Here is a 221,808-nt window from a genome sequence, read left to right on the forward strand (position 1 = left end):
TATAAACTATGAATTTGAATGTATGGCCATAGGTGACCTAGCCAATGATGCGACGATACGACGAAATGCCCAAGATAAAACTGCCCAACGCGAAGGACATCAAGATCAGCGACACCACCATCAGGGACGGCTGCCAGATGCCTGGCATCGTGATGAAAAAGTCGCACAAGCTCAAGATCTTCGAGTACCTGCACGACATGGGCGTGGAAAAGCTGGAGACGTTCATCTATAACGACAGGGATAAGGACGCGGCCCGGGCCATGATGGACTACAGCTACGATTTCCCGGAGGTCACCGGCTGGGCGAGGGCAAACCCGGCGGACATCGACGAAGTCCTCAAGGTAGGGGGCATAAGGGAGACGGGCATCCTGATGTCCATATCCGACTCTCACATTTACGATAAGATGGGGCTGAAGAGCTACGAGGAGGCCGAGAAGAAGTACCTGAACGCCCTCCAGTATGCGGTCGACCACGGCCTCAAGACCAGGTGCCACATCGAGGACACCTCGAGGGCCAACTACGCTTTCGTTTATCCGTTCATCAGGAAGTGCATCGAGATCGACCCGCACACCATCATCCGCGTGTGCGACACGCTGGGCTACGGCGTACCCTTCCCCGAGGAAGAGGAGCCGTACGGGATACCGATCGTCGTTAAAAAGCTCAAGGAGATCGGCGTCAAGCACATCGAGATGCACGTCCACGACGACTTCGGCCTGGGCGTCGCGAACACCCTGGCGGGCCTCTGGTACGGCGCCGACTGGGCCAACCTCACCTTCCTTGGCATCGGCGAGCGCGCCGGTAATTCCGAGCTGGAAAAGATCATGGCATTCCTTATCACCCGGGTGGAGGGCTTCGACAAGTACGACCTCCGCACGGTCACGGAGTTCGCCCAGTACATGGAGGACGAGGTCGGCCTCCGCGTCCCGAGGAACAAGGCCATCGTGGGCAAGAACATCTTCTCCCACGAGTCGGGCATCCATACGGCGGGCATCATCAAGAACCCGTTCACGTACGAGCCCTTCCCGCCCGAGCTGGTGGGCGGCAAGCGGAATCTCATGATCGGCCAGACATCGGGCACCGAAGTGGTCAGGCTCAAGGCCGAGGAGGCGCTCAACGAGCTGCTGGGGATCGAGGTCCACGTGGAGAAGTCCGACTCCCGCATCAAGAGCATCCACAACGAGATCCAGAAGATGTACGACGCCGAGGAGCGGCGCTCCTCTGTCTCCGACGAGGAGATGAAGGATTACGTTCGGAAGTATTTCCTGTACCAGGTCGACGGCTGGGAGGAGGAGCTCGAGGAGCGTAAGGCGAAGAAGAAGCTGAACCTGACGCTCGTGAACCCTGAGTTCATGCCGCTTGACGGTATCCCTGCCGCGGCGACTTCGCTGACGGATAAGTCCGTTAAGAAGGTTAAGAACGGGTCTTCAAAGAAGAAGTAAAAAACTTTATTTTTCTCTTTTTAAGGCCTTTTCAGGGCCACATAGCCACCATCAGACTCTTCCACGAACAGCACCGCTCGTCCCTGCACGAACGACGGCGTAGGCGATTTGCGGATGGCGATCATGCCATCATTAACCAGGCGCCCGTCGATGGTCATGACCTGGTCGATGCCCGAGCTCAACAACGCCCATACGGGCTGGGGTCCGATGAGCTCCCGGTTGCGCCCCCTCAATAAGAACCGCCCGTCGCTTCCCGATGCGGCGAGCCCTATTCCCGCCACGGAGCCGATGACTCCTCCCTCGGTGCCGCCCAGGCCTTCGAGGCGTATGCCGGCGTTAGCCGCCACGGAGCGGGCCCTTTCCTGGTTAACGACAATGCACTTTGCGTCCTGCCCGAAGGCGACCACCCCGGAGTTGACCTGCCTCGAGGAAGCGACGGCGATCCCGGGGTCGCTGCCCTCGACGAAGTCGTCGAGCATCAGCTTTTTAGCGGTGTCGAAAATATCGTCCATGCCCGAATCGCCCTGGATGTGGATGACGGCACAGCTATTATGCGACGTGAACGGTATGGACTCGTGGACGAAGAGCTGATGCCGGGTGACGCCCATCACATGGTATCTTCTTGAAAGCTCTACTGCTATGGCCCTGGCCAGCCTTCCCGTGCCCCGTGACTCTAAATTATCGGTGTCGTCCATCGCAAGATATATCATAGATCCACATCTCTGTAACTGTTTTTGATTGCTAAATGCTACAATGTTAAACGACCCTATCCTATAAATAGCATTTCAGTTAGCGAAACCAGTTAATCCCTGACCAGCGCCCTCGCGTCTACCGCCATTGCGCCGTTCTCGTATGCCATTACGGGGTTCATGTCCAGCTCCATGACACGGTCCTGCTCCATCATGAGCTTCGACGTGTTGACGATGATATCGGCCAGCGCCTCAATGTCCACGCCCTTCTTGCCCCGGGCGCCCTTCAGTATGGCATAGCCCTTGACGTCGTCGATCATGTCCATGGCCATCGCCCGGTCCACGGGCGCGACCCTTATCGAAACGTCCTTGAAGACCTCCACGAAGATGCCTCCAAGGCCGAACAGGATCGTAGGCCCGAACTGGGGGTCACGCCTGGCGCCCACGATGACCTCGGTGCCCTGTGGGGCCATTGACTCGACGACGACCTTCGCATCGGGATCTATCGTATGTGCCTTTGCTAAAATGCGCTCGGCATTACGGCCCACGTCCGAAGGGTTACAGAGGTTAAGCGCCACCAGCCCCAGGTCGCTCTTGTGCACGATCTTCTCGGACAGCACCTTTACCACGGCCGGGAACCCGATGTGCCTGGCGGCCTCGGAAGCCTCGATGGCGCTGCATGCCGCCCGACCCTCGTTCACCGGGATGCCGTAACCGGCCAGGAGCTCCTTGGCCTCGAGCTCGCTCAGCATCATTTCCCAGCCTCCTTAAGGAACCCATTATAGCGGATCAGGGCGCTCAGCGCCTCCGCCGCCCTCTCGGGCGCAGGATAGAACGGCACGCGGTTCCTCCGGAACATGCCGGCCACAGCGTTTACCTCCCTGCCGCCCATCCAGCAGGCGACGACGGGCTTGGGGTACTTTTCCTTGAGGGCGTCGATCACGGCCCTCGCGGGCTCGGCGGCGCTCGTGAACCCGGCGTGCGCATAGATCACCATAACGCAGTCTATGTCCTTATCGTCGATGAGCATCTTGAGGGCCTCCCTGTAAATATCGTAGTCCGACTTCGCCACCGTATCGATAGGGTTCTTCACGGAGGCGAATGCCGGCAGCAGCCTGGCTATGCCGGCCTTCGTATGCCTGGTCAGCTCGGGCACTTTCATGCCCCTGCGCTCGCAGGCATCGCTCGCCATGATGGCCGCCCCTCCGCCGTTCGACAGGATCGCTACGCGATTCCCATTAGCCTTCGGCTGGGTGGACAGCGCCATGGCGGCATCGAACATCTCCTCCACGCCTTCCACCCTGACTACGCCGCACTGCCTGAACGCTGCATCGTAAACCGCATCAGACCCGGCCAGGCTTCCTGTGTGCGAGGCCGCGGCCCTGGCCCCGGCCTGGCTCACGCCCGCCTTGATGGCCAGCTTCGCCTTCTTGACCTTCCGGGCGGCCTCCATGAACTTCCTGCCGTCCTTCAGGCCCTCGATATACATGGCGATTGTCCAGGTGCCCTTATCCTGCTCGAAGAACTCTAAAAGGTCGGCCTCTGAAACGTCAGCCTTATTGCCCGTGCTGACCACGCAGTTCATGCCGAGGTTGGAGCCGATGGCCCAATCAACTAAAGAGAGCCCCAGCGCTCCGCTCTGGGTAATAAATGATATCTCGCCTTTGGGGGGCATCCGGGGCACGATGCTGGCGTTGAGCGAGATGCTGTTGTTCACGAAACCCATGGTGTTCGGGCCCAGCATGCGCATCCCGTACGAAGCGGCCTTTTGTTTCAGCTTTTCCTCAAGGACTGCCCCGTCGGGGCCGACCTCGCTGAAGCCCGCCGTGATGACACATAAAGCCTTTACTTTTTTCGCCCCGCACTCGTCCACGACCTGGAGCGCCGCAGACGCCGGAACTATAATGATAGCCAGATCGACCTCTCCGAGTATGTCGCCGACCCTGGCATAGCATTTTATCCCGTCGATATCGGGCGTCGAGGGGTTCACGGGATAGGCTTTGCCCTTGTAGGCATTACTGACGATATTATGAAAAACCTTATAGCCCCACTTGGAGGGCTCCCTGGATACGCCGATCACGGCGATGCTCCGGGGCCTCAGCATGGGGTTCAGCGAGCTGTCGGTCACGCGTTCACCTTAAAATAATTTATCTCTACATATAAAAAAGCCTACCGCATTGCTTCGATAAGCTCGTGCACGTTGAGCGGGCGCATGTCGGGCTCCTTGTTGAAGTGGTAGCAATAATCATGGTATATCTCGACCACTTTTGGCACGGCCAGGCCCGAGCCCTCGACCAGCGCCCTGTTATAAAAAATATCCCTGGGCGTCCCCTCGCCGACGATGGCCCCGCGCTTCAGGATGCACACCCTGTCGGCCAGCCTTGCGACCATGTCCAGGTCGTGGGTCGCCATGACCACGCTGATGCCGAACTCGTTCCTGAGCCGGACGATGATGCGCTCGATCAACTCACTATGCCAGGTGTCCAGGTCCGACGTGGGCTCATCCATCGCGATGACCCGGGGCTTCATCGCCAGCACCCCTGCGATAGCCACGAGCCTCTTTTGCCCGCCCGAGAGGTACGCGGGCAGTCGGTCGTCCATGCCTGTGGCGCCCACGCTCTCCAGCGCCTCAACGGCCGCTTTACGGGCTTCGGGCATGCTCATGCCCATGTTCAGCGGGCCGAACATGACGTCATCTAAAACAGTAGGAGCGAATAATTGGTCCTCGGGCCGCTGGAACACCAGCCCCACGTATCGCCATATCTCATTCTTCGTGGCGCCCGTCAGTTCCTCGCCCATGACGTACACCCTTCCCGACGACGGCAGCAGCAGCCCGTTCAGGTGCTCCAGCAGCGTCGATTTTCCGGAGCCGTTGCCCCCGCAAACCGCTACGATCTCCCTCTCGTGGACGTGGAAGCACATGTTGTGAATGCCCTGGACGCCGTCAGGATATATGTGAGAGGCGCAGTCGACGTGGATGATGTCATCGTTCCTCTTCACCGGGCAGGCGCAGTGGCTGTCATATTCGAGCATATCCAATATATCGTTTCAAGCGAGGGCTAAAAAATGATATCCGGCTTATTAACGGCTTACGCCCGGCTAAAAATGTTTATAGCATCATGGCGCATACTAAAAATATCATGGCGAGAGAGGCGGGTAGGGGAAAATTCAGGGGCATACCGCTGCGAGCCCATCACTTATTATGCCTGCTGGGATTCCAGGGCATCGGCTATACGGCCGACTTCATCCGTAATTTCCAGAAGGTGAAGCGCATGATCGACCAGCACCCGGACCTGCAGATCGAGGTGGTCGATACTTCCGACATGATCTGTATCGCCTGCCCGAACATGCAGAATAACGAATGCTTCAGGAGTGGCCTGAAGCTTAACCAAAAGGTCAAGGATATCGACCGGCGTGTCATGGAGCGTCTTGGCATTAAGCCCGGTGACCGGTTTAAGGCCGCGGAGTTTTACGCCCTTGTAAAGGAGAAGATCAAGCCCGGCGATATTAACGAAATATGCCAGGGGTGCGAGTGGCTTAACCTGGGTTTTTGCCCGCGGGGCCTGGCTAATCTTTAATAGTCCAGTAGTTTTGTGCTTGCCACTCTATCACTCCTCGTCTATGCGACGCACGTACAGCCCTCCGGTTGGTAACACTAAACCACGAATTCTTTTTATATCCCACGTAAGGCTCGAAATGCACAAAGGTACATGCTTTGGCGTTCAAAACACAAAACAACCTCTCTAAGGGCACGAACCGCTCCAAAGGATTAAAACTCAAGAGAAAGCATAAATTATTGGATAAGCGCATGCCGTCTCTCGTGTTTCAATCTTTAGTGTTTTAGCGCACTTAGGGAGGTTGTTTCGTGTTTTAAACACCCGGCATGCACTTGGTGATTTCGAGCCTTACGTGGGATATAAAAAGTCTTTCGTGGTTTAGTGATACCGACCGGAGGGACCAACTCCAGGGGAAACAAGGCAATGGACTGAACACAAGCACTGAACTACTGAAGTCACCGCAGGCCGAGGAGCCGTAGCCCTTCCAGTATTTTGTCGACACGTATCTGCCCCGGCGCCACGGGCTTCCGCACGTACCCGTAGGTGAACTGCGAGCCGTACACCGGCCCCACGATGCGCGAATGCGCTCCCATCTCGCCCATGGCGATAGTGCACAGGGGACGCTTGGACTTCAACGTGACCTCGAATAGCCGCAGCACGTCCCTGAGGCTGGCGGGGGTCACGGCCAGCTTGGCGATATCGCCCTTTTCGTGGCACTGTACGACGATGTCCATCATCTCCTTTTTCGAGGGCATCTTCTCGAAGTCGTGGTACGATATTATGGATAATGCGTCCGTTCCCCCGGTGAGCGCCACAAGCTCTTCCACGTTAGGCGCCCGCAATTCGACGTCGATGTAGTCGGCCACCGGCACCAGGGCCTTAAAGATCTTGACTCGATCCCTATCGCTCCCCTTGAATGCGCCGCCCTCCCATGTGGGCCGGACCGTGATGATGAGCGGCTTATTAAGCTTATAAATGCGTTCCACAAGTGGCTGAGGCCCCTCATCGAGAAGGTCAACTCTGATCTCGATGATGTCTGCGCCCAGCGATATGGCCTCTTTGGCCTCGTCCAGCGACGTTACGGTCGCCACGACTTTAGGGGGGAACTCCATAACAAAACCTCTAGAATGGATCGTCCTGCAGGTAGGACCGCTTGAATCGGATGGCCAGGCGGGCCTTCTCCAGCTCTTTGCCCAGGTAGCCGGCATGGTCGAGCATGGACATCAGCCCCATATCCGCCAGCGTTTCGATGATGGTCATGGGCTCGTCGCCGACGACGGTCACGCTGCCGTTGTTCACGTAGATCCGGCCGTCCTTGACGTATATGTTGAAGTTGCCGGCCGGGTCAAGCTTGAGCTCGTGGCGCTTCGCCTCGATGACCGTCGGCCCGGGCTCCACCATATCCCTCCGAGCCCGCTTTTCCTTGATGATCAGCAGATCGATGCCCAGGTCCTTCGGCGAGCCTTTGTGTTTTTTCGCCAGCGCCATCATGTCGCAGGCCGTCTTTAGCTCATAAGCGCAGTTCACCGTCTTATGGCTCGCCTCCGTGGTGAACAAGGCGCTCACGCCCAGCTCCATGGCGATACCGGCCAGGAGGGCGTTAATGCCCACGGAGTCGGCGTCCATGAGCTCGGTCACGTTCCCTGCGCCAAAGAACAGGGGCATGTCGGGCTCCCGGCGCCGGAACTCCCTGTACCTCTCTAAAGAATCGGCTAACCCGTGGCCCACGGGCGACAGGATGGGATCGGCCAGGATGCTCTTAATGCCCAGAGCCCTTGCCTTTTCGATATTGACAAAAAGCTCGTCCAGCGATTCGTCGTTCGGGATCACTACCGCGGCCAGGCCCTTTTCAGCCACCAGCGGGCCCACTTCGTCCAAATTCGAGCCGTTCAGGCTCAACACGAGGCCCGCGCCCTCGCCGATGCCGGCCCGGATGTACTCGGGGATGAGCGTGTCCACGCTCAGGGGCTTCCTTGTAACGGACCGGGCAACGCGGACCGCATGCCTTACCGCATCCTCGCTCGACTCCAGGGGCACGCCCAGGTCGATGACGTCCGCCGCCGCATAGCTCTCGATCTTGCTCACAAGCTCCACATCAGTGAGCTTCGTGGCGTCCGCCACCTCGGCCACGACCTTCATCGTCGAGGTGCCGCCGATCTTCACGCCCTTCAAGGAAAATGCACATGAGGCGCCAGCCTCAATATCGCCAAGCTCTTTCAGGGCGCTCTCCCGCTTCACATTCGCCAGCAACATATCCGCCGGCACTTTACTGGAGAACTCCACCCGGCCGGCGGCGGCCAGGGCAAGAGGGATATCGTAAGCCTGCTTAGGGCCCAGGCGGATCTTCACGCCCAGCTTCTTCTCCAGGCCCGAAAAGTCGGAGGCCGCGAGCCCCGTCACGAGCACCAGGTCATAGTCGCCTTTAACGGGGGCGATGGCCTTTTCCAGCAGCTTCGGGGTGATAAAGGCGGCAACGCCGACGTCGAGCATGAGGACGTCCGCATCGCCTGCCAGCTCCTTCACGACAGGATAGGCGAGTCGGCCCGTCACGAGCAATATACGCATACAGAAATGTTATAACGGCCTGATGAATATTGATGCTTATGCTTCGCTTCGACCTGCACGTGCACTCTAACTTTTCGAAGGACGGGCTGAGCTCTGTCGAGGACATTCTCCGGGCGGCCGCCGCAAAGGGGCTCGCCGGGTTGGCCATCACCGACCATAACACGACGGCAGGAGGCCGCCGTGCGCTTGAGATCGTAGATAAAGTGGCGCCCGGCCTGATAGTGATCCCCGGCGAGGAAGTATCCACGAAGCAGGGGCACCTCATCGTCCTGGGCATTACGCAGGACATCCCCCCGGGCATGACGGTCGACGATACCATAAAGGAAGCCCGCAGGCAGGGCGGCCTGGTGGTCGTGCCCCACCCGTACAACAGGCCGAGGCACGGCATGAACATCCCCGAAGGAGCGGACGCTGTGGAAGTGTACAACTCCCGGTACATACTGGGCATGCACAACCGCATGGCCAGGAGAGGCGCGAAGGCCCGCAAATTACCGGAAGTCTCGGGAAGCGACGCGCACCAGGCATCCCTTGTGGGCAGCGCTATAACTTTGATTAAGGCAGAAAAAAATCCGAAAGCAGTTCTAGAGGCCATAAAAGAGGGGAAAACGGGAATCGACGTCAGGCGGACCCCGCTGCACATTTATGCCCTCCAGATGGCTAACGGATGGGCAAAAAAACTAAGGGCGTTTTTTATTAAGATAAGCAAATAGTTTTCCCTAAATCCGCATTTATCGAAATATTTATCCGATATGAGGTATATAGATAAACGATTCCTCATGGATAGCATAGATAACACAATCATCGATAAGCTTTCCAAGGATAGTCGTACCCATTGCACGGAGATAGCCAGCGAGCTGGGCGTTGCGACATCCACCGTGCATAAGCGTGTGAACCAGATGTATAGTGAAGGCGTGATCGAGCAGTTCACGGTTATCCTGGATCCCAAGAAGACTGGTATGCCTCTGACCACCTTCATAGGCATCAACGTGGACGAGAACTACAAGGCGGAGATCGTTACCAAGCTCAAGTCGCTGAAGAACGTGCTGGAGGTCTACGAGATACTCCAGCCCTACGATATCTTCGTCAAGGTGCGGACGAGCGACATGAGCGAGCTGAAGGATTCCGTCCTCAGGGTGCTGGACAATACGGACGGCGTGATCAGCTCCAGCAGCATCATAACCACTATCAGGCATAAGGAGAAGACGTGCATACTGGGTGATCAATGATGTTGACGGTGTCCATCGTAGAGGCCGTCGCCGCGTTCCTCATGTACATACTGGGGGGAGCGCTCGTACTATTCATCTACGAATCCTACACCCGGACAAAGCAGAAAAATCTCATGTACATGGCATTAGGGTTCTTTCTCATCATCTTCGGGAGCAACCTGAACACGCTGATCGTGATGCTGCCTACCATGATCGGGGGCTCTATCCCCATCGATGACAGCATCTCCCGGACGGCATCCCTGCTGATACAGCTCAGCGGCATCCTGACCCTGCTGTACTCGGCGCTGAACCCGTATGCATCGTAAGGGCGAGGTATTATGGATAAATACGTGAACTTTGCAAAAACCTGGAAGTCGGTGGGCGTGACCAACAGGCTCAGGTGGCAGCAGAATAACTCGCTGGGCCGTTTCAACAAGTACCTGTTAATACGTTTCATCGATCGTTATGGCGAGAAGGCCCTGGAGGTCATCTCCGAGACCGGCCTGGCCGTGGGCTACGACGACGGCAAGAAGATCGTCGATAACCTGAACCTGGACTCCAACTCGTTAAGGGCGCTGCTCATACCCATGGAGGCCATATCTCTCCTTGCAGGCGTCGACTCGGACATCCTGGTGGAAAGCAGCTACGGCCCCGGCACGATCTGCCTGAAGGTGGGCGACTGTATTTATGCCACCCTGTTCGACGGCATGAACGTGGGCGCCGACTTCAAGACCAACGCCTGCGTGAGCTATTCTACGGGCCTGACCCACGCCGTGAGCGAGAGGTCCAAAGTTAAAGTCGTCAAGCGCAGGTGCGCCGGCGATAAGTACTGTGAGTTCGTGGTGAGCCTGGGATGAGGCGCGGCCTCAAGCTGCTCGCCGTTTTTCTGTTTTATCTTTTGAACGCCTGGCTCGTGGTGTCTTTTTCGTCGTTGGCCGGCATACTGACGTATCCGCTGATCATTATCCTGTCGGTCTTCTTTATCGCGGTCTTCGAGCTTCAAGTTCCCTGGAAAGGTTTCGCGGAAGGGGCGATCTTCGCGGCTGTTCCCATGGGCCTGGTACTCGCCGTGCTCCTGCTTTCTGGCGCCATCACTCCCGGCCCCATCCGGGAGGATTTTTCGTACTACCTACTACTGGGCGTATTCGTGCAGCTTCTGGTCAGTTTCGGCGAAGAGCTGGGTTTCAGGGCCGCCATTTTCCAGGGCCTCTTCGACGAGCTCGGCCTCTGGCCTGCGGCGCTCCTTTCGGCGGCGGGATTCGCCGCGTTGCACCTGCCTTCTATGGGCATCGTAGGCCTGGGCAGGCAGTCGGACCTGATCGCGCTGGGCACCATCTTCCTGGCGGGGATCGTGCTGGCCCTGCTCTACCGTTATGGAGGCCTGCTCAACGCCATCGCGTTCCACTTCGTCTGGAATTTCATCGAGTATAACCTGTTCGAGCTGGGGCCGCTGGAGGGGGCTATTCTTGTGTCTAAGCCCGGACCCGACATCATCACGGGCGGCGCCTTCGGCCCGGAGGCCTCCGTCGTCACGCTGGCCGTGACCGCCCTGCTTATCGTCGCCGTATGGCTGTACTACAATAAGGTGCGGAAGCCCGCTAATTCCTTGTCTGCGCCTTAATCGGTAGTTACTGTTTCCGATTTATAAATTTATGTTTAGCTTACCTCGTTTAAGGCACAAAGCTGACGAGACACTATTTTCAACACAATGGCACGGAGTTCACGAAGGCTCACTAAGATTTCTTTTCAGATGGAGGGACAGAGGTCACAAAGACCGGTTCATTGGGTTAAGAGGCACAAAGGATACGATGGCACAATGAATGAACATGCGAACACTTTTTGCCATCGTGTCATTGTCCCCTTCGTGCCTCTTGATGCAAAAAGCCGGCTCTGTGGCCTTTGTGTCCTCCATCTGAAAAAAGACTCCGTGGACTCCGTGCGCTTTGTGCCATTGTGGTGAGAAATAGTGCCTCTGTCGGCTTAGTGACTTAAAAATCAGGCTGTACAGGCAATAACCAGGCAAAGCGCATATAATATAAGTATGGAACTATTTAGCAACTATTTAGCTGGGCGCACAAAATATATCGGGTTAGCCAAAGATAAAAAGAGTAGGCGGTCCTATGGCTCTGGTCTGGTCGCAGGAATTGATGCTCATCCTGATGGTCTTCGTGCTGGCGCTATTCCTCATAGCGTTCGTTATCGCCCTGCTCTACGGCCTCTGGAACCGCAGGCGGGATGACCGGCTCAAGAAGATCGAGGAGCGCCTGAAGGCCATCGAGGAGCGGCTACATAAGTAGCATCTTGATCGCCGCAAAAAGTATATTATAATGGAGATAGGCTAATTGTTAATTGGAGAAAGACCATGGTATTAGGTTTAGGCCCGACAGAGATCTTACTCATATTCGTCGTAATTGTCTTATTATTCGGAGCCACGAAGCTCCCCGAGCTTGCGCGCTCCATGGGCCAGTCCATGGGCGAGTTCAAGGTGGGCCAGATAGAGGCCGAGAAGAAGTACGAGAACATGAAGAGCCAGGTGAACCCTCCGGCCCAGAACGCAGACGATATCGCTTTGACCCGCGCCCAGAGGATGGCGAAGAACCTGAATATCGACATAAAGGGCAAGTCTGACGAGCAGCTTCTCGCGGAGATCGAGAAGAAGCTGGCCGAGCAGGAAGTTGGCGCTAAGAAGTAAGACGCTAAAACTTCTAATCGTTTTTTCGTTTTGCCATAGCCATTTTTAGTAAGTTATTTATAGTGATGCCTGCATGTATAGGATGCAAAACTTTTGTATCACCGTATAGCGGGGTGGGGTAGTCAGGAGATCCCGACGGGCTCATAACCCGTAGACCAATGGTTCAAATCCATTCCCCGCTACTTTCTATGATTATATCATGGCGGTTTCATCACTATAAATAACAATTTTAGGCATGGGCTTCTAATACGTCGCGGTTCGACGCCCGGCCTGATGGCCGTGCTACTCCGTCTTTTCGGGTGCTCCACCGTCGGGGCCGCGCTTGCACCCTCGGTCGCATGGCCGCTTATGCGGCATGCTCCCTCCGCAAGCGCTAAGCGACGTTTTACTCTTCGAAAAAAACGTCCATTACCCCGCCGCCTCCGCATCGGCCTGATGGCCGACTGATGCCCGAAAAGACTCCGCCGAACGCGATAATATCTTTATCAGGAAACCACTATATCCGTAAAAAATTTTTCTGGACGACAGCCCTTAATTTTGCTCGCCATTCATCTTGCGCAGTCATCGTATCTTTGTTAATAACCCCGATAAGCCTTATAAAAATGTAAAAAAAGCTTGGACTTGCGGGGATGAGAACAGTGAAAACAAAGCCAATAATACTTGTGTCCTTCATGGGCATTATTGCCTTGCTATTGATCTGCATGACGCTGGCAACGAGCGCCACGGCTCTGAATAAACATATGGTCAATAAGGGGAATGGACAGCAAGCTCATGGGCTGAAGATCAATGAACGATTACCTGCTCTTGAAGCCGATGCTTATTATAAGAACAACATTACCAGGATTAATCTAAGTGATTACCAGGGCAAATGGCTGGTCTTTATTTTCTATCCGGCGGACTTCACCTTCGTCTGCCCCACCGAGCTCGAGGAGATGGCTTCCCTTTACAAGAACTTCACCGAACAGGGCGCCGAAGTTTTCAGCGTCAGCCGTGACACGCCATATGTCCACAAGGCATGGCACGACTCCGATCCCAGGATAAATAAGGTCGAGTATCCCATGCTTAGCGATACCACTGGCGAACTGTGCAAGGCATTTGGCACTTACAATGAAAGCAATGGCCTTTCGCAGCGCGCTAGCTTCATCTTCGACCCGGACGGCAACTTGAAGGCGATGGAGATCCATGACGATGGCTTCGGCCGAAATACAAGGGAATTACTTCGTGAACTTGAGGCTTTGAAGTTCGTCCGTGAGAACAAGGGCAAGGTCTGCCCTGCAGGCTGGAAACCTGGCGACGAGGCCATCCAGCCTTAACTGGATATGTCCATTACTTTTTCCCGGTGATGATGCCTATGGGTCCCACCATGAACGGCATCCTGAGCGCCCTTGGAATGAACGACTCTTTATGGGTGTCGACGAACTTGACCTCGCTGATACCCCAGCCCTTTATCGTCTTAACAAGCTCCTCGGGCGTGCCATAGGCCTTCTTTACCAGGAACAGATCCTGGAACGTGAACTTCCCGCCCTTCTTCAAGACGCGAAGCGCCTCACGGATCAGCTCTTTCTTATCTTTTGCATCGCGGACTTCATGGAACGTTAAATTACTGACGACGGCATCGAACGTCTCGTCCTCGAAAGGCAGTTTCATGGCGCTGGCCTTCTGGAAGGTGACCCTATCACTAACGCCTTCGGCGGCCGCATTTTTCTCGCAGATCTTTTTAGAATATGACCAGTTATGGCCCCAAAAATCAACGCCGGTAAGGCGGGCATTGGGGTATTTCTTAGCCAGCTTGATGGTGAGCGCGGCGCTGCCGCAGCCTATGTCGAGCAATTTTCCCTGCCCGTTCCAGGCAAGGTTAGCCAGCACCAGGTCATAGATCTTATTCTGAACGTTGCCCCCCCGGGCCGAGAACATCCGCCTGGCATAAGCGAAATAGGCGGCGATGAGAAGAAAAACGATTGCCAGGAGGACGAGCATCGGGAACAATAACGCTATTACCAGTAAGGCCAGGCCGATCAGAACGGGCATGAGGACCAGCCTCTTGGAGACCCAGTTACCATAGTACGGCTTCTTGACCGATACCATATTGAACATCTTTCTAGTTCGACAATTTAATATGTTCCCGATATTATTGTATTTTCTTGATATGTCGGTGCCGGGTAAAGCTGAAAACGTACGGAAATACGGGAAACCGCCATTTAGCGTAGCCGTCATTCATGGCGGCCCCGGTGCTACGGGCGGGATGGCTCCTGTTGCCAGGGAATTATCCGTACGCAGAGGCGTCCTGGAGCCACTGCAGACCGCCTCGTCCATCGACGGCCAGGTCGCTGAATTGCATGATGTGCTGCTCGAGAATGCGGCCCTTCCCGTTACGCTGATCGGCCATTCGTGGGGTGCCTGGCTTAGCCTTATTTTCGCTTCCACATACCCGCAGCACGTGAAAAAGCTGATATTGATAGGATGCGGACCCCTAAAAGAAGAATACGCCTCGCAGATCATGGAGACAAGGCTGAGCCGCCTGAGCGATGAGGAAAAAGATACGTTATATTCGCTGGCTGAAGCATTGAACGATTCCCATATTTTGGATAAGAGCATTGCTTTCGCCGAGTTCGGTAAGCTGATGTCAAAGGCCGATTCCTATGCTCTGCTTCCGGGCGACGGGCCAGATCTGATGATGAGGGCGGACATCAACGCCCGCGTCTGGGGAGAGGCCGAGGTGCTCAGGAGAAGCGGAGAGCTATTGCGAATTGCCGACCGTATCAGATGCCCTGTGGTAGCGATCCATGGCGATCGCGACCCGCATCCCGCAGTAGGGGTAAAAAAGCCCCTGATGGGGACAATAAAGGATTTCCGGTTCATCCTGCTGGAGAAATGCGGCCACGAGCCCTGGCGGGAGCGCTTTGCCCGGGGCCTGTTTTTCGAGATACTGGAACGCGAGCTAGCGTGAGCAGGCTCGCTTAAGTAACTTTTCGTCGGGATAGTCGAAGATACCAGAAACAATGACGTGACCCTTTCCCAGGCTTTTGTGGACCATCACGGCCCTGCCGTCCCCCGTCGCCATCGCTACGTCGCCGTTGAAGCCAGTGAAGTAGGCGTCGCAATTCCTGGGGCCGGGCTCGAACGTCAGGCCTTCGGGGCAGGCGGATCTAAGGAGCCTTACTTCGCTTTGCCTGAACTGCTCGCCAATTTTGAATATGTGATGATACACGGGAGCACCGGGCAGCCAGCCATACTTGTAGCCCTCGATGCCTGCGCCATACGCCAGGACGATGCCTCCCCTCTCGACGAATTCCTCGATACGGCCCCGGCAGCCCTCGAGCGCGGGCAGCATCCTATAATACTGGCGTACGGCGAAAGCGGAAGGTATGATAAGCAGCTTAGATGGCTGGCAGTAAGGCGTCCCGAAGAGAGCGGGCACCATCTGCTGGCAGGAAAAGCCGTATGCATCGAAGAACTGCTCGAACGCCCTGCTCTTGCTGTCCGATAGGACCGTTATATCGAGCATGATATTCACAAATAGCTATTCTTCCTCGATCCAGCCGGTGCTATATTTAGACTCGGTCCAGTCCTCTTCTACCAGGGAGACGCCCTTCTCGTTGACGATGCGGACGGCGTCGTTGAACTCGTCGGCCAGCGTCTCGACTATCCACCGGTCCACGTCCGCGGGCGCGTCCTTGTGCTTACGCATGTCGTCCAGGGCGTCTGAAAGCTCTACCTCGGCGCCGTTCATCTGGATGATGGTGTATGCGACGATGCCGGCGCTGTTGTACTGGACAGGGCCGTAGAAGATGATGTTGTAGGTCGCGCCGCACTTGCACGAGACCGTTAAAAGCTCGGAGCCTTTGAGTATGTTGGGCATGCCGTCAGGCGTCTTGACCACGATGCGGAAGTTGCTGTCCTCCGGTATTTTCGTGATATTGCCCTCAAGCATCAGGCGCTTGCAGCGGCGGCAGGTCCTGCCCAGCAGGTAATCGTCGTAGTTGATGCCGCTCCTGTTGATGACGATCTCGGTCAGTATCCGCAGCCCGCAGGGTTCTTTATCGAGTTTCATGCCGAATTAAATCTTATGACGAATGAATTTATCTCTTTTCTGGTGTCGGCATTAAGTTTTAATATAGACCGTTACAAATCAGAATTATCATAGCATGAAACATGAGGATATTTGCGCCGTAGATATCGAGGGCCTTCTGCCCCTGCTGTCGAAGTCCGTGGCCGAGCGCAGCGATTCCCTGAAGCTGCCATATAAGGTGAACACGGACCCCGAGTGTAACTTTTGTAAAAAGAATAAGCAGATCTACCTCACGGACCACGAGTACGAGCACCCGGAGCCGACGTTCATCAAGCGCCTTCCGGCCAGCGTCGCCGCCCTGAGCTATGAGCAGGACTACCCGGGGCGCTCGGTCGTCATCCTGAGGGACCACGAGACCAGCCTTACGTACATGCTGGAGCATAAGTTCTTATTATTCATGGCCTTCATGGAGGACGTTTCAGCGGTGTCCGAGGCCATATATGAGACTCTCGATCCCGTGAAGATCAACTACATGATATTGATGAACCAGAACGACCACTTTCATATGCACCTGATCCCCCGCTATACAAACGAGGGCGACAAGATGCATACGCCGCCCGTGTTCCGGGGCACGCCTGGTCTGGTGCCGGGTTTCGATTATCGCTCGCTGGCGCTGAAGATCCGGCATCACCTGCCCACGAAGAAGTCGGAGTTCAGTGTGTGTATCGAGGAATTGATTAACTCTGGGCTGCCGGAAAAATAAATTACGCCACGATGTGCAAATCAGTTTGGTCGGTATCTCGAACCTCTCCAAAGGAATTAAACCACGAATTTTTCTTTTTAGATTTTTCTCACGAAGCCTCGAATGCTCTAGCTCACCGTCAACGCACGAACTCTCAAACACTCTGGGCAGTGCTCTAAGTCTCTAACGCGCTAACCCGAAAATAAAGCTCCAAGGCTCGAATACACGTTTGAAACGCTAAACGGTGGAGCACGAACACTCTAAGAGCCCGGTCGTTCCCCCGCATTTTGGGGTGTTCGGGGCGTTGGCGTTTTAGCCGTGCCTTCGAGTATTAGTACTCCGTCGTTTAGCGTTTCAAACGTGCATTCGAGCCTTCGAGCCTTCGTTTCGGGTTAGAGCATTTGTGATTTCGAGCACTGCCCCGCGTATTCGAGAGTTCGTGCGTTGACGGTGAGTTCGAGGCTCAGGGATTTAGTGAGTAAAATCTTAAAAAAGATTCGTGGTTTACTTCCTTTGGAGAGGTTCGTGATACCAACCGAACAAATCAGCGCAACGGGATACAAGGAATAAACCATGGCACGTGATATGAAAAATTAATCTTCGTAGACCAGCCTGGGCGGCGGCACAAGCTCGGGAAACGCCTCGGCGATCATCTCAGGGTCGCTGTCGATGGCACAGAGCGCCTTCAGCATCCGCGCGGCCTCGCCCGCGTCAGCCTCCTCCTTAAGGCGAACGACGATAGTGCACCTCTCCTTATCCCGGTCAAAGGCCCGGCACTCCCTGTCACAGGTCCGGTCCTTTTCGAAGTAGCACTTCTTCTGTGGCTGCGGCCGCCTGTTAAAAATATTCAGCTTGAGCATCATTACTCCGCCATGAGCTTCACATAAATATCTTCCAGTGCCGACTCCTTCATCGACATGTCGACTAAAGCCCAGTTATTCTCGGAAATGTTCCTGAGCAGGGAGGCGATCTCGCCCACATCGGCCGTCCTGTAGATATAGTTCCCGTCCTTCTTATCATAATCAAGACGCTGGTCGCTCATGAACTTCACCTCGTACTCCCGCTTACCCAGGTCCTTCCGGATATTTTCCATCGTGTCGCAGACCACAAGCCGGCCGTTCTTCATGATGGCCACCCTGTCACAAACATATTCGACGTGGAACAGGTTGTGGGCGCTCAAGACGATAGTCTTGCCCTCGTTTCTAAGGCGGCGCATATAGTCCACGATGAAGAAAGACGTCAGCGGGTCCAGGCCCGAGCTGGGCTCGTCGAGCACGAGCAGCTTAGGGTCGTGAAGCAGGGCACGGGCGATAGCGACCTTACGCTTCATACCCTTAGAAAGCTCGCCGGTCAGCTTATTCCGCTCGGGAAGCTTCAGCGAGTCCAGCAATAGATCAATGCGCTCCTTCGCCTTCGCCGGGGGCATGTCGTACAGCTCGGAGAAAAATCGCAGGTACTCGTTCACGGTCATGTTCTCGTATAGCGGGCTCTCTTCGGGCAAATAGCCCAAAAAACGCTTCACGTAGGTGCCGTCCCTGGCCATGTCCCGGCCCATGACCTCGACGGTTCCGGACGTCGGGCTGATGAGGCCGACCATCATCTTTAGCGTGGTGCTCTTGCCGGCGCCGTTGTGGCCGATGATGCCCAGGATCTCGCCGTCACGCACCTCAAGGCTCAGGTCCTTAACGGCCTCGAAGTCTTTATATGACTTGGTAACGCCCGTCAGCTTAATCATTAACCCACCATATATTTGGAATGCATTAATAATTTTTCATGGGCAGTATGAGCAAGATCCTGCAGGTGGCGAAGAGGGAATTAGGAAGGTTTCGGACCCGGTTCAGCGGGCGCTCTCAGCCGGTCGTGCTGGCGCTGATCGTGATCTCGCTTATCGTCTCCTATTTTGTCGCCCAGCAGGGCCTCGTCATCGGCAAGGGCATTTATACTATAGGTATTTCGCCTGACGGGCCGGCCATCGGCGACATGAGGTTCAATGTACTTAGCCTCGACCGAGAGGCCGGGCAGAAGATGCTCAGGGACGGCTCCATCGACCTGTACATGGACGGCGAGACGGCGCTCACGCGGAGCGACGACCGCTCGCAGTACGCGGCCGGGGCCCTCAGGCAATACCTGGAAAATGCCGAGACGACGCTGCTCATCGAGCAATACGACATCAACCGGTCGTTCCCGCTGCGCGTCGAGGTCGGCTACCTCTACGCGACGGCGACACCGGCGCCCACGCCGACAGGCGTGGCCAGCATAGCACCGACGGCCGCGCCGTCGAACGACACCGGCGCCGCGGTCAAAGCGCAGATCGAGGAGCTGAAGAACGGCGGCAGCACCAGATTCAAGGCAGAGTTCGTATCCGAGAACGAGGTCCTCATTCCGTCGCTGATGACCTCATCCGTGCCCCTGGCGCAGGTCGTGCTCGCATTCCTCTACATCGTGCCCGTCCTGTTCATGGGCATCTTCTTCAACAGCAGCTTCATGGAGGAAAAGACCAATCGCAAGCTTAATGTCCTGATGTCGGCGCCGCTGGCTCCGCTGGACATCATCGCGGGCAAGATGCTCCCGTACATCTCCTTCTCGCTGGCCCTCGTCATCGTGATCACTCTGGCGCTGGCCGGGGACCTGCTCCTGGCCCTGGCCATATTCCTCCCGATAATCCTGTTCATCTTCGCGATATACCTCATGGTGGCCCTCGTCTACCGGACATTCAAGGACCAGACGTTCTTCTCCATGGCCGCCATGACGTTCGTCATCGGGTACCTGGTGCTCCCCGCCCTGTTCACCGGCATCAACGACGTGAGCTACATCTCGCCCCTCACGCTGGCCGTCCAGATGTACCGGGGCGAGAGCTTCAGCATGGCGCAGTACGCCCTCTCGACGGCGCCCATGTACCTGGTCTTCGGGGTGGCGATGTTCGTGGGCGTGCGCATCTTCAACGAGGAATATCTGCTCGGCTTCGGGCCGCTCTACCGGAAGCTGGCGGACGCCATCTACCTGGCCATAGACCAGAACCACCTTTACGTCTCCATCGGCTTCATCAGCCTGCTCATGATCCCCGCCGTCTTCATGGTGCAGATGATCATCGCCATCCTCTCGCTGATGATCCCCGTGAGCCTGCCGACGATGGTGTACATGGCCATCCTGCTGGTCTTATGCGTCATCGTGGAGGAGGTCGCCAAATCCGTGGGCATCGCCACCCTCCTGGAGAACAAGAAAGTAAGCTCCACTAAAACGCTCCTGATCCTGGCAGCCTGCTCGGCCGTAGGTTTCTTCATCGGAGAGAAAGTGCTGCTATACCTGTCTTTAAGCGTAGTCTCGAACATCATGCTCCTGGAGGCTATCGGGAGCGCGGGCCTGCTCATCATACCGCTCATCGCGCACTTCATATTCACGTCCATCGTGTGCCTGCTCACCCAAAAGATGGGCACCAAATACTACCCACTGGCCATAATGGCAGGCTCGCTCGTCCACTTCCTCTACAACTTCTTCATCCTGGCGCAGGAAATGGGGATGGTATGATGGGCGGGTTCTACGCCATCATGAACAAGGAGCTCGTCTCGGTCATGAAGGAGAAGACCATAGTCCTGGCCATCCTCATTCAGCTCCTCATAGCGGCCTTCTCGTCCGTCATCCTGGTTGGCCTGATGTCCTTCTACGACCCGAACTCTATCGCCGAGAACACGAACATCCACTTTAGCGTGGGCGTGTCAGGCGACTCTGACGGGGTTTTCTCGTCCTATCTCAGGGATTCTAATTTTGTCGTCTCCGCGTATGCCACGGAAGAGGAGGCGAAGGAGGCGATGAGGTCGGGCATCATCGATGCCGTGATCGCCATTCCCGCAAGCGAAGGGGTCGTGGACATGCAGCTCTACATGCCCCAGTCAGACACCAGCGCCACAGTGTTCACGATGCTCATTAAGGAGCCCCTGAAAAAGTACGAGAACTACCTCAGGGAGAAGAACGGCATACACGTGATGTATACGGGGATGAGCGGCAGGCAGAGCACCACCTTCGAGTTCCTGTACTCGTTCATCGTGCCCCTGCTCATGCTCTTCCCCGCCTTCATCGCGGGCAGCATGATCATCGACTCCATCTCCGAGGAGGTGGAGAACAAGACGCTGGACACGCTCCTTTCGGCTCCGGTATCGCTGAACGCCGTGCTCTTCGGAAAGGTCGCCGCCACGCTGTTCCTGGCCGCCGTACAGTGCGTGCTCTGGCTGGTGCTTCTGTCGCTGAACCGGCTCTACGTCCAGAGCCCGCTGGAAGTGCTATTGCTGGCGCTCATCATAACGGCTTTCGTCACTTTCGGCTCGGGCATCATCTCGCTCTACTTCAAGGACCGCGAGCGGTCCCAGTTCGCCTACTCCATGCTGCTCCTGGCCGCGGCCGGGGCCAGCCTGTTCTTCGATCCTTCCCCGCTAAGTCTCATGGCCCGGCTGGCCATGGGCGACCTGCATGTGGGCCTGTCGGACGTAGCGATATTCGTCGTGCCCCTCATCGTGCTCATCGGCGCCTTTACGCTGGCCTCCCGCAGGCTCATAGCGATGAAGGCTTAAAAAAGCTATTTAATAAAACGCTCGAGCGTGGAATCCTCTTCCGCCCGCGCACGGTCCAGCTTAAGCCGCATCCCATCCTCGGCGGCGATGGTCTTAACGCCCGTCGTCTTCTCGATGCGGAAAGCGATATCACGAGGATGTGCCTTGACCACCTGCATCCCGAAGTGGTTAAGGATCGCCATACCAGGCTTAGCCACCTTCAAAACCTTCTCGACGTCGCCCGGTATGAGGTGCTGGAAACGGTCGTCGTATGTGATGCGTACCATATTGATAATAAGATAATCGCAGTCCTTCATGGCCTCGCCGATGCCGTCAAAATATTTCGTATCCGCAATGTAGCCCAGCGTCTTATTCTCGAAGCGGAACTTGATGGCGTAGGACTCCACGTCCGAATGCTTCAGGCGCAGTGCGCCCTCTATGGACACGCCGTTAAGCCGGTACTTCGCCCCTTCCTTGAGCGCGAAGACGTTATTCCTGATGTACTTGCGGACGTACTTGAGCACGACCGGGTCGTTCCCTTCCAGGCAATCCCAGGGGGCTATCAGCATGCCTTTAGGCTTAAATCCCCCTCCGGACATGGCCTCAGTCATGATGTTGACGTCGTTGGAGTGGTCGATGTGGCGGTGAGAGAGCACGATGCAGTCGAGCCGCGAGGGCTTCAGGCCAAGCTCCACGCATCTCACAAGGCAGCCTGGCCCCGGGTCGAGAAGGATGGCGTTGCCGTCGAGGTCAAGCCACATGCCGCCGCTCTTGCGTATCTGGTTGGCGACGACCATGCGTCCGCCCGCCGTGCCGAGGAAAACGATCTCCGACATGCTACAATTACATCGTCCGACAAATGATATAAATGTAAGTATAATAGGCCTATTTTTTACCGCACAGGTTCTCGCCGCAGCACGGCGCTTCGACGGGCTTCAGCTCGCCCTTAAGGAAACGCTCGACCGCGTTGTCGATCGATCCCAGTGCGCCGGTCACGACGACGATGTTGCGCTCCCTCATAATGCCTTTTACTCGCTCGCCCATGCCGCCCGAGATGACGTGCGTAACGCCGTGGGCGGGCATCAGCTCAAGCACTGCGCCCTTCTCGCGCCCAGGGTTCTTAATTGTCTCCCGGGACACGACCTTACTCTCCTCCACCATGAGGAGCATGAACTCAGAGGCCTTCCCGAAGTGGTTGTGCACCATGGTGCTCTTCATCGGGACACAGATCTTCATAAGCATTCCAAAAAAGGTTAAAGCATGATAGTATATGGACTTTACCGGCTCACGGGGCCTTCTCCCGGAGCCAGAGCTGGGCGTCCTCATCCGAGACGACCTCGTAGCGGCCCTCGAGCGACTTCTTAATGCTGTCGATGAGCTCCGCGGGCGGCAGAGGGATGAACTCTCCGGTCACGATGGCAAGCTGGCGGCTGCCGGTGTCGATGTCGAAGCCGAATGTAAAAAAGTCCGTGTCCCGGTCGAACATGATGTCCTCGCCGATGGTGATGAAGTCGCAGCTCTGGAGGGGAATGCTCGTCTCGATGACGATGCGGCGGGAAAATTCGGTCTTTTTATCCACGATATTAAGGATTATCCTGTTCATGGCAATTCTCATTGCTAATTACGCCCCGATGCAAGAAAAGCTTAATGCTACGGGCAGATGACTATACTATTAACAGATGGTGACTTACATGGTCAAGCTGACACAAGAAGTAAAGGATTCGATGCAGGGCGTAAAGACCATTTTCCTGGCGACCTGCTCCCGGGCCGGCGTGCCCAACGTCGTGCCCATGGGCGCCTACAAGGTCTTAGATGACGAGACGATGCTCCTGTCCGACCAGTTCATGCAGAAGAGCCTGTCGAACATGCAGGAGAACCCGCGCGTGGCCCTCACATACTGGAGCGAGAAGGGAGGCTTCCAGATCAAGGGCACGGTCACGCTGCACAAGGACGACCAGGTCTTTAAGGACGACGTGGCCTGGGTCAAAGGCATGAAGCCGACCCTGAACCCCAAGACGGCCATCGTCATGAAGATCACCGACGTGTACGTGGTCAAGCCGGGCCCCGACGCCGGTAAAAAATTACTTTAAATTTTCTTTTTCGGCCTTTTCGCTCTCTTTACTGGCTGGGTAGCCATGAGCATCTTCTCGATGTGCGACAGGTCCTCGGCCTGCTGCTCCAGCCCTTTTTTAAGAGAGGACAGCATCGCCGTCGACTGCTCTCCGCCGTTCTCGCCATACATCTGGGAGTAAAGGCTGTACTTCTTCTTTAACGACCGGTACTGGGTGAACTTCCGCAGGTAGCGGTCCTTGAGCTCGGTCAGCATCTCCTTCTGGACGCCCGACTTACCCGCCATGCCCATGATGCGCTCCACGTCCGTCTTCGCGGTGAGCACGTCCTCGACAGCCTCGCGCAGCTTATCCAGGCTGGCGTCGGACTTCATGATGTAGTTCTCGATAAGGTGGGCCCGGTCCATGATGTCCCGGAGGGTCAATTCCACGCCCGTGACCATGATAACTGGTATGTCCCTGAGATTACCGTCGTTCTTCATGGCATCGGCCACTTCCCAGCCGTTCATGGGCTCCATGCGGATATCCAAAAACAATAGGTCCGGATGGCTTTTACGGGCCATCTCGATGCATTCGGCGCCGCTGTGGGCTTTCAGGGTCCGGTAGCCAATGCTCTCCAGCTTTTCGGCGATCACGTCCGCAACATCGGGCTCGTCATCGGTAATAAGTATTAGCTTGCGGGAAGTCCTTGCCATGTTCGTACCTGTTTTTCATTTTAAAACTATCTATAAGTTATGGTGACAGCTGAATAATAATAATTGTAATATCTAATACTTAATACTTTCATATTTATTCAAAACAGCACATAATTACGCATGGCGCATGCTGGATGTACGTACTTAAAAATTTGCCGGGAGGCCCGCAGGGGCCCTTCACATCCGGCTTCTCACAGAACGCCTGCCCATCAGCGCGATCATCGCGCCTAAGAGGATGCCCGCCCCGGCCGCGAGGGCCACGCTCTCGAACGGGTGGTCCCTTATGTTCATCTTCACGTTATCGACGTTCTTGTCCACCTCGGTGCGCGCAGTATCCACTTTGCTCATCATTTTGTCCCGGTACTCGTTGATGTTAAAGCTCCGGATATCGTCCGCCAGGTTCCTCATCGACCCCGCCACTTTTCCCGCCGTCCTGGCGCCCGTGTCCTCGAGGCGCGCGGCCGACTGCTCCATACTGCTCGCAAGCTCGTCCTTCTTTGCACTGTACTCTACCATCGCAAACCACCATGCCTGCACCGCCATGTGCGGCGCAAAAATCATTTTGAACAGTCCTGTAATTGACCTACTTACTCTTTTTTGCCGTAGGATTTATAATCGTTTTTAAAAGAAAAACCGGGGGACGGTAAAAGAGAGTATACGCCGCCCCCTGCGCATGCGGTCAATTATTTTTTAGCTTCCTCGGGCTTGTCAGTTACGGGCTTGCCCTCCGCAGTCGCCGCCTTTTTCGCCGCCTCTGCCTTCCGCTTCTTGATGATGGGCGCGTTCTCGTTGGTCACAAGCGTGTATACCGTTAAGCGCTCCTTCGATGGCTTGGTGTAGACCTCGTTCTGGGATATCGCGTTGGTCGGGCACACCCGGACGCAGTAGCCGCAGCGGATGCACTGCGTGTTCAGGTATTCGACGGTCGTCTCCTCCTTGTGTATGATGATGCACTCGGCGGGGCATGACCGCTGGCACAACTGGCATAAAATGCACTTGGTGCCGTCGAAGGTAACGTCAGCTCTCGTACCTGGGAAGTGCTGGTACGGGGTGAACGGGTAATTGGACGTGTACGGCTTGCTTGTGATATTTTTAAAGATGTTCTCGAGTATCTTCAGCATTGCCATCACCTGTCAAAGCACCCTATGCACGGGTCGAACGTGATCGTTATGAGCCCGACGTCCGCGATGTGGGAGCCCTTGATGAGGGGCGCTATGCCCAGGCCGTTCCCGTACGTCGACGTCCGTACCTTCACCCGGTCCAGCTCCTTCGACTTCTTGCCCCGGACGTAGTAGAACAGCTCTCCCCTCGGAGCCTCCACCCTGGCGATGTTCTCGCCCTCGGGCATGGCCTTTGACTTCGCGAAGAGCTCGTCAGGAGTGCCGTCCAATAATGGGACAAGCTGCCGGATCAGGTCGATGGACTGGAAGAGCTCGCGGACCCTTACGAGCGAGCGGGCCCAGCAGTCGCCATCCTTCTCGACGATGGGCGTGACCTTGACCTCCCTGTAGAGCAGGTGAGGCGCTGCGTGCCTCACGTCGTATGGCACGTTACTGCCCCTTGCGACGGGGCCGACGACGCCCAACTCCTTCGCCATCTTTTCGGTCATGACCCCGACGCCCTGCATTCTCTGCTTGATGGTATAGCTGCTCACGATTATCCTCTCGATCTCATGGGCGCGTTTCTCAATGTCGTCGCAGAAGTCAAGGATCTCCTTTGCCATCTCGGGGCCGATATTCCTCGTGACGCCGCCGACGATGTTGATGCCGTGGAGCACCCGGTTGCCCGTAGTGCGCTCGAACACGTCGAGGACCTGCTCCCTGTGCCGGAAGCAGAGCATGAACATGTTCTCGAACCCTATCGCCTCGAGCGTCAGGCCGATGGCCAGGAAGTGGCTGTGAAGCCTTTCCAGCTCCAGCATGATCGTCCTTATGATGGCCGCGCGGCGGGGGAGTTCCAGCCCCGCCATCGTGCCCTCGACGCCCAGGCAGAAGCAGGTCGAGTGGTGCTGCGTACAGATCGCGCAGACACGCTCCGATAAATAAGCGGCCTTATTGTAGTCCCACTCGAATTTCTTCTCGAGCCCCCTGTGGACGTAGCCCGCCTCGAGGTCCACGTCCTTGATGAGCTCGCCGTCCGTGGTTAATTTTAAGCGCAGCGGCTCGATCCAGACGGGGTGCTGCGGGCCGAATTGTATGGTCGTTCTCATTTCATTTCCTCCGGAGGGGCGCGTTGACGCTCGGGTGCAGGAAGAACCTGCCCGGCACGCCTTTTACCCGTACGCCGAACATCTCGCATAGCTCGTTCTCGGCGATGTACGCCGCGGGTATGATGGGCGTGATGCTCTCGATCTCCTCGTTGCCTCCGGCCTTCGGCACGATGATCCTGTAGTTCTCGGTCTGGCCGATGCCGGTATGGAAGAAGTAAATTACTTCGATGTTCTCGCCCGTGTCCGCTCCTACGATGGTGATGAGCCGGGCGTCCTTAGCCTTAAGGCCGTTAACGATGCCCTGGAGCTCGGCCTGGGTGACGGTCTTCGCTTCCATTCAGGCCGCCCCCTTCGCTTTTGCCTTCTTTTCTTCCAGGATCTTCCTCTCCTTCTCGTTCAGGATGTCCAGCGCCAGGACGAGGCCGTCGATGACCGCCTCGGGGCGCACGTTGCAGCCGGGCACATATACGTCGACCGGTACGACCTTGTCGACTCCGCCGCAGTGGCCGTAGCATCCCTGGTAGATGCCACCCGTGCTCGCGCACGTGCCGACGGAGATGACGACCTTGGGGTCGGGCATCTGGTCGTAGAGGTTCTTGATGATCTCCTTGTATTTTATCGTTACAGGGCCCACGACGAGCATGACGTCGGCGTGCTTCGGGTTGCCCGTGCTCATCACGCCGAACCGGCTGACGTCGTACCTGGGCGTCAGGCATGCAAGTATTTCCAGGTCGCAGCCGTTGCAGCCTCCGGTGCCCACATGGATGACCCAGGGCGACTTCTTTCTCGAAATCTCAGTCAGGCTCATGCTATCCACCTCCCGGTCACTATGATGTATATCAGGTTAATTATCAACAATACCATCCCGACTATGAATACTTGCTTCAGCATCTGGTCGACCCGGAGCCTCGCCGTCGCGTTGTCGACGACGATGAGGAACACGTAGGCCACCAGCATCATCAGTACCTGCATGATCACGCCCGGGATGACGAGGCCGCCAAGGGCAACGTCCTTCACGAAGAACAGGCTGACGAACCACAGGATGAAGAACATCTCGAAGAAGTGCGCCGTTAAGAGCAGGCCAAGGTACTTGCCCGAATACTCCGTTTCCGGCCCCTGGGCGATCTCCTGGTGCGCCTCGGCGATGTCGAAGGGCGACTTCCGGGCCTTAATGGGGAGTATGATGAAGATGGCCAGCAGCGCCAGCGGCAGCGTGTAGAGCAGCGGCTGGGCGGCGCTATATATGGACTCGATCTCGAAGCTCCCGGTGACCAGGCGGATCAGGAATACCGCGAACAGCAGTATCGGCTCGTAGGTCAGCATCTGCATTAATTCACGGGTCGCCCCCACGTTACCGAACTGGGAGCGCGTGCTGTAGCCCGCCAGCACCAGGAAGATGAAGGACAGGCCGAAGATGAACGTCGTGATCAATAGATCGTACTGGAACAGCAGGAGCGCCAGGCTCAGGATGACCGTGAGCAGGTACGCCGCGCCGAAGACCAGGTACGTCTTGTTGACGATCTTGTCCTCCTTGCCGAAGAGCTTGAACGTGTCGTAGAACGGCTGCACGATCGGCGGGCCCGACCGGTTCTGTATCCGGGCCGTGACCTTACGGTCTATGCCGATCAGCAGGCCGCCGATGATCGGGGACAGGATGAGCAGCAAGAGCGGCACGCCGTATGTGATGAGTATGTTATCCGCCATTCTAGATCACCGCCGCGATGAATAATGCCACGAGCAGCAGCACGCCGACGGGGTCGAGGTATTTCAGGACCACGCTCTCGCCGATAATGCTCTGGAAGTAGCCTCCGCCGATCTCGGGCTCCTCGCCGGTGCCGCAGGCATAGGTGTGCGTGACCGCCGTCTTGGGCACTCTGATGGCCACCAGCGGTACTAGCAGGATGATCAGGAAGAGGATCAAGAAGCCCAGCGGCGAGAACCCGCCGATGGCGCTCTGGATACTCCATCCGATCTCGATCGGCCCGCTGCCATAGACGGACGGCAGGGTGATCAGGCTGCTGAAGAATAAGGTGGAGAGCGCCACGGTCACGAACACGCCCAGCACCAGTACGATGAGCGGCAGCTCCATGAACCAGTCGTGGTGCTCCTTCTTCGGCGCCTCGAACGGCTTCGTGGCCAGCAACTTGCCGGCCCAGCGGGCGTAGTAGAACACCGAGAATATGCTGCCGAAGATGATGAAGAATATGTCCAGCAGCGACAGGCTGATCGTGGTGAAGGTGGACACGGACTGGAAGGCCAGCCACTTGCCCACGAACACGCCGAACGGGGGCGCCATCAGCGATATAAGGCCGATGACCATGATGTATGCCACCAGGGGCATCCGGTTCACCAGGCCCTCCATGGACTCGATGTCACGGGCGCCTGTCTCGTGCTGTACCTCTCCGACGCAAAGGAATAGCAGACCCTTGGAGACCGCGTGGAACATTAGCAGCGCCACGGCCGCCGTCAGGGCGAGCCCGGTGTTGATCCCGGTACACATGGCGATAAGCCCCAGGTAGCTGATGGTCGAATAGGCCAGGATGCGCTTCGTATCCGTCTGGCTGAGCGCGAGCAGGGCGCAGAACATGAACGAGAAGCCGCCGATGACCGCGATGAGCGTCGACAGGAAGCTACCCACGATGAGCGGGGCGATCCTTATCAGGAGGTACACTCCCGCGTTCACCATCGTGGACGAGTGGAGCAGCGCCGACACGGGCGTGGGGGCCACCATGGCCCCGGTCAGCCACGAGTTGAACGGCATGAGCGCCGACTTGGTGAAGGCCCCGAACGCCATGAAGGCGAACGGCAATAATGCCGCCGACGCCGGCAGGAACGACAGGAAGCCCGGCAGCGTCGCCTTCATGCCGGAGAGCTCGGACAGGAACATGGTCCCGTACGAGGACTCGATGAGCACGATGCCGCATATAAGCGACACTCCGCCCAGAAGGTTCATCCACAGGGCACGGTCCGATGCCTTGATCGAGGCTTCGTCGTGGTAGTGCCTGATGAGGAGGAACGAGCAGAGCGTGGTGACCTCCCAGAAGAAGAACATCCAGGTAAGGTCATTGGCGAACACGAGGGCGTTCATGTCCCCGAGGAATACCATCATGATGAGGAAGAACGGCGATGCCCGCCTGTCTCCCTTCATGTAGCCGACCGAGTAGATGAGGATGAGCGAGCCGATGATAGAGACGATGAGGCACATGACGATGGCCAGGTTGTCCATCACGAATGTGATGCCGGCGGCGTGTTCCGCCTTCGGCATGAAGAACTCGAGATAGGTGAGCGGTATAAGCTGTAATATGGCCAGGAGTACGGCCTTATACTCCTTGTCCTTGATACCGAAGTATAAGAAAGTCAATAATAACAGATAGTCAAGCACAAGGATGACCGGAGAGAGCGGCATGCTGAGCCCTCCCAGGCCGATAGATTCGACGGACAGCGTTTGAGCGCCGCCGGTCAGCACCAACAGGGAAGCTACCATGAGTACGAGGGCACACAGGATGACCACGTATTTCTTCAGCTCGAAGCCCGGTATCAGGTAGCAGACGATGCCGAATAATGCCGGCACGATCGTCATTAGTAATAATAGAAGTGAACCATCCATAGAGTCACCAGGCGTGTAGAATATAATTGTAAATCATTATATTTAAAACCAATGGCACGCCTAATATCCTTTGAATGTGGCAACGTGCTTGTATATTAGAAAATCTTTTATGCGCGTCCGCCATAGCTTAATTTAATGGCTATCAAGCTCGTTATAAGCGATTTTGACCGGACGTTCACTGACGAGAGCCTGTCCGTGGGGCCGGAGTTGCGCGAGGCCATACGCATCATCCAGGCGAAGGGCATTGGTTTCTCGATCGTCTCCGGCCGTAACTATGACTTCCTCCTGGAGTTTTGCCGTGAGCTGGACGGGCTTGTCGATTCATTTGTCGCCGAGAATGGCTGCCTCGGTTTCTTTAGAGGTAAAAAATACTTGCTCGGGGATTCGCGCCTGCGGGGCGAGCTTCTTAGGCGGCTCGAGAGGCTTAGCGTGCCGTACGGGCAGGGAGAGGTCATCGTCGCCGTCGACGTGCAGCAGGAAAAGGGCCTCGTGGAAGCGCTCAATGGCATGGGCGGAGCGTTCCACATCATCAGGAACGTGGACTCCCTCATGATACTGCCCGCGGGCATCTCAAAGTCGTCCGGCGCCGGGTGGCTGTCCGGGATGTACGGCGTGTCCAGGGACGAGACGGCGGCCATCGGTGACGCGCAGAACGACGTGGCGTTCAAGGACTCGTGCGTCTTACTGGGCGCAGTATCGAACGCCATCCCGGAGATGAAGGCCGCCGCCGATTACGTGTGCAGGCAGGGCTATGGCAGGGGCCTCCAGGAGTTCATCGAGTTCATAGGCCGCTAAATACCCATATAACGATTTTATAATGAGCGGGTGAATCTGATTTTATGTATGGCGTCGTCGGCAACGGGGAGACATGCGCTTTCATCAGCATATTCAGCTCGCTGGATTGGCTCTGCCTGCCCAGGTTCGACTCCCCGACGATGTTCGCCAGGGCTCTGGACAGCGTGAACGGCGGCTCGATCACCCTGTCCCGGGAGCAGGCGGGCACGAGCACGCCCTTCGAGAGGGGCGAGCAGCGGTACCTGGAAGACACGAACCTGCTGGAGACCACGAGCCTGGTGGGCGCCGACACGGCCAGGGCCATCGACTTCATGCCATTCGGCAAGCACAAGCTCTGGCGCATCCTGGGCGTCTCGGGGCCTGACAACTTCAAGCTCGTCCTCGACGTGGACCCCAGGCCCGACTATAACCGCTCAAAGCCGACCATAAATATCCTCGACAACGGGCTGATGATCTGCTCCCCGGGCCAGGCGCTGATGATCACCTGCTCGGAAAAGGCCGTGGTAAAGAAAAAAAGCATAACCTTCGACGTGCAGCCGCCCATGACCATACCGCTGCTGCTGACGTACGGCTCTACGCCCGAAGAGGCCAGGAAGGCGGCGGCCAGCTCGAACTACGAGCGCGAGTACCAGGCGGACCTCAAGCTATGGAGGAACTACACGGCATGCGCCTTCCCGGTGTTCGACCTCAGCCCGCGGATGCACTATTATTATATGCGCTCCCTGCTCGTGCTCAAATTATTAATGTACGACAGGAGCGGCGCCATCCTGGCCGCCCCCACGACATCGTTCCCCGAGATCGTGGGCGAGGACAAGAACTGGGATTACCGTTTTTGCTGGGTCCGGGACGGGGCCTACAGCGCCGAGGCGCTGGCGCTGGCTGGACTCTTCGGGGACTCCCGGCAGATCATCGATTTCTTATTAAGCATCGTGCAGCCCGAGGGCAAGCCCTATCCTTACCCGCTTGTGTCCATTTACGGCGACCTCACGGGCACGGAAGAGGAGGAGGTCGACACGCTCGCCGGGTTCGGGAACAGCCGGCCCGTCAGGATCGGCAACAAGGCCGTCGACCAGAAGCAGAACGACCTGGAGGGCGAGGTCATCCATGCCATATACACGCTGAATAAATATTCGGGCTGCGCGGGATACGTGGAAGAGAATTTTCTGGCCATCGAGAGGATCGTGGAGCACGTGGCCGGGCACTGGAGGGAGAAGGACGCGGGCATCTGGGAGTTCCGGCGCCAGTACATGGATTATGTCCACAGCAAGACGATGTGCTGGGCGGCGCTGGAGTACGGCGCCCGGCTGGCCACGCTGGTAGACAGGCGTCATCTCGCCAGCAAATGGGGCCTGGAGGCGGAGAAAGTTAAAGTCGACATCGTCAAGAATGGGTGGTCTGAAAAGCGGAAATGTTTCAAGCGTGCGTACGAGGACGACGCGTACGACGCGTCAGTGCTGGCAATACCCCTCATGAACATGCTCCCCATGGAAGACCCGATGGTGCGCATGACCATCAAGAGCATCACGGATAACCTGGGCACGGGCGGCCTGCTAAAGCGGTTCGCGGAGGAGCCCAACGCCTTCATGCTCTCCTCGCTATGGCTGGCCCAGGTGCTGATGAAAAGGGGCAAGACCGTGAACGCCCTGGATATCATTAATAGGGCGGCACGCTACGCCTCCAGCGACCTCGGCCTCTTCGCCGAAGAGTACGACATGTACTACCAGCGCCTCGTGGGCAACATCCCGCAGTCGTTCTCGCACGAGGAGTTCGTCAAGTCCATTAATTATCTCCTGGGGAAAGAGTGATCAGCCGGTGAGCGGCGACCCGGCTAGCCGGTCAGTAGCGACTCTCCGGCCCCCGAAGGCTCCTCGAACCCTTTCCCGAGGCAGATATTATCGTAGATGTCACAGTGCTCCCGGAAGCCCCGGTCCACGCAGAAGCGCTCGCAGGCGATCTGCCGGCCCCTTTCCCCCATCAGCTTTCTCATCGCCGGGTCCTCGATCATCCTGCAGATCTGGCGGGCAAGCGCCTTATGGTCCTTCGGCTGGAACAGTAACCCGTTGAAGCCGTCGATGATCTGCTCGGGTATGCCGCCGACGTTCGAGCCCACAACTGGCTTGCCGAAGCACATGGCCTCCGAAATGACCAGGCCGAAGCCCTCGTTGATGGACGGCTGGACGAGCATGTCGCAGGCATCGTACGCTTTCATCAGGTCTTCCTGGCTTACCTTGCCTAAGAACCGTACTTTTCCGCCCAGCCCGAGCTCCTGCACCATCGCCTCGAGCTCTTCGAGCCGGTTCGTGCGCCCGATGAACTTTTTCGTGAGGGACCCGTTCCCGATGAAGATGCACGTCGTGTCCGGGTGCTTCTTTATTACCACGGCCATGGCCTTGATCAGGTACTCCTGCCCTTTACGGGGGTCGATACGGGACACGCAGAGCACGAGATCATCGCCGCCGGGGATGTTGTACTTCTCCCTGAAGTCGTTCTCCCCGTCAGTGACGTATTCGTCCGTGTCGATGAACGGGTTGATCTTAGAGACCTTGTCGGGATTCATGCCGCTCTCGACCGCAGTGCGCACGTACTCGTCCGTGGAAAAGATGACCCTGTCGTAGTAGCGCATATACCTCACGAGGAACTCCCTCCACTCGGCCGGCGTATCCCTGGTGAACGGTATGTGCCAGGTAAAGATGGCGGGCACCCCGATATCGCTCTTGATCAGGAACGCGAGGGGCATCACCTGGAAGTCGTGCACGTGGAGCACGTCGAACTTCTCGATATCGTACACCTGCCGCACCTTCTCGTACATGTTGAGATTGAAGCCCAGGTATTCCGTGTAGCCGTTGCTGAAGCGGTCCTCCAGCGACGAGACCTTCCGCCCGTGAGTAACGTCGATGATGAGCTCCTTGAACTTGAAATAGCCGTCGATTGACTCCTGCATGCCCTCGTCCCCGGACATGCGGTACACGCGGACGCCATCCACGACCTCGTACTCGGGCATGTCGGAGGACCGCAGGTGCACGACCACCATCTCATCCCCTCGGGCCGTCAACTTCCTGCCCAGCGACTGCAAGTACCTGGTCACGCCGCCGATGTACGGATAAAACGACTGTGAGACGACACAAATTTTCATAAAGATGGTTCTTGAATGACGGGCTAAATATGTTCGTCGAATTTTTACCTGTAAAAAAACACTCCGATTTACATTAAAAGCGTTAATATGCCAGCTTAATTAATAACTGGGAAAAATTCTACTCATTTATCCATTATAACTATAGTGCAATCCCCGCCTGACCGGAGGGGCGTGTAAAAAGGCTAAAAGGTACCGAAGGTAGCCGATTATGTCGACACCGCTACCTGGCCCTATGAACCGCTTGTGCGTAAATATTTATGGTCTACGGGTACGACCGGCTGATCGTCCTCGGGTACGGGATGGTGTCCCTGATGTGCTCCAGGCCGCATATCCAGCGTACCAGACGTTCGGTGCCCATGCCGAACCCGGAGTGCGGCACCGAGCCGTAGCGTCTCAGGTCCAGGTACCAGGCGTACTTCGCCGGATCCTCGCCCTGCTTGCGTATGCGTTCCTCAAGGATCGCCAGGTCGGTCTCCCTCTCGCTGGCGCCGATGATCTCGCCAAAGCCTTTCGGCGCTATCATGTCGACATTAAGCACTTTCCCGTTCCCGGCGTCCTTCATGTAGAAGGCCTTCACCTCGGCCGGGTACTCCGTAATAAATAATGGCTTATCGTAATGTGTCGAGAGCTGCCGTTCCTCGTGGGTGCCGAAGTCCTCGCCGGGCTTGAACTCGAACCCGTCCGCCTGGAGTACTTTCACGGCCTCGTCGTAGGTGATCCTGGGGAAGGGCGCCTTCAGGCCCTTGAAATATTCCGGGTCGCCGCCTACGAGCCTGATCTCCTCCGCCCTTTCCTCGCCGACCCTGTTGCACACGTAGCAGACGAGCTGCTCAAGCATGTCGATCATCTCATACAGTCCCATCCAGGCCATCTCGCCCTCGATGTGCCAGTACTCGGCCAGGTGCCTGGTCGTGCGGGACTTCTCCGCCCTGAAGGAGGGCGTGATCGAGTACACTTTCTCGAGCCCGAAGATGAGCGACTCGAGGTATAGCTGCGCGCTCTGGGACAGGTACGCTTTGTCCTCGAAGTACTTGAGCTCGAAGAGCGTGGACCCGCCCTCGCAGGCGCTCGAGATGATGATGGGCGGCGTGACCTCGAAGAACTCGTGGTTCCTGAACCATTCCCGGGCAGCGCTTAATACCGAGTCCTTGACCTTCATGATGGCCACGAGCTGCTTGCTCCTGACGTCCAGGTGCCTCAGGTCCAGCAGTACCTCGGGGTTGTGTTCCTCTTCGCCGAATATGGGATAGTCCCTGGATGCCCCGATCAGCTTCAGGTCCGTTGCCGAAAGCTCTTTTCCTCCAGGCGCCCTGGGGTCCGAGCGGACCTTGCCCTTCACGATAATGGAGCATTCGAGCGACAGCGCGTCCGCGACCTTCAAGGCCTCGTCGCACACGTTGCCCTTGCGGGCGGTCACCTGCATTTCGCCGGTGGCGTCCCTTATGAGAGTAAAAACGATCTTGCCGCTCGAGCGGTTCTTGACGACCCATCCGCCGACCTCCACTTCCTCGCCGTCGGCGAACCTTCCGGAAAGCACGTCCTTTATCCTTGCGTACATAGGCTCATCTACGGGCGCGTATTAGGGCGTCATTCATCAAAAAGCTTTAGGCTGATGCCTATTCGAGCAGCGAGACACTCCCTGACATAGCATTCAGCCTTAATGGTATTATGTTACTTCAGGCCGATTACAGGATGATGATATAAGCTATTTATATCCTCGCGCATAACTTCCTGTACGTGGTACCATGAGGGGTTTCCGGCTTATCTTGCTCATCCTTATATGTTCGTTCTCGCTCGTTCTCATTATGCCCTGTGTGACTGCCTGGTCGCCCGCGGTCGTTTCCATCGCCGCGTCCAACTCGACTTCCGTGGCATTGCTCGACGACGGCACCGTGTGGCAGTGGGGCTACGTGAGTGACGGCGTCGAATATGCGACGCCCCAAAAGGTAGAGATCTCGGTCGTAAGGAAGATCGCGGCCGGGTACGGCCACGTGCTTGCTCTGAAGGGAGACGGAACTGTTTGGGCCTGGGGGTCGAACAAGTACGGACAGCTCGGGGACGGCACATATAACGACAGCGCCGGGCCGGTCCAGGTAGCGGGGCTCACGGGCGTCAAGGCCATCGCCGCCGGCAAGGACATCAGCCTTGCTCTGAAGGGCGACGGCACGGTGTGGGCCTGGGGCTCCAACTCGTACGGCCAGGTAGGCGAGGGCTCGCTCAATTATAAGGGCACGGCCGTGCCCATCCAGGTTAAGGGCCTGAACAATATCCAGGCCATATCGGCCGGGGGCTCGCACTGCCTCGCATCGCAGGGAGACGGCGCGGTGTGGGCCTGGGGCGATAACCGCCACGGCGTTTTGGGAGACGGCACCAACGAGAGCCGCTTTACTCCCGTCCGGTCTAAGATCTATAACGTGATGGGCCTCGACGCGGGCGACGCCCACGCGCTGGCCGTCATGGTGGACGGCAACGTCTGGTCATGGGGCTATAATTATAACGGCCAGCTCGGCATGGGCGGCACGAGCCTGAACGACCTCGGCCGGCTCTCATTCGGGCCGGAGGCGGACTCTTTTAACCCCGATATCGTCCGGGGTTTATCCGGCGTGAAGTCAGTGGCAGTGGGCGCCTCGCACTCCGTCGCGCTGGCCGATAACGGCACCGTCTGGACGTGGGGCAGTAACTCGGACGGCCAGCTAGGTGTCGGTAAAACAGGGGGAAGCGACATGACCGTGCCCGTGCGGGTGAGCGGCATTAACGGCATCACCGCCGTCGACGCGGGCCTCTATCATACGCTGGCCCTCAAAGACGACGGCAGCGTATGGGCCTGGGGCTCGAACGCTGAGGGCCAGGTCGGTAACAGGAGCGCCTCCGCGGGCTCTCCTGCGCTCGTGCTCATGCAGACGCAGATACTGCCTTCGCCGACGTCCACGCCTATCATCGTTACCGCTTCTCCGACTACCCCGGAGAGCGGGCCGAACTACATGCTTATCGGTTCCATCGCACTTCTGGCCGTCATCGTAATAGTCGTCGTCACAGCGTGCGTGCTATTGCTTAGAAGTAGAAAAAAGGGCTCCGGGTAAGAGGCCTTAAAATTCTATGTTAGTCTGGTAATTACTTGCTATTCTTTGAGGCACTAAGCGTACAGAGGCACTACTCTCACCACAATGGCACGGAGTTCACAAAGGCTCACTAAGATTTTTTTTAAAATGTAAGGGACAGAGGTCACAAAGACCGGTTCATTGGCGATAGGGCACAAAGGATACAATGGCACAATGGAATGAACATGCGAACACTTTTTGCCATCGTGTCATTGTCCCCTTCGTGTCTCTTAACCCAAAAAGCCTTCTCTGCGGCCTTTGTGAACTCCATTTTAAAGAAAGCTTTGTGAAACTCAGTGCGCTTCGTGCCATTGTGGTGAAAACAGTGCCTCTGTACACTCAGTGCCTTAAAAACCCGGCAGTACTGCATATAGCAACAGATAGGAAAACGCATCTACATTATGCAAGTAACTGGAATAATTATTAGCGCACCCGGGGCCGGACGTTCACCGTCGGGTACGGTATGACGATGCCCTCTTTTTTGAATGTGGCCAGGGCGTTACGGTATATGCTGTCCGACACAGACAGGTCGTTATCGTAATTGTCCACGTATGCAAGAAGCATTATAGTCACGGCAAAATCGCCCAGCTCTGACAGGTAAGCCCTCGGCTTCGGGTCAGCGGATACGCCAGGCGTCCCCGAGGCGATGCTTTCCAGGATGGCACAGGCCTTTTCGGCGTCCGAGGCGTAGCTTATCCTGACCTTAAGCTGGACCCGGAGCTTCACCTCGGGCTGCGAAATGTTCACGATATGGCTGGAGGCCATCTTCTCGTTGGGGACGACCACGATGCGGCCGTCCATGGTCCTCACACGGGTGCTCCACAGGCCCACGTCTTCCACGTCGGTCGCCCCGATGCCGTCCAGGTATAGCCTGTCCCCGATCTTAAAGGGCCGGTCAGTAAGGATGGCCATTGCGCCGAAGATATTCATGAGCATCGCCTTCGCCGCGAACGCGACGGCGATGCCGACGACGCCCAGGCTCGCTATCAGCGGCGTGACCTCGATGAAGAGGTCCAGGACCATGATGCCCGCGATGACATAGACGAGCACGACAACGACTTTTTGCAGGAACGGCAGCAGGTGGTCGTCAAGGTCTGAGCCCGTCTTGGGGGCGACGTCAGCGACGTACCACCGGATGAACGCGCTGATGATGTTCGAAACCAGGTATGCGCCGACCAGGATAAGGGCGATGGCGGCCAGCTTATCGATGGCGCCGACGATGCCCGGAGAAAGGCCGTTGAGCGTGTTGCACGCGAAGTAGACCCCGGCCACGATGATCAATACCTGTACCGGGGTTCTTATGGCTTTCAATAGTTCGTCATCGATCGACGACCGGGTCTTTGAGACGAGCCTCGGGGCTATGTCCGTGATGAAGCGCCTGACGATCCATGACAGCGCTAAAAAAATGGCCAGGACGATGGCCGCCGTGAGCGCTTCCGCCATTACGCCGCTCAGGCCAAGGTATGTCCCTATCAGGCTTTCCAGCCATCCGGACAGCTGGCTTACACTCGCCTGCCCAAAAGTATCCGTCGTGCCGGCGGTCACATTTGAGCCGATGGAAGCGTTCCCGGACATAGGTCAGCGCTTGACGCGTTTCTTAATGGTGGGGGCTTTTTCCGTCTTCAGCGTATCCAGGAACCGGCCGATGCGGGCCAGCGCTTCCTTGATGTCCTCCATGGACGAGCAGTACGAGCACCTCAGGTGCCCGATGCCGGACTCGCCGAAAACGCTTCCCGGCACGGTGACGACACCCTGATCGTACAGCAGCCTCTCCGAGAACTCCTCGGAGGACAGGCCGGTGGATCTTATCGACGGGAACGAGTAGAACGCCCCTTTAGGCTCGAAGCAGTCCATGCCCAGCGCGTTGAACCCTCTGACGATGACACGGCGCCGGCGGTTGTACTCCCTGACCATATCCTGCATGTCGCTCTGGCCGTTCTTCAGCGCCTCGATGGCGCCCAGCTGGGCGCCGATGGGAGCGCAGAGCATGGTGTACTGGTGGATCTTCATCATGGCCTCGATGACGTCCGCGTTGCCGCAGGCGTAGCCCAGCCTCCAGCCGGTCATGGCGAACGCCTTGCTGAACCCGTTCAGGAGAATCGTGTTGTCCCTCATGCCGTTCAATGATGCGATCGAGGCATGCCTGCCGTCGTAGGTAAGCTTCTCGTAGACCTCGTCCGTGAGGACCATCAGGTCGTGCTCGATGGCGACGTCGGCGACCTCCTCCAGGTCCTTCCTGGTCATGATGGCGCCCGTGGGGTTATTCGGGTAGTTCATGATGATGGCCGTGGTCTTTCGGGTGATCCTCTTTTCGATGTCCTCCCGGCGCACCTTGAAGTCGTTCTCGGCCCTGGTGCTGACCGGCACAGGGACGCCGCCGGCCATGATGACGCAGGGCTTGTATGACACGTAGCTGGGCTCCACGACCAGGATCTCGTCGCCCGGGTCCGTGATAGCCCTTATGGCCAGGTCGATGCCCTCGCTCACGCCCGTAGTGACTAAGATCTCGTTATTGGGGCTGTAGTCGCCTCCGGAGCCCTCGAAGGTGTACTTCGATATGAGCTCCCTTAATTCGAGTAATCCCCAGTTCGAGGTGTAGGTGGTCTTGCCCTTCTCCATGCCGTAGATGGACGCCTCCCTCACGCGCCAGGGGGTGATGAAGTCCGGCTCCCCCACGCCTAAGGAGATGACGTCCTTGATGGTGGAGGCGATATCGAAGTACTTGCGGATGCCTGACGGGGGCAGCTCGATGACCTTTTTCGCGATCTTCATGGGTGTATGACCAGCCTGCTGTCCTCTTCCTTCTCGAACATGATCTCGCCCTCCCGCTTGTAGCTCCTGAGCATGAAGTGGGTGGCGGTGTGAGTGACCTGGCTCAGGGGGGCGATCTTCTCGGCCACGAAGAAGGCGACCTCCTTCATGGTCTTGCCCTTGATCACCAGGTGGAGGTCGTGGTCTCCCGAGACCAGCATGCAGGTGACGACCTCGGGGAATTTGGATATGCGCTCGGCCACCGCATCGTAGCCCACGTTGCGCTCCGGGTTGAGCTGTACCTCGATGATGGCGTAGACTGAGTCATCGCCGTACTTCTCCCAGTCGATGAGCGTCTTATAGTGCCGGATGATGCCGCGGGCCTCCATCTCCTTGATGAAGCGCTGCACGTCCTTTTCCTTGAGGCCGGTCTGCTCCGCGATCTCCCTGGCCGTGAGCCTCGAGTCGTTCTCAAGCAGTTCCAGAACCTCGCGCATGGACTCGTCGGACGAGCCCTTCCTGACTTTCGATGTGGCCATTGGAATGAACCCCGTTGTCGGAGTTACTTGTTTGGCATTTACCTTTAAAAATGTAACGTTCCTGCCTAAAAAGAGTCTAAAGCGTTTTTTACTATGATGATAAGTAATATCGGTGTTATGATAATCGCTTAGAGCCTGAGCCGCTCCACGGCGAGCTTGATGTCGTCCGCCTTGATAGTCTTGCGGCCCGCGTGTATGCAAAGCTTGCTGGCCTCGGTGCCGACCTTCAGCACATAGTCCTCTGTATATTTTACCATCTCGTCGACCGCCTCGGCGGAGATCCTGTCGCCCCCCGCCTGGCTTAACAGCCTGGCGATCGGTGCCTTAGAAATTTCTGTCATAGCGATATCCTCCTATTCGTTATCATAACTTCACGATACGTAATAAACGTTTTGATTTTTTTGTTTGAATTTTCCCTTTTTAGGCGGATTATGCGCTTGATTTTAAAAATAAGGCATTATTGGGCTTTATATCCTCCCGCGGGCTCCGGGCATCCTATCCTGAGCATCGTCTTCGGCATGCTGCATAGCCCTCTTCGCTTACCGCTCGCGCTCAGTCCCGGGAATCTGTAGGGGCAGTCTGACTTTGCACATTCTCTCATATCCATTTCCATACCTCAATGGGGGAGGATGAGCTTATGCCATATAAGGTAAAGTAGCGCGCGCGGAGAAAGTAATCGCTCCATACATACGAATAACTAACATATCAAATATTAACTGTAGTTCCATTTTTTAATATCGCTCTCCAATGTGACGCACGTACTGCCCGTCGGTCGGTAACACGAAAACACGAATTTATTTTATATCCCACGTAAGGCTCGAAATGCACAAAGGTACATGCTTTGGGGTTCAAAACACGAAACAACCTCTCTAAAAGACGAACCTCTCGAAAGGATTGAAACACGAGAAAAAGCATAACCATTGGAGTTCATGCCGTCTCTTGTGTTTCTATCCTTTAGTGTTTTGGAGCCCTTAGGGAGGTTGTTTCGTGTTTTAAACGCACGGCATGCACCTGGTGATTTCGGGCCTTACGTGGGATATAAAAAGTCTTTCGTGGTTTAGTGATACCGACCGAAGGGATCCAGCTCCACAGGCAACACTGCAAAGGATTGAAATACAGATACGTAAACGGCCTATATGGTGAAAAAGAAAAACGTCTATTTGTTAAGAAGCCGCATGATATTGTACTTCGTGATGACGCCGACGACCTTGCCCATCTCCATGACGAGGACGGCGTGGTTGGCCTCGAGGAGCGCAGATATTGTGCCCATGTCGGTTCCGGGGGCTACGGCCGGGAACGAGTCCTCCATGAGCTCACGCACGCGGGCATTGCTTATGCGCTGGATGTCGCGGCTGCCCATGGCCTGCACCAGCGCGCTCTCGGAAATGCTCCCTATGGGCACGCCGTTCTCCAGCACGGGGACCTGCGAAAACCCGTACTTCTCCATGATCTTTACTGCCTGGTCCACCGACTCGTCCGGGGAGAGCGAGATGACGGGGGCGGTCATCAGGTCTTTCGCGGTGATGCGGGACTTCTCCATGTCGTCCAGGGCCGTGATGATGCTCTTGACCGTGGACAGCCTGGGGTCTACGTCGCCGGACTCGATCCGGGCGATCAGCGGCTGGCTCACGTGCGCGCGGGCGGCAAGCTCGCTCTGCGTCAGGCCAAGCTTAACGCGTTTCTTCTTTATGCTCTCTGGGGTCGGAAGCTCCATCAATATCTAAACTCAAGCGTTTGTTATTTATAATTTATGCATACGGCGCATAAACGGCAGGGCTTAACAAGTAAGCCTTTATAAGGTGATTTTTCGATATTTAAATAGAAATATATTTATAATTTATCCACTAAATTATATATTTGGCACCGATTGTGGTTTTTGCCATTATTCAGGGTGTTAGGGCGGTCAAATTGAGCGGACAAAACGCAATATTGCCGGCGACGGCGGCCTTGCTGATACTACTTTATCTCATGCCCGTAGCTGCCGCCCAGTCCACGACCGGCCTATCGTTATCCAACTCCAGCGACAGCGACGGGCGGGCGATATACGTCGAAGGCTACATCACGGGAGGCGACGAGGTGCACGATAAGACCACGTACCCCATACCCGGCGCCATCATATACTTCATCAAGGACCAGCAGGTGGTGAACCAGACGAAGTCGAACGCCATCGGCTACTACAACGTCGTCATCACCTCGGGCACGTACTCCGTCGTCACCGCCGCGGCGGGATTCCAGACGCTCATGGACGAGCAGGAGTTCAAGGGCACGCGGACGCTTAACCGGCAGCTGAAGAAAGTGCCCTACGCGGGCATCGTGCCCTATGCCGTGAACCCCGTGCTCGAGACGAGCCCCGGCAGGGAGGCTGCGTGTACGATTTGCGTCGAGAACAGCCAGCTCCAGGACCAGTACGTCTCGTTCGGCCTCCAGACCCCCGAAGTCGATGGCAAGAACTGGGCCGGATGGTGCCCCGAGGGGCAGATGCTAGGCATCCGCAGCGGCTCCCAGCGCGAGATCACCTTCATGTTCCAGTATAACGGGGACCAGCGCGGGGCCTATGTCTGGTACGTGCTCGTCACCGGCGGGTCTTTCTACGCGAAGATACCCGTCGTCGTGGTCGTCAAGGACATGCCGTACGAGTCGCTCGACCTGTACTCGAACTACCCGAGCCGCACGGTGAAGGCCGGCGACACCGCCCGCTTCGTCTTCAGCGTGAACAACGGCTACGCCCGGGATAAGCCGCTGACGCTCGAGATACAGAAGCCCGACGGCTGGGGCGCCACGACGGGCAACGGCACGCTGTACTACGCAGCCCGAGCCGAGGTCGCGTCCTCCGATTTCTGGGTCTACGTCCCCCAGGATACGCCCCCCGGCCCATACACGGTCAACCTCACCCTTAAAGGCCAGGACGTTTCCTCGAACATGCTCACGCTCTACCTCCAGGTCGAGGGCACTCCCGCCTACGAGGCGGTGATCAAAGGCTATAAGGCCTCCGCCCAGGGCTACCCCTCGATCAACCTCACCGATGGCGACGCTTTCGACATACCTGTCCGTGTATACAACGACGGCGAGTTCCCCATCGACATAATGGTGACCGCGGAAGTGGGCGAGAACTGGGCTTACTACATGAGCGGCGCCCCATGGGATAAAATAACGGTCGAGCCCGGCTCCGGCTCAGACCTCATCATCCGCTCCCGCGTGCCCAACGGCACCACGGGCAATTACACTGCTAAGATATACCTTGACGGCGGCGGCCAGACTAAAACGCTCATGGCCCTCCTGAACGTGACCTCCAGCGAGTCGCCGCCCATTAAGTCGGATGCCCTGGGGGGGCTGCTGTTAGCTGGGGGAACTGCCGGGGTCATTACGGTGTCGCTACTGGCCACCGCACGAAAACGCCGTCGATATTAAAAGACTGTGAATTTGATATAAGCTCGCGAAGCTTGTTAAGTCCGCGAAGGCTTTTCGAGCCCGAAGGCCGCGAAGCTGGCGCGAAGACCGCTAAGATTTTTTTATTAATTGGTAATTGCTAAATACTTATATGCATATTATTGTAAATAAGCTGTGATTTATATGGAACCTATTCCCGAAGAAATAGAAAAGATCGTGACCCAAATTATCGATGCAGCATACAATGTCCACGCATACACAGGCAACGGACTGCTCGAAAGCGCATACGAAGCATGCATGCTCATCGAACTGGAAAAGAAAGGATTGACTGTTGAAAACCAGATACTATTACCTATTATATACGACGGCCACATCATACCCAACGCCTACCGCCTCGACATCCTGGTAAACAAATGCGTAATAGTTGAAATAAAAGTCGTCGAAGATATACTCCCGGTACACATATCCCAGGTACTAACATACCTGAGATTCACCGATCTCAGAATAGGCCTGATCATAAACTTTAACAAAAAATACTTCGGCGATGCAGTCAGGAGAGTAAAACGAAAATAAAATATTCTTTAAAAAAATCTTAGCGGTCTTCGCGGCAGCTTCGCGGCCTTCGGGCTCGAACAGCCTTCGCGGACTTAACAAGCTTCGCGAGCTTAAAAAGATAGAGAGCTAAGGCTCAAACTTCTGCACCTGGATCGGGTCGATATTCGCATCAATGACCACGTCGAAGGGCACCTTACCGTACCAGCCGGCCTTCTCGAACATGCTCATGAAGCAAATGCCCATGACTTTTCCGCCGGGCTTCAGGATAGCCTTAATACGCTCCGCAGTGCCAGCGGCGTCCACCTTGCTGCCGGGCATCGACAGGCCGCCTAAAACAATAACGAAGTCGGCGCCGTGCGGGTCAGCAGCGCCCCCGGCCTGCATGCCTATACCGGGCACATGCCAGACGGACCGGGTCTCCTCCAGGATCGCATCGGGGACCAGGAACATCTCCACGTGGTCGTTCCGGATGGTGTATGCGAACAGCTCGATGAAGGGCACGCAGGTGCCCGCGCTGCCGAGGAACACGATCTTATGGGCGCGCTGCATGCCCAGCGCCGCCATCTGCGCCTTAAACGTCTTCAGCAAAGGCGAAAGCCCTTTTGTGGTCTCTACGACTTTATACATCTAATCCAGCCTCTTCAACTCATTTACGTTCATGACGGCGGAGAGCGGTATGATGCGCGTCTTGATGCCCATCTCAGTGAGGGCGGCGAACGGGTTGATGCCCGAGTAGCTCGCGATGCCGCACTTGCCCGTCTCGATGGGAACGCCAAGCAGGGGCCGCATGTTCTCGCAGCCCGAGAATATGCCATGGATGTCGGCGCTTTCTAGCTGGCTGATGATCTGCCGGGCATTCTCGCGGGCGTTCACCGGGATCTCCCTGATGTTGGCCAGGACGTAGCCTGAGCCCGTCTCAAGGACCTTGAGCACGGACGTCATCTTCCTCGAGACGAAGACGTTCATGGGGTTGATGGACGTGCCGTGATAATCGATCACCTCGGTGAAGCGCTCAGCGTTATGGTCCTTAACGCGGATGAGGCCGCCGTACTTCAGGTTCACGGGTATGCCCCGCTTTAAAAGGACTCCGTCGATGGTGATGCTGCAGAACGTGGCGAGAGCGACCTGGCCCTCGGGAACGTCGTTCTCCAGGATCTCCTGGCCCTCGTCCACTACCTTGAGCCGGGGACTGATCGCGTAGCCGGCCTCTACGACACGCTTGAGCGTATCGATCGAGCGGTCCAGGTCCGACTTGTTAATGTAACAGATGTTCACCACGGCCTCGCCCGTGTCCGTGGCCGGGTCGAAGGTGGTCTTGAACTCGTACTCCTCGATGCGCGTCGAGACAAAGCCTAAGCGGTCGGTGACGAGGGCGTGCTTCATCTCCTCCTCGCCCAGCGGGGTGATGACCCTGCCAAGGTAGCCGTGCTTTTTGGTGAAGCCCCGCTCGTCGAGCATCCTCAGGTGATAGCGGGTCGCACGCTCGCCCAGGTTATATCCCCGGCGGTTGAGCTCTTCGGCGATCTTGCGGGCCCCCACCTCTCCGTTCGACTCGCTCAGGATACGAAGGATCTCGATAAGTTTCCGCTGTGTCTCTGCGTCCGGCATTTCGATTATCTTCCCTAAACAAATTAAAAGATGCTACGCCGTTTTATAATTTACTATGCGGCGAAATCATGTTCAGTTGGAGGTCAGCGGCTCCCGGGAGTTCCGGGCCACGATCTTGCCGGCCTCGGGCTTCTTCGCGTCCAGCATCGCCTGCACGAACCCCAGGAACGGCGGCGACGGCCTCTCCGGCCTCGACTTGAACTCGGGGTGGAACTGCGTGCCCATGAAGAAGCGGTGGGAGGGCAGCTCTAATATTTCCATGCGGTTATCGTTCTTGGCCGAGTACACTAAGCCGTGGCTCTCGATCTCGTCGATGAGGTCGGGGTTGACCTCGTAGCGGTGCCTGTGCCTCTCGCTGATCTTCGTGGCGCCGTAGAGCCGGTGGGCCAGGGTGTTGTCCTTGATCCACAGCTTGTGCTCGCCCAGCCTCATGGTGCCGCCCATGTTCTTGACGTCCTTCTGCTCGGGCAGGAAGTCGATGACGTGGGTGCCCGTGGTGCTGAACTCGCTGCTCGTGGCGTCCTTGTACCCGACGACGTTCCTCGTGAACTCGATGGTCGCGAGCTGGAATCCCAGGCAGAGGCCCAGGTAAGGGATATTATGCTCGCGGGCATACTGGATGCCCTTGATGTTGCCCTCGATGCCCCTTGTGCCGAAGCCGCCGGGCACCAGGATGCCGTCCACGTCCGTAAAGAATTTGGAGAGGTCGTCCGCTTTCTCCAGCTCTTCGGACTCGACCCACTTGATCTTTATTTTCGCGCCGGTGGCGATGCCCGCGTGCTTGAGAGCCTCTTTGACGCTCAGGTACACGTCCTCGATGCCGTACTTGCTCAGGATGGCGACCGTCAGGCTCTTATCGGCCGCTACCAGCCGCCCGACCATCTCGTTCCAGGACTTCGAGTCGTCCAGCGGCGGCAGGTTCATGTGCCTCATCAGCACGTTCGGCATGCCCTCGTGCTCAAGCTGAATAGGCACTTTATAAATGTCGTCGGAGTCGTGGCAACTGATCACGGCCTCCTCCCTCACGTCTGTGAACAGGGCGATCTTCTGCTTTGTAGACCGGGCCAGGGGCTTCTTGCACCGGGCCACGATGATGTCCGGCTGGATGCCGAGCTCGCGTAACTCCTTGACCGAGTGCTGCGTGGGCTTCGTCTTCTGCTCGTCCATGGTATCGATGGGCACGAGCGTGACATGAATGAGCGTTAAGTCTTCTTCGGCTTCCTCCGCCCGCATCTGGCGGACCGCCTCCAGGAAGGGCATGCTTTCGATATCGCCCACGGTGCCGCCCACCTCTACCAGGCAGATGTCGGCGCCGCTCTTTTTGGCGATATGGCGTATGCGCTCCTTGATCTCATTCGTGATATGGGGGATGATCTGTACCGTCTTGCCCAGGTAGTCGCCGCGGCGTTCCTTCTCGATGACGGTCTTGTATATCTTCCCGGTGGTGATGTTGTGCTCGGAGGTGAGGTTGATGTCCATGAACCGCTCGTAGTGGCCCAGGTCGATGTCGGCCTCGCCGCCGTCCTTTAAAACGTAAACTTCGCCGTGCTGGAACGGGCTCATGGTGCCGGCGTCGATGTTGATGTACGGGTCGATCTTGATGGCCGTTACCTTGTAGCCCTTGTTCTTCAGGATCCTGCCCGTCGAGGCAGCGGTTATCCCTTTGCCCAATCCGCTCATCACACCGCCCGTTACGACCACATATTTCACGCCATATCACCACTGGTTTAATGAAAACAATCTGCCACCATTTGGCTTAAACTTAATGATATACTTATTGGAGTCGGAGGCGGTCCCGCACCGCGTCTACTATGCGCTCGTGGACGTCTGCTACGGGAGCCTCGGTGTTGATGACCACAGCGTTAGGCTGCTTTCCTATCGCTAAGAAGATCTTCCTGACTTTTTCGAGGTACGCCTCGTTCTCGAAGTGGCCCACCACGTTCTTTCTGGTATTGACCCGGGCCATGCTTTTTTCAGGGGCGAGGTCGAGGATGATGATGAGGTCGGGCACGGGCGAGAATGCCTCGTTCTCCAGGCGGATCCGCTCGGGGTCAAGGCCGCGGGCGCCCTGGTACGCCATGTTCGATAAGTAGTAGCGGTCCATGATGACGGATTTGCCCGATTCGAGGGCAGGCCGTATGTTCTTCTCGACGTCCTCCCTCCGGTCCTCCATGAACAGGCGGAGCTCGTCCCGGGGGCCGAAGCTGCCGGCATGTGCGCGGCGGGCGATCTCCTGCCCGTACTTCCCCTGTGTCGGCTCTTTCAGGGCGACCGCTTCTACGCCATGTCTCTCCAGCCATTCCTTCAGGAGCTGTACCTGGGTGGTCTTGCCGGTACCGTCGATGCCTTCGATGGTGATCAGTCGGCCTTTTCGGGTCATCCTGACTTCATCGTCCGCTGACCATATTAAAATATTCGTTGGGAACTTATTTGCAATATAATGAAAATATTTATCGTTGATTAAGCTTATTTGTGATATATGCCCGTTTCGCTCTCGCTCCGTGCAGCCGGTATTTTGTCGGTCGCCGTCGTGCTGGCCGCCTCGGCGCTGTACATGCCGGAGACTGTCCCCGCTGACCCGTACCAGGCCACGATGAGGCTATCGGCCGGCATCCTGCTGGCCTGGGGCTCGCTGTCGCTGTCACGCTCCATCGGGCGCACGCTTCTCGGGAACGGAGGGAACGGCGCCTTCAAGGCCCTGTATTGCTCCGGCTTTGTGTCCGCAGGGGCCGGCCTCTCCGGGGCGGCCTCGGCGTTCTACGCGATGAACTTACCGCTTGCGGCTTCGCTTGCAGCCGCCTCTTTCTCGGGGGCGGGACTGATGCTCCTTCAGTTCCAGAAAGGGGGGTGAACGAATGGACATAACGATATTATATATTGTGGCCGGTGCCGCCTGTATCGTCATATCCCTTCTGGTATATCGCTCTCTCAGGGCGCCGTTCTTCCTCTATCTATCGGCGGCGCTCTTGATGGCCTGCGCTTTCATCATTACCTGTATCGTAGCCCCTGAAGTCCGTGCGCTATCGGACCTCTCGCTGGCGCTGAGCGGGGCAAGCATGGGTGCGGCCTCGCTTCAATTATCGTATTCGTTCGGGCTGGCGGGCGGTCACCGTGATTAAGCAGCTTGTGGACACGGTGAGGGGCGCGGACGGATACGCGGGCATGGCCGTCTACAGGGGCGACGGCATGCTGTTTTCGGAGGGGCTGGAGCCCGCCTATACGGACATGATAAAGGCGCTGTTCGAAGAGATCGGCGGGCATTTTTCGGCGAGAGGGGTTTCACTTGTCATCCGGGGCTACACTGTCCGGGCGTTCCTGGCCGAGGACAAGCTCGTGATATGCAGGTCCGAGGGGCGGTTCATGGCCATGCCCGTCCTGCGTGACAGGGAGCCCGAGTACGCCGCAGGCCAGGCTCCCCCGGGCCTTATAACGAAGGAAGAGGCGAGAAAAGAGGCCGCAGCAATGCTTAAGTTGCTCATGTCGTCAGGATAATTTTTATCTTTTCAGAAATTTCAAAAAACTTAAATAGTTGGGGGTGCATCCAGTAGCTTGATGGCCAAGTCTTACTCTGACATCATCCAGGAGAGGGAGGCAATACTGGGCACATTCGAGGCCCTGTTCAAGGCCCGTGGCCTGGGCGCGCTCCACGGCCGGGTCTTCGGCGCCATACTTCTGGCGGTCGATCCCGTGACCCAGGATGAGATCAGCGAGTTCACCGGGTACTCTGTGCCGGCGGTCAGCTCAGCGCTCGAAGAGCTGGTCAGGGTGGGCCTTGTAGCCAGGCAAAAGCGGCAGGAAAGCCGCAAGAACTACTACTCGAGCCGGGCTAACCTCGATGAGATCATGCGCATGGTGCTCAAGACGATCCACGACGACTACGTACTCGTGGTGCTCAATCGGCTTCAGTATTCGAAGGCCGACGCCGAGGGCACGCAGGACCCTAAATTAAGCGAGCACGTCGAGTTCATCGAGAACTACGAGGCCAGGCTCAGGGACTTAGAATCATACATGAATAGATTACTGGACGTACCACTGGAGGAGAAAAAGTGATCACTGTAAACCGTTATCGCTGTGGCTACTGCGGGGCGTGCGTTAGCGTCTGCCCCAGGGATGCCCTGGACCTTGTCGAGACTTACATCGAAGTAGACGACAAATGCAGCAACTGCGGCATCTGCACGAAAGTTTGCCCTATGGGGGCGCTGGAGCTGGTCGAGGATGAAGAGTAACTACGACGTCATAGTGGTCGGCGCCGGCCCGGCGGGCTCCATCGCGGCGAGGACGGCCGCGGAGCAGGGGCTGGACGTTCTATTAATAGAGAAGCGCCAGGAGATCGGCGACCCGGTAAGGTGTGCCGAAGGCACGGGCAAGATGGGGCTCTCCCAGTTCATCGAGCCCGATCCGAGGTGGATCTGCGCCGAGGTCACCGGCGCCCGGATATTCGCCCCGGACGGGACCTGCATAGAGCTTAACGAGAAGCTGGCCGGCAAGGAAGTCGGCTACGTCCTCGAGAGAAAGATCTTCGACCGCGCCGTCGCGAAAACGGCCGCCAGGGCCGGCGCCGAAGTGCAGGTCAAGACCCAGGCCACCTCCCTCATCAAGGAGAACGGCGTCGTCTGCGGCATCAAGGGCAAGCACCGCGGCGAGGACTTCGAGGCCAGGGCGAAGGTCGTCGTAGGCGCCGACGGCATCGAGTCAAAGGTCGGCAAGTGGGCGGGAATAAACACCACCCTCAAGCCGAAGGACATCGAGACCTGCGCGCAGTTCCTGGTCACCGACATCGACATCAGGGCCGACAGCTGTGACTTCTACATGGGCAACCTGCGGGCTCCCGGAGGGTACGTCTGGATCTTCCCCAAGGGGAAGCGCGAGGCGAACGTGGGCCTGGGAATGCTGGGAAGCCGGTTCACGGGCAAGCACCCGATCGACTACCTCCACGAGTTCATGGCCTGGAAGTTCCCCGAAGGCAAGATCATCGAGACCGTCGTCGGCGCCGTGCCGGCGAGCGGCATGCTCAAGCAGCTTTCCACGAGCGGGCTGGTGCTGGTCGGCGATGCCGGGAGGGTGTCCGACCCGATCACGGGCGGCGGCATCTATAACGGCATGGTCAGCGGCCGCATTGCGGGCAACGTCCTCGCCGACGCCATCAAGGCGAACGACCTGTCCGTTAAAAAGCTGCAGCGCTACGACCGCGAGGTAAGGGAAGCGCTGGGCAAGCAGCTCGACAGGAACTATAAGGCGAAGGAGTTCGTCGTCAAGGCGGAGGACAGCCTGATGAACTCGGTCGCCCGGTCCCTGCATGGCGTCAACTTCGAGGAGATGTCCGTGCCGAAGCTCCTGAAGGAGATCATCACCCGTAACCCCTCGATGTTCCTCGAGCTGGCAGGCCTCTTCTGAGGCCCGCCCTATTTTATATTACAATCATTTAAATATCAATATTTTAGGCCCTAAATGTAAAATAACTATGAAAAACAGTTAATCTCGAAATCATAAACAATTTTATCAAAAACTTTATTATCACTAAAAACAAAAATTCATTTCATGAAATTAAATGATATAGTCGCATCAATGTCAGGGTACCTATCAGAACAGACCATCGTGGACTTTATCATGTACAGCAAGGCCTTCGACGACACACGCTACTCCGTGCTCAAGACAAAGGCCGTCGACAAGGTATCCATCGCATTGCTTGCGGCTGCGAAAAACAGCGAGCTTTTCTATGACGTCGTCCAGTGGGGAGAGGACACCGGCGTAGCCTCCAAGGCCACTTTCTCGCGCAGGAAAGATTTTCTCGTAAACTTGAATGTCCTGTTCGAGGAGAGCGTCAAGACGCCCTTTGGCCGGCCCAAGATCCGGCTCAAGCTGAACGATTGTAAGCTCAAAGAGTGTTTCGGCATACCGGCCTGAGGTAAAAAACCTTTACACGGCAGCCTAATTTACGCTCATAGTATATTTTTTGTTTCTGTAACTACTATAAAAAACGCCCTTTTTCGGCATGCGGCGAGCCTCCTCCCCGGGCGAGCACTCTCCCCTCGCCCGCTTCCAGCACGATGCCATCCATCGCGCCCTTGCCGCAGAGCACGTCCTGTTCCGGGTGGGTGCCCGGCACGATACACCCGCTCAGCACGATCCTATCGCCCGCCGAGACGACAAGCTTCAGCCTTTGAGTGGCCGGGTGGGACTTACGAAGCACGAGCAGCGGCGTGCCGCCCTCCCTCACCAGAAATAACATGCTCCTTACCATCTCCCGGGCTTTTTCGCCGCCCTCAAAACATGAGGCAGCTATCAGGTCCTCCGGGCCAAGGAACTGGACGAGCTCCTCGTCCTCCGTTTCAATGAATACACGTTTCAAATGGCCCGCTTTAACGATTCCCACGGTATTGTCGCCATCGAATAAAAATAAGATCTCGTCGGGCCCGAGAGCGAACTCGCCGTTCACTCGATCAACTCGACGTCCTCGCCGCCGCAGGACGGGCACACTGGCCTCTTGCCCGCCCCCTTGAACTTATTATCGCAGTCCTTACACTTGTAGCGCTTGAACTTGACCTCGCTGATCTCGATATCTGCGGGCATGCCGCCGGTGGTACACATGAAATGTTCACCTCAATTGATACTTAGAGGCGCATATCCTTAATATTTTCCGAGGCCCTGCGCCTGACCGCCTCGTACAGGTCGCCCATGTGCGCGTCCATGGTCACCGTGAGAGGGCCGAAATTCTCCACCTCGAGCAGCCACACGGCCTCCGACATGCCCAGGTCCTCCCAGATGAGGCCGAGCACCTTTTTCACCATGCGTGCGCCCAGCACCGCCGTCCCTCCCGTCATAGAGAGATACACGGCGCCGTTGTCACGGAGCGCGGCCAGTACGTCCGGGCCCATGCCGCCCTTGCCGATGATGGCGGCCGCGCCGTGCCCTATGACGGCGGGCTCCAGGTCGTTCATGCGCGCGCTGGTCGTGGGGCCGATTGCCACGATCTTCCATTCCTCGCCCTCCTTCTTCACGATGGGGGCGCCGTGGAAGATCGCCGCTCCCTCCAGCTTAAAGGGAAGCTGCCGGTGCCCTTTGAAATACTCGGCCATCCGGGCGTGCGCCTTGTCCCTGGCCGTGATAAATTCGCCAGTAATATAGACTACGTCTCCGGCCCTTAGAGCTTTGAGGGGCTCTTTCGAGAGAGGCGTGGTGAGGTGATATTCCATTCACTCGCCCCCCATCTCGACGCTGCCGTCCTTATAAATGCGTGCGTGTGCCCTCCTGGCCGCGTAGCACTGGAAGCTGACGGCCACGGGCAGGCTGGCCGTATGGCAGTACGCGTACTCGATATGTACGGCAAGCGCCGTCGTATCCCCGCCCAGGCCCATCGGGCCGATACCCGTACGATTGATCGCGTACAGCAGCTCCATCTCGAGCCTGGCGACCTCCGGCTCCGGGCTCCTGGAGCCGACGGGCCTCAACACCGCCTTTTTCGCCAGCGCCATGCACTCGTCAGCAGTGCCGCCGATGCCCACGCCCACGATGACCGGCGGGCACGGCTTGCTCCCCGCGTTGACCACCGTTTCCAGGACGAACCGCTTGATGCCCGCGATCCCCGCGGACGGGTTGAGCATCGCAAGCGCGCTCATGTTCTCGGAGCCTCCGCCCTTGGGCATCACCGTGAGGTCGATATGGTCCGAGGCCTCGAATGAATAATATATATAGGGCATTCCTTTGCCCGTGTTATCGCCCGTATTCCGGCGGGTGATCGGGTGGACCGCATTCTTACGAAGTGGTATCTCTTCGGTGGCCCGTCTGACCCCGCGGGCGACGGCCTCCTCGAAGCCCGGCACGGCGAAGCCCATCTTAGCGAAAAAGACCGGCAGCCCGGTGTCCTGGCACATGGGCAGCGTGCACGCGCCCGCCTCCTTCACGTTGGCGATGATCCTCTCCAGCTCCCTCTTTGCAGTAGGGTCCCTCTCTAAAAGCAGCGACCCCTCCAGCGCGGCCAGCACGTCGGGCGGGAGCACGGCCACGGAGCGCCTGAGCAGCGCAATTGCCGTTTCCTCGATGAGCCTGTCTTCCATATAACTGGACATAGTGCGCCTGACGATAAAAACCCTTTTCAGAAGCAAATATATAAATGGACATTATTATCACAGACGTATGTCATTGACCGTCGGCGGCCTGCTCGATGAGCTGAACAAGAACCGGTTTTTGCTGGCAGCCATACTGCTGGCGGCCGTGGTGGCCCTGCTGTCCGCGTACTACGTACTGCCCCTGGCCGATGGCATCATCTTCGGGGTCTTCTTTTTCTTCGTCACGCGGCCTATCAAGATCTTTCTCGACCGGTACACGAAATATTCGCCTTACATCGCGACCTTCTGCATCCTGCTGCCGCTGATCGCTATCATCGCCTACGGCGTCGTCAGTGTGCTGGGCGAGGCAGAGTGGGTCTTCCAGCATAGCGGCGAGCTGGGAGACATGATCATCGGGACTATAGAGGGCCTCGGCCTTCCCTTCGATGTGAACGCCGGCCTCGATACCGGGCTTAAAGGCCTGTACGATTACACGATAACTTTCCTGAAGTCCCTGCCGATAGGAAGAACCTTTTCCGGCATCATATCCCTGGCCATGAACGCCCTCGTATCGCTGTTCGTCTGCTTCTATCTATTGAAGGACGGCGGCTCGTTCACCGCGATCGTCAGGGAAGTCGTGCCCGCCAGGCACAAGCCGGCCCTGGACATGTTCCTGACGGAGGCGGACAGGATCCTGTCGGGCATATTCACGGGCACCTTCTACACGGCTCTATACATAGCCGTGGGCGCGCTCGTCCTGTTCGTTATTTTCGGCATCCCCTACAAGGCCCTGCTGACCGCGTTCGTGTTCATCGCGGCCATGGTGCCCATACTTTCGGGCATGATGGTCTTCATCCCGGTCGCCATTTATCTCTATATGTTCAGAAGCCCGATCATCGGCTTGCTCTTCCTGGGCCTTGCAGTCGTCTTCATTTATTTGCCGCCCGATTACGTCATCCGGCCATATATTATAAATAGGGCGTCGAACCTGCACCCTCTGTTGATCATTCTGGCGTTCATCGGCGGCGGCGTCGCCGGAGGGCTGTCGGGCTTCTTCGCGGCCCCCATGGCCATAGGGCTCGCCACCGCCCTCTACCGGACGTACAAAAAAACGAAGGGCAACGATGAAGATATACATTGAGACGCACGGCTGTACCGCGAACGCCAGCGATTCCCAGGCGATCAGGAACTCGGTCCTGGCCTCCGGGGGCGAGGTCGTGGGAACGCCCGAAGAGGCGGACACGGTCGTCGTCAATACCTGCGCGGTCACGGAGTTCACCTCGAAGAGCATGCTGAAGGCGATAAAAAAATACAGCGGCAAGAGGGTCGTCGTCGCCGGGTGCATGGCCGCAGCGCAACCCTACCTTCTTAAGGGTATTCGGAATATCCAGATAGCGGAGGCGCCGGGGGCAGAAGCCGTTGCCCGGATGCTGGGTATAATGCCGGCGGCCGGGAGGCCGTTCATCAAGGGCACCTCTGCCGTCGTCTCCATCGCAGAAGGGTGCCGGGGCCATTGCTCCTACTGTATCGTGCGGCTCGTCAGGGGCCCGCTGCGCAGCGCCCCGGTCGAAGAGGTAGTCCATTCGATAAAAACGGCCCTGCGCATGGGCGCGAGGGAGATACTCTTAACGGCGCAGGACACGGGCGCCTACGGCCTCGATGCCGGCGAGAGGCTGCCCGCCCTGATGAAAGAGATACTCAGCATCGAGGGCGACTACCGCATTCGCCTCGGCATGATGAACCCGTTCTCCATCGCCGACATCCTGGGCGACATGGCCCGGATTTTCAATGACCCCAGAGTATACAGGTTCGCCCATATCCCCGTCCAGTCGGGCTCGGACAGGATATTGGGGCTCATGGAGAGGCCGTACACGGAAAGCCAGTACCGGGACATAGTCGCCCGGCTCAGGCAGGAGGTGCCGGGCATCACGCTGTCCACCGACTACATCGTAGGGTTCCCCACGGAGACCGATGAGGACTTCGCCCTGACCATGGACGACCTGCGGTCCACAAGGCCCCTCAAGGTGAACATCACCCGCTTCTCCCCGCGGCCGGGCACCCCCGCGGCGTGCATGGAAAACTTGCCATTCCGGATAAAAAAGGAGCGCTCGAGGGCTCTCACTCAGCTTCACCACGGGATCACGTCGGAATACATGCGTGATTCGGCCGGTCGGCGCCTCAGCGTGCTCGTGACCGAGGAAGGAAAGCCAGGCACCTCGGTCGCGCGGGACGATTGTTATCATATGGTCGTGATACCGGAGGAGATCTCTCCGGGCACCCGCCTTGACGTGAAAATTTGCGGCGCGAGCACTACCTATATGGTCGGCAAACCAATTGATAAATAAAAACTATAAAAATTTATTAGCCAAATTATTTTTCTGATTTTAATTATATTGTATATTATGCTTTTTATTTAACTTTGTGACTTATAAATAACTTCACTGATGTTCATGTTCACGATTTTGGCCTTTAATTATTATATACCGGTTGTTGTTAAGCAGATTCGAAAAATAGCTGAAAATGTTAGTATTATTTATTTATTATGGTCTAAATTCACCCGTATAAATCTCTATCATGTATTATTTGCTTATTTCATCAAAAAGAGCCAGTGCAGGCATGATAATCTATAAATAGGTTAAGAACGTACAGTAAATGTTTAATCCAAAAATTAAAAAATAATAATATTTTTATATGATTTACTAAAAGAAAATATAACTTTTTTTTACAATTTTGCAATTAACCATATATAAACCTATTATTAAAAAATATCAATTTAATCAAGCTTTTTAAAACAATATAAATTATTTATATAATAATCATTAAAAATATTTAGCGACTAAAACATAAAGTTAATATGCCAGAAATACATACAGAAGAGTAGTCGAATGGTCTATCGATGGCTATGGACGTATGTATTAACCATGCCTATAACCTTTTAAGGCTGCCTGGTGAGGCAGCCATAATCGGCACCTCTTGAGTGCAGGACGCGGTTCGCGTCTGCACTAAGCGGACCATTCTGACCATTTGTAAACAATCCCACGGGAGGAGGGAAAATGCCTAAATTCAAAGACAAAATAGACCTATACGACGATAAGGGAAAACTTTTAGAAAAGGATGTACCCCTTGAGGCAATCAGCCCGGTCATCAACCCGGCGATCAGAAAGATCGTCAACTTAACCAAGAGAACTGTGGCTGTCAGCCTGGAAGGCATTGAATCTGCCCTGAAGACCGGCAAAGTCGGCGGCAAGGGCAGACAGGTTCTGGGCAGAAGCCTGGACCTATCCATCGTCAAGGACGCTGACAAGATCGCCAAAGTAGTTGCAGATACCGTGCGCATCAACAAGAGCGATGACACCGCTGTTAAGGTCATCGGCGGCGGCAAGAGCCTGCTCGTCCAGGTACCGACCCAGAGGGTCGAGGCCGGCGCCGAGTTCGTCGCCAGCCTGAGCTGCACCGCATCGGCGGTCACAGAAGCCATCATCGACATGTACAAGGTTGACATGTTCGACGGTCCGTTCGTCAAGAACGCGGTCTGGGGCATGTACCCGCAGACCATGGACTTGGTCGGCGGCAACGTCAAGATGATCCTCGAGATCCCCCAGAAGGACGAGGGCGTAGGCTATGCGTTAAGGAACATCCTGACCAACCACTGCGTCGTTATAGCGAAGAGGAACACCATGAACGTCGCTGCGCTGTCCTCGATATTCGAGCAGGCGGGCGTCTGTGAAATGGGCGACGCTGTCGGACCATGGGAGAGATACCAGTTACTTGGTTTCGCATACCAGGGTCTCAACGCGAACAACCTTGTCTACAGCACGGTCAAGGAGAACGGCAAGAACGGTACCATCGGCTCCGTCGTCGCCTCCGTGATCGGCAAGGCAATAGAGGACAAGGTCATTAAAGTCGAAAAGACTCTTCCGTCTGGCTACAAGCTGTACACGACGGACGACATTCCGCTGTGGAACGCCTACACTGCAGCCGCCACGATGGCCGCGACCATGGTGAACTGCGGTGCGTTAAGAGGCGCCCAGGCCGTATCGTCCACTCTGCTGTACACCAACGACCTGATCGAAAGAGAGACCGGCCTACCGGGCTGCGACTTCGGTAAGGTAGAGGGTACTGCCGTCGGGTTCTCGTTCTTCAGCCACTCGATCTACGGTGGCGGCGGACCGGGTGTATTCAACGGCAACCACGTCGTTACCAGGCACAGCAAAGGCTTTGCAGTTCCATGCGTATCGGCGGCTTGCTCGCTCGATGCCGGCACCCAGATGTTCAGCCCCGAGGCGACCTCTGGTATCCTTGGCATATTCGGCGAGATCGCCGAGTTCAGGGAGCCGCTCTCGCATGTCGCAAAGGGAGCCGCGGAGGTCAAGGGTAAGGTATAAGAAAGCTAAAAATGCGGAGTTATAAAAATGGTATCACCGGTAACAGGGAAAAAGAGGCTGTTGCAGCTGGAAATTTTCCCATCGCGACTACTCACCGTCGAAACGGCCCAAAAGCTGCTCAACGAATTGAACAAGATCAGCGGCATCACCCGAATGGTGGTCTACGGACCGGGCCTTCCGAAGGATGACCCGAAGGACTTGCTCGAGGGCAAGTTCGAGGCTCAGAAGAGATATCTGAACATCCTCGGAGAGCAGGTCGAGCTCACCGTCCAGGTCGGAAGGGTCTGGGTCGAGGTCGAGGACATCGCAGTGAAAGACAAGATCAGGGAAGCTTGTGAGAAGACGTTGCCCTTCTCCTTCGACATCAACGAAGGGCTCTACCTCCGAACGAGGAAGACAATTACGGACTACGTCCGGAAGGGCGGTAACGTCGACGACATAAGCCTGGGCATGTTCGATCCCAAGTCTAGACGCAAGCCATCGTGCTGCGGCCCGAGGTCGGACAAGCATATGGATGAATAAAAAACGTGAGATGATATCAAATGCCAATAGACCGAGAGACACAGGTTGTGGATTGCAGGGAAAGCATGGGGCTGGATAAGGGCGGAGGCCTCGCCCAGAGGGGCACTCTGTCCGAGACGGGCAGGCCCGATGTAATAGCCATAGCAATGACTCCCGGCAGGCGGCACATCACCAAGCCCGTTTGCGAGGTCACCCACGGACTACGAAGGGAGGGCATCCAGGTCAGCGTGCTGGTCCTTTTCTCCGGAGGAGGCGTCCCGTCGGATTCGAAGGACGCGGCCATCGGCCGGGGCCCGAAGTTCGGCCTGTCCGAGAAGGAGATCGAGCAGATAAACCGCCACAAGCTGGCATTGATACACCTGGGGAACGTCAAGTCTCACGTCATATACAAGGCAAGGGACATCTTACGGTTCGTAACTATCCCGGCCATCATCGTATGTCAGACCCCTGTCGACTTCGAGGACTTCGCCAAAATAGGCGTCAAGACCCGAGTCGTAAACCCGGAACCTGATAAGGTCGAAACACAGGGGACGATCGTCGAGATCGTCACCGGTATCACGAGAGGTCAGACTTGCTCGAGAGACAAGCTGAACGAGATCGTGAAAGATATCATTAGCATTAACCCGCAGAAGCTAGCTACACAAGGAGTGTAAAAATATGGCATACAAAGCACAATATTACCCCGGTAAAACTTCTGTGGCCCAGAACAGAAAGAAGTTCATGGACCCATCTTACAAGCTGGAGAAGATCAGGAGCCTCTCCGACGACGACGTAGTCATCATGCTCGGGCACCGCGCCCCGGGATCGGCCTACAAGACCATCCACCCGCCACTCAAGGAAGGCGGCGAGCCGGATGACCCGATCAGGAAGATCGTAGAGCCCACCGCCGGCGCAGCAGCCGGTGACAGGATCAGGTACTGCCAGTTCACTGACTCCATGTTCTACGCGCCCGCCGTGCCCTACCTCAGGTCATGGATGGCCGCGACCAGGTACAGGGGAGTAGACCCCGGTACGCTGTCCGGCCGTCAGATCGTAGAGGCCCGTGAGAGGGATGTGGAGAAGATCACCAAGGAACTCATGGAGACAGAGGTCTACGATGCAGCGAGAAGCGGCTTAAGAGGCTGCACCGTGCACGGCCACTCCCTCAGGCTGAACGAGAACGGCATGATGTTCGACATGCTGCAGAGGGTCGTCCTGGACAAGAACGGCAACGTCTACGCCGTCAAGGACCAGGTCGGCGACCCGCTGGACCGCAAGGTCAACCTCGGCAAGCCAATGTCCGATGCGGAACTCAAGAAGAGGACCACCATCTACTTCATCGGCGGCGTACCCTTCAGGTCCGACGCTGAGGTCGTAGGCTGGGTCCAGAGGATCCACAACGAGAGGACCAAGTGCGGCTTCGCGCCGAAGTTGTAAGGTGAGGTGAGATAAAATGTCAGTAAAAGAAACCCAGAAGAGATTCATAAAGGCGATGAAGAAGAAGTTCGCCGGAGAAGACCCCACCTCCACGACGACTGTGTACAAGTACGAAGGCTACACGCAGTCCAAGAGGAAGGTCGAGTTCAAGAAGGCTGGAGACGCCATCGCAAAGAAGAGGGGCATCTCAGCTTACAACCCGATGGTCCACATGGGCGGTATCCCGCTCGGCCAGAGGCAGCTCACCCCTTACGTAGTATCCGGAACCGATGTCGTAGTTGAGGGTGATGACCTTCACTTCGTCAACAACGCTGCAATGCAGCAGTTCTGGGATGAAATAAGGAGGACTGTAATCGTCGGCCTCGACACCGCTCACGCGACCCTTGAGAAGCGTCTTGGCAAGACCGTCACCCCTGAGACGATCAGCAACTACCTGGCCATCCTCAACCACGCGATGCCCGGTGCGGCGGTCGTTCAGGAACACATGGTCGAGACCAACCCGGCCTTGACCGATGACTGTTTCGTGAAGGTCTTCACTGGCGACGACGAGCTTGCCGACTCCATCGACAAGCAGTACGTACTGGACATCAACAAGGCCTTCCCGAAGGACCAGGCCGCAGCCCTGAAGAAGGCTGTCGGCAAGTCGCTGTACCAGGCCGTCCACATCCCGACCACCGTGGTCAGGACCTGCGACGGCGGCACGACCTCCAGATGGTCGGCCATGCAGATCGGCATGTCGTTCATCGACGCATACAAGATGTGCGCCGGTGAAGCGGCCGTCGCCGACCTCGCATTCGCCGCAAAGCACGCCTCGTTAGTCGAGATGGCGGACATTCTGCCCGCAAGGCGTGCCAGGGGCCCGAACGAGCCCGGCGGATTAAGCTTCGGCTTCCTCGCCGACATCGTGCAGACCAACCGCAAGTACCCGGACGACCCGTGCAAGTCGTCGCTCGAGGTAGTCGCGGCCGGCTGCATGCTGTATGACCAGATCTGGCTCGGCTCCTACATGTCCGGTGGTGTCGGCTTCACGCAGTATGCGACCGCCGCCTACACCGATGATATCCTGGATGACTTCACCTACTACGGTTATGACTACGCCAAGGGCAAGTACAAGATCGGCCAGACCAAGCCGACCATGGACATAGTCAACGACCTGTCGACGGAAGTCACCCTGTATGGTATCGAGCAGTACGAGAAGTACCCGACCACCCTCGAGGACCACTTCGGTGGCTCGCAGAGGGCGACCGTGCTCTCGGCAGCAGCCGGTGTTACCACCGCTATCGCGACCGGTAACTCCAACGCTGGCCTGTCCGGCTGGTACATGTCAATGTACCTGCACAAGGAAGCATGGGGCAGGCTGGGCTTCTTCGGCTACGACCTGCAGGACCAGTGCGGTGCGACCAACGTGTTCTCGTGCCGCTCTGATGAGGGCGCCATTGATGAGTTAAGAGGCCCGAACTACCCGAACTACGCGATGAACGTCGGCCACCAGGGTGGCTACGCCGGTATCGCCGGTGCAGCTCACTTCGGCCGCGGCGACGCGTGGACGGCGAGCCCGCTCATCAAGATCTGCTTCGCGGACAAGAGCCTTGCCTTCGACTTCACCGAGCCGAGGAAGGAGTTCGCCCGCGGCGCGATCCGCGAGTTCATGCCGGCTGGCGAGAGGACTCTCGTCATCCCCGCAAAGTAAGTGTGAAACTTCGATTGAGGTTCTTCGGGACCTCAATTTTTCCTATTTTTTGTGTGTTTCTCGTTTTTAAAAGCTATTCAATGTAGAGTTAACTATTTATAAGACGTCGCATATGTGTAGTTTAACTGCCGAAGTGTTTAACCATGTCTCAACGATCGATCGATGGGGTAATGACGCGGCAATTGCGCCTGAATGTGGACGAGCGCGGCTCTCTCATGGAGGTCATGCGCCCGGATTGGGACGTTTTCGAAAGGTTCGGGCAGGTATATGTTACTTCAGCTTACCCCGGCGTCGTGAAGGGATGGCACTATCACAAGAAGCAGTATGATAACTTTGTTTGTGTCAGGGGCATGATGAAGGTGGCCCTGTTCGACAGCCGGGATAACTCGCCGACGAAAGGCCTGCTCAACGAATTTTTCATCGGCGAGAGAAATCCTCTGCTTGTAAAGATCCCGCCATATGTATATCATGGCTTTAAGTGCATCGGCACGAATGAGGCCCTGATCGTGAACGTGCCGACCGGGCTCTACGATTATAACGAGCCGGATGAATACCGGTTACCTCCTGATACAAAAGAGATACCCTACGACTGGGGCTTAACCCCTGGCCTGATGCATGGATAATAGTATATGAGACCGTACTCGACGAGCATTTTCGACTAATAAGGAGCTACACATGAACGCTGAACCTGAACATTACGGGCAGGAAGATCGCCCGGCGGCGCTGGTGCCGAAAAAAGTGTTCTTTACGACCGGCGTCGGCAGGCATAAGGAAATGCTGGAATCATTCGAGATGGCCTTGAGGGATGCCGGTATCGAGAAGTTCAACCTGGTGACGGTAAGCTCCATACTACCACCCGGGTGTATCATCGTTGAAAGATCGGAAGGCCTCAAAGAGCTGGTTCCCGGCGAGATCGTATTTACCGTGATGTCCAGGAACTCGTCCAACGAGCCGAGCCGGCGCATCGCCGCGGCCATCGGCTGCGCCATACCCGCGGACAGCCAGGCCGATTTTGGCTATTTATCCGAGCACCACTCCTATGGCGAGAGCGAGGAATGTGCAGGTAAATACGCGGGAGAGCTCGCCAGGGAGATGTTCTACACCTGGAAGAACGAGTACCCGCTCAGGATCAGCTACGCCGCCAGGAGCGCCGAGGTGGACGAGGACGGCAACTGGGCTACTGTGCTCGCTGCGGCCGTATTTATTCTATGATTTGCTCCTGATAAACTATTTATATAACGTCGCATATGGGTAATTTGATGGTCAGAAAAGTCAAGCGCCGCGTCTCATGCCTCCCTAAGGCCACCTATTATAAGCCAAGGGAGATCCCCATGTGCGACCTAGAGATCGTAAATTTGTCTATTGAAGAGCTCGAGGCTATACGCCTGTGCGACCTCCTCCAGGTAGAGCAGAACGAAGCCGCTGACATGATGGGCATCTCGAGGAAGACCTTCTGGAACGACCTGCAAAAAGCAAGGCAAAAGGTCGTAGATGCCCTCGTCAACGGCAAGGCCATCGAGATCTCCGGCGGAGAGTACGTGAATAGCGGCGAATGTAAGGTCGAGTTCTTTTGCAGGGACTGCGGTAACCTATGGGAGTCTCCGTGCGGCAGTGGCCGCCCCGGGGCGTGTCCCTCCTGCTCATCAAAAAGCATCTATAGAAAAGGGGGCGACGGCAGAGGAAGAAGACTGCTCGACAACGGCTACCGCTGCCCTAAAGATACAAAGGAAGGAACAAAAAATGGAAGCGAGTAATACGACAAGGATCGCAATACCATCTATGACGGAAGGTGGACTCGAATCGGACATATGCGCTCATTTCGGCTCATGCGAGTTTTTCACGCTCGTGGATATCTCGAACGGGAAGCCGGTCGGCGTTAACGCCCTGAGTAACGCGTCGCCGGACGGCGTGCACAACTGCGCCGCCCCCGCAATACTGTTAAAGGAAAGCGGCGTGGACGTGGTCATCGTCTCGGGGATCGGGGGCAGGCCGCTGGTATCACTGACCAGCAAGGGCATACGCGTCTACGGAGGCGCTTTCGGCAGAGTATCCGACGCCCTCCAGGACTTCTCCTCCGGCGCCCTGAACGAGCTATCCGACCAGGGCACCTGTAACTGCTCACACCATTAGAGGCGACTGGTAATGAGCAGCTCTACAAAAAGCTCCGCTTGCGAGTCGTGTTCCAGCAAAACGAGCACCTGCAGCCCCGATTCCTGCGGCAACGCGGAAAAGAACGAGCAGGAACTCCGCATAAAGAATAACATGGCGAGGATCAAGTACCGCATCGCCATCGTGAGCGGCAAGGGCGGCGTGGGCAAGAGCACGGTGACCGCCGGCCTCGCGATCGCCCTCGCAAAAAGCGGCTATACGGTCGGCGTTCTAGATGCGGACGTGAGCGGCCCCAACATGCCTCACCTGCTGGGCATCGAGGACGAAAAAATGACGGGTGACGAGAACGGCTTTCTGCCCGTAGAGGCTCCGCACGGCATCGAGGTCGCGTCCGTCGAGTCCATCATATCGGCGAGCGACGCGCCCGTGGTCTGGAGAGGGCCGATGCGCAGCTCCCTCGTCAACCAGTTCCTGGCGGACGTGCAGTGGGGTCAGCTTGACTTTTTACTCGTTGACCTGCCCCCCGGCACAGGGGATGAGCCCCTGAGCATCATGCAGACCATGCCCCTCACGGGCCTCGTCGTCGTGAGCACGCCCTCGAACCTCTCGCTCCTGGACGTGAGCAAGATCGTCAACATGGCGAAGATGCTGAACACGAGGATCCTGGGCGTCGTGGAGAACATGGCGTACTTCGAGTGCCCGGGCTGCCATGAAAAGGTGTTCCCGTTCGGCGAAGATACCGTGAAGCGACTCTGCGAGAAGTACGGGCTTGACATGCTGGGAAGCATCCCCATGGACGCGTCCAACAGGGGAAGCGATGTCATTACCGAAGGCTCCGGGATCGAGAAATATACGGGTGATATTGCCCGCAAGATCACGGGCATACTTGAAAGGTGATATGAAATGGCCACGCTGGTAGATATAAAAGACCTGACCGTCACGTATGACGGCGATAAGGTGCTCGACAACGTCAGCCTGAGCATCGAGGAAGGCGAGATGATCGGCATCATTGGCCGGAGCGGCTCCGGCAAGACCGTCCTGCTGAACGTCCTCCGCGGGCTGGACGAATCCATACCGGCGACCGGCCAGATCGTCTATCACGGTGCCGCCTGTGACTGGTGCGGCCGCGTCGAGCCTCCTGGAAAGGCCGGCGGCTCATGCCCGAAATGCGGCGGCCCCCTCTCTCCCATATCGGAGGACATACTCAACGGCGCTGACCCGGTAAAAAAGAGAAATATCTCCCGCAGGGTAGCGATCATGATCCAGAGGACCTTCGGCATCTACGGCGACGACAGCGTCATCGAGAACGTCATGAAGGCGCTGGACGACTCGGGATATGGCGGCGACCGGATCATGCGCGCCGCGGACATCATCGACCAGGTCAAGCTGTCCCACCGGATGATGCACATCGCCCGGGACCTGTCGGGCGGCGAAAAGCAGCGCGTGGTCATGGCCCGGCAGCTCGCACGGGAGCCGATGATGCTCCTGGCCGACGAGCCCACCGGCACGCTGGACCCGAAGACCGCGCAGGTCGTCCACCAGAATCTCAAGAAGCTGTCGAAGGAGCTGGGCATCACCGTGCTCATCACCTCCCACTTCCCCGGGGTCATCGAGGAAATGGCCACCCGGGCCCTTCTGCTCGAGAACGGCCGGATAAAGATGCTCGGCCGGCCGGAGGACGTAATAAAGGCGTTCACGGGCGGCATCGAGGCCGTAGAGCGGAAGGAGGTCCAGGCCGGAGGCAGCGTCATAAAGGTCGAAGGCCTCTACAAGAAGTATTTTTCCGTTGACCGGGGCGTCATCAACGCGGTGAATGGCGTGAGCTTCGACATCCGTGAGGGCGAGATCTTCGGCATCGTGGGCACCAGCGGCGCCGGAAAGACATCGCTTACAAATATCCTGACGGGTAACCTGGAGCCGACCTCGGGCATGGTCGAAATGAAGGTGGGCGACGACTGGATCAACCTGTGCGAGCCGGGCTACTATGCCCGGGGCAGGGCCAAGCCGTACATAGGCCTGCTCCACCAGGAGTACGACCTTTATCCTCATCGCACGGTCATCGAGAACATGACCGATTCCATCGGGCTCGAGTTCCCGGCGGAGCTGGCCCAGAAAAAGGCCATCCATACGCTTCAGATATCCGGCTTCGACGAGAAGAGAAGCCGCGATATCCTCGGCAAGTACCCCGGGGAGCTTTCCGAGGGCGAGCGCCACAGGGTCGCGCTGGCGCAGGTTCTCATAAAAGAGCCGCACGTCATATTTTTGGACGAGCCCACGGGCACCATGGACCCCATAACGAAAAAATACGTGATCAACTCGATCCTTTCCGCAAGGCAGGACATCGGCGAGACCTTCGTCATCGTTTCCCATGACATGGACTTCGTCAGGACGATCTGCGACCGGGCCGCCTACGTGAAGGGAGGCAAGATCGTATCGATGGGCAAGCCCGAAGAAGTACTGCCCCTCATCCAGGAGATCATGAAATGAGGACCGTCATACAATTCGGCCCTCAGCACCCCGTATGGATCGAGCCCCTCCGGCTAAAGCTGAGCCTGGACGGTGAGATCGTCCGGGATGCGGAGCTGGAGGCCGGATACGTCCATAAGGGGCTTGAGAAGAAGTTCGAATGGGACTACAACAAGGGCGCTTACCTTTCGGAGCGAGTCTGCGCCATCTGCACGCAGCACCACTCGACGTGCTATTGTATGGCCGTCGAGGGCACGATGGGCCTTGAAATCCCTCGTCGGGCGGCCATTATCCGCACTATCATGCTTGAGCTCGAGAGGCTCCACAGCCATTTGCTCGCCATTGGCCTGACGCTCGAGTCCATCGGCTTCGAGAATATGTTCATGCTGTGCTTCCGTAACAGGGAGATGGTCCTCGACGTGTTCGAGCGCTCTACAGGTAACCGCGTGCTCCACGGCATCAACATCGTCGGCGGCGTGATCAGGAACATCGGCCCCGAGATGGCGAAGGAGATCAGCGACTTCTGCGACGCCATGGAGAAAAAATGTCACGACCTCGAGAGCATGATCGTAAATAGCTACACGATCAGGCAGCGCATGCAGGGCGTGGGCGTCATGAGCGAGAAGCTCGCCAAAGACCTCTGCGTGGTCGGGCCCGTGGCCCGGGGCAGCAACGTGCCCTATGACGTCCGGCACGCATACCCGTATTTACTCTATAAAGAGGTCAAGGTGACGCCCGTAACGGAAAAGGACGGCGACTGCTGGGCCCGCTCGCTCGTCAGGGTCCGCGAGCTGTTCCAGTCCATCGAGATCATCCGGCAATGCCTGCCTTTGCTGGAGGGCACGCCCGACGAGCTTTTCGCCAAGTCTAAGACCCTGCCGGACGGCGAATACTTCGCGCGGGATGAGGCTCCCAGGGGCGAATTATTCTATTATGTGAGAGGCAAGAAGTCCAAGGAGCTGGACCGGGTAAAAATAAGAACGTCGACATATGCGAACGGGATCGGCATAGTCCCCCTGATAAGAGGGTCGCACCTGGCGGACGTCGGCCTCATAACGATCACGTTCGACCCGTGCATAGGGTGCTTCGACAGGTGACGGCCGTGACCGATCCGTGTGCCTCATTTGGCGACGGCTTCGTGAAGGCGCACGATGGCGTCGGCCTTTATTATCGGCAATGGTCGCCTCCCGTGGAAGTGACTTCCTTTGTCCTGTTCATCCACGGCATAGGCCTTCACGGAAGCTCTCCCCCATACGGAGAAAAGATCCTGATCAGGCAATTACTGGACCGGGGTACGGCTTTTTATTCTATCGACCTCCGGGGCCATGGCATGTCCGGAGGCAGCATCGACGGGATCTCCCGGGATACTCTTATAAAAGATATCGATAGCCATGTTGAGCATATCCATGAGCAGTATAGTAGCGCCAGGATATTTTTGTACGGCCATAATTTCGGAGGCATACTGGCACTGTACTACGCTTCCAGGTGCCCGAAAAACCTGCGCGGCATCATAATGTCCGAGTATTCGACACGGATACGGGATGAGGTGAAAAAGATCCGGGAACCGACCGCGGCGATCGCGCTCAAGGAACGCCTCGTTGAGAAGCTATATAAAAGATCGAAAAAGCTCGAGATCCTGTCGCCCGATGATTACGAGCAGCTCTGCGACAAATACCGTATTCCCATGGACGCCGGCATCATGAGGTCCCTGGAAACGTCGGGAAGCGGCCGAAAATGCATGCTATATGGCAAAGACTTCTTCACGGCTTGCGGTGTCGGCCAGGATGCCGCGATCGCAGGGGCAGTCAGGCTGCCCTTTCTGACTATATTCTCCCGAAATGACCCATTCTTCGACATCCGGGGAGCCTATGACATCCTTACCCGCGTCCAGTCGTACGATAAAGAGCTGACCCAGGTGGACGCGGCGGGCCACTATGGCATCATCGAGGCAAGCAAGGATATCGTCGGCAAATGGGTCCTTTCCAGGACCACCAAATAAGCCTCTCATGCGAAATGTATTTCTATTTTGTCTCATATGAGTAATAATTGTATATGAGGAGCGTTACCAATGGAAATTTGTATAACGGCAACTTCGGATGACCTGGAAAGTAAAGTGGACGGACGGTTCGGGCGATGTAAGTTTTTCATCCTCGTCGACCCCTCGACCATGAAGTACAGGGCAGTGCGTAATTCGGCAGCCGATGAATCCGGCGGCGCAGGTATCAAAGCCGCCAATACCGTGATAAAATATGCGCCCGCTGCTATCATTACGGGGCTGATTGGGGACAACGCCTTTAACGTCATTAAGGCATTCGGCGTGAAGCTATACTCGTGCGGGAACGTGAATGTCAGAGAAGCCGTGGGACAATATAGCGCCGGAAAGCTGAGAACCATCGACGCTCCAAAATAAGGAGGATCTAAGATGCCAGGACGAGATGGAACAGGCCCCGAGGGTAAAGGCCCCCGTGGAAGAAGGATGGGGCCATGCAGGGATACGAATATCCCTACAGGCCCTGATGAGAAAAAGAACGACGCGGGCGAGGATACGCCCGGCTCCGCCATCTATGGCGTCGGCCGCGGCGGGAAGCCCCGTGGATGCGGCCAAGGGTTTAGCGGCGGTCGCAGGCGCTCGAGGTAAGGGCATGCGCATCGCCATCGCGAGCGGCAAGGGCGGTACCGGCAAGTCGACCGTCGCCTGTAATATGGCCCTGGCCCTGGCAAAGGCCGGGTCGGGCATAACGCTCGCCGACTGTGACGTGGAGGAGCCCAACCTCCACCTCTTCTTGCCGGACGGCGAAGCCAGTGTCGAGGAGGTGTTCATCAGCGTGCCCGTCATCGACCGATCCCGGTGTAATTACTGTGGCAAGTGCGCCGACTTCTGTAAGTTCAACGCCATTTCCATATTTCCCGGCACTGCACTGACGTTCCCCGGCCTCTGCCACTCGTGCGGCGGGTGCCTGCTCGTCTGCCCTCAAAGCGCCATAAAAGAGGTGTCCAGGAAGGTGGGCGTAGTAAAGACCTCCAGGCCTGCCGGAGGCATCGAGCTGATCACGGGCATGCTCGATGAAGGCGAGCACTCGTCAGTTCCTGTAATCAGATCGGTGAAAAAGAGGCTCCCTGAAGGGGGCACGTCGATCATTGACTGTTCCCCGGGCACGTCATGCAACATGGTAGCGGCGGTAAATGGCTGCGACTACTGCATACTGGTCACCGAGCCCACGCCGTTCGGCCTTCATGACCTGGCCCTGGCCGTGGACGTGTTAGTAGCGATGGAAGTCCCGCATGGCGTCGTGGTCAACAAGCATACCGGCGATAACGCGCTCATCGAGGACTATTGTACCGGCCGCGGCATCGATATCCTGGAAAAGATACCCTACGATGATAAGATCGCGAGGACCTATAGCGGCGGGATCATCGCGGTCAATGCGCTGCCGAGGCTCGCCCCGATGTTCATATCGATATATGAAAAAGTCCAGCGGAGGGTCGGGCAAGCATGCCAGTGCAAGTAACGGTGATCAGCGGGAAAGGTGGCACGGGGAAGACGACCGTGACTGCATCGCTCGGGATGTTCTTCAACCATCCGACCTTTGCGGATTGCGATGTGGACGCCTCGAACCTTCACCTGCTCCTGAAGCCTGAAGTAAAAGAAAAAAAGCCTTACTCCGGCCATAAATTCCCCGTCGTCGACGAAAGCGCGTGCGTTGCATGCGGTGCATGCGAGACATATTGCCGATTTAACGCCGTCTCCATGCGAGAGCATGCGGCCATCGACCCGACCGCCTGCGAAGCCTGCGGCGTATGCGTTGCCGTCTGCCCCGCAGGGGCCATATCGCTGGTCGAACGCCCCTGCGGCGAGGTCTACGTATCCGATACCGCGTACGGCCCTATGGTGCATGCCCGGCTGGACCCGGGCGTGGGCACCGCCGGAAAGCTGGTCACGATGGTACGAGAGGAGGCGATAAAGGTCGCAGGAGAGGACGGCATAGTGCTCATAGACGGGCCGCCCGGCATAGGCTGCCCCGTCATCGCGTCCCTGGCCGGGGCCGACATCGCGCTGCTGGTCGTGGAGCCCACTGTCTCCGGGTATAGCGACTTCAAGCGTGCCATGGAGGTCGTCCGGCGCTTCAAGGCCAGGCCCTGTGTCTGCATTAACAAGTACGACCTGAACGAGCCGTACTCGAAGATGATAGAGTCCTACTGCGGCCAATCGGGCGTGCCGGTAATAGGCAAGATCCCGTATGAACGGAAAATATTCGATTGCCTGAGCCAGGGCAGGATACCCGTATCCTGCGCGGGCAAAGAGATCCGGGGCCTCTACAGGCAGATGTACGATAATTTGTATAAGCTGATAGAAAAAGTGAGGAGTGAAAACCAATGAAAGTTTGCATACCCATTGAAGGGACTATGGTGTCCCAGCATTTCGGCCACACGCCGGAATTCCTGATAGTGACGATCGAAGACGGCAAAGCCGTATCCAGGAAAGTCGAAAAGAGCCCTGGCCATGAGCCCGGGCTCCTGCCGAAGCTCATGGCATCGTGGGGCGTCACGCACGTCATCACGGGCGGCCTGGGCAGAAGGGCGCTGGACATGTTCGAGGAGAGGAACATACGGGTGATCTCCGGGGTCTCGGGGACCGCCGACGAGGCCTTAGAATCGTTCCTGGGCGGAAAGCTGGTCGCCGGCGAGAACATGTGCGACCATTAGGTGCCCGGCGATAAGCTGTTCGACATCCGCCGCATTCGGCCTGAAATACCTGAAAAGCGCGCATGTTCAGGTCGGTCAAGTGCCCGAAGTGCGGCGAGATGATCTCCGAGGCCCGGGCGAGGGTACGGGATGGCGGATTTATCTTCATCCCATGCTCTGGCGAATATGATAGATAAAGCCCGCTACTTATAAAAATGACAGTTTTATTATAACACTGCCAGCGTGACAAACTGCGAATGTGCCGAAACTATTTATAGTTAGTCTCATATGAGTAATAATTGTGTATCGGAGGGCCGCACGTGAGCATTTGTATAACGGCAGATGGTGCCTATATCAATGGTAAAGTGAGCGAGTTCTTCGGGCGATGTAAAAATTTCATGTTGATCGACCTGGAAACTGGCGAACTGGACATCGTACCGAATATGGCAGCCTACCTGAATAATGCGGGCCTGAGGGCCGCCGCAGACATTATCAAGCATAAGCCTTCGGCCGTCATAGCCGGCAGGATCGGTAAAAATGCCTTGAAGGCCCTGCGAAAGGCCGGCATCGAAGTGCTCATGGCCAAAAATATGACCATCCGGGAAGCCCTGGAGCAGTATAGGTCAGGGAAACTAGAAAAATTACGATAAAAAAGGAGAAAAATATAATGCCAGATAAAGATGGGACCGGTCCGACGGGCGAAGGCCCGGCAGGAAGAATGATGGGGCCATGTAGCCACCCCAAAGAAGAGAGGGAACTAACGGAAGGAGCAGACGCCGGCAATCCGGAGGGCCAGGGTGGTAAGCCTCGCGGGCGCGGCCGGGGCCATTGCGGCGGAAGGCAGCATCACGGCCACGGAAGAATGAGGCGCTGCTGCGAGGAGATCTGACGCATCCTTGATGCGTCGCCACCACAAATATAAGCATGGCGGAGAATGAACTAAAAAGATGAGAGAAAGAAGATGCGCCGGCAGGCCCCGCTCGAAAAGGTGCCTGTCGGGCGGCCATTTCAGGTGCATGATGCCCGCGTGCAGGCGCGAAGGGCAGATGGACACAGTGACGCTGCTGCCCGAGGAGATCGAGGCCATCAAGCTGGCCGACCTTCTCGACCTGGAGCAGGAGGAGATCGCGGCCCGTATGGGCGTGTCCCGGAAGACGGCATGGAAAGACCTCCACAGCGCCCGAAAAAAGATCGCCGATGCCGTGATCAACGGCAAAATATTACAGATCGAGGGGTGCGAGACCGCCGGTAGCAGGGCGTGTGGCATGAGACAGTGCCGAAGCGGGCGTGGCGATGAGAGTTGTAACGGCGATGAAATGCCGTAGTGTATGGCCGTGCAATAATTCACGATATTAAAAATATCCGTATGCCTACATTTCTACAGGATGATTTTATGACACACCATGAAGGGCATCACGGGGGGCACGAGCATCACCATGGCGAGGGCACGCATCCGACAGGGTACCATCATCACATGGGCGAATGCCCCTACTGTAAGAGTGGCGGCTTTAAGACAAAGGATGAAGAGATAAAAGCGCTGGAAAGCTATAAAAATGATATTAACGAGCAGATGACGTACGTCGATAGGCGGCTGGAGGAACTCCGGAAGTGAATCCGCACGGGCCTGGCCTCCTCTTTTTAAGGCTTAACCATGGGGCCGGGTACGTGAATATTCTATAGTGATAAGGAGCGGTCACGTGCCAGAAAAAGACAGTACGGGCCAGCCGGGCGAAAGCAGCGACGGGAATGACCTGGATCCGGGCAAGAGCCCTGAAGATCCAATGGCTTCTGGGACTCCGGAAAACGAGGACAAGGATAAGGCCATGGTCCAGGAAGGCCGATCCCCTATATGTGCCAGCGGGCATTGCTGTGGCCGGAGAAAAGCCCGGAAGATCCCGATAAGCCAATATTTTGGCGATAACTAGGATATGGACGCTAGCGTATCCGGGACCGTCATTTTTTTCTATACATACCGCAGGATTTGATATATGTCCGTTGAACGGGTCTTTTGCCTTTGCGATAACCTGGTGCCTTCGGGGAGCGGTTACTGGGGCGAGCATGGCCTATCCTTCTATATCGAGTCGGGCGGCCTGAGAATATTATTCGACACGGGCCAGAGCGGGGACGTTTTGCTACATAACGCCAGGCTTTCGGGCGTCAGCCTGAGCGGCCTCGACTATATCGTATTGAGCCACGGGCACTATGACCATACCGGGGGCTTGATGAAGGTTATAGGGTTGAACGAGGGCATCCCTTTGATCATGCATCCGGCCGCATTCCAGGAAAAATTCGCCCGGCGAGGAGGGGAATTAAAGGCCATTGGCCTGCCTTTTATGAGAGATGAGCTGGAAGTGCGCTGTGAGCTTCGCGTCGAGGCGGGTCCTATCGACCTGGGCGGCGGCGTGTACACGACCGGCGAGATCGAGCGAATAACTCCCTATGAGATGCCTCAGCCCGACCTGCTGGTCGAAAGCGAAGGGACGCTATCCCCGGACCCGATGGCGGATGACCAGTCCCTGGTCATACGAGATGGTGACAGCCTGGTCCTCTTATGCGGCTGCTGCCACGCGGGCATCGTCAACACCATCGAGTGCGTAAAGCGCCAGTACGGCATGTATCCGGGTATAATAGCGGGAGGCCTCCATATGGAAAAAGCGAGCCCCGGGAGGCTTTTAAGCACCCTGGGCATGCTAAAGTCCTCCGGGGTTAAAAAGGTCATTGCCGGCCACTGCTCCGGCGACAGCATCGTTTCGTCGCTCGCTTCCGCGGGGATGGATGCAAAGCGCCTGTCCGCAGGAATGCCGATCATCCCTTGACCGGGCTACGCGGACGCCGGTAACATGACCACGAACCGTGCGCCTTTCGTATGGTCGCCCGGCACCCGGTCTTCGACCCATACCCGGCCACGGAAGTCCTCCACGAGGGACTTCACGAGATATAATCCCAGCCCTTTGCCCTGGGCATGGGTCTGGCCCCTCTGGAACTTCGTGAACAATTTACTTTTAAGGTCATCGGGTATGCCCGGCCCGTCGTCGGCGATCGTGACCATGTAATACTCATTGCCGCCATCGGAGATCCGGGTCTGCGTGATGTCGACGGTCAACGGCTTTGCCGGATCGGAGTGCTTCACCGCGTTGCTCACGAGATTTGAGAACGCATCCTTCAGCAGCTCGTTGGCTTCCAGCATGCATTCCGGCGAATTGGCGTAATTAATGGAGACGTTTCGGCCCGGGACGCGGGAATATCGGTCCCGGACGTCGGAGAGCACGTCGCACAGGTTGATCGGCTTGAGCCTGACCTTGCCCGTTTCCACCTCCTGCAGCGTCCTGACGTTGGAAATGAGCCGGGAGCTGTTCTCCAGCGAGCTCAGCGATCTTTCCAGCATGACGATGTTATCCTCGTCGACCTTATCTCCGGGCTTCAAGGCCCCCAGTACCATGCCCAGGTAGCCTATACCCACCTGGTTCATGTTGTTGATATCGTGGGCCATGATATCTAAGAATAGCTCCGATCTTCTCTTAGCCTCACGTATCTCTTCCTCTGACTTTTTACGCTCCGAGATATCGTTGAAGGTCACGACGGCTCCCCTTACGAGGCCGTCCTCGATGATAGGATAGGAGGAATATTCCACGGGGATAGCGGTCCCGTCCTTCCTCCAGAAGATGTCGTCGCTTATACGACAGCCCTCCCCTGTCCAAATTGACTGTAGTACGCCGCAATGCTCGGGGACGCAGGGGGTGCCATCCATCTTTCTGCTATGTATCAGGTCGTGCGTACTTTTGCCGATCATTTCGTCGGGCGCGTAGCCGAGCATGCGGGCGGCCGAGTCGTTGATGAACGTGCAGCGCCCTTCCAGGTCTATGCCGTAGATGCCCTCGCCGGTGGACTCAAGCAATAGCCTGGTCTCATTATATAATGTATGCCGTCTTTCGGAGAGCAGGCTTACGACAGCGGCGACGACGAGAAACATCACCGCCCTTATGAGCGTGCTCGGGACGATGCTCCCCGCGAGATAATACCCTATCGACACGTGGGCCAGGCCGAGGAATAGCGCCAGGTAGATCGACTTACGATGGTACCATATCCCGGCCAGGATGATCGGCAGATAATACAGGTGGGTATACACGGCGTCGATGCCGAGCAGGAAGTTCGCGTACAGCGTGACGAATACGCAGGCCACGATAATGAGGGCTAGCACGACCTGGTTATACATCCCGAGGCTTAAAGGGTATGGATTTTTGTGTGCGTTATACATTTTTCTATCCTCTAGAGGGCAGCATGACCACGAACCTGCAGCCCTTCGTATGATCGCCCGGAACACGGTCTTCCACCCATACGGAACCCTTGTATATCTCCACGAGGGTCTTCACCAGGTGCAGGCCAAAGCCTCTGCGTGTTGGCTTCTCCTTATTTTGAGAAAAGCTCATGAACACTTTTTTCTTTTGCGCGTCCGATATTCCAGGGCCGTTGTCCTCGATCGATACCACATAGTATGCGGCGTCATCGCGCTGCATCGTGGCCAGCCCGATACTTATCGTGAGGGGACCGCTGGAATGCTTGATCGAGTTTTCCACGATGTTCGAAAAGACGTCTTTCAGAAGTTCGTTCGCCATGACGGTGCGTTTTCCGGCCGGAGCGTAATCGATCGTCACATCCCTGCCGGGCACGCGGGAATAGCTCGCCTTAACTTCAGAGAGTACCTCCCCCAGGTCGCATGCTTCCGGGGGTATCTCCCCGGCCTGGGCCCGCTGGAGCTTTCTCACGTTACCGATCAGCTTCGAGCTGTTATTGATGATCTCCAGCGGCCTCACGATCAGGTCTCTTTCCTCGCCCCGGGGGTTGATCAGCGCGAGGGCTATCTCGAGATACCCCATGATCGCCTGGTTCATGTTGCCGATGTCATGGCTGATCAGGTCCACGTACAGCTCTGCCTGGTCCCTGGCGTCTCTCAAAGCCTTTTCTACCTGTCTTTTAGCATGTATCTCATTTCTTAACGACTCATTTGCATTCTTGAGCTCTCTGGTGCGCTCCTCCACGAGCTCCTCAAGCTCGTCCCTTATCCCCCATATTTTTGCCTCGGAGGCTCTGGACCGGTTCAGGAGCGCGAAGTTACTTTCCGCGAACGACGACGCAAAGTACCCCACGATAACGAAAAAGACGGCCCTGATGATGGGTTCATAGGTAAAGGAATTTAAGGACAAATTAATGACAACGTGAAGGATGCCGAGGCATACGGCCACCAGCAGCGCTAGCCTGCGATACCATATACTGGCCAGTATGATCGGTACGTAGAAAAGATGGGTGTAAACGATCGATGTGTTATTACAAATGTTTACATATACGGCGATCAATGCGGTCACTGATATAACAAGTAATAGAGCGACCGGCTTCCACATCTCCTGTTGGCCGGGAATTTTAAACGTGTAAATATTTTATACCCCCACATAAGTCGTAATACTAAGTATTATCCAGGCTGTACCAATCGGCTTAGTATCATGTAACGCATGCCGCATGTAGAAACATTACTATCCGAATAAACATTTAAATATTTTTAGATAATTAATAGCATAATAAGTAAATATATACTCCAGCTACTTCATCGATCTCCAGTAAAAGCGCCTGCCCTGCTGCAATGTGCCGGGAGGCCGGGAGTTGTCGTTACACGTATCCGGAAAGGGCCTTCTACCCTGTCCTATCGGCCACGGCCCGGTCGTAAACGTACTTGAACCGGGTCCGGTGGTTCGCGTCGATGAACAGCTCGATCTCCACGTCGGCGGTAACTTCTCCCAGGGCGTCCGAGACGGTCTCGTTGATCGTATCCCGGAGCATGTCCCAGTCGTTTCCCAGGGCCACGAGAAGCCCGAGGCTACCGTCGTGGACCGCGACCAGCTCCCCTTTCTTCTCCATGACCTCGAAGGTTACAAGCATACCCATGAGTATTATGGTGGAGCTGCATATAAACTTTATATGGCGTAGCGAAATATTAAAAATATTAATCCATGTATGCCTATTGGCCGGTAACGCCGTAAAAGGTCATTCATGCAATAGCAGGGCCACCGATATGACCGACGTGGCCATAAGCAGGATGGTCAATACTTTAATGAGCCACGCCGGCGTCATGACCGCCCCGGCGCACATCAGCTTTTTACTCTCGGCCTCATAGCGCCAGTAGGCTACAATGAACACCGTCGTGGCAATGGCTATGAATATGAGGCCGATCAGCTTGAGCGTCCACGCCCAGTATACGAAATGTATAATTCTCGGAAGCGCGATGGCCGCGACGATAAGCGCCAGGCCGGTCCTGAGCCAGGCGCTGAAAGTGCGCTCGTTCGCCATGATGTTCCTCTGCATGGCGAGGGTGGTGGTGCTCATGCCCTGCTCGTCACAAGTGCCGCCGATCGCGGTATCTGATGAAGCCATATCCGATAGTATCCCATGTATCCTGAGGCGGCGCAATTTAAAAAATGCCATCCATTTTAAAATCGGTAAAAAGCATGGCATATATGTTCAGGCGCAGACTTTTTAATTCATTGTACATTATTCATATAGTAAAAAAGCCTTGAAGCATCAAGCGCTTATTATATAAAATGTATTATATTGGGTTTATTATACATTATAAAAGCGTATTCGAGGTTATTTTTGGGATTAAAGGCAATCCGCGGCTTCTCTTTTCCATTAACCGCATTTCGAAAGATTTATTAGTCTACAAACCCTTTAAAAATTGATACTTATAGCCCTAATTATGGATGTCTGTTCCCTACACGTATCCATAATTATAAACTAAAGAGGAGGATAACACATGGTAGAACCAACAATAGTACTGAGCCTAGGAACGGCTGCACTCATGGGTGCCTGTGCTACTATTGCGGGGGCTGCGGAAGACCTGGAGTCGGATTTCGGCTCACAGTCCAACGCTAACTCGCAAGTGCAGCTCGCTCCGCAGGTAGGTTACTTACACCGCTACTACAACAAGGCAGTCAGCGGTGAGCCGGTAGCCTACGGGTTCTTATGCTGCACCGGTGCAGCCATCGCATTGGCTCTCATGATGGCGTTCAAAGTGAACCCCGTCATAGCTCTTGCGTTCGGCGCCCTGGCGGCCTCGTTGATGTACGGTGTATATGCAACGACGGCTTACATGGGCAGGTTGACCGGACAGAAGAGATTTGGCCAACCGATATATCTCGATATATTGTTAACGACAACACCAGCTATTATCGCCCACGCCTTTATTGCGGCAATGGCGATCGGAACGTTCTCTTATTTAATGAACTGGATCCTCGGACAACCCTTCCCCTTCCCCATTCTCGCAATGCTGTGGGGCGTAATCGTCGGCGGTATGGGCTCCGCGGTCGGTGATGTTCACTATGGTGCTGAGAGGGAATACCAGAACAAGCCGTTCGGCATGGGATTACCCGCGGCACAGTCCGGCAAGATCGTCCAGAAGGGCGAGGCCGGCCTCAGGAACAGCATAGACGTTGCCGGCTACTGCGTCAAGCACGGCGGCCCCCTGACCGGGTTCGGTCTGGGCATAACCGTGTTCTCGGATGCGTGGAGAGAGATCCTGTTCACCCAGTACTGGAACGGATGGGGCGCAATGGTCGCCGGCCTTCTGTTAGTGCTTATCTGGGTCATCTTCAACCGCATCCTCGAGATGTGGACCAGGAAGAACTACCCGGCATACAAGGCAGCGGAGGAGTAACATGGACCCGATAACTTTAATCATAGTACTATTAGCCATAACCATCGGCGGATTACTCATCGGCCTCGGCGTTCACTTCGTGCCCGTCGGCGGCGCTCCTGCCGCAATGGCGCAGGCTACCGGTATCGGTACCGGCACCACGATGCTCGCGTTCTCGTCGGGCGCACTCGGCCTGATCAGCGCGGGTTTCACAGTGAACGATATATACCGGGGCTCGCTCAAGACTGCTTACCCAGGCTTCGCGACTGCCATGAACGACGGCACCCTGCTGTCGATCAGCGGCATATCGTCTAACTTGATGGCCATTCTTCTCGTGTTCGTCGCCGGCATTGTCGGCGCCATGATCATGATGGTCATCCTGGGCGTCACGGCCAACATCCTGTACTCGTTCGCGATCGGCGTACCCCTGGTCTCGGCCAAGGTCAAGTACGACCCCATCACTGGCGACAGGCAGGACCTGTGGGTCACGAGGGGAACTGAGGGTCACGGCACCCCGACCGTCGCCATCATCAGCTCGCTCATCGGCGGACTGCTGGGCGGCCTGGGCGGCGCAATGCTGTACCTGGCGTTCATGGCGGGCGGACTCGGCAACTTCGACAAGCTCGGCGTCGCCGGTATCGCTGCTGCGGCGTTCCTCACGGTAGGCATATTCTTCGTGAACTCGGTCCTGGCGTCGTACAACATCACCGGTACGATCGAAGGCTTCCACGACCCCAAGTTCAAGAGAGTACCCCGCGCCATCATCGCCTGTACCGTCGCTTCGTTCGTTATGGGCGTTTGGGCTGTTGCACTGATATACCTGGGAGTGGTATAAAATGTCCGAAGTCAAAGAACTCGACTGGTATATGCTCGCTGCCCTTGGTATCGTGGGCGGCCTTATCGCCATATACCTGGCATATTTCCTGAATACTTACATGAAAGTCGGATACTTCTCCTTCCTCGGCGCTGTCGGCGCCATACTAGCAATAGTATGGGGCGCGGACGCGGTCAGGAGGATCTGTAAGTACGGTATCGGTACGGGCGTTCCGTCCATCGGCATGCTCGCGTTCGGCATGGGCCTGCTGGCCACGCTGCTCGGCCTCAAGATAGGCGACTACGTGGGCATCGTATACGTCGGCCCCATCGCAGCCATCGTGCTGTCGCTCGTTCAGGGCGCCATCATCGGTTTCATCGCGAACTCCGTCCTTAAGATGAAGATCCCGACCATGCAGATCGGCATGGTCTTTATCGCCGGCGCGGCGAGCATCATCCTGATGGGCTTCACGACCACGATCGCGGGCTCGTTCGACTACGCGTCGATGATGAAGTACGTCTTCGAGACCGGCTTCATCGCACCGCTGTTCATGATCGGAGCTCTCCCGATGCTGCACCCGTTCAATGCCTGCCTCGGCCCCGATGAGGACCAGAGAAGGACCCTCACGCTGGCCGTAGAAGCGGGCCTGCTGTCGACCATAATGTTCGGCTTAATGTCGCTCTACACGTTCCAGGCGAACATACTCCCGGCCTTAATAACCGTAGTGCTGGGCCTGCTCGGCTGGATATACGCGTACCTGGCCTACTTCAACAAGGTCAAGGAAAGCGGCGTGACGGTGCTCGCCACAGGCGTACTGCCCAAGAAGGAGGCATAAGTCATGGCAGCAATTAAGGTACTACCCGAATACGGTCTCGTTTACGATACCGAGACGGGCAAGATCGCACCCGAGAGCGGCAACATGGTGAAGTATACCATGGGATCAGTCAACACTGCTCTCGACAAGCTCGACAAGTACGCCGACGATCTAGTGAATTCGCTGGCACCGACGGGCAGCTTCCTGGAGTCTTTCCCCGGCAGGGAAAAGTCGCTGTACTACGCTGGTATCTTCACCAACGTATTCTACGGCTTCATCTTCGGGCTGATCGCCGCGTTCGTCATCGTTTTCCTGCGCGCTGGAGGGATGATATAAAATGGTAGACAAGAAAGAACCAGCAAAGGGATGGCCAGTCGTCAAGGGTGAATATGATACTGGAGACGCAAAGAGCCCCGTCGCGGTCGCGACCTGCGGCTCGCACTTCAACCTGTTCCCCATAAAGGCCGGCGCGGCCATATCCGGACCCTTCAAGACCGAGAACCTCGGCATCGAGAAGATCGTCGCGAACGTCATATCCAACCCGAACATCCGGTTCCTGGTGATCTGCGGTTCTGAAGTCAAGGGCCACATATCGGGCGACGCCCTGATATGCCTGTACAAGTACGGCCTGAAGGACGGAAGGATCGTCAATGCAAAGGGCGCTATCCCCTTCATCGAGAACCTCGACGCCAACGCCGTCAAGAGGTTCCAGGAACAGGTACAGATCTTCGAGATGGTGGACGTAGAGGACGAGGCCAAGATCACTCAGGTCATCAAGGACTGTCTCGCAAAGGACCCCGGCGCGTTCGCAGGGGAGCCGATGCTGATCACCATCAAGGAGAAGGAAGAGGAAGTCGAAGTCGGAGCGGCCATAAAGCCGGTCTCTGGAGAGCTCGCCATCATCCAGTCCAGGCTCAGGGCGATCAAGGACGATGTCAAGGACATCGGCTACCTGAACAAGTTCACCATGGGCTGGTATGCGGGCAAGATGGAAGGCATCGCCATAGGCGTCGTCTTATGCGTGGTGCTTCTAGCCTTACTGTTCCCCGGCGGCATCGACTGGACTAAATTATTATTGAAACCGTAGGAGGAGCAAATATGGCAGAATCTATTGCAGTAGCGGCAACCCAGGCGCCCCCAGAAAGCGCCTTCGTACCCATGATCGATGAAATCTGCTACCGGGCCCAGCTTACTGCCAGAAACCAGAAGCTGTCGTCTGCAGTGGGCGCCACCAAGGTGCTTGGCTTCCTTATTGGAGCCTTATTCGCGCTTGGCATGGTGTTGATCCCCCTGGCGCTTCTAGGAGGTCTATAAAATGATCCCCGCAGCAGCAGTTGACCCGGCAGAGTTCTCGGCCGTCCAAAAGAGGCTGGATGACATCGAGGGGAAGGTGGAGTTCACCAACTCTGAGATACAGCAGAGCTCCGGCAGGACCCTGGGCAGAGAAGTAGGCATCCTCTACGGATTCCTCTTCGGAGTATTGATCTACGTAGCGTACAGCATTATAATGTCGATCGTGTAAAGGGAGGAGAATTCAATGTTTAAGTATGATACACCACAAAAGGTCTATGAGGTCGGCAGGGCAAAAGTCGGTGGAAACCCTGGCGAATACCCGACCGTTTTAGCGGGTTCCATATTCTACAACAAGGAGCCCATCTTCGCAAGCAAGGAGGACAGCGCGAAGGGCATCTTCAACAAGGAAGGTGCGGAAAAGCTCATCAGGCAGCAGGAGGAGATGTCGGACATCACCGGCAACAAGGTCTGGGTACAGATCGTCTCCGAGACTGAAGAGTCCATGATCAAGTACATCGAGTGGTACTCGAACGTCGGCAAGGACGCGTTCCTGGTCGACTCGACCGTGGCATCCGCCAGGATCGCCGGCGCAAAGAAGGCCGACGAGATCGGCATATCCGACAGGGTCATCTACAACTCCATCAACGCCGCCGCACAGCAGGCCGAGATGGACGCGATCAAGCCCCTAAAGTTCACCTCCGCCATCATCCTCGGCTTCAACGCCGTCGATATGTCCGTCAAGGGCAGGATGGAGATGTTCACCAAGGGCGGCGCAGGCCAGGCAAAGGGCATGCTCACCCTCGGTACCGAGAAGGGCATCACCAGGCCGTTACTCGATGTAGCGGCAACCCCGTTGGGCAGCGGTTCCGGTGCGACCTACAGGTCCATCTTCGCCGTGAAGTCCCAGCTCGGAGAGCCCGTAGGCGGCGGCTACCACAACATCCCGTCCGCATGGGCGTGGCTGAAGAAGTTCAAGAAGCAGCCGGGCAAGGAAGGCGCGTACATGCCGTCGGACATCGGCAGCAACCTCGTCGCCATCACCCTGGGCTGCAACTTCTGTCTCTACGGCCCCATCGAGCACTCCGTCGAGGTCTTCCCCGCGGTCGCCATGAACGACATCATCGTCGCCGAGGCCGCAAAGGACCTGGGCACCGCTCCGCTGTCGGAAGTCAACCCGCTGACCAAGCTGGCATAAAACTACATAGGGAGCCGTTCAATAAACGGCTTCCTGTTATCTTTTTTAGCATAATACTTAAGTATCCCATTAACTATTACTAGATGCTCGAACCGTAAAAAAACTGTATTAAGGTGTTTTCATTGTCGTCCACCGAAGACTTCGTGCTCGTGACACTACTGACCTTGTGCCTGCTACTCTTCGCCGCAAAGATCGGCGGCGAGCTGGCGAGGCGCTTCGGGATAGCGGCCGTGGTCGGCGAGCTGTTTGCTGGCATTATCCTTGCGCCCACTCTGCTGGGTGGTCTGCATGTCATGGGCATGCAGCTCATTGTGGTGAACGACGAGGTCAAAATGTTCGCCGAGCTCGGCGCCATACTCCTGCTATTCCTCGTGGGCCTCGAGACCCGGTTCGCGGACTTCACGAAAAGCGGCCTCCTGGCCACGATCGTCGCCTGCGGCGGCGTCATTGTGCCGTTCGTCCTGGGCTATGCCCTGGTCATCGCCTGGGGCTATCCCTATAAAGAGGCCCTGCTCGTCGGGGCTGCGTTGACCGCTACGAGCATCGCCATCACCGTAAAAGTGCTCAAGGATATTGGCCGCTTCCAGACTAAGGAAAGCGGCATATTGATCGGAGCAGCCGTGATCGACGACGTGCTGGGCCTGATCGTGCTAGCCATCGTGCTCGGCCTGGTCGAGGGCGGCGAGCTGAACTTGATCGATATCGGCATTGTAACAGTACAATCGGTCGGCGTATGGCTGGCCCTTACCATCGTGGGTGTTTTCGGCATCGCGAAGCTGATCGACCGCCTGTGCCCGCGGAAAGAATGTCCGCGCATGTCCGGTATACAGGGCGAGCTCTACGGGCCGAACTCGCCCGGTATCCACTGTATCCTGAAGTGCGATGGCACCCAGGAAGCGTCCGCGATCGCCCTGTGCTTTAGCTACGCATATGTGGCGGGCCTGGCGGGCCTGGCGCCGATCCTCGGGGCATTCGCAGCCGGTATGACCATTGCCGAGACCAAGATCCTGGCGACCATACAGGATGTTACAGAAAAAATTAATTTCCTCATGGCGCCACTCTTCTTCGTCGTCATAGGGACGTACGTAGACCTCTCCGGGCTAACTGTCGATTCGCTGATCTTCGCCTCAATATTGATCGCGCTGGCGATGGTCGGCAAGATCATAGGATGCGGCCTGCCACTTTATGTGATGAACCGGGACCCGGCCCGGGCGATCATCGTGGGCCTGGGCATGATGTCCCGGGGCGAAGTCGGGCTCATCATTGCCGGTATAGGCGCTACGTCCGGCATATTCTCGAACGAAGTATTTTCCGCCGTGGTGCTCATGGTGGTCGTAACTACGGTCGTCACGCCCATAGCGCTCTCTCAGGCTTATAAGCGCTTAAAGTTCACTACGCCAGTGACCTTACCGTGCATATCGGATGAAGAATGCGCCCGGAGCCCTTAAAGAACATTTTTAGATCCTGAAGCCTTTAATAGCATACCGGACAAGGACCATCACGGGAATGATCTCCAGCCGGCCTATCCACATGTTCAAGATGACTAAGACCTTTCCGATGGCGGGCATCTCAGGGTTGATGACGCCGCAGGAGACCCCCACATTACCCTGGGCGGAACATACGTCAAAGAGGATATCGATTAAATTATATTGCGCGCCGGCGATGTGCGATAACAGGAACATGCTGATTACGATGGAGAATATCCAGAGGAAGGATATGAGCGAGGCTTCAGCCATCTCCTGGTCTATCGTGTCCTCAGTCACCCGCTTTCCGCTGATCTTGATCGCCACGATGGAATTCTTGGACTGGAACATCCGGGCGAGCCACAGCTTGATCTCGTTCCAAATAAAAATGACCCTGGCCACTTTTATGCCGCTGGCGGTGGACCCGGCACAACCGCCGATGATCATGGCGATGGATATGAGGAACAGGGCGGATTGGGACCATTGAGATACGTCAGCCGATTGTAGCCCTGTGCCCGTGATCGCCGTGATGAACTGGAACACCGAGTACCTGATGGATGCCAGGATATCGTTGTAGTAGTAAAAATTTTCCAGGGATAATAATAGCGCTCCAATCACGATTATAATTAAGAACACTTTTACCTGAGGGTCCCGGAATAAGCTTAACACGCCTTTTCCTATAGCGCGGTACACGACGGCGAATGGCAGAGCGCCGGCGATCATTATCGGCAGTAACGCGAGCTCGATCGGGATGCTGTGAAAAGCGGCAATGCTATCGCTATCAATGGAAAACCCTCCTGTGCTGATGGCGACCAGCGCGGTATTGACGGCCGGCCACACGGGCATACCTGCCACCAGCAGAAGAACAAAGGATACAATAGTCAGCGCCAGGTAGAGGACCCATATCACCTTCAAAGTCGACCGAATGCTCGGCAATATCTTATCTCTACGGCCCTCCGACTGGTAGAGCATGAACGTGCTCGTGCCCGGGCGGATGAGGATCGTTACCATGAGCAGGATCACGCCCAGGCCCGCGAACCACTGGGTAACGCTGCGCCATAACAATATGATCGGGTCGGCCTGCTCCGGGCCCGTAATCATCGTAAAGCCGGTGCTCGTCCACCCGGAGATCGACTCAAAGAACGCGTCGATGGGGCTCATATGCCCGGTGACCATGAAGGGCAGCGCGCTGATCGCAGGAACGATGATATATGCGATCGCGGCGATGACCATGGCGTGGCGTAATTCCGGCTCTCCGCTCTTAGGGTAAATGGTATTTAAGGCAAGGCCGGCGCCTATGCCGATGACAGCCCCATAGAAAAAGCCATCTGCGGTCCCGGGCCTGCCCGTAAGGGCCGATATCGTGGCCATCGCCAGCATGATAGCTCCTATGATGATGAAGAGACCTTTTAAATTACTTAAGATGATCTTCAGGTCCCCGCCTGACAGCATTCATCTCACCAGGTTGCCAACTGAGAACGTATTAAAGACCTTGTCGGCGAGGTTTTTCCTGATAAAGACGAACACGGAGTCTCCCGGCAGGACGACCGTGTTGCCGTCCGGTATGATGACATCGTCCCCCCTCTCGACGGCTATGACGAGTACGTTGCTGGGGAGGCCGATGTCCTTGATGGACCTGCCGGCCGCCTTCGTGCCTTCCTTGATGAGGATGTCCACGATCTCCGCCTTGCCGGCGCCTATGGTAACGAAGTCATTGATGCCGGGCCTGAGCATATTGTTGTATATGTCTTCGGCCACAATAGCGCTCGGGTTTTTATGGATCGTGATGCCCTCCCTCTGGAATATGTCCTCGTGCTCGAACTCGTTCACGATGGACCGGAGGTTCTTCACCCCTTTATCCTTCGCCTGGAGCAGAGCCAGGAGGTTCACGGCGTCGCTGCTCGTCGTCGCTATCACCGCATCCGTCTCTGAAACCCCGGCCTCGTCGAGAATAGTGGCCGATGTCGCGTCCCCGTTCACGCTGATGAGGTCGTACTTCGTGACGATGTCGTTGCATTTCTTGGCATTATTGTCGATGACCACCACGTTGTGCTTTTCAGCGACGGCGATGCGCGCCAGGTTCTGCCCTATGCCCCCGAGCCCTATGATGATGATGTGCATGGTAATGCCCGAATGAATATTTCTAAAGAGTTAAGGGCTAATGTTATAAATAGTCTATAGTAAAACGGGGGAGGCCCCGTAAAACGGGAAAGGCCCCAAACAAAAAATATATCGTCTACCATAAGAAAATTATGACAATTACATTCATGATCTGAGTGATTTCGATGCAGCTAAAGCCTTTAAGCAGACTACTGGGGCCCAAGCCACATATTGCGGACAGCCCCTATCTATCACTGGTCCCGAAGACCGGCTCCCCTGGCATGAGCGCCAAGATCGACCTGTCCACCACGTCATACTACGTAGTGGCGTCGGTGGAGATGGGCAACACCACGACCAAGTGCATTCTCACGGCCACCAACCTGGAAACCGGCAAGACGTACCTGCTCAACAAGACCGTCAAGATGTCCAGGGACGTCAGGCCGCCGAAAGAGGGAGAAAAGGTGTTCGGCAAGACCCTGGACGGAAAGAAGCTGACCCGGGAGTCGGTCGGCGAGCTCGTCCGCCAGACCCTGGAGGAGGCCCATAAGGCTGCAGGGCTGACCATCAGCCAGGACCTGAACTTCGTCGTGCGCTCGACGGGCGTCGTGGCCGGTTTCGATAAGCCGGAAGACGTTGGATCGTTCATTTTAGCCCTGGCGGACGGCTGCATCACGGCAGGAGTGCCGCCCAAGAACATGACCCCCGCCATGAACAAGGATAACCTTAACCCCCCGCGCCTCAGAAAATTCTCCCAGCTCGATAAGGTCTATTTCGACGGCGCGGTGGCCAGCGTGCTGCCGCCCATGGGCAGCAGCGGCGTCGAGATCGTCGCCAACGAGATGGAGGGCGAGCTGGCTACGGCCGGCATCAAGGAAGCCGCAAAATGGGCTGGCGTCGACTTCCGGAACCCTGTGTGCAGCATCGACTTCGGCACCACGCTCAAGGGGCGTATGACCAACGACCTTGCCCCGTACTCCAGGACCATCGGCAATTTCTGCGGCCTGGCCGGCGCCGTGCCCGACGCCATCGTGAGGGGCTCGGGCCTGGTCGACAGTGAATTCGGCAACGTGCTCGACATCACCACGAAAGAGAGGCCCGGCCTCCTGGCGGAGATCATGAACAGCAAGGGCATCGAGGAGCACGCGAAGTGGGCCCACGAGATGGTCCAGATCGACGTCGTGCCCGACGAACGGAGATGGTGGGGCAGCGTGCCCGTGAACCCGAAGGCCGCCCGCAACAACGGGGTGACTTTGATAGGGTGCGAGGTCGGCGAGAACGGCAAGGACCTTCCGAAGCTGAACGAGGTCGGGGCGTCCCTCATCAAGAAATACAACGTCAACACGATGCTCGCGACGCTGGACCTGGTCAGCGCGATGATCGCAGAGCGCCTTCTTAAAAAAGCGCTGGAGAATAACTTAATATCAAGTAAGACCACCATAGGTATTACCGGCCGTGCCGGGATCACGGGCGACAAGCCCGCCCTCATACTCCAGAAGGTGACGGAGATGGGGATCTTCGACAGCCCGAACGACCACCTCGTGTTCTGCGACGACGGCCTGGCGAGGGGCGCAGCGGTCATGGCCCGGTGCATGAACTCCTACGGCACGCCGAAGAACCCGCTCGGCGGGCTCCGGGGCGGAAAGTGCATCCTGGGAGCGCGCATGAAGCTGCAGAATAAGGATAAAAAGACCGAGGCTTAACGATATGGCCTGCCTGAACGACTACGATTACGATATACTCTTATCGCACCAGACCTACGCCGAGTCCGAGAAGTTCATCCTCTCGAAATACTGGGAGACCTACTACGTGGAGCCCGGCTATACCGTGCTGAACCTCCGCATACTGGGCAGCGAGTACGTGCCCATCGCCGTCGAGGACAACACGGACAACCTGATCCTGCCCTACACGAAGCCCTGCATGGGCACCTTCGTCGTGCGCATCAAGCACGTACCCCAGGAAGTAGAGCGCATCCGGAAGAGCTTCGAGAGGACGATCACGCTCAAGCAGTGGCGTAAGAACGTCGACGAGTCTAAAGCAAAATAGGGGACCACACTCATGCCTGTAAAGAAGACCACGAAGAAGCCGGCCGCTAAGAAGCCGGCCCCGAAGAGATCATCTAAAGCGCCGGCAAAGAAAGCGCCGGTTGTGGACAGCTCGAAAGTTTCCGTACAGCCCAGGGAACTCCTGGAAAAGAAAGCCATTGACAAGGGCGAGAACATCGAGAGCCTCATCACCCGGAGAAATGTCGAAGTGAAGCCCGTCGAGGAGATCATGGGCATCAGGCAAAAAGTGGATTTCCACAGCAAGCCCGTCATACCCGGCGTCTTCGACCTCCTGATACCGCCCGGCACGCCCCGGAAGCTCATCCTCAAGCTGGCAAAGGAGTACCCCGTGCAGATCGTGCGCCGGGACGACATCTACGTGCCCGTAGGCGTGTGCGACGTCGAGCGGGACCTACTGGCGATCCGCGGCGATAAGAAGACCATCCAGAAGATGGAAAAGATCCTTTTTCAGGAGATCGATGCTTTCATCAACGGCCAGGACGCCCGGCTTCACAACTACAATAAGCCCGTCAAGCTCGAGGGCATCAGCCCCGTGGAAAAGCCCGTTAAACCAAAAGCAAAAGTAAAAGCTAAGGCGAAAAAATAATCCTTAGCTTCCTGTTATTTTTATCCGCCGCCTTCGCAGCTCGTGTCCATGTTGATGTCCTTGACCTTGAGGGCGTCTTCCATGCTTCTAATTTTTTTCTCGACCTCTTCCATGTCGACCCTGGCCGCGGTCTCGTCCTCTTCCTCGGTGGCGTCGGCGGCCGTGACCTCAAGGTAGCGGGTGTCGTAGTACAGGCGGGTCTTATCCAGGAGCGCCCAGGTCTTATCGTTCTCCCGCTTCATTTCGACGACCTTGCCCACGGTCCTCGTCGAGACGTACTTGACGGTCGCCCCCACGGTTATGGGCTTGCCGTACAGGTCGTTGGCCGTTATGCTTTCGCTCGCTTCCATCGTTCTCGCCACTTAATACTAGGCCGACGGGATAAATAAACTTGATGCAGGCCCCCTCCGACACTTTAAATACACATCGACCCCATAAAGTATTCGAACGGCCTCAACAGATGGTGATAGGATGAAGCTCACACTGAAAAAGACGCCAAAGGGCTACACGAAGGACACGCACCGCGTGGTGCCGCCCGAGGAGACGCTGGCCCGCGTGGAAAAGCTATTGCCGGGCATAGGCGTAACGAGGGTCGCGGAGATATCGGGCCTCGACCGCATCGGCATTCCGGTGTACTCGGCCATTCGCCCTGCTTCGGCCAAAGGCGCCATATCGGTCTATGCCGGGAAGGGGGCCACGCCCGTGGAGGCAAAGGTCTCGGTCATGATGGAGGCGATCGAGCGGTACTCCTCTGAGTTTCAGAAGGCCGATAAGAAGCGTGTCGTGATGGGCACGTTCACCGACGTATCCAATGGTAAGGTCGCTGTCGACCCGCAAAAGCTCATTTTGCCCGGCCAGCTTCTGCCTAACGTCCGGCTGGACTGGATCGACGGGTACGACCTCATGAATAAGAAAGAAGTGCTGCTGCCCTGTAACGCCGTTTTTCATCCATATCTTGCGCCGTTCAAGCTGTTCAGGAGTAACACGAACGGCCTTGCGTCCGGGAACACCATGGAGGAGGCCATCTTCCACGGCTTGATGGAAGTCGTGGAGAGGGACGCGTTATCTATCGCCGAGGCCACCAGGGACCCGGGCAAGGAGATCACGATCACGAAGAAGGACGGGCTCGCCTATGAGCTATACGCCAAATTCGGAAAGGCCGGCATCGACGTGAAGCTCTGGTACCTGCCCACCGACTCGGGCATACCTACCGTGCTCGCCTCTACGGACGATAAGGAGCTCATGGACCCATCATTACTGGTCATGGGCGTGGGCACCCATATGGACGCCCGCATCTCTGTCCTGCGCGCTTTAACGGAGGTGGCGCAGAGCCGGGCCACGCAGATCCAGGGCGCCCGGGAGGACACGGACCGGGAGAAGGTCGTCCGGACCATCGGCTACGAGCGCATGAAGCGCATGAACAGGCACTGGTATGGCGAGGGCAAGGAGACGATCACGCTCAAGGAATTGCCGGACCTGTCCACGGACTCGCACAAGGGCGACATCGAGAAGGCCGTGAAGATGCTCAAGGGCTGCGTCGCGGCCGTCATCGTCACCGACCTGACCCGCGAGGATGTCGGCGTGCCGGTAGTGCGCGTGACCGTGCCGGGCCTCGAGATGTACGCCATCGACCACGAGCGCATCGGCCCGCGCTGTAAGCGCCCCGTCATGAGAAAATGAGCAAGGTCATTGTCTATCTCGGCCCAAGCCTTTCTATCGAGAAGGCTAAAGCTATTCTGGAGGCGGATTACCGTCCGCCCATTCGCCGCGGGGACCTGAAGAAGGCCCTCAAGTCCGGCGTCGATATTGTCGGCATCATCGACGGCACATTTTTTAACGACTCGCCCGTAGCCCACAAGGAGATACTTGACGTGCTAAAAAAAGGCGTCACAGTGGTCGGAGGCTCCAGCATGGGCGCCCTCCGGGCGTCGGAGCTCGACGTGTTCGGCATGGTCGGGGTCGGCCGCATATACGAGTGCTACCGCTCGGGGCGCATCGAGGCCGACGACGAGGTGGCAGTCACCTATAACCCGGTAACTGGCGAGCAGATCTCAGAGCCTCTGGTGAACGTCCGCTACCAGCTCAAGGCCGCCGAGAAAGACGACGTTATGACGAAAAAGGAAAAAGACGCGCTCCTCTCTATGGCCGCAGGGATGCACTACCCGGACAGGACTTACCCGAATATCCTCAAGATGTCGGTCGAAAAAGGATTACTTAGCTCTGATAAAGCTGATTCCCTTTTGAAATATATCAATGAAAAGCCTCTGAACCTCAAAGCGGAGGATGCCGTGGCCGTACTTGAGAAAATTAAAAAAATATCTATTAGCTAATAAATTTTTTTGCTTATATGTTATGCAGTCTCGGCGTGTCCTTAACCACAGGGGCACGGGGAGCGCAGAGTTCACAGAGATTTTTTTTATAGATGGAGGCTCAGAGGGCACAGGGCCGGTTTATTGGCTTTCCTAGGGCACAGAGATTATCGAGGCACGGTTGACCAATAAACAGTTCATGAGGAATAACATATATTTTCATTTTAATGAAAAAACCTATAACCTATTACAATAATTACATTTTTATGAGCAACGTATTGAAAAAAGACCCCATACCAGACGAAATTAATAAGCTAACAGGACAGATCGTCGACGCAGCGTTCATCGTGCATACGACATTCGGGCCGGGACTGCTCGAAAGCATTTACGAGGAATGCCTGATACACGAATTAAAACTCAGAGGCATAAAAGTACAATCACAGATCAACGTGCCTCTCGACTTCAAAGGCCTATACATAGAACGAGGCCTCATACTCGACGTACTCGTTGAAGGCCAGGTAATCGTCGAAGTAAAATCGGTCAAAGAACTCCACCCCGTCTACGAACAACAATTACTAACATACATGAAGATAACAGGAAAACGAGTGGGATTATTAATTAACTTTAACGCACCGCTGATAAAAAACGGCATAAAACGAATGGTCCTATAAACCATTTTTCACCACCAGTGCCTCTACAATCTCTGTGCCCCAGGAAAATAAAAAATGAGACTCTGAGTACTCCGTGCCTCAAATTATAAAAAAGTCTCCGTGAAACTCCCGTGCCCTCTGCGCCCCTGTGGTTAAGGACACGCCACGACAGCATAACTATGAAATAAGGAAGAATTAAACAAGAAGCACATATTTTATCCTAACGTCTCCAAAAAGTCGATGAACTTCCGCAGCTTAGCCGCTCTCTCTTTCGTCGTCCGACGCCCCACCATCTCCAGGAACGCATCCTTATGCTCGGGCACGATACAGGTAAGGCTCTCCTCCCCATTCTCCGCAAGGCAGATGAGATAATCAAGCTCCTCATCGCTCAGCTTCTCCACGCGCTCCATGAAGTCCTCCCTGGACTTCGCATAGTGCCTGGACAGGGGAGGCAAAATGGACCGGTACATGCGGCCCGAGGAAACACAGGTACCATCGTTCAGCTCGGGGCACAGCTTTTTCAGGATATCCCAGTCATACTCGCTTAGCTCTCTCGACATCTCTCCTACATTACGATGGCGTTTCTAAATACGTTTCCATGCAATTTTTATATCCGGCCGGGCATATATTAAGCGACAAGCGCTTGAGGTTCAATGATGAGGCGGGTTCCTATTATAGTTATAGCCGTGACGCTGGCCTTTCTGGCATGCGGTATGGCGCAGGCGGCAGTGCCGGCCCCGGGGCAGGGGTTCCTGTACGTGGCGAACACGGACCAGAGAACGGTCACCGTCATAGACATGCAGACGGACGCGGTCCTGAGGACGATCGAGGTCGGGGGCCAGATAAATGGCATAGCGGCGGACCCGACGGGATACTACGTTTACCTGGCGTGCTACGACGGCGTGAGGATCATCGACACCCAGACCGACGACTCCCGTAACGTCGGCATGGGCCAGGGCCCGAAAGCCATAACAGTAAGCCCTGACGGCTCCGGCTATTACGTCCTCTACGGTAACTATATCAACCTGGCGAAGATCGGCAGCGGCGACGTGGCACAAAAGATCACACTTCCGAGAAACAAGGACATCATGGCCGTCAGCCCTGACGGAAGCATGGCATGCCTGGGAAGCGCGTACTTCGAGACCATCGGCCTGTATAAGGTCCCCTCGGGCGAGTCAGCGTCGCCCGAGATCGACTTCGGCCAGAGCGTCTACTGCACGTTCTCCCCGGATAACGAGTACGCCTACATCAGCCTGAAGGACCAGAAAAAAGTGATCGCGCTGAAAGCCCACGACTACTTTATAAAATATGATATCTCAGTGCCTTCGAACCCCGGCGGCCTTGCGGTCAGCCCCGACGGGTCCACGCTCTATGCCACGCTGCCCTCGGAAAATAAGGTCGTGGCGGTGAACACATCCTCCAGGAGCGTGCTCGGCACCATCGACGTGGGCGATTCCCCGCAGCAGATCATCTTCAGCCCTGACGGCAATAAGGCCTATGTCAGCGACGCTAACTCGAATGCCATCTCGGTCATCGATACGAGCGGCCTCCCGGGGAACATCGGCAACGTGACGAAGACGATATCCGTGGGCTCCCGCCCCGTATACCTGGCCATCGCCTCGAAGCCGGCCTTACCGACGGACACGCCGACTCCGACTCCGGTGCCTACGCCAACGCCAGTGCCTACGCCCACGCCAACCGCCGTGCCGACGGAAATGCCGACTCCGACCTCACAGCCGGCCACTCCTACGCCTACGCCCACTCCGCAGCCGTCGCCCGGGTTCGAAGTACTGGCTGCTCTGGCATGCCTGGCAACGGCGGGCATATACAGGATAAAAAAATAAGGTTAAAGGGGGCTAACCGCCCCCGATGAACTTTATACTCTCTCGTTCTTATCCGTGTGATCGAGCCCGCAGCACGCCGGCTCACGCTTTACCTTAGGGTCGAACATCCCCAGGCTCATGTCGTCGACGTTCGGCCCCCTGCGCGCATAGTCCGAGACGGTCTTTTTCCTCCTCAGATAGAGCCCCTCGTTCAGCTCGAACGGGAAGGGCAGCGCTTTCTCACAAGCCTCCCGGATCTTTTCTATGGCCTTCGTGTCCTCGATCTCAATCCATATCCTGCCCACCTGGACGCTTAGCTCGACCATCTCTCCCATGATGTTGAAGTACTTCTTCTCGGCCACGCCGAACTTGCCTTCAAGCAAGTCATCGGGATCATCCCTGGGCAGCCCGGGCCCGTAGACGACCATCCGTATGATGCCCTCTATAGTGTTCAGCTCGTTCAATAGCTTCTGGGCCGTCCCGATGTTGAGCAGCCTCTGAGGGAAGACCTCGATCTGCATCGTTCCATTTTCCCCTAATTTCATAGAACCGACATTAGTCGACATTAGCTTCTTTGACCTTGGCATTGATTGACCTCCTATCGCTTAGAATTGATACAGTATCAGGCTCTTCCATTCGTGTTTTACTCGTGATACGGCGGATGGCAAAGGCGCCGAGATCATCGTTTTTTCGCATCCACCGACGAGCTGCCGCCCCGCATCATTTGCCAGTTTAACGATGTCATCGCCCGAAGTGCCCTCTTTCAGCCCGCCCCTCAGGATAGCCTGTCTTTGCCCGGGCAAATTTCCCTCGAAGCCCGGGTATGAGTTCGTGCAGAAAGCCTTGATGTGCGTAAGTACGGGATTCAGGCCATCGATCTCCCAGAAGCCGCAGCCCGAGACTAGGACTACTTTACGTAATCGCACAGCTTCCCGGGTCGTATGGACTGCGTGCTCATACGTATGGTTCACCGAAGGCTCCATATCGGGCACTAATCTCGCTTTAATCGACCTGAGAGATGGTGTTTCATGGCCTACGACGCCGTCGAAATATAGCGGCGACGCCAGGACGAGGGCATCGCCACCGCCGATCTTCGGGCGGAGCCACCGCATATCATCGTATGGCATGCATTTTCCAGGAGTGCTGACCGTGCAGTTGAGGTTACCACAGCAAGGATAAACGACCAGGTCACGGCCATTATACACTTCCACTTCCGCTCCGGCCGCTCGTATGCCCTCGAGGTACGGGTCGAGTAGTACGCCCATGCTTCCATTACTGGAGTCGATCACGAGCACTTTCATCGTTCATCGCCTGTATTTTAACCTATATTTATAAAATAACTAATAGTTATCAAATAACTATAGGTTATTATACCTATTTAAGGATTTGGTCTAGAACGTCATCCGCTTATTATTTCAGGATCATATCGCTCATGAACTGCCGGATATCGGAGGCGAACAGCGCTCTATCGATCCCCCGGCCTTCAAGGGCTTTTCTCAGGTCCAGGCGCATGTTCGGGATACTCTGGAGGAGCAGCGTATAGACGACCGCGACCTCCACCGGGTCCAGGCCAGGCCTGATAGTCCCTTCCTTAATGCCCTGCTCGATGGCGTTACTTTGTATTGTGAGCATTTCCTGCCGTAGCGCTACGATCTCTTTCGCGTGGTCGTCGCCGGATACCAGCGCGAAACCCGTATGCGCGTAGCTGATGAGGGCCTCCATCTCGTCCTTCATGCTCTCCAGGTCGAACCGCCCCGACTGAAAATAGTTATAGAGCCGGAGAAATTCGGGGTATTGCTCTGCAAAGTCGATGTATGCCTGTCCGGCGGCCCAGAATTTTTCTATGCCCGAAGCTTTATTCCTGACCCGCTCCCGGACGATGGAGGCCAGGATCCGGACGCCCCTCAGGACAACGGCGAAGAACAGGGACTCCTTGTCTTTAAAATAGAGATACAGCGTGGCCTTATTTAGCTCAACTTCCCGGGCGATGTCGTCCATGGTGACGCTCTCGTATCCCCTGGCGAAGAACAGCTTCTCGGCCGCCTGGAGAATATCGTTATGCCTCTGCTCCTTTTCCCTTTCTTTCCTGCTAGCTATCGACATCGCGGGCGCACCATACTGAACATCGGTTATAAAATAACCAGTGGTGTTAACCATATAAAGGCTTTACCGTAAGGGTGGAATAATTTTATGCATCATCCAGGCGCTCTCCCGTCAGGTTCAGGAAAACGTCCTCCAGCGTGGGCTTTTTCACGTAGAGCTCCTGGCACAAATGGCCATCGCCACCCAGTACCGATATAGCCTTTGCCATGGCTGCCATGCCGTCGCCATAGGCTAGTCTCACCGTGACATCGTTGCCCGATACGAGGCTTCCGGGCAGCGCCTCCCTTAGCCTTTCGATGGCTCCCGTGCTACATCCCCTGACGACCAGCGTGTTCCCGCCGCCATACTTGTTTATCAGGTCTTCGGGCGTCCCATGTGTAACGATAGAGCCCCTGTTCAGGACGCATATCCTATCGGCAAGCTGGTGTGCCTCGTCCATGTAGTGCGTCGTGAGGAGGACGGTCTTGCCTCGCGCCTTCAGGCCTTTTATCATGTCCCAAACGTCCCGTCGCGCTTTCGGGTCGAGGCCGGTCGTGGGCTCGTCTAAAAAGACTACCTCCGGGTCGTTGATTAGTGCGATGGCGATGCCCACGCGCTGCTTCTGGCCTCCGGAAAGGTGCTTGAATAACGCGTTACGCTTATCCCTCAGCCCCATCTCATCGATGATCCGGTCGACATTCCCATACTTCCGGTACATCTGCGCAAAATAGTCGATGTTCTCGTAAACGGTCAAAAGGTCGAACCCTTTAAATCCCTGTGGAAGCGCGCCGATCTTCTCCTTGATACCGGTATAGTCCTTCGTCAATGCATATAGCTGCTCCGAGTCCAGGACGTAGGCAAAGCCACTTGTGGGGCGCTCGACGAACTCGAGGATTTTGATGATGGTGGTCTTTCCGGCGCCGTTGGGGCCTAACAAGGCGAAGATCTCTCCCCGGCGCACCTTGAACGAAACGTTACAGACCGCCGGATTGTTCGGGTAATTCTTAACGAGCCCGGATACCCCTATCACGACATCGTCCATTTTTCGGCCACCATCTCTATAATAGCTAATCGATGAGTAATAACGCCATTGGCTCGGGCGATTTAGCCTCCGGCGGAAATTTCACTGCCATGCCGGCGTTTTTCGCCGTCTTCATCACGTTGACGCCGACCGCTTCGGCCGCGATACGGGCCATCGCCGGGCTCAGGCACATGCCCTTTTCGACGTTGCATTTTTCGTACAGGTGGCAGGAGCCGCCGACAAAGGCCGTGGCGAAGGTATAGCCGCGGCCGAACGCGACTTTCTCGAGCTCCAGCATGATCGCCAAGGTCGTCCGGTAATACTCCCTGTACTGTGTCCGCAACGCAGCCAGCCGCTCTTCGGCGGTACCCGGGGTTTCGGGCATTGCCGGCGGCTTATGCTTTAGGACCATTGCGAAGCCATACTCCTTCAGGGCCTGCCTGAACTCATCGGGCGTCGGCACGAACGGAGGGCACTTCAGGTTTGTACCGTACGACGGGCAGCCGACCCGGCACTTGAGGCGCACCCGGTCCTCGACGACGACCTGTTCGGCCGGGATGACCCTGGCCCCCGTAACTCCCAGCGCTAATGCCGCTTCCTCTAAAAATTTAAAATCTTCTTGCGTGTTAACCCTCCCTCCACCGGAGAGCTATGACGCCGATACTGAAAAATATTAAGGCTAGCGCGCTCACGACGGCCAGGTCCGCCACGGCGCTGCTCATGTTGCCCGTGACCATGGCGCTCCTCAGGCCGTCGTTCAGGTAGGTTAGCGGGGAAATCGCCGCAACGGCCTGCAGGAACCATGGCAGCCGTCCCACCGGGAAGATGGAGCCCGACAGGAAGATGAGCGGCAGCGTAACGGTGAACGCGGCGTTGGCCGCTTCGTCGCCCTTAATAATATAGGCGATGACCATGCCCATGCCGATGAACATGACCCCGCCGGCCAGTACCAGTAGTGCCACGATGAGGTTCAGGCCCGGGGTGACGCCGAACGCCAGCCAGGCCACGGCGAGCGATACGGCGACGGACAGCAGCACGACTACCGTCCCCGTCAAGACCCGGGAAACATTCCATTCGATCCGCCTGATGGGCGTCATCGCCAGCTTGCGGAAGATGCCGGCGGCCCGGAGCCTGCTGACAAAGCCCACCGTATGGTCGACGGCCGATACCATGATGGCGATCCCGACGATGCCGGGTAGCAGGAAATCCGCGTACAAGGCGCTATTGCCCATCACGTAGTCCGCCCGGCTCCCGAACAGGTACCACGCCATGACGAGGAAGACCACCGGGAAGAGGAAGGTGACGAGCACCGACTGCCGGTTCCGGAAGAACTGGAGCAGGCTGTACTTTATATCGGTCGTTATTCGAGACATCTCTTGCCCTCCTACACGTCCTGCCCATCCTTGCCCATGAGGATGGCCACCCCGATGGTGAACAGCACAAATCCGAGGCCGATACTGATCAGCAGGCTCACGGCGGCGCTGCCGTAATCGCCCGAGAACATGGCGCTCCTCAGGCCGTCATTCAGCGGCGTGAGAGGCGACAGTATCGAGAAGAACTGTACAAGGAACGGAAGCTGCTCTATCGGGAATAGCGACCCCGAGACCATCATCAGGGGCAGCGTGATCATGAGCGAGACCATGTTCGGCGACCGCACGTCATCGAAGACGTAGGCGATGATCATTCCCATCCCGATGAACATGAACGCGCCCGCGATCACCAGCAGAACCGAAAATACGTTGATGGCCGGGAGGATACCGAACGCCAGCCAGGCGGCGATAAGCGCTACTGCCACGGATAACAGCACGATGAACGTCCCGGATATGATCCTCGCCAGGTTCCACTCGATGGTGGACATCGGCGTTACCGATAGCATGTTGAACACGCCGTTAGCCCGGTACCTGGATATGGTCCCCATGGTCTCATTCAGCGCCGAGAACATGATGCACATGCCCAGGATGCCCGACAGCAGGTATCCCATATAGTTGACCCCTCCCTCAGCCGTGTCGCTGCCCAGCAGGTATCCCAGGATGACCAGGAATACGGCCGGGAATACGAGCGAGAAGAATACGGACTGCCGGCTGCGCAGGAACTGTACCAGGCTATACTTGATGTCGGTGGCCATTCGTGATATGCGTGACATTTTAAGTGCCTCCTTCCACGAGGTTCTCGCCCGTCAGGTTCAGGAACACGTCCTCGAGCGTTGGCTTCTTCACGTAGATCTCCCGGCAGGCGAAGCCGCCGGACTTGATGACCTCGACGGCCTTCGCGATGCTCGCCATGCCGTCCGATCCCCGCAGCTTCACGAGCACGCTGTCGCCTTCGATCGTACTGCCGGGGATCGCCTTCGACAGCGGATCGAGGGCTTCAGCGTTGCATTCCCTGATCACCAGGACGTTACCCCCGCCGTGCCGGTTTATAAGGTCTTCGGGCGTCCCCTCGACGATAACTATGCCTTTATTAATAATGCAGACCCGGTCGGCCAGATGATATGCCTCGTCCATGTAATGGGTCGTAAGGAAGACCGTCTTGCCCTTCGCCTTGATGGCCTTGATGGCCTCCCACACGTCCCTCCTGGACCGGGGGTCCAGGCCGGTCGTCGGCTCGTCGAGGAAGACGATATCCGGGTCGTTGATGAGCGCGATGGCGATGCCCACCCGCTGCTTCAGGCCGCCGGAGAGGTCCTTGAACAGGGCGTTCCGCTTCTCCCTCAGGCCCAGCTCATCGATCATGCGGTCGACATCCACGTGCTTCGAGTACATCCGGGCAAAATAATCGATATTCTCGTAGACCGTCAAGAGGCCGAATAAGTTAAAGCCCTGGGGAAGCACTCCTATCCTTTCCTTGATGTTCCCGTAATCGCGTTTCTCGCCCGGAAAAGGATTGCCGCCTAGCTCCGTCCGGATACCGGTGAGAACGGCGTTACCGAAAATGCTAATAAAGCCCCGGGTAGGGGTTTTCAGCAATTCGAGTACCTCCACGATCGTCGTCTTACCGGCGCCATTCGGGCCCAGCAAAGCAAAAACCTCGCCCGTCCTAACGTAAAACGAGACTCCGCACACGGCCGGAAACTTACCATAGTTCTTAACCAGGTATCTTACGTCAATGGCATTCCCGGGCCTGCCACGCCTGCCATGGCTTTTCACGACGGACATGAGCATGTCAAAATCTTCCGTGGCCTTGGCCGCTCTCACATATTCCATGGCATCGATTGCACATTCATATGAGCCGGGATCGTCCCGGATCAACTCTGAAGCTTCTATCTTGAAGCCCGCAGTTTCAAGCATCTTATACAGGCCATCGGCCGATAGGTTCCTGAAGGTCTGAGGGTATCTAACCTGAGCGTCCCCATAACCGGCCATAAGCTTATAAGAGCTCAGCCTTTTACGAGCCTCTCCGATAAAACTGTTGTCCGGGTTCACGATGATGAGCCTGCCGCCCGGCTTCAGTATCCGGCGTGCTTCTGCCAGGGCCGCTGCCGGGTCGGGTATGTAGTTTAATACCAGGGCCATAAGCACCGTATCGAACGTGTCATCCGGGAACGATGTCTTCATGCAGTCCTCCTTCTGAAAGGTAATATTTCCAGCGCTACTAAGGCGCTCCATTGCCCTGGCGAGCATCCCCTCGCAAAAGTCGGTCGCTACAACGCTATCAGCCACCCTGGCCAGCGTCTTCGTGAAGTATCCCGTGCCACAGCCTAGCTCGACGGCCCTCCCCAACCCGGCCTCTTGGCTAAGCTTTTCAAGGGCTGTCGGCCGAAGATTCTTACCCATCGTCCCATCGACTGCATTGTCGTACTTTTGCGATACCGCATCCCAGAACTTTATGCCGGCCCCGGTATCGGCCATCACGGCGATTGGCATTTATTATCCTCCTTCGATCAGCTTTTCGCCGGTCAGGTTCAGGAACACGTCCTCGAGCGTTGGCTTCTTCACGTAGATCTCCCGGCAGGCGAAGCCGCCGGACTTGATGACCTCGACGGCCTTCGCGATGCTTGCCATGCCATCGTCCTCCTGCAGCTTTGCCATTACGTTATTGCCGTCGATCGTGCTCCCGGGTATGGCCTTCGCCAGCGGCTCCAGGGCGTCGGGGCTGCATTCTCTGATGACCAGGGTGTTGCCTCCGCCATACCGGTTGATGAGGTCCTCGGGCGAGCCCTCGGCGACGATGCTGCCCTTGTGGATGACACAGACCCGGTCGGCGAGCTGGTATGCCTCGTCCATGTAATGGGTAGTCAAAAAGATGGTCTTACCCTTCGCCTTGAGCCTCTTGATGGCCTCCCACACGTCCCTCCTGGACCGGGGGTCCAGGCCGGTCGTCGGCTCGTCGAGGAAGACGATATCAGGGTCGTTGATGAGCGCGATGGCGATGCCCACCCGCTGCTTCAGGCCGCCGGAGAGGTCCTTGAACAGGGCGTTCCGCTTCTCCCTCAGCCCTAACTCATCGATGAGCCGGTCGGCGTCCACGTGCTTCGAGTACATCCGGGCGAAGTAGTCGATGTTCTCGTAGACCGTGAGCAGCTCGAACGAGTTAAAGCCCTGCGGAAGTACTCCGATCTTTTCCTTTAAGTCCGCAAAATTCCTGTCCTGGGCCATGAATAGATTGCCCACCGGGGCCCCGATGAGCACATCGCTTCCCAGGATGCTAATAAAGCCGCGCGTCGGGGATTTGAGCAGCTCGAGGACCTCCACGATGGTGGTCTTGCCGGCGCCGTTGGGGCCGAGCAGGGCGAAGACCTCGCCCTTCCGGACCGTGAACGAGACGCCGAAGACGGCGATGAATTTACCATAGTACTTACTGAGGTCCTTTACTACGATCACGGCCTCCGCTCTTTCATAGTTCTTGAGCATCCCGGCCGACGATGCCGCACGATCCGAAGTCTTGACGGCCCGGACGTAGTCCATGGCGAGATTCGAGGCACTCGTGTCGTCCCCGAGGATCTCCAGGGACGTGATCTGGAAGCCGGCCGCGGGGAGCATCTGGCGCAGGTCGTTATCCGATATGCCCCTGGCGCTTTTCTCCATGGCCTCGAACTCTTCCTTAGTAAAATAATCGGCGGCGAACCCGTAATTGGAGGAGAACCGTATCATCGTCCCGGGCATGTCTGCGACGTCGATGTAGCTTCCATCCGGGTTTGCGATGATGATCACGCCGCCCGGCTTCAATATCCGGTTCGCCTCGCACAGGGCCTGCATCGGATTATCCGTGACGTTGATAACGAGCGCCATGAACGCGGCGTCGAACGCCCTATCGGCGAACGATGTCCTCATGCAGTCCTCCTTTTGGATGGTCACGTTTATAATGCCCTTCATCCCCTCCCGTGCCCGGGCCAGCATCTCGTCGCTGAGGTCCGTGGCGACGACGCTGTCGGCCACCTCCGCAAGGGTCCTCGTAAAATATCCCGTACCGCAGCCGAACTCCGCGACCCGGCCCAGGCCCTTCTCACGCTCCAGCCTTTCCCGCACCTGGGGCCTGAGCCTATCGCCGATCGTCCTGTCGACGATGGAATCGTATTTTGCTGATATGATATTCCAGTACTTTTCATTGTCCACAGACATGATCGACCGCGCTCCGCTCTCTACCTCTTACTCCCTGGCCATACGATATCGGGCTTACAGCCATCCCGGCAAGCCCGGAATAAACCCGGGCCCATGAGGCGACTACTCGGTATCTTTAAACGGCATCTTTTCATACGATTGTTACCATTTCAATATGTATTGGAATGAATGCTATAAAAATGTTATCATTACAATATGTTTTTAAACTATTTTCAATATTGACTGAAATGCGAAAAGGATTTAATAAGGGTATAAGGATTAAGGTATATTATCGAAATATGGAATATAGTTTAGATGCCTGATCAGGACTTATTCATTTCATATGGTGTGTGTCCCATTGATAGAAGTTAAGTGTGCTAAATGCGAACGATATTTTCCCCTGGGCCTGGTGAAGCGGGAAGGCAGCGGCTATTACTGCAGTGACTGCTACAAAAAGCACACGCCCGGCATTCCAATAACCACCAACATGGAGGTCCTGTGCTCGATATGCGACCACGTAATACCCCCCGAAGATGCCCGGGTCAAGGACGATGGCAAGGTCTTCTGCCTGAAGTGCTATACAAAGTACGTGATACGCGGCGCTCGGGCGAAGCGTGGAAAGGAAATACTGTGCGGCATCTGCGGCCGCGTGCTCACGCCCTACGACGATAAGTTCCAGGACGACGGGATCATCTACTGCAAGGGCTGCTTCGATAAGGTCGGGCGCAGACAGGTGCAGGATAAGTTGAAGGGCACGGGTTTTATCCCGTACTTCGGCGTGACCTCCCTGAGGAACAACATCATCGAATGCGCCGGATGCGGCGGATTTTTTGATATCGAGGCGCTGAAGGGGGAGAAAGATGGGAGTGTCCGATGCCCGACGTGCGGCGAAGACTTACCACTGCGTATCCGTCCAGCGCCGAAGGCGAAAGACAATTCCAAAAAAGCCCAAAAAGAGGATTTCGCCGAAACGGCGCAGCTCTTCAAGTGCCTCGGCGACCCGTGCCGGGTCAAGATCATCGAGCTGCTGAGCGACCACGAGCTGTGCGTCTTCGAGTTCGTGGACATGCTGGGCTTCCAGTACTCCGCCGTGTCCTACCACTTAAAAATGCTCAAGGAGATGGGCATCGTCCAGGCCTACGAGCGGGGCAACTTCATGGTATACTCGCTCACGGACAAGGGCGAGACCGTCCACGAGTTCATCGAGCGCTCCCGGAGCCTCTCCTGACTTTTTTAGAACGGTATGCCCCAGATGGGGAACCAGTAATCCAGGCTATCCACGGGCAGCTCGTCCATGACCAGCAGGCGAAGGCGATATTCGAGCTGCATGTCCCGCTCATTGCCCCGGGGAGCGAACGGGTAAAAGGCGGCACGGCGATAATTGTAGACCCAGTACACGGGCAGGTCGCCCTGCTCGAACCTGAATATGGCCGCCGTGATGTGGTCGCTGAAGCCGCCCTCGATGAGGAGCTGGCTTGCCATATATACATTGGATACGGCATCGGCCAGCGTATCGCTGTCGATGACCACCCATGTAAAGCCAAACTGGTCCGTTAACACAGAAAAGCGGGCCAAAAACGCGCTGTTCTCCAGCACCTTGAGGATGCCCGACTTCATATCTTCGAACGTGACGCCCCCGATACTCCGGAAACACATGCCCGCCATGCCCGTGGGCTCCACCCTCAGCTGCCCCATAGTGACAGCAGCAGGAGTCAGCTTAAAAAGATCATCGATCTTCGGGGGAGGCAAACTACGAGGCCTAAAAAAGTCCAGAAGGCCCATACGCCTCACTGTTCGCCCATTGCCTTTTCCATACGCTCGAGCTGCCGGATACGCTTCTCCAGGCTCGGGTGGGTGGCGAACAGCTCCAGGATGCTCCTCCCCGACAGCGCCGGCACGATGAAGAACTGGTTCAGGCCCTCCTCGCTCCTCAGGTCCTTCTTCGGCATGCGCTCCATCTGGCCGCTGATCTTCAATAGCGCGCTGATGAGCCACGACGGCCTGCCCGTGATGTAGGCGGAGCCCCTGTCGGCGGCCAGTTCCCGGTACCGCGAAAGCAGGCGCGTGAGAAGCAGGCTTATGCCGTATACGATAAGCGAAATAACATAGACGATCATCAAGCCGCTCCCACCCTGCCGGTCACGGCTCCTGAAACCGCCAAACGCAAAAGACATGATAAAGTAATATGCCACAGTAGAAATGAAGCTGGCAATGGTCATCACGGCGACGTCACGGTTCCTCACGTGGCTCAGCTCGTGAGCCAGCACTGCGACGATCTCGTCCTCGTTGAGCCGGTTCAGGAGGCCCTGCGTGGCCGCGATCACCGAGTGCTTCTGGCTCCGCCCCGTAGCGAATGCATTGGGCACGTCCGTGGGGACGATGGCCACTCTTGGCTTGGGCAGCCCTGTTTCGGCGCAAAGCCTATCCACGATGGCGTGCAGCCTCGGCGCCTGCTCCGGCGTAACTATTTTTGCCCCGCTGCTCGCCAGGACGATCTTATCGGAAAAGAAGTATTGAATGCCTAACATCACCGCGGCGATGATCATGAGAGACCAGAAGTCGATGCCCAACCAGTATAAAATGGTTAAAAAGCCCAGGTAGACGGCTCCCAGGATAAGCATAGTGAGGAACATCCTGAGGCTCAGCCCCAGGTCGGCCGGCCAACGCCTTACCCGCTCGTTCATCCAATATTTTTTAAGGGAGCCGAATCTAAATCCGTTATGCCTATTAAATCAGGAAAAACACGACGGCCATCATCGCATATAACGCTATGAGCTGGGCGCCCTCAAGCCAGTTAGACTCCCCGTCAGACGATATCATGTTGGCGATGACCACCGACGCGATGATCGCCACGACCTCGAACTGGTTGAACACCAGGTCCATGGGATTGCCCCAGAACCAGCTTATGAAGACCAGCACCGGGGCGATGAGGAGCGCGATCTGGGTGCTCGAGCCCATGGCGATGCCCATGCTCAGGTCCATGTTGTTCTTCATGGCCATCAGTATGGCCGTCGAATGCTCGGCGGCGTTGCCGATGATGGCGACGATGATCACGCCGATGAAGAGCTCCGAGAGGCCGAGCGACAGGCTCACGGACTCGACCGCGCCGACGAGGATCTCGCTTTCCAGCGCGATGACGGCCGTGGTGACAAGAAGCAGGAGGATCGCCCTGTTCCTGGACATATGGGGCTTGCACTCCTCCCCCCCGCAGTCATACAGGTGCTTGTGCGTCTTCAGCGAGAACAGCAGGCTGGCGACGTAGGCGATGATGAGTATGCCGGAGATGCCGAGGCTGAGCGCCTCGACGGTGTTGAAGTCGAACAGGTGGGAGACGAGCGCGGGCATGACGAGGCCCACGGCCGCGATCATGAGCATCGTGGAGTTGACGCCCTGCACGCGGGAGTTGAACGTCTGCTTTTCCCTCTTCAGGCCTCCCAGGAACATGCTGCACCCGGTGATGAGGAGCATGTTGCCGATGATGCCGCCGGTGAGCGATGCCTTCACGACCTCGAACAGCCCGGCCTGCAGCGCGAATATCGCGATGATGAGCTCGGTGGCGTTCCCGAACGTAGCGTTCAGTAATCCGCCGATCCCTGCGCCGACCTGTTTCGATAATTCCTCCGTGGCCTTGCCCATGAACCCGGCGAGGGGCACGATGGCGAGCGCCGCGGTAAAGAATATGATGATGCCATTCAAGTGTAATAACTCAGCGGCGATGCTTATGGGTATAAAGATGAGCATCGCGCCCAGTATGGTGTCCAGGTCGAGCTTCATATTGAAGGCATAAATGTGCAGGCTATCATATAAAACTACCTCCCTCTGCACAAGCGCCCGCTGCTTTTTGTGCCGTATTTTATAAGAGATATCAGGCCTTTTGGCGATAACGATTTTGAATAACCATATAATCCGTGATTCAAATCATCCATGGGGTGGATTAATTGGTATTTTCGGTCATTAGAAAGCCCCTGGCATTGCTGTTAGTGGTGGTGATGGTGGGCGCCATTATGCTCATGGCGGTCAACGGCGCCATCGGACAGCAGGGGCCGGGGCCCGTGGATTACGGCGGAGGATACGCCGTCCCGGGAGCCCCCGGCATCAGCCTGGGGCCAGGTACGAACACGGTCGCTATGTCCGTCAGCATAGCGTCGCAGCAGGACAGCCAGATATATTTCCAGGTGAACAGCTTTGCGGTGAGGGACCAGCAGACACAGACTTTCACCGTATACGACCTGAGCAGCGCCATGCCGGGCATCATGGACACGGGTAATAACCGGGTACAGATCGACATCGGTAAGCTGCAGTCGTCCATACAGTCGACGAGCCAGGCGGCCATGGATGACCTCTACAGCATTCTGAGGCCTTCCGTCAACTCGCTGATGGTGGTCGCCGACATATCGCAGCAGGGCCAGCAGGGCTCCAGAGCGACGTTCCAGGTGGAGAGGCTCACGGTCATCATGCCCGACGGCCAGACGAGCGAGTTCGACCTGAGCCAGCCCATGTCCATCGTCGTGGACGGCGCTGCCCTCAGGATATTCGCCGTCGGATTCGAGCAGATGTACTCCCTGGTGAACACGTACATCGTGAACATCCAGAATAACTATTACACGGAGATCAACTATAACATCGTGACAGGCCCGGTCATCGTCGTCACGCCGCCGGCCGTTTACCCGGTGCTGACGCCTATCCGTTTCCCGGCCGCGTGGCCCGTCTTTTACCCGGTGCCCGTCCCGGTGCCGATACCCGTGGTGTCCGTGCGGCCGCATCCGCCTTCGGTGACGCCCACGAAGCAGCCGACAATGGGCCCCACGGTGAGCCCGACTAAGGGCCCGACCATAAGCCCTACGGCCAGGCCTACAGGCATGCCGACGGTGTCGCCGAGGATCTCGCCGACCATCGGGCCGACGAAGCGGCCCATCACGTCGCCCAGGGCATCGCTGATAGCGACGAGGAGGCCGGTCATATCGCCAGGTGCGACCATATCTCCGTCTCTCATCCCGACGAGGAGGCCGGTCGGCACGTTCTCGCCGTCCTTGATCGCGACGAAGAAAGCAGCGCCCTCTTTGATAGCGACAAAGAAGGCCACGCCGACTTTCCAGGCGACGAAAGCTCCGGGAGGCATAGCGACGAAGCGGCCCATATCGGCCACATACCGTCCTACGACGGGGCCCGTTACCAGGCCCACGATAAAGGCGACACAGGCGCCAGTAGGCGGAGGGGCTAAGCGCCCCATCGCCACTATGCCTGTGACGCCGAGAAAGCCTACGGCGGGAGACGAGAGGATCCGGCGCAGCCTGCAGCCGCCTCTGTCCACGATCGTACCCGGCACGGCGGCTTCTCCCTCGCCCAGCCCGACGGCGACCATAAGGCCGACGAAGGTCATTTAAAAATAATGGCGCATGGTGACGTGCGCCTGCCTATTTTTTACTTTTATGCAAAGATTAATGCGCACGACACCATAATATGCCATTAATGATCAAGCCGGACTTTAAGGGCGGGCTGCTACCCGTCATCGTGCAGGATGTGAAGACCAGAGAGGTGCTCATGTTCGCCTACATGAACGAGGAGGCGTTCCGCCTCACCATGGAGACGGGCCTGGCCCACTACTACAGCCGCAGCCGGCAGAAGCTCTGGAAGAAGGGCGAGGAATCGGGCCATGTACAGCACGTGAAAGAGGCTCGCATCGACTGCGACGAGGACTGTTTATTGTTATTGGTAGAGCAGGACACGGCGGCGTGCCACACGGGATACGTCTCGTGCTTCTACCGGGACGTGGACGGCCGCATCGTCGGTAAAAAGGTCTTCGAGCCCGGCGACGTATACCACGAAGGTACGCACAAAACATAACAATGATTTATCAATTCCATTTCCATACAGGTGTAATAGGATGAAACTAGTCCCCGACACGAGCGTCATCATCGACGGCCGGATCACCAGAAAAGTGGAGTCCGGCGAGTTCGAGCATGCATTAATAATCGTACCTGAGGCCGTCATCTCCGAGCTGGAGACGCAGGCGAACCAGGGCAAGGAGATAGGCTTCAACGGCCTTGAAGAGCTGAGAAAGCTGCAGACCATGGCCCGGGAGGGGAGGATCAGCATCGAGTTCTCGGGCAGCCGGCCCACGCTGAACCAGATCCGGATGGCCCCGGGCGGCGAGATCGACGACATGATCCGGAACATCGCCGTGGAGAACGACGCGGCCCTGGTCACGAGCGACAAGGTGCAGGCGGGCGTGGCCCGCGCGAAGGGCATCAACATCATTTACCTGAAGCCCGACATCGATGAGCTCGGGCATTTCGACCTGATGGATTATTTCACGGAAGACACCATGTCCGTCCACCTGAAGGCCGACGTGGTGCCCATGGCCAAGCGCGGCACCATCGGCGACATGCGGCTCGTCAAGGCGGGCAAGGAAACGCTATCCGACAAGCAGCTTCTGCACATGGCCCACGAGATCCTGGAGCGGGCCAAGCAGGACCCGAACGCCTTCACCGAGATCGAGATGAACGGGGCCACCGTGGTACAATTAGGCAACCTGCGTATCGCCATCGCCACGCCTCCATTCTCTGACGGCGTGGAGATCACTGCCGTCAGGCCCGTGGCCCGCCTCAGCATCGAGGATTACAAGTACAGCGGCACCTTCAAGGACCGCATCATCGAGAAGCGCCGGGGCATTCTCATCTCGGGCCCTCCCGGAGCGGGTAAGTCCACGTTCGCGCAGGCCTGCGCCGACTTTTTGTTCGAGCACGACTTCATCGTGAAGACCATGGAGTCGCCTCGTGACCTTCAGCTGCCCGAGGCGATCACGCAGTACGCGCCTCTTAACGGCAGCATGGAGAATACGGCCGACATCCTGCTTTTGGTGAGGCCCGACTATACGATATACGACGAGCTGCGCAAGACGTCTGATTTCGAGATATTCTCGGATATGCGCCTTTCGGGCGTGGGCATGATCGGCGTGGTCCACGCTACCAGGGCCATCGATGCCATTCAGCGGTTCATCGGGCGCGTCGAATTAGGCGTCATTCCCCAGGTCGTGGACACGGTCGTCTTCATCGACCACGGCTCTATCGAGAAAGTCTACGATATCGAGTTCACGGTCAAGGTGCCCGCCGGCATGACCGAGTCCGACCTCGCCAGGCCGGTCATTAACGTAAAAGAGCTCGAATCTGGCAGGGCGGAATATGAAGTGTACACCTTCGGCGAGCAGGTGGTGGTCATGCCCGTAGGGGCGGAAAAACCACAAAAGGCCTCGCGGAAGGCCGACGAAAAGGTCGTCATGAAAGAGGTCGCCAGGTTCGCGAGGGGCCCCGTGGAGGTCGAAATGGTCGGGGACAACAAGGCGATCGTAAGGGTAAGGGAAAAGGACATTCCCGCCATTCTGGGAAGGGGCGGTAAGACCATCGGCCAGATCGAGCGGGCGTCCGGCGCGCACATCGACGTCCGGACTCTCGAAGAGGGCCGTGTGGAGGCGGCCGCTCCCGAAGAGCAGGGGATGACCCTGCCCGTGGGCGTGCAGGAGGTCAAAAAGCACGTCATCCTGGACGTGGGCAAGAAGTTCGCCGGGCAGACGGTCGAGATCCTCACCGGGGGCGATTATATTTTTACTGCGACCGTCGGGCGCACGGGCATTATCAAGATCCCCAGGGGATCCAGCTTCATCGACCGTATCCTGAAGGCGCAGATGCACGGCGAAGAGGTGCGCGCAAGGCTCGTTTAAGCTGCTCTAAGCCTATTAAGAATGCTCAAAGGTTTTTCAGCCACAAAGCTACTCGAAGACGGCTCAAAGTAACTCTAAGATTTTAAAAAACATTTTATTATTTTCTTTGTGTAGCTTCAGGCCTGCTTCGTGTCGCTTTGTGGCTGAAAAAAGTCTTCGAGCGATCTTATTAGTCTTAGAGCCGCTTATTACTTTCGGAGCGCTTGCAATTAAGTTTTATAATACTTATTCTCTAAGTATGGTATGGCAATGCAAAAACAACCCATTGCCTTGAGATGGTTCCAATGAGCTTACGATTCGCTAAGATAACAGTCGAAAACGTGGACGACCTGATGAGCGTTTGCGGCAACGTGCCGGGCATGAGCAAGCATCCCGCCTTCGTGGAGGGGAGGAAAGCGCGGCGGCAGTGGCTGCTGGACATGATCGAGAAGTTCGGCACCGTGGGGATGCTGGCTTATTATGGCGGCAGTGCCCGGGGCTTCGTCGAATGCATTCCGGCCTCGGCGCATCCAATGGGCGTGTTCTCGCCCGATGTGAAAAGGACGGCGGTCATCGACTGCGCCTGGTATGCCCAGAGTAACGGGGAGCCCGGGGGGCTGGCCGTAAGGAAGGCCATCCTGGACGAGATGTTCGCCGTAAAGTTCTTCGATAAGCTGCTGGGCAAGAAGTGCCGGTACGTGGACGTCCTGACGCTGAAGAACGCCCCCATCATGCAGTATGACTTCTACAGAGACTACGGCTTCAGGGATGCCGTGGAGTTCACGGGCCACGCTACCGGGCGGTACCTGCTCAGGTACCCGGTGCTTGGCGACGCCGTAGAGCCAAGGATAGAGCAGCTAAGCTTCAACTGTGGCACGGACAAGAACGTGCTCGTCATCGGCACCTACGACCAGTGCCACCTCCCCCACATGGTGGTGGAAAAGATCAGGAAGGCAGTGGACGGCATGGAAGGCCTCAAGATCAAGGTTGTCGACTACTGGGAGACCGGCACTCCTGCTGTCTGTGAGGCGTCTATCAATGGCTTGCCCGCCTTCGGCGGGCCGGTGTACTTCATGGATGATGAAGGGATAAGGGAGGCCGTAGCCTCAAAGATGATAAAAATAAAATAGATTTGCTCGTGTTGTCGGAGGCTCGTCACTTACCGGATGATGGGCCTCTCTGCGGGCGCCGTGAGCCACTGGTAGAGCGGGTAGAGCATGTAGATCGCCGCAAGCCCGACCAGGATGTAAATAAGCTTGGTCAGAATGCTCGTCGCGACAGCGCCGAAGATCGCTTCGACTATGTTGATACCGAATGCCACCAGTAACCAGTTCAGTCCTCCGATGATCAATAGGATCGCCGATATTATCAGCAATGGATCTCTTCTACCATTCATTAGAATCACCTAATTAGGAAAATTATAAACTAGATATTTATATATTTTTAAATATAATATTAGCAAACCCGGTATGTAGCGCTGTTATAGTGGGTGTAAGCATGAATGGTGATGTGGGTGTTAGCGCCTTTTTTGCCTGCTGATTCGGCTTGCTCATTCGTAGAGTTTATATATCAGGATAGATAAGTAGGATGCGCGTGTTTTGGGCGAGTGGCCTAGCCAGGACATAGCGCCGGCCTCCTAAGCCGGATACCGTGGGTTCAAATCCCACCTCGCCCGCTCTATGAGGTAAGAAAAAATTTCCGTCTCCGAATGAGACGACACTTTTAAAAGTTTTTTGAAAAAAAGTTGTCCTGCCAAACGAGTAATGGTTTGCTCCACGGGCTTTTAAAATTTAAAAATATAAAATCATAGCGTATGAAACCTCAAAACAGGCACAAAAGCCACAAAGTCCCCTAGGCCCACGGCTTTTGCGCCCGAAACCCGAATTACGATCTTTACCGGGACTGCGGCAGCGGCGCCTCTGTAGTCTTCTTCGCCATATTATTACAGATGGGGCAGGCCAGAGAGTTACCGCTCACATACAGCATATACTTCGTATTCTTCGGCTTGATCATCTTTACGAAGAACTCGTCACCCTTATCGCACACGTGCCTTACGTACACTTCGTCAATATCGGTTTCAAGATAAACTGGTTGTATATCCATCAAGACCACCTACTATTGTTATTATCTACACAATAATATATTTATTTGGTAATTTATTGGCAAAGCAAGGCCCAAATGGCTATAAATATTTTTATATAATTGGGTACTACTGACTAATTGATACGTGATAAGGGTTAGCTCTGGTAATGCATGTATGACGGTGGCAAAAAACACGGGGATATTGAGGGGAAGCCCGGGGAAACTTACGAGGAGCTCGCCCGCCGCTGCCGGGACTATGCGGCGGAGCTTGACCGGACGAAGGCAATGCTGAGGGGCGAGGAGGCCCGCCGGTCCCGGGCAGAGCAGATGGCCCACATCGGAAGCTGGTGCATGGACATCAAGCTGGATATCATGGCGTGCTCCGACGAGTTTTACCGCATCTTAGGCTACCAGCCCGGCGAATCGACGATAACGGTCGAACAGTTCAAGAAGAACGTCCACCACGAGGATATCCAATACGTCGATGAGGTCTTTAACCGTTCCATCCGTGAAAAGAAGCCCTACGAGGCCGACTTCCGTATCCTCCGTAAGGACGGCTCCGCGTGCGACGTCCACGCCATTACGGAGTTCGAGTATGGTGAGAGCGGCGATGTGAGATTCATCTATGGTACGGTGCAGGACATTACCGGGCGCAAGCGCACCGACGAGGCCCTGAAGTACAGGTCCGAGCTCGAGGCGCTGATCACCACGCTGTCGACACGATTCATTAAACTGGCACCGGAAGAGCTTGACCCGGCGCTGAACGATGCGCTCAGGAAGATAGGCGAATTCGCCGGAGTCGACCGGAGCTACATCCACCAGACGACGAAGGACGGTAAGATGACCGGCATCACCCACGAGTGGTGCCGGGAGGGCGTCGGGCCCAGCATGGAGTTCGGTAAGCAGCTCGATATTATGGAAACCTATCCCTGGGTATCCGGGTTCTTGCGGAAGCTGGAGGTGCTGCATGTGCCGTCTGTTGAGGATCTTCCCCCCGAGGCGGAGGTGGAAAAGCGCTTATTATCGGCATCCCGGGTCCTGTCCCTGGTCGCCGTGCCCATGGTCTGTAACAGGGAGTTCATCGGGGTGCTGGGCTTCGACTCGGTCCGTAACAGGAAGGCCTGGACGGAGGACGATATCGCGATCCTGAGGATCGTTGGCGAGATCTTCGCGAACGCCATCGTGCGCAGCGAAACGGAGCGGGCGCTGCGCGATAGCGAGGAGCGTTTCCGGGCCACGTTCGAGCAGGCCGCCGTCGGCATCGCCCACGTCTCGCCTGGCGGGCGATACCTGAGGGTCAACCGGCGCTACTGTAATATCGTCGGCTATTCGCATGGCGAGCTCCTATCCCGCAACTTCCAGAGTATAACCCATCCGGACGACCTGGAGGAGGATCTGGGAAATCTGGCGAGCCTGATCTCGGGCCGGATCGATACGGCGTCCATGGAAAAGCGTTACATCCGCAAGGACGGCTCCATAATCTGGGTCACGCTGACCACGACCGCCGTAAGAGGGCCTGAAGGCATACCGAAGTACGTGATATCGGTCATCGAGGACATCACGGCCCGCAAGCGCGCCGAGGCCGAGATGCAGGAGGCCCGGATGAGGGCCGAGCTTTACGTTGACCTGATGGGCCACGATATCGGTAACATGAACCAGGCCATCATGGGCTACCTGGAGATGGCACAGGATACGGTGAAGCTCAAGGATGACGAGAGGGAGTTCATCGAGAAACCGCTTGAGCTGGTGAAGGGCAGCTCTGCTTTGATAGATAATGTGAAGCGTCTGCAAAGGGCCCGCTCCGGAGAGGCGCCCGTGCAGGTTGTGGATATCGTCCCGCTCATCATGTCGCTCGCTGCCTGCTACTCGAATTCGAGCGGCAAATCGGCCGGCCTGGATTTCAATACCGGGGCCGTTTACCGGGTCGTCGCGAACGAGTTCATCAAGGACCTGTTCAGTAATATCATCGAGAACGCCGTGAAATATTCGCGGTCCGACGTGCGTATCGGCATCTCCCCTGTGGAGCGGAACGGGAAGCCTTTCTACCGCGTCTCCGTGGAGGATAACGGCCCCGGCGTGCCCGACGAGCAGAAGGCGGGCATCTTTTCAGAGCTTGCGGGCCGGGAGAAGTACGCACGGCGGAGGGGTCTCGGGCTCCAGATCGTCAAGACGCTGGTCAAGGCTTATGGCGGTAAAGTGTGGGTGGAGGACCGTGTGCCGGGCGACCACGAGCAGGGCGCACGTTTCGTCGTCATGCTACCGGCACTTGATCAAGTAGCTGCCATGAACGCCGGTGAAAAATGAAATAAGATGTTTATTGACGCGCGCTCTCCAGTCACATAGAAGGAGTTCATCATGGCGACAATCGGCACGATAACCCGCGGCATTGAGCCTGCTACCCGGTCATTTCTCGAGAAGATCAACGCCTCTAAAGGCCCTCAGATATATGAGATGTCGGTGGAAGATGCACGTGATACGCTATCGAGCGTGCAGGCCGTCGAAGTTTCTAAAATGCCGGTCGATGTTGAAGAAACTGTTTTGCCTGTGGGGCCTGAGGGACGGGTCAACGTGCACATCGTGAGGCCGAAAGGGAGCATGGAAACCCTGCCCGTGGTCATGTACTATCATGGCGGCGGATGGGTGCTGGGCGATTACAATATTTTCGAGCGGCTTGTGGGCGAGCTGGCCAATAAGGCCAACTCGGCCATCGTCTTCGTCGATTACTCCCGGTCTCCCGGGGCAAAGTACCCCGTGGCCATCGAAGAAGACTACGCCGCGCTGGAGTATGTGGCCGGCCACGGCAAAGAGCTCAACGTCGACTCATCACGGCTCGCCATCGCGGGCGACAGCGTCGGAGGTAACATGACTGCCGTCGTATCGATGATGGCTAAGCAGAGGCAGGGCCCGAAGATCGGGTTCCAGGTGCTCTTCTACCCCGTAACGGACGCGAGCTTCGATAATGCCTCGTACAGGCAGTTCGCCACCGGGTACTGGCTGACGCGCGAGGCGATGAAGTGGTTCTGGGATAATTACCTGCCCGACAGGCCTGAGCGAAATAACCCGATGGCCTCGCCTTTGCAGGCACCCGTAGACCAGCTGAAAGGATTACCTCCGGCGCTGGTGGTCACCAACGAATATGACGTTTTACGGGATGAAGGCGAAGCGTATGCCCATAAGCTCATGGAGGCGGGAGTCAGGACGACGGGCGTGCGATTCCTGGGCGCGATCCACGACATGGTCATGCTCAACGCTATCGCTAATACGCCTGCCCCCGGGAGTGCTATCGACCTCGCAAGCGACATGTTGCGCCGATCGTTCGCGAAATGACCAACTTTCAACTATTTGGTACAGGAAGGTTTTTGTACTACATAGGCCCCCATATTCTATACTGGCAACCTTTTGGTGCCTGAAGGAATGAAATAATATATTATGAAAACGCAAAAATGCGAAGACTGCGGGAATGAGCTGTTCTTTCCGCAGCGGGTTATAACTAACGGGCAGATGAAGACTGTGTGTTTTCATTGCTGTCTGTCGTACGTGAACAGGAAGAAGCGGCCCATCGTGGCCTGAGACATATTTTTTACGATTACTTTTCCGACTTTACAATCTCTTAAACCCATGATGGATTACCTCTAGGCGCTGGTTTGTTCGGTCGGTATCACGAACCTCTCCAAAGGAATTAAACCACGAATTTTTCTTTTAAATTTTACTCACGAAGCCTCGAATGCTCTAGCTCACCGTCAATGCCCGAACTCTCGAATACACAGGGCAGTGCTCTAAGCCTCTAACGCGCTAACCCGAAACGAAGGCTCTAAGTCTCTAAATCACGTTTGAAGCGCTAAACGACATAGCACTAACACTCTAAAAGCCCGGTCGTTCCCCAGTACTTTTGGGTATTAGTGGCGTTGGCGGTTTAGCCGAGCCTTAGAGTGTTCGTGCTATGTCGTTTAGCGTTTCGAACGTGTATTCGAGTTTTCGAGCCTTCTTTTTGGGTTTGAGGCTTCGGGCGTTCGTGCAATGCCCAGAGTATTAGAGAGTTCGTGCGTTGACGGTGTTTTAGAGGCTCAGGGATTTAGTGAGTAAAAATTATAAAAGAAAATTAGGGGTTTATTTCCTTTGGTGAGGTTCGAGATACCGACTGGACTGATATACACGCGTCTTTTTTATGAGCGCTTCTCACGCATCTTTTTGTATATCATCTTGACCTCGTCTCTGGTCAGCACAGGCTCCCCGGTCTCATCGTCCACCGGTATGTTCTGCATGATCTCGCTCATGATCTGCATGTGGACGATCTCGCGCATCCTCGCATTAGCGGCCTGCGCCAGCCCCTTCTTGTGAGCGGCCTTCATGCCTTCTTCATCATAAACACCGCCGTGCTGGGCGAGGTACATTTCCTTGACCATGTAGTAGATGCGGCTTTCGGCCATGCGCTCGAGGTCAGGTATGAGGATGAGGTTGTCGGGCTGCTTGTGGGCCGAGCAGCCGGGGTTTTTGGGCTTTATCTCTTTTTTCTGGGTCTGGGAGAGGTCGAAGCAGGAGTGGCTGTTGGGGTAGAAGGCGCAGAAGTCGGAGCGGGCTTCGTATATGGCGCATTTTTTGTCTTTCTGGAACTTGCAGCCGCCCTCGATGTTCATGGCGAACGTGTGTGCGCCGTCTTTCTCTATGACGGTGACGTATTTTTCAAAAAACTCTTTTGGGGTGATGCCGAGCTTTTCGGCCATCCTGAATATGTCGGTGATGTGGAGGTCGACGAGCGAGTATATACTGCAGCAGGCGCCGCATGCTTCGCACGTGAAGTCTTTTCCGTTTACGACTTTGTATTTGTTGCGAATGATGAGTTCGTCCATAGCCTCAAAAAGGATGGGCACGGGATGATTTATAGGTTTCTCAACTGGCTTCCGGGCAATAGTATCATAAAGCCCTCATGCCATACGTATTTAGGGTGTTCTATGCAAGCCATCTGGTCCGGCAACTTAGCATTCGGCACAATACTCATACCCGTCCGCATGTATGCGGCAAGCGAAGAACTCAGAGTCCCCTTCCACTTAGTCCACGCGGAGGACGGCGGCCGAGTAAAGTACAAAAAGGTCTGCGAGCTTGACGGCAAAGAGCTCCATATGAGCGACATACACAAGGGCTACGAGATCGGCGATAAGATGCTCCAGTTCACCGATGAGGAGCTCGATGAATTGAGGCCTGTTCTCTCGAAGTCCCTCAAGATCCTTGGCTTCTGCGAGCAGGAGGAAGTGCCCCTCCTGGCGCTGGAGCAGCCATTCTACCTCGGCACCGAGTCCAGAAAGAAGGGCGTGGCGCAGCCCTTCGCCCTGGTGAAAAAGGCAATGGAAAAAAGCGGCAAAGTCGCCATCGTAAGCTGGGTCACCAGAGCCTCAGAGCAGATAGGCATGATGATGCCCTACGAAAAAGGATTCCTCATCAAAGCCATCCTCTACCAGCAACAGATACGGCCCTTCGACCGTGTCGAAGTCCAGGAATCCGAAGTAAGCGAAGACCTCATCGACAAGGGCATCATGCTCATCGAGCGCATGACCTTCAAATTCGACCACGCCGCCTACAAGGAGTCCTACTCGCAGGCCCTCAGGGAGATCATCGAGGCGAAGGCGCTGGGTAAAGAGGTCAAGGTCGAGCCCGTCGTGAAGTCGGCGGAGACGCGGTCGCTTGAGGCCGAGCTTGAAAGGATGCTCGTTTAACCTTTTTCTTATATAAACTAAAAAATTGCTGTTACGTTAGATTATTTTAGCCTGGCTTATTTTCACGTTATACATTCTTATCGATTGTAACAAATCAGTTCGGTTTTAGACACTCCTTGTTTTGTGTTTTCCTACGCCAGGTAAGCGACGCACGCTGAATAGTTCGGTTTCAGACACGAAAACACGAAATTCCTTTTTAGAGTTACACGAAGTACTCGAAGTACTCTATGCTTCACGGCTAAAATCCTAAAACCAAGAAAATCACTATTAAGAATCGAAGGGCACCAAAGTCGCGGTCTTAAAACAAATAACAAACGGACATAAAGTCACGAGCGCACACCAACTAAAACAATTAATCAAACGCTATTCCAGACCTCCATTAGAATAACCGCTTACCTGTACTGTCGTTATTTTACTTGTTTTGGTTGGTGTGCGTTCGTGTCCTTAAGTCAATTTGTTATTTGATTTTAAACCGAGTATTTGGTGCCCTTCGATCCTTAATAGTGGAATTAGAGAACTTAGGGTTTTAACCGTGCGCCATAGGGTATTTAGGGATTTTAGTGAAAACTCTAAAAAATAGTTTTGTGTTTTCGTGTCTGAAACCAAACAAATCAGCGAATGCGGTTACCCGGACAGTTCAGGCATATCGTAGTAAGCATTCCGACTACGGGTCCAGAATATTCAGCTCTTTAACGAACCCGCAGTTAAACTGGTCGTTCACGTAGAACTTCACGGTGATCTTATAGAACCCCTTGTAGCCGGTCACATTCGGGACAGCATAGCTCAGATTCTTAGTGAAAGATCCCTTCTCACCGACAGCGATCTGCGTGGTGAACTGCTGGCCAGGGATGATATCGTCGAGCCAGAACGAACCATAGGGCGTGATGACCATCCTCGATAGATTAAGCGTCACGCGGGCGTTCGTGTTCAACGCGGGGCCGTCATTGTACATCTTCAGCTTAACGCCGATCGTATCACCGGGGTATGCCCAGCCCGAGCCCATGTAGGAGTTACCGAGGTCCAGGTATAGCGGGCCGTCGCCGGCAATGTAGCTGTTCTCCACCGGGGCCAGGCTGAACTGGTCCTTATCCTTCAGGGGCGTGATGCTCTCGTAGAAGGGCGTATCCGCCGGTAAATCGATAGGTGTCGCAGTAGGCGTCGGAGTAACAGTAGGTGTGGGCGTGGGGGTAGGTGTCGCTGTCGGGGTCGGCGTGGGCGTGGCAGTAGGCGTTACCGTGGGGGTCGCCGTAACAGTCACGGTCGGCGTCGGAGTGGCGGTCGCCGTAGGCGTAGCCGTCACCGTAGGGGTCGCCGTAGCAGAAGCGGCAGGAGTCGAAGTAACGGTCACATCAGAGGACGGCGAAGCCGTGGGCAGGATCGTAGGCGAAACTGCAACGGACGGGACAACCGTAGGGTCATCAGACCCGTCATTCATCGTAAGCGTCCTTCCGATGAACACGCCTATAGCGAGCACCACCATCAGCAAAAACGCGACGGCGGCCACGTTCAGGAACACCCTCTGGTTAAAACGATCTCTAGCCAATCCTATCCCTTACCCTATAATGAGCATGGTAGCCATATATTTTTTGGACCCTGCGCTTATCCAAAAAAGCCCGAATAAGCATTATTTAACAATTATTCAACAAAAAAATGCCATTAAGGGATAAAACCTGCCCATAATTATATTAAACCAGTCCATATCTTTGCACATGGGGATGGTATATGAAAAAATACACGAATGCAAGGCTAGTTTTCACCAGGCTCGCATGCGTTTTTATGGCGATCACTCTCGCCATGCTACTCTGCGCGGCCTGCTCGGCAGCCCAGCAATACTCAAGCCAGGCGCTGCCCGACGACTGGCCCCAGACGATCAGCGTGCCCGGCATGGAAAAGGTGACCGGGCTCGTACAGGGGGAGAACAACCTCAGCTATTCCATTAACATCATATCTGAGGACTCGGGAAAGATCAACTTCCAGGTGAACGCGTTCTGCGTATACAACCCGGCATCGGACTACGCGATGCTGCACATCCTGAACAACCCTCTCCCGGGCGTCGTCGACCAGGACAAGAAGACACTACAGATCGACTTCTCGCCCCTCGACACCGGGCTGAAGTCGGTGAGCATCATAGACAAGAGCGACGTGAGCAAGGTGCTCATGCAGGACAAGAACTCGCTCGTGCTCAACACGGCCATGGCCGTCGATTCGGCGGACGAGTCTCAGGTAAAGTTCTCCATCACGGACATGTCGCTCATGCAGCCCGACGGAGTACTTAACGAGTTCTCGCTGCCCGAGGCCGTGCCGGCCTATTACAGCCCGGAGACGGACCGCTTCTCGACGGTCGCGTTCGACGAGATGGCGAGCGTGATGCAGCAGAATTACGTGCTCATCCAGCAGAACACGTACGTTAACGTGGTCAACATCGTCAACGAGGTCAACGTGATCAACGTCGTGGGCTTCGGAGGCTACGGGGGCTGGGGCTGCGGCTATGGCGGAGGCATACCCTATAGCGGCTGCGGCTATGGCGACTACGGAGGCTATGGTGGCTGTGGCGATTACTACGGTGGATATGGCGGAGGATACGCGCCGTATTGCGACCCGCTGCCGCTGGTAAACCCCGGCCCCGTGCCGCCGTTAGGAATACCTCACGATGTGCCCGTCTACCGTGCCCGGCATTCCGGGCTGGATGACCGCATGCCGATCGCGGAGAGGCGGGACCATGGAGGCCGATACTCCGACGCAGGAGGCAGGTATAGCGATGGCGGCCCCGGCTTTTCGGAAGGCCCAGGAGACCGGATGGCGCCGTACACGGGTCAGAATGTTGTCCCGGGGAACACAATCGCTGCCGACAATCCTGTGGCGCCCATGGGCCAGGGCATATCGACGCCTGCATTTACGCAAAGTCGGCCGGATACCGGTGTAGATCGGACGAGCGTAAGGTCAGTCGGCAGCCCGGCAAGGAGAACGTCGGACTTGTCCAAGCCTGTCGTGGACTCGGTATCCAATCCTACCACAAGAGTCACCAGACCGGCCACGACAGTGACCCAGGACCGTCCGAACCCGAGGAGCGCATCTACTAACCTCAGGTCGGCCAACGCTCCTGCTAAGCAGACATCCGCGAGGTCGACTCCAGCGTTACAGACGACCAACTCCAGGCCAACGACGAAGATCACGGCTCCTGTGGCTTCGACATCGCTCGATCAGACCCGGCCGAACGCCAGGACTGCGCCGACCAGCGTAAAGTCCGCGAGCGCGCCCACAGTTACCAGGACGAACACTCAGCCGTCGAAGCAGACGGTCACGAGGCCGGTCACACAGAGCGTCAGGTCCCCGGCTTCCTCGTCTCAGAAGTCGACATCGGTACAGCATGCTCCGGAGGCGTCCTCGCCAAAGACGACTTCCGTACAGCAGGCTCCGGCCGTGACGAGGACGAGCAGCCAGCCGGCGAAGCAAACAGCCGCCAGGCAGACGCCATCGTATAAGTCGGGCTCGGCACCTCAAACGGTCAAGTCTTCAGCCTCCCCGGCTCATAAAGCCACGTCAGTACAGCGCTCGCCGGCCGTATCCGCGCCAAAGACCACATCGGTAAAGCAGGCGCCCGCCACGACCAGGACGAGCAGCCAGCCGTCGAAGCAGACGGTCACGAGGCCCGCAACACAAACGGTCAAGTCTCCGGCCTCGTCACAGAAGGCCGCATCGGTGCAGCGTGCTCCGCAGGCATCCTCGCCGAAGACCACTTCAGTAAGACAGGCACAGGCGCCGGCCCGTTCATCGAAGAGCTCGGCGCCTTCGGCGCCTTCTCACGCGGTCTCCCGGCCGTCGTCGAGCGGAGGGGGGCGGAAGAAATAGCCCCCTTCCATTTGAGCAAAAATATGAAAATAATTTTGCGCGAAAAGCGGTGCGGGACAGGGAATGTACCTAAAATAAAATATTAAACACCATACGATATAAGCCTTACGAAAATAAGTATAAATAATGCGAAACCAAAAATATTTATTGTCTCAAGGTTTTCGACTCTCGGTTGCGGGCAGCTAAACCTTGAAGCGGTGTGAGGTGGTTGCCGGTGTGGAGAATGTGCAACCACCCCGCCGGATTGTTCTTTGATGCTTTTCCGACTATTAATAATTTGTCGCCTATTGAATTTCCTTCTCGCCGTTCAGCGTAACGCGTAGCTTAGAATAGTCTTCCTTGATGTTGGCATCGAACCCCATTCCGGCGAAAGTCTCTTCCAGGAACTCGCGCACGAAACGCCGCTGGGTGCCCGAGCCGGTCAAAAGCGTATACTCGTTCGGGGCGCTATCGGAGCGGCTGATCTTGAACAGGTTGCACGTCTCCAGCCGCTTCAGGAGCGCCTCCGGGGACGTGACCTTTTTGGCGAGCTGCTCGGCGTGGGACCTGGCGATGTCCCGGTGCGTGTTCCAGAACTCCGACTGATTCGAAGAGCTCTCCACAGTCTTAAGGAATAGCAGCCAGTGGTCGACGTCCAGGATGATATGCTCCCCGTTCCCGAGCATATCCTTATACCCGGAGACGCGCTCGTCGGGCGGGCTATCCAGCGAAGAGCGGTTCTCGTAATAATAGTTAATGGCGCGCCGGATCAGCTCGCTCTGGGAGACGTCTATCTCGCCCCTCAGAGCCTCGAAGTTACGGTAAGACTTCTCGTCGAAAGAGATCGTTACCCGGATGGGAGCGTTCATCAGGAAGCATATTGCCTTGTACAATTATTTATAATTTTCTAGTACTATTCGCTGGCATTGTTTACGCCTGCATGAGCCAAACCAACATTAGCCATTTCATAAAAAATCATACGATTTATGAAAGATTATGATGGTTATGAAATAGTAAGAATTATATACTGGTTATAGGAAAAGGAAATCCTATGGTGATACTTAGTATATAATTAATCGTCGGGCGAGAAGGATACAATAACGCTCAACAGGTGAATTTTGTGATGACCAGACAGGTGATGACATGCCCATAAATGCAGGCGATACCGCATGGATAATAGCCGCAAGTGCGCTCGTCATGCTCATGACCCCCGGCGTAGGGTTCTTTTACGGGGGGCTCGTCCGAAGGAAGAATATCATATCGATGATAGCGCTATCGTTCATCGCGTTCGCGCTCGTCAGCGTCCAGTGGGTGCTGTACGGGTACAGCCTGGCGTTCGGGCCCGACGTGGGCGGCCTCATCGGAGGCCTGAATAACATCTGCCTCCAGGGCATCGGCCTGGAGCCGACAGGCAGCTCTACGATACCGCCGATGCTCTTCATGCTCTTCCAGATGACGTTCGCTACGGTCACGCTCGCGATCCTGACCTCGGTGTTCGCGGAGAGGGTCAAGCTGTCCTCGTTCATCGTCTTCGGCCTCCTCTGGACGACGCTCGTCTACGACCCCATCGCCCACTGGGTGTGGGGCGGCGGCTGGCTGGCGCAGCTTGGGGTCCTTGACTTTGCCGGGGGCATCGTGGTCCACATCAGCGCCGGGTTCTCGGCGCTCGCGATACTCCTCGTCATCGGCAAGCGTATCGGCTTCGGCAGAGACCTCATGGAGCCGAGCAACATCCCCGTGGCCCTGATCGGCATGGCCATGCTCTGGTTCGGCTGGTTCGGGTTCAACGGCGGCAGCGCCCTGGCGGCAAACGGCCTGGCCGTCAACGCCATCGTGGTCACGAACACGGCCGCAGCGGCGGGCGCCCTGGTCTGGATGCTCCTGAGCTGGAAGGATGGGCGGCCGGCATCACTGGGCATTGTGAGCGGAGCCATCTCCGGCCTTGCGGCCATCACTCCCGCCGCGGGCTACGTGGACATCTTCGGAGCGCTTCTCATCGGGATCATTGCGGCCACTGTCTGCTATATTGCGCTCACGTTCCGCATACGGAACGGCTGGGACGAAAGCCTGGACGCCTGGTCAATACACGGCGTGGGCGGCCTTCTCGGCGTCTTCGCGGCCGGCGTTCTGGCGACCACGGCGATCAACGGCTACTCCGGGCTACTCGCGGGCAACGTGCACCAGCTCGCCATCCAGGTGATCGCCATCGTGGCGACGGTCCTGTATTCCCTGATAGTCACATTTATCCTCGCAAAGGGAGTAGATATGATCATGGGCCTGAGGGTCAAAGAGGAAGAGGAATATGTCGGGCTTGACATCTCCCAGCACGGGGAGAGGGCGTACACTTGAAGTGTTTATACATAAGGTGACAATATGAAGATGGTACAGGCGATCATCCGTCCGGAAAAGATGGAGGCGGTGAAAAAGGCCCTGGAGGAGAAGGGCTTCATCGCCATGACGATCATCGAGGTCCGGGGCCGGGGTGAGCAAAAGGGCATCACCCTGGAATTTAGGGGAAAAAAGGTCGATGTCGATACGATCCCGAAGATGAAGCTCGAGATCGTCGTGAAGGACGAGGACGTCGAGATCATCATTGATACCATCCGGGCCAGCGCCCGCACGGGCAAGGTCGGGGACGGCAAGATTTTCGTGCTGCCCGTGGAGAGGATGTGTAAAGTGCGCATCGACGATTAAGGGCCTACAGTTTCCCTTTTCTTTTTTAATTATCATTTCAAGCGCGTTGTGATATTTTATGATTTAATATGATTAGTAAACTATATATACAACAAGTAGGAATTACATATCCTACAGTGATGCCTGGCTAAAAACCCGATGGCCCGTGATATCGTCTCGTGGGAGCCATTTTCCAGGACAGATCGTATTCGCAGGAGATACATAAACATGGTAATCAGTTCAGGAGATACGGCATGGCTTCTGGCCTCGACGGCGCTCGTCATGCTCATGACGCCCGGAGTAGGGTTCTTCTACGGGGGACTTGTGAGGAGAAAGAACCTTGTATCGATGATCACACTATCCTTCGTCGCATTCGCCCTGGTCAGCCTCCAGTGGGTGCTCTTCGGGTATAGCCTTGTTTTCGGCCACGACATCGGCGGCCTCATCGGAGGGCTGGATTTCCTGGGGCTGAGCGGCGTAGGCCAGAGCCCTGCGGTCATCGTGGGCACCGAGCTGACGGTGCCGTCGCTCGCGTACATGATATTCCAGCTCGTGTTCGCCACAGTGACGCTGGCCATTGTGACATCGGTATTCGCCGAGAGAGTAAAGCTCTCGTCCTTTATTATATTCGGCCTGTTGTGGACCACGCTGGTCTATGATCCCCTGGCCCACTGGGTGTGGGGCGGCGGATGGCTGGCGAACCTGGGCAGCCTGATCGGGCTGACGGGCGGCGCCCTGGACTTCGCGGGCGGCACCGTCGTCCACATCAGCGCGGGCTTCTCCGCGCTGGCGATCGCGCTCGTCATACGCAAGCGTATGGGCTTTGGCACCGACATGATGGAGCCGAGCAACATCCCGCTGGCCCTCCTGGGCGCGGCGCTGCTCTGGTTCGGCTGGTTCGGGTTCAACGCCGGCAGCGCCATCGCGGCTAACGGCCTTGCAGCCAACGCGTTCGTCGTGACCAACACGGCCGCGGCCGCGGCAGCTCTGGCCTGGATGCTACTCAGCTGGTGGAACGGCAGGCCTGCATCGCTCGGATTTGCGAGCGGCGCCATCGCGGGCCTCGTCGCGATCACGCCTGCCGCCGGCTACGTAGATCCGCTGGCCGCCATCATTATCGGCATCGTGGCCGGAGCGGTCTGCTACTACGCCATGATCTACCGCATTAAGAAAGGCCTGGACGAGTCCTGCGACTGCTGGTCGGTACACGGCATGGGCGGCGTGGTCGGCGCTCTACTTACGGGCGTATTCGCCACGACGGCGGTCAACAATTACTCGGGCCTGCTCGCAGGCAACGTCGACCAGTTCATCATACAGGTCATCGCCGTCCTGGTGTCGGTCTCGTATGCGTTCATCGTCACGTTCGTCCTAGCCAAGGTGCTGGACTCGACGATCGGCATGACCGTGAAGGAAGAAGAGGAGTACGTGGGGCTCGACATCTCCCAGCACGGGGAGCGGGCGTACCCGTGAGGTGACAATAATGAAGATGGTACAGGCAATTATCCGGCCGGAGAGGCTGGACGCCGTGAAAAAGGCACTTGAGGATCAGGGTTTTATCGCCCTGACCATCATCGAGAGCAAGGGCAGGGGCGAGCAAAAAGGCATCACCCTTGAGTACCGCGGAAAGAAGGTCGAAGTCGACATGCTTCCCAAGATCAAGATCGAGGTCGTCGTCCACGACGAGGACGTCGAGAAGATCATCTCCATCGTCCGGGGCGCCGGCAGGACCGGCAAGTTCGGCGACGGGAAGATCTTCGTCATGCCCGTCGAGATGATGGCCAAAGTCAGGACAGATGAAGTCTGGACATAAGACGGAACGGCCCTGCCACAGGGCTTTTCCTCTTTTTTATATTAATTTTCATGCAGTTACTCGCGAAAAGCTTTTTATCATGTATTAATATCTGGAGGAGCATATGAGCGATATGAAAAAAGGCGCAAGAAAGCCGAAAGACAGCCCGGAGGCGGGCCGGCAGATCAAGCCGGAGCTCGTCACGTCGGCGCTGATCGCGGCCCTTTATGCCCTGTTCCTTATCGAGACGATCTGGGAGGGCAGCCTGGCTGCGCTGGCCTTCTCCGTCCTGTTATTCGCCATCATGGTACTGATGTCCTATTTTGTAGACAGGGGCAAGCTTCATAAAAAAGAGCTGTTCAAGTCGCTCATCTACGTCTTCGCCGGACTCTCGGCCCTGTCAATGATCGTTGAGCTGCTGCGGTACCTGAACGTTCCCGGCATGGCCGGAGTATACTGGGCCGCTGTCCTGGGCATTGCCAGCGCCATCGCGTCCGTTGCGATCATCGCCGGCCTGATCTACCTGGAAAAGGACGAGCTTAAAAGGCTATACGTTGGCCTTGGCGACAAGAAAGCGGCCGGGCTCGGCGTCATCGGGCTTGTGCTGTGCGTAGCGGCCGCCCTCGTGGGCGCATACTTTATGTTCGGCGGCAACGCCATCGGCCAGGAAAAGTTCATTCAGATCGCGGCATCCGCCATCGTGTTCGGCATCCTGGCGGGCATTGTCGAGGAGCTCTGGTTCCGCGGGCTGCTCCTGTCCAGGATATTGCCGCTCCTGGGCGAATCTCAGGGCAACATATATCAGGCCGCGGTCTTCGGCGTTTTCGAGGCGGTCATATTCTACACGATCACCGGCCTCATCGCTTACCTGCCGGTCATCTTCATCATCGGGGCGTTCACGGGCTTCTACTGGGGCAGGGCGACGCTCAAAGCCGGTAGCATGGCCGCCCCCGTCCTGCTGCATGTCGGCCTCTACATTTTGCTGCTACTACCCATTATGACAGGGCTCATGTCCTGAGGCTAGCGGCCGCTTTTCCACTAAATGCCAGCATACAACTATACATAGTATGATGCCAATACTGTATCGGCTACGAACAGCCACGAATTTCATTGGTGAACTATATGGAAGCGATGCGGGAGATAGAGCTCAGAGGACATATCATCGACTCTTTCCTCCTACCCAAAGTCTTCGACAAAGTCATGGACATGAACGGCGAGTTCGAGATCATCGAATTCGAGATAGGCAAGCATAAGACGGATACCAGCTACGCCAGGCTGATGATCCGGGGCAAGGACCAGGAGCACCTGGACGACATTATCGGGGAGCTTCACAGGCTCGGCGCGTACGTGCCCGAGGCCGAGGATGCCGTCGTCGCCGAGGCGCCGAAGGACAAGGTCGTGCCCAAGGGATTTTACTCTACTACCAATCACCCGACCTTCGTTAAAGTGGACGGCGAGTGGCTCCGGGTCAAGAATCAAAAGATGGACTCGCTCATCGTCCTCAGGAACGGCAGCGCGGCCTGCAAGACCATCGGCCACGTCAAGAAGGGCGACCGGGTCGTCATCGGCAATAGCGGCATCCGCGTGGTGCCCCCGGAGAGGCCCCGCGGCCACACGATTTTCGATTTCATGGGGAGCCAGGTCTCGTCCGAGAGGCCGTCCCAGTCGCTCATAAGAGAGATCGCCGAGGAGATCTTCGAGGTCCACGAGAGTGGCGGGAAGATCGTCGTGGTCGGCGGCCCGGCCATCGTACACACGGGCGGCCAGCAGGCCCTCGCCGAATTAGTGAGAAAAGGCTATGTGGATGCGCTGCTCTCGGGCAACGCCCTCGCGGTACACGACGTGGAATACAACTTATATGGTACTTCTCTTGGAATGGACCTGAAGACGGCCGAGCTGGCGCCGGAAGGCCACAAGCACCACCTCTATGCGATCAGCGAGATCACCCGGGCGGGCTCTTTGAAGGAGGCCGTGAAGCAGGGCGTGCTCACGGGCGGCATCATGTACGAGTGCATAGTGAACAATGTCCCGTACGTGCTCGCGGGGTCCATAAGGGACGACGGTCCCCTGCCGGACGTCATCACGGACACCATGAAGGCGCAGGACCTCATGAGGGAACAGGTCAAGAACGCCGACATCGTGCTCATGATGGCCACCATGCTGCACTCCATCGCCACCGGTAACTGCCTCTCATCCAGCGTCCGCACTATCTGCGTGGACATCAACCCGTCTACGGTCACGAAGCTCATGGACCGGGGCACCGCCCAGGCCATCGGCATCGTCACCGACGTGGGCACATTCCTGCCCTGGCTGGCCGAAGAGCTCGATAACCTGGAGAAGAGCCGTAAGAAGCAGATGCCGGCCCTCCGTGTCAAGAGCAAGAAGCGCTGATACGGCTCGTTCCAGCCGCTTTATTTTTAATAACGGTTATTTATCCACCATGCGTATATTCAGCCGGAGGCATCGACGCGGACAGCTGGGAAGATGTGTACGAGGGCAGGCCGCCCTGGGATATCGGGCGCCCCCAGCCGGCTTTTGTAAAGCTCTTCAGGGATGGCGAAATAAAGCGCGGGCGTATCCTGGACGTGGGATGCGGGACCGGCGAGAACGCCCTGTTCCTGGCAGAAGCCGGCTGTGACGTGACCGGCGTGGACATCGCCCACCGAGCTATCGAGCTTGCGAAGGAGAAGGCAGCTAAGCGCAATAAAAGTGTGGACTTTTTCGTCTGCGACGTGCTTACGCTGGGCTCCTGCTTCCGCGAGGGCGAGTTCGATACCGTGATCGACTCGGGCCTGTTCCATACGCTGGCTGACGAGGATCGGCCCGTGTTCCTGAAACAAGTTTTTAGTGTGCTGAAGAGCAATGGCGAATACTTCATGATGTGCTTCTCGGATAAGGAGCCGGGGGAATGGGGTCCGCGCAGGGTGTCGAAGGGAGAGATCATCGGGGCGCTTGAACCCCATTTTAGGATTAATTACATAAAGGATGCTGCCTTCGAGTCTTTAACCCGCAGAGGTGGGTCAAAAGCATACCTGGTATCGGCCAATAAAAAGTAAAAATAGTACCTCATAACGTTACCTATTGCGGGCGTATTACCGCCCTTATCCTCATGCCCGACGCCAGTACCTGCGCGGAAGAAACGACGCATAGTAGGCCTGCCACAAGGAATATAGCTATATTGTACGGGGCCGGTGATAAGAGGCCGGCGACCAGTAATGCGATCCTTTCGGGCCGGCCGAACGTGGCGGCATTGGAGTTGAGGCCCTTTATGTGATTATTTATTCTCGATGCCATCAGGAGCACGGAGCCCGCAATGACGGCAAAGGCCAGGACAGGCGCGCCCCCTATGACCGCGCCGGCAATAAATGCCAGCTCCGAAATCCGGTCGCAGGCGCTGTCAAAATATCTGCCGAATTCGCTGCAAAGGCCGCAGGCCCTCGCGAGCGAGCCGTCTATCGCATCCAGGCAGGCGCCGATCATGAAAAAGAAAATGCCCGCATACAGGTGGCCGGATGCGGCAAGCACCCCCGCGATGAGGGACATGAACAGGCCGCATATAGTGACCATGTTCGGCGTCACCCTCATCGCAAACAGGGTATGGCTAATCGAGCGCAAGGCCTGGTCCTTGAACGGCTTAAACGCGTATAACCAGCTCATGCTCATCCCTTCCGATTGTAGCACAACGGATACAAAATCTCCCGTGTCATAAAAATTTGATCAGTACCTTCTTCCGGTATTCCTCGTATTGCCTGCCGAACTTCTCCCGCAGGGCGTCGTCCTCCTCGCGGATGAACATCCGCTGGGCGACGTACATGACGACCGACGTCAGCAGGACCGGCCACCAGTTGAGCACCAGCGAGATGCCCGGTATGACGAAGACGATCCAGCTACCGTAAATGGGGTTCGGCATGATGGCGAAGGGGCCCCGCGTCTCCAGCTGGCCCCCGAAGTAGGCGAGCAGGAACATCACGGTCGACAGAAGCCAGAACGGCACACCGACCAGGAGGAACAATGCGCCGAGCGCCAGCGTCCATTCCGCAGGCACCAGAGGGTAGTTGAACATCGGCCGGTAGGCATAGCTTATCCACGCCGTAATGGCGAACGTTACGAACAGCGGCAGCATTATCTTAGGGCCTGCGCCTTCGATCCTCATTTTCTTGATCTTCTGAGATCGGAGCATGCTCATACTCATCCTTTCCTTTTACACGACAGCCGATACGAAGTCAGAGCAGTCCCTATTAGCGGCGTCGCCCGAGCGGATCGTCTTCGTGGCGGCCTTCTTATCGAGCACGACGCCGCCCAGGTCGATCGTGACCTGTTCCCCGAACGTAGCGATATCGCCGTCATTGAACTGCGGTGCGCCGGTCGTCCCAAATACTCCCACCGCCATGCCCTTTTGCGGCTTTAGCGCTTTCAGGTATGCATCGACCGAGTTGCTCACCCGACCCCAGTACATCGGCCCGCCCGCGATGACCACGTCATAGCCCGTGGTGTTAGCCGCGGCCGTGCTCTTTATGCCCGCCAGTGTAACGGTATATCCCTTTGACTGCAGGTCACCGGCTATCTCGTTCGCAGCATTCTTCGAGGCGCCCGAGAGGCCCGGGTTATATACGACGAGCGCTTTTCCACTCGATGCCCCGGCCGGGCTCAAGACCTTGCTGCCCGTGTCCGTGTAGCTCATGATGTCTCCGCAGAAGAGCGCCCCCATGGCAATCCCGATCGCCGCGACCAGTAATATGATGCCGACGACGACCAATCCTATGATCATTAATGCATTCATTTGTATTACCTCAGATTACGATTTCAGTTGTGCTATTTTCCATTCCCGGCGCTTTATGGCCGTATCGCGTTCTTGAAGAACTCGTTATGCTCCTCGATACGGGCGCCGTACTCCTCGACGAACGATTTAGACGAGCTGCCGTACCGCAGGAGAAAATGGTCCACGAGCGCCATCATGTAGAACGACATGTATTCATCGGTCAGGACCTTCGGGTCCGCAGGCTTGATGAGCCTATGCTTCATCAGGATGGCGAAGCTCGCCTCGAAGAACTCCGGCCCGGCGCCGAAGAACGTCAGCATGAAATTTTTTACCTGGTCGTTATGGTAAAGCTCGATGAAAGCGATCCTCATGATCTTCTCCATGCGAGGGTCTTCAAGCCAGCTCCCGGATACGCCGATGGCCATGGCCATGAACCCATCCAGCCCCATCGATACGATCTGAGCTTCGGCCTCATCGCTATCCGACCATCTCCCAACCTTGCTTTGATCCCACCTCAGCAGAACATATTCAAAGATCTTCCCGAGTATCTCCTCCTTCCCGGAGTAGTGTTTGTAGATCGAGCTTTCCTTGATGCCGACGGCGGCGGCGATGTCCCGGATGGTGACGTGGTCGTAGCCCCTCGCGGCGAACAGGTCGATCGCCGCGTCCAGGATCTTCTCCTTCGTCTCCTTTTCGCCCGGGACCTTCACGGGCCTGCCGGATTTCCGTTTCACAGCCATGCTTATCTCCAAAAAGCTAACGTTTGTTAGCTTTACAATCCACACTATATGCTCAAAGTATATAAAGCTAACGTTTGTTAGCTTTTTCTTTGAAAAAATATAACGTTCGCTTACTCTGTCAGCGATTTCACCCACTCGGGCTTCTTCCAGAGGGCACAGCCGCCGTTCGATTCCATGAGCTGGTCCCGGTTCGCCCTCAGTGCCCGGAAGAGCTTCGAGTTCAGCGCTTCCTTCAGCGGCATGTCCAGGATCGAGCTGTCCGAGAACGGCGCGAAGGGGCAGGGCTCGAGGTCGCCGGAAGCGCTGACGTGGATGAAGCCCCTGCCGGAGGACAGGCACCCGCCGAACAGCTTTTCGTCGCCCGGGAACCCGATATAGACGCCAGGCTGACTCTTCCTGTATGCGGCCATCTTAGCCAGGATCTCGTCCCTCTGCGCGTCGGTCACGACCCAGTCCTCGGTGCCCTTCTTGACCGGGTTGTACTCCACGTAGATGAACGCCTTGCAGCCGTGCTCCCGCATACGCTTCACGAACGGCTCGCCGGTGACTTCATCATAGTTCATCCGGGTAACGGTGAGCGACGAGCCGAAGAATACGCCGCGCTCGCAGAGCTTCGTCATGTCCCGCATGAGCCGGTCATATGTGCCGGAGCCCCTGCGCAGGTCGGTGATGTTCTCGTGGCCCTCCATGCTAAGGATGGGTATGACGTGCTTCTGCTCCTTGAACTTTTGAATGACCGCGTCGTCGATGAGCGTGCCGTTCGTGAACAGCGTGAAGATCATGTCAGGGAAGTCTTTGGTGACGTTGAAGATCTCGGGCCTGGTCAGCGGCTCGCCGCCTACGACCAGTACGATGGATATGCCAAGCTCGCTGGCCTGCTTCAGGACGTTCCTCAATCCTGCCTCGTCGAGTTCCGGCTTCCTCTCCCGGGGGACGAGCCTGGAATAGCACCCGGCGCAGTGCAGGTTGCACTTGTTCGTGATACTCAATATCATGACGGGCGGCACATGGACCCCATGTTCTTCATTGTACTGCCGGACAGCGGCCGCCTTTTTCTGCGCGAGCGCCGCCCGGACGAAGAACGCCGCCATGGCAGGGTCCTTGAGCGATACGCCCAGCGCATCGGAGAAAATCCCCCGTATCATCTCATTGATCATCCGGTTAAGGTCATTGTTATTTTCCATTTCCATAACCCCTGTTAAGCTTTTATCGAATTAACTAAGAACTTCATGTGCTTGTCGAGCTTCGCCTCGTTAGCCTCGAGGAAAGTGCCGTCGCCGTCAAAGTGAGCGATGAAATAGTCCATGAAGGTGTAAATGTAGAACGACAGGTACTCCCGGGCCAGCACTTCCGGGTCCACGGTCTTGATAAGGCCGTGCTTACGCATGATCCGGAAGTTCGACGCCCAGAAGGCGATGGCATCTCCCGAGAACTGGTCGTAGAACTTTTTGATGCGCTTATCATGGTATAGCTCGATGCAGATGATCCGCCAAACCTTTTCCATATCGGGTGCCGCGATCCACTTATTGAACACGCCGCAGGCCATTTTCATGAAGCCCTCGACGCCCATGGACACGATCATGGTCTCAGCATTCTCGCCTTTCGGCCCCGCGAGCTCCAGCGCCATCGTCGGATAGTTAAAGATCTGCTCTATTAATGCGTCCTTGCTGGCAAAATGGCTGTATAGCGATGCCTTTTTTATGCCTACCGCGTCCGCGATCTCGCGCATAGACACCGCGTCGAACCCCTTCTGTGCGAAGAGATCGAGCGAGGCCTCGAATATGCGCTGCTTCGTGGTCTTATCGTTCGAATCCGTCGCAATATCGTTCCTTATAGCCATTTACGTCATCCTCGAGCTTGCTACCGACCGGTCGGTAGTTTTCCTGGAGCCCCTGTATATGCTTAAAGTATATAAAGCTACCGACCGATAGGTAGTAAATATTAACGCCAGGGAATAGAAGAGAATTTAGCCTTAACGCTCAAAGTATCATATTATGCTGAGCAATGGCGAGATCTACCACATGGCCTTCCGGCTATGGGAGGAAGTAATAAAAAAGCATAAGCAGCTCTCGGTCGTGGAGCTGCGGGACCACCTTAAAGAGCTGAACCGGCAGGACATGCCACAAGAGCAGCTCGAAGAGAAGGCCCGGGAATGGATCAAGGAAAAAACAAATCAGGGTTAAAAACCAGTAAATTTTCGATCCTCCCCGATAATAACCTGCAGGCGCCAAAATATTCACATATATTTTTTATTACGCTGGCACAATTTGTCTCGGGGATAGATTGTGCAAAGACATAAGATAACAATAGCATTGGCTCTCTTACTCGCATCCCTTATGCTCGTGTCCGTCGTCGCCGTGGCGTCGCAGGATGCGGGCCTGAAGGAACTGCGGTGGGGAGGCCGGAAGGCCGGAGGAGGCATCGATATCGTATACCATACCATCCAGGTGACCGGCACGACCGGGGACTCGATGACTTTCAACATCCTGAACACGGCGGTCAAGGGGAAAAGCGGCAACGTGACGACTAAGACTTATACGCCGCCCGTCACCGCCACGTACTACTTCTCGAACGATACGGCCGTGCTGAAAGGAAAGCCGGCGGGCATGATGGAAAGGGCCCGGGAGAGGGGCCGCCAGGGGCCGCCTACGAAGGGCTATAACGACGCGACCATTAACGTTGCAGGCGCATCGGCCGTGATCGCCCTGAAGAACATGACCATCAACCGGGTCGACAGGAACACAACGGAAGTGCAGTTCGGGGCGTTCTCCGTGTATCTGCCCGATGGTACAGTAAAGTCCTATAAGCTGGACACGCCGGTCAAGGACGTAAGGTCCCGTATGGAGATGACGAGGAAAATAACCGGCAACCCGCAGTTCAGGGCAGACCTGCAGGACGCGCTCAAGGGGGGTGCCACGTTCCCGGCAGGCACGGCGCCTGTCCCGTTGAAGACCATTGACTCAAAAATGTGAAGCCCGAGGGCCCATCCTATTTTTTAGCCTCCATCGGCCACTTCACTTCGCCCGGGCCCATGTCCTTCATCATTCCCATCATAAGCCCTACAAGCGTCCTGGCCGCCGCACCCATGGCAGGGCTTATCTTTGTCTCGTAGAAGTAGTCCTTCCCGCTATAGAATTCGAAGTCCGCGGGCAGCCACTCCTTGCACCCGAAGGCCACGTTCCTCTGGATGAGGAAGCGCATGTACTCGTTGAACGTGGGCGACGGCAGGGACGTATCAAGGCATGCCCTGTAAAACTTTTCCGCCGCGAAGCTAATGGCCTTTTCCTTCTTCGCCACGGCGCCGATGGTCTGCGGCCACGGGGGCGTGCCCACGCCCAGCTCGTGCACCACCCGGGCGCCGCCCAGGGCGATCCTCATGGCGGCCAGAGTCTCGTTGAGGCCGGCGCCGCCGGAGTTGGCCACCAGAAGCACCTTCTGGCGGAAAAATCTAAGACGGTGATTGGTATAGGCGAAGCGGTCCATGAAATTCTTCATGTGCGAGCTCACGTTCTGCACGTAGCCGGGAGACGAGAGAATGATGCCGTCGGCCTCGAGCATCTTTTTCTCGATGTCGGCCCTTGCGTCCTTCAGCGGGCACTTATCCTCGCCCCTGGCGACACAATTAAAACAGCCTATGCAGGGCTTAAGGTCTGCCTCTTTAAGGAACAGGTACTCGAACTCGGCGTCGCCCATGGCCTTCATTCTTTCCTCGACCATCTTCACGATCTTATATCCGGCTCCCCTCCCCCGGGGGCTGCCCATTATCGCCAGTATCTTCATGTTTTTTTCTCCTGTCTGTAGGTGCATCCGACACCTACGATACCATGGGCTAATAAGGTTTTGCCCGGGTCGCATTTTACTGCCTTTAACATTATTGCAATGAGAACAAAGTATGAGCGAGGTGAGAGGATGGCGGAAAAAAAGACCGAGAAAAAAGGCGATATGACCGTCGAGGAAGCCGGCCACAAGGGCGGGGAAAAGACGGCCGAGACACACGGAAAGGAATTCTACGAGAAGATCGGCCACAAGGGCGGAGAAGAGACCGCGAAGACCCACGGCCACGAGTTCTACCAGGAGATCGGCCACAAGGGCGGCGAGAAGGGCGGCCAGAAGGTAAAGAGGCTTATCGAGGAGGGCAAGGAAGCCGAAGAGAAGAAGTAACGGCCGGTCAGCCGTTATTATATTCGGGAAGCACGACCACGAAACGGGCGCCTTTAGTGCAGTCGCCGCTCACGCGGTCCTCTACCCAGAACTGCCCGCCATAGTCGTCCACCAGCATTTTTATCAGGCATAGCCCGAAGCCCTTGCCCCGGGCCCGGGTGGTCGCAAGGTTCAGGCGGTCAAAAAGCGTGAGCTTGAGCGAGTCGGGTATGCCGGGGCCGTCGTCCTCCACGGCTACCTTAAAGCATGGCAGGCCGTCATGCTCTATCTTTTCTATGTGGATGTCGACCTTTAGCGGCCCGGTAGAGTGTTTTATGGAGTTGCCGACCAGGTTGAGGAACACGTCCTTGAGCAGCACGTTCGCCTTGACGAGGCATGCCTCCCCGGGCATGCAGGAGATGCTGACGTCCCTGTTAGGGACGAGGCTGAACTGCGCGGCGACCTCCTCCAGAAGGGCGCTCACGTCGATGACCTCGGCCTCGTACAGGCCCATCCTCTCGCGCTGCATCTTGCGCACGTTATCGATAAGCTTCGAGCTGTTCTCAAGCGAGTGGATGGCGTTTTCCAGCAGGTGCCCGTTCTCCGGGCTCAGCTTTCCCTCGAAGTCCAGGATGTTATGGGCAAGCTCGAGATACCCCATGGATATCTGGTTCATGTTGTTGATATCGTGGCCCATGAGGTCAACGTACAGCTCGGCCTCGTTCTTGGCCTTTAACAGCGCTTCCTCGGCCAGCTTACGGTCCGTCACGTCCTGGTTGATGCCGTAGACCCGCTCCGGGAGCCCCGACTTTCCGACGACGATCTTATCCGCCACGGAATTCACATAGCGGATGGTCCCGTCGGGCCATACGATGCGGTAATCCACGCTGCAACGCTTGCGCTCCCGTGCGATGGTCCTGTAAAAGTCGCTGACGATCTGCCGGTCGTCGGCATAGACGCGGGACGTCACCCAGCCCCTTGTCGGCCGTACCGAGCCTGGCTCGTAGCCGAATATGCGGTACGCCTCGTCCGAAAAGTTATACTGGCCCGTGTTCATGTTCAGCGCCCAGTTGCCCACGTGGGCGATCTGCTGGGCCTTGGCGAGAATATACTGGCTCTTCTTCAGGGCCTCTTCGGCACGCTTCAGCTCCGTGATGTCCTGCATGATGAGCAGTACGGCCGGCTTTCCCTGCAGGGTGAAGACGCCCGAGGACACGACCGCCCAGCGCTCCTCGCCGTTCTTCCTGATAAGCTTAAGCTCGCTCCTTGCCGGGACGTCGATGCCTTTTTTCCAGTCCGCCCCTTTCATCCTCACCCTGTCCTGGAATGCCGGGTGTATGGTCTCCCAGAACTTCATGCGGAGCCGCTCTTCGATAGTATAGCCCTCGATATCGGCCATAGCCCTGTTCACGTATATCGTGTCGTCGCCCTGGTAGATGAGTATCCCGGCCCTGGACGAATCGGCCACGGCACGAAAGATCCTGTCGGTCTCCCGCCACGCGTCCGCCGCCGAGGCGCGAAGTGATCTCAGCTCTACCAGTAGTTCTTCTCTTGTCTTGTCCTCGTCCTTATTCCCGCCCGGCGCTGCCCCGCTATGCATAAAAATAACTCGCCCGAAAATGTTCGTTAAAAAACCAAGACCGGTTGAATATAAATATTTTCAGATGGAAGGCAAAGCCGTCTTCAGGCCACTAAAATAGGCTTTAATAGTAAGCCGGCGCACATATTATTTTATCTACATGCCCGTCAAAAATGTAATTGTACGATGATAACATGGCCGACCCCATACGCACCATACTGAACCTGTTCGCCCGCTCGCCCTTCAAGCCCCTCGACGAGCACGCCGAGAAGGTAAAGCTGACCGTCCTCAAGATGGACGAGGCGGTGCGCGCCTACGTGGAAGAGGATAAGGCGAAGGTGGAGGCCCTCTACAGGCAGATCAGCGAGCTGGAGCACGAGGCGGATAAGGTGAAGCACGCCATCCGGGAGCACATGCCCTCGTCCGTGCTCATGCCGGTGGACAGGGCCGACATGCTTTCCTATCTCAAGCAGCAGGACGACGTGGCCAACAGCGCTGAGATGGTCGCCCAGCTTCTGGAGATCAAGATGGTACCTATGCCTCGTGCGGTGAAAGACGTGCTCTTAAAAATGGATGGAGAAGTGCTCGTCACTGTGGAGGAGCACGTGGCGGCGTCCAATAAGATCATCGAGATACTGGACTCGTCATCCGTCTCGAAACACATGGCCGAGGCCCAGGGCCTCATCGACCGGGTGGACAGCCAGAAGCATAACGTCGACGTCACCAGGCTCGAGGCCATGCAAACCGTCTATGCCCACGAGAAAGAGCTCGGGCCCGTCGGGGTCTATCATCTGCTGGCCGTCATCCGCGACCTGGGCTGGGTGGCGGAGCACGCCGAGAGCGCCTCGAACCGATTAAGGCTGATGATCGCGAAAAGATAAAAAAGAGGGCTTCACTATTTGCAGCTCAGCCCGACCGATTCTGCGATGTTCTTTGCAGCGTCGTCTACCGACTGATTGGCGGCCTTCGCCGCTTTCTGGAGCTCGTCCATCGTGATGAGCTCGGACTTGCCATGATTGTCGTTAGGCTGCCCGCATCCGCAACTTATGCACATGTTTTTATCACCGATATAAAGAGCGCGGGGCGTAGGCATAAAGAATCCTGGCAAAAAATGCAGGCCGGCATCAGGCGTTCTTCAGGAACCCTTTCCGCTCGAGCCAGCTTACCTGGGGGCCGGTGTAGCGCCATACAACGTCGCCCTTCTCGTCCTGGATTTCCCAGGGCACGACGATGACCACGTCGCCTTCCCGGACCCAGACGCGCTTCTTCATTTTGCCCCGTATGCGGCACATCCTGGTGACGCCGTCGATGCAGCGCACCACTACGCGGCTGGCGCCGAGCATGCTGATGACAGTGCCCAGCACTTCTCTCTCTTTCTTATTGGGCGTGCGGACCCTGGTTATGGCCTCGCCCTCGCCCGTATGACCCTGATCATTCTGTCTGTTCAGCTTAACACCTTCTTTACCGCAGGACCTTTAAAATGTGACTGCCGGTATCGTAAAGCCGGCCCGGATGATGAGGCGAAGATCGGATGCCCGGTGTCGGGCGAACGAAAAGTATGACTTTACAGATATGTATACAGTCCTGTCAAAATATATTAACTTGCCCTTTATTTGGCCGGCCTTTTCACGCCTTCCGTGGCGCAACTATTTAATATTCTCGCAATCATGTTTCTGGTAATGCGCCTGGACCGGGACCTGTTATCTGCCGAGGCCGAGCGTAAGCTCTTTCATATCGCCTGGGCGATAGACCCGCTTCTTTATTATTTCGGATACCCCCGGGATGGCATGCTTCTCCTCATCGGCTGCCAGCTTCTCATCTGGATCGGCTTCGAGGCCGCCCGCGGGATGGGCTATTCGGCGTTCTCCACTTCCTACATGCGGCCCGAGGAGGCCCGGGGGGCTCCAATGGGCACGCTTTTTCAGGTTGCCTCGCTCTTCCTGGCCGTGCTGCTCTTCGACAAGTCGATCGCGATCATAGCCATGGTGTTCAACTGTGTGGGCGATTCAGCGGTGGGCCTTGCAGGTGCAGTCCTGTACCCTTACATCGGCAGGGAGAAGGCGGCTATTCGTGAGCAGGGGGTCCGAGGGCTGTGGAATATGCTGAAGAGCCATAAAGCGCCTGTCCTGATGGCCGTGATGTTCCTGGCGTGTGTAGTACCCGGCTTTATCCTCTTCCCGCGGGCGTCTCCCCTGCTAATGGGCGTGGGCGCGCTCGGCGCGGTCATTGCCGACGCGTTCGCATGGAAGCTGTTCGGCTACACGCTGAACGATGACCTGACGATCACGCTTGCCGCCGGCAGCGCTATGGCGATAGCAGCTTCTTTTTAGCTACCAGAGCACCTTCTTCTTCCCGAGCGCCACGGCAACCATGTTATGGAAAAGCTGGAGCGGGAAGGTCATCAGAACGATCGTTACGACGACAGGTATCGTATAGTAAGCGAGGGACCACTGGGGCGCAGCGATAAGGCCCAGCACGAGGGCGCCGATGACGAAGTCGAGCTGGTCGGCAACGGGCAGCATGGCCCCGCTCTCCACGCCCAGGCGGCGCTTGAAAAAGCTCTTCACGGCATCGCCCGCTAACGCTCCAAGGGGCAGGGCGATAATGACGGCCGGCGGCATGGCAGGCACTGTGAAATAAGCCATCATATACGGGGCCGCGATAACCTGTACGACGCCCATACCGATGCCCCCGAGCACTCCCAAAAAGAACCCGCGAAACGTCTTATGGTCACCCAGGATACGCTTTCCATCGAAGAACGACCTCTCCCCGTCCAGAGGCCTCCCGCCGCCGAAAAGCGTGGCGCAGTTATTGGCCGTATAGGCGGGAAGCATAAGCCATAATGCTGTGAATATCAAGTCCCACAAGCGAGGATCCCGGCAAAATGAAAGCCCGTATAGTACATCAACATTTGTACTGCTGACCAATCGCATCCTTTTTATGCAGGCAGCGAAAATACACCATTAATCATATGGAGAAGCGGGGTATGAGGTTAAACCACTTACTGACGGCGTTACTCATCGTAGCGGTCGTGGCGGCGCTGAGCGGCTGTATCTGCTGCTTCGGGCAGGACGGCTTTTTCAGCAAGCTCAAGAAGCCAGTGAGCGCGATACAGTTCCCATCGGCGCTCAAGATCGGCCAGAAGACGTACAATAAGGCTTACTCGAACGAATACCTGGACAGGGACTCAGCGAAGTCCGGCCTCAAGGCATTTGCCAGAAAGCTGGGCTACGGCTCGGGCGACATGCAGGGCCTGGTCGATAAGGCCATCGAGCTATCCGGCATCAACCAGTACAAGTCGTTCAAGTATACCGACGGCTCTGCTAAGGGCATCGTCGGGGGCCTCGTGGCGAAGACGGACGCGCCGTCGACGGTCACCGGGGGATATGAGGCCATCAAGCAGAGCGCCACTGCCGGCCAGTCGGCCATCAACGACCCGTCCCAGAACACGGGCGACGTCCGGAATGTCGTGAGCGGCGGTAGCTCCAGCCTCGGCGATGGTGGGGACAGGTACACGATGACCGTGAACGGCGAGACGTGCTACGTCGTGGTCGTCAAGTACAGTAACATGTACATCAGCGCCTACTCCTTCGAGTCGTACGATGCCTGCGATGCCGCCATCGCCATGGCGATCGAGCAGGTGGACATAGCCGCATCATCGTAAGCATGAAGGGCCTTGCGAACCTGGTCACGCTGTCCAGGTTCGTCTTCATTTTTTTAGCCGCCATCTGCATCATCGCCTATTCGCCTGCCCACGACGAGTACCGGTGGGCTACCTTATGCCTTGTAGTGCTGGCCATACTCTCCGACATTGCGGATGGAAAAGTGGCCAGGCTGCTGAACCAGGAGTCCAGCCTTGGGGCAGCAATGGATGCCGTCGCGGATGCGCTGGGCTTCACTCTGGGCTTCATATTCTTATCGTTCTTCGATCTGGGCATGAAATTCCCTTTATGGTTCGTCGTCATCGTTGTGGGCCGAGAGGTCGCTGTCTACGGGCTCTACCTGGCGGTCATGCTGAAAAAGGGCCGGGTCGACAGGAAGCCGTCCCGCCTTGCGAAGTGGAACACGACGCTGCTGGCCGTTTGCGTGGTGCTGCTCCTGCTGAGGTTCGAATACGCCTGGCCTCTCTGGCTCCTCGCATCGCTCACGACAATCGTGACTGGCACCGAGAACATCGCCTATTCGTGGGATGCGCTAAGGGCCGCCAGTCGTAAATCGTAATATTTTGCTCACGCATGAAAAAATGCGTAAGCGCTTAGTCAGTCATAGAAAAAAATCATAAAAAGCTAAAAAAAATCCATATATATTGAGAATAATAATTTCTTTGTTCTTAAAGTCAGGAAAATATTATCGAGGGAAAACCAGTTTTTAGCGCTTATAGGCATTATGGATGAAAAAGTTTATAAGCCGCTTAGTCATTTTATGAATTGGAAGCAATTGCTTATAACTATAATGGCCGGTCGAGCCGTTCATCCTGGGGGCAATGTGGATCACGAGCTCCCGGCCATGCTATTATTTAGCAACCAATAATTATCATAATCTTTATTTAACTTTTTGGTCAAAAATCCAAATTTAACTACGGTTCAGACCGTACCTAACGTAGCCATAAAAAACGTAATTTTTAATAAATAAGCATAATATGCCATAAAAAACGTCTGATTTTTAATTATATGTTAAATTAAATATTATTATTTGTATGAACGGTATTTAACTATGAGGAGGTTAATGGAGGTATTACTCGTCTTACCGCTCATCATGCTCGTGTCCCTCATGCTGGCGATGGCGCCCGCGCTGGCCATGGGCACGTATACGGGCAGCGATAACGGCAAGGCGATCGCGGTGAAAAGCGGAGAGACTTTCACGGTAAAGCTCGACGAGAACCCGACCACGGGCTACTCGTGGAACATGACGGTGGGCGACGGCCTGAAGATTATCAATGACCGGTATGTGGCCAACAATACCGGGCTCGTAGGCAGCGGAGGCTACCATATATGGACCATCCAGGCCACGAAGCCGGGCACCTACAAGGTGGCCGGGGTCTATAAGCGCCCGTGGGAGCCACTGACGGGCGGGGAGCAGAAATATTCGCTGTCCGTTAGCGTCACGGCAGCCGGTGCCGGCCCTACAGTGCCGATAAACATGAAGTTCCAGGTACCATCGATGGCCGACCTTACGCCGAAGTTCTCGTTCAACTTCTCGAGCATGATGAGCCATTTCCCAAAGCTTATCGGTTAAGCGGCTGCGTGCCCTGTGGAAATAACATAAGCTTTCCAGTCGTCGTAGACTGAGGCGAAGCTTTCGTCGGCGCATTGCCGGAAGGCGGCATCGAAGCATTCCTCGGGGCATCCCAGCAATTTTTTTATCATATCGAACCCGTAGCGCCCTTCCATGTATTTTACCAGGCTGTAGGACTGCATGTACCCGTTCTTCGATACGGCACAGTCCTCGCTTTTTATGGCATCGAAGATCTCGCCGGTATCCAGGAAGCCATGCTCAAGGATATACCTGGATGCTTCGGCATCGTCCATAGGCTCGCCGGAGGCGAGCGTACAGATGCCCTCCTCCATCCAGTGGAACTCTGCAGGGTCTTTTTTAAATAATAGCTCGTTGACCGCAAGGTGTGTGAGCTCATGTGCGCCCAGGAAACGTAAAGACGACCGGCGCTGCAGAGAACTATTCCTGAGAATAATGACGCTGAACTCCTTATTCCACCCGGAGAACGAGTCCACCTGTTTACCGACCCTGTCCATGGCCCCGTCGCTTATGATGACCGTTTCGACATGGTCCGGGCAGGTGCCGAACAGGCCGTTCACCTGTTCGTAGGCCGTTTCAAGCACACTTAGAAGCCCTGTATCGCCCGTATCCCGGCAGCCATCGAACGTGACGCCGAAGTGCCCGGTATCAGCGCAGGCCGTTCCTGCCAGCAATAGGAGTAATGCCATTGTACATGATACGGCCATCCATCCCATGAACAGCTATAAGGCCCGTATCGATTTATCCTGTCTTACAAAAAAGAGCGGCAAAAGCAAATAGAAAAATGGTGGGGCCAGCCGAATTTGAACCGGCGTCTCAAGACCCCCAGTCTTGAAGGATGGACCAGGCTACCCTATGGCCCCACAAAAATCCGACGTAGCCTTAAAGTGTTTTTATACATATATATGGTTTTTGATTCAAATCGACATTATGCTTATTATACATAGCATCCAATTAATTAATAGGTAAAAAATCAGGATATTTATAATATCATCGTATTGTCCCGTTAAAAAAATAAGCCGCATCATATAAGTACCTTTAAAATAAATGATTTACTCGATACAGGGAGATGCACATGGTCGATCTGGACGAAAAAGATAGAAAGATACTCTCGCTTTTCGAGTCTAACCCGGATGTCTCGCAGGTCGAGATCGCGGAGCAGGTCGGCCTCTCTCAGCCCACCGTGGGCGCCCGCATCGGCAAGCTGAAGCAGACTGGCGTCATTTCCACGATCGCCGGCATGAACCTGCTAAAGGTCGGCCTCCGGATGGCGAAAGTGGACGTCACGACCAAGGACTCCATCAAGGTCATCAACCAGTTCAAAAATTGTCCCTACTTTTTAAACGGCCTCGTGGTGTCCGGTAAAGAGAATTTATGCATGTACTTCGTCGCCGAGGACATTTCGTCCGTGGAGGCGATCATCGATAAGCACATCCGCAGCGACCCGGCGGTCATGGACGTTGACCTGGGCATCGTCATCACCAGCGTGAACGATCTTATCCAGCCCGTGAAGCTTAACGTGGAGAAGAGCGACCTGACGCCCTGCGGGCACGACTGTACTGCGTGCGAGTACTATACGAATAACCGGTGTCTTGGGTGTGCGGCTTCTAAGGCTTATAAAGGTAACTTCTGGTAATCGTTATAGGCAAAAAACAAAATTCTCGTATTCTGTGAAGTTGATTTGTTTGGTCGGTATCTCGAACCTCTCCAAAGGAATTAAACCACGAATCTCTTTTTAGATTTTTCTCACGAAGCCTCTAAGCCTCTAAAACACCGTCAACGCACGAACTCCCTAATACTCCGGGCATTGCACGAACGCCCGAAGCCTCAAACCCGAAAAGAAGGCTCGAAAACTCGAATACACGTTCGAAACGCTAAACGACATAGCACTAACCCTCCAATGATCGGCTAAAACGCCAACGACACTAATACCCAAAATGGGGGGGAATGACCGGGCTCTTAGAGTGTTAGTGCTCCATAGTTTAGCGTTTCGAACGTGTATTCGAGCTTTAGAGACTTCTTTTCGGGTTAGCGCGTTAGAGACTTAGAGCACTGCCCTGAGTATTCGAGAGTTCGGGCATTGACGGTGAGTTCGAGGCTTAGAGGCTTAGTGAGAAAATCTTAAAAGAAAAATTCGTGGCTTATTTCCTTTGGAGAGGTTCGTGATACCGACCGAACTGATTTGCACGACGATGATCTTATTTACTAACATGACGGTTAAGGCTCTTTTTGTGCCCCATCCGGCTGAGGCTCGGCATGCTTAACGCCTATACCGTGCGAGATATCGTAAATATTCATGACACGCCCGAAGGTGTTGACCTCCTCGGGGCTCAGGTCATCCCGCACGCGCACCAGCCTCGGGAAGCGCAGCGCGTAGCCGCTAGAGTAGATCGGGCTCTTCTGTATCTCCTGGAACTTCACCTCAACGATCACGTCCGGCTTAACATCTACAATACGACCGTGCTCGGCCGTTATAAGAGGCTTCAGGCGCTCGGTCATCTCCTGGAGCTGCTCGTCGGAAAAGCCGCTCGCGACCCGGCCGAGCACCACGTACTGGTCCGTGTTCTCGTCCAGGGCGGCCACCTCGAACGAGGTAAGCCAGCCCGCCTTGCGGCCATGGCCCCACTCCGAGGAAACGATCGCGAGATCCAGGGTATCCAGGACTTCCTTGATCTTCACCATCTTCTTGCCCCGGACGCCCGGGGTGTACGTGGCGTTCAGGTCTTTGGCCATGAGGCCCTCGTTGCCGCTCTTCAGGGACTCCTTGAACAGGTCCTGCGCGGCCTTAACATCGTCCGTGATGAGCGCCATCGCCGGCTTACAGGTCTCATCAAGAGGCAGTATCGTCGTCTCCAGGATCTGCCGGCGCTCGATGAACGGCTTATCGATCTCGCTCTCGCCGTCGAGATAAAGGATATCAAAAGGCCTCAGGAAGAGCGGGAACAGCTTCTTCTTCTCCTCCACGTTATAGATGCGCCGCAGCCTGGTCAGGATGTTCTGGAATGGCACGGGTCGGCCGGTCTTCGGGTCCGTAGCGATGCACTCGCTATCCAGGATAGCCGAGTCGGCCTTCACGCTCTGCCTCACGTAGTCCACGATCTCGGGCAGGGCGTCCGTTAAATTCTCGAGACGGCGGCTGTAGAGCCGCACCTCGTCGCCCAGCTTGTGGACCTGCAGGCGGGCGCCGTCGTACTTGGTCTCGAAGTCCGCTCTCCCGCCCATGGCGTCCAGCGCCTCCTGGATGCTGGCCACGTTCTGGGCGAGCATGGGGCGGACGGGGCGCATGGGGCGGATGTTGATGGCCTGAAGGCCCGCCTCGCCCGTAAGCATCGCAACTCTGGCGGTCTCGCCCAGGTCGCTGATGAGCATGTTGGACCTCCGCACGAGCTCCACGGGGACGCCGAAAGCCCGGGCGATCGCCTCCTCCATGACGCCCTCTTTGGCGCCGGAGAGCACGTACTCCATGGCCAGGCTGACGATGTATTCTGCCTCCTTCGGCGTGGCCCGGTGTAGCAGCCCGATGAGCACTTTCTGCTTCTTCGTGGCCGAGCCGGCGCCGGTCAGCCTCGCGATCTCGACGAAAGTATCGTAAACATTCCGTACGGTGATCTCGTCGGCCTCGAAGAACATGGTCTGCTTGCGCTTCTGGAACATCTCCTCGGCCGTGACGCCCAGGTGGCCCGTGTTCTTGTAGCTCTCGACGACCTTGTTCTCCGGATTATAGGTAATAGTGGAAATGATCTTGATGACGGTCTGGCTGGCGATGCCGATCTTGCGCTCGTCCCAGAGCGGGAACACCCGGCCCGTCAGAAAGGCGACGATGACGGGCAGGTCGTCGGCCGGGACGCCCTTGATAAAGTCAGCTATGATGGCCGTCTTCTCGAGGCGGCTCGAGGTCTTTCTCAGTTTCTCAAAAACATCAACTAGCGCGCTGAATAACATAAAGTCAACTAATAATGCGGGTTATTGGGCATATTATTTTTCGTTAAGGCTACTCAAATAATTTTTAATATTCTCCGTAGCCTCTGGCTATTCGAACAGCTTCCTGTATTCCCCGTAGCCCTCTTTCTCCAGGTCTTCCTTCGGTATGAACCGCAGCGCCGCCGAGTTGATGCAGTACCGCAGCCCCGAGGGTCCCGGCCCGTCATTGAACACGTGCCCCAGATGCGAGTCCGAACCTTTGCCGCGCACCTCTGTCCTCACCATGCCGTGGCTGGTATCAATCTTTTCCTCGACCTTGCCCTTCTCCATGGGCTTCGTGAAGCTGGGCCACCCGCAGCCCGAGTCGAACTTATCCTTCGAGGTGAACAGGGGCTCGCCCGTTACGATATCAACGTAGAGCCCTTCCCGGTGCTCGTTCCAGAACTCATTCTGGAAGGGCGGCTCCGTGCCCTGCTCCTGCGTGACCTTATACTGCATGGGGGTCAATTTTTTCTTTAGCTCCTCCTTAGGGGGTTTCGAGACTTGTGTCATCGAGCATCATTTTTTATTTTAAGGATGATAAATCCGGCGCGCTGTAATGCCCGGAAGACCATAGAACGCTTATATACGGAGACCCATATATAAGGAATGACCTGATATGGATGCCTCGAGATCGCTTAACATCGCCCGCCGCCGCTTCCAGAACGGGAACTACATGCTCTCGCTCAAAAAGTTCCCGGCGGCCAGGAAGGAGTTCGAAGTCGCCCTCTCTATTTTTGAAAAAGGTGATGCGTACAGGGAAACTGCCGAAGCGCTGAACAACATCGGCATCACTTATGTGAAAGAGGGAGAGCCCGAGGAGGCAAAGGGCTATTTCGAGAGGTCGTACGAGCTCAAGAAAGTTCACGACGAGGCCTGCGATTCGCCGGGCAGCAAATCGCCGGTCAGAGAATCGCTTTTTAACTCTCTCTATAACATCGTCGGATTAGGGGATGCGCTCACGCCCGAAGAATTCGAGAAATACTTCCTGGAGATGAAGGCGCTCGGCGACAGCCTGGGCGGCGAGCACGCCGGCATCGTGGCGAAGGAGCAACAGGCATACGACCGCTTTGTAGAGGCGAAAGAGGCGGAGCGGAAGAGACAGGAAGAGGAGGCGCTGGCGAGGACGACGCCGGCAGGGGCGCTGGCCCACCTGGAGCGGCTGGGCAAGCCCTGCGTGATCGGCCTCAGGTTCGCCCTGCAGGGCATCACTGTTACGGTGCCCGAATTTTCCTATGACGACGGCGTCAGGGTCCGGCTCTCGGGCATTACTCCGGGCGACGGCATGTCCGCCGGCGAGATCGAGTTCCGGGTGGACTACGACAGCGTCAGGGAATTTTTAGAAAAGACGGAGGAGCCCGCCCTGCTCGAAGAGGCCTTCGAGCACGTGAAAAAGTTCATGGAGGCCGTAGCCCTCGTGCGCGAGGACATCGACTTCTGCGTCGGCAAGCGGGGCTACTCCGTGCTATCCATCACGCTCAAAAATGCGTTCGGCGACCCGGTCGAGATATACCATGCGGACGCCGCCGCGCCGGTCGCTGCGGCCGCGCTCACCGGCGAGGACGCCATGCTCGTCGGCATGATGCTGTCGGCGAAGCACGGGCTCTACAAGATGCTGCTGCTGAACGCGAAGCGGTCCATGGCCGAGGAGAACCATTCCCTCTGTATCGTGGATGCCGTGGCGAGCTTCGAGGCCTTCATGGACCTGCTCCTGAAAAAAGCGCTGCCCGAGGCGGAGAAGAAGGATTACCTCTCGATGGAGAACCCGTGCCTGCGGGAGCGCCTGCGGTTCATGAAGAGGCTCATCGGGGGCACGGACGCTTCCGATTCCTTAGAGCATTACATGGGCGACGTCGGCAGGGACATGGACGATGTGCTGGCCTACTACGATTCGATCATGGGCAATGACGAGCACACCATCGGCGCCTACGAGTCGCGTAAAGCCCTCGTTGCCGTGAGCCGGGCCATCTACAATCTAAAAGCGCTCTACGATATCTGAGCCACTCAAAAATCAATAAGAACGCCCGAAGACTATTTCAGCCACAAAGTGACTCAAAGCCGGCCTGAAATGACACGAAGAAATTATAAAATATAACTCTTCCGCGGTTTTGGGATGAATGTTTTTTTTATTCTTTTCTAGTTATGCCGTCGTTGAGTGGTCCAACCACAGGGGCACGGAGCGCACGGGAGTTACACAGAGTTATTTTTTAATAATTTGAGACTCAGAGAGCTCAGAGCCCGGTTTATTAGTTTGCCTGGGGCACAGAGTTTATTGAGGCTCGGTTGACCAATAAACAATAATGCGGTTTATCCTCGCCAGTGCCTCTAACTACTCCGTGCCCCGGGAATGTTATAAACCCGTCCCCTGTGCCCTCTGGGTCTCCCTTTATAAGAAAACTCCGTGAAACTCAGCGCTCTCCGTGCCCCTGTGGTTGGACCACTCAACGACGGCATAACATAAAAACGAGCGAAGGCATCAGCCAAAGCAATATATCATCCCAAAAACGCACAAGAACCTAAAATATTTTAATAAAGTCTTAGAGTAGCTTAGAGCAGGCTTTGAGCAACTTCGTGGCTGAAAAAGTCTTCGTGCAACTTATCGTTTTTCGAGGGACTTGAATAAGACTACTTTTTAGTCCGCACGATAAGCACGTTACACGGCGCCCGGGTGACGACTTCGTCCGCCGTGCTGCCTAATAAGAACTTATAGTAGGAGGGGCGCTCTGTGGAGCCGATGATAATGAGCGTGTAGCCCCCGGACCGGGCAATATCGACGATAGTATCGACGACGCTGCCCGTCTTATACAACGTCTCGATCTTCGAGCCAAGTTGCTCCGCGTGCGTCCGGGCGCTATCCTGTATCTGGTCCGCTTTTGCCCGGTCATCACCGACGTACAATGAAGCGACCGAGCTCCCGAACAGCATCTGGAAATGAAGGGCGATATCCAGCGCCCTCCAGGCATGCTTGAAGCCGGAAGTCGGGACGAGTATCCTATCGTACTTTATGGGCTGCATCGTCTTCGGATAGCTGTAAACGATGACCTCGCAGGGGGCCTCGCGCAGCACCCGGCCAACGATGCTCCCGAAGAGGACTTTTTCCGGCACCGAGCGCTGGCTCGAGCCCATCAGGATCAGATCGGCCTTATACCGGTCCGCCATATCAAGTATCGCCTGGGGTATGTCGCGGGCGACGACGACTTCCTGCCTGGGTGTGAAGCCGCGTTTTCGGGAATGGTCTGCCGCCATCGCGAGCAGTTCCGTTGCCTTCGTTTTCCTTGTTTCGGCGAACTCGAGGGGAAGCTGGTAGGGGACCTCGATGACGTACAACAGCCTCAGCGTGCCGTCGTCCGCCAGCATATCACAGGCGATATTCACTATGCTTTCGATAGTCTCCGGCCTCGAGATGGGCACGACCACGCTGTCGTGCAGGATGCCTTCCTCCGCGGATATCGTTCGCCTTTCGACGTGCATTACCATTACACCATAATACCATGTGTCGTCGCATTTCTTAACTTCTTCCGCTATAGGGAGATAATGTCCGGCATCGCCCTAATATTCAATTAGGCTTATTAGCCCGCGTTCCGGGATTTTACAGGAGGACTTATTCATGCCCCGGCTCACGAAGAACGAGGACGTTTGCATCACCTGTCACAGGTGTGAGACCATATGCGCCTGGGTCCACGAGGTCGTTTTCAACCCGGACAAGGGCCGGGTCATCGTCGACCTGGACTACCCGGACGAGCACCGCCTGCGCATCTGCATACAATGCGGCCGATGTGCCGATGCCTGCCCCATGGATGCCTTTTACCAGGACTTTAACATTCTTACGACGAGCGAGCAGGGCATATACCGGCTCGACGAAAGCAAGTGCACGGGCTGCGGGGAGTGCATCGAGGCCTGCCCGACCAAAGTGCTCCAGTTTTACCCGGACAGGCGTGTCCCGAGGAAGTGCGATTTCTGCCTGGGCCAGCCCATGTGCGCCCGTTACTGTCCCACGAACGCGCTCGGGTGGGTGTTGATGTGACCACGGGTGGTTATACTGGCCGGCTGCTGCGGCTCGACATGAATGAGCTTGATTTTAGCGTGGAGACTCCCCGCGAGGAAGATCTAAAGGATCTTATAGGCGGTGAAGGGCTTGGCATTAAGTACCTGTATGACGAGGTACCCGCTCATGCGGATGCCCTCGGGCCCGATAATAAGCTCGTATTTATGACAGGCCCCCTGACTGGCACGCTTGCTCCCACATCGGGCAGACACTGCGTGGTCACGAAGTCGCCGCTGACCGGCCTGGAGACAACGGCGCACGCGGGCGGCTACTGGGGCCCCGAGCTCAAGTTCGCCGGGTACGATGGCATAATCGTGGAGGGGCAGAGCGAAAAGCCCGTGTACGTCTTCGTCGACGATGAAGAAGTCCATTTTTACAAGGCCGACGGGCTCTGGGGCAGGGACACTATACAGACTGACACGCTCATTAAGCGGCAGCTTGACGACGATAAGCTCAACATCACCTACATCGGGCCGGCTGGAGAGAACTTAGTAAAGTATGCGACCATCATGAACGACCAGCAGCGCTCGGCCAGCCGGGGAGGGCCGGGCGCCGTCATGGGCTCCAAGAAGCTAAAGGCCATCGCGGTCAGGGGCACCAGGGACGTCCATGCCGCGAATCCTGCGAAGTATTATCAGTCGATGAACGAGCTGCTGGACACCTGCTATGACCACGTCGTCACGGGGAGCCTTTTCCCTGCCTACGGCGTTACCGGCATCATGGGCTTGATGAACGAGAAGGGCGTATTGCCCACGAAGAACCACTATACCGGGAACTTCCGGGGGGCCGACAAAATATCTGGCCAGGCCATGGCCAAAACGATGCTGACGAAGACACGGGGCTGCTTCTGCTGTACGATCCATTGTACCCGCGTTATCGACATCGAGTACGGGCCATATCACGGCATCCGCGGAAAAGGCCCCGATTACGATTCCACCGTGGCTTTCGGCTCCCAGTGTGGCAACGATAACCTGGAGGCCATAGCACAGGCTAACATCTTGTGCGACCAGTATGGCCTCGATACCGTCTCTGCGGGCGCCACTATCGCGTGGGCCATGGAGCTGTACGAGAAGGGCATCATCGATAAACTCGATACACGGGGCGTTGAGCTTAGCTGGGGCAACCACGAGGCCATGACCTCCATGGTCCCCAAGATCGCGACCCGTTCTGAGTTCGGCGCGGTGCTGGCCGACGGCCTGGACGAGGCCGCGAAAAAAATCGGAAGAGGGTCCGAGAAGTACATACAGTGCGTCAAGAACCTCGACCTGCCAGGCATCGAGGCCCGGGGCAGCAAGGGCATGGCGCTGGGATATGCGACAGATAACCGGGGAGGCGATAACCTGAGGCCCTTCGCCTCTATGGCCGAGTGCTTTGGCTTCCGCTCTAAAGAGCTGGGCATGCCCGACAGCTTCGACCCGTTATCCGAGGCCGGCAAGGCGCAGTGGATGATACCATGCCAGAACTATTTTGTGGCGGTGAACTCGCTGGTCGTGTGCATGTTCACCGTGATCGCCTTCACCGTGGAGCCGAGCCAGTATGCCAGGCACCTGTCCGCTCTCACGGGCTTTTCTTTCGATAAGGAGAGGCTGCTTGAGGCCGGCGAGCGGATATGGAATTTGCAGCGGGCATTCAACGCCCGGGAGGGCTTCACCAGGAAGGATGACCGGCTGCCGTTTCGCATGACAGAGCCCCTGCCGAACGGCCCCGACGCGGGCAGCGCCGTATACCTAAATAGAATGCTCGACGAGTATTACGAGCTCCGGGGATGGGACAAAGAGACAGGATGGCCGACTCCCGGGAAGCTAAGGGCACTACGTCTGGACTACGTCGTAAAGGACCTGGAAAAGGCCGGGCCGGCGGCCAGGCAGGCCGCGGCATAAATAAAGGCAGATTATATATTATACGAAAGCATAATATAAAAGTGGTAGATATGAAGAAGATCAAGATCTATTCCCAGCCCACCTGCCCTGACTGTAACCGTGTCAAAGCATACCTGGATAAAAAAGGCGTGTCCTACGAGGACATCAACGTCCGGAAGGACAAGAAGGCGATGGACGAGATGGTAAAACGATACGGCATCAGGGTGACGCCGGTGGTCGTCATCGGGGACCGGGTCATGGTCGGCTTCAACGTGCCGAAGATCGACAAGTTCCTGGGCGCGCAAGATTAATCTTTTTTTACGGCGATACATCGCGTGATGGCTTTACTCGACCTCATCATCATTGGCGCCGGCCCTGCGGGCATGACGGCGGCCATTTACGCGAAACGGAAGGGGCTTACTTTACAGGTGCTGGCCGACTCCGTCGGCGGCCAGGTCACAAAGACCGGCAACGTGGAGAACTATCCGGGCTATAAGAGCATACCGGGGCCCCAGCTGGCGGCCCTCATCAAGAAACAGCTCGAGGAGATGACGGTGGACATTACGATGAGCCGCGCGGCGAAGCTCGAAAAGTCCGGCGATTATTTTAAAGTGACGTCCGGGGACGGCCATACGTACGAGGCGAGGGCCGTCATCATTGCGTCGGGCTCGAAGTGGAAAGAGCTGAACGTCCCGGGCGAGAAGGAATTTAAGAACCGGGGCGTGAGCTATTGTCCGACGTGCGACGGCCCCCTGTTCTCGGGCATGGACGTAGCGGTCATCGGCGGCGGGAACGCGGCTGCTGAGGCGGTGCTCGACCTCATACCCCTGGCAACGAAGGTATACCTGGTCGTCCGGAGCACCCTGAAGGCGGATAAGGTCGTCATCGATAAGATATCGGCGAACGATAAGGTGACAATCCTTACCGGGTACACGGTCGATAAGATCAACGGCACGGATTTCGTGGAATCGGTGGATATCGTTTCCACGGGCGGCGAGCGTAAGACGCTCAGCGTGGGCGGCGTGTTCGTCGAGGTCGGGCTGGCGCCCAACGTGGCCTTCGCCAAAGACCTGGTGCAGCTCAACGACAGGGGCGAGATCGTGATCGACGAGCGCTGCCGGACCAGCGTTTGTGGCGTCTATGCGGCCGGCGACGTGAGCGATGTGCCCCAGAAGCAGATCATCGTGGCAGCCGGCGAGGGTGCAAAGGCAGCCATGTCGGCGTTCACCTATATCAGCACGCAGAAGTGCTAGATGCCTTACTTTTTTTCCAGCGCCTCGATACGCATCTCCATCTCGATCATGGCGTTCATGAGGGCGGCCTCGGTATGGTTAGGGTGCATGACCAGCGTCTCCTCCCGGCGCCCGGCCAGCTCGAACATGATGTAATCGAACACTTCACGCCGTTTTCTATCGAGGGCAAGGCGGTAATTATCGAACCGCTTTGCGACCATCATCAAATGCATGCTGGGCATTGCTCACACTTCCATAGCCCATGGTAAGCAGGAGGAATACTTAAAAAGAAGAGAATATGCGCCGTGAAAATAATCGGCGCGCGATCGATAACTGCGCCCTTATTCGCGGTACTGCAGCGTGTACTCGGAGATGCGGTAAGCGCCGATCGCGGGCGCAAGGTCCGGGCGGTCGCTCGAGATCACGGTGACCTTCTGCTCCAGCTCGTCCGAGAGAAGCTGCTGTATGCGCTCCTTCAGGCCGGGGATGCACGCCATGCCGCCCGTAAGGATAATGGGCTCGGACAGGACACGCTTGTACGTCTGGTAGTGGTCCTGGGCTAACTGGGGGAAGAAGTTCTCCATGATGGCCTCGACCACGTTGTTCACGTACTCCTCGACGGGCTTCATGATGCTCTTCTCGATCTTGAAGCCGTACTGGCCCTTGTCGTGGATGTGGACGGAATCGTAAACGGGCTTGTAGTCGATGAAGTTGGCGAACTCCTCTTTGTACTTTCTCGCCGTGTTCAGGTCGATGTTCACGATGCCCTGGGTCTCGTTCTGGACGCCCAGCCTTATCTTCCGGTCAACGATGTTGCCGCTGATGGTACCCAGCGTAACAGTATGCACGGGCTCGCCGTTACGGAACACGCTCATCTCGAGCGTGGTGGAGCCCATGTTGACGCTCATGAAGGTCTTCTTGATGGCGTCGAGGCCGTCGAACGCGGGAATGGCGCCGCAGAACGCCTCGGACCAGGCCTGCCTGCCGGCGCGGCCGATGGACATGCCCGATATGATCTCCTTCAGGTTCTTCCTTCCCCGGTCGTTCTCGACCGCGGGGTGAGCCAGCGTAACGTAGCTGTTCTCCGGGATGTTATACTTATAAACGAGATACTCGATGAACTGGGCGGCCAGCTTTACGCTGTCGTCGTCCTGGGGCAGGCCCGCGCGGAACATGAAGTACACGGAATCGGCGTACTCCTCTGCCGCCTCATCGCCGAACTTGGTGGCCAGCTTGCCCGTAAAAAGGTCCCTGTACTTGGCGACGCAGGTCAGGGTCCGCACTATGTCCAGGCTGCCCTCGTAGTTGGGCATCACGAGCACCGTCCTGGTAGACCCTATCTTCAGCCCGATGGGTATGGAGTCGGTGCTCCTCTTCCTCATGGTATTGTTATTCTCCGCAAATCCGTATGCGGGATTACCATCGTCTGCCATCGTATCATTGCCTATGTTATCATTAGGTTCGACCATTCAAATCCAGCCTCTTTACTTATCGCCGTCCAGCCTCCAGACGACCACGGACGACGAGCTGTCGTCGGACGACGACGAGTGGGACTTGTAGTAGTACAGCCCTTTGACCTTCTCGATGTCGTCGTTGATGACCAGCTCCTTGGTGATGTAGGTGAGATTATTGGGGATGATCTCCAGATCGTTGCTCATCTGGATGAACGAGACGCCCTCCGGGTGGTCCCGGATGTAGCGGAGCACGCGCTCCTTGTCGCCCGCGGACGTGCTGGCGTCGCGCTGGCCAGATATCCTCGGGATGCGGAACCGCTCGTTGCGCTCCGGGGCCGTTGGCCTTTCGACCAGCGCCTCCCTCTCGCTCACGGGCTGCGCCCGCTGCGGGGGGTCATAGCTGCTTCTGGACGGCTCCTCGTAGCTCCTGGCCTCGTAATTCCTCGAGGGCTCGGCGTAGCGCTCTACGTTGCTCTTGGACTTCTTGTAGATATCGTTCGCGAAGACGACGGGGCTCTTCTCCTTCGGGGCCTCGATCGGCTCCCGCGCCTTGATCTTTTTGGGCACGCCCTCGGCGATGTGCTTCAGGTCGAAGTCGAGGATCTTTTTCTTCCTGCCCTCTTCTACCGGGGCCGGCTCGCGCTTTCTCTTCACCGGGTCGACGTTTACGACATTCACGTTGTCCCCTGGCGTGCTTTCCTGCCTCGCCCTGATCGTTTCCCTCTTCGAGGCCTCCTGCTTCGCCACCTCTGCTTTATGAGATTTAGCCACTTCGCGGTCGGCCTTCGCGCTTCCCAGCTTATGGGTGAACCCGTTCAGAGCCCTGGAGACTGGGGCGAGAATGCCCTTGATCCGGGTCGCCAGCAGGAAGACGATGGCGATGATGGCGATGAGAAGTATGATGATCGCAACGACGAGCGTTACCCACGCGGGCACTACGGCCTTCTCCATGCTCATGATGAAGTCGGGGTGCTGCTGGTTGGCCTCCATCGTGATGGTGTCCGTGCTGTCGGAATAGCCGTCCTTGCTCATCTTGATCGTATGTGTGCCTGCGTCGATGTAGGCCGTACACGGCGTCATCAGGGGCGTGTTATCGGGGCCGAAAAGCTGCTGGCCGTCGACATAGATGTACGCTCCGGTCGGGACCGAGGAGAGGCTTACCCAGCCGCCTTTGGAAAAGGACACCACGACGTTCGGCATCGTGACGCTCCGGGCGGCGTTCTCCATCCCGTAGCCCATGATGACGTTCGGGAAGTACAGCGCCCTGGCATCGCTGTTAGGGGCGATGACCGTCTGTTTTTGGTTGCTCAGGTCCGTGTACTCCACCTGGACCTTGATGTCCTTCTTGGACTGGATGGACTTGCCGTCGTTCGTCGTCGGGGCCACGCCGTTAAACACGTACTTGCCGTTGCTGTCCGTGACGGTCGTCACCATGGACCCGTCCATGTTTTTCATCGGTATGTACCCGGACTGGTTATCCGCCTTCTGCAGGAGGGTCACGACCGCCCCTTCGACGGGCTTGCCGTCCTTGGTGATCACGGTGCCGTTAACGATATTGGAATGGCTTGTCGGCATATCCGACGGGTCGGGGCTGCTGGACGGTGTTGTAAGCGGTAAGATGATGCGGGTCTCGAGGACGTTGTTGATGTCCGCGTTCCGCGTTACTGTGATCTGCTTGTGAGTGGACTCGTAACAGACGCCGTTCTCCCAGTGCTGGGCATATATCATGTACGTGCCGGCCGGGACGTAGAACGTGTAGCTTCCCTTGCCGTCCGTCCTCTCCGCGAACTGGTAATACTTGACATCGTTATCCATGCTCACCAGGTAGACGATCCCGGTGATGAAGCTGGCACTGTTGCCCGTTCCGCTCTGGATGGCGCCGTAGACGTATCCGTATTCGGGCTCGGGATAGTTAGGTATCTGGGTCTCTGAGGACGGTATGGTCTGTATGCTCTTGGTCGGATACCATCGGGCATAATACGTCGGCATCTCGTATTTTGTGCCGTCCGTGTCCGTGTACGAAACCCTCACGGTACACGTATCAGTGTCGGCGATGACGTTGATAAAATCGAAGTTGCCATTCTCGTTCGTTTTCTTAGTTGCGATCGTTTTGTATGCGTTATCGATGAGCGTGACATCGGCGCCGGATAAAGGGTTCCCGTACCGGTCGACGACCATGCCGCTGATACTAAACGCGGTACCCGCGGCGTTTACTCCCGTGACGGCAGTTAGTGATAATAATATGACGCTAATAAGCAATAGGTTAATGAACTTTTTCATCCTTTGACCGTCCGACCTTGTGAATTAAGCTTTTCTGACTACAAATATTTTTTCGTGTTACCGGATATTTTTCAAGCTTTTCGCCTATGGCCACTATATTAGCCTTTTTTCACCGAAAACTTGGGTTTATATCGTCACTGCGGTTAGTGTGTGATTTAAGCTGTTAGTATATAAAAGCATCGATTTCGTCCGGCCGTGGAATTTGGGCTAAAAAGTCAGCTACGCTGGGCGAAAAACAGGGCTTGCTCAGGTCGATGGCGCATGAATTTTTTGCGGTTATCCGACTTATCTCTAATCTACTGAGCGATCGTTAAGCACAGAAGTTAAGCGATTATGACAGAAAAGCTATATTATGGGTTGTCTTTTGAGAGGGCCTTACCCGGCGCAGTTACGTCCACACATAATATATATCATGATAAAAGGCGAGGATTATTCATATCATGGGGGCTGCGGTCGCCACATGCTAAAGGAAGCCATTCTCTGGGAGCCATTGAAAGACGGCAAGGCGAAGTGTAACGTCTGCTCATACCGGTGCGTCATATTGCCTGGAAAGCTCGGCCACTGCCGTACCCGGAAGAACATCGACGGCAAAGTATTTTCTTTGATCTATGGCACGGTGACCTCCGAGGCCAGCGACCCCATCGAGAAGAAGCCGCTGTACCACTTTTACCCGGGCAGCTACTCGTACTCGGTCGGTTCGGTGGGATGTAATTTCCAGTGCGAGCACTGCCAGAACTGGGGCATTTCCCAGGCCGAGATACAGGAGGTCTATACGCAGGACATCATGCCCGAAGAGCTGGCCCGTAATGCCGTCGATACGCTGTGTAAGAGCGTCTCGTGGACCTATAACGAGCCCGGTATCTGGGTCGAATACTCCCATGATTGCGCCGTGAAGTGCCACGAGAAGGACATTAAGACCATCTACGTCACTAACGGCTATCCTACGCCCGAACATTTAGACGTAATGAAGGGCCTGCTGGACGCGTTCCGGGTGGACATCAAGGCTTTCAGCGAGGACTTCTATAAAAAGATCTGCAAGTCTAAGCTCGAGCCAGTGCTCCAGTCCACGAAAATGGCGAAGGACATGGGCATGCACATCGAAGTGGTGAACCTTGTCATTCCGGGGCAGAACGACTCGCCGGAAGAGATCAGGGCGCTCTCGAAGTGGTGCTTCGATAACCTGGGCCCCGATACGCCCATACACTTCACCCGGTTCCACCCCATGTACCACATGGACCACCTCGAGTCCACGCCGATCGTGGTGCTGGAGAGGGCCCACGATATCGCGAAAAAAGAGGGCATGAACTACGTGTACCTCGGCAACACGCTCGGTAACAAATACGAGAATACCTGGTGCCCGAAGTGTAACGAATTACTCATCGAGCGCTATGGGTTCCAGATCATGCGCTACAGCATTACCCCGGATAAGAAATGCCCAAAGTGCGGGGAAAAAATACCGATCGTGGGGGACTACGGCCGCTAGAGCCTGCCCTTCACGAAGTCCTCGGTGATGTCCGGTATGTGCTCCAGCCAGTAGTCGATGACGGCCTCGATCTTTTTCTCGTTAGCCTTGCCGTATATGCTCGCCGACTTGATCTGGGGCTCCTCCAGGGGGGCGCCGATGCGGCTGACTAAATAGACGTACGCCTCTTCCACGCCGTCGAATGCGGCGATCTCCGCCGCCATCCTGTTCGCCGCGATGTTGTAGAGCTTGCCCACGTGGCTGACCGGGTTCTTGCCCGCGGTGGCCTCCATGGTCATGGGCCGTCCTGGCGTGATGAGGCCGTTCGGCCTGTTGCCCCTGCCCGTCTCGCCGTCGTCGCCCATCTCTGCCGATGTGCCCGTTACGGTCAGGTAAATGTCCTCGCCTTTGTCGGCGTTGTTCACGATGGCGGACACGTCGGCCCATCCCGGGGTTACATAGCCGAGGACTTTCTCTTCGACCTTACGCTTTGTATCGTTGTACTGCTCCATGTCCTCGATATATTTCGAGACAATGGCAGATGCCATCGTGAGCTGGATGCCGTTCCCTTTCCGGATGCCCATGATCTTGACATCCTCCCCGACGCCCTTTACCGATCGCATCAGGGGCTCGATCTTCGTGACGTTCTCCTCGAGATGGCTGAGGGGCGCATATCCCAGGCCGATGGACGTGTCGTTCGCCACGACCCTGCCCACCAAGCTCCTCAATTCCGTGGACCCCATGCCGATACGGGGCTCTACCGTAAAGTGCCCGTTCAGGTTATTCACCGTCTTCTTAAGGAACTTCTCGGTGGCCTCCTTCGCGATGTCATTGACGGGTATCTTCGTGCCGTCCGCGTCGTCCGTGGCCCTTCCGCCGATGACGATGGCCAGCGGCCTCAGGATCTCGCCGCCGCCGAACTCGGGCCTCGACCGGCCGCCTATGAGGAGCACCTTGTCCACGTTATGGTGTAAAATATGGCCAAAATGGTCAATGTAATACTTGCTCAGGCTCCGGGAGATGGCGTCGGATATCCCGTCGCACAGGGTATCCGGGTGTCCCAGGCCCTTCTTCTCGACGATCTCGAACTTGTTGGCGCCGTAGGGGCGAAGTAGTTGTTCAACGAGCACTTGATGGCCTCCGGTAATCATATATTAAATTTATATAATAAATATCTACCTTTAAAATTTTAAGTCACTAAGCTGACGGAGGCACTATTTTCACCACAATGGCACGGAGTTCACGAAGGCTCACAAAGTCTTTTTTTAAATGTAAGAGCACAGAGGCCACAAAGCCCGGTTCATTGGCGATAGGGCACAAAGGATACAATGGCACAATGAAATGAACATGCGAACACTTTTTGCTATCGTGTCATTGTCCCCTTCGTGCCCTAATAACCCAAAAAGCCTTCTCAGCGGCCTTTGTGACCTTACATTAAAAATGAAATCTTTGTGAAACTCAGTGGGCTTAGTGCCATTGTGGTGAAAAATAGTGCCTCTGTCCCCTTTGTGCCAGTTATTTAAAAAAGCCGTAATCTACTTTACCTTGGGCATCAGCTTGCTAACGGCATCGAAGGCGTCCACATCGGGCACCTTCGAGTCCACCCACTTCGTCAGCGACTCTTTCTTGAGCTTCGCCTTCTTCATGATCTGGGTCTTGATGGACTCGACGTCGCCCTTCGTGAGCCCGAAGTAATCGCAAAACGCCTCGGTCGTCGTGAGCTCGTACGAACGCCCGACGCGCTTCTTCTCGATAAGGTCCTTTTCCAGGAGCATGGCCACGTGATCGTAGGCGGCCTGGCCCCGGATGTCCACCAGGTCTGACTGCTGGATGGGCTGGTAATAGGCGATGACCGATAACGTGCGCAGCGCGGGGGCCCGGAGCTCGCCCGGCGAAAAGCCCACAACGCGCTCGGCGTACTCCGGCCTGAGCTGCATGGCGTATTTTCCCTCAAGCCTCACGATCTCCAGAGGCGAGTTACGCTCACGATACTCCTCCATGAGCTTCTGCGCCAGCGAATTGATGTAGGTGCTCGACCGGTTCAGCAGGCTTTTCAATTGCTGCTCGCTCACGGGCTTACCGGCCGAAAACAGCGCGGCCTCCATCAGGCTCTTCTCATCCATTCGGCACAGACCTCCTGATGAAAATATCCTCGAACAATATCTCCTGCGTGAGCATAACGTACTTGCGGTTCGCCAAAAACAGCAGGGGCAGGTACACGTCCACGATGCCGTGGGGCGTGGGGTCCTTGATTAATTCGGAGAACATGACGAAGTCCCGGTAGGCGAACTCCCGGTCCAGCGCGCTGGTCATCTCCAGGATGCTCGCCTCGATGTCCTCGTTGTGGGCGATGCCCAGCACTTCCTCGATGGTCTTCCTGGGCGGCTTCTCGATCTTCAGGGCCTTCCTCATGTGCGAAGCGTCCTTCGTGGCCACGGCCCGCTGCAGCTCGGTGATTAGCTCCTGCAGGGTGACGGGGCGGGCGACGGCGTTCCGCTGCCGGGGCTCCAGCATCGGGTAGTCCTCGGGCTCCAGGTCGAAGTCAGGCCCGAAGGCGTAATCGTCATCGGGCTCGGGCGGCGGGGCGTTGACCAGCACGTCGGACTTCATGCGCAATAAGATGGAAGCGTACAGCAGCGTCCTGGCCGAGGCGGGGAGGTCGACCTTTTCCCTCTCCACGATCCTGGCCAGGAAACGGTCGGTGACGTCGATGATGTCGATGTTCCACGGGTCGATCTCGCCCGACCTGGCCATCTCCAGCAGTATCTCGATGGACTCTTCCTGGTGCTGCGCCGGCGCCTCAGTCTGCACGGAGCTTCACCCCCGTGATGCTCGAGATGTTATTTTCCTGCATGGCGATGCCGATGGTGCGGTTGGCCGACTCGATCATGGGCTTCCTCAGGGAGACGACTATGAACTGCGCATTCGTGGATAATTTCTTTATCATTCTTGCGACTCTTTCAGCGTTGGCGCCGTCCAGGAACATGTCGATCTCGTCGAACGCGTAGAACGGCGCTGGCTTGTAGCGCTGGATGGCAAATATGAAAGCTAAAGCAGTAAGGCTCTTTTCTCCTCCCGACATGGCTTCCAGCCGATACAACGACTTGCCGTAGGGCTGGGCGCGGATGGTCAGGCCGCCGGAGAACGGGTCCTCCGGGCTCTCCAGGACCAGCTCGCCGAACCCGTCGGACAGCTCGTTGAAAATCACCTTGAACTGCTCGTTGATGGCGTTGAACGTAGTGAGGAACGTCTCCATCTTCATGGTCTTATAGTGCTCGATCTTCTCCAGGATGTTCTCTCTTTCCTTTTGCAGCGTGTCCCTCTTGCCCGTGAGCTCGGCCAGCCTGGCCTGGACGCCGTCGTACTCCGTGATGGAGAGCATGTTGACCGGCTCCAGCGCCTGCATCTTCTTTTCGAGCTGGGATATGCTGGCCCGGACCTTATCGACCGGCGGCACGTCCTCGGACGGCATAACGCCCCGCTCCTGCACCACCTTCTCGAACACCTTGATCTTGTCCAGGCTCTCCTCTCTCGCTATTTCGAGCGAGTTGAGCATGCCCGTGAGCCTTTCCAGTGAGCGGCGGGCGTCGTACAGGTCGTGATCGGCCGCCGTCAGGGCGTCGGACATCTCGTCGCGCTGCTTTTTCATCCCGGCGAGCTCCGACTCGATGGCCTTCTCGCGTTTCGTGAGATCCTCGATCTTCCCGTTGAACTCGCCGATGGCCGCCTCGTTCTGCGAGATCTTCTCCCTCAGCGAGGCGATGTTCTCGTCGACCTTCTCGCCCCTGCCCTTGTTCTCCTCGACGCGGGCCCTCACGTAGTTCTGTTCAATTTTTAATGACGCGATGGCCGATTCCGTGTCCCTGAGCCGCCCGTCGAGGCGCTTCATCTCATCCTCGATGCGCCCCGACTCTTCCGTAAGGGCGGGTACCTCGGAGCCCTTTAGCTCCTCTTCGAGCTTGCCGGCTTCGGCGCCGATCGTGGTGATCTCGCTGTCCGCCTTCGATATGGCCTCCTCGGCGGCTATGAGCTCGTCCCTGAGCTTCCTGCGGTCTTCCCGGAGAGACTCGATAGAGGCCTCCTTCTCCTTGATAACGGCTTCCAGCCGGGTAAGACGCCCGGCCAGCTCCTCCTTACGGGCCGTGAGCTTCGAGGCCTGCGTCTCCATGTCCGACCGGTCCTTCTTGAGGCCGTAGATGTGGCCGTCGATGGACTCGACCTTCTTGAGGACTGAGTCGCGGCTCGACTCCAGTATCGTGATCTGCTCGGCTAATTCCTTGATGTGTTCCTCTTCGGAGGCCTTGAACTTGAGCTTCGTGCGGGAGCGGTAGCCGCCGGTCATGGCGCCGCTCTTCTCGACGAGATCGCCGTCCAGCGTGACCATCCTGCCGGTGCCGATGAGGCGGCGGGCGGTCTCCAGCGTGTCCACGACCAGGGTGTCGCCGAACACGTACCAGAAGGCCGGGTCGAACCTCCCGTCGAACTGTACGAGGTTAATGGCATAGTCGATGACGCCAGGCTCCCTGATATTGCGCAGCTGGACCCGCTGGCGCATCTTGTTGAGCGGCAGGAACGTGGCCGTGCCCTTCCGCTGGCCTTTTAAGTAGTAAATGCACCGGGCGGCGTCCTCGTCGTTGTCCACCACGATGTTCTGCATGCGATTGCCCGCAGCCACTTCGAGCGCGGTCGCATACTCCTGGTCGACCTTGCCTAATTCGGCGATGGTGCCGTAGATGCCCGGTAATTCGTGCGAGTTCCGGGCGCCGATGATGGTCCCGACGGCCTCGCTGTACCCGTCCAGGTCCTCGTAAGCCCTGACCCTGGCCTCGGCCTTCGCGAACTCTTCCTGCAGCTTGCGCAGCTTCTCCTCGATGCCGTGCTGCTCTGCCCTCGTCCTCGACCGGGCCCCTTCCATGTCGTTGATGTCGGCCGTCAGGGCCTGGCTGCGGCGCTGCAGCTCGGCAACGTCCTTCTCCAGGTTCTTCGACTCGACCCGGGCCTCCTCGATGCGGCTCCGGCTCGATGTAATTTCAGTCGAGGCGTCCTGCTCCTCGTCCTGCTTGCGGCGGGCCGCGTCCAGGATACGGTCCTTTTCACGTAATTTCTCGTTCCGCAGATTCCGGGAGGCCTCCAGGGCCGCCTTCACCTCGACGAGCCGGGTCCGCACGCCGATGAACTTCTCGTCGATGGCCGATATTTTCTTCTGCACCTCGTCCAGGCTGGCCTGGCGGAAGTTCAGCTCGTTAGTGAGGCTAAGCTTGCGCTTCTCCTCTTCGGCGATCTTGCCGTCGTACTCCTCGATCTGGCCCTTCGCCTTTTCCGTCTCCAGGAAGAGCTTTTGCTTCTCCGAGTCTCTGTTCGCGATCTCGGACTTCGAGAAATCGATGATGCTGATGCAGGCCTTGATCCCGGCGCGGGCCTCCTCGATCTGCCTGCGGATGAGTATCTGCTCGCCCTCGCCCTTTTCCGTTATGGTGGCGTTGAGCGCCTTGATGTCGTCCTTGAGCTTTTGTACGGCCGCGCTTTTCTTCTCAACGTCTGCCGTTATCGCGGCCCTCTTATCGGTCTTGTCCCTGATGTCCTCGAGCAGAGAATCGAGCAGCTGCTGAGCTTCCTTCAGCTCGGACAAAACAAGATAACCTTCGTTCTTGACCTTCTCGTCCCTGTACGACTGGTACAGGAGCGCGTGGTCGCGCTCGTCCTTTAGCTGGGCGAGGCGGGCCTCGACTTCGGAAATAATTATGGCGACCCGGTCGATCCGGTCACGTACGATATCCAGCTCTGACAATGCTTTGTCGGTCTTTTCGTCAAACTCCGCCGTGCCGGCGATCTCGTCGATCATCTTGCGGCGCTCGAAGTTACTCACCTCGATGATGCGCGTAACGTCCCCCTGCATTACCACGTTATAGCCGTCGGGGGATATTTTCGCCTTCAAGAGGTGCTCGTGGATCTCCGAGAGGGAGACGGGCTTCTCGTTAAAGTAATAGTATGAGTAGTAGCCGCTGTCGCTGGACTTGATGCGTCTCGTTATCGTGACCTCGTCCTGGTCGATGGGCATCTCCCGGTCCGTGTTATCGAACCGGATGGTGACGTCCGCGGACCCGGGGCTCTTGCCGTTCACGCTGTAGATGAGGTCCGTCAGCTTTTCGGCCCTCATAGAGCGGGAGTTCGACAGGCCCAGGCAAAAGAGTATGCTATCGATGACGTTGCTTTTACCGGAGCCGTTGGGGCCGCTGATGGTGGTAAAGTCGTCAAAGAAGGGTATTTTGGCCTTACGGCCGAACGATTTGAAATTGTTAAGCTCGATCTCTTTGATGTGCATAACTGCGGGAGGCTGCCGAGTTTATACTCGCTACGAGTTCTTACTCAGGTGAAAGAACCTGGTAACGTCGCTCTGGTTATGGCCGTCTTCCTTAATATCCTTCTGGTCGGCCGATGCCGCGAACCTGTCGAAGGGCTGCTGATCCGGGGGAACTCCGGGCTGGGACAGGTCATCTTCGGGATACCCTTCCTCGGCCGCGCTCGCCATGTTCATTAACATGGTGCTTATCGCGCCTTCGAGTGCGCCCACTTTTTTCATCACTTCGGACAGCGTGACCTGGGTCTCCTTGACCTCCATCTCGAGGTGGTCGACCCGTTCGGCGAGGGCCTTCACGTCGCCGCCGCTGTTCAGTTCCTTCTTCAGAGAGCGGATCTGGTCGTCCTTCTCTTTCAGCCTCTGCTCTAATCGCTCGAGCACAATCTCCTTCATATCCCCTTCCATTGTAAACCCTTAGTTGATTAAAACGAAGTTAAAATATATATCTGTTGCTCTAAGCGGAAAATAAGTGGACGTCAGGCTTTGAAACTCTTCGTCCACTCCGGCGTCTCGGGCGCCTGGCCGTTCTTGAGCATGTCCTGCCATTTCGGGTCAGTGAGCCGGTCGCTCATGGGCCACTTGAACTCGTAATAGGCGAATGCGGCTCCCTTCGCTACGACCACTTTGCCCTCGACGGGCACGGCCGCGTAGATGTGGTACGGGTTGCCGACGCCCTCTTCGAGGACCTGCTCCGTGTTAACGTCCGTGTGCACGTCGGCCACGATGGCCATCCTCTCGTCCGTATCGTTGGTGATGGCGTCCTTGACTTCGGGCGGGAAGGTGGTGATGTTTTCGAGTGTGGCGCCGACGTACCTTATTGTGGAGTATTCGTCGTCCGACAGCGTTGTGCCGGTAAGCTCCTTTTCGGATATGGCCTTCAGGGACGTGAGGAGGTCCTTGAGACGGGTCAGGCGGTCGCCGAACACGTCTAGCAGCAGGTCCCGGGACTTGAGCCCGTCGATGGTCATCCCCGCCAGCGACGAGAGGCGCCCGTACAGCTCGGGGTTCGGCTCCACGTAGCCCTTCGGCGGCTCATGCGTCGGCATGATACCCGTGGCCCGCATCGTATAGCTCTGCTTGGCATACAGTATCGTGTCGTGCCTCAACTCGGTCCAGCTTCCCAGCGACGTATTCAGCTCTTTATCGGTCCACGCCTGGCTCTTCATGAACGTCGGGTACCCATCGCCCTTCTCATTCAACAAAGGCATCAGGCAGTAGAGCCAGCACCAGTAGAGGTTCTGGGTCCACGCGTCGGCCCCCAGGGCGGCGAACTGTCTCTTGAGGGACTCCATTTGCTTCACGTAATTGGAATAGCGGGTCTCGTTGTAGACCCTGTCAAGTATCTCGTAGGCCCGCTTCGAGCCCAGCACGGCCATGACGTCCAGCCCCATCGGGAAAAGCCGGGGCTGGCCCTGCGTGCCCACCTTTGCGTATACGAGTTCCTGGAACATGTAAGAGTCCGGGATGAAGCGCTGGCCCATGAACCGTAAGCCCTTGATAGAATCCATGCCGCTCTCGTCGTAATCCGTATCGTTCAGCTCCGTGGACACGATCTTCGGCTCCTTCAGCTTCAGCGCCTTATCCATGAGCGCCTGGAGCTTCGCATCGTCGGCCAGGTCGGCCAGCCCGACGCTAATACCGTAAACTTCCTTGATGAGCGTATTGTAGTCATACACAGAAAGGTCGTCGGTCTCGCCGACGAAGAACACGGTGGGCTCGTAGACGCTCTTCCACAGGTCGAAAGCCTGGTTCTTTAATGCGAGTGTGATGAGGATGGCACGGCGGGTCTGCTCCTTTGCCGCCTCGGGGTCGTCCTTGTTCTCGAGGCGGAACGACATGCGGCCGTACCACATCATGGCCTTGAAATATTTCTTCAGGGTCTCGTTACGGTCGTAGTGGCCCCGGGGCAGGTACTGGCTGTAGTCTTCCTTGTAGCCGAAGATGGGCGAGCCCGCGAAGCCTTCATGGCCGCTGATCAGGGATAGCTCGTCCTCTACCATCCCGCTCACGGCCGAGGGGAGCGAGGGCGACTCGCCCAGCAGCTTAAGCGCTACGGCGAAGAACGCCGTGTTCTTGAGGGCGGCCACCTTGACAGTGCCAGTCGCAGCGTCCATCTGCGCTATCGACTCATTCATCATCAGCTTCGAGAGCTCGATGACGTCCGGGCTGAAGTGCTGTACCTCCAGCATGCGCAGGATGTAGTCGAACAAAATGTGATACGTGTGGAGCACCGAGTCGGTGGTCACGAACGCCGGGAGCCCGGCCTCGCTCAGGCTCTTGTAGACGTCGTAGACCTGGGCATCCATGGACGGCGTAAGGTAGAACAAATTTTTTGCGAGGGCGCTCTTCCCGGCGTCGCTGACGCCGAGCTCATCCAGGCCAGTGAGCTTCGAAACGTCGACAGAGTAGTCTTTCAGGGCTGGCGTCACCGTCGACGGCAGCGGCACGAACTGGGCGAACTTCGCCTGGGTCCTGCCCGTGACCGTGTACATGATGTTGCCCGTCGGGCGTATCGAAGGATTATCGTTCAGCGAGCTGCCCACGCAGCCCAGGACGCCGGAGCCCAACGCCAGCGCTCCCGCCGCGCCCATCGCCTTCAGAAAGGCGCGCCTGTTGATGCCTGAAAGACCATCGCTCATGATAGTAATTCTGGTGGTCGAGATAAAATATGTTGCCTTGACTACGGCCGGGTTCGTAATTATTATGGCGGGGCTTGCATCCACGTGAAACCAACAGGTTTTTATCTTCTCTCCTTCACTCTAATGTGGATGCGAACGATAGACTGGAGCGACGAGAAGGGCTGTATAACAATAATAGACCAGACGGCCCTGCCCTCGAAGCTTGTTTTGCTTGACATTGATCACGTTAATGTGCTTCATGAGGCCATCCTGAAGCTCCGGGTACGAGGAGCCCCGGCGCTGGGCGCAGCCGGGGGCTTCGGCGTGGCATTGCTGGCCCGCAGCATCAGGGCTAACGACTTTAAAGATTATATTAAAAAGCTGACAGAGGGTGCCGAAAGCCTGAAAAAGGTAAGGCCCACGGCCGTGAACCTTTCATGGGGCGTCGACCGGGTGCTGGCTGCGGCGCTTACCGGCAAGGACCGGGCGGAAGTAGAATCCACGGCCCTGCGGGAGGCGAAGGCGCTTGCTGACGAGGACGTGGCGCAGTGCCGGGCCATCGGCGAGCACGGCGCTAAATTACTGGAAAGCAGCGACACGGTCATGACCCATTGTAACGCCGGCCGCCTCGCCTGCGTCGACTGGGGCACAGCTCTTGGTGTCATTCGATCTGCAGTCGAGCAGGGAAAAGACATCAAAGTAATTTCCTGCGAAACGAGGCCCCTCAACCAGGGCAGCCGCATCACGTGCTTCGAGCTCATGGATGACCGCATCCCGGTCACGCTCATTACCGATAGCATGGCGGGCCACTTCATGCGCGCGGGCAAAATCCAAAAAGTCATCGTGGGCGCCGACCGCATCGTCGAGGACGCCGTATTCAACAAGATCGGTACTTACTCGCACTCCGTGCTGGCGAAGGCCCACGGCATACCGTTCTACGTGGCCGCCCCGCTTTCCACCTTCGACTTCACCCGCAGGGAAAAGGACGTCATCATAGAAGAGCGAGACCCCGAAGAGCTGAGGCGCTGGAACGCCACACAGATCGCCCCGGCGGGCGTGCCCGTCTACAACCCGGCGTTCGACGCCACGCCGATGCAAAACGTCACGGCCATCATCACCGAGCAAGGCATCCTGGAGCCGCCGATATCATTTGCCCGGCTTAAGAAAAGTTCAAGCCAAAAACCGTACATAAGGGATAGAACTAAGGGAGTCCAGGATGGCATATAGGTACAATTCCCAGGAAATGAAAGGGGCCATGGAGGCCGTCATCGATAAGATCGAGCAGGGCTGCGAGCTCAAGGAATACTTCATATCGGGCCTGCAGCACGTCTACAGGGTGGACGGCCAGTACTTGCTTGTCCTGCGATACAGCAAGAACAAGGACGGCCACTTCTACTTCTCCATCCCGCAGGAATTCCTGTATAACCCTACTATCAAGCATTTAGTTCTCGTCTGCGAGAAGCCGGATAACGCCATCGTCCTGCCGGCGTCGCAGATCGCCGACCTTCTCGAGGACATCGAGCCCGGCGAGAAGGGCTGGACTTTAGACGTTTACGATAAGGAAGGATGGGAGCTCAAGATCGCCAGGACCGAGAAGGTCCTGTACGTCGATAATTACGTGAACGAGTACGAGCTCATCTATTCCCGGAGCGCCATGTCGACGGGCAAGACGGCGCTGAACTTATTCTGCAAGGACAAGCCCGGCGTGCTCCGGGACGTGGCCGGAATGGTCGCAAAGCACGGCGGCAACATCACCTATACTCAGCAGTTCATCGTCGATAAGGGCGATAGGGAGGGCCAGTCCAATGTCTACATGGAGGTCGAGAACGTCAAGGACATCGACGACCTCGTCAAGGCTCTCGAAAAGCTCTCCTTGGTGCAGGAAGTCACGCTCCACCCGCCCCTGGACCGTATCTATGGGTCGCGTGTCATCATCATCGGCGGCGGCGCGCAGGTCGCCCAGGTCGCCGTGGGCGCCATCAACGAGGCGGACCGGCACAACATCCGGGGCGAGCGCATCAGCGTCGATACCATCCCCCTGGTGGGCGAGGACACGCTGGCCGACGCCGTGGAAGCAGTGAAGCGCCTCCACCGTGCCCAGATCCTGGTCCTTGCGGGCTCCATCATGGGCGGCAGCATATCCGAAGAGATCAAGAAGCTCCACCGCGAGGGCATCCCTGTCATCTCGCTGAACATGGCCGGTAGCGTTCCCGACTATGCCGACCTCGTGGTTACCGACCCCATCCAGGCGGGGACGTTCGCGGTCATGCACGTCGCCAAGACCGCCGTGTTCGACATCGACCGGGTCCGCGGGAAAAAGTTTTGATCCCGTTTTTTATCCGGCCGAATGCATTCGATGTCAGGCATATATATAATTAAAAAATTATATTATATTATGCACGACGAGGTAAGCGTAATTTCTCCCCAGGGCATCCTGTCCATAGGCATGCCCGCTCCCGATTTCGAGGCCGTGACCACGCATGGCAAGATCAAGCTATCCCAGTATAAGGGCAAATGGGTGGTGCTATTCTCCCACCCATCGGATTTTACGCCCGTATGCACGACGGAGTTCATCGCGTTCGCCGAACGCTACGAGGACTTTAAAAAGCGGAACGTGGAGATCATCGGCCTCAGCATCGACAGCGTCTACTCCCACATCGCGTGGGCTCGCAGCATCCAGGAAAAGACGGGCTGCCGCATACCGTTCCCCATCATCGCGGACCTGGACATGCGCGTCGCGAAGGCGTTCAACATGATCCACCCGGCGATGAGCGAAACGTCGGCCGTTCGCGCGGTATTTTTCATCGACCCTAACCGTATCCTGAGGGCGATGGTCTATTACCCGCAGACGACCGGAAGGAACATGGACGAGCTCCTGCGGATCGTCGACTCGCTGCAGATCGTGGATAAGGAGAAGGTGGCGACCCCGGCCAACTGGAGGCCCGGCGACGCGGTCATCGTTCCCGCCCCGAACACCCAGGAGGGCGCGGAGAAGAGGCTTAACGAAGGATATGAGTGTATGGACTGGTACCTCTGTAAAAAGAAGCTTTAATTCGTCGGCTTATTTTACTTTTTTTTAACCTTGTGACGTTTTTCGGATAACAGCTATAGCAGCCCGGACAAGCCCCAGCTGGAGCGCAGCAACGGCCCCCATGAATATGAGGACGTCGGTGGTCCCGGGGCCGGGCGCCGGGGCCTCCTGGAATGGCCCGACGAAGGCGAAGGTGCCGTCGCCGCTGGATATCGTCTCGTAAATGACGCTCTCGTTGGACCTGATCGCCTTGCAGGCCAGCCGGGTCACGCCCCCATCACCATACCGGTAGGCAGAGACGTTGTCGCCGGCATAGGGGGCTTTCATGCGAACGATGATGTAGCTTATGGATTCACCGTTCACATCGAGCATGAGCTTCACCTTGCCCGTCTGGCCGCTCTTTGTCGCCTCGTCCGATACGGCCTTTTTAATCGTCCCGTTATTCGATATGGAAATATGATAAGTTGGCCTGTCCGGCCACACATTCAGGTATAGCACCGCCCCGGCCGCGGCGTCTCCGTCAGCCAATGCTACCGTGTCCAGCTCCACATCCGTGACCTGGCCGTAGAACCGTGTCCCGTCGCTCGTCAGGTCCCCGGTCATGAGGGCCATACTGGCAGCAGGCCCCGATGTGCCATTTATCGCCAGCATCAGCGTGTTGTTCCTGAACAGGGCACCGGTGCTCGTGTCCTGGAAGAAAGCGAGCCTGGCGCCTGCCGGCGAGTTCGTCGGCACGCTTACATAGGCATTATTACCGACTTTGAATATCTCGACGGGGCCCCATATATCGACTACATTATTAGCCGAATCGCGAGCCTTTGTCCCGTTAATGATAAACGACGAAGGCAGGGTCATGTCGAGTAAGCTTTGGCCCAGGGCGGGTGCTATGGCCAAAGCTAAAATAAATAAAACAATGACCGATCTAGTAGCGTACGCAGGGCCGGCTGGCACAATATAGACAAAACCGGGCGGATACTTAGAATTAATATACCGTTATAGCGATAAAGAGAAAATTAAAAAGCGGGCCTTTATGCCCGGGCCTCTCTTGCGCCTGGCGCGGGCTTTTTTGCTCCGGGGGTATAGTCATGGAAAGCATTGACTTCGTTCTCCAGCGTAAGATACCAGCCCCAGGCCTCGCCTTGCTCGATTATCGGCTGGACCCATCCCGGCACCGTCTCTGCACGGGCCCAATCGCGCTGCAGCTCGCATCCCACGCCGTTCCAGGTCGTCAGATGCCCGCCGGCCTGAGATATGCGGTCCAGGGCAGCCCTATGCGATTCAATCGACGTGCCTCCCAGCGCGTCGATCACGGGATAGACATCAAATCCGTCCTTGATCGCGTCGAGCGCGGGGAATAGCAGGCAGGCTTCCGTCCACAGCGCGGCCATGATGAGCTTCTTACGGCCGGTCGCCTTTACAGCATTCAGGACCGCCTCGTCTTCCCACGAGTTGATGGTCGTCCTGTCATACGATCGGACATCGGGGATAACGCTACGCAATTGCGGGATCGTGTCAGGGTTCGTGCCATTCGTCACGTTGACCGTCGTAAGGATGATCGGCAGGCCAAAATTCTTCGCGATCTTCGTGAGCGCGACCACGTTGTTGATCATCTGCTGCCTGTCCATCGATTTCGTAGTGAAAATTTGTGGCGGCTGATAGTCGATGATGACCAGCACAGAATTCTTAGGCGTAAGGAGGTGATCCTCCTCCTGGTTTCGTATAGGTAAAGACGTCATGGTATCCTCCATTAGGTGATTGACCGTGTAAAATTACACGCCCATTTACGTCTATTTAGCATTTTTAAATAACAAATTGCGTAAAGCAGCGTAAGGCCGATATTGAGCTTTAAAGAAATCGAAAAATAAAAAAGATGAGGAATGTAAGGTCGTAACCTTACATGCCCATGTCGCCCATGTCGCCCATGCCGGGAGGCATGCCGCCGGGGCCGCCACGGCCGCCAGACAGCTTGCTCGCGGCGATGACGTCGTCGATCCTCAGGATCATGACGGCCGCCTCGGAGGCGCCGCTGATTGCCTGGGTCTTGACGCGGAGAGGCTCGACAACTCCTTCCTTCTTCATGTCCACGGCTTCGCCGGTGAACACGTTGATGCCGAAGTTCTTGCCGTCCTTGTTCTTGCCCTCGTGCTTGCTCCTCAGGTCGACCAGCGTGTCGATCGGGTCCAGGCCCGCGTTCTCGGCGAGAGTCCTGGGGATGATCTCCATGGATTCAGCGAATGCCTCGATGGCAAGCTGTTCCCTGCCGCCGACGGTGGACGCGAACTCCTTAAGGCGCAGTGCCAGCTCGACTTCAGTGGAGCCGCCGCCAGCGACGTACTTCTTGTCCTCGACGACGACGCCGACAACCCTAAGCGCATCGTGCACGGCCCTCTCGAGCTCGTCGACGACGTGCTCAGTTCCGCCCTTGAGTATCAGGCTGACCGCCTTCGGGTCCTTGCACTGCTCGACGAAGATCATGTTCTCGTCGCCGATCTTGCGTTCCTCTACGAGGCCCGCGACGCCGAGGTCGTCCTTCGCTAATTCGTCGATGCTGTTGCTGACCTTGGCGCCCGTCGCCTTGGCGAGCTTCTTGAGATCGGACTCTTTTACTCTCCGGGCTGCCATGATGCCGTTCTTGGCCAGGTAGTGCTGGACGAGGTCGTCAACGCCCTTCTGGCAGAACACGACGTTCGCGCCGGTGGCCTTGATCTTGTCGACCATGGTCTTCAGCATCTTCTCTTCCTGGTCCAGGAAGCTCTGGAGCTGGTCCGGGCTGGTGATCTCGATCTTTGCGTCGATCTCGGTCTTCTCGATCTCTAATGGCGTATCAAGTAACGCGATCTTCGCGTTCTTTACAGTCTTCGGCATGTTCGGGTGGATCCTTTCCTTGTCGATGACCAGGCCCTGGATAAGCTCGGAGTCGCCGATGGTGCCGCCGACCTTCTTCTCGACCTTGATATCGTCGACGTCGACCTTGCCGTCCTCGTCAACGACTGCCTTGATAGACCTGACGCACAGGTCCGCGAGCTTCTCGCCCGCGGCCTCGGCGCCCTTGCCGGACATCGCCGTGATGGCGAACTTCTTGAGCAGGCCCTCGTCCTTGAGGGTGACCGGGTAAGCCAGCGAGTCGAGGATCTCCCTCGCCTTTGACGCCGCTTCCCTGTAGCCCGCCGCGATGACGGTCGGGTGGACGTCCTGGTCGAGCAGGTTCTCGGACCTCTTCAGTAATTCGCCGGCTAATACGACCGCGGTCGTCGTGCCGTCGCCCACTTCATCGTCCTGGGTCTTGGCGATCTCGACGATCATCTTCGCCGCCGGGTGCTCGATGTCCATTTCCTTTAATATAGTGACTCCATCGTTCGTTATGACGACGTCGCCGAGCGAGTCTACGAGCATCTTGTCCATGCCCTTCGGACCCAGAGTGGTCCTGACCGCCTCAGCCACGGCCCTCGCGGCCATGAGGTTCATGCCCTGAGCGTCGCGGCCCCTTGTCCTGCTGGAGCCTTCCTTCAGAATTATAATCGGTTGGCCTCCTTGAGTTTGCTGTGCCAATTCAAAACCTCCTTACTAATAGTACAATTGGGAATTTCAGGTATTATGTGGTTACACTTCTATATATATTTTGCGTTTTTTGCCCAAATATTGCATATCATTTTATTTTTATAATCACCTTATGCATGGCTCGTTTTTCGTACCGGCCGCTATTCGACCGTTACGTGGAGAATAAATTCCGGAGAAGGCTTTGACCAGGGCCTTATGAGATTGAAAATAAGCTCGCATTCGCCCGTTCCCGCCGCAGTGAATAGCCAGTACCGCTCCCCGAGGCCGTTATACTTTGCCGGCCCCTTCTCGACATAGATGTCCTCGATGAAGCGCAGGCAGGGGCAGCTTCCCTCCACGAGACTCCACATGTAGCCCGAGACCTGGCTCTCGGGCAGGCGGACTTCCAGCACGTCCCTTAAACTGAGCCCGATATGCTTACCATTATCCGTAAAAGTCGCGCGCATCCATAATACAGTAGCATAAAAGTTCTTATAATAAGTCGCTCCATTTCTGCACGTCATGAGCCGCCAGGTGTATCTCGGGAAGCTGACGCTTTACTGGTGCGATACGTGCAACGTGCCCGTGCTCGGGAAGAAGTGTGCCCGGTGCGGGGCGCCGACCCGTTACGTCGACTGCACGCCGCCCGGCGATATCCGCCCCGCCTTCCCGTTCGACGTCGAGCTGATAAACAAGACGATCGAGGAGAGCTTCGGCCATCCTGATCTGATCCCGGCGGACAAATTAGTCGTGCTCAACAAGGCGCCCTACGAGGACCGGCTCGACGAGATTTTCGTCGACGGCCGCATGTTCGGCGCACTACGTTTTGACCCTTATCGATTACGATGGATGTTCATGCCCCGGGCCTTTGCGGCGAAGCAGATGAACCTGGCCAGGGGCCATGCCACGAAGGGCTTCGTTATCGCCGATAAGGGCGCGGAAAAGCCCCTTCTGGGCAGCTCCAATATGCTCGGCCCGGGCGTGGTCGACTGCGATGAGAACATCCAGGTCGACGACGAGGTCGTCGTTTTCCTGGAGGGCAGGCCCATCGCCGTGGGCCGTGCCAAGATGACCGGCGCCGACATGAAGGAGCGCAAAAAGGGCGTCGCCGTTAAAGTGAGGTGGAACGGCTACGACGACCACCCCGTGCTCAATGGCGGCCAGACGTGGCAGGACGCCGTGGACGCCAATCGAGAGTACTTAATGAGCATCGAGGGCGAGGCCATCGGGTTCGCTAAAAAGGTGGCCGGCCAGTACAGATTACCCGTCACAGTATCATACTCGGGCGGCAAGGACAGCCTGGCAACGCTCCTCCTCGTGAGGAAGGCGCTGCCGGACTTCGACGTGTTGTACATCAACACGGGGCTCGAGTTCCCCGAGACCACGCAGAACGTCCACGACGTCGTAGCGCAATACGGCCTCAGGCTCAAGACGGCTAAGGCCGGTTCCTTCTGGGACGCGGCGCCGAGCTTAGGGCCGCCCTCCGTGGAAGCCCGCTGGTGCTGCAAGGTCTGCAAGCTCGGGCCCATCACCGATCTTATTGAAAATAATTATTCAGACGGGTGCCTGACTTTTATCGGCCAGCGGCGCTACGAGTCCGAAGTACGTGCTAAAAGCCAGCGCATCTGGCAGAACCCGTGGGTGGGCAACCAGGTGAGCGCCTCGCCCATCCAGCACTGGACCGCCCTGCATATCTGGCTTTACTTATTCAGGGAAAAAGCGCCATATAACCCGCTTTACGGGCGCGGCTTCGACCGCATCGGCTGCTGGCTCTGCCCGAGCGCGAGCCTGGCGGACTACGAGTTCGTCAAGTCCCAGTACCCCGAGATGTGGGCTCGCTGGGAAGCGTTCCTTATCGATTATGGTAAAAAGGTCGGCTACCCGGCCGAGTACGTGAAGTACGGCCTGTGGCGCTGGAGGCGCCTGCCCAGACAATGGGAAGAGCTCCGGAAGGCGCTGGGCATCGAGCTCACGGCGCCCGCGGAGGCCTCTGGCGACCTGAGCTTCACTATGGTCGCCGGATACCGGCCCTGTAAAGACGGCTCGGCCACGGCGGAGGGCAATTTTAACATGCCCCTCGACATGGGGCGCATCGAAGGATACTTGCGCCCCATCGGCGAAGTCAGGGATGCCGAAGGCATGCTCTTCGTCACGAGGGACGGCGCAAGCCTCCAGGTATATGCCACCGGCACTGTCGTCGCCCGGGCAAAAGATAAAGAGGCCGCAGCAGCCCTCATGAGCCTGGCCGAGAAGTCCATTCGCCGGGGCATGCTCTGCGTCGGATGCGGGGTCTGCGTGGGCGCCTGCCCCATAAATGCTATAACCAAAGAGAGCCAGAGAGTAACGGTCAGCGAGGCCTGCACCGCGTGCGGCGAATGCGTCGACAGGTGCCCGCTCGTCAAGTTCAAGAGGGAAGCATGATCGCCATTATTGACTACGGCGTTGGAAACCTGAGGAGCGTTGAGAAGGGGTTCGCCTACGTAGGAGTGACCGCGAAGGTCACGGGCGATCCTTCGGTTATTGATGCGGCCGACGCCATCGTGCTCCCCGGCGTGGGCGCGTTCGAGAGCGGGATGAGGCACTTCGAGCCGCTCAGGAAAGCCGTGCTTGGCCGGGTCGACGCCGGCGTGCCGCTGCTGGGCGTGTGCCTGGGGATGCAGATGCTGTATGAGGAAAGCGAGGAGAACGGCCTGCATAAGGGACTGGGCCTGGTAAAGGGCCGCATCACGCGGTTCTCGAACGGCCTCAAAGTGCCCCACATGGGCTGGAACTCGCTCGATATAAAGAAACAGCACCCGCTGCTGGACGGCATAAAGAATAATTCGTTCGTCTATTTCGTGCACTCGTACAAGGCCCCGGCCGGCGAGAACACGGTCGCTTCAGCCGAATACGGCGGGGAGTTCACTGCCGTCGTGTCGGGGGACAGGCCCAACGTAGTGGGCACCCAGTTCCACCCGGAGAAGAGCGGGGACACGGGGCTGCGTATGTTAAAAAATTTTTCCGATTGCATAAAACGGTGAGCTGAATGGACTTTTTAAAGACGATCGACGGGCTGCTCTCAAGGGTATACGCCGACTACATGAAGCTGGGGAAATATTTTGCCGTCGGCGCCGTGGGGACCATTGCAGAATGGTCGCTGTACTCCGGCCTGATCGTCTTCACGCTGCTCGACTACCGGGTGGCGACGGCCGCGGCCTACTTCCTGGGAATGATCATCAACTACACGCTGAACCGCTATTTCACGTTCAACAGCACCTATAAGAAGATACACGTCCAGTTCGCCTCCTTCGCCGCCATCGCGCTCATCGGCCTCGGCATCCAGGAGCTCGTCATGATCGGCGTGATCGGCTATCTGTTCAATAACACGACTTCCGATTCGATACAGATAATCTCGAAGGTCATAGCGACCTTCGTCGGCTTCGTATGGACCTTCATCGCGAATAAAAAGATCACTTTCAAGGTCTTCCAGTAAGGCGCTCAGGCCTTATCTTTTTCTGTCGAGCCCATGAGGACGGAGGATGCGACCTCGAAGATGGCTTTTACTATGAGGTAGGAGCCGCCAACGAGAAAAATGTAATAATAGGGCACCTGAACGGCCAGCGACAGGCCCGTCGCGACGATGAGCGCCATGTCATTCCTGGTGAGGAAGGCGATGACCTTCTCCATGGCGTTCGGGTTGACCTCCGCCGAGTCCATCTCGATGACGATGTTGCCCTTCTGGAATATCTTGATGAGGCTGGACTCCTCGGATATGAGAATGGCTGTAGCTTGAGGGAGGCTGCTGGTGATCCCCGCTGCCGCCGCGTGGCGGGTACCGTAGCCCGGGAGCGTGGTCGACTTCAGCACGCGTGCGCCGAACGCGACAAGCTCGCCCGTCGGGGTAATGATGACGGAGCCGTCGATCGTGGCCAGCTTTTCCACGACAACGTTCATACCCTGCTCCGTGAGCACCGAATTCGAGGTGATCTGGGGATAGTGAGTCTCGTACAGGCCGTCGACGTCACGGCGCTCGGCGATGATGATCAGGCTGCCCTCGCCGCTCCTCGATATGCTCTTCGCTATGCTGAGGACGGCGTTCATGACCATCTCTTCCTGGCCCCGCAATTCAATCGGCGTCTGCGAACTCACTTTTCAGGCCTCTGCGGCTCAAAGCCGCTTTTCTTATTTTAGCATTTATGCTAGAAATACTTGTATACCGGACAGTATATGAATGTCCTGCAAGCCCCCGCCAGTAAGACCATATGATTACTAGGGTATATAACTTATGATTTAGCGGCTTATATAGCAAGTCAAATTAAATAGTATAAGAGCGTTGACGGTCGATAATATGAAAAACAAGCTGGTATTCGCAGGCGTAGTACTGGTGCTCTTCATGATGGGAGCTGCTGCGGGGAGCGTGGTCTATTATGCCCTTTTCCTGGCATCCTGGCTTAACCGGACGGTCATTTACGAATGGATGCCGTCCCTGCTCTTATTAATATTGATCGTACTGGCGGGAGTTACCGGCTATTTCACCTGGCGGTTCATCCGGCAGTGCCGCTACCAGGAGATGCCCGAGATCCAAAGCGATCAGATACTCCCGCTCACGATCATCGTGCCGGCGCTCAACGAGGCACGGGACATCGAGCAGTGCGTGGAAAGCCTGATGGCGGCCGAGTACCCGACGGAAAAGCTGGAGGTCATCATCGCCCACGAGGTGCCGCCGAAATGTACCGACACCACGCCCGAGATCGCAAAAAAGCTTGCGGAGCGGTATAGGAACGTTAAAGCCGTCCCGAACCGGGACGGCCACCGTGGCTCGAAGGCGGGAGCTATCAATAATTGCCTGAGCCAGGCGAAGGGCGAGATCATAGGCATCTACGATGCCGACCATATCGTTGCGAAGGACGCCCTGCTGCGGGCTTCCGCACAGTTCGCGACCAGCCCCGGCCTGGCCTGCCTGGGCGGCAAGGTCATCGTCCGGAACGTGAACTATAACTGGTTCACGGCCCTCGTGGGGAACGAGTCCGCCGTCATCAATAATTTTTCCAGGTACGTCTCCCAGCTTTTCACAGGCCAGCACATGGTCTACGGCTCGAACCTTTTCATAAGGAAGGACGTGCTCGAGAAGATCGGCGGCTTCGACGAGTCCAGCCTCACGGAGGACTGCGACCTGGGCATGAAGCTCATGCAGAGTAACTACGGCATGAGTATGGACTACTCGATCAAAAGCTATGAGCAGCCGGCCATCACGTTCATGGACTGGTGGAACCAGCGCGTGCGCTGGACGTGGGGGGGCATCAGCGTGCTGAAGAAGTACGCGAAGGGCGGCAGCAGCTGGAGCAAGGTCCGCACGTTCCTCATGTACTCGCTGGGCACGACCGGCATCCTGTTCAGCATCGTTCTCCTGGGGTTCGTGGCCTTCATGCTCTTTATGGGCGTGCTCACGCCGGTCATCCTGCTGATCATCGTCGTCCCGCTGTCGGTCCTTTTTGCCGCCGAATCGATCGTGGACTTTTGCGAGGGCCACGGCAGCGTCATCGACATGGTCATATCCATATTCATCCGCCCGTTCATCATCTACGTCTACTCGCTCGTGGGCGTGTACGCGCTCGTCATGGACGCGCTGAGCCGTGAGCGTGTATGGTACACTAGCCAGCGTATATAAAAGTCATTTCTTCTCTTTAGCGCCGGGCTTTTTCTTTTGCCCTCCTTCGGCTTCCCGCTTTTCCCTGCGGGTGCACTTGCGCTCTCCGCATGGTCCTATGCCCAGCGGCCCGGTCCCGTCACGTCCCGGCATAAATGCCTCTGATCACACTTATACCTGCAATGATTTCTGCTTTATCCCCGGAGTATACTTTTTGCCTGAAATACTGCTATCTTTATTGGTGGACTCATGTACAGGTCGATGCTGGGTAACGTGCGTCAGGGCAGTAAGGCCCCGATGTTCAGCGCCCTGGACGTGCGGGGCGACATGTTCGATACGCGGGCGTATCTGGGTAGGAGCAACCTCGTTCTGTTCTTCTACCGGGGCTACTGGTGTGCCACTTGCAGAGAGGAGCTTTTGGGCCTGAAGGGCGAGTATCAGCGCATCTCCACGCAGGACTCGGAGGTAGTTGCCATTTCAAAGGACAGCATAGACGAGGCCAAGAACATGGCAGTGAATCTCCAGTTGCCATACAAGGTGATAAGCGACCCCGATCACCATATCATCGACATGTACGATGTCTATGACAGTGAGAACGAGACGGCTTTCATCACGCTGTTCCTCATCGATAAGGCCGGAGTCGTGCGTTATAAGCGCTCCATCGCAGGGCTCGAGGACGTCATGCCCGCCACCGAGATCGTTAATAAATTAAAAAATCTGGGTTCTGCGTTCTAGACGTTCTCGTTCATGTACCGCCCGCTGTAGCCTTCCTGGCCGGACTCGAGCCTCATGAAGAGCAACTGTATTATCCGGGCGCTTTTTTTAATGCGGAAGCCGCCCTGGTTGTATACGACGAGAAGCGCCTCGCTGCGGCCCCGGTATCCGGCGTCCCAGACGGCCGTGTGCACGCTCACGCCCATCCTCAGGAGGCTGGACCTCGGGAGGCCTATGGCACAGACATCCTTCGGGATGGACACGACCTCGTTGAAGACCACTTTATAACATCCGGGCGCCAGTAATAGCCACCCGTCCCTGCCCCACTCCAGGGGCTTTGTCGAGGGCAAAGCCCGGTCGTCGTTGGAAAAGCCGATGCCGCCGGCGCCTTCGAAGGCCTCGATCTTTCCGGCGGTGAGCTCAAAGCCGTTCGGCTGTACCTGCGCCTGCGCGTCGACGGCGCCCTCGACCAGCGAGTCAAGGAGTTTTATAAGTTCTGTCTTTCCGAGGATCATCGGTCTTTATCCCCTCGTCGAAGGTCAGCACGTGCGGCTTGATGTCCAGGACGGGCGTTCCGTCAATGGCATCCAGGCCCTCGACTACCAGCCTGTTGCCCTCAACGGACTTGAGCCTTGCGACCGTAACGCCGATCGGGTTGGGCCGGAACTGGCTCCTGGTGTTGAACACGCCGGTGATGGGTCTCGCCTGGTCGCCCCTCGGGTGAAGGCGGAGCCTGTAGCCGTCGACCTCGTGGAAATAAAAAATTATGGTGATGAGGTCGTTCTTATCGAGGTCCATCAGGCCATCCTCGTACTTTTTATCCAGGATGATCTCTGACGTCTGCGTCTGGAGGACTTCCGTGTGCGTGTCCAGGCTGGATCTATTGTGCACGTAGCCTATAGGCGTAAAATTGATGCTCATGTCATCTCCCGGCCATATTGCCCAATATCCAATTGTCGCTTAAAAAATATAATTTATTGGTGCGACTGAGGCTTAGGCAGAAGCGGGTAGAGCCACCCTGCAAATGAGGCGGGCGATCGTGTCTGTATGTATATTTTGCCGGGCCCTCTCATGCGTAGCACCAGGCCCTCGCCGCTCAGCACGGTGGACTTAATGCCGCCGACCCTTTCCACGCTGTAGGTGATCCCCTGCTGGAATGCGACCAGGTTGCCCGTGTCCACCTTGATCTCCTCGCCGGGCTGCAGGTCGACGGGGTGGATGGCCCCGAAGGAGGATATGAACAGGTCACCCTGGCCAAAGATGCGTAAGAAGAACAGGCTCTCGCCGGAGAACAGGCCCTTTGCGCCCTGAAACTTCGTGTCAATGCTCAGGCCTGGCGTGGAGCATAGGTACGACCCGCCCTGGACGAGCCATTCCCCGCTCATCGGGATGTGCTCGACGTCGCCCGTGTAAGCGGGGCCGAACGTGATGACGCCCTTCCCCTGCTGGCAAATAAAGGTGTTCTGGAAGAAGGACTCGCCGCCGAGGACGGTCCTCTTCAGGGAAGATAGCAGGCCGCCCTTTGCGGTGGTCTGGATCTCGATGTTCGGGGTCATGCTGACCATGGCCCCGGCCTCGGAGCTCATCGACTCGCCGGCGTCCATCTCGACTTTCAGGAGCGAGTACACCGGCCTGTATAGTATCTCGTACTTCATAGTGATTCCTCAGATCCTTATCTTGCGGGTATAGCCAGGATGTTCAGGCCTGCCTCGAAGCTGCAGCCTTTCCCTGCCCAGGTATCGTTACCGTAAGGGTCGGTATAGACGTCCACGCGGAGCAGGTATTTGCCGGGCGGCGCATCGGGCTTTACCTTGAAGCCCACTGTGCGGAATATCTTGTCTCCCGGGTCGAGCAGCACGACGTCGACGCGCTCGCTCTCGTATAGCATGTATCCGGTCCCGCTATCGTTCCGGCATATCGCGCGTATCTTGATGCGGTCGACGGACGCGTTCGATATGTCGACGACCGTCAGGTGAGTGACGTACGTATCGTTGATGTAGGCGTACTGGCCGCCGAGGTCGCTATAAACAAGATCGACGCTGAGCGAGTCCGCGGTCATGCTCTTTTCGACGTGAACCATGTAGTTAGGGGCATACTGGTCGAGGGGAGAAATGGACGACTGTATGTCCAGGTCCGGTGTGACCGTAGGCGCAGGAGCAGGCGTGGGCACGGGCGTGGGCTCCGGGGTGGGCGTCGGAGTTGACGTAGGCATAGGAGTAGGCGTGATCACTACGGAAGGCACTGCTGTGGGCGTGTTAGTGGGCACGGCGGCGCCCGATGACAGGACAAGATATACCAGTATGGCGCCGATGTCCAGTAGCGCGAATAACGCGATGGCGGCTAGAACGGCGGTCCGGTGTTCCTCGATAAAGTTCAGTATTTCAGGGATCATGTGAAGGCCTCACGCTCGCTCAAAGCGCCTATCGACCATTAGCCCTTACACATAATAAACGTTCGCAGCCCATAAAATTTTTAAAAAGGCAGGGCGCATTGTCTCACATATGACACTGCGCGATACGCTGGTCGGCCTGGGTTATGCTATAGCGTATCGTGCGGCTCTACTCTTCTTCAGCCTCTCGAAGCTGCCCGTCGCGGGCAGGCTTTTCGAGGCCCCGGTCGCCGCCCGGCGGTTCACGGTCGTGACGGTGCCCATGAACGCGAAGCTCCGGGAGACGTCGGCCATACTACCCTTCGACATGATAAGGCAGCTGGTCGATTCAGCAGCTTACGTGGCGATCGCCGATAACTGCGTCTGCAGGGAGGCGCACAACTGCAAGGACTACCCGGCCAGCCCCGGCTGCGTGTACCTGGGCGATGGGGCCCGGTCCATTAAATACCGGACAAGGCAGGCGACGAAACAGGAGGCCCTGGAGTGGCTCGAAAGGGCCCGGTCCCTGGGTCTCGTCACCAACGTGGTCTGGTCGTCCGTCGAGTTCGAGGCCATCGGCGCGAACCCGTCCCGCACGGTGGAGATATGCTCCTGCTGCCCGTGCTGCTGCCTGATGTTCAAGACGAGGGACGCCTCTAAGGCGTACCTGGACAATATCCTGGGTTTCGGCACGGCCCGCGTCACGAGCGCCGACTCCTGCACCCGCTGCACGAACTGCGAGGCCGCCTGTCCCTTCAAGGCGATAAAGGTGGATATGCACGAGGGCCCGGCGGTCGATATGACACGCTGCAAAGGATGCGGCCGGTGCGTGGACGCCTGCCGTGCCGGAGTGTTGAAAGTATTTCCGGATGAAGATCCCGCCGCCATTACCGATACATGCGACCATAGCACGCCGAATGCCCGCGATCTTGTGGAGCGCTTCCTCGGCATGGTCAAATAATATTTTCAGAGCGCTTTCCACATAGTATATTAACATGTACACACATGGTATCACTGGAGTGAAAGTTTGCATTAATATGACCAAAGACCTTCTCCTGTGGGACCAGACGATATTCAAAGAACAGGAATACTTCGAGCTGGACTTTTTGCCTGAGAACCTGCTGCACCGGGACGCCCAGATGCGCTCCCTCAAGTTCAGCGTATCGCCCGCTCTCCGGGGCTCGACACCCCTGAACGCCTACTGCAGAGGCGCCCCCGGCACGGGCAAAACGTCTGCCGTGCTGAAAGTATTCTCCGAGCTTGAAAACGCCACCCAGAAGGTCGTGCCGGTCTACATCAACTGCCAGGTGGACTCCACGCGGTACGCCATCTTCGCCCAGATATTTAAAAAATTGTTCGGCTACCCGCCCCCGTCCTCGGGCATCTCCTTTAAAAAATTGTTCTCCCAGATCGCGAAGCATCTCGTAGAAAAGAAGCGCGTCTTAATTGTAGCGCTGGACGATTTTAACTACCTGATGGCGAGCAAGGAGGCCGACGAAGTGCTATACTCGCTGCTGCGCATGCACGAGGTGCAGCCGGGCGCCAAGGTGGGCGTGATCACCATCCTCAGCGACCTGACCCTGGACATGGTGAGGGACCTGACGCCCCAGGTACAGTCGGTGTTCCTTCCCGAGGAGATCGCCTTCCCCCAGTACTCGCCCGAAGAGATCAAGGACATCCTGAAGTACCGCGTCAGGTACGGCTTCATGCAGGGCGTCATCTCCGACGAGCTGATCGACATCGTCACGGGCTATACCGCGGACACCGGCGACCTGCGCGTGGGCATCAACATGCTCAAGCGCGCCGGCCTGAACGCCGAGCGCCGGGCCAGCCGCGCCATATCGAAGGAGGATATCGAGAAGGCTTACGAGGGCTCCCGGTACATACACCTGAACTATACGATCAGGAACCTCAAGAAGGAGGAAAAGGTCCTTTTAAAGTGCATCGTGGCCTCGGGCAAGGAAGAGATGATGTCCGGGGAGCTGTACGAGTGTTTCAAGGAGAAGACCGACCTCGGGTACACGTCGTTCTACGAGATGGTGAACCGGCTCGAGGGCCTGAAGATACTCTCCCTGAATACGACGGGCAAGGGCACTCGCGGGCAGAGCCGGCTGGTGTCGCTCATGTACGACCCCGGCGAGGTCGAGAAGCGCATCGACGTCTGATCAGACGTCGTCTAATTAGACGACATAATAGCCCCACGTCGCCCATAGCGCCATGAGCAGGCCCTGGAGAAGCGCCATTGCGATAGTGGCCGTATCGTCGAAGTCCCTGTTCTCTCCCAGTTTTGCGAAGACGATGAACAGCGGAAAGGCGAGTACGACGTACCGGGCCATGCTCCAGGCGGACGAGGGCGTCGACAGGGGTATTAAAATTAAAAGCAGCCCGTAGAGCCATAAGGAAAAGCCCACTTTTTTATAAGACAGTAGCATGACGATGAGCGCTATGAGCGTGAAGCACGCGCCGAACAGCACTTCCGTGCTGGCGGGCGTTATGAGCCTGTACCCCAGCTCCATAATGGGGTTCACGAGATGGCCTCCCCAGGCTGACTGCACGTGGACAAAGGCCAGAGGGTCGCCCATCAGGTAATAGCAATACAGGGCGTAGGCCGATATGCCCGCCGGGATGAGGAGCATGTACAGGGCGTCCGCCCTGATGTTTTGCAGCTTAAACTCCTTAGACCTGAGGTACTCATAGAGGACAGGCAGGATGATGATGACCCCGTAGGGGCGGGTGAGCGCCGTGAAGAATCCCAGGGCGCCGGTGAATATCCAGTTACCTTTTTTCGCGTAGTAGAGGCAGGCCAGGCTCAGCGCCAGGAACAGCGACTCAGTGAGTATGCCCGACAGGACGAACGCCGTAGGGAACAGGAAGAGGTACTTGATCGAGCGCATCGCCGTCCGCTCGTCGCTGTCAAGGCCGACAATCCTGTAGAGGTAAAAGCAGGCGATGAGCAGGCACACGCTGGAAATGATGAAGCCAGAGAGCGCGGGGTCATTGAGGACCGTATCGAGGATGCGCATCAGCAGCGGGTAGAGGGGGAAAAAGGCGTAATTGGCCATCTTCGTCCTGTCGACGGGTATGAAGTACCCGTACTGGGCGATGTCGATGTAGTTGACGGAATCCCACACTTTCCAGATACGCAGGAACTCGGAAGGCATGCTGAGCTTCACGTGCGCGATATGCTGGTAGGCGATGAACCCTATGACCGTGAGCACGGCCCTGGTGGTCACGAAAAGGGTCAGCGTATAGGCGAGCCATGCCGGCACCTGTTTAAATCGGGCAGGGCGCTCCGGCTTTTCTGCTATCCGTGTTGTCACTAGCTCCTGCCGATGACCCGACGATGCCGCCATGCTTATACACCCGATATCAGGGCGCTTAAGCGTGCATCATATAAAACGTTAATGTACTGACTTCCTGTCCTTTGATATGATATCGGTGTACCACTCCTCCACCCTCTCGTACTCGCCCGTGGCGTTCGCGATACGGACGGCGATGGAGTGATAGCATACGCCGCCCTTGACGGAGAGGCGGTACAAATAATCGTTACAGGTGCAGAAATCTTCCTCGACGATGTAGTCGCCCGTGGACCCCTGTACGACGAAGAAGTCCTTATATTTCTTTATCTTTCCGGACCTCACGGTCTCTATTGCCTTTTTTCCCCGGGCGCCGAACTCCAGGGCGAGGCGCTTTTCGTTCTCGGGCGTGAGGCCATCTTTTTCAATGTCATCGAATATGCTCAACTTCGCTTTCCATCCTTTTGTATCGTTTTTATTCCGGGCGGGTCGTCGATGAAGACCGCCGGGACCGTGCGGCTCAGCCGTTCCGCCAGCGCTTTCATCGCGGGCGCTTCCGTAAAATAGTGTGGGGCGCTTACCAGCGCCACATCGCCGCGGCCCAGTATGACGTCGTGCTTCAGCTCGGAAGAGAGGAGCACGTCCACGTCCGCCTTTCTCGCCTCGTCCAGCGCCAGCCTGAACCCGCTGCCCGAGACGACCACGGCTCGCCTCACGCTTCGCTCGTCATCGCCGACGTACTCGACGTCACACCCCAGCCTCTCCGACGCCAGCGAGGCGAACCGGCCCAGGCTCATTTCCGGCACGTTCCCGGCCCTTCCGCCGTAAAATACCACTGTGTCAGACAGGCCCAGGAGCTCCGCGAGCGCATCGTTCACGCCGCCCGGAGCGTTATCGTAGTTCGTATGCATGGAGTACAGGGACATGCCGCTATCCAGAAGCAGCTTAAGACGTACGGCCAGATCTTCGTTAATGACGTTCACCGGGTCCCATATGAGCGTATGGTGCGTGACCAGCGCCTGCGCTCCCTCCTCCACGGCCCGCCGGATCACGTATGGCGTGGGGTCCAGCGCCGTCGCTACCATATCAACATCCTCCGCGCCCTTCACGATCAGGCCGATCCGGCCCGCGTCGAACTCTTCCGCCAGGGCAGGCGGGGCGATCTCCTCCAGCCTGGAAACGAGGTCACTGAGCTTCATTCACACACAAGTAACACTCCTCCGGATAAAAATATAGCCTTTTAGTGAGCGCGGCAAAAATATTTGGCGTAATCACATTTGATTAACACCGGGCACAAAGTTAATATTGCCAAAAGCCTACTCATCCTAGATGCAAGAAAGCCTGGTGGACAATTACGGCAGAAGGGTGACGAGCCTCAGGATGTCGCTCACCAACAGGTGCAACCTTCAGTGCATCTACTGCCACAACGAGGGCGAGTCGGGCTCGGGCGGGGAGATCACCGTGGACGAGATCGCCCGCCTGGTGCGCATAGCCACGAAGTACGGCGTCGACCGGGTAAAGTTCTCCGGCGGAGAGCCGCTCCTTAGAACGGACCTCGAGGACATCCTGAGGGCGCTGCCGCCGCTGAAGGACATTTCGCTTACGACGAACGGCACGCTTCTGGCCCCGCGGGCTAAGGGCCTCAAGGAGGCCGGGCTCGACCGGGTCAACATCAGCCTCGATACGATGGACAGCGGCCGTTTCGACCTCATCACCCAGCGTAAAGGCCAGTTCAGCAGGGTCATGGACGGCATCAACGCCGCCATCGATGCCGGGCTGACGCCCGTGAAGCTCAACATGGTCTACCTGAAAGGCATTAACGAGGACGAGATCGAGCGCATGATCGAGTTCATCCGCGGCAGGCCTCTCGTTCTTCAGGTCATCGAGCTCATGAATTTCAAGGGCGCCTTCAAGTATCATGCGGACATCTCCGCTCTGGAGCATTCTCTAAAGGCCAGGGCGGACGACTATAAATGCAGGGAGATGCACCGCCGCACCAAGTATTACCTGAACGGCGCCGAAGTGGAGATCGTGCGCCCCATCGATAATTCCGAGTTCTGCATGAACTGTAACCGGCTCCGTGTCACTTCCGACTTCAAGCTTAAGCCCTGTCTGCTTCGCAACGATAATCTCGTTAGTCTGCGGGGGCTTGACGATGAGGGCCTCGAAAAGGCACTGCGGTATACTGTGGGCATCCGGGAGCCGTTCTTCAAGGCTGCGCCCGTCGCCATGCCTAAAAAATCCGAAAAAGTCCCCTCGGAAAATTGAATATTTTTTTACAGGTGCTCAACCCGAATATTCCCTGTCTTACCGATCGTCTCAAAGGTCGTCTTCTCGCCCACGCGCTTGAACTCGATACTGATCTTCTCGTTGCCAACGACCATGTTCTTGATCGTCACCAGGCCCAGCCAGTCGGGCAGCGTGGGGTTCACGTAAAGGACATTATTGGGCGCGTCCGGGTAGAGGCCCAGCATGGTCTGAATGAACAGGACGATGCTCCCCGAGGCCCAGGCCTGGGGGCTGCAGGTCGAATGATAGATGACCGGAGCCTTATCCTCCTCCCTCGGGTAGCCGCTAAATAGCTCGGGCAGCCTGTAGTCGAAGTGCTTGCTGGCTTCGATGAGGGACGTGATGACGTGGTTCGCCTCCTTCGCGTAGCCGTACTTCTTCAGTCCCCACGCGATGAGCGAATTATCGTGCGGCCAGATGGAGCCGTTATGGTAGCTTTCCGGATCGTAAGCCGCCTCCTTCGAGGACAGCGTACGTATGCCCCAGCCGGAGAACATCTCGGGCTGCATGAACCGCTTTACAATAGTGTCCGCCCGGCTCTCCGGGATGATGCCCGACCAGAAGCCGTGGCCAGGGTTGCTGGTGATCGAGTTCACCTGGCGCTTATCCTTGTCCAGCGCCTCGGCATAAAAGTCGTTCTCGCGCATCCAGAATATATCCTCGAACCGGTCCCTGAGCGGGGCGCTCTCCGAGAGCATTTTCCGCGCGAGGTCGCCGTCCGGGTACAGGCCTGCGAAGCGCTTTTTCGCGTCGTACGCGTAGCCCTGCACCTCCGAGAGGGCGATGGGCGGCGCTGCCAGCCGGCCGTCGGCGAACACGATGGAGTTGTGCGAGTCTTTCCAGCCCTGGTTCACCAGGCCCAGCCGCTCCGACATGCGGATATACTCCACGAAGCCGTCCCGGTCGATGTCCCCATAATCGTCGATCCAGCTCACCGCCGCCTCGGCGCCCGCCTTCAGGTCCGAGAGAATGCCCGGGTCGGCTGTCCAGTGATAGTACTCCGACAGCAGGACCAGGTACAGCAGCGTCGCGTCGATCGTGCCGTAGTACGGCGTGTGCGGGATGTGATGCAGGTTCGCCAGCTCGCCCTCCCGGATCTCGTGCAGGATCTTGCCGGGCTGTTCGTCGGTCCACGGGTCCACCTTTGTACCCTGGTACAGCGTAAGGAATCTCAGCGTCGACGCTGACAGGGACGGGTTGAGCATCAGCGTCTGAAAACAGGTGATCAGGCTGTCCCGGCCGAAGATGGTGTCATACCACGGTATGCCGGCGGCAGGGACCAGCAGGTCCTTTTTCGTGTTGATGATGAGCGACCGCAGGTCCAGTATGCACGTCTCGATGACGTTGTTCATGACCTCGCTGTCGGTGGAGATCTGCGTCAGTCCGCGCTGCCAGCGGTCGTAGGACTCCTCGATCTCCTTCTTGGCTTCCACGAACTCCTGGCGAATGACGGGCACTCCGCCCATCGTCATGACCACCTCGACGTCGATCTCCCGCGTTTCGTATGGCGCTATCTCGATGTCGAAGATGGCCGTGTCCCAGAAGATCTCGGGCGAGGGCTTGAAGTAAAATTCGGTGCGCCGGATAACGTTATCGAGACCCTCGTAGCGCAGGATGATGTTCTTCCCCTCGTCGCCCTCGATGATGGCCCTCAGTCCCTTACGGTGGAGGTTCACGCCCTTCACTTCGAAGATGTCTCGAAAATCAGTGTCGTAAGAAAGCGAGAGCTTCAATTTTACGGGGAAGCCATTCGTATTTTTGATGAACATCTTCTCGTAAAAGTTCGTGCTGATGAACATCGTGCGGAGAATATGAAGCGTGCCCTCGGGTATGGCCTCTCCGTTGGACTTGAGCTCCGGGTTCGTGAGGGAGATGTTGGCGATATAGCCCTTACGGGTAAAGCTCAGCGGTATGAGGGGCTTGCCGTCGAGCTGCAGCCAGTACAGGTTCAGGTACCGCGTGTCCGACCTGAACAGGCCCAGCGGCGTGCCTCGCGGCACGTTCCCGCTACTATCGGTGACCATGAAGGTCGTGCCCTCGTTGATGACGATAGTCGCTTCCATAATGATCGGCGCTAGATCATCCGGGACGTCGTACAGCCTGCGCCGTTGATGCCCTGCCGGGGCCTCGCGGCCTTATTCCCTGCCCGCTGCATGACGCTGTCGCTGATCAGCCGGTCGTACAGATGTTCCATCCGCAGTGCCATTTTTCTCGAATCGAACCGCTCGAGGGCGACTTCCCTGCCGTTCTTCCCCAGGTATTCGGCGAGTTCCCTGTCTCCCATGATGCGATCGATGCTTTTTGCAAGCTCTTCAGCAAGCGTTTCCGGATTTTTATCCACGATGAGCCCGTTGATGCCCGGATAGGTGCTCTCCACAAGCCCTCCGCTGTTGGTGACGACGACCGGCTTGCTGCAGGCCATGGCCTCCACCGGTGCGATGCCGAACGCCTCTCCCTTATGGAAGATGGTCGGATAGACGACCACGTCGGCGGCGTTCATATAAAGGGGCATCTCGTCGCCGCTGGCGCTGACGAAAAGGACGTTCTTCTCCATGTCGTACTTCCTCAGCAACTCCCCTACCCGGGCCTTGAACGGGTCTCTCTCCGCGTCGAAGTCGACGGAGTCCCCATTTCCGCTCAATACGAGGCAGATATCGGGATACTTATCCTTGAGCAGGGCCGCGGCCATGATGCTATGGAGCGAGCCCTTCGATTCGCAGGCCCTCGCCGGGTGGAACACGACCTTACGCCCCGCGAGGCCAAGCCGTTCCTTAATGGCATCGCAATCCATTGCGCAGTACCGGTCCAGGTCTATGCCGTGATAGTGGACTTCCACCCTGCCGGGGTCCAGCTTCGCATCGAAGATGCACGGGCTCTTCATGTAATAGCTGACGGCCACGATCCTGTCCCACCCGATATCGCTCAACAGGTGCCTGCAGAGGTCGTCCTCCCAGTAGTTGTGGATGGTGAGCACAATGGGGAGCCCGTATTTTTTCGATAGCCCGTCGAGGCACTCCGCGTGGTCGGGCACGAAATAGTGAAAGTTATGGGCGTGGATGATGTCGGGCTCTTCCTGCTCGATGAACCGCTCCATCATCTCGTGGACTCGCAGGTACCTGTCCTCTCCCGCGTCGTTCAGGCAATAGCGGATGGACATGAGGTCGTTGTCCACGATCCTGCACCACGGGTAAGCTGAGGGGTCCCTGTCCGGATGGGGGGCCGTCAGTAGCGAGACCTCGTGCCCCATACGGGCAAGCTCCTCGTAGAGGTACACGAGATGCGACTCCACGCCGCCGACCACAGGAGGGAACGCCCAGTGCATAACGCCTATCTTCATAGCATCAACCTAAACCAATTTTCTATTGAAGTTTATTATAGGTACCCTGCGTTAATAGCAACAATGCAGTATGTCGACCTCGTTTTTTCACAGGGCCATGCACTAGTGCTCCAGGGTCTTTTTATGGGTGGCAGGCGCGCCGGCCTCGACAGGCGTCTGGATCCCCGGCGGGCTTTCGGCAATCCTGGCCAGTATAAGCCGATTATACAGGTCCTCCATTCTCAGCCCCATCCGTCCTGCATCGAAACGCTCGATGGCCACCTCCCGGCCGTTCATGCCCAGGTATTCTGAAAGCCCCGGGCGCTCCAGCAGGCGCTCGATGTTAAGCGCGAGCGTATCGGTCAGCGTCTCCGGGTCGTCGTCCACGACGAGGCCGTTGATGCCGTGCGACGTGCTCTCCGAGAGGCCGCCGCTGTTCGTTACGATCACCGGGCGGCAGCACGCCATCGCCTCTACGGGCGCGATGCCGAACGCCTCGCCCTGGGGCAGGATCGTCGGATAGATGACGATGTCGGCGGCGTTCATGTACACGGGCATCTCGTCCGCCGGAATGCTCACGAACTGGATGTGGTCGGACACCTTCAGGTCATTCAGCATTTGCTGTACCTTCGCCCTGAAGGCAGGGCGCTCGTTCTCGAAGTCCACCGTATCCCCGTTGCCGCTCAGGACCAGCCTGATGTCAGGGTATTTTCCCTTCAGCCTGGAGACCGCCTCGATGCTGTGGAGCGTGCCCTTCATCTCGCACATCCGGGCCGGGTGGAAGATCACTTTCCGCCCCGACAGGCCGAGCCTTTCCTTGAGCGCCTCCCGGTCTCCGCTGGCCCTGTATTTCCCGAGGTCTATGCCATGATAGTGCACTTCCACTTTATCCGGGGGAAGCCCCGCGTCGAACAGGCAGGACCTTTTCAGGTGATAGCTGACGGATACGATCATGTTCCAGCCGATATCGGCCAGCAGATGCCGGCACAGGTCGTCCTCCCAGTAGTTATGGATGGTCAGCACGATCGGTATGCCGTACTTTTTTGCGAGTATCCCCAGCGCCTCCGCGTGATCGGGGAAAAAGTAGTGCAGGTTGTGGGCGTGTATGACGTCGGGCGAAAAGTCCCGTATGTAGCTCTCCATCATCGTGTACACGCGGTCCCATCTTTCAGGGCCTGCCGGGACCTTAAGCAGGCCGGCGATGCTCATCAGCTCGTTCGAGGCGACCTTGCACCAGCCGATGTCGCCATCATCCCTCAGGGGGTGAGGCGCCGTCAGGAACGATATGTCATGGCCCATGCGGGCAAGCTCAGTATAAAGATAGATAAGATGCGACTCAACCCCTCCTACGACAGGTGGAAAAGCCCAGTGTACAACCCCAATTCTCATAGCATCATCCCACTTTCAGTAAGCAGCGGATTTAATTATAGGTACGCAGCTTAAAATACAGTAATTGTGCCTCGATGGATTTTTTTTCACATCGCGAGCAGGAGCTCAGCCTCCCGCCATCGGCGGCAGGATGGTGACCACGTCGCCGTCCTTGAGCTCGGTATCCAGCCCCCGGAGGGAGCGGGCCTCCCTGGAATTAATAAATACTGCGATGTGCTCGTTCATTTTACCAGTGGCCGCATCGTAGATGCGCTTCCGGAAATCGGGCCTCGCAAGCTTCGAAAGCTCCTCCATCAGGCCTTTTAAGGTAAATCCCCGCCTGGCTTCGAAAGAATATCGTGGGCGGTCGAACAGGCTCCGGGCATATCCCACGATATCCACGCAGACAGCCATGATCACGCTGCCCTGGCCTCCTCCGGGCCGATGCCCGCGGCCCTGAGCTCGTCGGCGACGAAATCCAGGCCGAGCTCGCGCAGCTTTTGCGGACCTGGCACGCCGTTCTCATCCCACCCGCAGAGCTCGTAGTACTTCGAGAGCATTTTCTCGACGTGGGCCATGCCGCCTTTCGCCATGCCTTCCTTTAGGGGCTCTGTGGAGAACTTTTTCGGCAGCGAGTCCTGCGCCCGGCCCAGGCCTTCCCGCGCGCCGAACGCCCGGGCAATGTTAATAGACCGCTCCCCCGTCTCCCAGAACTCATGCCACTGGTAGTTGAAGCCCGTGGCCGCGTTCGCCAGCAGGATGAAATCGCCCTCCAGGCTTAGCTCGTTGCCCGCGAACCGGCATACGCACAAACAGTCCAGGACTGCCGAGCCTTCGTTCTCCCTCTTGATCAGCGACGGCTTATCCTCGGTCGTGAACGGGTCAGTGCGCTCAGCCGAGGACAGCCACTCTTTGTTAAATACCCATGGTTTCAGGTGGTCTGCGCCCCGCTCGCATCTCGCGTATGACAGCGCAGTGCCCTCTCCGCTCCGGGGGTCATATGATGGGATCTCCATGCCCTTGACCTGCGGGGCAAAGTCCATGGAGCCTTTGCCTATTTCCTCCGTCGCCCTGAGACAGCCGTTCGCCACTAGCCTGCCCAGCGTGCCCTCGCCCCTGCCGGCCGCGTTGATTGCGGCCATCCAGGCGTCCACGCTCCCGAACCTCAGGTCGACATCGTTGGTCATGTCCTTCCCGATGAGGCCTTTCTCGTAGCAGTCCATTAAAAACGCGATGGTGTCGCCCACGGACATGGTATCGAGCCCGTACCCGTCAAGTATGTAGTCGGCCAGCGATATGGCCTTCGGGTCATTAATGCCGCAGTTCGACCCGAGGAGGCCGACGGTCTCGTACTCCGGGCCGTCGTCGATCTTCCCCTCGAATCCCGGCTGCTCAAGAACGTGGAAGTGGGTGCACTTCACCGTGCAGTTCCAGCACGGGTGCCAGTTTTTTCCGTCGTTCCACAGGACGGTTTTCAGGGCGTCTCCATCGATCCTGTCGGCCTCCGGGTTCATTTCTCCCGAGAAGTCGTTATACGGCAGCGCCCCCGCCGCGTTGACGCCTAACAGGATGTTGGGCGTGCCGCGGAGACGGAGCGCATCAGAGGTCACGGGATTCTTATTCAGCCGGGCGTTCTGCTCTTTCACCAGGCCCATCATGGTCTTAGGATCGTGTAGCTGGGGACGCTTGCTCCCGAGGACGGATACTGCTTTCAGGTTCTTGCTGCCCATGACGGCCCCCACGCCGCCCCTGGCAGCCGCCCGGGCGTCGGCGATGATGGCCGCGAGCAGATCTTTTCTCTCGCCCGCAGGGCCGATACTCAAGACCTTTATAGGCTTCTTCGTAGGCCCGTGGAGCTTCTTGATCTCGGCCTCCGTCTGCCACGTGTCCATGCCCCACAGGTTCCTGGCGCTCAATAATCGTATGTCATCGTCCTGTATGTGGATCCTGACAGGCTCTGCGGAGGCGCCCTCCAGGATGACGCCGTCGTATCCGGCGAACCTCAGCTCCGGGCCCCAGAATCCGCCCATGTACGAGTCGGTGAACGTCCCGGTCGACGGCGACTTCGTCGCCGCCACCGTGCGGTTTCCAAGCGGGGCCGGTGTGCCCGTAAGGGTGCCCGTGAACAAGTATAGCTTATTATCCGGCCCTAGCGGGTCCGTGCCTCTTTTAATTTCTTTAAAAGCATAATACGCTGCCAGCCCCTTGCCGCCCAGGTACTTCCTGGCATCGCCCTCGTCGTAGTCCTCGATATTGACGCTGCCGTCGGTCAGGTTAACACGGATCAGCCTGCCGCTAAGTCCCTTCACACGACCACCTCACTCATGGCCTTCGCCCCCTTCATATAATCGTCAACAATTAGTTTTTCAGCGTCCGACAGGCCCTCCAGGGGCGGCCTGACGTGCCCTCCGGGAAGCCCCTGCCCGGATAGCATGTACTTGACCGCCGCGGGAAACGTTCCCACGCTCATCGCCCTGATGATGTCGTTCAGCCTGCCCTGCATGGCGAACGTCTTATCCATGTCGCCGTCGATCGCGGCCCGGTACATCTCGACGCACGCCCGGGGCGCGACCGAAGCGCTGCCGATCAGCATGCCCTTAGCGCCCATACATATCCCGTAGCTGACCAGGGGATCGGCGCCTACCATGACTGAAAAGCCCTCTGGAGCCCTGCGAATGAACTCCATCAGCTTCACCGGGTCGCCCTCGCTGTCCTTAAGCCCCACGATACGCCCGTCCCCCGCGAACGCGTCCATGATGTCCGGAGTCAGCCGGTTCCCGGAGAACTGCGGGATGTTATATGCCATGACGGGCATGTCGGCCTTTTCCGCTATGTCGAGATAGTGCCGGGCCATGCCTTTGGCCGTCGGATGATAAAAATAGGGCTCGACCGCGATGACGGCGTCGACGCCGATGTCCTTCAGGAACAGCGCCATCCGTATGGTCTCCCTCGTCGATGGGCAGCCCGCGTTGGCGATGATCTCCAGCTTATCGGCCGCTCCCACGATGATCTCCGCCGCCCGCCTGCGCTCCTGCCCGCTCATCATGGCGAACTCGCCGATGGTGCCCAGCACGAGCAGGCCGTTCACCCCTGTGTTATTAAAGTATGACACGAGGTCCCTCAGACCGGTCTCGTCCAGGTCCCCGTTTCGCATGAAGGGCGTGGGCATTGCCGGATAGACTCCTGCCGGATGATACAAGAAAAGATTTCCTCCTCTCAATGTGTATTTTTCAATTTTAATTAGAGGAGTTTAATGGTTGGCTGGATTTAACGCGGGGGCTCAACACGGCGGGCACGGAGGGCACGGTTGCCTTAGAATTATAGTGCTGTTGGATTAGCCTTATTTGTCTCAACCACCCCGCTTTAAGCCCGCTAAGAGGCATAAGTCCGCGAAGACTGCTTCGAGCCCAAAGACCGCGAAGCTTACGCGAAGACCGCGAAGCCATATTGAAAAATCATATAATTTAAAATGAATAATGACTTATCCGCGTTTTTGGGATAAACATTTTCTATCCTTTTCTCGTTATGCCGTCGTTGAGTGTCCTTAACCACAGGGGCGCAGAGCGCACGGGAGTTTCACAGAATTTTTTTATAATTTGAGTCACAGAGAACTCAGAGCCCGGTTTATTTGCTTACCCGGGACACAGAGTTTATCGAGGCACGGTTGACCAATAAACAATTTAGCAGGTTTATCCTCGCCAGTGCCTCTAACAACTCCGTGCCTCAGGTTAGTTATAAACCCGTCCCCTGTGCCCTCTGAGCCTCCATCTATAAGAAAACTCTGTGTAACTCTGCGCTCTCTCTGCCCCTGTGGTTGGACCACTCCGAGATGGCATAGCGGAAAAACGAGTATAGGCATTGGCTAAAGCAATTTATCATCCCAAAAATTCACAAGAACCTGAATAATTGAAAGTAATAATTAATTCTTTAAGAAAGTCTTCGCGGTCTTTGCGTAAGCTTCGCGGTCTTCGGGCTCGAAACAGTCTTCGCGGGCTTATGCCTCTGAGCAGGCTTTGATGGCATGAGCGGATAATTATTCAACGCTAAAAAACGGGGGTCTCCTAAGGGGTATCAACCCCCTTCTGGATAGAAAAAGTCCTCCGTGCCCGCCGTGGCTGACCTCAGTGTGCACTGTGGTATTTGCGGGCAGCGTCCAGCATGCGCGTGTATTCAACGAGCGGGAACGAGAGATTATCCGGTAATTCCTTAAAGAGCTTCACTTCCGCTATCTCGCGGGCATCGGGCGTGGTGGACAGCTTCTTACCAACGTCGCCCATGTAGACGAGCCCTCCGTCCTCGATCTCGATCACATTCAGGCCGCCTACATCGTAGCCGGTCTCCTCCCGGAACTCACGGACAGCAGCTTCCCCGGGGGACTCTCCGGCATTCACCTTACCCCCGGGCATTTCCCAGGAGCGGCGGGCGTGCCGGACCATCAAGAACTCGTCACCATGAAAGGCGATGACATAAACGTAGCTAATGCTCATTCATTCACGACAAAAAAGTGCATACTCTATGCGAAGGTAAAACGTTTTCCGTCGCATAGAGCCTGAACTTTAAGATCTCAGATAGACAGGAGAGCTGTCTGAACGATGCCCTCGTACTTCTCCTTAAGGCTGTACTCGTACTTAGCATCGTACGAGTTCTTGTGGGCGTGCAGGATGCCGAGCTTGGAGTGGATGACTCCCAGCATGGCGGTCACCTGTTTCAGCGTGATGCTGAAGCCGCGCTCCATCAAGATCCGGTGCAGCGTGTCGGCGGTCAGGCTCTTCATCTTAACGAATGCCTGAAGTACGATCCTCCTTATACCCTGGACATCGGTCGCCAGATAGTCGTGCAACCTTTTGGTTATCTCGTTTACGACAAAATCCATATTATCCCCATCCCTTGATTTACCTTTTAACCCCTTATTGGTTTATTACTTTATGCTAAAGGTATAACATATTAATATTTAACACTTTCTTAAATGATTATGCTACATCCGATAGTAATTTTAAAAGTGAATTTAACGGCCGGCGCTTGCCGTTCATGAAAAATTATTTTTGTATAAACATTATATTACCGCTATTTTATGAGGCGATATAAAAGCAAGGGGCAATAGTGCGGGGAAAAAATCAGAAAGCGAGTGCGGCTACCGGGAATTGAACCCGGACTTCGAGCTTGGGAAGCTCACGTCATAGCCACTAGACCATAGCCGCGCTTCGTACAAATGATAAGGTTATTCGTATATGTATTTTTTGATTTCTAGCCGAGGAACTTGATGGCGTCGTCGCAGAACCGCAGGGCGTCCTTCCTCATGGGCAGCTCCCCTGACCTCTGGAAGACGATGAGCCTGGAATTCCTGAGAATGCGGAAGTCATCCATCTCGCCCACGATGCGCCTCGACTTCCGGATCATTTTCGAGAGCCTCATGGGCGCCTGCATCAGTGACCGGCTCCAGGAGTATTCCATGAACCTGCGCTCCGAGAGCGTCGAAAGCGGCGGATATTTTTGCCTCATGCGGCTCTCTATGAGCGGCCGGGCCTTTTTCTCCTCGAGCCGCCCATAGACCTTCCTTAAGAAAATGAGCATGCTCCGCTTAGAGGATATATTGCCGTACATGACGCTCTCGATCTTGGGTATGCGAAGTATGCGATATGTGACGGAGCGGCCAATCGTGTCGTGGGTGGCGATACGCCTCACCCCGTCCGGGCTGACGATGAGGATCTTCTCGACGAGGCTCGTGTGCTCGAATGCCGCCTTCAGCGCGTACTGCGCGTCGATGGGCCCCGATATGATGGACATCCTCTCGCCGACTACGGACTCCATGAAGCCCTCGACCAGTTTCTGATAATGGCCCGTCCCATAGCTGAGCCGGGGTCTTTCGTCCTCCAGCCCGAGGACGTCGAGCGCATATACCTTGAATGTGCCCGCCAGGCAGTCGAAGATAAAGCGCCAGTCATAAGAGCCTCCTCTGGCCGATAGTCCCATGGTCATGAGCACCGGCCTGCCTTCGCCTTCCACGTGATAGGCGATCTTTTCCCCGTCGTGCTCGTATATGCCCATATAGCCGCCGAGAGGGTCCCTTTTCAGCATCACGCCAAGGTCGCCGTGCAGAGGAATAAATGTTGAGAACAGGTTTAGCGGCTCTTTTTCGGCTTCACGACGCGCCTCTCCACCAGGAGCGCCGTGGTAAATACGTGGAACAGCGGCATGGAGCACCTGCCGAACGCCGTCGTGCGGCCGCCGCTGATCGCTTTCGCGATATCTTCGCTCTCGGGCACCAGCGTGCCGGCATTGGCGATCTCGGCCCCGAAGTGAGCGTCGCTTCCTCCGACCTTCCCGACTTTATAGTCATCCGCGTATATGCCGGCCATCCGGTTGGACCGCTTGAGCACGCACCTTGCGTTGATGACCTCGATAGCGTCCATTTTCCCGGAGTCCTTATCCGTGAGCCAGAACGCCGAGCCCCTCATGCTGTCGAACGGGTGGGGCACGACCGCCACTCCGCCCTGACTGCGGATGGCATCGATGACCTCCATGTGGTCCCGCTCCCGGATCTCCTCGTTTAAAAATAATCCTATGACGTCGCCCCGGTCGGTCTTGATCTCGGCGCCCACGATAATATCGAGGCCTTCGGTTTTTAGCTTCAGCGCCTCCAATCCGCCCCGGATGGTGTCGTGGTCAGTAATAGCTATGCCGTCCAGCCCGCGCTTCTTCGCGATGCGGATGGCGTCCGCGGGCTTGATGGCCCCGTCGCGGGAGTATATCGTGTGCATGTGTAAGTCGTATTTTAGCATTTGTTGACCACATCGCTGTGTGCGGTTATGAGCATGATTGCGGCGAGCGGCTAAATATTTTTCCATTTTCGATATTGTGTTGAATTATTGTCATTTCGTCCGTACTGTTAAGCCCGCTAAGCTGGTCAAGTCCGCGAAGACTGTTCGAGCCCGAAGACCGCGAAGCTTACGCGAAGACCGCGAAGGCATTATTAAAAATTTATTAAAGGACAATGTCTCGAATGTTTTGTAATTATTCTTACTGTCTTTTTCTATCCCGTCTTTGAGTGTATAATACACAGGGCCAAGGGAACACGGAGTAAGCACGAAGACATTTTAAAATGGGAGACACTGAGGGGACGGAGACGAATTTATACTTAATTGAGAGATAGAGTTTATTAAGGCTAAGGCAACGATAAACCGGTCACATTACAACGATAAACCGGTCACATTAATACGTTCCCGGTCCAGTTTTATCCTCAACCGAGTCTTAACCGTCTCTGTATATCAGGCCTGTTATAAACCCTTCTTCGTGTACTATGGGCCTTGCATATAAAAAGTGCTTTGTGAGCCCTCCGTGGCCCCCTGGCCGTATGTATTGGACACTCCACGACGGAATAGGTAAAAGGGCGGAGAAACTGAATACAGCTAAAAACTAATAATAAATTTATCAGATAGTCTTCGCGGTCTTCGCGCATACTTCGCGGTCTTCGGGCTCGAACAGTCTTCGCGGACTTAATTAGTTCAGCGGGCTTATAACGGGAATAGCTCCGATAATATGCGATTAGAAAAAGAACAAAAGAGGGGGCAGGGAACCTTACATTCCCATGCCGGGGGGCATGCCGCCCATGCCGCCGCGCATGCCCTGTAACTGGCGTGCCGCCGCGGCCCTTGCCTGGGCCACTTCCTGGTCGCTGGGGCCGCCGGATGCGATGACGTCGTCGATGCGAAGGATCATCGTGGCGGCCTCGGTGGCCGAGCCGATGGCCTGCGTCTTCACGCGCAGGGGCTCGAGGACGTTGGCCTCGAGCATGTCGACGGGCTTGCCCTGGAACACGTCCAGGCCGAAATTCTTGCCGCCCTTGTTCTCGTGCTTGCTCCTCAGTTCGACGAGCATGTCGATGGGGTCCAGGCCGGCGTTCTCCGCAAGCGTCCTCGGGATGATGTCCAGCGCGGCCGCGAAGGCCTCGATGGCAAGCTGTTCCCTGCCGCCGACGGTCGACGCGTAATCCCTCAGCCTGAGGCCGAGCTCGATCTCGGGGGCGCCTCCGCCGGGCACCACTTTCTTGTCCTCGATGACGACGCCGACAACGCGAAGCGCATCATGAAGGGCGCGCTCGTACTCGTCGATGGACGTGTAGCCGCTGCCCCTGAGCAGAATAGTCAGGGCCTTCGGGTTCTTGCAGCCCTCGATGAACAGTAAGTCGTCCTCGCCGGTGATGAGCCTCTCCTCGACCACGCCCGCAAAGCCCAGGTCCTTCGGGTCGATGTCGTCCAGCTTGGTGACCACGCGGCCGCCGGTCGCCTTCGACAGTTTGGCCATGTCCGACTCGGACATGCTCTTGAATGCCATTATGCCGGCCTTGCCCATGTAATGGGCGGCCAGGTCCGCGATGGCCTTCTGGCAGAACACCACAGTGGCGCCGGACTTCTTGATGGAGTCCACCTTGCGGCGTATGATGCTCTCTTCCTGCTCGAGGAAGGACTGCATCTGCATGGGGGACCTGATCTTAATGCTCGCGTCGACCTCTGTCTTCTTGATGTCCAGGGCGACGTTCAGCAATAGGACCTTCGCGTTCTCCGCCTTCCTGGGCATGCTGGAGGTTTCCCTGTGCTTGTTCAGCACCAGGCCCCTCACGACCCGGGAGTTCTCGACGTTCGCCCCGGTCTTCTTCTCGACCTTGATGTTATCGACGTCTACCTTGCCATTCTCTTCGACCGCCAGCACGGCATCGACCGCAAGCCCGGCGAGCACCTCGCCCACGGCGCCGGCGCTCTTGCCGGTCATGGCGGTGTATGCGACCTTCTTCAGTATGTCCTTGCCCTTCGCCGGTATGGCGATCTCGGACAGCAGCTCGTTCGCCTTAGCGGCCGCGAGCCTGTACCCGGAGGTGACGATCGTCGGGTGGATGCCCTGGTCCATGAGCTCCTGGGCCTTCTTTAACAGCGCGCCCGCGAAGATCACCGCGGTCGTGGTCCCGTCGCCGACCTGCTGGTCCTGCGTCTTCGCGACCTCGACCACCATCTTCGCTGCGGGATGTTCGATGTCAATTTCCTTTAAAATAGTGACGCCGTCGTTCGTGACGGTCGTGTTGCCCGTGGAGTCGACGAGCATCTTGTCCATGCCCTTCGGCCCGAGGGTGCTCCGGACCGCATCGGCGACCGCAAGCGCGGCCATGATGTTGTTATTTTGGGCTTCTCTGCCGTTCGAGCGGGACGTGCCCTCTCTTAAGATGTATATCGGTTGGCCACTGTTTTCAGCCAAGTTTAACAACCTCCATAAATGTGATACGGGGTATGATAGGATTGTGATTCTATAAATAAATTGCCATCCTGAAGGCCGGCATTTGTACCGCATTTAGGCGAAGGCCGGGCGTGTTGCGGTAATATGAAATTTACCCGGGAAGCCAGCTAATTATAAATATTACGAGGCACATTTTACTTCCCGTTATGGACGGGATGGTCACTTACATAGGGCTGCTTGTTATTTCGCTTGCCGCGGGCGTAGCTGCCGGCCTGGTCCGGGGCAAGTTCTCCGATAGCCAGAAAAAGTACGTATCGGCGGCAATAACGTGCCTCGTGTTCCTGCTCATCCTCCTCATGGGCCTGAAGACGGGCTCGAACGAGGCCGTCATCTCGAACCTGGGCCTTTACGGCCTACAGGCGCTGCTCATCACGGTGGGCGCCGTCCTTGGCAGCATCGCCTTCGCGATCCTCTTCGAGAGGCTGTTTTTCAGGGACGGTGTCCGGTAATGTCCATCATCCTGATAATATTATCCGCCCTCGTCATAGGCATCGTGGCCGGGGTACTGGGCATCGTGCCCCCGTCCGTGGACTCGAACGTTGACACGCTCATCACGATTATGCTGTGCCTGCTGTTATTCGTCATCGGGCTGGACATGAGCCAGAATAAGTCGGTAATTAAGGAGATCAGGCGTATCGGTTGGAAGATTTTATTGTTGCCCGCCTTTATTGCTGCCGGCAGTATACTGGGGGCTCTGGTCGCTGGCGTGGTCTCCGGAATGGACCCACGGTATGCCATGGCCATAGGCGCCGGCTTCGGCTGGTACAGCCTCTCGAGCGTCATACTTACCGGCATCGTGGGGGCGCAGATCGGCACGATGGCGCTGCTCTCGAACATCTTCAGGGAAATGCTCTCCATCGTCATCATGCCCCTGGTGGTCCGCTACTGCGGCAAGACCGCCGCCGTCGCACCGGGAGGGGCCACGACCATGGACACGACGCTACCCGTAGTGGTCAAATATGCCGGCAGCGAGATGGGCATCATCTCCTTCGTGAGCGGCATCACGCTGTCCCTGCTGGTCGTCGTGCTGGTGCCCTTCTTCGCCGGCCTATAAAAGTACGCCGGGCGCGCCGCCAATCTATATATCCCTATTTTCGCTGATATTATTGGGGGATGTCGTATTGAATGCTAAATTCGTTTTACTGTTCCTGCTACTGGCCTTCTGTGTCACAGTATCGCCGGCTGCAGCGAGCTATGCCCAGGCCTATGCCGCATCCGGCTATGGGTACCCGGGCCTGTGCGGCTACTCGTTCGGGCTGCCTGGATGGGGCTGGAGCTTCCCGTCGTTCGACTGGGGCTGGGCGACCTCGGCGATCTTTCCGCATTAGGGAACGGTCGGAATTACCCTGTCGGCGGCGGCAGTATGTCAGGAGATTTTTTACATACGCCAGCCTCACAGTGCCGTTAAATGACAATAAGAGGCGCATTATCGGCGAGAGCCCCGGCAAAGCTCCGTTAGCAGGAGGACTGGTAGGTTTCTGGGTAAGCGGCTGCTTTTGAAAAGATGCGCGCATAGATTATTCTCTATGTTTTTATTTACCATATTGATTTGACTGAATTTAACTATCCATTGCGCAAATCAGTTTGGTCTGTATCACGAACATCTCCAAAGGAATTAAACCACTAATTTTTCTTTTTAGATTTTACTCACGAAGCCTCTAAGCCTCGAACTCACCGTCAACGCACGAACTCTCTAATACACAGGGCAGTGCTCTAAGCCTCTAACGCGCTAACCCGAAAAGAATGCTCTAAAGCTCGAATGCACGTTCGAAACGCTAAACGACATAGCACTAACTCTCCAAAGCTCGGCTAAAACGCCAACGACCCTAAACACCCAAAATGCGGGGGAACGACCGGGCTTTTAGAGTGTTTTGCTTCGCAATTCGAGCAGTGCTTCACCGTTTAGCGTTTCAAACGTGCTTTAGAGACTTAGAGCCTTATTTTCGGGTTAGCGCGTTAGAGACTTAGAGCACTGCCCTGTGGATTAGAGAGTTCGGGCATTGACGGTGAGTTCGAGGCTCAGGGATTTAGTGAGTAAAAATTATAAAAGAAAATTAGTGGTTTAATTCCTTTGGAGAGGTTCGTGATACCGACCAAACAAATCAGCGTTTCACCTTTTGATTATGTTGAAAAGAGTTTGCCCGTTAAGCCATTAATTTCGCCCCGCTACCAAAACCGGTATTAATGTCCTCCTGCAATGGTGATACGATGCAGCGATTCCGCAAGGCCGCCGAACTGTGCGCGGAAAGAATAAAAAAGTGCGACGAGGCAGTTGTAGTCTCACATATCGACGCGGACGGCCTCACGGCCGCGGGCATCATGTGCAAGGCGCTGGACAGGCTTGGCAGGCCACACGAGGAAAAGTTCGTTAAAAAGCTGGATGATGCTGCGCTCAAGGGCATTGCAGACTTCAGCGCGGGGAAGCTCGTCATTTTCACGGACCTGGGCAGCGGGGCGCTCGCCTCCATAAAGGCGCTCGGGATTGACGCGGTGGTCACGGACCACCACAGGCCTGCGCCAGTAGAGTACGAGTACCACATGAACCCCCATCTGTACGGGCTCAACGGCTCTACGGAGATAAGCGGCGCCGGGGTATCGTTCTTACTTTCATTGTGCCTCGGGGATAATGTCGACCTGGGCTCGCTGGCCATCGTCGGAGCCGTGGGCGACCTCCAGGACATGCGGACCAACGCGCTCGTAGGCGTGAACCGCCAGATACTGGACCTGGCAACGTCTAAGGGCTACATCGCTTACGAGAAGGACATCAAGCTCTTCGGCCGGCAGACCCGGCCGGTCTATAAGCTATTACAGTATAGCTCGGACCCGTTCATCCCGGGCTTGAGCGGTTGCGAGGACGCCTGCATCGCCTTCATCGAGGGCGCGGGCATACCGATAAAGAAGGACAACTGGCGCCGGTGGATCGACCTGGGCCAGGGCGAGAAAAAGTCGCTCACCTCCAGATTATTCCAGTACTGCATGGCCTGCGGCATGCCTTCCCACAAGATACAGCGCCTTGTCGGCGAAGTGTACACATTATTAAAGGAGGAGCCTGGCACGGAATTGAGGGATGCGTCGGAGTACTCTACGCTGCTGAACGCCACGGCCCGCTACGATTATGCGGACGTGGGCCTGGCGGTCTGCATGGGCGACCGGGGCGAGGCGTTCCACTATGCAAGGGACCTTTTAGAGTCGCACAGGCACAACCTCGTGAACGGCCTCAACCTCGTGGCAGATAAGGGCGTATGCAGGATGAATAATTTACAATACTTCCACGCCCACGGCGAGATCAGGGAGACAATCGTGGGCATCATCGCCGGCATGAGCACGAGCCTGGACTGCGTGAGCCGGGACATGCCCATCATCGGCATGGCGAAGTCCGAGGGCGGCACCAAAGTATCGGCCCGGGGTAACCATGACCTCATCCTCAGGGGCCTTAACCTGGCCCTGGCGCTGGGCGAGGCGGCCTCCGCCGTAGGCGGGGTCGGGGGCGGGCACGACATCGCGGCGGGCGCGACCATACCCGAAGGTAAGGAGCACGAGTTCCTGGAAACGCTGGACGCAGTCATCGGGGCACAGTTAAAGAAAAGTATATAGGCACCATAGAGCGAAAACTTTTATAATCAGCCCATGCATCATAAAAATTAGATAGAGGAAATGAGGATGCTTACATTCTACTCGCAAGAAAGGTGGAACAACTGGATCAACCAGGTAAAGGAGAGCAAGTTCAAGATCGACCCGACCGCCGAAGGTCTCGGGAGAGAGGGCATCGTGTTCCTCGACATGGAAGAGGACGTTATCCTTGCGCTCTGTAAGGTCACGGGCAAGCTCCAGCTTGGCACTCTTGCGAAGGAAGATGCGGCGAACAGCATCCAGGGAATGAAGGAGATCGTGCTCGCAAAGATCGAGCCCATGGACGAGGACAAGGACGCGATGATCGAGTCGGTGCAGTCCTCCCTGGTGGGCGCCTTTGCCGCGGCCGAGGCTTTCGTGGGCGGCGATTTCGACCCAAAGCAGAAGGTAGAGGAGCTCGTGCTGCAGGCCTCTAAGGCTGAGGAAGGCGGCGACATGGATAAAGCCTTCGAGATGATGGGCAAGGCCGGGGCCCTTGTGCTGGCGGGCAAGAAGTTCGACAGCGACAAAGTCTACGAAAAGATCCCCCCGGAGAGCTTCGTCGCCGAGGGCGTCGACGGCCTGGATACGATACTGGCGGTTCTCGCCGGCGGTATCGACTACACCGACGAGGCCGACGACGAGGGCGATTAAAAACCTTTACTATTTTCCCCTTATTTTTGTGCCTTTTACTGTTTTTCCTTTTAGTGCGTCCTCGAGCCTTCCCTCGACGGTACCGTTTATAATAAGGGCGTCCATGCCGTGCTCGACGAGAAATCCGGGCATCGCCCGGTCGACGCACGTCTCCCTGCCCTTAAGCGTAGAGGCGTCGACGGTCTCCTGTAACTGACCCTCGAGCATCACGCCGTCCACGTCCGTGGCTTTAATAAAATCCGATGCGGTCTTATAGGCCATCCAGGCGGCGATGGTATCCGAGGTCACGTCCCAGGAGTGGGGTAGCTCGTCCTGCCGCCTCAGTACCTCGTACGGCAGGATGATGCGGACTCCTTTCTTCCTTACGAGCAGAGGCGTTAATTCGATGCCCGTCTTATCGTGCAAATAATAGGCATACTGGTCCATCGCCAGCACGGCCATCCAGTGGGCGGCATTGGCCGAGAGGCCGCGTTCAAGATCGATTTCACGGATAAGGTCCGCAAAAGGGCCCCCGCCTGGAACTACGAGCACATCGGAGCCCGAATCCGCAACACGCCTAAGAATATCGGGAGCATGGCCAAAAAGACTCCCGCCAAGCTTCAAAACGAACAACATCACCACCCCAGGCCGCTCTTGATCATGTTATAGGCGATGTACAGTAGCATGGCGTAAAAGATATATTTAATGTATTTCGTGTCGATGCGCTCCGAGATCCGGGCGCCTAAAGAGGCACCTATGATAGAGCCAGGGACGATGGTGAACGCGGTCAACAGGGCCTCCTCTGCGGAGAACAGGGCGCCCGCGCTGAGGTAAAAATAGATGACGGCGCCGAGGGCCGAGGCCAGGATGACGGTGGCGAGCGAGTTGGCGATGGCCTGCTTCAGCGGCATTTTGAAAACATTGTTAAGCGTGGGCACTGCCACGGTGCCTCCGCCCAGCCCCAGGAGCGCGCCGAGGAGCCCCATGACGAAGCCAAGCCCCGAGAGGCCCACCTCGGTCTTCGGCGTGAGCTCCACCATCCCGACGGAGTCGACGGCATTTCTTCGCAGCAGCCCGTTCGCTACCATGAACAGCAGAAAGGCGCCGAAAAAGACTTTGATCGCCGCCTCCGGGCTTCTCGTGGCGATGAACGTGCCGATGATAATGCCCAGTATGGAGCCCAGGTTCATGACCAGGATGACCCTCCGGTTGAGCAGGCCCCGCTTCTTGTAGCGCATCGTTGCAGAAGTGGAAACGGCCACGTTGTTCAGGAGCGATACGCCGATGGCCAGGTACACGGGGAGGCCGAAGATGAGCGTGAGGGCGGGCACGAGAATGGTCGCGCCGCCGATGCCCAGCATGCCGCCGAAGAGGCCGGAGATAATGCCCGTGATAAAGAACAATGCCAGGCTGAGCCCTAGTTCCATGTTAATCCCCTGCCTCTCGAGCCCGATGCGCTATCACGTTCATTCTTTTATCCCGGTTCATACTTTAATTTAACCTGCTGTAAATAACATCTTTAGCGAAATTATGCCAGAGTAAGCTCTTTTATAAATATTATAAGGCCATGCGGGCTGAGGCATTATATTTTGACGGCACATGTGCTGAAAAATCATATGTAAATGATAACATGTTTTGAAAAATCATATTTTATTGGCACACGTTTCGATAAAATATATCGTGCAAAAGCATAGTGGCGATAAAATGTGTATCGGCATACATGGGCCTATTCATGCATTATATGCGGCTACTCAAAGAAAATATATAATAATTAGACGATAATTTATAAAAGCATCCATACGATAATTGCTATTGTAGGGATGGAATAGATTGTGGCAAATCGACCACGATGCGACGGACCCTCGTGTCCGTCGGTATCTATTACCCTCACCTTATCCATTACCCTCCCCATCACCCTGGTCGGTGATGGCTACTCTTGCGGCGGTGTCACACACCGCCGCACTACCCTCAAATAATATACCCTCAGATAAAATACCCTCAAGTAAAAACGTACTACCCTCAAATTAAAAACGAGTACCCTCCTCATTTTAACATTATTAAATATTGGTTCTTGTGCGTTTTAGGATGCTAAATTGCTTTAGTTGATACGGATTTTCGCTTTTCCATGTTATACTGTCTCGGCGTGTCCTTAACCACAGAGGCACCGAGAACACGGGAGACGCACAGAGATTTTTTAAATATGGGGACTCAGAGGCCACAGAGACGGGTTTATTACTATCCTGAGGCACGGAGTCATTAGAGGCACTGGCGAGGATAAACCTGCTATATTGTTTATTGGTCAACCGTGCCTCAATTATCTCTGTGCCTCAGGTAAGTCAATAAACCGGGCTCCGCGGCCTCTGTGTCTCAAATTATTAATAAAAACTCTGTGAAACCCAGTGCGCTCTGCGTCTCTGTGGTTAAGGACACGCCAAGACGACATAACGTGGAAAGGACAGAAAAAAATGTTCAACCCAAAACCGCAGAAGAGTCTAAATATTAAAATTAGAATATTGTTGCAGCATAAGCGACCAGCAAGTATCCGCCATAAAGGATGAACCCGATACCCAGCGCTTTTCTCACGTAGGGCTCGACCTTGACGACCTTTGAGACGTAGCTTTTTGCGAACGACGAGCTGATGCCCAGGAAGAGCGCGAAAACGAGGACAGGGAGCCCGGTGCCTATGCCGAACAATAATGGGTAGCTGATGCCCAGCACGTTAGAGCTCAAGGTCAGCGGTATGAGCAGCCCGAAGAACATTACGGCCGTATAGGGGCAGAACGCGAGCGCGAATATGGCGCCAAGGCCGAAAGCGCCGAGTGCGCCCATGCTGGAAAGCTTCAGGCCGTATTTGGCCTTGAGGCCGTCGCCCACGGAGATGTTCGGCTTTACGATCTCGAGCATGACAAGCCCGACGACAAGCAGCAGAGGCCCCAGGATGACCTTATCGTAGTCCTGCAGCAGCGGGGCGCTATCCAGGATGGCCGAGCTGAACATGAGCGCCAGCAATCCCAGGATAGTATAGGTGAGAGCCCTTCCAGCCGTATACAGGATGCCGGCTGACACGGTACCCCGGGCGTCGGTGAACTTCGAAGATACGTAGGCTATGGCCGCGATGTTCGCCGATAGCGGGCACGGGCCGATGGCCGTGACCAGCCCTATGGCGAACGCATAAAGTAGCGGGATCTCCTTAAAAGAGGCGAGGATGGATAAGTCCATGGTCACCTGCCCAGTTCCTTGTTGAGGACGTCCCGGAGGTAGTTCATGTAGGCGTTCTTGTCCCTCACGTACGCCCAGATCTCGGGTAAGTCCTTTACAGTCTCCTGCCCGCCGCGATACTCCACGAGCTTCAGGCCCTGCATATTGGCGTTATACTTTTTTGCCATCTCGGTGTCTTTCTGATAGTCGATGCTCCGGATGGATAGCACTCCGGACTTCACTTCGTCCGGGAAGTACGCGTTCAGCGTGTCGCGGGCATACTGCTCGGCGTTATTGCAGGATATGCATCGCTCGCTCCTGTGGAAATATAAAAGCGCTATCTTATCCGGCGCACCTGATGCGGCCGATGTCCCGGATACCGTGTCGCTGCTGATCGCCGGCAGAACGGACGCGAGGAGCAGCAGGGCCAGTACGGGTACTAATGCAAGTAATGATAGTTTTTTAAGTGTAATCATCTCATCCCCTGATGAGCTTTTTATTTATGAATTAATAAATAGTTTCTAGCAAAAATACGATTAGCCAGCTATAATTCAGGGCAATCAGCAACGCCGATAGCCTGACTATCCTGCGATTAGAGCTTTTGGGACTTATTGATGAAGTCGTGGACGGCCTTACCTTTCGGCGTCAATGAGTAAATTAAAAAATTACCGTCTTTACGATAGGAGATTATGTCATTATCCTTCAGGTTCTTCAGGTGGTACGACAGGGCGGAGTACTGCAGGCCGGTCATGTCCACAAGCACGCAGACACAGAGCTCCTTGACGCCCAGCGCCTCGATGATCCTGACCCGGGTCGGGTCGGCCAGCGCTTTGAACAGGTCCGATGTGGGCCTGTAATCATTTGTTTTAATGCTTTTAAGCCCTTTTTTTGTTTTTTCGCTTAGCGGGTATGGGCTGATCTCGAGCTCCTGCAGTTCGTTCATATTGCCACCATTCTCCTCAAGGTTTTTCTTATGTCCGTAAAGTTATAAAAAGTTTCAAGGGCACTTCTCACACTCGAAGCACATGGTCTTGCCCTTGATGTCCGTGAAGAATTCCTTGCCGCACTTCGCGCATACGACCTTCCTGAAGCCCAGGTCCTTATACGGGGTGCCCATCGCAAGGTCGGACATGTTAATTCCGCATGAACATCCTTCTTTTGCCATGGTGATCACATTTTTGCCTTTATCCACTTCTTGATCTCGTCGTTGGAGGGCACGCGCCCCATGGACTTGACCTCGCCTTCAACGGCGAATCCGGGAGTGGCGAGGATGCCCGCCTCGACGATCTGGTTGATGTCATTGACTTTTACGACTTCGGCGTTGACGCCCATCTCTTTGATGGCCTGCTTTGCGGCCTTCTCCAGCATGTTGCACTTGGCACATCCAGTTCCGTATATCTGGACCTTCATGTGTTCACCTTTCCATAAATCTGTTTCAATCTTTATTTAAACTATTGCTCCGAATACCAGGCCGCAGATGACGGCCATCAGGATGACCAGGCCTATGTACGTGAGCCCCTTTTTCTTTCCCAAGATGTTGAGTATGACCAGCATGCTCGGCAGGCTGAGCGCCGGGCCGGACAGGAGCATGGCAAGCGCCGGGCCCTTGCCCATTCCCTGAGCCATGAGTAATCCTACGATGGGGACTTCCGTCAGGGTGGAGAAGTACATGAATGCGGCAAATACGGACGCCACGCTGACCGATAAAAGGCTATTGCCCCCCAGGAAGGCCTGGACATAGCTCACAGGGATCAAGTAAATGATGATCGACCCGAAGAACACGCCTCCAATGAGCAGCGGAAAGATCTTTTTCGTGAGGAACCAGGTCTCGTTCATCCACTGCGTCAGCTCGTCCTTGTTATACCATCTGTATGAGGTATACGCGGCCAGCAGCACCAGCAGGGCCAGCACCGGCCCCTTGACCAGCCAGTCCAGCGCCCAGCCCCCGAACACCAGGATGACAACGAGGAGCAGGAACGTGATCGGCGTGCGGTATTTGTATCCCGTTTCGCCCCCGTCCTGGGAGGTAACGATGAACGGCGCGGCCTTCTGGTTCTTCCTTTCCTCGTTCATGGACTTCTGGTACAGGAAAGCCATGATAGCTCCGATGACGATGGAAAGGGCGACCGCGCAGAATGCACGGGCAGCGCCGATGTCGAGTCCCAGCTTCTGGGCCGAATAGACGATGGCCAGCACATTGATGGCCGGCGCCGAGAAGAGGAACGCCGTGGCGGGTCCTATGCCCGCGCCCCGCTTGTATATGCCCGTGAACAGCGGCAGCACCGTGCAGCTGCAAACGGCCAGAAGTACGCCGCTCACCGCCGCGACGCCGTAGGACATGACCTTGTTGGCGTCGGGGCCGAGGAACTTCAGGACTGATTCCTTTGAGAATAGGGCGGCGATGGCGCCCGCGAGGAAGAACGCGGGGATCAGGCAGAAGAGCACATGTAATGAGATGTACTCGAAGACCGCATCGATCCCCACGTTCACGAGTGTAATACCTAGATCCGTCAGGCTCTCGATCATCTTACCACATTTCAATTATCATTGAAATATGATGTATATAAGCTTTTTCAAATATAGTTGAAATAGAAAATGATAAATATTATGCCACTACTTATCACTCTTATGACTTGGCCGCCGTATCGTCGTCCTGGCCATTGACATAAGCCGGTAATGACAATGATACCGATCGGAGACAAAATAGAAAAGACCTATAAGTATGGCGATGCCTCGTCGCCCGTGGCGGTCGCCACCCTGGCCAGCGACTATGAGAAGTTCGACTTAAAGGGCTATGCCATCCTGGGCAGTGTCTTTACGGAGAACTTCGGCGTCCAGATGGCCATCGCGAACATGCTGAAGGACCAGAACATCGGATACCTGATCCTGTGCGGGCAGGAGAGTGCCCACCTGTCGGGCCATGCGTTCGTAACCCTGCACGAGAACGGCGTCGTCCAAATAGGCACCAGCCGGCGTATCATCGGGTGTAAAAGCCCGCTGCCGTTCATCGACGAGATACCAATGGGGGCTATCGATGAGTACCAGGAGAACATTAAGCTCATAGACATGATAGGCATTGAGGACACGAAGCTCATTCAGGCGAAGATCGACGAGTGTACTGAAGAATCTAAAAAGAGGTCATATCGAAGGAAACCATTCGACGCTGGCATGCCGGAGATCGGCGCCTATTCCTGGAAGAAGTACTCAGCCATCGTCGAGATCGAGATGAAGAACCGGCTTAATCGAAAATGATACTGGTAGATGAGATAACATGGGAACTAATTCGAGTGATGGCACTATCGCTCTGTTGACGTGCTCCAGCCCTTCCAATGCCGGCCGGATCGCCATCCGGGCCGCTGTTACGCTGTTACAATTTAACCCGGGCCGCATGGAATGGGCCCAGTTGAAGCAGCCCATTGAGGACATAGAGGAGGTGGCAAGGTCGGCCGATAAGATCCTTATCATCGATGGCTGCCCTACGTGCTGTGTCGAGAAAAAGCTGGGTGAAATGGGCATGAAGGCCGACGGCCACGTCATCGTTACCGACCTGCTCGGGATCACCAAGAGCATGGCCGATATTAAGGGCGAAGAGGTCCGGAAAGTCATCGAGGCGATAGACAGGCTATAGGATTAGCCGAAATGCATGTGGAGACGGGCTCATGAGTGATAAAATATACGACATAGCGATCATAGGTGCCGGCCCTGCGGGCCTGACGAGCGCCCTGTACTGTGGCAGGGCGAACCTCTCGACGATCGTATTCGGGAATGTTTATGAATCGCAGATCGCTAAAGCAGGCGATATAAGGAACTATCCCGGCATCGACTCCATACAGGGCGTAGACCTCATTGAAAAGTTCGAGATCCAGGCCGAACACTACAATATCACTCATGTACCCTCAAACGTGACCCGGGCTATACTCGGCGAGCTTTTTACGCTGTATTCTGAACTCGACGAATTTAAGTGCAGGAGCATAATAGTCGCTACAGGCTCGAAGCACCGGGAGCTCAACATACCGGGCGAGAAAGAGCTCGCATATAAGGGCGTATCATATTGCTCGATTTGTGACGGTAACCTGTACAAGGGTAAGGTCGTGGCGCTGGTGGGCAGCGGCGATCAGGCCGCGAAGGCGGCATTATACCTGGCGGGGCTCTGCAAGGAAGTCCTCGTCCTCACGGATAAGTCGGATATGGACAGCCCCCAGTACATGGAGCAGGTAAAGTCTAATACGGCCATCCGGGTAATGGGCAACGCTCGGGTGGTCGCCATCGAAGGCCACGAGGCCGTGGAACGCATAGGGTTCAGAATAAACGAAGGCCCCGAAGAAGTGGCGGGCGTGGAGGCCGTATTCATCGAGGGGGGCATACCGAACACGCTGCTTGCGCTCGAGCTGGGCCTGGAGCTGGACGATAAAGGCAACATAAGCGTCAGCCGGCCCGACCAGTCGACGAACGTGTCGGGCGTGTTCGCCGCGGGCGACGTTACGAGCGGCATACACCAGGTATCCAAGGCCGTGGGCGATGGCGCCAGCGCCGCTATGAGCGCCATATTGTACGTGAAAAAGCAAAAGAAAGGCGATAGTAAATTAACCTGAATATCATCTCTTTTTATGTAATGTTATGAAGGATGAGTATCGTTCATGCAATCCGGGCATTTCACTCGAGGGCCCCCTATCGGAAGAAGAACGTAAGACCCTGGAGCGTAAGCTGGTCAAGACCCTCAACTGGATCGGCGTGAAAATACCGCAGGAAGTTGAGCTCAAAGGCAAAAAGGTGCCACTTAAGGAAGTGATGTGGGACCTGATGAGCAAAAAAGAATGTTTTACTGAGGAAGAAAAGAAAATACTTTACGACCTGGAGTACGCCCTGGAAAGGAAGCTCAAAGAGGATATCAAGGACGTAGGCACCGACGAGGACAAGGCCGAGGTCCTCGGCCATTATTGCGAGGCGATGGGGCTCATGCGGGCCATCGTGTCGCTGAAGGCCATGGTCGAGACGGACAGGTGCCACGATGACAGGCAAAAATTGTCCAGGCGAATTACGGACAGAAGGAAGGTAGAGGCCGAGAACTGGCTTGGATTCCTGAAGAGGATAGACATTTACTGATCACTTTTTGTACAAAAATTATTTCTAGTTAGCTAGTTCAAATATATTTGAAATATTAAATGTCACGAGAGCGTCATCATGTTAAAAGAGCCCGTCGATTACTTTACCTACACGGTGCTTGGCCTGAGCCCCGGCTCCCAGATGGGCAGCGCGCTCAACTTCTTCATTTACGATACCATCAAAATATTTCTCTTATTGTCCTTCATGATCTTCGCCATCTCCTACATACGGAGCTACATCCCTCCGCATAAAGTCAAGGAATGGCTGAGCCATATGAACGAGTACGTGGGGAACGTGCTCGCCGCTCTCTTCGGGATCGTCACGCCGTTCTGCTCGTGCTCTGCAGTGCCCCTTTTCATCGGGTTCGTGGAATCCGGCATACCACTGGGAGTCACGTTCTCGTTCCTGATCGCCTCGCCAATGATCAATGAGATCGCGGTGATCATGCTCCTGGGGCTGTTCGGCTGGGAGGTCATGGCGCTCTACATCGGCACAGGCCTCGCCATCGCCATCGTTGCCGGCATCGTCATCGGTCGGCTCAAGCTCGAAGGAGAGGTCGAAGGCTACGTCTATGACGTCCTGAATAAAAAGAAAGGCATGGCTGCCTGCGCGTGCGGGCCGGTGGAGATCGAAGAGCCCACACAAAAGGAGCGCCTGGTCTATGCGAAGGACTACGTCGTCGAGATACTGAAGAAGGTCTGGCTATACGTGGTCATCGCCATCGGCATCGGCGCCTTCATCCACGGCTACGTGCCGACCGATTTCCTGGCCCAGTATGCGGGGAAGGATAACCCTCTGGGCGTGCTGATCGCAGTTCTCATCGGCGTGCCTCTCTATTCCAATGCCGCCGGTGTGCTGCCCCTGGTGGCCGTACTGATGGAGAAGGGCGTGCCCCTGGGCACGTCGCTGGCTTTCATGATGGCCGTCACGGCGCTATCATTACCCGAGATGATCATCCTGAGAAAGGTGCTCAAGCCGAAGCTGCTGGCGATATTCATCGGTATTCTCGCCACATCCATTATCACCGTGGGGTACCTCTTCAATGCTGTATTATAAAAAAAATTGAAATAGTGATAACAGCATAAATAACTAGCGCATAAGAGCCCGTATACAGGGAGCACGATTGCATGGCAGAAACTGCAAAAGCGAGACTGTCTTTCCTTGATAAGTATCTGACATTATGGATATTCCTGGCGATGGCGCTGGGCGTCGGCCTGGGGTACTTTTACCCTGCGCTCGCCAACTTCATCAATAGCCTGTCTATTGGTACGACATCGATCCCGATAGCCCTCGGCCTGATTGTCATGATGTACCCGCCCCTCGCCCGGGTCAGGTACGAGGAGATCGGCAAGGTGTTCAGGAATGTGAAGGTCATGGCCCTGTCATTACTCCAGAATTGGATCATAGGGCCCATACTCATGTTCATCCTGGCAATATTGCTCCTTAGAAATTACCCGGAGTACGCGGCCGGGCTCATTCTCATCGGTATCGCAAGGTGTATCGCCATGGTCATCGTCTGGAACCGTCTCGCCTGTGGCGATTCCGAGTATGCCGCCGCCCTGGTGGCCCTGAATTCTATCTTCCAGGTGATTTTCTACTCCATATATGCGTACATATTCATCACCGTATTGCCGTCCTGGCTCGGCATGCAAAGCATGGTCGTGAATATCACGATATGGCAAGTGGCGGAATCGGTGTTGATATATCTGGGCTTACCCTTTGCCGCAGCGGTCCTGACGAGGTTCGTCCTGCGCCCGCGCCTGGGCAGCGACTGGTATGACAACAAGTTCATACCCGCGATCAGCCCCGTCACGCTGCTCGCGCTGCTGTTCACCATCGTGGTGATGTTCTCCCTGAAGGGCCAGTATATCGTATCGCAGCCCTTCGACGTGGTCATTATCGCCATACCGCTGATCATCTACTTCGTCATCATGTTCGTGGTCTCGTTCTTCATATCCCGGTACATGGAAGTGAACTACGAGCAGTCGTGCACGCTGTCGTTCACGGCGGCTAGTAATAATTTCGAGCTGGCCATCGCCGTTGCAGTGGGCGTGTTCGGCATCGACTCCGGCCAGGCTTTCGCGGCCGTGATCGGGCCGCTTATCGAGGTGCCAGTGATGATCGCGCTGGTGAACATCGCCCTGAGGTGGAGAGAGAAATACTTCACCCCGAAGACGTGGAAAGGGTCATAAAAAATAAGGCCGGGCGATAAGCTCAGGTCAGTCTCTGCGTCAGCACTTTTTCGTGGATCTTTATAGCGGCGACTATGAAGATGAGCGTAAAGACCGCTATCGCCGTGAAATCCACCAGGATCGGGAAGTAGCTGATGCCGTCGGTCGTGTACCTCACCAGATCCGTGTAGTATGTTAGTGGCGAAAAATACGCGACCAGCCGGCCCCATTCCGGCATTTGCCCGATCGGCAGGAATACGCCGCTGATGAACACCAGCGGGAACTTGATCATCGAGGCCAGCATCATCGTGTTGCCCGGCGTGTCCGTCGGCGGATATGCGGAGAGCAGGACGCTCAACGCGGCAAAGCACAGGGTCGCGAGCAGGAGGGCGAGCCCGAACACCATGACGTGCAGTATGGAGACTCCTATAAGGGGGGCGATCATCGCCGTCAGCAGGGATATCACCAGGCCGAAGTAGAACGATGCCTGTATATCCCCGAAAAGCATTGCCCACAATGCGACAGGCATGGACACCAATCGCTCGAAGGTCTGGGAGCGCACCTCCCAGGGCATGATGGCCGGACCCACCGACGTTGCGGTGAAGAACACTGTCATGCCCATAATGCCAGGGTAAAGGTCTTTTATGGGAACGTTCCTCCCCAGCGTGTAGGCAACGATCAGGAAGAACGGGAATATCAGCCCGAAGGTGATCACGGGCCCTTTCAGGTAATAGATCTTTATGTCCTTCCGGGCTATTGAGAAAGACCGCTTTAACTGTTCCACGAGCATTTGAAGGGAAAGCATGCTCAGGCCTCCTTTTTGGTCAATTCCACGAAAACGTCTTCCAGCGACGGCGAGAGCAGGCTTAAGGCCACGATCCTCAGCCGCTCGCTCTCGGCGTAATCGACAAGCTGCTTGATAACCGTATCGGGGTCCCCGGTATAGAGCCGGTACTTATCGCCGGCCTTGACGGTCTTAGCAATGCCGCTCAAAGGCACGCCAGCTAGGTCGATCGGCCGGTCGAAGCTGACCTCGATCGACTGGAGCTCCTTGCTCCGGGCCTTAAGCTTCTCGGGGCTGTCGACGGCCACGATCCTGCCCGACCGGATGATGGCGATACGGTCGCAGAGCTGGTTCGCCTCCTCCATATTATGGGTCGTTAAAAAGACCGTAACTCCCCCTTTGTTCACCTCGCGGACGATGTCCTTGATCAGCCGGGAGCTCTCGACGTCCAGGCCCGATGTCGGCTCATCCAGGAACAATATTGGAGGCTCGCTGACCAGCGCCATGCAAAGGATGAGCCTTTGCTTCATTCCCTTAGAATAGCCTTTTACGACCTGATCCCTTTTTTCATAAAGCCCGAACCGCCTGAGTAATTTTTCAGCCCTCTCCTCCGTTAGCCTTCTGGGCACGCCATAGAGGTCGCCCGTCAATAGCAGGTTCTGCCAGGCCGAGATATCGACGTAGGCGTTTGACGTATCGGGCACAACCCCGCGGGCCTGTTTCGCACGAATATTCTCCTTCACTACGTCGTATCCCATGATGGACCCAGTGCCTTCATCAGGCCTGATCACCCCGGTGAGCATCCTCATCGTAGTGGTCTTACCCGCCCCATTCGGGCCTAAAAAGCCAAAAATCTCGCCTTCATCCACGGTAAACGAGACTTGATCTACCGCTGCAAGGCTCCCATAATACTTCGTCAATCTGTTGGCCTCGATCGCATTCATTCGCTCACCACCCTTAATGGGCTTCCTGTATGCCCACGATGGCCATCCTTTTATCACATCTGATACCCCGGATCTCGCCGTTTTTCACATAGACGGCGTTCCCCGGCTTGACACTGTATCGGCCATCGCCACCTGTTATTGTCCCTTCGCCTTCTATGACGATGAATAGCACTTCATAGGGCTCAGGGTGGGGAGGTATCTCCTGCCCGGCATCCAGGCATACAAGGACAGCGTTAAATCCCTTCGTTTTCAACAGGTCCTTTTTTATCCTGCCTTCGATCGAATATTCGGATAGGGCAAGCAGGTCGATAAGGCTCATTTCAATCAATTATATATTTTAATAAACGTTAAAATAGTTGGCGTTACTTTAAAAAGGTGAAACGAGAGCTATCTTTTCGGGTCCCTACTCAATAGCCTTAAGTATGTCGAGTACTCGTCGGTCTGCCAGTGAATAGTTAACCCATTTCCCGGATTTCCTGTCCGATACGATATTAGCATATTTCAGGATCTTGAGGTGATGGGAGACGACGGTCTGCTGCATGCCCATGATCAGCATGAGCTCGCATACGCACAACTCGCCGTTCGCCAGGGCATATATGATCCTGACCCGCGCGGGATCGGAAATAGCCTTGAAATACTCTGCCTGTCTTTTCGTATCCTCGTTCGAAGGCATTTTTTTCATGAGCTTATCCAGCACCGGCTTCAGGTTCTCGCAGCACTTTTCCCCGTTCGCCATATCATCGACCCGCTATTGTCTTTGTCCTCATTAAAATATAAAATGTTTTAGAAGCCGCGGCGTGCCATGGACTCCAGCTCTGATACGTGCGGTATCGCGACGCGCCTCTTCCCCATGGTTACCTCGACGTCTTCCTGTACGAGGCGCATGCCTGCGAATGGGGCGCTTCTCTCGCACGTCAGGCCTTCGATGCAGATGATCTTTTCAAGCATGTTCTGTCCTCCTTAATTACTCCTTCCTCGCGGTTATTTTGACGGTCGCCACCTTCGACAGGGCCTTGCTGCCGGTAAGGGTCGTGATGCCGGTGCCGCATCCGCAGCCGCTGCCGCAGCAGCCCGTATCGCCGAGCATGAGGGCAAGCTCCTCGCTGGTATAGGTGTGCCTGCTGTTTATCTCTATGTCCTTGAACCCTGCAGCCTTCATCTTCCCTACGTACTCATCCAGCGGTATGGCGCCGCCGATACAGCTCGCCCAGGACTTGAACATCTCCTGCTCATCCGCTTTCACGTCTTCTGTCAGCACCATGTCCGATACGGCCAGCTTACCGCCCGGCCTGAGCACCCTGAATGCCTCCATGAACGCCTTTTCCTTATCCGGGCTCAGGTTGATAACGCAGTTGCTGATGACCACGTCCACGGTATTCGACTCGACGGGCATGCACTCGATCTCGCCCAGCCGGAACTCTACATTGGTGGCATTCATCTCTTTCGCGGCCTTTCGGGCCCTCCATATCATCTCGGGCGTCGCATCGACCCCTATGGCCTTGCCCTTCGAACCTACGGCCTGCGCCGACAGGAAGACGTCGATGCCCCCGCCGCTGCCCAGGTCGAGCACGGTCTGGCCAGGCTTCAGGTCGGCGATAGCCGTCGGGTTGCCGCAGCCGGCGCTGACCTCTAATACCTGGTCCGGTAATTTTTCTACAGCCTCGCCCGAATAACCTATCCGGGACGCATAGTCCTTCCCGCTGCTCCCGGACGTTGCCAGTCCCGAGTACCTCTCCTTCACGGCCTTCCTGACCGATAGCTCGTCAATCTTACTGCTCATTGTATCATCGCCAACATATACACATCATAACATATTTAAATATATCGATATGTTCAAAGATAAAATTACTTCTTCACTTTTATGTAGTATGCAGTGAACGCTGGATTGCTCGGTCGGTATCACGAACCTCTCCAAAGGAATTAAACCACGAATTTTTCTTTTAGATTTTACTCACAAAGCCTCTAAGCCTCGAATACTCTAGCACACCGTCAACGCACGAACTCTCTAATCCACAGGGCAGTGCTCTAAGCCTCTAACGCGCTAACCCGAAAAGAAAGCTCTAAGTCTCTAAATCACGTTTGAAACGCTAAACGGTGGAGCACGAACACTCCAAGAGCCCGGTTGTTACCCCGCATTTTGGGTGTTTGGGTCGTTGGCGTTTTAGCCGAGCCTTAGAGAGTTAGTGCTATGTCGTTTAGCGTTTCGAACGTGTATTCGAGTTTTCGAGCCTTCTTTTCGGGTTTGAGGCTTCGAGCGTTCGTGCAATGCCCCGAGTATTCGTGAGTTCGTGCGTTGACGGTGTTTTAGAGGCTTAGGGGTTTAGTGAGTAAAATCTTAAAGAAGAATTCGTGGTTTATTTCCTTTGGAGAGGTTCGAGATACCGACCAAACTGAT

Annotated in this window: 249 protein-coding genes and 4 tRNA genes; 126 read left to right on the top strand and 127 right to left on the bottom strand. The window is 56.4% G+C overall.

The features are described from left to right. The first annotated feature begins 44 nt into the window (after positions 1-44). On the top strand, positions 45-1,439 hold the full coding sequence (locus tag MCP_RS02280) for a LeuA family protein (protein WP_012899198.1): 1,395 nt from the start codon (positions 45-47) through the stop codon (positions 1,437-1,439). A 20-nt stretch (positions 1,440-1,459) separates the two neighbouring features. Here the strand turns inward: MCP_RS02280 and MCP_RS02285 are convergent, their stop codons facing one another. The 4 genes from MCP_RS02285 to MCP_RS02300 all read right to left on the bottom strand — a co-directional run bounded on the left by MCP_RS02285 (position 1,460) and on the right by MCP_RS02300 (position 5,161). Beyond that, entirely contained in the window at positions 1,460-2,149 is a 690-nt protein-coding gene (locus MCP_RS02285) for an ABC transporter substrate-binding protein (RefSeq protein WP_012899199.1), read from the bottom strand. Positions 2,150-2,241: 92 nt separating this feature from the next. Then, positions 2,242-2,883: an acetate--CoA ligase family protein gene (locus tag MCP_RS02290; RefSeq protein WP_012899200.1), complete on the bottom strand. Its 642-nt coding sequence runs from the start codon at positions 2,881-2,883 to the stop codon at positions 2,242-2,244. Next, positions 2,880-4,256 carry an acetate--CoA ligase family protein gene (locus tag MCP_RS02295; RefSeq protein WP_012899201.1) on the bottom strand — a complete coding sequence of 459 codons (1,377 nt, stop codon included), beginning with the start codon at positions 4,254-4,256 and terminating at the stop codon, positions 2,880-2,882. The genes MCP_RS02290 and MCP_RS02295 overlap by 4 nt, the downstream gene beginning before the upstream one ends. A gap of 41 nt (positions 4,257-4,297) precedes the next feature. Next, entirely contained in the window at positions 4,298-5,161 is an 864-nt protein-coding gene (locus MCP_RS02300; RefSeq protein WP_012899202.1) for an energy-coupling factor ABC transporter ATP-binding protein, read from the bottom strand. A 107-nt stretch (positions 5,162-5,268) separates the two neighbouring features. Here MCP_RS02300 and MCP_RS02305 point away from each other — a divergent pair, with 107 nt between their 5' ends. Further along, a complete protein-coding gene (locus MCP_RS02305) occupies positions 5,269-5,706 on the top strand; it encodes a DUF1284 domain-containing protein (protein ID WP_128859895.1) in 438 nt (145 codons plus the stop codon). 434 nt (positions 5,707-6,140) lie between these two features. Here the strand turns inward: MCP_RS02305 and aroD are convergent, their stop codons facing one another. Further along, the gene (gene aroD, locus MCP_RS02310) at positions 6,141-6,797 is read right to left on the bottom strand and encodes a type I 3-dehydroquinate dehydratase (protein WP_012899204.1); all 657 of its coding nucleotides are present in this window, start codon (positions 6,795-6,797) and stop codon (positions 6,141-6,143) included. Between the two features lie 10 nt (positions 6,798-6,807). Next, a complete protein-coding gene (locus tag MCP_RS02315; protein WP_012899205.1) occupies positions 6,808-8,250 on the bottom strand; it encodes a dihydropteroate synthase-like protein in 1,443 nt (480 codons plus the stop codon). A gap of 38 nt (positions 8,251-8,288) precedes the next feature. Here MCP_RS02315 and MCP_RS02320 point away from each other — a divergent pair, with 38 nt between their 5' ends. The 9 genes from MCP_RS02320 to MCP_RS02360 all read left to right on the top strand — a co-directional run bounded on the left by MCP_RS02320 (position 8,289) and on the right by MCP_RS02360 (position 13,460). Beyond that, entirely contained in the window at positions 8,289-8,960 is a 672-nt protein-coding gene (locus tag MCP_RS02320) for a PHP domain-containing protein (protein WP_128859896.1), read from the top strand. Positions 8,961-9,026: 66 nt separating this feature from the next. Next, positions 9,027-9,476 carry an Lrp/AsnC family transcriptional regulator gene (locus tag MCP_RS02325; RefSeq protein ID WP_012899207.1) on the top strand — a complete coding sequence of 150 codons (450 nt, stop codon included), beginning with the start codon at positions 9,027-9,029 and terminating at the stop codon, positions 9,474-9,476. Continuing rightward, positions 9,473-9,781 carry a DUF7521 family protein gene (locus tag MCP_RS02330; protein WP_012899208.1) on the top strand — a complete coding sequence of 103 codons (309 nt, stop codon included), beginning with the start codon at positions 9,473-9,475 and terminating at the stop codon, positions 9,779-9,781. The genes MCP_RS02325 and MCP_RS02330 overlap by 4 nt, the downstream gene beginning before the upstream one ends. Positions 9,782-9,793: 12 nt before the next feature. Continuing rightward, on the top strand, positions 9,794-10,312 hold the full coding sequence (locus tag MCP_RS02335; protein ID WP_012899209.1) for a hypothetical protein: 519 nt from the start codon (positions 9,794-9,796) through the stop codon (positions 10,310-10,312). Continuing rightward, positions 10,309-11,076, top strand: coding sequence for a CPBP family intramembrane glutamic endopeptidase (locus MCP_RS02340; RefSeq protein WP_012899210.1), 768 nt, complete (start codon positions 10,309-10,311; stop codon positions 11,074-11,076). The genes MCP_RS02335 and MCP_RS02340 overlap by 4 nt, the downstream gene beginning before the upstream one ends. A gap of 499 nt (positions 11,077-11,575) precedes the next feature. Then, the gene (locus MCP_RS15590; protein ID WP_012899211.1) at positions 11,576-11,752 is read left to right on the top strand and encodes a hypothetical protein; all 177 of its coding nucleotides are present in this window, start codon (positions 11,576-11,578) and stop codon (positions 11,750-11,752) included. 65 nt (positions 11,753-11,817) lie between these two features. Further along, entirely contained in the window at positions 11,818-12,147 is a 330-nt protein-coding gene (gene tatA, locus MCP_RS02345; protein WP_012899212.1) for a twin-arginine translocase TatA/TatE family subunit, read from the top strand. Between the two features lie 107 nt (positions 12,148-12,254). Further along, a tRNA-Met gene (locus MCP_RS02350) sits at positions 12,255-12,329 on the top strand. 558 nt (positions 12,330-12,887) lie between these two features. Continuing rightward, positions 12,888-13,460 carry a peroxiredoxin gene (locus MCP_RS02360; protein WP_012899213.1) on the top strand — a complete coding sequence of 191 codons (573 nt, stop codon included), beginning with the start codon at positions 12,888-12,890 and terminating at the stop codon, positions 13,458-13,460. Between the two features lie 13 nt (positions 13,461-13,473). On the opposite strand, the gene MCP_RS02365 is transcribed toward MCP_RS02360, so the two are convergent. Continuing rightward, positions 13,474-14,232, bottom strand: a complete 759-nt coding sequence (locus MCP_RS02365; protein ID WP_197525926.1) for a class I SAM-dependent methyltransferase — start codon at positions 14,230-14,232, stop codon at positions 13,474-13,476. 61 nt (positions 14,233-14,293) lie between these two features. On the opposite strand from MCP_RS02365, the gene MCP_RS02370 reads away from it, so the two are divergent. Continuing rightward, a complete protein-coding gene (locus MCP_RS02370) occupies positions 14,294-15,094 on the top strand; it encodes an alpha/beta fold hydrolase (protein WP_012899215.1) in 801 nt (266 codons plus the stop codon). On the opposite strand, the gene MCP_RS02375 is transcribed toward MCP_RS02370, so the two are convergent. Together MCP_RS02375 and MCP_RS02380 are read right to left on the bottom strand one after the other, a co-directional pair. Further along, positions 15,086-15,652 carry a hypothetical protein gene (locus tag MCP_RS02375; RefSeq protein ID WP_012899216.1) on the bottom strand — a complete coding sequence of 189 codons (567 nt, stop codon included), beginning with the start codon at positions 15,650-15,652 and terminating at the stop codon, positions 15,086-15,088. The genes MCP_RS02370 and MCP_RS02375 overlap by 9 nt on opposite strands. A gap of 15 nt (positions 15,653-15,667) precedes the next feature. Further along, positions 15,668-16,198, bottom strand: a complete 531-nt coding sequence (locus MCP_RS02380; RefSeq protein WP_012899217.1) for a hypothetical protein — start codon at positions 16,196-16,198, stop codon at positions 15,668-15,670. Between the two features lie 94 nt (positions 16,199-16,292). Here MCP_RS02380 and MCP_RS02385 point away from each other — a divergent pair, with 94 nt between their 5' ends. Next, complete coding sequence (locus MCP_RS02385) at positions 16,293-16,919, top strand: HIT family protein (RefSeq protein ID WP_128566978.1); 627 nt, start codon at positions 16,293-16,295, stop codon at positions 16,917-16,919. Positions 16,920-17,491: 572 nt separating this feature from the next. Here the strand turns inward: MCP_RS02385 and MCP_RS02390 are convergent. Together MCP_RS02390 and MCP_RS02395 are read right to left on the bottom strand one after the other, a co-directional pair. Then, complete coding sequence (locus MCP_RS02390) at positions 17,492-17,761, bottom strand: hypothetical protein (protein ID WP_012899219.1); 270 nt, start codon at positions 17,759-17,761, stop codon at positions 17,492-17,494. After that, positions 17,761-18,633: an ABC transporter ATP-binding protein gene (locus tag MCP_RS02395; protein WP_012899220.1), complete on the bottom strand. Its 873-nt coding sequence runs from the start codon at positions 18,631-18,633 to the stop codon at positions 17,761-17,763. Before MCP_RS02395 ends, MCP_RS02390 begins: the two co-directional genes overlap by 1 nt. Before the next feature lie 47 nt (positions 18,634-18,680). Here MCP_RS02395 and MCP_RS02400 point away from each other — a divergent pair, with 47 nt between their 5' ends. Both MCP_RS02400 and MCP_RS02405 read left to right on the top strand, forming a co-directional pair. Further along, positions 18,681-20,423, top strand: coding sequence for an ABC transporter permease (locus MCP_RS02400; protein ID WP_128859898.1), 1,743 nt, complete (start codon positions 18,681-18,683; stop codon positions 20,421-20,423). Then, positions 20,420-21,460, top strand: coding sequence for an ABC transporter permease (locus tag MCP_RS02405; RefSeq protein ID WP_128859899.1), 1,041 nt, complete (start codon positions 20,420-20,422; stop codon positions 21,458-21,460). The genes MCP_RS02400 and MCP_RS02405 overlap by 4 nt, the downstream gene beginning before the upstream one ends. A gap of 5 nt (positions 21,461-21,465) precedes the next feature. Here MCP_RS02405 and MCP_RS02410 read toward each other — a convergent pair whose 3' ends face one another. The 3 genes from MCP_RS02410 to MCP_RS02420 are packed head-to-tail and all read right to left on the bottom strand — an operon-like array spanning position 21,466 to position 23,042. Next, a complete protein-coding gene (locus MCP_RS02410) occupies positions 21,466-22,275 on the bottom strand; it encodes an MBL fold metallo-hydrolase (protein WP_012899223.1) in 810 nt (269 codons plus the stop codon). A gap of 49 nt (positions 22,276-22,324) precedes the next feature. Further along, entirely contained in the window at positions 22,325-22,675 is a 351-nt protein-coding gene (locus MCP_RS02415) for a NifB/NifX family molybdenum-iron cluster-binding protein (RefSeq protein ID WP_012899224.1), read from the bottom strand. Between the two features lie 49 nt (positions 22,676-22,724). Continuing rightward, positions 22,725-23,042, bottom strand: a complete 318-nt coding sequence (locus MCP_RS02420) for a hypothetical protein (RefSeq protein WP_012899225.1) — start codon at positions 23,040-23,042, stop codon at positions 22,725-22,727. An 88-nt stretch (positions 23,043-23,130) separates the two neighbouring features. Between MCP_RS02420 and MCP_RS02425 the strand changes: the two genes are divergently transcribed. Beyond that, complete coding sequence (locus tag MCP_RS02425; RefSeq protein ID WP_012899226.1) at positions 23,131-23,529, top strand: pyridoxamine 5'-phosphate oxidase family protein; 399 nt, start codon at positions 23,131-23,133, stop codon at positions 23,527-23,529. On the opposite strand, the gene MCP_RS02430 is transcribed toward MCP_RS02425, so the two are convergent. The 8 genes from MCP_RS02430 to MCP_RS02465 form a co-directional block, all read right to left on the bottom strand. After that, on the bottom strand, positions 23,526-24,203 hold the full coding sequence (locus MCP_RS02430) for a response regulator (protein ID WP_012899227.1): 678 nt from the start codon (positions 24,201-24,203) through the stop codon (positions 23,526-23,528). The two genes, MCP_RS02425 and MCP_RS02430, sit on opposite strands and share 4 nt — an antisense overlap. A gap of 177 nt (positions 24,204-24,380) precedes the next feature. Continuing rightward, entirely contained in the window at positions 24,381-24,719 is a 339-nt protein-coding gene (locus MCP_RS02435; protein WP_128859900.1) for a DUF883 C-terminal domain-containing protein, read from the bottom strand. 167 nt (positions 24,720-24,886) lie between these two features. After that, entirely contained in the window at positions 24,887-25,324 is a 438-nt protein-coding gene (locus tag MCP_RS02440) for a 4Fe-4S dicluster domain-containing protein (RefSeq protein WP_012899229.1), read from the bottom strand. Between the two features lie 5 nt (positions 25,325-25,329). Beyond that, positions 25,330-26,412: a nickel-dependent hydrogenase large subunit gene (locus MCP_RS02445; RefSeq protein WP_012899230.1), complete on the bottom strand. Its 1,083-nt coding sequence runs from the start codon at positions 26,410-26,412 to the stop codon at positions 25,330-25,332. Between the two features lies 1 nt (position 26,413). Further along, positions 26,414-26,749 (bottom strand): NADH-quinone oxidoreductase subunit C, encoded by a 336-nt coding sequence (locus tag MCP_RS02450; protein WP_012899231.1) that lies wholly within the window; start codon positions 26,747-26,749, stop codon positions 26,414-26,416. Further along, positions 26,750-27,220 (bottom strand): NADH-quinone oxidoreductase subunit B family protein, encoded by a 471-nt coding sequence (locus MCP_RS02455; protein WP_012899232.1) that lies wholly within the window; start codon positions 27,218-27,220, stop codon positions 26,750-26,752. Continuing rightward, entirely contained in the window at positions 27,217-28,116 is a 900-nt protein-coding gene (locus tag MCP_RS02460; RefSeq protein WP_012899233.1) for a respiratory chain complex I subunit 1 family protein, read from the bottom strand. Before MCP_RS02460 ends, MCP_RS02455 begins: the two co-directional genes overlap by 4 nt. Before the next feature lies 1 nt (position 28,117). Beyond that, a complete protein-coding gene (locus MCP_RS02465) occupies positions 28,118-30,019 on the bottom strand; it encodes an NADH-quinone oxidoreductase subunit 5 family protein (protein WP_012899234.1) in 1,902 nt (633 codons plus the stop codon). Positions 30,020-30,154: 135 nt separating this feature from the next. On the opposite strand from MCP_RS02465, the gene MCP_RS02470 reads away from it, so the two are divergent. Together MCP_RS02470 and MCP_RS02475 are read left to right on the top strand one after the other, a co-directional pair. After that, on the top strand, positions 30,155-30,814 hold the full coding sequence (locus MCP_RS02470; RefSeq protein WP_012899235.1) for an HAD family hydrolase: 660 nt from the start codon (positions 30,155-30,157) through the stop codon (positions 30,812-30,814). A 44-nt stretch (positions 30,815-30,858) separates the two neighbouring features. Beyond that, on the top strand, positions 30,859-32,619 hold the full coding sequence (locus MCP_RS02475; RefSeq protein ID WP_012899236.1) for a glycoside hydrolase family 15 protein: 1,761 nt from the start codon (positions 30,859-30,861) through the stop codon (positions 32,617-32,619). A gap of 23 nt (positions 32,620-32,642) precedes the next feature. On the opposite strand, the gene MCP_RS02480 is transcribed toward MCP_RS02475, so the two are convergent. Both MCP_RS02480 and asnS read right to left on the bottom strand, forming a co-directional pair. Continuing rightward, a complete protein-coding gene (locus MCP_RS02480; protein ID WP_012899237.1) occupies positions 32,643-33,947 on the bottom strand; it encodes a glycosyltransferase family 4 protein in 1,305 nt (434 codons plus the stop codon). Positions 33,948-34,209: 262 nt separating this feature from the next. Continuing rightward, the gene (gene asnS / locus MCP_RS02485) at positions 34,210-35,505 is read right to left on the bottom strand and encodes an asparagine--tRNA ligase (RefSeq protein ID WP_012899238.1); all 1,296 of its coding nucleotides are present in this window, start codon (positions 35,503-35,505) and stop codon (positions 34,210-34,212) included. 247 nt (positions 35,506-35,752) lie between these two features. Between asnS and MCP_RS02490 the strand changes: the two genes are divergently transcribed. After that, positions 35,753-37,027 (top strand): RCC1 domain-containing protein, encoded by a 1,275-nt coding sequence (locus tag MCP_RS02490; RefSeq protein ID WP_128859901.1) that lies wholly within the window; start codon positions 35,753-35,755, stop codon positions 37,025-37,027. A gap of 441 nt (positions 37,028-37,468) precedes the next feature. Here the strand turns inward: MCP_RS02490 and MCP_RS02495 are convergent, their stop codons facing one another. The 6 genes from MCP_RS02495 to MCP_RS02515 form a co-directional block, all read right to left on the bottom strand. Beyond that, positions 37,469-38,620, bottom strand: a complete 1,152-nt coding sequence (locus tag MCP_RS02495; protein WP_128859902.1) for a mechanosensitive ion channel family protein — start codon at positions 38,618-38,620, stop codon at positions 37,469-37,471. Between the two features lie 3 nt (positions 38,621-38,623). Next, entirely contained in the window at positions 38,624-39,817 is a 1,194-nt protein-coding gene (locus tag MCP_RS02500; protein WP_012899241.1) for an aminotransferase class I/II-fold pyridoxal phosphate-dependent enzyme, read from the bottom strand. Next, the gene (locus tag MCP_RS02505; RefSeq protein WP_331369594.1) at positions 39,814-40,536 is read right to left on the bottom strand and encodes an Lrp/AsnC family transcriptional regulator; all 723 of its coding nucleotides are present in this window, start codon (positions 40,534-40,536) and stop codon (positions 39,814-39,816) included. Before MCP_RS02505 ends, MCP_RS02500 begins: the two co-directional genes overlap by 4 nt. After that, positions 40,464-40,676 carry a histone family protein gene (locus MCP_RS02510; protein ID WP_012899243.1) on the bottom strand — a complete coding sequence of 71 codons (213 nt, stop codon included), beginning with the start codon at positions 40,674-40,676 and terminating at the stop codon, positions 40,464-40,466. The genes MCP_RS02505 and MCP_RS02510 overlap by 73 nt, the downstream gene beginning before the upstream one ends. A 116-nt stretch (positions 40,677-40,792) precedes the next feature. Continuing rightward, on the bottom strand, positions 40,793-40,942 hold the full coding sequence (locus MCP_RS15595) for a hypothetical protein (protein ID WP_158301432.1): 150 nt from the start codon (positions 40,940-40,942) through the stop codon (positions 40,793-40,795). A gap of 549 nt (positions 40,943-41,491) precedes the next feature. After that, the gene (locus MCP_RS02515) at positions 41,492-42,049 is read right to left on the bottom strand and encodes a CBS domain-containing protein (protein ID WP_012899244.1); all 558 of its coding nucleotides are present in this window, start codon (positions 42,047-42,049) and stop codon (positions 41,492-41,494) included. 194 nt (positions 42,050-42,243) lie between these two features. Here MCP_RS02515 and MCP_RS02520 point away from each other — a divergent pair, with 194 nt between their 5' ends. Continuing rightward, complete coding sequence (locus MCP_RS02520; RefSeq protein ID WP_158301433.1) at positions 42,244-43,743, top strand: hypothetical protein; 1,500 nt, start codon at positions 42,244-42,246, stop codon at positions 43,741-43,743. 162 nt (positions 43,744-43,905) lie between these two features. Next, positions 43,906-44,295, top strand: a complete 390-nt coding sequence (locus MCP_RS02525) for a GxxExxY protein (protein ID WP_012899246.1) — start codon at positions 43,906-43,908, stop codon at positions 44,293-44,295. Between the two features lie 108 nt (positions 44,296-44,403). On the opposite strand, the gene MCP_RS02530 is transcribed toward MCP_RS02525, so the two are convergent. From MCP_RS02530 to tmk, 4 genes are all read right to left on the bottom strand, one after another. Continuing rightward, positions 44,404-44,904: a DUF2124 domain-containing protein gene (locus MCP_RS02530; RefSeq protein WP_012899247.1), complete on the bottom strand. Its 501-nt coding sequence runs from the start codon at positions 44,902-44,904 to the stop codon at positions 44,404-44,406. Next, positions 44,905-45,885 carry a DUF128 domain-containing protein gene (locus MCP_RS02535; protein WP_012899248.1) on the bottom strand — a complete coding sequence of 327 codons (981 nt, stop codon included), beginning with the start codon at positions 45,883-45,885 and terminating at the stop codon, positions 44,905-44,907. Between the two features lie 72 nt (positions 45,886-45,957). After that, positions 45,958-47,595 carry a glutamine hydrolyzing CTP synthase gene (pyrG, locus tag MCP_RS02540; RefSeq protein WP_012899249.1) on the bottom strand — a complete coding sequence of 546 codons (1,638 nt, stop codon included), beginning with the start codon at positions 47,593-47,595 and terminating at the stop codon, positions 45,958-45,960. Positions 47,596-47,659: 64 nt separating this feature from the next. Continuing rightward, positions 47,660-48,265, bottom strand: coding sequence for a dTMP kinase (tmk, locus tag MCP_RS02545; protein WP_012899250.1), 606 nt, complete (start codon positions 48,263-48,265; stop codon positions 47,660-47,662). A gap of 99 nt (positions 48,266-48,364) precedes the next feature. Here tmk and MCP_RS02550 point away from each other — a divergent pair, with 99 nt between their 5' ends. From MCP_RS02550 to MCP_RS02580, 7 genes are all read left to right on the top strand, one after another. Then, positions 48,365-48,736, top strand: coding sequence for a hypothetical protein (locus tag MCP_RS02550; protein ID WP_012899251.1), 372 nt, complete (start codon positions 48,365-48,367; stop codon positions 48,734-48,736). Between the two features lie 4 nt (positions 48,737-48,740). Further along, complete coding sequence (locus tag MCP_RS02555; protein ID WP_012899252.1) at positions 48,741-49,004, top strand: hypothetical protein; 264 nt, start codon at positions 48,741-48,743, stop codon at positions 49,002-49,004. After that, complete coding sequence (locus MCP_RS02560) at positions 48,997-49,377, top strand: hypothetical protein (protein WP_012899253.1); 381 nt, start codon at positions 48,997-48,999, stop codon at positions 49,375-49,377. Before MCP_RS02555 ends, MCP_RS02560 begins: the two co-directional genes overlap by 8 nt. Before the next feature lie 60 nt (positions 49,378-49,437). Further along, the gene (locus tag MCP_RS02565; protein ID WP_012899254.1) at positions 49,438-49,935 is read left to right on the top strand and encodes a GbsR/MarR family transcriptional regulator; all 498 of its coding nucleotides are present in this window, start codon (positions 49,438-49,440) and stop codon (positions 49,933-49,935) included. Continuing rightward, positions 49,932-50,111 carry a 4Fe-4S binding protein gene (locus MCP_RS02570; RefSeq protein ID WP_012899255.1) on the top strand — a complete coding sequence of 60 codons (180 nt, stop codon included), beginning with the start codon at positions 49,932-49,934 and terminating at the stop codon, positions 50,109-50,111. The genes MCP_RS02565 and MCP_RS02570 overlap by 4 nt, the downstream gene beginning before the upstream one ends. Further along, positions 50,101-51,279 (top strand): NAD(P)/FAD-dependent oxidoreductase, encoded by a 1,179-nt coding sequence (locus tag MCP_RS02575; protein WP_012899256.1) that lies wholly within the window; start codon positions 50,101-50,103, stop codon positions 51,277-51,279. Before MCP_RS02570 ends, MCP_RS02575 begins: the two co-directional genes overlap by 11 nt. 144 nt (positions 51,280-51,423) lie before the next feature. Then, on the top strand, positions 51,424-51,789 hold the full coding sequence (locus MCP_RS02580) for a transcriptional regulator TbsP domain-containing protein (RefSeq protein WP_012899257.1): 366 nt from the start codon (positions 51,424-51,426) through the stop codon (positions 51,787-51,789). Positions 51,790-51,853: 64 nt separating this feature from the next. Here the strand turns inward: MCP_RS02580 and MCP_RS02585 are convergent, their stop codons facing one another. From MCP_RS02585 to MCP_RS02595, 4 genes are read right to left on the bottom strand one after another with little or no spacing between them, the layout of a single operon-like run. Then, positions 51,854-52,321 carry a hypothetical protein gene (locus tag MCP_RS02585; RefSeq protein WP_012899258.1) on the bottom strand — a complete coding sequence of 156 codons (468 nt, stop codon included), beginning with the start codon at positions 52,319-52,321 and terminating at the stop codon, positions 51,854-51,856. Next, positions 52,318-52,473, bottom strand: coding sequence for a hypothetical protein (locus MCP_RS15785; RefSeq protein ID WP_012899259.1), 156 nt, complete (start codon positions 52,471-52,473; stop codon positions 52,318-52,320). The genes MCP_RS02585 and MCP_RS15785 overlap by 4 nt, the downstream gene beginning before the upstream one ends. Positions 52,474-52,496: 23 nt before the next feature. Then, positions 52,497-53,078, bottom strand: a complete 582-nt coding sequence (locus MCP_RS02590) for a FumA C-terminus/TtdB family hydratase beta subunit (RefSeq protein WP_012899260.1) — start codon at positions 53,076-53,078, stop codon at positions 52,497-52,499. Next, on the bottom strand, positions 53,079-53,939 hold the full coding sequence (locus tag MCP_RS02595; protein WP_128859904.1) for a fumarate hydratase: 861 nt from the start codon (positions 53,937-53,939) through the stop codon (positions 53,079-53,081). Between the two features lie 79 nt (positions 53,940-54,018). Between MCP_RS02595 and MCP_RS02600 the strand changes: the two genes are divergently transcribed. From MCP_RS02600 to MCP_RS02720, 27 genes are all read left to right on the top strand, one after another. Next, positions 54,019-55,071: an AI-2E family transporter gene (locus tag MCP_RS02600; protein ID WP_012899262.1), complete on the top strand. Its 1,053-nt coding sequence runs from the start codon at positions 54,019-54,021 to the stop codon at positions 55,069-55,071. After that, complete coding sequence (locus MCP_RS02605) at positions 55,055-56,275, top strand: tRNA (N(6)-L-threonylcarbamoyladenosine(37)-C(2))-methylthiotransferase (RefSeq protein ID WP_012899263.1); 1,221 nt, start codon at positions 55,055-55,057, stop codon at positions 56,273-56,275. Before MCP_RS02600 ends, MCP_RS02605 begins: the two co-directional genes overlap by 17 nt. 708 nt (positions 56,276-56,983) lie before the next feature. Next, positions 56,984-58,315, top strand: a complete 1,332-nt coding sequence (mcrB, locus tag MCP_RS02610; RefSeq protein WP_012899264.1) for a coenzyme-B sulfoethylthiotransferase subunit beta — start codon at positions 56,984-56,986, stop codon at positions 58,313-58,315. A gap of 27 nt (positions 58,316-58,342) precedes the next feature. Continuing rightward, complete coding sequence (gene mcrD / locus MCP_RS02615; protein ID WP_012899265.1) at positions 58,343-58,837, top strand: methyl-coenzyme M reductase operon protein D; 495 nt, start codon at positions 58,343-58,345, stop codon at positions 58,835-58,837. A gap of 20 nt (positions 58,838-58,857) precedes the next feature. Then, the gene (gene mcrC / locus MCP_RS02620; RefSeq protein ID WP_012899266.1) at positions 58,858-59,490 is read left to right on the top strand and encodes a methyl-coenzyme M reductase I operon protein C; all 633 of its coding nucleotides are present in this window, start codon (positions 58,858-58,860) and stop codon (positions 59,488-59,490) included. Positions 59,491-59,494: 4 nt separating this feature from the next. After that, on the top strand, positions 59,495-60,253 hold the full coding sequence (gene mcrG, locus MCP_RS02625) for a coenzyme-B sulfoethylthiotransferase subunit gamma (RefSeq protein ID WP_012899267.1): 759 nt from the start codon (positions 59,495-59,497) through the stop codon (positions 60,251-60,253). A gap of 16 nt (positions 60,254-60,269) precedes the next feature. Further along, the gene (gene mcrA / locus MCP_RS02630; protein ID WP_012899268.1) at positions 60,270-61,943 is read left to right on the top strand and encodes a coenzyme-B sulfoethylthiotransferase subunit alpha; all 1,674 of its coding nucleotides are present in this window, start codon (positions 60,270-60,272) and stop codon (positions 61,941-61,943) included. 143 nt (positions 61,944-62,086) lie between these two features. Then, a complete protein-coding gene (locus tag MCP_RS02635) occupies positions 62,087-62,566 on the top strand; it encodes a dTDP-4-dehydrorhamnose 3,5-epimerase family protein (RefSeq protein WP_012899269.1) in 480 nt (159 codons plus the stop codon). Positions 62,567-62,618: 52 nt separating this feature from the next. Further along, the gene (locus MCP_RS02640; protein ID WP_128566981.1) at positions 62,619-63,155 is read left to right on the top strand and encodes a pyruvoyl-dependent arginine decarboxylase; all 537 of its coding nucleotides are present in this window, start codon (positions 62,619-62,621) and stop codon (positions 63,153-63,155) included. A 47-nt stretch (positions 63,156-63,202) separates the two neighbouring features. Then, entirely contained in the window at positions 63,203-63,697 is a 495-nt protein-coding gene (locus tag MCP_RS02645) for a DUF134 domain-containing protein (RefSeq protein ID WP_012899271.1), read from the top strand. A gap of 25 nt (positions 63,698-63,722) precedes the next feature. Continuing rightward, entirely contained in the window at positions 63,723-64,073 is a 351-nt protein-coding gene (locus MCP_RS02650) for a NifB/NifX family molybdenum-iron cluster-binding protein (protein WP_231845138.1), read from the top strand. Positions 64,074-64,085: 12 nt separating this feature from the next. Continuing rightward, positions 64,086-64,949 carry an Mrp/NBP35 family ATP-binding protein gene (locus MCP_RS02655; RefSeq protein ID WP_012899273.1) on the top strand — a complete coding sequence of 288 codons (864 nt, stop codon included), beginning with the start codon at positions 64,086-64,088 and terminating at the stop codon, positions 64,947-64,949. Positions 64,950-64,955: 6 nt separating this feature from the next. After that, the gene (gene atwA, locus MCP_RS02660; protein WP_012899274.1) at positions 64,956-66,539 is read left to right on the top strand and encodes a methyl coenzyme M reductase system, component A2; all 1,584 of its coding nucleotides are present in this window, start codon (positions 64,956-64,958) and stop codon (positions 66,537-66,539) included. Then, positions 66,536-67,615: a nickel-dependent hydrogenase large subunit gene (locus tag MCP_RS02665; RefSeq protein WP_012899275.1), complete on the top strand. Its 1,080-nt coding sequence runs from the start codon at positions 66,536-66,538 to the stop codon at positions 67,613-67,615. The genes atwA and MCP_RS02665 overlap by 4 nt, the downstream gene beginning before the upstream one ends. A gap of 5 nt (positions 67,616-67,620) precedes the next feature. Beyond that, a complete protein-coding gene (locus MCP_RS02670) occupies positions 67,621-68,517 on the top strand; it encodes an alpha/beta fold hydrolase (protein ID WP_012899276.1) in 897 nt (298 codons plus the stop codon). A gap of 69 nt (positions 68,518-68,586) precedes the next feature. Next, a complete protein-coding gene (locus tag MCP_RS02675; protein ID WP_012899277.1) occupies positions 68,587-68,928 on the top strand; it encodes a NifB/NifX family molybdenum-iron cluster-binding protein in 342 nt (113 codons plus the stop codon). Positions 68,929-68,940: 12 nt separating this feature from the next. After that, positions 68,941-69,156: a DUF5320 domain-containing protein gene (locus MCP_RS02680; RefSeq protein WP_128566982.1), complete on the top strand. Its 216-nt coding sequence runs from the start codon at positions 68,941-68,943 to the stop codon at positions 69,154-69,156. Further along, positions 69,110-70,027: a P-loop NTPase gene (locus tag MCP_RS02685; protein WP_231845139.1), complete on the top strand. Its 918-nt coding sequence runs from the start codon at positions 69,110-69,112 to the stop codon at positions 70,025-70,027. Before MCP_RS02680 ends, MCP_RS02685 begins: the two co-directional genes overlap by 47 nt. Beyond that, positions 70,012-70,896: an ATP-binding protein gene (locus MCP_RS02690; RefSeq protein WP_012899279.1), complete on the top strand. Its 885-nt coding sequence runs from the start codon at positions 70,012-70,014 to the stop codon at positions 70,894-70,896. The genes MCP_RS02685 and MCP_RS02690 overlap by 16 nt, the downstream gene beginning before the upstream one ends. Further along, positions 70,893-71,222: a NifB/NifX family molybdenum-iron cluster-binding protein gene (locus MCP_RS02695; protein ID WP_012899280.1), complete on the top strand. Its 330-nt coding sequence runs from the start codon at positions 70,893-70,895 to the stop codon at positions 71,220-71,222. Before MCP_RS02690 ends, MCP_RS02695 begins: the two co-directional genes overlap by 4 nt. A 62-nt stretch (positions 71,223-71,284) precedes the next feature. After that, positions 71,285-71,398 carry a TraR/DksA C4-type zinc finger protein gene (locus tag MCP_RS02700; protein ID WP_012899281.1) on the top strand — a complete coding sequence of 38 codons (114 nt, stop codon included), beginning with the start codon at positions 71,285-71,287 and terminating at the stop codon, positions 71,396-71,398. A gap of 123 nt (positions 71,399-71,521) precedes the next feature. Further along, positions 71,522-71,851 carry a NifB/NifX family molybdenum-iron cluster-binding protein gene (locus MCP_RS02705; protein ID WP_012899282.1) on the top strand — a complete coding sequence of 110 codons (330 nt, stop codon included), beginning with the start codon at positions 71,522-71,524 and terminating at the stop codon, positions 71,849-71,851. 17 nt (positions 71,852-71,868) lie between these two features. Beyond that, positions 71,869-72,090, top strand: coding sequence for a DUF5320 domain-containing protein (locus MCP_RS15265; protein ID WP_012899283.1), 222 nt, complete (start codon positions 71,869-71,871; stop codon positions 72,088-72,090). Between the two features lie 58 nt (positions 72,091-72,148). Then, entirely contained in the window at positions 72,149-72,526 is a 378-nt protein-coding gene (locus tag MCP_RS02710; protein ID WP_012899284.1) for a DUF134 domain-containing protein, read from the top strand. 68 nt (positions 72,527-72,594) lie between these two features. Beyond that, entirely contained in the window at positions 72,595-72,813 is a 219-nt protein-coding gene (locus MCP_RS15270) for a DUF5320 domain-containing protein (RefSeq protein WP_128859905.1), read from the top strand. A gap of 85 nt (positions 72,814-72,898) precedes the next feature. Continuing rightward, positions 72,899-73,126: a hypothetical protein gene (locus tag MCP_RS02715; protein WP_012899285.1), complete on the top strand. Its 228-nt coding sequence runs from the start codon at positions 72,899-72,901 to the stop codon at positions 73,124-73,126. Positions 73,127-73,189: 63 nt separating this feature from the next. Then, positions 73,190-74,017 (top strand): MBL fold metallo-hydrolase, encoded by an 828-nt coding sequence (locus tag MCP_RS02720; protein ID WP_012899286.1) that lies wholly within the window; start codon positions 73,190-73,192, stop codon positions 74,015-74,017. 5 nt (positions 74,018-74,022) lie between these two features. Here MCP_RS02720 and MCP_RS02725 read toward each other — a convergent pair whose 3' ends face one another. The 4 genes from MCP_RS02725 to MCP_RS02740 all read right to left on the bottom strand — a co-directional run bounded on the left by MCP_RS02725 (position 74,023) and on the right by MCP_RS02740 (position 77,621). Beyond that, positions 74,023-75,456 (bottom strand): ATP-binding protein, encoded by a 1,434-nt coding sequence (locus MCP_RS02725; protein WP_012899287.1) that lies wholly within the window; start codon positions 75,454-75,456, stop codon positions 74,023-74,025. A 4-nt stretch (positions 75,457-75,460) separates the two neighbouring features. Beyond that, positions 75,461-76,597, bottom strand: a complete 1,137-nt coding sequence (locus MCP_RS02730; protein WP_128566984.1) for a sensor histidine kinase — start codon at positions 76,595-76,597, stop codon at positions 75,461-75,463. Between the two features lie 286 nt (positions 76,598-76,883). Further along, a complete protein-coding gene (locus tag MCP_RS02735) occupies positions 76,884-77,135 on the bottom strand; it encodes a hypothetical protein (protein ID WP_012899289.1) in 252 nt (83 codons plus the stop codon). Between the two features lie 99 nt (positions 77,136-77,234). Continuing rightward, the gene (locus MCP_RS02740) at positions 77,235-77,621 is read right to left on the bottom strand and encodes a YidH family protein (protein ID WP_158301434.1); all 387 of its coding nucleotides are present in this window, start codon (positions 77,619-77,621) and stop codon (positions 77,235-77,237) included. 379 nt (positions 77,622-78,000) lie between these two features. Here MCP_RS02740 and mtrE point away from each other — a divergent pair, with 379 nt between their 5' ends. The 9 genes from mtrE to MCP_RS02785 all read left to right on the top strand — a co-directional run bounded on the left by mtrE (position 78,001) and on the right by MCP_RS02785 (position 84,443). Beyond that, positions 78,001-78,900 (top strand): tetrahydromethanopterin S-methyltransferase subunit E, encoded by a 900-nt coding sequence (mtrE, locus tag MCP_RS02745; RefSeq protein ID WP_012899291.1) that lies wholly within the window; start codon positions 78,001-78,003, stop codon positions 78,898-78,900. Between the two features lies 1 nt (position 78,901). Next, entirely contained in the window at positions 78,902-79,714 is an 813-nt protein-coding gene (mtrD, locus tag MCP_RS02750; RefSeq protein WP_012899292.1) for a tetrahydromethanopterin S-methyltransferase subunit D, read from the top strand. A gap of 1 nt (position 79,715) precedes the next feature. Beyond that, positions 79,716-80,528, top strand: a complete 813-nt coding sequence (mtrC, locus tag MCP_RS02755; RefSeq protein ID WP_012899293.1) for a tetrahydromethanopterin S-methyltransferase subunit MtrC — start codon at positions 79,716-79,718, stop codon at positions 80,526-80,528. Between the two features lie 3 nt (positions 80,529-80,531). Continuing rightward, on the top strand, positions 80,532-80,843 hold the full coding sequence (gene mtrB, locus MCP_RS02760) for a tetrahydromethanopterin S-methyltransferase subunit MtrB (protein ID WP_012899294.1): 312 nt from the start codon (positions 80,532-80,534) through the stop codon (positions 80,841-80,843). A gap of 1 nt (position 80,844) precedes the next feature. Beyond that, positions 80,845-81,594, top strand: coding sequence for a tetrahydromethanopterin S-methyltransferase subunit A (gene mtrA / locus MCP_RS02765; protein WP_012899295.1), 750 nt, complete (start codon positions 80,845-80,847; stop codon positions 81,592-81,594). An 11-nt stretch (positions 81,595-81,605) separates the two neighbouring features. Then, entirely contained in the window at positions 81,606-81,821 is a 216-nt protein-coding gene (locus MCP_RS02770; RefSeq protein WP_012899296.1) for a tetrahydromethanopterin S-methyltransferase subunit F, read from the top strand. Position 81,822: 1 nt separating this feature from the next. Further along, complete coding sequence (mtrG, locus tag MCP_RS02775) at positions 81,823-82,029, top strand: tetrahydromethanopterin S-methyltransferase subunit MtrG (protein ID WP_012899297.1); 207 nt, start codon at positions 81,823-81,825, stop codon at positions 82,027-82,029. A gap of 15 nt (positions 82,030-82,044) precedes the next feature. Continuing rightward, positions 82,045-82,995 (top strand): tetrahydromethanopterin S-methyltransferase subunit H, encoded by a 951-nt coding sequence (gene mtrH / locus MCP_RS02780; RefSeq protein WP_012899298.1) that lies wholly within the window; start codon positions 82,045-82,047, stop codon positions 82,993-82,995. Positions 82,996-83,108: 113 nt separating this feature from the next. Next, a complete protein-coding gene (locus tag MCP_RS02785) occupies positions 83,109-84,443 on the top strand; it encodes a cation:proton antiporter (protein ID WP_394296148.1) in 1,335 nt (444 codons plus the stop codon). A gap of 9 nt (positions 84,444-84,452) precedes the next feature. Here MCP_RS02785 and MCP_RS02790 read toward each other — a convergent pair whose 3' ends face one another. Then, positions 84,453-85,910 (bottom strand): TrkH family potassium uptake protein, encoded by a 1,458-nt coding sequence (locus MCP_RS02790; RefSeq protein ID WP_012899300.1) that lies wholly within the window; start codon positions 85,908-85,910, stop codon positions 84,453-84,455. Next, positions 85,911-86,579 (bottom strand): potassium channel family protein, encoded by a 669-nt coding sequence (locus tag MCP_RS02795; protein WP_012899301.1) that lies wholly within the window; start codon positions 86,577-86,579, stop codon positions 85,911-85,913. Between the two features lie 164 nt (positions 86,580-86,743). Here MCP_RS02795 and MCP_RS02800 point away from each other — a divergent pair, with 164 nt between their 5' ends. The 3 genes from MCP_RS02800 to MCP_RS02810 are packed head-to-tail and all read left to right on the top strand — an operon-like array spanning position 86,744 to position 89,207. Continuing rightward, positions 86,744-88,258 carry a methanogenesis marker 14 protein gene (locus tag MCP_RS02800; RefSeq protein ID WP_128566987.1) on the top strand — a complete coding sequence of 505 codons (1,515 nt, stop codon included), beginning with the start codon at positions 86,744-86,746 and terminating at the stop codon, positions 88,256-88,258. Positions 88,259-88,262: 4 nt separating this feature from the next. Continuing rightward, a complete protein-coding gene (locus tag MCP_RS02805; RefSeq protein WP_012899303.1) occupies positions 88,263-88,601 on the top strand; it encodes a DUF1894 domain-containing protein in 339 nt (112 codons plus the stop codon). 12 nt (positions 88,602-88,613) lie between these two features. Beyond that, positions 88,614-89,207, top strand: coding sequence for a hypothetical protein (locus tag MCP_RS02810; protein WP_128566988.1), 594 nt, complete (start codon positions 88,614-88,616; stop codon positions 89,205-89,207). A gap of 20 nt (positions 89,208-89,227) precedes the next feature. On the opposite strand, the gene MCP_RS02815 is transcribed toward MCP_RS02810, so the two are convergent. Continuing rightward, positions 89,228-89,557 carry a DUF2098 domain-containing protein gene (locus MCP_RS02815; RefSeq protein ID WP_012899305.1) on the bottom strand — a complete coding sequence of 110 codons (330 nt, stop codon included), beginning with the start codon at positions 89,555-89,557 and terminating at the stop codon, positions 89,228-89,230. 121 nt (positions 89,558-89,678) lie between these two features. On the opposite strand from MCP_RS02815, the gene MCP_RS02820 reads away from it, so the two are divergent. From MCP_RS02820 to MCP_RS02830, 3 genes are all read left to right on the top strand, one after another. Next, positions 89,679-90,887: a YcaO-related McrA-glycine thioamidation protein gene (locus MCP_RS02820; protein ID WP_012899306.1), complete on the top strand. Its 1,209-nt coding sequence runs from the start codon at positions 89,679-89,681 to the stop codon at positions 90,885-90,887. Continuing rightward, positions 90,884-91,537 (top strand): TfuA-related McrA-glycine thioamidation protein, encoded by a 654-nt coding sequence (locus MCP_RS02825; RefSeq protein ID WP_012899307.1) that lies wholly within the window; start codon positions 90,884-90,886, stop codon positions 91,535-91,537. Before MCP_RS02820 ends, MCP_RS02825 begins: the two co-directional genes overlap by 4 nt. 245 nt (positions 91,538-91,782) lie before the next feature. Next, positions 91,783-92,187, top strand: a complete 405-nt coding sequence (locus MCP_RS02830; protein ID WP_012899308.1) for a GxxExxY protein — start codon at positions 91,783-91,785, stop codon at positions 92,185-92,187. A gap of 194 nt (positions 92,188-92,381) precedes the next feature. On the opposite strand, the gene MCP_RS02835 is transcribed toward MCP_RS02830, so the two are convergent. After that, positions 92,382-92,726, bottom strand: coding sequence for a hypothetical protein (locus MCP_RS02835; protein WP_012899309.1), 345 nt, complete (start codon positions 92,724-92,726; stop codon positions 92,382-92,384). 93 nt (positions 92,727-92,819) lie between these two features. On the opposite strand from MCP_RS02835, the gene MCP_RS16115 reads away from it, so the two are divergent. Then, complete coding sequence (locus MCP_RS16115) at positions 92,820-94,010, top strand: beta-propeller fold lactonase family protein (RefSeq protein WP_012899310.1); 1,191 nt, start codon at positions 92,820-92,822, stop codon at positions 94,008-94,010. A 32-nt stretch (positions 94,011-94,042) separates the two neighbouring features. Here MCP_RS16115 and mcrD (MCP_RS02845) read toward each other — a convergent pair whose 3' ends face one another. From mcrD (MCP_RS02845) to MCP_RS02885, 9 genes are all read right to left on the bottom strand, one after another. Beyond that, positions 94,043-94,576 carry a methyl-coenzyme M reductase operon protein D gene (mcrD, locus tag MCP_RS02845; RefSeq protein ID WP_231845141.1) on the bottom strand — a complete coding sequence of 178 codons (534 nt, stop codon included), beginning with the start codon at positions 94,574-94,576 and terminating at the stop codon, positions 94,043-94,045. A gap of 18 nt (positions 94,577-94,594) precedes the next feature. Next, positions 94,595-95,290 carry a flavodoxin family protein gene (locus tag MCP_RS02850; RefSeq protein ID WP_012899312.1) on the bottom strand — a complete coding sequence of 232 codons (696 nt, stop codon included), beginning with the start codon at positions 95,288-95,290 and terminating at the stop codon, positions 94,595-94,597. Between the two features lie 109 nt (positions 95,291-95,399). Beyond that, positions 95,400-96,092: a TetR/AcrR family transcriptional regulator gene (locus tag MCP_RS02855; protein WP_012899313.1), complete on the bottom strand. Its 693-nt coding sequence runs from the start codon at positions 96,090-96,092 to the stop codon at positions 95,400-95,402. Between the two features lie 85 nt (positions 96,093-96,177). Next, positions 96,178-97,113 (bottom strand): ABC transporter ATP-binding protein, encoded by a 936-nt coding sequence (locus MCP_RS02860; protein WP_012899314.1) that lies wholly within the window; start codon positions 97,111-97,113, stop codon positions 96,178-96,180. A gap of 25 nt (positions 97,114-97,138) precedes the next feature. Then, positions 97,139-97,675 (bottom strand): DUF2284 domain-containing protein, encoded by a 537-nt coding sequence (locus MCP_RS02865; RefSeq protein WP_128566989.1) that lies wholly within the window; start codon positions 97,673-97,675, stop codon positions 97,139-97,141. A 43-nt stretch (positions 97,676-97,718) separates the two neighbouring features. Further along, positions 97,719-98,465, bottom strand: coding sequence for an ABC transporter permease (locus tag MCP_RS02870; protein WP_012899316.1), 747 nt, complete (start codon positions 98,463-98,465; stop codon positions 97,719-97,721). Positions 98,466-98,476: 11 nt separating this feature from the next. Further along, complete coding sequence (locus tag MCP_RS02875) at positions 98,477-99,235, bottom strand: ABC transporter permease (protein WP_012899317.1); 759 nt, start codon at positions 99,233-99,235, stop codon at positions 98,477-98,479. Position 99,236: 1 nt separating this feature from the next. Then, on the bottom strand, positions 99,237-100,955 hold the full coding sequence (locus tag MCP_RS02880; RefSeq protein ID WP_012899318.1) for an ATP-binding cassette domain-containing protein: 1,719 nt from the start codon (positions 100,953-100,955) through the stop codon (positions 99,237-99,239). Positions 100,956-100,958: 3 nt separating this feature from the next. Then, entirely contained in the window at positions 100,959-102,650 is a 1,692-nt protein-coding gene (locus tag MCP_RS02885; RefSeq protein WP_012899319.1) for an ATP-binding cassette domain-containing protein, read from the bottom strand. Positions 102,651-102,987: 337 nt separating this feature from the next. On the opposite strand from MCP_RS02885, the gene MCP_RS02890 reads away from it, so the two are divergent. Next, on the top strand, positions 102,988-103,857 hold the full coding sequence (locus MCP_RS02890; protein WP_231845142.1) for an ArsR/SmtB family transcription factor: 870 nt from the start codon (positions 102,988-102,990) through the stop codon (positions 103,855-103,857). 5 nt (positions 103,858-103,862) lie between these two features. On the opposite strand, the gene MCP_RS02895 is transcribed toward MCP_RS02890, so the two are convergent. Genes MCP_RS02895 through cax form a run of 3 tightly spaced genes read right to left on the bottom strand, consistent with a single transcriptional unit; the run spans position 103,863 to position 106,403 of the window. Then, on the bottom strand, positions 103,863-104,411 hold the full coding sequence (locus MCP_RS02895; protein ID WP_012899321.1) for a PspA-associated protein PspAB: 549 nt from the start codon (positions 104,409-104,411) through the stop codon (positions 103,863-103,865). Between the two features lie 5 nt (positions 104,412-104,416). Then, positions 104,417-105,313: a zinc metalloprotease HtpX gene (htpX, locus tag MCP_RS02900; RefSeq protein WP_012899322.1), complete on the bottom strand. Its 897-nt coding sequence runs from the start codon at positions 105,311-105,313 to the stop codon at positions 104,417-104,419. 43 nt (positions 105,314-105,356) lie between these two features. Further along, positions 105,357-106,403, bottom strand: coding sequence for a calcium/proton exchanger (cax, locus tag MCP_RS02905; protein ID WP_012899323.1), 1,047 nt, complete (start codon positions 106,401-106,403; stop codon positions 105,357-105,359). Positions 106,404-106,567: 164 nt separating this feature from the next. On the opposite strand from cax, the gene MCP_RS02910 reads away from it, so the two are divergent. The 4 genes from MCP_RS02910 (at position 106,568) to MCP_RS02925 (ending at position 111,455) form a co-directional block, all read left to right on the top strand. Continuing rightward, the gene (locus tag MCP_RS02910; protein ID WP_012899324.1) at positions 106,568-108,013 is read left to right on the top strand and encodes a PT domain-containing protein; all 1,446 of its coding nucleotides are present in this window, start codon (positions 106,568-106,570) and stop codon (positions 108,011-108,013) included. An 85-nt stretch (positions 108,014-108,098) separates the two neighbouring features. After that, positions 108,099-108,473, top strand: coding sequence for a phosphoribosyl-AMP cyclohydrolase (gene hisI, locus MCP_RS02915; RefSeq protein WP_128566991.1), 375 nt, complete (start codon positions 108,099-108,101; stop codon positions 108,471-108,473). Positions 108,474-108,513: 40 nt separating this feature from the next. Further along, on the top strand, positions 108,514-110,346 hold the full coding sequence (locus MCP_RS02920; RefSeq protein WP_012899326.1) for a PINc/VapC family ATPase: 1,833 nt from the start codon (positions 108,514-108,516) through the stop codon (positions 110,344-110,346). Between the two features lie 284 nt (positions 110,347-110,630). Beyond that, complete coding sequence (locus tag MCP_RS02925; RefSeq protein WP_128859907.1) at positions 110,631-111,455, top strand: hypothetical protein; 825 nt, start codon at positions 110,631-110,633, stop codon at positions 111,453-111,455. 29 nt (positions 111,456-111,484) lie between these two features. Here the strand turns inward: MCP_RS02925 and MCP_RS02930 are convergent, their stop codons facing one another. Next, positions 111,485-111,721, bottom strand: a complete 237-nt coding sequence (locus tag MCP_RS02930) for a DUF378 domain-containing protein (RefSeq protein WP_012899328.1) — start codon at positions 111,719-111,721, stop codon at positions 111,485-111,487. 204 nt (positions 111,722-111,925) lie between these two features. Between MCP_RS02930 and MCP_RS02935 the strand changes: the two genes are divergently transcribed. Further along, a tRNA-Arg gene (locus MCP_RS02935) sits at positions 111,926-112,000 on the top strand. A 218-nt stretch (positions 112,001-112,218) separates the two neighbouring features. Here MCP_RS02935 and MCP_RS15275 read toward each other — a convergent pair. Further along, positions 112,219-112,428 carry a hypothetical protein gene (locus MCP_RS15275; RefSeq protein WP_012899329.1) on the bottom strand — a complete coding sequence of 70 codons (210 nt, stop codon included), beginning with the start codon at positions 112,426-112,428 and terminating at the stop codon, positions 112,219-112,221. Positions 112,429-112,578: 150 nt separating this feature from the next. On the opposite strand from MCP_RS15275, the gene MCP_RS02940 reads away from it, so the two are divergent. From MCP_RS02940 to MCP_RS15600, 3 genes are all read left to right on the top strand, one after another. Continuing rightward, entirely contained in the window at positions 112,579-114,711 is a 2,133-nt protein-coding gene (locus MCP_RS02940) for a PAS domain S-box protein (protein ID WP_128566992.1), read from the top strand. Between the two features lie 51 nt (positions 114,712-114,762). Next, complete coding sequence (locus MCP_RS02945) at positions 114,763-115,734, top strand: alpha/beta hydrolase (protein ID WP_012899331.1); 972 nt, start codon at positions 114,763-114,765, stop codon at positions 115,732-115,734. 102 nt (positions 115,735-115,836) lie between these two features. After that, positions 115,837-115,977 (top strand): hypothetical protein, encoded by a 141-nt coding sequence (locus tag MCP_RS15600; protein WP_158301435.1) that lies wholly within the window; start codon positions 115,837-115,839, stop codon positions 115,975-115,977. A 593-nt stretch (positions 115,978-116,570) separates the two neighbouring features. On the opposite strand, the gene MCP_RS02950 is transcribed toward MCP_RS15600, so the two are convergent. Further along, positions 116,571-117,254, bottom strand: a complete 684-nt coding sequence (locus tag MCP_RS02950; protein ID WP_012899332.1) for a YkgJ family cysteine cluster protein — start codon at positions 117,252-117,254, stop codon at positions 116,571-116,573. Positions 117,255-117,356: 102 nt separating this feature from the next. On the opposite strand from MCP_RS02950, the gene MCP_RS02955 reads away from it, so the two are divergent. Further along, entirely contained in the window at positions 117,357-118,115 is a 759-nt protein-coding gene (locus MCP_RS02955; protein WP_012899333.1) for a Ku protein, read from the top strand. Positions 118,116-118,779: 664 nt separating this feature from the next. Here MCP_RS02955 and MCP_RS15915 read toward each other — a convergent pair. Beyond that, positions 118,780-119,658, bottom strand: a complete 879-nt coding sequence (locus MCP_RS15915; protein ID WP_012899334.1) for a hypothetical protein — start codon at positions 119,656-119,658, stop codon at positions 118,780-118,782. A 179-nt stretch (positions 119,659-119,837) separates the two neighbouring features. On the opposite strand from MCP_RS15915, the gene MCP_RS15920 reads away from it, so the two are divergent. Further along, positions 119,838-121,964, top strand: a complete 2,127-nt coding sequence (locus MCP_RS15920) for a hypothetical protein (RefSeq protein WP_012899335.1) — start codon at positions 119,838-119,840, stop codon at positions 121,962-121,964. Positions 121,965-122,248: 284 nt separating this feature from the next. Here the strand turns inward: MCP_RS15920 and MCP_RS02975 are convergent, their stop codons facing one another. Continuing rightward, on the bottom strand, positions 122,249-122,812 hold the full coding sequence (locus MCP_RS02975) for a ribbon-helix-helix protein, CopG family (RefSeq protein ID WP_012899336.1): 564 nt from the start codon (positions 122,810-122,812) through the stop codon (positions 122,249-122,251). Between the two features lie 274 nt (positions 122,813-123,086). Between MCP_RS02975 and MCP_RS02980 the strand changes: the two genes are divergently transcribed. The 7 genes from MCP_RS02980 to MCP_RS03010 all read left to right on the top strand — a co-directional run bounded on the left by MCP_RS02980 (position 123,087) and on the right by MCP_RS03010 (position 129,461). Beyond that, on the top strand, positions 123,087-124,292 hold the full coding sequence (locus tag MCP_RS02980; RefSeq protein ID WP_012899337.1) for an ammonium transporter: 1,206 nt from the start codon (positions 123,087-123,089) through the stop codon (positions 124,290-124,292). A gap of 24 nt (positions 124,293-124,316) precedes the next feature. After that, the gene (locus MCP_RS02985; protein ID WP_012899338.1) at positions 124,317-124,637 is read left to right on the top strand and encodes a P-II family nitrogen regulator; all 321 of its coding nucleotides are present in this window, start codon (positions 124,317-124,319) and stop codon (positions 124,635-124,637) included. Between the two features lie 207 nt (positions 124,638-124,844). Then, positions 124,845-126,086, top strand: coding sequence for an ammonium transporter (locus MCP_RS02990; protein ID WP_012899339.1), 1,242 nt, complete (start codon positions 124,845-124,847; stop codon positions 126,084-126,086). Between the two features lie 10 nt (positions 126,087-126,096). After that, positions 126,097-126,426: a P-II family nitrogen regulator gene (locus MCP_RS02995; protein WP_012899340.1), complete on the top strand. Its 330-nt coding sequence runs from the start codon at positions 126,097-126,099 to the stop codon at positions 126,424-126,426. A 103-nt stretch (positions 126,427-126,529) separates the two neighbouring features. Further along, entirely contained in the window at positions 126,530-127,423 is an 894-nt protein-coding gene (locus tag MCP_RS03000) for a CPBP family glutamic-type intramembrane protease (protein WP_012899341.1), read from the top strand. 104 nt (positions 127,424-127,527) lie between these two features. Continuing rightward, entirely contained in the window at positions 127,528-128,796 is a 1,269-nt protein-coding gene (locus MCP_RS03005) for a TIGR00300 family protein (protein WP_012899342.1), read from the top strand. Between the two features lie 71 nt (positions 128,797-128,867). Then, complete coding sequence (locus MCP_RS03010) at positions 128,868-129,461, top strand: class I SAM-dependent methyltransferase (RefSeq protein ID WP_128566995.1); 594 nt, start codon at positions 128,868-128,870, stop codon at positions 129,459-129,461. Positions 129,462-129,483: 22 nt separating this feature from the next. Here the strand turns inward: MCP_RS03010 and MCP_RS03015 are convergent, their stop codons facing one another. The 6 genes from MCP_RS03015 to MCP_RS03040 form a co-directional block, all read right to left on the bottom strand. Next, on the bottom strand, positions 129,484-130,062 hold the full coding sequence (locus tag MCP_RS03015) for a CDP-alcohol phosphatidyltransferase family protein (RefSeq protein ID WP_012899344.1): 579 nt from the start codon (positions 130,060-130,062) through the stop codon (positions 129,484-129,486). A 46-nt stretch (positions 130,063-130,108) separates the two neighbouring features. Then, positions 130,109-130,585 carry a methyltransferase family protein gene (locus tag MCP_RS03020; protein WP_158301436.1) on the bottom strand — a complete coding sequence of 159 codons (477 nt, stop codon included), beginning with the start codon at positions 130,583-130,585 and terminating at the stop codon, positions 130,109-130,111. Between the two features lie 21 nt (positions 130,586-130,606). Continuing rightward, a complete protein-coding gene (locus tag MCP_RS03025; protein ID WP_231845143.1) occupies positions 130,607-131,173 on the bottom strand; it encodes a flavodoxin family protein in 567 nt (188 codons plus the stop codon). Positions 131,174-131,238: 65 nt separating this feature from the next. After that, complete coding sequence (locus tag MCP_RS03030; protein WP_231845144.1) at positions 131,239-131,904, bottom strand: TetR/AcrR family transcriptional regulator; 666 nt, start codon at positions 131,902-131,904, stop codon at positions 131,239-131,241. 110 nt (positions 131,905-132,014) lie between these two features. Continuing rightward, complete coding sequence (locus MCP_RS03035; protein ID WP_128859908.1) at positions 132,015-133,088, bottom strand: radical SAM protein; 1,074 nt, start codon at positions 133,086-133,088, stop codon at positions 132,015-132,017. 14 nt (positions 133,089-133,102) lie between these two features. After that, positions 133,103-133,744 (bottom strand): TetR/AcrR family transcriptional regulator, encoded by a 642-nt coding sequence (locus tag MCP_RS03040; RefSeq protein WP_012899349.1) that lies wholly within the window; start codon positions 133,742-133,744, stop codon positions 133,103-133,105. A gap of 154 nt (positions 133,745-133,898) precedes the next feature. Here MCP_RS03040 and MCP_RS03045 point away from each other — a divergent pair, with 154 nt between their 5' ends. Together MCP_RS03045 and MCP_RS03050 are read left to right on the top strand one after the other, a co-directional pair. Then, a complete protein-coding gene (locus MCP_RS03045; RefSeq protein ID WP_012899350.1) occupies positions 133,899-134,087 on the top strand; it encodes a hypothetical protein in 189 nt (62 codons plus the stop codon). Between the two features lie 102 nt (positions 134,088-134,189). Next, positions 134,190-134,876 carry a hypothetical protein gene (locus MCP_RS03050; RefSeq protein WP_012899351.1) on the top strand — a complete coding sequence of 229 codons (687 nt, stop codon included), beginning with the start codon at positions 134,190-134,192 and terminating at the stop codon, positions 134,874-134,876. Between the two features lie 16 nt (positions 134,877-134,892). Here MCP_RS03050 and MCP_RS03055 read toward each other — a convergent pair whose 3' ends face one another. Continuing rightward, the gene (locus tag MCP_RS03055; protein WP_012899352.1) at positions 134,893-135,684 is read right to left on the bottom strand and encodes a flavodoxin family protein; all 792 of its coding nucleotides are present in this window, start codon (positions 135,682-135,684) and stop codon (positions 134,893-134,895) included. A gap of 129 nt (positions 135,685-135,813) precedes the next feature. On the opposite strand from MCP_RS03055, the gene MCP_RS03060 reads away from it, so the two are divergent. Further along, positions 135,814-136,065 carry a hypothetical protein gene (locus MCP_RS03060; RefSeq protein ID WP_128566998.1) on the top strand — a complete coding sequence of 84 codons (252 nt, stop codon included), beginning with the start codon at positions 135,814-135,816 and terminating at the stop codon, positions 136,063-136,065. A gap of 7 nt (positions 136,066-136,072) precedes the next feature. Here MCP_RS03060 and MCP_RS03065 read toward each other — a convergent pair whose 3' ends face one another. Then, positions 136,073-137,644: a PAS domain-containing sensor histidine kinase gene (locus MCP_RS03065; RefSeq protein WP_012899354.1), complete on the bottom strand. Its 1,572-nt coding sequence runs from the start codon at positions 137,642-137,644 to the stop codon at positions 136,073-136,075. A 158-nt stretch (positions 137,645-137,802) separates the two neighbouring features. On the opposite strand from MCP_RS03065, the gene MCP_RS03070 reads away from it, so the two are divergent. Beyond that, positions 137,803-138,504, top strand: coding sequence for a TIGR00153 family protein (locus tag MCP_RS03070; protein ID WP_231845145.1), 702 nt, complete (start codon positions 137,803-137,805; stop codon positions 138,502-138,504). A gap of 14 nt (positions 138,505-138,518) precedes the next feature. Here MCP_RS03070 and MCP_RS15825 read toward each other — a convergent pair whose 3' ends face one another. Next, entirely contained in the window at positions 138,519-138,677 is a 159-nt protein-coding gene (locus MCP_RS15825) for a hypothetical protein (protein ID WP_173332309.1), read from the bottom strand. A 70-nt stretch (positions 138,678-138,747) separates the two neighbouring features. After that, on the bottom strand, positions 138,748-139,071 hold the full coding sequence (gene eif1A / locus MCP_RS03080) for a translation initiation factor eIF-1A (protein WP_128567000.1): 324 nt from the start codon (positions 139,069-139,071) through the stop codon (positions 138,748-138,750). 219 nt (positions 139,072-139,290) lie between these two features. Between eif1A and MCP_RS03085 the strand changes: the two genes are divergently transcribed. Continuing rightward, the gene (locus tag MCP_RS03085) at positions 139,291-139,953 is read left to right on the top strand and encodes a hypothetical protein (protein ID WP_012899358.1); all 663 of its coding nucleotides are present in this window, start codon (positions 139,291-139,293) and stop codon (positions 139,951-139,953) included. Here the strand turns inward: MCP_RS03085 and MCP_RS03090 are convergent, their stop codons facing one another. After that, a complete protein-coding gene (locus MCP_RS03090; protein ID WP_331369595.1) occupies positions 139,954-140,550 on the bottom strand; it encodes a CDP-2,3-bis-(O-geranylgeranyl)-sn-glycerol synthase in 597 nt (198 codons plus the stop codon). It abuts the gene before it with no gap. Positions 140,551-140,609: 59 nt separating this feature from the next. Between MCP_RS03090 and MCP_RS03095 the strand changes: the two genes are divergently transcribed. From MCP_RS03095 to MCP_RS03105, 3 genes are all read left to right on the top strand, one after another. Continuing rightward, a complete protein-coding gene (locus MCP_RS03095; RefSeq protein WP_128859909.1) occupies positions 140,610-141,287 on the top strand; it encodes a hypothetical protein in 678 nt (225 codons plus the stop codon). Positions 141,288-141,289: 2 nt separating this feature from the next. Further along, complete coding sequence (locus tag MCP_RS03100; RefSeq protein WP_012899361.1) at positions 141,290-141,844, top strand: CDP-alcohol phosphatidyltransferase family protein; 555 nt, start codon at positions 141,290-141,292, stop codon at positions 141,842-141,844. A 492-nt stretch (positions 141,845-142,336) separates the two neighbouring features. Beyond that, a complete protein-coding gene (locus MCP_RS03105) occupies positions 142,337-142,858 on the top strand; it encodes a protease inhibitor I42 family protein (protein ID WP_128567001.1) in 522 nt (173 codons plus the stop codon). On the opposite strand, the gene MCP_RS03110 is transcribed toward MCP_RS03105, so the two are convergent. Further along, a complete protein-coding gene (locus MCP_RS03110; RefSeq protein ID WP_128567002.1) occupies positions 142,855-143,565 on the bottom strand; it encodes a peptidase MA family metallohydrolase in 711 nt (236 codons plus the stop codon). The genes MCP_RS03105 and MCP_RS03110 overlap by 4 nt on opposite strands. Before the next feature lie 96 nt (positions 143,566-143,661). Then, a tRNA-Pro gene (locus MCP_RS03115) sits at positions 143,662-143,739 on the bottom strand. A gap of 212 nt (positions 143,740-143,951) precedes the next feature. Between MCP_RS03115 and MCP_RS03120 the strand changes: the two genes are divergently transcribed. Next, entirely contained in the window at positions 143,952-144,512 is a 561-nt protein-coding gene (locus MCP_RS03120; protein ID WP_012899364.1) for an Lrp/AsnC family transcriptional regulator, read from the top strand. Between the two features lie 581 nt (positions 144,513-145,093). Here MCP_RS03120 and MCP_RS03125 read toward each other — a convergent pair. Both MCP_RS03125 and msrB read right to left on the bottom strand, forming a co-directional pair. Continuing rightward, positions 145,094-146,818: an ATP-dependent DNA ligase gene (locus MCP_RS03125; RefSeq protein WP_012899365.1), complete on the bottom strand. Its 1,725-nt coding sequence runs from the start codon at positions 146,816-146,818 to the stop codon at positions 145,094-145,096. Between the two features lie 87 nt (positions 146,819-146,905). Next, positions 146,906-147,349, bottom strand: coding sequence for a peptide-methionine (R)-S-oxide reductase MsrB (gene msrB, locus MCP_RS03130; protein ID WP_012899366.1), 444 nt, complete (start codon positions 147,347-147,349; stop codon positions 146,906-146,908). Between the two features lie 106 nt (positions 147,350-147,455). Here msrB and MCP_RS03135 point away from each other — a divergent pair, with 106 nt between their 5' ends. Further along, on the top strand, positions 147,456-148,835 hold the full coding sequence (locus MCP_RS03135; protein WP_012899367.1) for a tetratricopeptide repeat protein: 1,380 nt from the start codon (positions 147,456-147,458) through the stop codon (positions 148,833-148,835). Between the two features lie 626 nt (positions 148,836-149,461). On the opposite strand, the gene MCP_RS03140 is transcribed toward MCP_RS03135, so the two are convergent. Further along, positions 149,462-150,307 (bottom strand): universal stress protein, encoded by an 846-nt coding sequence (locus tag MCP_RS03140; RefSeq protein ID WP_231845147.1) that lies wholly within the window; start codon positions 150,305-150,307, stop codon positions 149,462-149,464. Positions 150,308-150,443: 136 nt separating this feature from the next. On the opposite strand from MCP_RS03140, the gene MCP_RS03145 reads away from it, so the two are divergent. The 4 genes from MCP_RS03145 to MCP_RS03160 are packed head-to-tail and all read left to right on the top strand — an operon-like array spanning position 150,444 to position 153,993. Then, on the top strand, positions 150,444-150,860 hold the full coding sequence (locus MCP_RS03145) for a 4Fe-4S dicluster domain-containing protein (RefSeq protein WP_012899369.1): 417 nt from the start codon (positions 150,444-150,446) through the stop codon (positions 150,858-150,860). Next, entirely contained in the window at positions 150,857-152,761 is a 1,905-nt protein-coding gene (locus MCP_RS03150; protein ID WP_012899370.1) for an aldehyde ferredoxin oxidoreductase family protein, read from the top strand. The genes MCP_RS03145 and MCP_RS03150 overlap by 4 nt, the downstream gene beginning before the upstream one ends. A gap of 50 nt (positions 152,762-152,811) precedes the next feature. Further along, positions 152,812-153,051: a glutaredoxin family protein gene (locus MCP_RS03155; protein WP_012899371.1), complete on the top strand. Its 240-nt coding sequence runs from the start codon at positions 152,812-152,814 to the stop codon at positions 153,049-153,051. A gap of 27 nt (positions 153,052-153,078) precedes the next feature. Further along, positions 153,079-153,993: an NAD(P)/FAD-dependent oxidoreductase gene (locus tag MCP_RS03160; RefSeq protein WP_128859911.1), complete on the top strand. Its 915-nt coding sequence runs from the start codon at positions 153,079-153,081 to the stop codon at positions 153,991-153,993. 5 nt (positions 153,994-153,998) lie between these two features. Here the strand turns inward: MCP_RS03160 and MCP_RS03165 are convergent, their stop codons facing one another. The 3 genes from MCP_RS03165 to MCP_RS03175 all read right to left on the bottom strand — a co-directional run bounded on the left by MCP_RS03165 (position 153,999) and on the right by MCP_RS03175 (position 157,706). After that, on the bottom strand, positions 153,999-154,214 hold the full coding sequence (locus MCP_RS03165) for a hypothetical protein (RefSeq protein ID WP_231845148.1): 216 nt from the start codon (positions 154,212-154,214) through the stop codon (positions 153,999-154,001). Between the two features lie 99 nt (positions 154,215-154,313). Continuing rightward, positions 154,314-155,441 (bottom strand): rod shape-determining protein, encoded by a 1,128-nt coding sequence (locus MCP_RS03170; protein ID WP_012899374.1) that lies wholly within the window; start codon positions 155,439-155,441, stop codon positions 154,314-154,316. Positions 155,442-155,456: 15 nt separating this feature from the next. Continuing rightward, positions 155,457-157,706, bottom strand: a complete 2,250-nt coding sequence (locus tag MCP_RS03175; protein WP_012899375.1) for a carboxypeptidase regulatory-like domain-containing protein — start codon at positions 157,704-157,706, stop codon at positions 155,457-155,459. A 460-nt stretch (positions 157,707-158,166) separates the two neighbouring features. Here MCP_RS03175 and amrS point away from each other — a divergent pair, with 460 nt between their 5' ends. Beyond that, positions 158,167-159,189: an AmmeMemoRadiSam system radical SAM enzyme gene (amrS, locus tag MCP_RS03180; protein ID WP_012899376.1), complete on the top strand. Its 1,023-nt coding sequence runs from the start codon at positions 158,167-158,169 to the stop codon at positions 159,187-159,189. Here amrS and MCP_RS03185 read toward each other — a convergent pair. From MCP_RS03185 to MCP_RS03210, 6 genes are all read right to left on the bottom strand, one after another. Next, on the bottom strand, positions 159,186-160,298 hold the full coding sequence (locus tag MCP_RS03185; protein ID WP_012899377.1) for a methionine adenosyltransferase: 1,113 nt from the start codon (positions 160,296-160,298) through the stop codon (positions 159,186-159,188). The genes amrS and MCP_RS03185 overlap by 4 nt on opposite strands. Positions 160,299-160,703: 405 nt before the next feature. Further along, positions 160,704-161,291, bottom strand: a complete 588-nt coding sequence (gene scpB, locus MCP_RS03190) for an SMC-Scp complex subunit ScpB (RefSeq protein ID WP_012899378.1) — start codon at positions 161,289-161,291, stop codon at positions 160,704-160,706. Then, positions 161,284-161,979, bottom strand: coding sequence for a segregation/condensation protein A (locus MCP_RS03195; protein WP_012899379.1), 696 nt, complete (start codon positions 161,977-161,979; stop codon positions 161,284-161,286). The genes scpB and MCP_RS03195 overlap by 8 nt, the downstream gene beginning before the upstream one ends. Beyond that, positions 161,969-165,490, bottom strand: a complete 3,522-nt coding sequence (gene smc / locus MCP_RS03200; RefSeq protein ID WP_012899380.1) for a chromosome segregation protein SMC — start codon at positions 165,488-165,490, stop codon at positions 161,969-161,971. The genes MCP_RS03195 and smc overlap by 11 nt, the downstream gene beginning before the upstream one ends. A 30-nt stretch (positions 165,491-165,520) precedes the next feature. Beyond that, positions 165,521-165,919 carry a hypothetical protein gene (locus MCP_RS03205; protein ID WP_231845150.1) on the bottom strand — a complete coding sequence of 133 codons (399 nt, stop codon included), beginning with the start codon at positions 165,917-165,919 and terminating at the stop codon, positions 165,521-165,523. A gap of 83 nt (positions 165,920-166,002) precedes the next feature. Continuing rightward, complete coding sequence (locus MCP_RS03210) at positions 166,003-168,165, bottom strand: DUF3160 domain-containing protein (RefSeq protein ID WP_231845151.1); 2,163 nt, start codon at positions 168,163-168,165, stop codon at positions 166,003-166,005. 123 nt (positions 168,166-168,288) lie between these two features. Here MCP_RS03210 and MCP_RS03215 point away from each other — a divergent pair, with 123 nt between their 5' ends. From MCP_RS03215 to MCP_RS03225, 3 genes are all read left to right on the top strand, one after another. After that, a complete protein-coding gene (locus tag MCP_RS03215; RefSeq protein WP_012899383.1) occupies positions 168,289-169,371 on the top strand; it encodes an S-methyl-5-thioribose-1-phosphate isomerase in 1,083 nt (360 codons plus the stop codon). Beyond that, positions 169,361-170,470, top strand: a complete 1,110-nt coding sequence (locus MCP_RS03220) for a DUF5612 domain-containing protein (protein ID WP_012899384.1) — start codon at positions 169,361-169,363, stop codon at positions 170,468-170,470. Before MCP_RS03215 ends, MCP_RS03220 begins: the two co-directional genes overlap by 11 nt. Positions 170,471-170,539: 69 nt before the next feature. Further along, entirely contained in the window at positions 170,540-171,196 is a 657-nt protein-coding gene (locus MCP_RS03225) for a peroxiredoxin (RefSeq protein WP_012899385.1), read from the top strand. A gap of 24 nt (positions 171,197-171,220) precedes the next feature. On the opposite strand, the gene MCP_RS03230 is transcribed toward MCP_RS03225, so the two are convergent. The 4 genes from MCP_RS03230 to MCP_RS03245 form a co-directional block, all read right to left on the bottom strand. Continuing rightward, positions 171,221-172,069, bottom strand: coding sequence for a hypothetical protein (locus MCP_RS03230; protein WP_128859912.1), 849 nt, complete (start codon positions 172,067-172,069; stop codon positions 171,221-171,223). A gap of 134 nt (positions 172,070-172,203) precedes the next feature. Continuing rightward, positions 172,204-172,911 (bottom strand): hydrolase, encoded by a 708-nt coding sequence (locus MCP_RS03235; RefSeq protein ID WP_012899387.1) that lies wholly within the window; start codon positions 172,909-172,911, stop codon positions 172,204-172,206. A 157-nt stretch (positions 172,912-173,068) separates the two neighbouring features. Continuing rightward, a complete protein-coding gene (thsA, locus tag MCP_RS03240) occupies positions 173,069-174,724 on the bottom strand; it encodes a thermosome subunit alpha (RefSeq protein WP_012899388.1) in 1,656 nt (551 codons plus the stop codon). A gap of 149 nt (positions 174,725-174,873) precedes the next feature. Next, entirely contained in the window at positions 174,874-175,179 is a 306-nt protein-coding gene (locus MCP_RS03245) for a protease inhibitor I42 family protein (RefSeq protein ID WP_128859913.1), read from the bottom strand. A gap of 55 nt (positions 175,180-175,234) precedes the next feature. Here MCP_RS03245 and MCP_RS03250 point away from each other — a divergent pair, with 55 nt between their 5' ends. Genes MCP_RS03250 through MCP_RS03260 form a run of 3 tightly spaced genes read left to right on the top strand, consistent with a single transcriptional unit; the run spans position 175,235 to position 178,184 of the window. After that, positions 175,235-177,133: a phosphoadenosine phosphosulfate reductase family protein gene (locus MCP_RS03250; RefSeq protein ID WP_012899390.1), complete on the top strand. Its 1,899-nt coding sequence runs from the start codon at positions 175,235-175,237 to the stop codon at positions 177,131-177,133. Continuing rightward, positions 177,130-177,732, top strand: a complete 603-nt coding sequence (hisH, locus tag MCP_RS03255) for an imidazole glycerol phosphate synthase subunit HisH (protein WP_012899391.1) — start codon at positions 177,130-177,132, stop codon at positions 177,730-177,732. Before MCP_RS03250 ends, hisH begins: the two co-directional genes overlap by 4 nt. Before the next feature lie 5 nt (positions 177,733-177,737). Further along, positions 177,738-178,184 (top strand): GtrA family protein, encoded by a 447-nt coding sequence (locus MCP_RS03260; RefSeq protein ID WP_012899392.1) that lies wholly within the window; start codon positions 177,738-177,740, stop codon positions 178,182-178,184. A 5-nt stretch (positions 178,185-178,189) separates the two neighbouring features. On the opposite strand, the gene MCP_RS03265 is transcribed toward MCP_RS03260, so the two are convergent. Next, complete coding sequence (locus MCP_RS03265; RefSeq protein ID WP_012899393.1) at positions 178,190-178,840, bottom strand: DNA integrity scanning protein DisA nucleotide-binding domain protein; 651 nt, start codon at positions 178,838-178,840, stop codon at positions 178,190-178,192. A gap of 199 nt (positions 178,841-179,039) precedes the next feature. Here MCP_RS03265 and MCP_RS03270 point away from each other — a divergent pair, with 199 nt between their 5' ends. Then, positions 179,040-180,359 (top strand): glycosyltransferase, encoded by a 1,320-nt coding sequence (locus MCP_RS03270; RefSeq protein ID WP_128859914.1) that lies wholly within the window; start codon positions 179,040-179,042, stop codon positions 180,357-180,359. Between the two features lie 3 nt (positions 180,360-180,362). Here MCP_RS03270 and MCP_RS16120 read toward each other — a convergent pair whose 3' ends face one another. After that, positions 180,363-180,491, bottom strand: coding sequence for a hypothetical protein (locus tag MCP_RS16120; RefSeq protein ID WP_269445996.1), 129 nt, complete (start codon positions 180,489-180,491; stop codon positions 180,363-180,365). 96 nt (positions 180,492-180,587) lie between these two features. Between MCP_RS16120 and MCP_RS03275 the strand changes: the two genes are divergently transcribed. Next, positions 180,588-181,073: a peroxiredoxin family protein gene (locus MCP_RS03275; RefSeq protein WP_012899395.1), complete on the top strand. Its 486-nt coding sequence runs from the start codon at positions 180,588-180,590 to the stop codon at positions 181,071-181,073. On the opposite strand, the gene MCP_RS03280 is transcribed toward MCP_RS03275, so the two are convergent. The 4 genes from MCP_RS03280 to MCP_RS15925 are packed head-to-tail and all read right to left on the bottom strand — an operon-like array spanning position 181,070 to position 183,444. Next, the gene (locus MCP_RS03280) at positions 181,070-181,567 is read right to left on the bottom strand and encodes a deoxyuridine 5'-triphosphate nucleotidohydrolase (RefSeq protein ID WP_012899396.1); all 498 of its coding nucleotides are present in this window, start codon (positions 181,565-181,567) and stop codon (positions 181,070-181,072) included. The two genes, MCP_RS03275 and MCP_RS03280, sit on opposite strands and share 4 nt — an antisense overlap. Then, positions 181,530-181,973, bottom strand: a complete 444-nt coding sequence (tsaA, locus tag MCP_RS03285) for a tRNA (N6-threonylcarbamoyladenosine(37)-N6)-methyltransferase TrmO (protein WP_012899397.1) — start codon at positions 181,971-181,973, stop codon at positions 181,530-181,532. The genes MCP_RS03280 and tsaA overlap by 38 nt, the downstream gene beginning before the upstream one ends. A gap of 53 nt (positions 181,974-182,026) precedes the next feature. Next, entirely contained in the window at positions 182,027-182,707 is a 681-nt protein-coding gene (locus MCP_RS03290) for a TIGR00266 family protein (RefSeq protein ID WP_012899398.1), read from the bottom strand. Between the two features lie 17 nt (positions 182,708-182,724). Next, a complete protein-coding gene (locus tag MCP_RS15925) occupies positions 182,725-183,444 on the bottom strand; it encodes a hypothetical protein (RefSeq protein WP_012899399.1) in 720 nt (239 codons plus the stop codon). Positions 183,445-183,553: 109 nt separating this feature from the next. Between MCP_RS15925 and MCP_RS03305 the strand changes: the two genes are divergently transcribed. Together MCP_RS03305 and MCP_RS03310 are read left to right on the top strand one after the other, a co-directional pair. Further along, a complete protein-coding gene (locus tag MCP_RS03305) occupies positions 183,554-184,381 on the top strand; it encodes a 4Fe-4S binding protein (RefSeq protein WP_012899400.1) in 828 nt (275 codons plus the stop codon). 76 nt (positions 184,382-184,457) lie between these two features. Continuing rightward, complete coding sequence (locus tag MCP_RS03310) at positions 184,458-185,585, top strand: ORC1-type DNA replication protein (RefSeq protein WP_012899401.1); 1,128 nt, start codon at positions 184,458-184,460, stop codon at positions 185,583-185,585. Between the two features lie 15 nt (positions 185,586-185,600). Here the strand turns inward: MCP_RS03310 and MCP_RS03315 are convergent, their stop codons facing one another. Genes MCP_RS03315 through MCP_RS03325 form a run of 3 tightly spaced genes read right to left on the bottom strand, consistent with a single transcriptional unit; the run spans position 185,601 to position 187,915 of the window. Further along, on the bottom strand, positions 185,601-186,773 hold the full coding sequence (locus tag MCP_RS03315) for a glycosyltransferase family 39 protein (protein WP_012899402.1): 1,173 nt from the start codon (positions 186,771-186,773) through the stop codon (positions 185,601-185,603). A 48-nt stretch (positions 186,774-186,821) separates the two neighbouring features. Then, complete coding sequence (locus tag MCP_RS03320) at positions 186,822-187,163, bottom strand: SWIM zinc finger family protein (protein WP_012899403.1); 342 nt, start codon at positions 187,161-187,163, stop codon at positions 186,822-186,824. Continuing rightward, positions 187,160-187,915 carry a Nif3-like dinuclear metal center hexameric protein gene (locus tag MCP_RS03325; RefSeq protein WP_012899404.1) on the bottom strand — a complete coding sequence of 252 codons (756 nt, stop codon included), beginning with the start codon at positions 187,913-187,915 and terminating at the stop codon, positions 187,160-187,162. Before MCP_RS03325 ends, MCP_RS03320 begins: the two co-directional genes overlap by 4 nt. A 130-nt stretch (positions 187,916-188,045) precedes the next feature. On the opposite strand from MCP_RS03325, the gene moaA reads away from it, so the two are divergent. Next, positions 188,046-188,984, top strand: a complete 939-nt coding sequence (moaA, locus tag MCP_RS03330) for a GTP 3',8-cyclase MoaA (protein ID WP_012899405.1) — start codon at positions 188,046-188,048, stop codon at positions 188,982-188,984. 8 nt (positions 188,985-188,992) lie between these two features. On the opposite strand, the gene MCP_RS03335 is transcribed toward moaA, so the two are convergent. The 12 genes from MCP_RS03335 to thsA (MCP_RS03390) form a co-directional block, all read right to left on the bottom strand. Beyond that, entirely contained in the window at positions 188,993-191,068 is a 2,076-nt protein-coding gene (locus MCP_RS03335) for an amylo-alpha-1,6-glucosidase (protein WP_012899406.1), read from the bottom strand. A gap of 11 nt (positions 191,069-191,079) precedes the next feature. Next, the gene (locus tag MCP_RS03340) at positions 191,080-192,342 is read right to left on the bottom strand and encodes a glycosyltransferase family 4 protein (protein ID WP_012899407.1); all 1,263 of its coding nucleotides are present in this window, start codon (positions 192,340-192,342) and stop codon (positions 191,080-191,082) included. 102 nt (positions 192,343-192,444) lie between these two features. Then, entirely contained in the window at positions 192,445-193,710 is a 1,266-nt protein-coding gene (locus MCP_RS03345) for a glycosyltransferase family 4 protein (RefSeq protein WP_012899408.1), read from the bottom strand. A 105-nt stretch (positions 193,711-193,815) separates the two neighbouring features. Next, positions 193,816-194,103 carry a MoaD/ThiS family protein gene (locus MCP_RS03350; protein WP_012899409.1) on the bottom strand — a complete coding sequence of 96 codons (288 nt, stop codon included), beginning with the start codon at positions 194,101-194,103 and terminating at the stop codon, positions 193,816-193,818. Positions 194,104-194,105: 2 nt separating this feature from the next. Beyond that, positions 194,106-195,998, bottom strand: coding sequence for an aldehyde ferredoxin oxidoreductase family protein (locus MCP_RS03355; RefSeq protein ID WP_012899410.1), 1,893 nt, complete (start codon positions 195,996-195,998; stop codon positions 194,106-194,108). Next, positions 195,995-196,888, bottom strand: a complete 894-nt coding sequence (locus tag MCP_RS03360) for a dihydrodipicolinate synthase family protein (RefSeq protein WP_012899411.1) — start codon at positions 196,886-196,888, stop codon at positions 195,995-195,997. Before MCP_RS03360 ends, MCP_RS03355 begins: the two co-directional genes overlap by 4 nt. A 922-nt stretch (positions 196,889-197,810) precedes the next feature. Beyond that, on the bottom strand, positions 197,811-198,176 hold the full coding sequence (locus MCP_RS03365; RefSeq protein WP_012899412.1) for an NUDIX domain-containing protein: 366 nt from the start codon (positions 198,174-198,176) through the stop codon (positions 197,811-197,813). Between the two features lie 77 nt (positions 198,177-198,253). After that, a complete protein-coding gene (locus MCP_RS03370; protein WP_012899413.1) occupies positions 198,254-198,562 on the bottom strand; it encodes a DUF2551 domain-containing protein in 309 nt (102 codons plus the stop codon). A gap of 253 nt (positions 198,563-198,815) precedes the next feature. Beyond that, positions 198,816-198,887: transfer RNA gene (locus tag MCP_RS03375), tRNA-Gly, on the bottom strand. 46 nt (positions 198,888-198,933) lie between these two features. After that, entirely contained in the window at positions 198,934-199,764 is an 831-nt protein-coding gene (locus tag MCP_RS03380; protein ID WP_012899414.1) for a hypothetical protein, read from the bottom strand. Positions 199,765-199,808: 44 nt separating this feature from the next. Then, positions 199,809-200,468: a PHP domain-containing protein gene (locus MCP_RS03385; RefSeq protein ID WP_012899415.1), complete on the bottom strand. Its 660-nt coding sequence runs from the start codon at positions 200,466-200,468 to the stop codon at positions 199,809-199,811. Between the two features lie 796 nt (positions 200,469-201,264). After that, entirely contained in the window at positions 201,265-202,932 is a 1,668-nt protein-coding gene (thsA, locus tag MCP_RS03390) for a thermosome subunit alpha (RefSeq protein ID WP_012899416.1), read from the bottom strand. Between the two features lie 185 nt (positions 202,933-203,117). Here thsA (MCP_RS03390) and MCP_RS03395 point away from each other — a divergent pair, with 185 nt between their 5' ends. The 5 genes from MCP_RS03395 (at position 203,118) to MCP_RS03415 (ending at position 207,234) form a co-directional block, all read left to right on the top strand. Further along, positions 203,118-203,420: a LysO family transporter gene (locus MCP_RS03395; RefSeq protein ID WP_012899417.1), complete on the top strand. Its 303-nt coding sequence runs from the start codon at positions 203,118-203,120 to the stop codon at positions 203,418-203,420. Further along, positions 203,420-204,025: a lysine exporter LysO family protein gene (locus MCP_RS03400; RefSeq protein WP_012899418.1), complete on the top strand. Its 606-nt coding sequence runs from the start codon at positions 203,420-203,422 to the stop codon at positions 204,023-204,025. Before MCP_RS03395 ends, MCP_RS03400 begins: the two co-directional genes overlap by 1 nt. Before the next feature lie 67 nt (positions 204,026-204,092). Beyond that, positions 204,093-204,299 (top strand): hypothetical protein, encoded by a 207-nt coding sequence (locus MCP_RS03405; protein WP_128567005.1) that lies wholly within the window; start codon positions 204,093-204,095, stop codon positions 204,297-204,299. An 880-nt stretch (positions 204,300-205,179) separates the two neighbouring features. Next, a complete protein-coding gene (locus MCP_RS03410) occupies positions 205,180-206,565 on the top strand; it encodes a single-stranded-DNA-specific exonuclease RecJ (RefSeq protein ID WP_128859916.1) in 1,386 nt (461 codons plus the stop codon). 60 nt (positions 206,566-206,625) lie between these two features. After that, complete coding sequence (locus MCP_RS03415; RefSeq protein WP_012899421.1) at positions 206,626-207,234, top strand: DUF2150 family protein; 609 nt, start codon at positions 206,626-206,628, stop codon at positions 207,232-207,234. A 9-nt stretch (positions 207,235-207,243) separates the two neighbouring features. Here the strand turns inward: MCP_RS03415 and MCP_RS03420 are convergent, their stop codons facing one another. From MCP_RS03420 to MCP_RS03450, 8 genes are all read right to left on the bottom strand, one after another. Then, positions 207,244-207,849 (bottom strand): amino acid kinase, encoded by a 606-nt coding sequence (locus tag MCP_RS03420; RefSeq protein WP_231845152.1) that lies wholly within the window; start codon positions 207,847-207,849, stop codon positions 207,244-207,246. Beyond that, positions 207,849-208,640, bottom strand: coding sequence for a sulfite exporter TauE/SafE family protein (locus MCP_RS03425; protein WP_012899423.1), 792 nt, complete (start codon positions 208,638-208,640; stop codon positions 207,849-207,851). Before MCP_RS03425 ends, MCP_RS03420 begins: the two co-directional genes overlap by 1 nt. Positions 208,641-209,718: 1,078 nt before the next feature. Next, positions 209,719-210,432, bottom strand: coding sequence for an aromatic aminobenezylarsenical efflux permease ArsG family transporter (locus tag MCP_RS03430; protein ID WP_012899424.1), 714 nt, complete (start codon positions 210,430-210,432; stop codon positions 209,719-209,721). A gap of 2 nt (positions 210,433-210,434) precedes the next feature. After that, positions 210,435-210,887, bottom strand: coding sequence for a nitrophenyl compound nitroreductase subunit ArsF family protein (locus MCP_RS03435; protein WP_012899425.1), 453 nt, complete (start codon positions 210,885-210,887; stop codon positions 210,435-210,437). Positions 210,888-211,003: 116 nt separating this feature from the next. Beyond that, complete coding sequence (locus MCP_RS03440) at positions 211,004-211,354, bottom strand: ArsR/SmtB family transcription factor (protein ID WP_012899426.1); 351 nt, start codon at positions 211,352-211,354, stop codon at positions 211,004-211,006. A gap of 54 nt (positions 211,355-211,408) precedes the next feature. Beyond that, positions 211,409-211,543: a hypothetical protein gene (locus MCP_RS16125; RefSeq protein WP_269445997.1), complete on the bottom strand. Its 135-nt coding sequence runs from the start codon at positions 211,541-211,543 to the stop codon at positions 211,409-211,411. Between the two features lie 38 nt (positions 211,544-211,581). Continuing rightward, positions 211,582-211,821, bottom strand: a complete 240-nt coding sequence (locus MCP_RS03445) for an MTH895/ArsE family thioredoxin-like protein (RefSeq protein ID WP_012899428.1) — start codon at positions 211,819-211,821, stop codon at positions 211,582-211,584. A gap of 36 nt (positions 211,822-211,857) precedes the next feature. Continuing rightward, complete coding sequence (locus MCP_RS03450; protein WP_012899429.1) at positions 211,858-212,937, bottom strand: permease; 1,080 nt, start codon at positions 212,935-212,937, stop codon at positions 211,858-211,860. 156 nt (positions 212,938-213,093) lie between these two features. Between MCP_RS03450 and MCP_RS03455 the strand changes: the two genes are divergently transcribed. The 6 genes from MCP_RS03455 to arsB all read left to right on the top strand — a co-directional run bounded on the left by MCP_RS03455 (position 213,094) and on the right by arsB (position 217,706). After that, on the top strand, positions 213,094-213,663 hold the full coding sequence (locus MCP_RS03455) for a tetrahydromethanopterin S-methyltransferase subunit A (RefSeq protein ID WP_012899430.1): 570 nt from the start codon (positions 213,094-213,096) through the stop codon (positions 213,661-213,663). A 19-nt stretch (positions 213,664-213,682) separates the two neighbouring features. After that, complete coding sequence (locus MCP_RS03460) at positions 213,683-214,039, top strand: putative zinc-binding protein (RefSeq protein WP_012899431.1); 357 nt, start codon at positions 213,683-213,685, stop codon at positions 214,037-214,039. A gap of 31 nt (positions 214,040-214,070) precedes the next feature. Continuing rightward, positions 214,071-215,003: an NAD(P)/FAD-dependent oxidoreductase gene (locus MCP_RS03465; RefSeq protein WP_012899432.1), complete on the top strand. Its 933-nt coding sequence runs from the start codon at positions 214,071-214,073 to the stop codon at positions 215,001-215,003. Between the two features lie 25 nt (positions 215,004-215,028). Next, entirely contained in the window at positions 215,029-215,514 is a 486-nt protein-coding gene (locus MCP_RS03470; protein ID WP_012899433.1) for a DUF5788 family protein, read from the top strand. Positions 215,515-215,592: 78 nt separating this feature from the next. After that, positions 215,593-216,570, top strand: coding sequence for a permease (locus MCP_RS03475; protein WP_012899434.1), 978 nt, complete (start codon positions 215,593-215,595; stop codon positions 216,568-216,570). Between the two features lie 71 nt (positions 216,571-216,641). Beyond that, positions 216,642-217,706 carry an ACR3 family arsenite efflux transporter gene (gene arsB, locus MCP_RS03480; protein WP_012899435.1) on the top strand — a complete coding sequence of 355 codons (1,065 nt, stop codon included), beginning with the start codon at positions 216,642-216,644 and terminating at the stop codon, positions 217,704-217,706. A 22-nt stretch (positions 217,707-217,728) separates the two neighbouring features. Here the strand turns inward: arsB and MCP_RS03485 are convergent, their stop codons facing one another. The 6 genes from MCP_RS03485 to arsM form a co-directional block, all read right to left on the bottom strand. Beyond that, complete coding sequence (locus MCP_RS03485; RefSeq protein WP_012899436.1) at positions 217,729-218,490, bottom strand: ABC transporter permease; 762 nt, start codon at positions 218,488-218,490, stop codon at positions 217,729-217,731. A 2-nt stretch (positions 218,491-218,492) separates the two neighbouring features. Then, positions 218,493-219,413, bottom strand: coding sequence for a daunorubicin resistance protein DrrA family ABC transporter ATP-binding protein (locus MCP_RS03490; RefSeq protein WP_012899437.1), 921 nt, complete (start codon positions 219,411-219,413; stop codon positions 218,493-218,495). A gap of 13 nt (positions 219,414-219,426) precedes the next feature. After that, positions 219,427-219,732, bottom strand: coding sequence for a cupin domain-containing protein (locus tag MCP_RS03495; protein WP_012899438.1), 306 nt, complete (start codon positions 219,730-219,732; stop codon positions 219,427-219,429). Positions 219,733-219,816: 84 nt separating this feature from the next. After that, positions 219,817-220,149, bottom strand: coding sequence for an ArsR/SmtB family transcription factor (locus tag MCP_RS03500; protein ID WP_012899439.1), 333 nt, complete (start codon positions 220,147-220,149; stop codon positions 219,817-219,819). A 47-nt stretch (positions 220,150-220,196) separates the two neighbouring features. After that, complete coding sequence (locus tag MCP_RS15610; RefSeq protein WP_012899440.1) at positions 220,197-220,361, bottom strand: hypothetical protein; 165 nt, start codon at positions 220,359-220,361, stop codon at positions 220,197-220,199. Positions 220,362-220,377: 16 nt separating this feature from the next. Next, positions 220,378-221,193 (bottom strand): arsenite methyltransferase, encoded by an 816-nt coding sequence (arsM, locus tag MCP_RS03505; protein ID WP_012899441.1) that lies wholly within the window; start codon positions 221,191-221,193, stop codon positions 220,378-220,380. Positions 221,194-221,808: the final 615 nt, after the last annotated feature.

Source organism: Methanocella paludicola SANAE, assembly GCF_000011005.1.
GTDB lineage: Archaea > Halobacteriota > Methanocellia > Methanocellales > Methanocellaceae > Methanocella > Methanocella paludicola.

Bases quoted from the DNA above. Each gene is read 5' to 3' on its own strand.
- MCP_RS02445 (WP_012899230.1), bottom strand. From the start codon at position 26,412: ATGAGAACGACCATACAATTCGGCCCGCAGCACCCCGTCTGGATCGAG.
- MCP_RS02415 (WP_012899224.1), bottom strand. From the start codon at position 22,675: ATGAAGATCTGTGTCCCGATGAAGAGCACCATGGTGCACAACCACTTC.
- MCP_RS02955 (WP_012899333.1), top strand. From the start codon at position 117,357: ATGCAAGCCATCTGGTCCGGCAACTTAGCATTCGGCACAATACTCATA.
- MCP_RS03340 (WP_012899407.1), bottom strand. From the start codon at position 192,342: ATGAAGATAGGCGTTATGCACTGGGCGTTCCCTCCTGTGGTCGGCGGC.
- MCP_RS15265 (WP_012899283.1), top strand. From the start codon at position 71,869: ATGCCAGATAAAGATGGGACCGGTCCGACGGGCGAAGGCCCGGCAGGA.
- MCP_RS02980 (WP_012899337.1), top strand. From the start codon at position 123,087: ATGCCCATAAATGCAGGCGATACCGCATGGATAATAGCCGCAAGTGCG.
- MCP_RS03225 (WP_012899385.1), top strand. From the start codon at position 170,540: ATGCACGACGAGGTAAGCGTAATTTCTCCCCAGGGCATCCTGTCCATA.
- MCP_RS03085 (WP_012899358.1), top strand. From the start codon at position 139,291: ATGTTTCTGGTAATGCGCCTGGACCGGGACCTGTTATCTGCCGAGGCC.
- MCP_RS03065 (WP_012899354.1), bottom strand. From the start codon at position 137,644: ATGCATAGCGGGGCAGCGCCGGGCGGGAATAAGGACGAGGACAAGACA.
- MCP_RS02595 (WP_128859904.1), bottom strand. From the start codon at position 53,939: ATGGAAGACAGGCTCATCGAGGAAACGGCAATTGCGCTGCTCAGGCGC.
- MCP_RS03305 (WP_012899400.1), top strand. From the start codon at position 183,554: ATGACACTGCGCGATACGCTGGTCGGCCTGGGTTATGCTATAGCGTAT.
- MCP_RS02430 (WP_012899227.1), bottom strand. From the start codon at position 24,203: ATGGCAAGGACTTCCCGCAAGCTAATACTTATTACCGATGACGAGCCC.
- MCP_RS02280 (WP_012899198.1), top strand. From the start codon at position 45: ATGATGCGACGATACGACGAAATGCCCAAGATAAAACTGCCCAACGCG.
- mtrG (WP_012899297.1), top strand. From the start codon at position 81,823: ATGATCCCCGCAGCAGCAGTTGACCCGGCAGAGTTCTCGGCCGTCCAA.
- moaA (WP_012899405.1), top strand. From the start codon at position 188,046: ATGCAAGAAAGCCTGGTGGACAATTACGGCAGAAGGGTGACGAGCCTC.
- MCP_RS02885 (WP_012899319.1), bottom strand. From the start codon at position 102,650: ATGTCTGTGGACAATGAAAAGTACTGGAATATCATATCAGCAAAATAC.
- MCP_RS02720 (WP_012899286.1), top strand. From the start codon at position 73,190: ATGTCCGTTGAACGGGTCTTTTGCCTTTGCGATAACCTGGTGCCTTCG.
- MCP_RS03470 (WP_012899433.1), top strand. From the start codon at position 215,029: ATGAAGGATGAGTATCGTTCATGCAATCCGGGCATTTCACTCGAGGGC.
- MCP_RS02320 (WP_128859896.1), top strand. From the start codon at position 8,289: ATGCTTCGCTTCGACCTGCACGTGCACTCTAACTTTTCGAAGGACGGG.
- MCP_RS02825 (WP_012899307.1), top strand. From the start codon at position 90,884: ATGAGCAAGGTCATTGTCTATCTCGGCCCAAGCCTTTCTATCGAGAAG.
- MCP_RS02795 (WP_012899301.1), bottom strand. From the start codon at position 86,579: ATGCACATCATCATCATAGGGCTCGGGGGCATAGGGCAGAACCTGGCG.
- mtrA (WP_012899295.1), top strand. From the start codon at position 80,845: ATGGTAGACAAGAAAGAACCAGCAAAGGGATGGCCAGTCGTCAAGGGT.
- MCP_RS02305 (WP_128859895.1), top strand. From the start codon at position 5,269: ATGGCGAGAGAGGCGGGTAGGGGAAAATTCAGGGGCATACCGCTGCGA.
- MCP_RS02425 (WP_012899226.1), top strand. From the start codon at position 23,131: ATGGTCAAGCTGACACAAGAAGTAAAGGATTCGATGCAGGGCGTAAAG.
- cax (WP_012899323.1), bottom strand. From the start codon at position 106,403: ATGAAGCTCGACCTGGACACCATACTGGGCGCGATGCTCATCTTTATA.
- MCP_RS02315 (WP_012899205.1), bottom strand. From the start codon at position 8,250: ATGCGTATATTGCTCGTGACGGGCCGACTCGCCTATCCTGTCGTGAAG.
- MCP_RS02855 (WP_012899313.1), bottom strand. From the start codon at position 96,092: ATGTCGATAGCTAGCAGGAAAGAAAGGGAAAAGGAGCAGAGGCATAAC.
- MCP_RS15270 (WP_128859905.1), top strand. From the start codon at position 72,595: ATGACACACCATGAAGGGCATCACGGGGGGCACGAGCATCACCATGGC.
- MCP_RS02410 (WP_012899223.1), bottom strand. From the start codon at position 22,275: ATGTCGGAGATCGTTTTCCTCGGCACGGCGGGCGGACGCATGGTCGTC.
- MCP_RS03275 (WP_012899395.1), top strand. From the start codon at position 180,588: ATGTACAGGTCGATGCTGGGTAACGTGCGTCAGGGCAGTAAGGCCCCG.
- MCP_RS03140 (WP_231845147.1), bottom strand. From the start codon at position 150,307: ATGCACGTCGAAAGGCGAACGATATCCGCGGAGGAAGGCATCCTGCAC.
- MCP_RS02480 (WP_012899237.1), bottom strand. From the start codon at position 33,947: ATGAAAATTTGTGTCGTCTCACAGTCGTTTTATCCGTACATCGGCGGC.
- MCP_RS03105 (WP_128567001.1), top strand. From the start codon at position 142,337: ATGAGGAGGTTAATGGAGGTATTACTCGTCTTACCGCTCATCATGCTC.
- scpB (WP_012899378.1), bottom strand. From the start codon at position 161,291: ATGGATGAGAAGAGCCTGATGGAGGCCGCGCTGTTTTCGGCCGGTAAG.
- MCP_RS03335 (WP_012899406.1), bottom strand. From the start codon at position 191,068: ATGGAAGCGACTATCGTCATCAACGAGGGCACGACCTTCATGGTCACC.
- MCP_RS03205 (WP_231845150.1), bottom strand. From the start codon at position 165,919: ATGAAGGAGATTGTGCTCGAGCGATTAGAGCAGAGGCTGAAAGAGAAG.
- MCP_RS03315 (WP_012899402.1), bottom strand. From the start codon at position 186,773: ATGGCGGCATCGTCGGGTCATCGGCAGGAGCTAGTGACAACACGGATA.
- MCP_RS02490 (WP_128859901.1), top strand. From the start codon at position 35,753: ATGCCCTGTGTGACTGCCTGGTCGCCCGCGGTCGTTTCCATCGCCGCG.
- MCP_RS02895 (WP_012899321.1), bottom strand. From the start codon at position 104,411: ATGGGCCTTCTGGACTTTTTTAGGCCTCGTAGTTTGCCTCCCCCGAAG.
- MCP_RS02635 (WP_012899269.1), top strand. From the start codon at position 62,087: ATGTCTCAACGATCGATCGATGGGGTAATGACGCGGCAATTGCGCCTG.
- MCP_RS02465 (WP_012899234.1), bottom strand. From the start codon at position 30,019: ATGGATGGTTCACTTCTATTATTACTAATGACGATCGTGCCGGCATTA.
- MCP_RS03145 (WP_012899369.1), top strand. From the start codon at position 150,444: ATGCCCCGGCTCACGAAGAACGAGGACGTTTGCATCACCTGTCACAGG.
- MCP_RS02975 (WP_012899336.1), bottom strand. From the start codon at position 122,812: ATGAACGCTCCCATCCGGGTAACGATCTCTTTCGACGAGAAGTCTTAC.
- asnS (WP_012899238.1), bottom strand. From the start codon at position 35,505: ATGTACGCAAGGATAAAGGACGTGCTTTCCGGAAGGTTCGCCGACGGC.
- MCP_RS02495 (WP_128859902.1), bottom strand. From the start codon at position 38,620: ATGTCCGGGAACGCTTCCATCGGCTCAAATGTGACCGCCGGCACGACG.
- MCP_RS03100 (WP_012899361.1), top strand. From the start codon at position 141,290: ATGAAGGGCCTTGCGAACCTGGTCACGCTGTCCAGGTTCGTCTTCATT.
- MCP_RS03060 (WP_128566998.1), top strand. From the start codon at position 135,814: ATGGCGGAAAAAAAGACCGAGAAAAAAGGCGATATGACCGTCGAGGAA.
- arsM (WP_012899441.1), bottom strand. From the start codon at position 221,193: ATGAGCAGTAAGATTGACGAGCTATCGGTCAGGAAGGCCGTGAAGGAG.
- MCP_RS02820 (WP_012899306.1), top strand. From the start codon at position 89,679: ATGAAGCTCACACTGAAAAAGACGCCAAAGGGCTACACGAAGGACACG.
- MCP_RS03035 (WP_128859908.1), bottom strand. From the start codon at position 133,088: ATGGAAAATAACAATGACCTTAACCGGATGATCAATGAGATGATACGG.
- MCP_RS02515 (WP_012899244.1), bottom strand. From the start codon at position 42,049: ATGGAGCTTCCGACCCCAGAGAGCATAAAGAAGAAACGCGTTAAGCTT.
- MCP_RS02325 (WP_012899207.1), top strand. From the start codon at position 9,027: ATGGATAGCATAGATAACACAATCATCGATAAGCTTTCCAAGGATAGT.
- MCP_RS03175 (WP_012899375.1), bottom strand. From the start codon at position 157,706: ATGAAAAAGTTCATTAACCTATTGCTTATTAGCGTCATATTATTATCA.
- aroD (WP_012899204.1), bottom strand. From the start codon at position 6,797: ATGGAGTTCCCCCCTAAAGTCGTGGCGACCGTAACGTCGCTGGACGAG.
- MCP_RS03020 (WP_158301436.1), bottom strand. From the start codon at position 130,585: ATGCTCCGATCTCAGAAGATCAAGAAAATGAGGATCGAAGGCGCAGGC.
- MCP_RS02285 (WP_012899199.1), bottom strand. From the start codon at position 2,149: ATGATATATCTTGCGATGGACGACACCGATAATTTAGAGTCACGGGGC.
- MCP_RS03475 (WP_012899434.1), top strand. From the start codon at position 215,593: ATGTTAAAAGAGCCCGTCGATTACTTTACCTACACGGTGCTTGGCCTG.
- MCP_RS02990 (WP_012899339.1), top strand. From the start codon at position 124,845: ATGGTAATCAGTTCAGGAGATACGGCATGGCTTCTGGCCTCGACGGCG.
- MCP_RS03430 (WP_012899424.1), bottom strand. From the start codon at position 210,432: ATGGACTTATCCATCCTCGCCTCTTTTAAGGAGATCCCGCTACTTTAT.
- MCP_RS03170 (WP_012899374.1), bottom strand. From the start codon at position 155,441: ATGGTCGAACCTAATGATAACATAGGCAATGATACGATGGCAGACGAT.
- MCP_RS15925 (WP_012899399.1), bottom strand. From the start codon at position 183,444: ATGATCCCTGAAATACTGAACTTTATCGAGGAACACCGGACCGCCGTT.
- MCP_RS02950 (WP_012899332.1), bottom strand. From the start codon at position 117,254: ATGGACGAACTCATCATTCGCAACAAATACAAAGTCGTAAACGGAAAA.
- MCP_RS03220 (WP_012899384.1), top strand. From the start codon at position 169,361: ATGGCATATAGGTACAATTCCCAGGAAATGAAAGGGGCCATGGAGGCC.
- MCP_RS02525 (WP_012899246.1), top strand. From the start codon at position 43,906: ATGGAACCTATTCCCGAAGAAATAGAAAAGATCGTGACCCAAATTATC.
- MCP_RS03425 (WP_012899423.1), bottom strand. From the start codon at position 208,640: ATGGAACTAGGGCTCAGCCTGGCATTGTTCTTTATCACGGGCATTATC.
- hisI (WP_128566991.1), top strand. From the start codon at position 108,099: ATGATCAAGCCGGACTTTAAGGGCGGGCTGCTACCCGTCATCGTGCAG.
- MCP_RS03400 (WP_012899418.1), top strand. From the start codon at position 203,420: ATGTCCATCATCCTGATAATATTATCCGCCCTCGTCATAGGCATCGTG.
- MCP_RS03420 (WP_231845152.1), bottom strand. From the start codon at position 207,849: ATGTTGTTCGTTTTGAAGCTTGGCGGGAGTCTTTTTGGCCATGCTCCC.
- atwA (WP_012899274.1), top strand. From the start codon at position 64,956: ATGGCCACGCTGGTAGATATAAAAGACCTGACCGTCACGTATGACGGC.
- MCP_RS02435 (WP_128859900.1), bottom strand. From the start codon at position 24,719: ATGGTAGAGTACAGTGCAAAGAAGGACGAGCTTGCGAGCAGTATGGAG.
- mcrD (WP_012899265.1), top strand. From the start codon at position 58,343: ATGGTATCACCGGTAACAGGGAAAAAGAGGCTGTTGCAGCTGGAAATT.
- smc (WP_012899380.1), bottom strand. From the start codon at position 165,490: ATGCACATCAAAGAGATCGAGCTTAACAATTTCAAATCGTTCGGCCGT.
- MCP_RS15920 (WP_012899335.1), top strand. From the start codon at position 119,838: ATGAAAAAATACACGAATGCAAGGCTAGTTTTCACCAGGCTCGCATGC.
- MCP_RS02805 (WP_012899303.1), top strand. From the start codon at position 88,263: ATGGCCTGCCTGAACGACTACGATTACGATATACTCTTATCGCACCAG.
- MCP_RS02330 (WP_012899208.1), top strand. From the start codon at position 9,473: ATGATGTTGACGGTGTCCATCGTAGAGGCCGTCGCCGCGTTCCTCATG.
- MCP_RS02360 (WP_012899213.1), top strand. From the start codon at position 12,888: ATGGTCAATAAGGGGAATGGACAGCAAGCTCATGGGCTGAAGATCAAT.
- MCP_RS03155 (WP_012899371.1), top strand. From the start codon at position 152,812: ATGAAGAAGATCAAGATCTATTCCCAGCCCACCTGCCCTGACTGTAAC.
- MCP_RS02530 (WP_012899247.1), bottom strand. From the start codon at position 44,904: ATGTATAAAGTCGTAGAGACCACAAAAGGGCTTTCGCCTTTGCTGAAG.
- MCP_RS03055 (WP_012899352.1), bottom strand. From the start codon at position 135,684: ATGAAGATACTGGCGATAATGGGCAGCCCCCGGGGGAGGGGAGCCGGA.
- MCP_RS03395 (WP_012899417.1), top strand. From the start codon at position 203,118: ATGGACGGGATGGTCACTTACATAGGGCTGCTTGTTATTTCGCTTGCC.
- MCP_RS03435 (WP_012899425.1), bottom strand. From the start codon at position 210,887: ATGATTACACTTAAAAAACTATCATTACTTGCATTAGTACCCGTACTG.
- MCP_RS03160 (WP_128859911.1), top strand. From the start codon at position 153,079: ATGGCTTTACTCGACCTCATCATCATTGGCGCCGGCCCTGCGGGCATG.
- MCP_RS16115 (WP_012899310.1), top strand. From the start codon at position 92,820: ATGATGAGGCGGGTTCCTATTATAGTTATAGCCGTGACGCTGGCCTTT.
- MCP_RS03215 (WP_012899383.1), top strand. From the start codon at position 168,289: ATGTGGATGCGAACGATAGACTGGAGCGACGAGAAGGGCTGTATAACA.
- MCP_RS02875 (WP_012899317.1), bottom strand. From the start codon at position 99,235: ATGTCACGCATATCACGAATGGCCACCGACATCAAGTATAGCCTGGTA.
- MCP_RS16120 (WP_269445996.1), bottom strand. From the start codon at position 180,491: ATGCCGGGACGTGACGGGACCGGGCCGCTGGGCATAGGACCATGCGGA.
- MCP_RS02770 (WP_012899296.1), top strand. From the start codon at position 81,606: ATGGCAGAATCTATTGCAGTAGCGGCAACCCAGGCGCCCCCAGAAAGC.
- MCP_RS03380 (WP_012899414.1), bottom strand. From the start codon at position 199,764: ATGCTGAAAAGGGACCCTCTCGGCGGCTATATGGGCATATACGAGCAC.
- MCP_RS02995 (WP_012899340.1), top strand. From the start codon at position 126,097: ATGAAGATGGTACAGGCAATTATCCGGCCGGAGAGGCTGGACGCCGTG.
- MCP_RS02605 (WP_012899263.1), top strand. From the start codon at position 55,055: ATGAAGATATACATTGAGACGCACGGCTGTACCGCGAACGCCAGCGAT.
- MCP_RS02565 (WP_012899254.1), top strand. From the start codon at position 49,438: ATGGCCAAGTCTTACTCTGACATCATCCAGGAGAGGGAGGCAATACTG.
- MCP_RS03005 (WP_012899342.1), top strand. From the start codon at position 127,528: ATGGAAGCGATGCGGGAGATAGAGCTCAGAGGACATATCATCGACTCT.
- MCP_RS02810 (WP_128566988.1), top strand. From the start codon at position 88,614: ATGCCTGTAAAGAAGACCACGAAGAAGCCGGCCGCTAAGAAGCCGGCC.
- MCP_RS02645 (WP_012899271.1), top strand. From the start codon at position 63,203: ATGGTCAGAAAAGTCAAGCGCCGCGTCTCATGCCTCCCTAAGGCCACC.
- MCP_RS02925 (WP_128859907.1), top strand. From the start codon at position 110,631: ATGAGCTTACGATTCGCTAAGATAACAGTCGAAAACGTGGACGACCTG.
- MCP_RS03415 (WP_012899421.1), top strand. From the start codon at position 206,626: ATGAGGATGCTTACATTCTACTCGCAAGAAAGGTGGAACAACTGGATC.
- MCP_RS03465 (WP_012899432.1), top strand. From the start codon at position 214,071: ATGAGTGATAAAATATACGACATAGCGATCATAGGTGCCGGCCCTGCG.
- msrB (WP_012899366.1), bottom strand. From the start codon at position 147,349: ATGACACAAGTCTCGAAACCCCCTAAGGAGGAGCTAAAGAAAAAATTG.
- MCP_RS02740 (WP_158301434.1), bottom strand. From the start codon at position 77,621: ATGGCTTCATCAGATACCGCGATCGGCGGCACTTGTGACGAGCAGGGC.
- MCP_RS15595 (WP_158301432.1), bottom strand. From the start codon at position 40,942: ATGGATATGAGAGAATGTGCAAAGTCAGACTGCCCCTACAGATTCCCG.
- MCP_RS15610 (WP_012899440.1), bottom strand. From the start codon at position 220,361: ATGCTTGAAAAGATCATCTGCATCGAAGGCCTGACGTGCGAGAGAAGC.
- MCP_RS02790 (WP_012899300.1), bottom strand. From the start codon at position 85,910: ATGCTGTCAGGCGGGGACCTGAAGATCATCTTAAGTAATTTAAAAGGT.
- MCP_RS03450 (WP_012899429.1), bottom strand. From the start codon at position 212,937: ATGATCGAGAGCCTGACGGATCTAGGTATTACACTCGTGAACGTGGGG.
- MCP_RS02655 (WP_012899273.1), top strand. From the start codon at position 64,086: ATGAGCAGCTCTACAAAAAGCTCCGCTTGCGAGTCGTGTTCCAGCAAA.
- MCP_RS02930 (WP_012899328.1), bottom strand. From the start codon at position 111,721: ATGAATGGTAGAAGAGATCCATTGCTGATAATATCGGCGATCCTATTG.
- MCP_RS03030 (WP_231845144.1), bottom strand. From the start codon at position 131,904: ATGGCTGTGAAACGGAAATCCGGCAGGCCCGTGAAGGTCCCGGGCGAA.
- MCP_RS02710 (WP_012899284.1), top strand. From the start codon at position 72,149: ATGAGAGAAAGAAGATGCGCCGGCAGGCCCCGCTCGAAAAGGTGCCTG.
- MCP_RS03000 (WP_012899341.1), top strand. From the start codon at position 126,530: ATGAGCGATATGAAAAAAGGCGCAAGAAAGCCGAAAGACAGCCCGGAG.
- MCP_RS03165 (WP_231845148.1), bottom strand. From the start codon at position 154,214: ATGCCCAGCATGCATTTGATGATGGTCGCAAAGCGGTTCGATAATTAC.
- MCP_RS02800 (WP_128566987.1), top strand. From the start codon at position 86,744: ATGCAGCTAAAGCCTTTAAGCAGACTACTGGGGCCCAAGCCACATATT.
- MCP_RS02870 (WP_012899316.1), bottom strand. From the start codon at position 98,465: ATGTCTCGAATAACGACCGATATAAAGTACAGCCTGCTCCAGTTCTTC.
- MCP_RS02380 (WP_012899217.1), bottom strand. From the start codon at position 16,198: ATGAAACTCGATAAAGAACCCTGCGGGCTGCGGATACTGACCGAGATC.
- MCP_RS02880 (WP_012899318.1), bottom strand. From the start codon at position 100,955: ATGCCAATCGCCGTGATGGCCGATACCGGGGCCGGCATAAAGTTCTGG.
- MCP_RS02860 (WP_012899314.1), bottom strand. From the start codon at position 97,113: ATGGACGATGTCGTGATAGGGGTATCCGGGCTCGTTAAGAATTACCCG.
- MCP_RS03490 (WP_012899437.1), bottom strand. From the start codon at position 219,413: ATGAATGCGATCGAGGCCAACAGATTGACGAAGTATTATGGGAGCCTT.
- MCP_RS02675 (WP_012899277.1), top strand. From the start codon at position 68,587: ATGGAAATTTGTATAACGGCAACTTCGGATGACCTGGAAAGTAAAGTG.
- MCP_RS02455 (WP_012899232.1), bottom strand. From the start codon at position 27,220: ATGAGCCTGACTGAGATTTCGAGAAAGAAGTCGCCCTGGGTCATCCAT.
- MCP_RS02735 (WP_012899289.1), bottom strand. From the start codon at position 77,135: ATGGGTATGCTTGTAACCTTCGAGGTCATGGAGAAGAAAGGGGAGCTG.
- MCP_RS03310 (WP_012899401.1), top strand. From the start codon at position 184,458: ATGACCAAAGACCTTCTCCTGTGGGACCAGACGATATTCAAAGAACAG.
- mcrG (WP_012899267.1), top strand. From the start codon at position 59,495: ATGGCATACAAAGCACAATATTACCCCGGTAAAACTTCTGTGGCCCAG.
- MCP_RS02450 (WP_012899231.1), bottom strand. From the start codon at position 26,749: ATGGAAGCGAAGACCGTCACCCAGGCCGAGCTCCAGGGCATCGTTAAC.
- MCP_RS02695 (WP_012899280.1), top strand. From the start codon at position 70,893: ATGAAAGTTTGCATACCCATTGAAGGGACTATGGTGTCCCAGCATTTC.
- MCP_RS02835 (WP_012899309.1), bottom strand. From the start codon at position 92,726: ATGTCGAGAGAGCTAAGCGAGTATGACTGGGATATCCTGAAAAAGCTG.
- MCP_RS02690 (WP_012899279.1), top strand. From the start codon at position 70,012: ATGCCAGTGCAAGTAACGGTGATCAGCGGGAAAGGTGGCACGGGGAAG.
- MCP_RS03120 (WP_012899364.1), top strand. From the start codon at position 143,952: ATGGTCGATCTGGACGAAAAAGATAGAAAGATACTCTCGCTTTTCGAG.
- MCP_RS03025 (WP_231845143.1), bottom strand. From the start codon at position 131,173: ATGATCATAGGATTGGTCGTCGTCGGCATCATATTACTGGTCGCGGCG.
- MCP_RS02300 (WP_012899202.1), bottom strand. From the start codon at position 5,161: ATGCTCGAATATGACAGCCACTGCGCCTGCCCGGTGAAGAGGAACGAT.
- tmk (WP_012899250.1), bottom strand. From the start codon at position 48,265: ATGACCCGAAAAGGCCGACTGATCACCATCGAAGGCATCGACGGTACC.
- mcrB (WP_012899264.1), top strand. From the start codon at position 56,984: ATGCCTAAATTCAAAGACAAAATAGACCTATACGACGATAAGGGAAAA.
- MCP_RS03485 (WP_012899436.1), bottom strand. From the start codon at position 218,490: ATGCTTTCCCTTCAAATGCTCGTGGAACAGTTAAAGCGGTCTTTCTCA.
- MCP_RS02420 (WP_012899225.1), bottom strand. From the start codon at position 23,042: ATGAACAGGATAATCCTTAATATCGTGGATAAAAAGACCGAATTTTCC.
- MCP_RS03135 (WP_012899367.1), top strand. From the start codon at position 147,456: ATGGATGCCTCGAGATCGCTTAACATCGCCCGCCGCCGCTTCCAGAAC.
- mcrC (WP_012899266.1), top strand. From the start codon at position 58,858: ATGCCAATAGACCGAGAGACACAGGTTGTGGATTGCAGGGAAAGCATG.
- MCP_RS02665 (WP_012899275.1), top strand. From the start codon at position 66,536: ATGAGGACCGTCATACAATTCGGCCCTCAGCACCCCGTATGGATCGAG.
- MCP_RS02290 (WP_012899200.1), bottom strand. From the start codon at position 2,883: ATGATGCTGAGCGAGCTCGAGGCCAAGGAGCTCCTGGCCGGTTACGGC.
- MCP_RS02500 (WP_012899241.1), bottom strand. From the start codon at position 39,817: ATGAAGATCGCGAAAAAGGTCATCGAGCTGCCCCCGTCAGGCATCCGC.
- MCP_RS15590 (WP_012899211.1), top strand. From the start codon at position 11,576: ATGGCTCTGGTCTGGTCGCAGGAATTGATGCTCATCCTGATGGTCTTC.
- MCP_RS02335 (WP_012899209.1), top strand. From the start codon at position 9,794: ATGGATAAATACGTGAACTTTGCAAAAACCTGGAAGTCGGTGGGCGTG.
- MCP_RS03235 (WP_012899387.1), bottom strand. From the start codon at position 172,911: ATGACGTCTTTACCTATACGAAACCAGGAGGAGGATCACCTCCTTACG.
- MCP_RS02640 (WP_128566981.1), top strand. From the start codon at position 62,619: ATGAACGCTGAACCTGAACATTACGGGCAGGAAGATCGCCCGGCGGCG.
- MCP_RS02920 (WP_012899326.1), top strand. From the start codon at position 108,514: ATGAAACTAGTCCCCGACACGAGCGTCATCATCGACGGCCGGATCACC.
- MCP_RS03365 (WP_012899412.1), bottom strand. From the start codon at position 198,176: ATGAGCATTAGCTACGTTTATGTCATCGCCTTTCATGGTGACGAGTTC.
- htpX (WP_012899322.1), bottom strand. From the start codon at position 105,313: ATGAACGAGCGGGTAAGGCGTTGGCCGGCCGACCTGGGGCTGAGCCTC.
- mtrB (WP_012899294.1), top strand. From the start codon at position 80,532: ATGGCAGCAATTAAGGTACTACCCGAATACGGTCTCGTTTACGATACC.
- MCP_RS03095 (WP_128859909.1), top strand. From the start codon at position 140,610: ATGAGGTTAAACCACTTACTGACGGCGTTACTCATCGTAGCGGTCGTG.
- MCP_RS03445 (WP_012899428.1), bottom strand. From the start codon at position 211,821: ATGAAGGTCCAGATATACGGAACTGGATGTGCCAAGTGCAACATGCTG.
- MCP_RS02395 (WP_012899220.1), bottom strand. From the start codon at position 18,633: ATGATTAAGCTGACGGGCGTTACCAAGTCATATAAAGACTTCGAGGCC.
- MCP_RS02510 (WP_012899243.1), bottom strand. From the start codon at position 40,676: ATGACAGAAATTTCTAAGGCACCGATCGCCAGGCTGTTAAGCCAGGCG.
- MCP_RS15600 (WP_158301435.1), top strand. From the start codon at position 115,837: ATGAAAACGCAAAAATGCGAAGACTGCGGGAATGAGCTGTTCTTTCCG.
- MCP_RS03045 (WP_012899350.1), top strand. From the start codon at position 133,899: ATGCTGAGCAATGGCGAGATCTACCACATGGCCTTCCGGCTATGGGAG.
- tatA (WP_012899212.1), top strand. From the start codon at position 11,818: ATGGTATTAGGTTTAGGCCCGACAGAGATCTTACTCATATTCGTCGTA.
- MCP_RS03250 (WP_012899390.1), top strand. From the start codon at position 175,235: ATGAGCCGCCAGGTGTATCTCGGGAAGCTGACGCTTTACTGGTGCGAT.
- MCP_RS02340 (WP_012899210.1), top strand. From the start codon at position 10,309: ATGAGGCGCGGCCTCAAGCTGCTCGCCGTTTTTCTGTTTTATCTTTTG.
- MCP_RS02725 (WP_012899287.1), bottom strand. From the start codon at position 75,456: ATGTATAACGCACACAAAAATCCATACCCTTTAAGCCTCGGGATGTAT.
- MCP_RS03370 (WP_012899413.1), bottom strand. From the start codon at position 198,562: ATGGATTTTGTCGTAAACGAGATAACCAAAAGGTTGCACGACTATCTG.
- MCP_RS03350 (WP_012899409.1), bottom strand. From the start codon at position 194,103: ATGGCTGTCTGCGTGGATATCGTGGGATATGCCCGGAGCCTGTTCGAC.
- MCP_RS02470 (WP_012899235.1), top strand. From the start codon at position 30,155: ATGGCTATCAAGCTCGTTATAAGCGATTTTGACCGGACGTTCACTGAC.
- MCP_RS02985 (WP_012899338.1), top strand. From the start codon at position 124,317: ATGAAGATGGTACAGGCGATCATCCGTCCGGAAAAGATGGAGGCGGTG.
- MCP_RS02730 (WP_128566984.1), bottom strand. From the start codon at position 76,597: ATGTGGAAGCCGGTCGCTCTATTACTTGTTATATCAGTGACCGCATTG.
- MCP_RS02440 (WP_012899229.1), bottom strand. From the start codon at position 25,324: ATGCTGAAGATACTCGAGAACATCTTTAAAAATATCACAAGCAAGCCG.
- MCP_RS15785 (WP_012899259.1), bottom strand. From the start codon at position 52,473: ATGTGTACCACCGGCGGCATGCCCGCAGATATCGAGATCAGCGAGGTC.
- mtrD (WP_012899292.1), top strand. From the start codon at position 78,902: ATGGACCCGATAACTTTAATCATAGTACTATTAGCCATAACCATCGGC.
- MCP_RS03455 (WP_012899430.1), top strand. From the start codon at position 213,094: ATGATACCGATCGGAGACAAAATAGAAAAGACCTATAAGTATGGCGAT.
- MCP_RS03460 (WP_012899431.1), top strand. From the start codon at position 213,683: ATGGGAACTAATTCGAGTGATGGCACTATCGCTCTGTTGACGTGCTCC.
- MCP_RS02945 (WP_012899331.1), top strand. From the start codon at position 114,763: ATGGCGACAATCGGCACGATAACCCGCGGCATTGAGCCTGCTACCCGG.
- mtrE (WP_012899291.1), top strand. From the start codon at position 78,001: ATGGTAGAACCAACAATAGTACTGAGCCTAGGAACGGCTGCACTCATG.
- amrS (WP_012899376.1), top strand. From the start codon at position 158,167: ATGCTAAAGGAAGCCATTCTCTGGGAGCCATTGAAAGACGGCAAGGCG.
- mtrH (WP_012899298.1), top strand. From the start codon at position 82,045: ATGTTTAAGTATGATACACCACAAAAGGTCTATGAGGTCGGCAGGGCA.
- tsaA (WP_012899397.1), bottom strand. From the start codon at position 181,973: ATGAGCATCAATTTTACGCCTATAGGCTACGTGCACAATAGATCCAGC.
- MCP_RS03280 (WP_012899396.1), bottom strand. From the start codon at position 181,567: ATGATCCTCGGAAAGACAGAACTTATAAAACTCCTTGACTCGCTGGTC.
- MCP_RS02400 (WP_128859898.1), top strand. From the start codon at position 18,681: ATGAGCAAGATCCTGCAGGTGGCGAAGAGGGAATTAGGAAGGTTTCGG.
- MCP_RS02460 (WP_012899233.1), bottom strand. From the start codon at position 28,116: ATGGCGGATAACATACTCATCACATACGGCGTGCCGCTCTTGCTGCTC.
- MCP_RS03500 (WP_012899439.1), bottom strand. From the start codon at position 220,149: ATGGCGAACGGGGAAAAGTGCTGCGAGAACCTGAAGCCGGTGCTGGAT.
- MCP_RS02590 (WP_012899260.1), bottom strand. From the start codon at position 53,078: ATGGAATATCACCTCACCACGCCTCTCTCGAAAGAGCCCCTCAAAGCT.
- MCP_RS15275 (WP_012899329.1), bottom strand. From the start codon at position 112,428: ATGGATATACAACCAGTTTATCTTGAAACCGATATTGACGAAGTGTAC.
- MCP_RS02575 (WP_012899256.1), top strand. From the start codon at position 50,101: ATGAAGAGTAACTACGACGTCATAGTGGTCGGCGCCGGCCCGGCGGGC.
- MCP_RS03385 (WP_012899415.1), bottom strand. From the start codon at position 200,468: ATGCTAAAATACGACTTACACATGCACACGATATACTCCCGCGACGGG.
- MCP_RS03260 (WP_012899392.1), top strand. From the start codon at position 177,738: ATGGACTTTTTAAAGACGATCGACGGGCTGCTCTCAAGGGTATACGCC.
- mcrD (WP_231845141.1), bottom strand. From the start codon at position 94,576: ATGCCAAGGTCAAAGAAGCTAATGTCGACTAATGTCGGTTCTATGAAA.
- MCP_RS03270 (WP_128859914.1), top strand. From the start codon at position 179,040: ATGAAAAACAAGCTGGTATTCGCAGGCGTAGTACTGGTGCTCTTCATG.
- MCP_RS03495 (WP_012899438.1), bottom strand. From the start codon at position 219,732: ATGAGCCTTATCGACCTGCTTGCCCTATCCGAATATTCGATCGAAGGC.
- MCP_RS03015 (WP_012899344.1), bottom strand. From the start codon at position 130,062: ATGAGCTGGTTATACGCGTTTAAGCCGTTCAAGGACCAGGCCTTGCGC.
- MCP_RS02555 (WP_012899252.1), top strand. From the start codon at position 48,741: ATGGACATAACGATATTATATATTGTGGCCGGTGCCGCCTGTATCGTC.
- MCP_RS03290 (WP_012899398.1), bottom strand. From the start codon at position 182,707: ATGAAGTACGAGATACTATACAGGCCGGTGTACTCGCTCCTGAAAGTC.
- MCP_RS15825 (WP_173332309.1), bottom strand. From the start codon at position 138,677: ATGTGCATAAGTTGCGGATGCGGGCAGCCTAACGACAATCATGGCAAG.
- arsB (WP_012899435.1), top strand. From the start codon at position 216,642: ATGGCAGAAACTGCAAAAGCGAGACTGTCTTTCCTTGATAAGTATCTG.
- MCP_RS02370 (WP_012899215.1), top strand. From the start codon at position 14,294: ATGTCGGTGCCGGGTAAAGCTGAAAACGTACGGAAATACGGGAAACCG.
- MCP_RS02850 (WP_012899312.1), bottom strand. From the start codon at position 95,290: ATGAAAGTGCTCGTGATCGACTCCAGTAATGGAAGCATGGGCGTACTA.
- MCP_RS02550 (WP_012899251.1), top strand. From the start codon at position 48,365: ATGCCCGTTTCGCTCTCGCTCCGTGCAGCCGGTATTTTGTCGGTCGCC.
- MCP_RS02375 (WP_012899216.1), bottom strand. From the start codon at position 15,652: ATGCTCGATATAACGGTCCTATCGGACAGCAAGAGCAGGGCGTTCGAG.
- mtrC (WP_012899293.1), top strand. From the start codon at position 79,716: ATGTCCGAAGTCAAAGAACTCGACTGGTATATGCTCGCTGCCCTTGGT.
- MCP_RS03440 (WP_012899426.1), bottom strand. From the start codon at position 211,354: ATGAACGAACTGCAGGAGCTCGAGATCAGCCCATACCCGCTAAGCGAA.
- MCP_RS03245 (WP_128859913.1), bottom strand. From the start codon at position 175,179: ATGCGCGCGACTTTTACGGATAATGGTAAGCATATCGGGCTCAGTTTA.
- MCP_RS16125 (WP_269445997.1), bottom strand. From the start codon at position 211,543: ATGTCCGACCTTGCGATGGGCACCCCGTATAAGGACCTGGGCTTCAGG.
- MCP_RS03210 (WP_231845151.1), bottom strand. From the start codon at position 168,165: ATGAGCGATGGTCTTTCAGGCATCAACAGGCGCGCCTTTCTGAAGGCG.
- MCP_RS02830 (WP_012899308.1), top strand. From the start codon at position 91,783: ATGAGCAACGTATTGAAAAAAGACCCCATACCAGACGAAATTAATAAG.
- MCP_RS02385 (WP_128566978.1), top strand. From the start codon at position 16,293: ATGAAACATGAGGATATTTGCGCCGTAGATATCGAGGGCCTTCTGCCC.
- MCP_RS03040 (WP_012899349.1), bottom strand. From the start codon at position 133,744: ATGGCTATAAGGAACGATATTGCGACGGATTCGAACGATAAGACCACG.
- hisH (WP_012899391.1), top strand. From the start codon at position 177,130: ATGATCGCCATTATTGACTACGGCGTTGGAAACCTGAGGAGCGTTGAG.
- MCP_RS03125 (WP_012899365.1), bottom strand. From the start codon at position 146,818: ATGTTATTCAGCGCGCTAGTTGATGTTTTTGAGAAACTGAGAAAGACC.
- MCP_RS02940 (WP_128566992.1), top strand. From the start codon at position 112,579: ATGTATGACGGTGGCAAAAAACACGGGGATATTGAGGGGAAGCCCGGG.
- MCP_RS03110 (WP_128567002.1), bottom strand. From the start codon at position 143,565: ATGGCATTACTCCTATTGCTGGCAGGAACGGCCTGCGCTGATACCGGG.
- MCP_RS03345 (WP_012899408.1), bottom strand. From the start codon at position 193,710: ATGAGAATTGGGGTTGTACACTGGGCTTTTCCACCTGTCGTAGGAGGG.
- mcrA (WP_012899268.1), top strand. From the start codon at position 60,270: ATGTCAGTAAAAGAAACCCAGAAGAGATTCATAAAGGCGATGAAGAAG.
- MCP_RS02535 (WP_012899248.1), bottom strand. From the start codon at position 45,885: ATGCCGGACGCAGAGACACAGCGGAAACTTATCGAGATCCTTCGTATC.
- MCP_RS02700 (WP_012899281.1), top strand. From the start codon at position 71,285: ATGTTCAGGTCGGTCAAGTGCCCGAAGTGCGGCGAGATGATCTCCGAG.
- MCP_RS02650 (WP_231845138.1), top strand. From the start codon at position 63,723: ATGACGGAAGGTGGACTCGAATCGGACATATGCGCTCATTTCGGCTCA.
- MCP_RS03325 (WP_012899404.1), bottom strand. From the start codon at position 187,915: ATGAAGCTCAGTGACCTCGTTTCCAGGCTGGAGGAGATCGCCCCGCCT.
- MCP_RS02405 (WP_128859899.1), top strand. From the start codon at position 20,420: ATGATGGGCGGGTTCTACGCCATCATGAACAAGGAGCTCGTCTCGGTC.
- MCP_RS02580 (WP_012899257.1), top strand. From the start codon at position 51,424: ATGAAATTAAATGATATAGTCGCATCAATGTCAGGGTACCTATCAGAA.
- MCP_RS02680 (WP_128566982.1), top strand. From the start codon at position 68,941: ATGCCAGGACGAGATGGAACAGGCCCCGAGGGTAAAGGCCCCCGTGGA.
- MCP_RS02600 (WP_012899262.1), top strand. From the start codon at position 54,019: ATGTCATTGACCGTCGGCGGCCTGCTCGATGAGCTGAACAAGAACCGG.
- MCP_RS03410 (WP_128859916.1), top strand. From the start codon at position 205,180: ATGCAGCGATTCCGCAAGGCCGCCGAACTGTGCGCGGAAAGAATAAAA.
- MCP_RS02390 (WP_012899219.1), bottom strand. From the start codon at position 17,761: ATGATGCTCAAGCTGAATATTTTTAACAGGCGGCCGCAGCCACAGAAG.
- MCP_RS02365 (WP_197525926.1), bottom strand. From the start codon at position 14,232: ATGGTATCGGTCAAGAAGCCGTACTATGGTAACTGGGTCTCCAAGAGG.
- MCP_RS02815 (WP_012899305.1), bottom strand. From the start codon at position 89,557: ATGGAAGCGAGCGAAAGCATAACGGCCAACGACCTGTACGGCAAGCCC.
- MCP_RS02475 (WP_012899236.1), top strand. From the start codon at position 30,859: ATGTATGGCGTCGTCGGCAACGGGGAGACATGCGCTTTCATCAGCATA.